Genomic DNA, 228,702 nt, shown 5'->3' with positions numbered 1-228,702 from the left:
CTTTGCCATCAATTCGCTTTTCACGCCGGAAGACGTGGCCGGTTACGCCTGGCGCATTCCCTTCCTGCTCGGCGGCATTTTCGGCCTCATCGCCGTTTATCTGCGCCGCTGGCTGGAAGAGACACCGATCTTCATGGAAATGAAGAAGTCGAAGTCACTGACGGACAAGCTGCCGCTCGGGCTGGTGCTGAAGCACCATATGCGCGGCGTGATCATCTCCGCCCTGCTGACCTGGGTTCTGTCAGCGGCAATCGTCGTCACCACGCTGATGACGGCGACCTTCCTGCAAAAGCTCTACGGCTATACGCCAACGCAGGCGCTCGCCGGCACCAGCTTCGGCACGCTGTTCCTGATCTTCGGCGTCATCATTGCCGGGGCGCTGATCGACCGTATCGGCTCCGGCCTCTTCTTCATGGGCGCCAGCATCTTCTTCGGTATCGCCACCTTCACCTTCTACAGCTACGCCGGCACCTCGCTTCAGACCATGTTCTTGCTTTACGGCGTCATGGGCCTTTCGGTCGGCATGGCCGGTGCGGTGCCCTATGTCATGGTGCGGGCGTTTCCGGCATCCGTCCGTTTTTCCGGCCTCTCCTTCGCCTACAACGTCTCTTATGCCGTCTTCGGCGGGCTGACGCCGATCGGCGTGACGACGGCGCTTGCGATCAACCCCATGGCCCACGCCTGGTATCTGGTCTTCATCGCCGTCCTCGCCTTCGCGATCGGTCTCTACCTCTATCTGCGCGGCAGCGAGATAGAGAGCCATGTCGGCATTGAGGAACTGGCGGCGTTGCGGTCGTAGGTTCCACAGTAAACAAAAAAGCGCGGGCAAGACCCGCGCTTTTTATTTGTCCCGGCAATGCGTGAACCATCAGGCCGCGCTATCGATTTTCTCCTCGCCGTTCGTCGGCACGTAGTTGAGCACCGGACCGAGCCAGCGCTCCACTTCCTCAACCGGCATATCCTTGCGGCGCGCATAATCCAGCACCTGATCACGCTCCACCTTGGCAACGCCGAAATAATAGCTCTCGGGATGACCGATATAGATGCCGGAGACGGAAGAACCCGGCCACATGGCGTAACTTTCCGTCAATTCCACACCCGCCGCATTGGTGGCGTCGAGCAGGGCAAACAGCGTCTTCTTTTCGGTGTGGTCGGGCTGGGCCGGATAGCCAGGTGCCGGGCGGATACCGGCATAGGCCTCTCCAATCAGCTCATCACCGGCAAAAGCCTCATCCGGTGCATAACCCCAGAACTCCTTACGCACCCGCTCATGCATGCGCTCTGCAAAGGCTTCCGCAAAACGGTCGGCCAGCGCCTTCACGAGGATGGACGAATAATCGTCATTCGCCCGCTCGAAACGCTCGGCAATCGCCACTTCTTCGATACCCGCCGTTACCACGAAGCCGCCGACATAATCGGCAACACCGCTATCGACGGGCGCAACGAAATCGGAGAGCGCCACATTCGGGCGTCCATCGCGTTTGGAAAGCTGCTGACGCAGCGTGAAGAAAGTCGCCAGTTCTTCTTTACGGCTCTCATCCGTAAACAGCCTGATATCGTCACCGACAGCGTTGGCAGGCCAGAAGCCGATCACCGCACGCGGCCGGAACCAGTTCTCCTCGATGATTTTCGCAAGCATTGCCTGCGCATCGGCATAAAGCTGCCGCGCCGCCTCTCCCTGCTTTTCGTCTTCGAGAATGGCCGGGAAACGGCCCTTCAGCTCCCAGGTCTGGAAGAAGGGCGTCCAGTCGATGTACCGGGAAAGCTCTTCCAGGTCGTAGGTCTCGAATACCTTTGTGCCGAAGAACTGCGGCTTGACGGCGCTATAGCTCGACCAGTCAATCTTGTGCGCATTCTCGCGGGCGCGGGAAAGCGGCAGGCGCTGCTTCTCACGCTCGTTGCGGGCGTGAGCCTCTGCCACCTTGGCATATTCGCTGCGAATACCGTCGATATAAGCCGGCTTCTGCTCGGCGGAGAGAAGCGCCGACACGACGCCCACGGCGCGCGAGGCGTCGGTCACATAGATCGCCTGCCCCTGCTCATACCGCGGATGAATTTTTACCGCCGTATGCACACGGCTCGTCGTCGCACCACCGATTAGCAGCGGGATGTCGAAACCCTGCCGTTCCATTTCTGCGGCCACATGCACCATCTCGTCCAGCGACGGGGTAATGAGGCCGGAAAGGCCGATCACATCCACCTTTTCGGCGATTGCCGTTTCGAGGATTTTCGTCGTCGGCACCATGACGCCGAGATCGATGATCTCGTAATTGTTGCAGGCGAGAACGACACCGACGATGTTCTTGCCGATATCGTGCACATCGCCCTTGACGGTCGCCATCAGCACCTTGCCGGCCGCCTTCTTCTCTTCGCCGCCGTTCAGGCGCTTTTCTTCTTCCATGTAAGGAAGAAGCACCGCCACGGCCTGCTTCATCACGCGAGCGGATTTCACCACCTGCGGCAGGAACATCTTGCCCGAACCGAAGAGGTCGCCCACCACGTTCATGCCGGCCATCAGCGGCCCTTCGATGACGTGCAGCGGACGCTCCGCCTTCTGGCGCGCCTCTTCCGTATCGGCCTCGATATATTCGGTGATGCCGTTGACCAGCGCGTGCTCCAGCCTTTTCTCGACGGGCAGTTCACGCCAGGAAAGATCCTGAACCTTGGTATCCTTGGCGCCCGTGCCCCGGAAACGCTCCGCGACCTCCAGCAGGCGTTCGGTCGCGTCATCGCGGCGGTTCAGCACCACGTCCTCGCAGGCCTCGCGAAGCTCCGGGTCGATATTGTCATAAACCGCAAGCTGACCGGCGTTGACGATGCCCATATCCATGCCAACCTGGATGGCGTGATACAGGAACACGGCATGCATCGCCTCGCGCACCGGTTCATTGCCGCGGAAGGAGAAGGAAAGGTTGGAAACGCCACCGGAAATATGCGTAAGCGGCATGGTTTCGCGGATGGTCTTGGTGGCCTCGATGAAATCAACGCCGTAATTATTGTGCTCCTCGATACCGGTCGCGACAGCAAAGACGTTCGGATCGAAGATGATGTCCTCAGGCGCCAGCCCGGCCTTTTCGGTCAGCAGCTTGTAGGCCCGCGCGCAGATTTCCACCTTGCGCTGATAGGTATCCGCCTGCCCCGCCTCGTCAAAGGCCATGACAACGACTGCCGCGCCGTAATTGTGGACGAGCCGCGCCTGCTGGAGAAACTTCTCCTCGCCTTCCTTCAGCGAAATGGAATTGACGATCGACTTGCCCTGAACGCATTTCAAACCTGCCTCGATGATCTCGAACTTCGACGAGTCGATCATGACAGGCACGCGGGCGATGTCGGGCTCGGCAGCGATGAGGTTCAAAAACTCGACCATCGCCTTTTCGGAATCGATGAGGCCTTCATCCATGTTGATGTCGATGATCTGCGCGCCGTTTTCCACCTGATCGCGGGCAACGGCCAGCGCCGCCGTGTAATCACCGGCGGTGATAAGCTTGCGGAACTTGGCCGAGCCGGTGACGTTGGTGCGCTCGCCGACGTTGACGAAGGGAATGTCCTTGGTCAGCACGAAGGGCTCAAGGCCCGAAAGCGACATGAAGGGCTTGTGCTCGGGGATCGGGCGCGGCTTGTAATCCTTCACCGCTTCGGCAATCGCCCGGATATGCTCCGGCGTCGAGCCGCAGCAACCGCCAACGATGTTCACGAGGCCGTCGCGGGCGAAACCCTGCACCTGACGCGCCATCATCTCAGGCGTTTCGTCATACTGTCCGAACTCGTTCGGCAGGCCTGCATTCGGATAGGCACAGACGAAGGTGTCGGCGACGTCTGAAAGCTCCTGCAGGTGCGGACGCATTGCATCCGCACCGAGTGCGCAGTTAAGGCCGATGGTAAAGGGGTTGGCGTGGCGCACCGAATTCCAGAAGGCAGACGGCGTCTGGCCGGAAAGCGTGCGGCCGGATAGGTCTGTGATCGTGCCCGAGATCATGACCGGCAGGCGGATGCCCTTGGCCTCGAAACGCTCCTCGCAGGCGAAGATCGCCGCCTTTGCATTCAGCGTATCGAAGATTGTCTCGATGAGGATGATATCGGCGCCGCCGTCGATCAGGCCGTCGATCTGCTCGCCATAGGCGATACGCAGATCGTCAAAGCTGACGGCGCGGTAACCGGGATTGTTGACATCTGGCGAAATCGAGGCCGTACGGTTGGTGGGGCCGATGGCGCCAGCGACAAAACGGCGGCGGCCATCTTCCCGCTCGGCGCGCTGGGCGGCGCGGCGGACGATCTGCGCACCCTCGCGGTTGAGGTCATAGACCGCATTTTCCATCTCGTAATCAGCCTGCGCGATACGGGTCGAGGAAAACGTGTTGGTTTCGAGAATATCCGCACCCGCCATGGCGTAGCGATAGTGGATGTCTTCGATAGCGTCCGGCTGGGTCAGAATCAGAAGGTCGTTATTGCCTTTCTGGTGACAGGCGCAGCCGATGAAGCGGTCACCGCGAAAATGATCTTCGTCAAAACCAAGACCCTGAATCTGCGTGCCCATGGCGCCGTCGAGAATGAGGATGCGTTCGCTGGCGGCTTCGCGCAGCGCCTTGAAAATTTCCGCGCCGTCGCGCTTTGCCCCCTCAGGGCCAAACAGATCGTCAAACACGGGCACACTCCTCATTTCGATTTGCAAGATCGCAAGTCGTCAAGTCACATAAAGATATGTTTATGTCAATATATCTTCAAGGGACAGGCATGGCTTTGCGTCGTTGCGTCACGTTACGAAATATCGCTGACAGATGACAGGTTTATACGGCAAGGATATAAGCCGAAGCAGCAAACCGCATGGAGGACGCGATGTCTGAGGACGATCACAACAGCCGAAACTGGAATACCCTGCCCTGGCACCGCCAGTGGCTGGTAAAACAGGCCGAGGGGCTTTTCGACTTCTTCCAGTACCGGGCGCTCAATCCTGCCGGCGGCTTCTTCGATCTCGATGTCAAGGGCGCGCCGCTGCAGGCAAACGATCCCGTGCGCGGCATCCATGCCTCCGCGCGCATGGTGCATTGCTTCTCCATCGGCCATCTGCTCGGCCGTCCGGGCTGTGGCGATATTGTCGACCACGGCATGACCTATCTCTGGAACAGGCATCGCGACAGCGAGCATGGCGGCTATTTCTGGCAGGTTAACGATGCCGGCCCCCTGGACGCCACCAAGCAGGGTTACGGCCATGCCTTCGTGCTTCTGGCCGCCTCCTCCGCCAAGACCGTCGGCCACCCGCTCGCCGACCAGATGCTGGCCGATATTACCGAAGTGCTGGAAACCCGTTTCTGGGAAGAAAAGCACGGCGCGATCGCCGAGGAATTCAACCGTGACTGGTCGCCCATCGATAATTATCGCGGCCAGAATTCCAATATGCATCTGACCGAAGCGTTGATGGCCGCCTATGAGGTGACCGGCGACAAAAACTACCTCGGCAAGGCCGAACGCATCGCCGATCTTCTCATCCGCCGTCGCGCCGGTGAACTGGATTTCCGGGTTCCGGAGCATTTCGACGACAACTGGACACTCGACAAGGACTATCGCGGCAACGAGATGTTCCGTCCCTCCGGCTCCACCCCCGGCCATTGGCTGGAATGGGCGCGCCTCCTCCTCCAGCTTTGGGTGTTGGGTGATCGCCGCCACGACTGGATGCCGGTGGCCGCCAAATCGCTGTTCGTGCAGTCCATGGCGCTTGGCTGGGATCGGGAAAAGGGCGGCTTCTTTTATACGCTCGACTGGAACGACAATCCCGACAAGCGGGCAAAGCTCTGGTGGCCCATGTGCGAAGCGGCGGGTGCGGCCCATTTCCTCAACGAAAACCTGCCGGCGGACCCTTTCTATGAAGACAGCTACCGCCGCATCTGGAGCACCATCGCCAACAGCTTCATCGACCATGAAAATGGCGGCTGGCATGAGGAACTGACGGAAAATCTGGTTCCCGCTCACACGCTGTTCCCCGGCAAGGGTGATATATACCACGCCCTCCAGGCCTGCCTCATCCCGCTTTTCCCGGCTACGGGCAGCCTGACAAGGGTGATCGGGGAAAGCGGCGGGGCTTATTAAGCGCGTTGTTCGCAACGGCGTTCGAAGACTTCTCCACTGTCATGCTCGGGCTTGTCCCGGGCATCTGCAGCCTATCGGCCGGACGCAACGCGGTTAGATCCCCGGCATAGGGCCGAGGATAAAGCAACAGTCAAAACCCGATTGTTTCCTCGAAGTCATCCCAGGACTGATACATTTCATAACGCCCGATGCCAGGGATCGGCACATGGCCGTAATAGGGCGAAAGTTGAAACTCGGCGGCCGCCTCGCTCTTGCCTGCCACGGCGGCAACATAGATCGCAGAGGCAAGCCCGGTGCGGTTCGCCCCATGTTCGCAATGGATGAGAACAGGCTTTTCCGCGTTGCGCAGCACCGCCGCCAGCGTTTCTGAATCTTCCACCGAGACTTTCTCGCTTGAGCTCAGCGGATAGTCGACCAGCCGGATGCCGTTGTTTTTCGCGGCCTTGCTTTCGGTATCATACCAGGCTTCACGCTTTTCATCGCGCAGGTTGATGATGGTCTTGATGCCATAGGCCTTGGCGTAAGCGGCGATGTCCTTGCCACTCGGCTGAGCCGAACGATAAAGCTCGCCGGGAATGACCTCATGAAAATTCCCCGTCAGCTGGCCGATGCCCATATGTGCGCCGGCCAAAACCGGGAGGGCAACGAGGCCAATGGCCGTGATCTTCAAAAACTTCAGAAAAATACGCAAAACATCAACCCGCGACATCAATCCAATGTGTGGCAGATGACACCGCAAACCGGCGAAAACAAGTCACGCCCCGTCGCGGCCCGTGCGCTTCGCAAGCAGCCGGGGCACGGCAGGCCCATGGAGCGGTTGCAATGCAGGGCCTTTGGACCCAAGCATAAATTCTCAAAATACCGTGATTGCTGGCACCGGTGTGATCTCTTCAATCAAATTCGGCGGAAATGACGGTAACCCGCCACTCCAGCCTTTGCGGTTCCACCCGCTCGTTGTTGCGCAGGCGAAATGTCCGGCAGGCGGCGAAGGTTTCCCCGGCTTCGATCCGCCTTTCGCTCACCTGATAGGGATCGAACGATACGGAAGCTCGAAAGGCCGGTTCGAAGCCCTCCAGCGTGTAGGTCAGACGCTGCACCGCGACATTGTTATCATTGCGGAAGCTGACGCGAACGGGCAATGCAGGGTCCGGACAGGCGGCCTCGAACCCGGCAGTCGCGACGATATGCTCCAGCCGCTGGCTGCTGCGACGCCAGTCGTAAATGACAAAGGCAGCCGTGCCGGCCCATATCAGGAGCAGGCAGATGACCACTGGTTTGAGATGCCGCGGAAATGCAATAAGGGTGAGGAGAAGAATGGCGCTGAGAACGGCTCCGACAATCACGTCGCCCCTCCTCCGCTAAAATAAAGCTCCATACGTTTCTGCCCTCCCCTGCCCTTCCAGCCACAAACGGCCGCGCGAGGCGGTCGTTGGGGTATTATCTCGACGGCGGCTCAAGCCTCTAGCATATGGCGCGAAGCACCGGCATCGCAGCCGTCAGCCACAACTCTATGGGTGCTCCCCCCGGTGTCAAGACAACCAAGCGTGACAGATAGCGCCGGCATTGCCGTCCTCAGAAAGAACGGCGAAGGGAACCAAACGCCGCCGAAGACGTTCGCAGCATCAGAACAGCATGGCGGGACATAACGAAACGCCGCGGCATGGAGGTAAGTAGGCCAGCCGGCAGGGACGACAAGCCGCCCCTTGGCACCGCCGAAAGCCACCCCATATTAAAAGTTACTAAACTATGCTACATATCAGTCAGCTCAGGGAGAAAACGATGAAAACGCTGATCGTAACGTCGCTCCTGGCCCTTTCGGCCAGCACCGCAATGGCCGCGGATGCCGTCTACGAAACACCGGCGCCTCCGGTCGCACAGGAAACGTTACCGGTCTTCACCTGGTCTGGTCCTTATCTTGGTATTCAAGGTGGCGCGGGCTGGGCAAATGGTGACTTTTCGGCCGGTGCCCCCATAGGCTCGGATAATTTCGATGGCGGCATTCTCGGCGCCTTCGCCGGTTACAATTACCAGTTCGACAATAATTTCGTTCTCGGCATCGAGGGTGACGTCGACTATAACTGGAATGACAATGATTATGCAGGCGTGAACATTGGCACCGACTGGCAAGGGTCCGTTCGTGGCCGCGTTGGTTATGCCTTCGATCGCGCTCTCCTTTATGGCACGGCCGGCTGGACCGCCACACGCGGCTTCATCGACACCCCCGGCGCCGGCAAGGACACCGCCACCTTCAACGGCTACACCGTTGGCGCAGGTCTGGATTACGCCTTCACCGACAATGTCTTCGGCAGGTTGGAATATCGTTACAACGATTACGGCGACAAGGACATATTTGGCATCAATACCGACCTTGACCAGCACACCGTCAAGGTGGGCCTCGGCGTGAAGTTCTGATCACAATCGAGTTTTGTAGACCCGAAGCCCGGCCATCCGCCGGGCTTCTTTCGTTGCAGAAGCCCAGCGCAGGCTACGATCCGCTCTGCGAAAAAACGGAACAATATGAACTCCGTAAAAATGAAACATTCACAAGCCGTTCAGCAGTTCCGTGCCATCATGCGGGCATAATGAGCCTCTATCTCCCGAAGCAGGCTTATGGAGTAGCCCGATGAAAAAGATAATTCTTTCCACGATTGCCGCGCTTGTTGCCACTGGCAGCATTTTCGCATCCTATGGCAGCGCCAGCGCGCAGGACTATCCCTACCGTCCGCGTTACGATCGGGGCTACGACCGTGGCGGCCCGCCGCCACCGCCCTATCGCGAACACCGTCGCCACAATGATGGCGCAGCCATTGCCGGAGGCCTCGCAGCAGGCGTCATCGGTGGCCTGATCGGCGGCGCCATCGCCAATAATAGCGGCCCCCGTTATTACGAACCGCCACCGCCGCCGCCGCGCTGCTGGTTTGAAGACCGGCGGGTTCCGAATTCCTATGACGGCGGCTGGCACACCGAAAGCATGCGGGTCTGCAACTGATGTCCGATCCTGCGGCCCGGTTTGCTTCAAATGGCAAGCCGGGCTGCTTTCAGCGAATGAGATTGCGAGATACGATTTTCATCCCCACCACGCGCTTTCACCGATACTGCGTGCGGCGCGACAGCACCCCCGCGATCAGCACAGAAAATCAACAACCATCTGATTAAAAAAGAAAAATGGTGGGCCTGGAGAGACTCGAACTCCCAACCAAGCGGTTATGAGCCGCCGGCTCTAACCATTGAGCTACAGGCCCCTTCGGAAAACGCTATCCGAAACACCGGTTTCGCAATGGTTCGAATCCGGTGGTCACGCTCTAACGCAATTTTTACAGCCCGACAAGCCATTGATGCTTTCGCTAAACAGTGCCGCCGTATTAGCTACACAATCTAAGGCAATACCCGTTCAAGGGACTCAATCAACGAGGAAACACCATGAAGACAAAATCGGCCCGCCTTTTTGCACTTACCGCAATGACAGCAGCAGCCATGATGCCGCTCTCCGGCCAGTTGCTCGCGCAGGAGGCCACCCCGCGTGAAGCCACAATCAGCGTTTCCGGCGAAGGCCAGGCGGCCATCGCTCCTGATATGGCAATCCTGTCGTTCAGCGTCGTCAAGCAGGCAGAGACCGCGGCGGCCGCTCTTTCGGAAAATTCAAAGGCGCTGGCCGATGTTCTGAAGGCGCTGAAGGAGGCGGCGATCGAGGATCGTGACCTGCAGACCAGCAACTTCTCGGTGCAGCCGCTCTACAAGCATTATGAGCCAAAGGACGGCGTCTATGTCGCTCCCGAAATCACCGGTTACCAGGTGTCCAACGGCCTGACCGTGCGGGTGCGGGACCTGAAGAAACTCGGCGCGATCCTCGATACATCCGTCAAGCTCGGCATCAACCAGGGTGGAGACATCAGCTTCACCAACGACAAGCCTGAAGCCACCGTCACCGAGGCTCGCAAACAGGCCGTGGCCGACGCTCTTTCCAAGGCCAAGACCCTGACCGAAGCTGCTGGCGTAAAGCTCGGCCGTGTTATCCAGATCACCGAAAACTCGCAGCGCCCGATGCCGGTGCCGCAGGCCATGATGCGCGCCTCCATGGCGAAGGAAGCGGACAGTGTCCCGATTGCCTCTGGTGAAAACAGCTACAGCGTTGTGGTTAACGTCACCTTTGCGCTCGAGCAGTAATCGGCAAGGGCGGCTTTTGGGCCGCCCGCACCGGCTCGGCCTCCGCCATAGCACAGATAAAATGAAACGCCCCTCGCTACCGTTCAGGAAGCGAGGGGCGTTTTGTCCATCTGCCGGGACGGGGATGCCGGCAGATCGATCAGGATCGCTGCCTTTAGCGGCGGATCACCGGGCAGCCGCGCTCATTGGCGAATACGATGCGGTCACGGCCGTGGCGGTCAAAACCTGCAACGACGACGCGGCGCGGAGATACATCAACAACACGCGCGCGGCGAAGACCCATGCGGCTTGCCTTTTCTTCCGCAAGCCAGGGCGAGCAGCCACGGCGCGGGCGATCCGGGCGGCCCCAGCCGGGACGATGACCATAACCATCCTGAACCTGAACTCGGAACTGTACATCCGAGCCGGCCGAAGCAGCTGGAGCGGTGACGGAAATACCACCAAGGGCGATGAGGGCAGCCAGGCCGGCTTTTGCGAAGGTGCTGAACATGAACTCACTCCGTTTGTTTCTTTGACGTCGGGGGAACATCCCCCGGCGATTGACGAGACCCTAGACTCGCCCATCTGAATATCAGCAGAACCGAATGTTCAGCAGGCGTTCAGGGTGGTTAACGCGGACACCCCGATCAGGATCCGCACATCACGGCGAGATATGCAGCACGACTTCGCGCCGATGCGACTGATCGCGATGTTCGAAGAGATAAAGGCCCTGCCAGGTGCCAAGCACGAGCCTGCCATCCGTGATGGGAACGCCGATGGAAACCATCGTCAGCGCCGATTTGATGTGGGCGGGCATGTCGTCGGGCCCCTCCAGGGTGTGGACAACCCACCGCATGGAAGGATCGCTCGAAGGCGGGACGAGACGGGAGAAAAACTCCGTGAGATCGCGCCGGACGTCGGGATCGGCATTTTCCTGGATGAGCAGGGAACAGGACGTGTGCCGGACAAAGACTGTCAGCAAGCCTTCCGTTGAGCCGGCCTGATTTACGAAGCCTTTTGCTTCAGACGTAAACTCGTAAAGGCCCTGCCCGTGGGTAGAGATGATTATTTTCTTCTGCGGCACGTTTTTCTTTCAAATAGTCGGGAACAAAATCGGCGCTGCGAACGTTGCACCATGTCAAATTCTATCCGATGGCGATAAGTATAAGACGACAGGGCGATAACAGCCCATGACAGCAGAACGGAAAACCGCCACTGCAGTTGCATAAAACGGGGAAGGGTTGGCAATATAATAATGAATTATCCAGGCTATCCCTTCCATAGACAAACACGGCATTTGCAGCGCAGGACTGACACAGGGTGCGAAAGACTTTCTCATGGCACCCACTGACTATCGTGTCGATCTGACCAATTGCGACCGCGAGCCCATCCATATCCCCGGCTATATTCAACCCCATGGCTGTCTCATCGCCTGCGATAACGCTTTGCGCATGGTGCTGCGGCATTCGGCAAATTGCTGCGACATTCTGGGTGTGGAAGGCGATATCAATGGCCGGACCGCCGAAGAGGTTCTCGGCAAGGACATCGTACACAACCTCCGCAACGCGCTGACTGTAACCGGGAGGACAACGCGCCCGGCCATGTTGCCCGCAACGGAAATGGGCGACGGCCGAAGCTTCGACATTTCGCTCCACCGCTACAAATCCACCACGATCATCGAATTCGAACCGTCCCGCAGCGAAACCCAGCCCCTGGGCACCGCACGCAAGATGGTGGATCGCATTCGCGAGGCGGACAGCGTGGAAAGCCTCATCTCCAGAACGACCAGGCTGGTAAAGGCGACGCTTGGCTACGACCGGGTAATGATTTACCGCTTTGAGGAAGATGGAGCCGGCAAGGTCGTCTCGGAAGCAAAGCAACCGGAACTGGAAAGCTTCCTCGGCCAATATTTCCCCGCCAGCGACATACCCCAGCAGGCCCGCACGCTTTATCTCAAGAACACGCTCCGCATTATCTCTGATGCCAGCGGCACACGAATCCCCGTGTTGCCCGCCCTTGATATCTCCGGCGAACCGCTCGACCTCTCTTTCGCGCACCTCCGCAGCGTCTCTCCCATCCATTGCGAGTATCTTCGCAATATGGGCGTCGCCGCTTCCATGTCGATTTCGGTGATTGTCGATGGCACCCTCTGGGGTCTGATCGCCTGTCACCATTATTCCCCGCGTGTCCTGACAATGCCGGTGAGGATTGCCGCTGAAATGTTTGGAGAATTCTTCTCCATGCATTTGCAGGTCCTCAAGCAGAAACGTCGGCTGGACACCGTCAACCATGCCCATGCCGCGCTCGATCGCTTCCTGCGGCTAGCCGCGCACCACGCCAATATCGAAGAACTGCTGATCGACAGTTTTCAGGATTTTGCCGATCTGATGCCGTGTGATGGTGTCGGTCTCTGGGTAGACAACAACTGGCACGGCCATGGCGCAACACCACCGCATGACGCCATTCCAAGGCTCGCGCGTTTCGTCGCCTCGGCCTCGGAAGGCAGGGTCTGGGCGACCCATGCGCTGTCGCAGGCGATACCTGAGGCGGAAATCTACGCCGACACGGCAGCGGGAATGCTCGCCATCCCACTTTCTCAGGTGAAACAGGACTATCTCCTGTTTTTCCGCAAGGAGATCGTGCAAAATCTGAACTGGGCCGGCAATCCGGAAAAATCCTATGAAACCGGCCCGATGGGGGACCGTCTCACACCACGCAAGAGTTTCGCGATCTGGAAAGAGACGGTGCATCAGAGGGCGCAGCCCTGGTCGGAAGATGACCGGGAAATAGCGGAAGCCGCCAGAATTGCGCTGGTCGAGGTCGCCTTCCATCACAGCGAGCTAATGGCCGGCGAAAGGGAACGCGCCGAAGTGCGCCAGCGCATGTTGAACGAGGAGCTCAACCACCGCGTCAAGAATGTTCTCGCCATCATCAAATCGCTGGTCGGCAATCCCTCACAGGAAGGCAAGACCCTGCAGGAATATGTGGCTGCCCTGAAGGGCCGTATTCAAGCCTTGTCCTTTGCCCATGATCAGATCATCCGAGGCGAAGGTGGCGGCGCGCTGCGCGATCTTCTCGACGCGGAATTATCGCCGCATCGTTCCCCGGAAACGACGGTGAAACTCGAAGGTCCCCACGTCACACTTGATTCGCGCGCCTTCTCCGTCATGGCGCTCGTTCTGCACGAACTGGCGACGAACGCCGCCAAATACGGCGCGCTTTCGCAGAACGGTGGGCAATTGCATGTGCGCTGGTGGGTCAACGAAAACCGCGATTGCGAAATCGAGTGGCGGGAAGTGCTGACCACCAAACTGCCGACGCCATCCCGCGCCGGCTTCGGCACGGCGCTTATCAGCCGCAGCATTCCTTACGATCTCGGCGGACGCAGTACGTTGCGCTATTTGCCCGATGGATTGGAGGCAGAAATTATGCTGCCCTTCCGTCATGTCTCGTCAGCCACCGAAAGTGTCGAAATACCGACAGAAAATGAGCCCGCGCGGCAATCCAGCCGCTATAACCGGGAGGAGCCGTTGAAAATATTACTCGTCGAAGATCAGATGCTGATCGCCATGGACGTCGAAAACATGCTCGAGGATAACGGCATCAAAACCATCGAAACGGCGACTTCGTCTGCGATGGCAATTGAAAAGCTGAAAAGCTATGTGCCTGACGTGGCAATTCTCGACATCAATCTCGGTTCGGACACCTCCATTCCCGTCGCCCGGGAACTTCACCGCCGTGGCATCCCGTTCATGTTCGCTACCGGCTACGCCGATGGCAGCATGGTGCCGGATGAATTCGGCGCTGTTCCGGTGATCAGGAAGCCCTATGACGAGGATGCGCTAATGGCCGGGATTGGGGTTTTGGTGGGCGATGCGGAGCGCGTTTGAGCGACAAGTGACAAACGTCAACCGAGGTTTTCCGTGCATTTGGAGGACGGATCATTTTTTAATTCGGCGACCGATCTGCTACCGACCGGTGAAACCCCGTTTCCTTGCTTCAGCTGGCGTGATGACGTCCCCCATCTTAATTCTGAAGGCCGTCACTGCATAGTTATCGACATCCACCTCGCATTGAAACGTGACATCGCGCCAGACGTCGCCGACGTTGAATGCGCCGCCAGTCGCGTCAAGAACATTGCCCGATATACGTCCGCCCGTGTCGGAAAAGCCATACATGCCGCGGGTATCAGCGTAAACCTGTCTTATTTGGGCCAGTGCTTCCGCTTGGCAAAGCTGCACGATACGACGCCGCGGCGGTAGATCGCCAAACATCTGCCGTCTCTGCGCCGGTGTCAGTAGAGCCGATGAAAGCAAACTCTTAGCCGCAGGAAGTTTCGCGGGCTTGTTTTCCCTTGCCTCAGAAGGCTTTTCCTCAGGCGGCTTTGGTTGCGGTACTGGCGGCTGCTCCGGTGACGCTTCTTCTTTCATCGGCGCAACCGCGATCTCTCCCTGCTCGGCGGAAACCTTGAGGTCGCTGTTGGCGGCGGCGGGCGCAGGCTTTTCCTCGGCCGCTTTCTCGGGCTCGCGCGGCGGTTCTGCGGATGGTTGTGTCTTTTCCGCTTCTTCAGTCTTGCCGGCCTTGTCCTCAGGGTCTGCCTGCGCCTCTTCCGGCCGCATGGCGATGGAAGGCAACGTCGCCTGCGGTTGCGGCACCGGTTTCGCTTCTTCAGCCGGTGGCGCGGGAGGTGGTGGCGGAGGTTGCGGTTTTTCCTCTTTCGCCTTCTCCTCACCGGGCGGCGGGGCCTCTTCTGCCTTTTTTTCCTCAGGCGGTGGCACCAGATCGACGCTGATGCTTTCCGGTTCCTGCGGCTCGGCTACACGCTCCGGCAATTCGAAAAGGAAAATCGCCACGACGACAAGATGCAGAAGAACGGAGACGGGCATCGCCCATCCCTTCCACCGCCACCTGCCTGCCGAAACCTGTTGCATCTTACCGAACCAAATCGAACCCGGACATATCCAGCGGAAGCGGATCGCCTGCCTCACACATAAGGCTTGTCGCAGAGTTCGCCGGTGCGGAAAACAAAAAACCCGGCCAGAGCTGACTGACCGGGTTCAATTTTAAAGGAAGCAAAAGCTTAGCTGTCGAGGAAGCTGCGGAGCTTTCTTGAGCGGCTTGGGTGCTTCAGCTTGCGCAGCGCCTTCGCCTCGATCTGGCGAATACGTTCGCGCGTGACCGAGAACTGCTGGCCGACCTCTTCCAGCGTATGGTCCGTGTTCATGCCGATGCCGAAGCGCATGCGCAGAACACGTTCCTCACGCGGTGTCAGCGAAGCCAGAACGCGGGTGGTCGTTTCGCGCAGGTTCGCCTGAATGGCGGCGTCGATCGGCAGCAGCGCGTTCTTGTCCTCGATGAAGTCACCGAGATGCGAATCCTCTTCGTCACCCACGGGGGTTTCGAGCGAGATCGGCTCCTTGGCGATCTTCAGAACCTTGCGCACCTTTTCCAGCGGCATGGCCAGCTTTTCGGCCAGTTCTTCCGGGGTCGGCTCGCGGCCAATCTCGTGCAGCATCTGGCGCGAGGTACGAACGATCTTGTTGATCGTTTCGATCATGTGCACCGGAATACGGATCGTGCGGGCCTGATCAGCAATCGAGCGGGTGATCGCCTGTCTGATCCACCATGTCGCATAGGTCGAGAACTTGTAACCGCGACGGTATTCAAACTTGTCCACCGCCTTCATCAGGCCGATATTGCCTTCCTGAATGAGATCGAGGAACTGCAGACCACGGTTCGTGTACTTCTTCGCAATCGAGATCACGAGACGCAGGTTGGCCTCGACCATCTCCTTCTTGGCGATGCGCGCTTCGCGCTCACCCTTCTGCACCATCGAAACGATGCGACGGAATTCGGCGATGGAAATGCCGGTTTCCGTGGAGAGGTTCTGGATCTCCTGGCGGATTTCCCGGATCGTGTTGCTTTCTTCGCGCGCGAATTCCTTCCAGCCGCGGGCGGCCAGATTGGCGATCGACTTCATCCAGTTCGGATCGAGTTCCGCACCGTGATACTGCTCGAGGAAGCTGTCGCGCTTGACGCCATAGGATTCCGCAAGGCGCAGCAGCCGGCCTTCGTTCTGCATCAGACGCTTGGAAATGTCGTAGAGCTGCTCGACAAGGCTGTCGATGCGGTTCTGGTTCAGCGAAAGCGACTTCACGGCCGTGATCAGCTGATCCTTCAATTCCTTGTAACGGCGCTCCTGGCCGGAAGAGAGCGTACCGGTGCAGGCCAGACGCGCTTCCACCTGCTGATCCTGAAGCTTGCGCAGCTTCTTGTAGGTGTCGGCAATGGTGTCGAGCGTTTCCATGACCTGCGGACGCAGTTCGGCTTCCATCGCGGCAAGGGAAAGATTGGACTCGTCGTCGTCCTCTTCTTCCTCTTCCGGCGGCAGGCCGTCACCACCAACATCGGTGACATCCTCGTCACCGGTCGGAGCACGCAGCTTGCGGGTCTTTTCCTTTTCTTCGGCGGCCTTGCGGTCGGCCTCGATCTTTTCCGGGCTCTGGAACTGCGGCGCAGCCTTGGCTTCCGGGCCGGAATAGGTCGTTTCGAGATCGATGATCTCGCGCAGCAGCGTGGTGCCTTCGTTGAGTTCGTCGCGCCAGATGATCAGCGCCTGGAACGTCAGCGGGCTTTCGCACAGGCCCGAAATCATCGTCTCGCGGCCAGCCTCGATGCGCTTGGCGATGGCGATTTCGCCTTCGCGCGACAGAAGCTCGACAGAACCCATCTCGCGCAGATACATGCGCACGGGGTCGTCGGTGCGGTCGGTTGGTTCTTTCTTCTTGGCGGTCGCAAGCGCGGTGCCGCTGGAAGGCGCAAGTTCGCCACCCTCGGAATCGTCACCGTCGGAATCGCCGTCGTCATCGCCACCGGCGGCTTCCTCGGCATCCTCGTCCTCGATCACGTTGATGCCCATGTCGGACAGCATCGCCATCGTGTCTTCGATCTGCTCGGAGGTCACCTCTTCGGACGGCAGGACCGAATTCAGCTCGTCCATCGTCACATAGCCGCGCTTCTTGGCGGCCTTGATCATTTTCTTGACCGCGTCATCCGAAAGGTCGAGAAGCGGGCCGTCCGTCGCACCGTCGCGTTCGTTTTCTGCTTCTTCGTTTTCTTTGACTTTGGTTGCCATCTATCTCGTCGCTTTCCCTGACGCTAACACCTGTTCCGCCGCATCGCCGTCCGCCCCTTGAGCATCCGGCGCATTGCCGCGAATCACTGTCAGACACCTAACGGAGTGATCTTTAATTGCCGATTAACCACGGCAGCCTCAGGCAGAATGCAAGGACAGTGCACCCGGAAATGCTTGCTCATGCAATTTCTATCCGCCAAGGCTCATTCCACCTTACTTTTCCTGAATTGGTGATTCCCGCTATTTCCCGCCCCGTCAAGCCTTTGAAGGCGAGACAGCCACGGAAATTCTTAAAAAGAGCCGCATTTTGCGAATTATCACCAGACTATCCCCTATTTAGGACGCCTGCCGCAAAAGGCAACCCCACACACCTTTCAATTCTTGCCGCGACGATCATCCATGCCCGACGGCCGGTCCCTTCACCCGGCCGGACATAACCCCGAAACCATCGATGATGGCCTCCTGATTTTCCATTCGGCCGATCTCCAGCTGAACCTCGGCAAGCGCGCGCACCAGAAGGGTCCCGCGCTCATCATCCGTCGCCTCGGCAATTTCGCGCTCCAGCTCCTTTTTCTGCCAGAGGAGCGACTTTGTCCTTTTGTGCAGGGAAAGCGCCTGCACGTAACCTTCCCGTGCATCCTCCATCGCCGCCTCGCCGGTCGCCGTCCACAGACGGGCATTGCGCACCTGCTGATCCATGGTTTTCAGCAGCACGTCGAAGCCCTGCTGCGACAGGCGCTCGATCAGCCCCGCCCGCGATATCGCAGCCGCATTTTCGGCCGCGTAGGTCAGAACCGTAGACCACAGGCGTTGCAGGTCACGGTTCTCATAATCGATCGCGGCGATCTCGTCATATTCCTCGAGAAGCAGTTCGGGATGGTTGACGATGGTGATGGCCAGAACGCTCTCCCGAAGCGACGGCTTGGTCTGATAACCCCTGACAAGGCCGGATTGCGCCAACCGTTCCGAAATACTGCTGGCAGGTGTCGCCATAGCCCCACCCCGGCCCGGTGCGTTGCGCTGAAAGCCACGCCCCGGCGCCTGTGCGCCATTGCGGCGGAAATTGCCACCCTGCTGCCCGCCTGCCTGAAAGCGCGGCTGGAAGAAGGCATTCAGCCTGTCACGCATGTCCTGTTGATAGAAGCGCCGCACCGTCTCGTCACCAATAACGGCCACGATCTGCCGCAGGCGGCTCTCAAGCTGGGCACGCTTTTCCGGCGTATCGAAAGTAACGCCTGAGGTCTCGCGGCTCCAGATCATCGCGGCCAGCGGCTTTGCCTCGGAAAGAACGCGGTCGAAAGGCGCCCTACCCTCCAGACGCACGAGATCATCCGGATCCTTGCCGTCGGGCAGAAGCGCGAAGCTGACGGAGCGATCCGGCTTGATATGTGGCAAGGCGAGATCAGCGGCACGGTTGGCGGCGCGAATGCCGGCGCCGTCGCCATCGAAGCAGAGGATCGGCTGCGGCGACATCTTCCAGAGCAGATCGAGCTGGCTTTCGGTCAAGGCAGTGCCGAGCGGTGCGACGGCATTTTCGACGCCCGCCTGATAAAGCGCGATGACATCCATATACCCTTCGACTGCAATGACCGTGCCGCCCGCCGCCTGTGCGGCCCGACGTGCACGGGCGAAATTATAGAGAACATTGCCCTTGTGAAAGAGCTCGGTCTCGTTGGAATTGAGATATTTCGCCACCGCATCCGAAGCCATGGCGCGGCCGCCGAAGGCAATCACCTTTTCCCGCGAGGACAGGATCGGGAACATGATGCGGTCGCGAAAACGGTCATAGGAAACCGGCACGTTTTCATGGACCACCAGCCCGCAGGCTTCCATCTGCTCCTTGGAAACACCCTTGCTTGCAAGATGCTCCTTCAGCGCGTTGCGACTATCAGGCGCATAACCCAGCCGAAAAGTCTCGATGGTACGCCCGGTCAGCCCGCGATCGCGCAGATAAGCCCGAGCCCGAGCGCCGAGCGCCGTTTGCAGCTGATCCTGAAAGAACAGCGTCGCCATTTCCATGACGTCCTGAAGAGAGGTGCGCTCACGCTCCCGCTTCTCCGCCTGCGGATCGGGCTGCGGCATGGAAATGCCGGCCATATCGGCGATCTGCTGCACGGCTTCCGGGAAACTTAAGCCCTCAAGCTCGGTCAGAAAGCGGAAATGATCGCCGGAAACGCCGCAACCAAAGCAATGATACCGCCCCTTGCGGTCCTCACAGTGAAAGCTCGGGCTTTTTTCGCCATGGAACGGGCAGCAGGCCCAATAATCCCCGCGCGGCGCATTGGTCTTCTTCTTGTCCCAGGACACACGTCTGCCGATCACATCGGAGATGTTCACGCGGTCGCGTATCTCATCAAGGAAAGAGTTGGAAAAGCGCATGGGTTACCTGTTCGAGGCCAGTCTTTCATATAAGCGCAGAATGGCGCCAGCACCAACCCTATGAACCAGTTCACAGCCACAATACCCGTTATTCACAGGGTGGCGCAAAAGCTGGCAAAGCCCTTTGCGCCTGCTTTAGGCAAATTTGTGGCGCTGCATCATCACTAAAAATTATGTTTTTGTAATTTGAGCAGTCCGTCCGCGCGATGTAAAAACACAGCCACAGCCAAAGCAACGAAATCGCAGAAATCTGCCGACGCCCGCAGGCACGTCCCCCGAAAAACGCCTGCGCTTGAGAGCATTCTGATCCGCCGGAATGCGTTTTCGTCGACAGAAAAAGGCAGGGCAGCCCACATCTGCCCTGCCTTTACTTTTTCGCTATACTTCTGGCTCCGGCGCGTTCCTATGCGCAAATGCGAAACCGGAAGATGGCGCCATTCCATTCAGGACGGTTCCAGTCCAGTTCGGAAACGCTGCCCTCAGCGGCACATTTCCGGATTGCTCCCTGCCAGAATACCAGCGCCGTCGTGTTTTTTCTGGCGACGGCAACTTCCCAGGCCCCCGGGTACCGATGAAAAAGTCTCTGTGCCGCAATCAGACCAAGCCCCTGTCCGCGATACTTTCGCACGATGAAAAACTCTCCGACGGAATATTCGGTCGGTAAGGCCGAGTGGCCCTTATCATTGATAAGTGCAAATCCAACAGGCTTATCGTCTATCTTAAACAGGAAAGCTGACCACCGGGGGCACTCAAAATACGGCGCGATCGGATAATCGGGAAATCTGCCATCTTGGCCAAGTTCACCTCGCGGCGTCCCAGCCCAAAATTCGGAGAAATCATGCGTGTATAATTGCATCATATTTTGAACAGCAGACATATCGGCTACCGATGCTGCATCGAGACTGAAATTCACGACCCACTCCGTTGTTAATATCCCACCAGCGAACAAGCCTTTGGATGTGACAAAACAAATGGGGCAAATGCGATCATACCACTTGTTTTGCTCGGACTGCCGGATTTTTATGCCGCAGCCGAGCGGGCTTTTACGCCGCCCTTGATACCTGCGCATGACAACATTTCGGTTCACCTGAGTGGGTCTCTGCGGACAAAAAAAAACAGGGCAGCCATGGCTGCCCTGCTTTTGGTTTTTCTGGAGCGGCAAACCTACTTCAGCAAATCCTTCACGACGCCGGAGGCCTTCGCAAAGTCGATCTGACCGGGATAACGTTCCTTCAGCGCATTCATGCATTTGCCCATGTCACGCAGGCCGGAAGCACCGGTTTCGGCGATGACGGCCTGGCAAAGTTCGCGCACCTTCTCGGCCGGAATTTCTTCCGGCATGAATTCCTTGATGATGACGATTTCTTCGCGCTCCTGAGCGGCAAGTTCGGGACGGCCCGCACCTTCATAGATGCTGGCGGATTCTTCCCGCTGCTTCACCATCTTGGTCAGAATCTGCATGATATCTTCATCGCTGACGGGGTCCTTGCCCACGCCGCGGTTGGCGATATCGCGATCCTTGATGGCCGTCTGGATGAGACGCACGGTCGAGGTGCGGCGTGCATCACGAGCCTTCAATGCGTCCTTCAAAGCGTTTGCGAACGTGTCGCGCATCATTTTTCTTCTCCTTGGGAAAGCGCTTTCCGCAGCTTCTCGATACGGAAACTTTCCACCTCATTTTGCGAAACGACATAAACGAGCCGACACGCTCAAGCAAATCAAATGCATAAGACCTTGAAAATACGTCGGTTTAATTCCACGTAAATCTTGGCCCTGCGGTTGACCGCTTGGGCTGCTTTCGTTATTTTCCGGCACCTGCACGAGATTTTAACGAAGGGTCGGAACGCGAGCTTTATCGCGCGCCCCTTTATGTCACGAAGCCTGCGACAAAAATGGCCCCTTACCCCCTGCCTTTCAAGAGGCGGGGTGCGAAGCGGCAGAAACGGAACGAGATGACCGAGACAGCGCCCTGGACTACCCGCAAACCGACCGCAATGCTTGTTCTTGCCGATGGCACGGTGATTGAAGGAACAGGCATAGGCGCAACCGGCAAGGTTCAGGCCGAGGTCTGCTTCAACACGGCGCTGACGGGTTACGAGGAAATCCTCACCGACCCCTCCTATCTCGGCCAGATCGTTACCTTCACCTTCCCGCATATCGGCAATGTCGGCACCAATGAAGAAGATATCGAAGACCTGACGCCCGCCGCCCGGCGCGGCGCCGTCGGCGTCATCTTCAAGGCCGACATCACCGACCCCTCGAACTTCCGCGCGGTCAAGCATCTGGATGCATGGCTGAAGGCCCGCGGCGTCATCGGCCTCTGCGGCATAGACACCCGCGCCCTGACGGCATGGATCCGCGAAAACGGTGCCCCGAACGCGGTTATCGCCCATGATCCGAACGGCGTCTTCGACATCGAAGCGCTGAAGGCGGAAGCCAAGGCATGGAGCGGCCTCGTCGGCCTCGACCTCGCCATAGAAGCCACCTCCGGCCAGTCTTCCACCTGGGCTGAAACGCCGTGGGTCTGGAACAAGGGTTACGGCACGCTCGGCGAAGCCGATGCCAAGTATCACGTCGTCTGCGTCGATTTTGGCGTCAAGCGCAACATCCTGCGCCTGTTTGCCGGTCTCGATTGCAAGGTCACGGTCGTTCCGGCGCAGACCTCGGCCGAAGACATCCTGGCGCTGAAGCCGGATGGCGTGTTCCTGTCCAACGGCCCCGGAGACCCGGCTGCGACGGGCGAATATGCCGTTCCTGTCATCCAGAACCTCATCAAGACCGACCTGCCGATCTTCGGCATCTGCCTCGGCCACCAGATGCTCGGCCTTGCGGTTGGCGCAAAGACCGAAAAGATGCATCAGGGCCACCATGGCGCGAACCATCCGGTCAAGGACTTCACGACCGGCAAGGTGGAAATCGTTTCGATGAACCACGGCTTTGCGGTGGATACCAAGTCGCTGCCCGAGGGCGTCGAAGAGACCCACATCTCGCTGTTCGACGGTACCAATTGCGGCCTGCGCATCACCGGCAAGCCGGTCTTCTCCGTCCAGCACCACCCGGAAGCATCGCCGGGCCCGCAGGACAGCCACTATCTCTTCCGCCGCTTCGTCAACCTGCTGCGTGAAAAGAAGGGTGAGGCAGCGCTCGCCGAGCGCTGATACTTTTCCAATCCGGACGTTACATGCGGCCCGCTTCTCAGCGGGCCGTTTTCATTTCACGCTTCACAAGCAGCACGAAGCGGATGGTGAGAAGAACGGCGGCTGTCGAAAGACCGATCACAAAGCCGAACCAGACACCGCGCCCGCCGAAACCGAGCGGAAAAGCCATGGTCCAGGCAAGCGCCAGCCCAATCGGCCAATAGGAGATCAGCGCCAGCATCGCCGGTATGCGCGCATCCTTCAACCCGCGCAGCAGGCCTGCCGTCACGGCCTGAATGCCATCGACAAGCTGGAAGATGCCGGCAATCACCACCAGGCTGCTCGCATAAGCGAGCACTTCCGCAGCTTCCGGAAGTTTGGGATCAAGGAACCACTTCGCCAGAAATTCCGGCACCGCCGCAAACAGGATGCCACCGCACAGGGCGATGCCACAGGCGATGGCGTAAATCATGATCGAAGCGCGGATGAGGTTCTTGAAGTCCCCCTGGCCCCGCGCCACGCCGACGCGAACGGTCGCTGCCTGCGAAAGGCCGAGCGGGATCATGAAGGCGATGGAAGCGAGCTGCAGGGCAATGCCGTGCGCCGCGAGCTGTACCGTGCCGATCTGCCCCATCAGGATCGAGGCGGCGGCAAACAGGGTCACCTCGGCAAGAATGGTGATGCTGATCGGCAGGCCAAGACGCAGCACTTCAAAAAGCGCATGCCAGTCCGGCCGCCAGAAGCGCACGAACAGCTCGTATTTCTTCGTTTCCTCGCGCGTCTGCACATAAGCCACGATGAAGATGAAGCTGAAGGCGTTGACGATGACCGCAACCACGGCCGCGCCATTCATGCCCATGGCCGGCAGCCCGAAATGTCCGAAGACAAGAGCATAGGCGAGTATACCATTCATCACCAGCATGATGATGGTGGCATAAAGAATGATGCCTGCGCGGCCGATGGCGCTGACAAGGCCACGCAGCACATAAAACAGCAGCGCCGGCAGAAGGCCGAATTTGGCGATGGCGAGATAATGGCCGGTCAGTGCCGCTACGTTGGCGTTCTGCCCAAGCGCAACCAGAATGCGCTCTGCATTCATGAAGATCGGCAGCGCCAGCAGCCAATAGGCAATGGCCACCCACATGCCCATGCGCAAAGAGCGGCGCGCAGATGTCGCATCGCCCTGCCCGTAAGCCTGGGCCACCATGGGTACGACGGCAACGGAGAAGCCCGAGCCGAAAATGAAGACGACAAAGAAAAACTGCCCGGCCAGCACCATGGCCGCCAGCTTCTCTGCACCCAGCTGACCGACGATCACCATATCGGTGGTATGGATGCCAAGCTGCGCGAGCTGCGCGCCGATAAGCGGAATCCCGAGAACAAGCGTAGCCTTGAAATGCGAAAACCACGACCCCGATCCGGACGGAACGGTTCCTGCAACAACCGACGAAGACATTGTAATTCACCCGAACATTGGCCGTTGCCCGCGATTTGCGCAACGGCAGCACGAGGATGAATAAAATAATCGCTGTCTGCATGCAACCGGCAGCAGTGCATGGTTAAAAATTACGCAGTTCTGAAAAGGCTCGACAAATTCGCAATACGAGCCCTCACCAAACACAAGTTTAGTCGAATTTTACCATTCGCCTTTATCCATTAGAACATCGAATAGTTCTTCTAAAATCATAAGCTGCATGACGCAGAATATTCCCGCCTTCGAGGCATGTTTCCCCAACCATTGTTCAAGATGACCTTATCGGTGCATCGGGCTTCAAGGATCTGTAGCTTGCCAAAGAAAACCAATCTTATGACGCGCATTCTGGTTGCCGCGTCATCTCTTGTCGTCGCCGCCTTCGCGGGCTTCTCGTATTATATCGACAGCCTTCAGCATCGGGTCACCACCGAAGCGGTGGCGGAAAATATCGATTCTTCCGGCAAGCAGGCCGCCCAGAGCATCGCGAATTGGCTGAATGGCCGCATCATGCTGACGGAAACCGTGGCAAAGACGCTTGCCAAGCTTCCCGAGGACGGTGCGAAGCTGCAGTTCCTGGAGAATGAGGTGCTGACCGCGCAATTCATGTCCACATATTTTGGCAATGCGGAAACCGGCACCTTCACCACCTTCCCGAAGACACCGCTGCCGGAAGGCTACGACCCGCGCAAGCGCCCGTGGTACCTGGATGCGGTGAAAGCCGGCAAGACGGTGCTGACCGAGCCTTATAACGACGCCTCCACCGGCGGCCTCATCATCACGGCTGCCATTCCGGTCTCCGTCGACGGCAAGCTTACCGGTGTGACCGGCAGCGACTTCTCGCTCGACTCCCTGGTCAAGATGATCACGTCAGTGGATGCCGGCAAGGACGGTTACGCCTTCCTCGTCAGCAAGGATGGCAAGATTCTCATCCATCCCGATGCAAAATTCGTCGACAAGCCGCTGACCGATCTCTTCAAAGTCGATACGCCGGTGATTTCTTCTGCAATTTCCCAGACGGAAATCAACGGCAAGGGCAAAATCACCAGTTTCATTCCCGTTGCCGGCCTGCCTTCGGTCGACTGGTATCTTGGCTTTGTTGTTGATTCCGATGTTGCCTATGGCGCCATCGGGCAGTTCCGCATGGCCGCGACCATCGCCACCATTCTCGCCGCCACGATCATGATCGGCCTGCTGGCGACCGTGCTCTCCCGCTTCATCGTTCGCCCGGTAACGCAGATGACCTCCGCCATGGAAGGCCTGGCTGCCGGCAATCTCGAGGTCGCCATTCCTGGCCAGGAACGCACCGATCAGATCGGCTCCATGGCTGCGGCCGTTGCCGTGTTCCGCTCGAACGCCATGGAACGCCTGCGGCTCGAAGGGGACGCCGAACAGAACCGCACACTTTCCGAACAGGAGCGTAACGAGCGGGAACGACTGGCAGCAAAAGACGCGGCCGATATCCAGTTTGCAGTCGATTCACTGGCAAAGGGTCTTGCTCATCTCTCCAACGGCGATCTCAATTATCGTATCGATACGCCGTTTGTGTCCCGCATCGATCGCCTGCGCGACGACTTCAACAATTCAGTTGCGAAGTTGAATGCTGCGCTCAGCACCGTCGGACAGAACGCGCTTGCGATCGATGCCGGTGCCGGCGAAATTCGCCAGTCAGCCGACGATCTGGCGCGACGCACCGAACAGCAGGCAGCCTCCGTGGAAGAAACGGCGGCGGCGCTTGAGGAAATCACCACGACTGTCAAGGATTCCGCCCGCCGTGCGGAAGAAGTCGGCCGTCTGGTCGACCGCGCCCGCGGCAATGCCGAACAGTCCGGCGTCATCGTCGAAGATGCCGTGCGCGCCATGGAAGGCATCGAAAAATCATCTTCCGAGATCAGCAACATCATCGGCGTGATCGACGAGATCGCCTTCCAGACCAACCTGCTCGCGCTCAACGCCGGTGTTGAAGCCGCCCGCGCCGGCGAGGCCGGCAAGGGTTTTGCTGTCGTCGCCCAGGAAGTGCGCGAACTTGCCCAGCGTTCCGCCAATGCGGCAAAGGAGATCAAGACGCTGATCAACGCCTCCACCTCGCAGGTGCAGTCCGGCGTCGAACTCGTCGGCAATGCCGGCAAGGCGCTGGAAACCATCGTCCGCGAAGTGCAGGAGATCAACCGCCACATCGACGCGATCGTCACCGCATCGCGCGAACAGTCGACCGGCCTCCAGGAAATCAACACCGCCATCAACACCATCGATCAGGGCACGCAGCAGAATGCCGCCATGGTCGAGGAGCAGACGGCAGCAAGTCATGGCCTCGCCTCGGAAGCGGCGGCGCTGAATGAGTTGCTAGCGCAGTTCCAGCTCGCCACGGCTACGCGGCGGCAGGCGGAATATGGGCGGGCTGCTTAAGGGAGAATGGATATTGGCCGATCATTATAGCACCGGATCATGGCCAACCATCACCACGCTCGACGTCATCCTCGGGCTTGTCCCGAGGATCCAACCACGTCTCGTGTAAAACATACGTCGCAGATGCTCGGGACACGCCCGAGCATGACGGAGGTGAAATCTTACGCCTTTCTCACCTCATGGCCGGAGCGATCCGGCCATTTTTTTGTCCACCCTCCTAATAGTCGGTTCCCGCCATTCACACGATCCGCTAGAGCTTGATCGATCATGATCATGCGGAGGGATTCATGCTGGAACTGATTTGGCGCGGCATTGCCATGGGCATTGGCGGCACCGTGTTTATGGATATATGGGCAATCATACTGCACCGGTTCTTCGGCCAGTCCGCCCCGAACTGGGCGCCGGTCGGCCGCTGGTTCTGGCATGTGCCGAAAGGCAGGATATTTCACGACAGCATCGCCACAGCTGAACCCTACGAGCATGAACTGGCGCTCGGCTGGATTTCGCATTACGCCGTCGGGATTCTCTATGGTGTCATTCTTGCCCTGGTGGTCCCGCCCGCCTGGTTTGCAAACCCGTCCTTTATAGCGCCGTGGGTCGTCGGCATCATAACGGTGGGCGCAGGCTGGTTCCTGCTGCAGCCGGGTCTCGGCATTGGCTGGGCCGCATCGAAGACACCGAACCCAACGAAGGTTCGCGTCCTCAACCTCGTGGCCCATACCATCTTCGCCCTCGGCATGTATGTCGTGGCGCTCTTGATGAGCTAAACGAAAAGGGGGCTGAAAAGCCCCCTCTCCTCAGATATTAGCCGAGAAAGTATCGCAGTCCTCGACCCGGCCGCTCTGGAAGCCGCGCTTAAACCATTCCATGCGCTGCGCCGAGGTGCCGTGGTTGAAGCTATCGGGCACCACATAGCCTTGAGTCTGCTTCTGCAGCGTATCGTCGCCGATCTGGTGGGCGGCGTTCAGGGCTTCCTCAAGGTCGCCGGTCTCAAGAATGCCCTTCTGTTCGGTAAACTTGCCCCAGATGCCCGCATAACAATCCGCCTGAAGCTCCACACGCACCGACATCTTGTTGGCGTCCGTCTGGCTCATCGACTGACGGCGGCGGTTGAACTCAGGCAGAACGCCGGTCAGGTTCTGGATGTGGTGGCCGACCTCATGAGCAATCACGTAAGCCTGCGCGAAATCGCCAGCCGCGCCGAAACGCTGGTCCAGTTCCTTGAAGAAGCTGGTATCGAGATAGACCTTACGGTCGCCCGGGCAATAGAACGGACCGCTGGCAGCGGAAGCATAACCACAGGCGGAAGACACCTGCCCGGAGAACAGAACCAGCGTCGGCTTCTGATAGGTTTCGCCTGCCGACTGGAAAATGCCGCTCCACGTATCCTCGGTCTCGGCAAGAACGGTGCGGACGAAGGCGGTCGTCTCGTCGGACGATTGCCCCTGTGGTCGTGTGCCGGACTGCTGGGTCCCCGACTGCGTCGTACCGCCGCCATCCATCGACAGATCGCCGCCGGTCAGCAGCGTCAGCGGGTTGATGCCGAGCACCCAGCTGATCAACAGAATGACCAGAAGACCGCCAATCCCGATACCGCCGCCGCGACGCCCGATTGGCACGCGCATCCCGCCTCGGGAAAAAGGATCACTCGGCCCCGCCGACATGCCGCGCCGATCCTCAATATTGTCCGACTGGCGGCGCCCTCTCCATTCCATGCTATTCTCCCGGCGACTATCGCCTCAACAAGCTGCCTTATAACGGCACTATAATACATCTTGTTCCGGAAGAAAGCAGAGGCGGTCAGCGGAGTCTTTCATGCGGCTCTGCGTCTTTGTTTCAACACGGTCAGAAACAGGAAGGCAAAGACCAGAGCGCCGGCGGAAACGGCCACAAATCCCGCTCCGCCGCCACCGAAAGCAACCTTATTCATAAGGCGTCCGGGAACGAAGGTGAATCCTCCCGCAATAACGATGCCGCCCAGATAAACGCTCTGCATAATCCGCATATGGCGTCTGATATCGCCACGCCGGGCGAAGTAGATCGATTGCAGACAGCCATATATCGTGAAAGCGGAGAGGAGATGGATCGGGCTGAAACCGCAAAACATCCTCAATTCATGGATGAAGAAGGTTGAAATGGAAGTCGAAACCATCAGCATCACCCAGATCTTGCCGAGCAGCCGGTGGATGGCGGTTCCCTTGGGACGCAGGAAGATGAAGGCCCCGAGAATGGCTGCGGGCATGACGGTGGCGACATGGAATTGCACGGCAAGCGGTGCGTCTAACAGAGGCTGGAATGACATGGTTGCTGTTTCGGCTCGGTTGAAATCACCGGCAATTTCGGCGAAACATGCGGACAGGAAAAACGGATTGGCGCCATCAGCAGGAAAACTTCGTGGATCACCCGTATCTGCAATCCACGCTTCGTGAAATGCACGCCGTTCTGCAATCGCGCAGGCTGTGGCTGACATTCCTTGCGGTGCTGGCGATCTTCATCGTGACCGGGCCTTTCGGAACGAGCGAAACCATGAGCTTCGCCGACCGGTTGCTTTACTGGACAATCATTCAGGCCGGCGCCTGGATATTTGCCATATCCTTTTCCATCATCGCCAACAGCATCCTTGCCGGCCGCATCGAAAATATGCTGGCGCGCATGATGATCGGCTCGCTGACGGCCGCCTTGCCGATCGGGCTCTTGCTTACCATCACAAACGGGGTCTTTTCAGGCAGGGAAATGGGTTTCGGCCCCTTTTTGCAGAGCAGCCTGTCCTCCCTGCCTCTCTGCGCCATCTTCTGCCTGCTGAGTTATCTCACCGCCTGCCAGTCGTTCGAGACGACGGCCAATGCCTCTACGGTCAGAGACGAAGACATCAAACACGCTAAGGGCCTCGCACCGCTGCTGGAGCGGCTTCCACCGCAAAAGCGTGGCGAACTGCTGCGGCTCTCAGTACAGGACCATTATACCGAAATCGTCACCACGCGCGGGCGTCAACTCGTCCTGTTGCGTTTTGCCGATGCGCTGAAGGAGATTGGCGAGACGCGGGGCTTGCAGGTGCACCGCTCCCACTGGATTGCCGATACGAATGTCGTCGCGCTGCGTAAACAGACAGGCCGTCTGCTTCTCATGACAAGGGACGGCACAGAAATTCCCGTCAGCCGCTCCTATACCGCGGCGGTACAGGCCCGTTTTGCCGCGCTTGCCCCTGCCCGTTAAGAGTTTCTGTCGATTCCGGAATTTATGGGGTTCCGTTCTCAAAAACATTTGCCTATAAGCCGCTTCTAGCCTGAAAACATTTGAATTGCGCTCCCCGGCCGGTGATCTTCCACCCTGGCCGGTGTTTTGCGCAACCGAAAAGCGGAACGAGAGAGCCCATGCCGAAGCGCCAAGATATCAAGTCCATCCTCATCATCGGCGCGGGACCGATCGTTATCGGTCAGGCATGTGAATTCGATTACTCCGGCACGCAGGCCTGTAAGGCGCTGAAGGAAGAAGGTTACCGGGTCATTCTGGTCAACTCCAACCCGGCGACGATCATGACCGATCCGGGTCTCGCGGACGCCACCTACGTCGAGCCGATCACCCCTGAAGTCGTGGCCAAGATCATTGCAAAGGAGCGTCCCGACGCGCTGCTGCCGACCATGGGCGGCCAGACCGCGCTCAACACCGCGCTTTCTCTCAAGCGCATGGGCGTTCTCGACCGCTACAATGTCGAAATGATCGGCGCGAAGCCCGAAGCCATCGACATGGCTGAAGACCGGGCCCTCTTCCGCGAAGCCATGGCCCGCATCGGCCTTGAAACCCCGCGCTCGATGCTCGCCAACGCCACGGAAATCAAGGATGCAGACCGCAAGAAGCATGAAGCTGCGCGGGCGGAACTGAAGGGCAAGCTCTCCGGCCCCGAACTCGACAAGGCGCTGGACGACCTCGAAAACCAGTGGAACCTCGGCGAAACCGACCGCAAGCAGCGTTACATGGCCCACGCCATGGCCATTGCCGCCCAGGCCATCGATCATGTCGGCCTGCCCGCCATCATCCGCCCGTCGTTTACGCTGGGCGGCACGGGCGGCGGCATTGCCTATAACCGCTCGGAATTCTTCGACATCGTCTCCGGCGGCCTCGACGCCTCGCCGACGACGGAAGTTCTGGTCGAAGAATCGGTTCTGGGCTGGAAGGAGTATGAGATGGAAGTCGTCCGCGACACCGCGGACAACTGCATCATCATCTGCTCCATCGAAAACATCGATCCGATGGGCGTCCACACCGGTGACTCCATCACTGTTGCGCCAGCGTTGACGCTGACCGACAAGGAATACCAGATCATGCGCAACGCCTCGATTGCGGTGCTGCGTGAGATCGGCGTCGAGACCGGCGGCTCCAACGTGCAGTTCGCCGTCAACCCGAAGGACGGCCGCCTTGTCGTCATCGAAATGAACCCGCGCGTATCGCGCTCCTCTGCGCTGGCTTCCAAGGCAACCGGCTTCCCGATCGCCAAGATCGCCGCCAAACTGGCCATCGGCTACACGCTGGACGAACTCGAAAACGACATCACCGGCGGCGCCACCCCGGCATCGTTCGAACCGTCCATCGACTACGTCGTCACCAAGATCCCGCGTTTCGCCTTCGAGAAGTTCCCGGGCGCGTCGCCGATCCTCACCACCGCGATGAAGTCGGTCGGTGAAGTCATGGCCATCGGCCGCACCTTTGCGGAATCCCTGCAGAAGGCGCTGCGCGGTCTCGAAACCGGCCTTACCGGTCTCGATGAAATCGAAATTCCCGGTTACGAAGAGGGCGAAGGCTCCAAGAACGCGATCCGTGCTGCCATCGGCACGCCGACGCCGGATCGCCTGCGCATGGTCGCCCAGGCGCTTCGCATGGGCATGAGCGAAGAGGAAGTCCACGAGAACTCGAAGATCGACCCCTGGTTCATCGCCCAGTTCAAGGCCATCGTCGACACGGAAGCCCGCATCCGCGAGCATGGGTTGCCGCAGGATGCCGAGAACCTGCGCATGCTGAAGGCCATGGGCTTCTCCGATGCCCGCCTCGCCAGCCTGACCTCGAAGCGCCCGAAGGAAGTGGCCGAGCTGCGCAACAGCCTGAACGTCCGCCCGGTCTTCAAGCGCATCGACACCTGCGCCGCCGAATTCGCCTCGCCGACCGCCTACATGTATTCGACCTATGAAATACCCTTCGTCGGCGCAGCCCGCTCTGAAGCGCAGGTCTCCGACCGTAAGAAGGTCGTCATCCTCGGCGGCGGCCCGAACCGTATCGGCCAGGGCATCGAGTTCGATTATTGCTGCTGCCACGCCGCCTTCGCGCTGAAGGATGCCGGCTTTGAAGCGATCATGATCAACTGCAATCCGGAAACGGTGTCCACCGACTACGACACTTCCGACCGCCTCTATTTCGAGCCGCTGACGGCCGAAGACGTGATCGAAATCATGCGCGCCGAACAGGAAAAGGGTGAACTCGTCGGCGTCATCGTGCAGTTCGGTGGCCAGACACCGCTGAAGCTTGCAGAAGCGCTGGAAAAGAACGGTATCCCGATCCTCGGCACCGCGCCTGACATGATCGACCTTGCCGAAGACCGCGACCGCTTCCAGAAGCTCTTGATGAAGCTCGATCTCGCCCAGCCGAACAATGGCATCGCCTATTCGGTCGAGCAGGCCCGCCTTGTCGCTTCTGAAATCGGCTTCCCGCTGGTGGTTCGCCCGTCCTACGTTCTGGGTGGCCGCGCCATGCAGATCATCCATTCGGAAGGCCAGCTCCAGACCTACCTGCTCGACACGGTTCCGGGTCTCGTACCCGAGGACATCAAGCAGCGTTACCCGAACGACAAGACCGGCCAGATCAACACCCTGCTCGGCAAGAACCCGCTGCTGTTCGACAGCTACCTGACCAACGCCGTCGAAGTGGACGTCGACGCGCTGTGCGATGGCGAAAACGTCTTCGTATCCGGTATCATGGAGCACATCGAAGAGGCCGGCATCCACTCGGGCGACTCGGCCTGCTCGCTGCCTTCGCGTTCGCTCAGCAAGGAAACCCTCGACGAACTGGAGCGCCAGACGACGGCGCTTGCCAAGGCGCTCAAGGTCGGCGGCCTGATGAACGTTCAATACGCCATCAAGGACGGCACGATCTACGTTCTCGAAGTCAACCCGCGCGCCTCGCGTACCGTGCCTTTCGTCGCCAAGACCATCGGCGCGCCGATCGCCAAGATCGCCGCCCGCGTCATGGCGGGCGAGAGGCTCGATCCGGCGATTGCCGCTTACGGCGAGAAGCCTGATCCGCGTAACCTCACGCACATTGCCGTCAAGGAAGCCGTCTTCCCCTTCGCGCGCTTCCCCGGCGTCGACATTCTGCTCGGACCGGAAATGCGCTCGACCGGTGAAGTCATCGGCCTCGACACTGATTTCGCGCTCGCCTTCGCCAAGAGCCAGCTCGGCGCCGGTGTTGACCTGCCGCGCTCCGGCGCGGTCTTCGTCTCGGTCCGTGATGAGGACAAGGAAGGCGTTCTGCCCGCCATCCGCATTCTCGTGGAAAGCGGCTTCAGAGTGCTGGCCACCGGCGGCACCCAGCGTTTCCTTGCCGAAAAAGGCATCAACGCCGAAAAGATCAACAAGGTGCAGGAAGGCCGTCCGCATATCGAGGACGCAATCCGCAACCGTCAGGTCCAGCTCGTCATCAACACCACCGACAGCAACAAGGCGATTTCAGACAGCAAGTCTCTGCGCCGCGCAACGTTGATGCAGAAGGTGCCCTATTACACAACGATGGCAGGTGCCGAAGCAGCCGCCCTCGCCATCAAGGCGCTGAAGGCCGGCAATCTGGAAGTGAAGCCGCTGCAGAGCTACTTCAACTAAGAGATCAGCAAGAAAGCCTGACGAACTGAATGAACGCCGGAACGCCGCGAACCACCGGGTTGGCGGCGTTTCTCATTGCGTAATACACCTGCAATCCAACGCCGGTATCAAAAAAACATCATTTCCACCCGCAGGCCGATGACGATTTTTCCCTGTCCCGAGAATTCTCCGCCATCGCCGATCACCCAGTTCCTGAACCCGCATCTGGAGCAAAAGCATGACTGGACGACCGCCCGGCCCGATGCGTGTAGCTTTCCCACTGCGCATCGAACCGGTGATTTTGAACGCTGTCCGCCAGACTGCGAGCGACGAGCTGCGCAGCATTAACGCGCAGATCGAAATTCTTCTGAAAGAAGCCCTTAGGCAGCGTGAGCGAGAGGTAGGCCATGACCTGGGCCACAAATCGAACGAGAGCGAATAGCATCTGAAACGGCAGGCTTTAAGCCGCCAGTGCTTCCCGTACGCAGTTGCGGCCTTCGCTCTTGGCGCGGTACAGCGCGCGGTCGGCCATGTCGGCCAGCGTCTGGAGATCACAGTGTATCTCGCCGCTTGTCGCAATGCCGATGCTGATTGTCACACCGACACGCAGCCCGCCGCAGTCCACCTCTTTCAAAGCAACCGCGTTGCGAATGCGCTCGCCTATCATTGACGCCTTTTGGCTTCCTGCGCCGGGCAGGAAGATGATGAATTCCTCGCCGCCATAACGGGCCAGCACGTCGCCACTGCGAATACTGCCGCCGATCCGCTTTGCCACTTCCTGCAGGACGCTGTCACCGACGGAATGGCCGAAGCGGTCGTTGATCGATTTGAAGTGATCGATATCGAGTAGCATTGTCGCATCGGTGGGATCAGGCTTTGTGGGCATCGTCTGGAAGAAGAAGCGCCGGTTCTTCACGCCTGTCAGCGGATCCGTATTGGCAAGGATCAACAGTTTCCGCTCCGAGCGTTCAGCCACCAGCACCATCACGAACAGGGCAATCGCAAAGTTGAGCATAATGATGAGGAAGAACGCATTGACGATGTCGATGGAGGCGAGAGAGGGTGAAAGCACCCCCTTTACCACCAGAAGTGAAATCAGCCCCGAGACGGTGGTGATCGCGCCCATCGCGATGCGGGAAAGAAGCGGCTCCTTGCGCCAGCCGCTAAACAGCACCACGGCTGCGCCGAGATAGGCGAGCGCCGCACAGCCATTGAACAGCGCAGCGCGCAACGCATTGTTCTCCGCCACCTCATACGCGAGGACAATCCCGAGAACCACGACAAGACAAGTCCCAAGCAGAGTTTTCGGCGATACAAAACGGCCGTCGCTCAACGCTTTCAGACCAAGCCAGATAAGCGCATAACCTGCAATACCGAATACGATACTGCCCAACCGCCACAAGGCCGGCGACAATATCTTCCACTCGCCATATCCGGCAAGCGTTGAGCCGACGGCCATTGCCGCAAAGCCCGCGGCAAGAGTGACAGGACCGCGCAGGCCGCGATTGGTCAGCATCAAATAAATAAAACTCATTAGCCCCACGATGTAGGAGCATTTTTGCATTAGTATGACTGTTGCAAGGTCAAGTTCACCAAGCATAATACGCCCGTTTATAAATATTTTGATGAGACATATAAAATGACTCGAATAAATTTCAATTAAAACGAAAAACTAACGATGCGCAAAGCATAACAACGCCAAGTTGATATTCGATAAAATATATACATAGAAAAGACTATTCAAAATTTCTTACATAAAGCATGTCCTGTTTGAATTTCTTGATTTCCATCTCTTTAGCCTGCTCATCAGGGAGGCGAAGCAGGTAGGATGGGTGCACGGTGACAAAAAGCGTCCGCCCTTCTTGCATTGGCAAGGGCCGGCCGCGAATCTCCGAGACCTTTTCTTTGCCGCCGGTCAGCGCATATAGCGCCGTTGCACCCATCGCAACGATCAGCTTCGGCTGAACAAGCGCGATTTCCTGGTTGAGCCACCAGCGGCATTGCTCCACTTCCCCCGCATTCGGCCGCTGGTGGATGCGCCGTTTGCCGCGCGTTTCGTATTTGAAGTGTTTCACGGCATTGGTAACGTAAAGCCCGCCGCGGTCCACACCGATCTCTCTGAGCGTCCTGTCGAACAGCTGGCCTGCGGGGCCGACAAAAGGTTTTCCGGCCAGATCCTCGTGATCGCCCGGCTGCTCACCGACGACCATGATCTTCGCGTTTTCCGGCCCGTCACCAAAAACGGTCTGCGTCGCCTTGCAATGCAGGGCACACCGTGTGCAGTGGCGCGCTTCATGCGCCAGCGAAGCAAGCGTGCCATCCGGCAAAGGTGGCTGCTCTTCCCGTGCGGAAGCCGCTGCCTGGAGGCGATGGTGAAACGGCTTCGGTTGGCTCGCCTCCTTCGCCGCCATCTCCAGCACCCGCGCCTCCGCGCCCAGAATCAGGTCAGGGATGAGCTCGGCTTCCGGCAGATTCTTCCAGTATTTCTTCGGCATCTCCGCTGTCATGGCCTTGATCTTCAAGCGGGCCGGGTTGAAAATATTGGCGTAATAGGTCCGCCAGAGATCGTCCGTTTCATCCTTGAGATCAGGCTTGGCGGCAGCCTCCCGTGATGTCTGCAGCAGGTTTCCGTCCCATCGGGCGCTGCCCTTCGGCGAGACAATCAACCAGTCCATGTCGGTGAAGCGACGTTGAAAAAACGGAGCCGTACGTTCGATGATGAAATGGTCCGGTTCGAACCACGCCACGAACCGCCGTCGCCCGCCCTGCCCTTGCGGCAATGACAGCTCCTTGAAACGCACGAAGGCCGTCATCTTGTGATAATCGCGACGGACAGACTTTTCGAGCAGCCGCACATCGGAAACATCCGGATCGGACTTGAACTGCAGCAGGGCCCGATCCCGTTTCAGCCGCCACAATAGCCTGTAGAGCAGCGCGAAACGGCCGGGATCGCTGTGGCAGATGACGGCCTGCGCCAGTGCGACAAATGCGGCAGGTACGGGAACCGGGGCGCCGCCCTCCGTTGGCAATGGCGCACCGGAAAAGTCGAGAAGCCCAAACCCGTCATCCTGCAGCCGCCAGTCGATCTTCTCCGGCGGTATATTGGCCGCAAGCGCCGCGCGCGCAGCATCGCGCCACTCGGTGAAATCCCCCCGCCCCTCCAGCACCGGGCCATACATCACAACAGCGACAATTGTTCAGGCTGCGGCGCAAACATCGCGCGCAGATCCGGCCGTTCGATCAGCTTGCCCGGTGTCCATCCCTCCGCGACGATAAAGGCCTTCACCTTTTTGAGAGATACGCCGAAGCGGGCGATATCTTCCAGCCGCAGGCTGCGGAACTTCCGCGACGAGAGAATCGAGGCAACCGTCTTGGTGCCGAAACCGGGTACACGCAGCAACATTTCGCGATCCGCCGCATTGACGTTTACCGGAAACTGATCGCGATGCTTCAATGCCCAGGCAAGCTTCGGGTCGATGTCAAGATCCAGCATGCCGTTTCCGCCGATAGCGGTTATCTCGCCGATATCGAAACCGTAAAAACGATAAAGCCAGTCCGCCTGATAGAGGCGGTGTTCGCGCATCAGCGGCGGCTTGATGAGTGGCAGGTTCTTCGACGAATCCGGAATTGGGCTGAACGCCGAATAATAGACGCGCCGCAGACCATAGCTTCCATAGAGCCGCGCGCTGGTGGAAAGAATGGTGCTGTCATCGGCACCGTCGGCGCCCACGATCATCTGCGTGCTCTGTCCGGCGGGCGCAAAACGCTTGGTTTTTCGCGTTTTGACGGTAGGCTCGCCCGCCTCCTCGATCTTCAGGCGAATATCGGCCATAGAGCGGCGAATATTGGCGGGCTGCTTTTCCGGCGCAAAACGGCCGATGCCGCTATCGGTGGGCAACTCGATGTTGATCGACAACCGGTCCGCATAAAGCCCCGCCTCCTCGATCAATTTCGGAGACGCTTCCGGGATGGATTTGAGGTGGATGTATCCACGAAAGCCATGGGTGACGCGCAGTTCACGCGCCACACGCACCATCTCCTCCATCGTGTGATCAGAGGAACGGATGATACCCGAGGATAAGAACAACCCTTCAATATAGTTGCGCCGGTAAAATTCGAGCGTCAGCCACACCACCTCTTCTGCGGTAAACCGCGCCCGTTCCACATTGCTGGAAGAACGGTTGATGCAATAGGCGCAATCATAGATGCAGAAATTGGTGAGCAGGATTTTCAGGAGCGATATGCAGCGCCCATCCGGCGCATAGGCATGACAGATGCCAGACCCTTCTGTCGAGCCCAATCCGCCAGAGGCTGCGGAGTTCCGTTTCGCCGTCCCGCTCGATGCGCAGGAGGCGTCGTATTTCGCGGCGTCAGAGAGAATGGCCAGCCGTTGCCTGATTGACTTCTTCATAATAATGTTCACTATATGTTCTCTTGAAGATTGTCAATCAGGATATTCAAGTCATTGGAAAGACAAAGAAATATTGATGCCTCAAATTTGCTGGCATTTCGCTGTCGTCTTCTGATATAGTCCGCTCAGTTATGATTTTGGCATGGTTCCGGAGTTCCCCTCCGGAACCTGTTTCTTTTTGTGTCTGCAGGTAAAGCGACCGGAATGCGAAGGATAAAAAAATGGTAGAAAAAGTACCGATGACCCAGGGTGGATTCGTCAAGCTTCAGGAGGAGCTTCGCTGGCGCCAGCAGGAGGAACGCCCCCGCATCATCGAGGCGATTGCGGAAGCGCGCGCCCATGGCGACCTTTCGGAAAACGCCGAGTACCATGCTGCCAAGGAAGCGCAGAGCCATAACGAGGGCCGCATCACGGAACTCGAAGATCTGACGGCGCGCGCTGAAGTCATCGACCTTTCCAAGATGTCGGGTTCGAAGATCAAGTTCGGTGCCACCGTGAAGCTGGTTGACGAAGACAGCGACGAGGAAAAGACCTATCAGATCGTCGGCGACCAGGAAGCCGACGTAAAGGCCGGCCGTATTTCCATCTCTTCGCCGATTGCCCGCGCCCTGATCGGCAAGGAAGTTGGCGACAGCATCGAAGTCAACGCGCCTGGCGGCGCCAAGGGTTACGAGATCCTCGCGGTTCAGTGGGGCTGATTGCCCCATGCAATGCGCCCGCCAGCGGGCGCATTGCTTTTGACCTGTTGCTCCCCTGAACCAGCCGCAAAGACGGAAGCCCATCTTGTCCCACGTCAGCCTGAAAGATGTGCAGGTGCTTGCGCCGAATTTCAAACGCAGGCTCTCCGGCGTCACCTCTACAATCGTTCAGCTGATACCGGTGCAGAACCGGCTGGGACAGAAGGTCGCCACCATCGGCCCCGGCCTGCCGCCGCATCTGCCGCATGTGCGTTTCCGCGACCTGTGGCGGCTCTGGCAAGGCGGCCCGTTTGGCGGCCCGCGCATCTGGCATGCCCGCCGCAACCTCGAAATGTTACCGGGAATTTTCATGCGTGATGTGCTGCGCATGAAGGTGAAGCTTCTCTTCACCTCGGCCGCGCAGAGGCGGCATTCCGCCTATACCCGTTTCCTGATCTCCAGGATGGATGCCGTGGTGGCCACCAACATCCGCTCAGGCTCATTTCTTGAAGTGCCCCATCGCGTTGTCATGCATGGCGTGGATACCGAACTTTTCCATCCGGCAACCGGTCCTGAGGACACGATAGCCGCGACCGGCCTGCCGGGACAATATCTGATCGGCTGCTTCGGGCGGGTCCGCCACCAGAAGGGCACCGATCTTTTCGTGCGTGCCATGATCGAACTTCTGCCCGCCTATCCGCAATGGACAGCTGTGGTTTCAGGCCGCGTGACGGCGGAACACAAGGCTTTTGCCGAAGCCCTTGAAGCAGATGTCAACGCCGCCGGCCTCGCAGATCGTATCGTGTTTCAGGGTGAAGTTGATGACATCAAGCCGTGGTACAGGCGGCTGACGCTCTATGTCGCGCCTTCGCGCAACGAGGGTTTCGGGCTGACTCCGCTTGAAGCAATGGCCTCGGAAACGGCCGTCGTCGCCAGCAATGCCGGTGCCTACGAGGAAATGATCGTCACGGGCGAGACCGGGGCGGTTGTTGAAGCGGGCGACTATGCATCACTGAGGGATGCAATAAAGACCTATCTCGCCGATCCCGCCATGGCCAAAGTCCACGCGAGTACCGGACTTGCGCATGTGCGCAGCACTTTTCCGCTGGAAAAAGAAGCGGCCAGTCTTGGCGAAGTCTATGAGGCGTTGCGGCGGGGGTAATGCGTCGCAAGCCGGAAAATCAGATTTCCACGAGACCGACGCGCTTGACCTGACGGATGGTCAGCATGGTGCGCACCGTATCGACATTCTCATCCGCAGTCAGAACCTCGATGACGAAGTCCTGAAATTCCGTCAGGTTTCTTGCGACGCAATGTAACAGGAAGTCGCTTTCGCCGGATACCATCCAGGCCTGGCGCACGAGAGGCCACCCGGCCGTCGCCGCGGCAAAGGCCTTCAGATTGCTGTCCGACTGGCGCTTGAGACCGATCATGCAGAAGGCGACGAGATCAAAACCGAGCTTCGGCGCGTTCAACATGGCGTGATAACCCTCGATTACCCCCGCCTCCTCGAGCTTGCGGACACGCCTCAGGCACGGAGGAGCCGAGATACCGACCCTTTCGGCCAGTTCCACATTGGTCATGCGCCCGTCGCGCTGCAATTCGCGCAGGATTTTCAGATCGATGGCATCGAGTTCGACGCTGGTCACGGAGGAGTACCTCGTTAAGCTGGAGAACTTCCTTGTACTATTCGGCGCGGGATTCGCAACAATATGCCGCCAACCGGTCACAAAATTGCGCGTGCATCCACAACTGCCTTGTTGGTAACGCAAGGCTGCCCTTGAATAAAGGCACTAGACAACCTTAAATACCCGCCAACGAAGGGGTTATGGCCCGTCCGCCCTGCCGCGGCTGGAAGGCCCTCGACTGAAGACCCTGCTATTGAGAAGGAAATTTCCCATGTCTGCCCGCCATACCAAGGTATTGATCATCGGCTCCGGTCCCGCAGGCTACACGGCGGCGATCTACGCGGCACGCGCAATGCTGAAGCCGGTGCTGATCGCCGGCATGGAACAGGGCGGTCAGCTGATGATCACCACCGATGTCGAGAATTACCCGGGCTTTGCAGACCCTATCCAGGGCCCGTGGCTGATGGACCAGATGCTGAAGCAGGCGACGCATGTCGGCGCGGAAATCGTCAGTGACCTGGTGACCGAAGTTGAAACCAGCGTTCGCCCGTTCGTCGTGAAGACCGATTCTGGCCAGGTATGGACCGCCGACACGCTGATCATCGCCACCGGCGCCAAGGCCAAGTGGCTCGGCATCGAGAGCGAGCAACATTTCCAGGGCTTCGGCGTTTCCGCCTGTGCCACCTGCGATGGTTTCTTCTATCGCAATAAGGATGTGATCGTGGTGGGCGGCGGCAATTCCGCCGTGGAAGAGGCGCTTTATCTCGCCCATATCGCCAAGACGGTAACGGTCGTGCACAGACGCGACAGCTTCCGTTCGGAAAAAATCCTTCAGGAACGGCTCTTTGCCAAGGACAACGTCAATATCCTCTGGAACACGGAAGTTGCCGAAATTACCGGCGCGCCCGCAAAACCGCCGATGCCGCCCTCCGTTTCCGGCGTCAAGCTGCGCGACACCAAAACCGGCGCGATCAGCGAAAGGCCCATTGACGGCGTCTTCGTCGCCATTGGTCACGCGCCTGCCGTGGAGCTCTTCAAGGGCAAGGTGAAGCTGAAGGACAACGGTTATATGTGGACCGCTCCCGATTCCACCGCCACCGACGTGGAAGGCATTTTCGCGGCCGGCGACGTCACCGACGACATCTACCGTCAGGCAATCACCGCCGCCGGCATGGGCTGCATGGCCGCGCTGGAAGCGGAACGTTATCTCACCGCGCATCAACCGCTTGCTGTCGCAGCGGAATAACTGAAAGGCAGGATAGGCATGGCAATGCCATTGGACTGGGATAAACTGCGCATATTTCATGCCGCAGCCGAAGCAGGGTCTTTCACCCATGCTGCCGACAAGCTGCATTTGTCCCAGTCGGCCATCAGCCGCCAGGTCAGCGCGCTGGAGCAGGATGTCGGCGTCAAGCTGTTTCATCGCCACGCCCGCGGTCTTATTCTTACCGAACAGGGCGAACTGCTCTATCGCACCGCTCACGATGTGCTGCTGAAGCTCGAAACGGTGAAGATGCAACTCACCGAAACGACGGAAAAGCCGAGCGGCAAGCTGCGCGTCACGACGACGGTGGGCCTCGGTCAGGGCTGGCTGACGGACAAGGTGCAGGAATTCCTGCAGCTCTATCCGGAAATGTCGATCCAGCTCATCCTCGACAATGAGGAGCTGGATGTGAACATGCGCCACGCAGATTGCGCCATTCGCCTGCGCCAGCCCCAGCAATCGGACCTCATCCAGCGCAAGCTGTTCACGGTGCACATGCACGTCTATGCCGCGCCGTCTTACATCAATCGCCATGGCGAGCCCCAGTCGGTTGAGGATCTGGACAACCACCGCATCATCTCGTTTGGCGAACCCGCGCCGAACTACCTGCTAGATGTCAACTGGCTGGAAAATGCCGGGCGGTCTTCCGACAATACCCGCACCCCCCATCTGCAGATCAACAGCCAGACCTCGATCAAGCGCGCATGCCTGCTGGGAATAGGTATCGCCTGCTTGCCGGATTACATTGTCGGCCGGGACCCCGGCCTCATCCAGTTATCGCTCGCGGCCGACATTCCGTCATTCGACACCTATTTCTGCTATCCGGACGAGATGAAAAATGCTGCAAAGCTGAAGGCCTTCCGCGACTTTATCGTCGCCAAGGCGCGCAATTGGAATTTCTGACGTTTAAATAGCCGAGGGGCTGAAATAGACGTTATTTTTCAAGGAGATACAGGGGAATTCATGGAAGGGCGACCAGTCGCCCTTCGCCAGCTTTGCACATAAAATATACCTGAAATATCGAGGCCTGCACCCGACGCATGCCTGACCTGCACAAAAAAGAATTGTTTCGTGCACAAAAAAGCACCATATCGCTCTCAGCTGATGCACACGGTGGCTTTTCCTCCCAGTTCCACCGCATCAGCTGTTCCCCTCTGGAGGTTTTTGACCTTCACACTTAAAGGGCCCTGGATACATCCGGCGGCCCTCTTTTTTTACCCGCAAGAATTTTCTCCAAATTGGCGAAATATCGGATGATGCAACCTTGTTTTGCATTGTCGCTCCCACCATATCTTGGTTGGCTGTCACGCTCGCTCAGGCACGCGACAGCTGTTCCCCTCTGGAGGTTTTGACCTTCAAACTTATCAGGCCGCGGAAATATCCAGCGGCCTTTTTTTTGCCGATGCCACCGCGCCCGTGCAGTCCTCACAGAGACGTGACTTGTATATCGATAATAGTCGATATAAATATCGGGTATGCCAGATATTGAAGAAACCCCAATGAACCCGGAGGAAGTCCTCAAAGCCCTTTCGCACCCCGCACGGCTGAAATTTCTGGAATGGCTGAAGTCTCCGGAAAGTCACTTCTGTCAGGAGCATCCGCTCAGCATGGGTGTTTGCGCCAACCAGTTTCAGATCAGCGGCCTGTCGCAATCCACCGTCTCCTCGCATCTTGCGGTACTGCAGGCGGCGGGCCTGATCAGGTCGAAGAAGGTGGGGCAATGGGTGTTTTTTGAGCGCAACGAGGAAACCATCGATGCTTTCCGCAATTATCTGCAAACCAATCTCTGAGCCTCCCAAGCTTTGAGCCCGGGGTGCCGGACGGAACCGCGACACGGTTTCGCACCGGCACCCATATCAGGATAGCGCGCCTGCCGCGCAATTTCGCCAACCGACCAGAAAGTGAAGTCGCATGACCAGTCTTTTCGAACCGGCACAGGCCGGCGATATCGCACTCGCCAACCGCATCGTCATGGCCCCTCTCACCCGCAATCGCTCCCCGGGCGCCATTCCCAACAATCTCAACGCCACCTATTACGAGCAGCGGGCGACAGCCGGCCTGATCGTCACTGAAGGCACGCCCATTTCCCAGCAGGGCCAGGGTTACGCCGATGTTCCCGGTCTTTATAAGCGGGAAGCGATTGAAGGCTGGAAAAAGATCACTGACGGCGTTCATTCGGCGGGCGGCAAGATCGTTGCCCAAATCTGGCACGTGGGCCGAATTTCCCACACCTCGCTGCAGCCGCATGGCGGCCAGCCGGTCGCCCCCTCGGCCATCACCGCCAAATCGAAGACCTATATCATCAATGATGACGGCACCGGTGCCTTTGCCGAAACCTCCGAGCCCCGTGCCCTCACCATCGACGATATCGGCCTCATCCTCGAGGATTACCGCAGCGGCGCGCGCGCGGCACTGGAGGCCGGTTTCGACGGCGTCGAAATCCATGCCGCCAATGGTTACCTGATCGAGCAGTTCCTGAAATCCAGCACCAACCAGCGCACGGATGATTACGGTGGCTCCATCGAAAACCGCGCTCGCTTCCTGCTGGAAGTCGTCGACGCGGTGGCGGAAGAGATCGGCGCCGGCCGCACCGGCATCCGCCTCTCGCCAGTTACCCCTGCCAACGATATTTTCGAGGCTGATCCGCAACCGCTCTATAATTACGTGGTTGAGCAGCTGGGCAAGCGCAATCTCGCCTTCATTCATGTCGTTGAAGGTGCGACGGGCGGTCCGCGCGATTTCAAGCAGGGCGACAAGCCTTTCGATTACGCGTCCTTCAAGGCGGCTTATCGCAATGCCGGGGGCAAGGGCCTGTGGATCGCCAACAATGGTTACGATAGGCAGAGCGCCATCGAAGCCGTGGAAAGTGGCAAGGTTGATGCCGTTGCTTTCGGCAAGGCCTTCATCGCGAATCCTGATCTGGTGCGCCGCCTGAAAAACGACGCGCCGCTGAACGAACCGAACCAGCCGACCTTCTATGGCGGCGGCGCCGAAGGTTACACCGACTATCCGGCCCTCGCCCAATAGTAATGAAAAAGACGCCGCATCGTTGATGCGGCGTTTTCGTTCATCGCGCGCTTCTCGCCTGCCGGGCGGCAAAGTCGGAAAAGGCGCCCATTACGAAGGCATTGGGCAGATGCAGCGCCTGCAACAGCCCATTGCCCGTTTCCCGACCGATGCTCATCAGCGCCACCTGCAGACAATAGATAGCAAGCAGCACCAGCGAACGGCCAAGATTGGGCCGCAGGTCCTCGTATCGCAAAGCGAGGACCGCCAGCGACAGGATCGGAACGGCGATCAGAAGGCCGAGCCCCTTGTGCAGCGACAGCAGTGATCCATCGTAATAGATCGACAGCCCGGCCAGCAGCACCTGAGCGAAGATCAGCACGGGCACGCTTGCCGAAATCACGGCAAAGGCGCGACGCCTGGTCGACATTCCGTTCGCAACCGCGCCCATCACGCCCTGCCTTCGGCGTCGGCCGGATGCGCAAGGTTCGACGGCCGCGGCCTCTCGTCAAGGCAGCCGAGACCCGCCAACGTGGTCGCCACCGCAATGTCGATAGGTGTCTTCGGCTCACTTCCAAGGAAATCTGTCAGCTTACGATTGCTCATCCTGATCGGCATCTGCCAGAGATATTGCATTTCCAGCACTTCGCGGAACAGCGGAACGAACGGCGCAACTATTTTGATGCCTGTCCAGGATAAACGTCGCCGCTTGACCGGATGGCCCACAACCCGCTCGATCGCTTCAATCAGTTGCAGCCCGTCGAAATCCCAGAAACCTTCCATGTGATAGACGGCAAAGGCCGGAAGCTCGTCTGCACGGTCGAGCAGTCGGCCAATGGTTTCCGCCACGTCAGGCAGATAAGCCCATTGGTGTCCTGCATGGCGGGCGGAAGGGTTCTGCACGCTGCGAACCGGCCTGCCGGGTCGCACCAGCATCTGCGAAAACCAGTTGTTTCTCGCATCTGGCCCAAAGAAGTCGCCCGCCCGGACGATCAGCACCGGCACGCCGCGCATTGAAGCCAGTTTAAGCCGCCGCTCCATCTCCACACGCAAAGCGCCCTTGCGGGTAAAGGGCTTTTGCGGGCTCTCCTCGCTCAGCAGCGGAAAGGCGTCAGAGCCGAAATTATAGATGGTCCCCGGGAAAACAATCCTCGCCCCACAGCTTTCAGCAGCCGCGATCGTGTTGTCCAGCATCGGCAATACCTGCTTCTCCCAATCGCGGTATCCGGGAGGATTAACCGCATGGACGATCAGCCGAACACCTTGTGCCGCCTTCAAGACGTCCTGACCGCTCATGGCGTCACCCACCACGAACTCGACATCGCCAGTGATGTGGGAAGCCGCCTTCCGCCGCGTCATCGCCCTCACGCGCCATCCCCATTGCTGCAGCATACGGGAGACCTGGCCGCCGACACCCCCATTCACGCCCAGAACCAGCGCCAGTCGCCGATCATTCTCTGCTGAATCTGCGTTGTTTTCATATATCATCGCCGTACTCCTTGTTCTGGGATGGAGTATCGTCGCGTTTTGCGATATACGAAATTATCGAAATCAGTGGATCGGCTATACAAAATTTTATGAGCAAGAACCGCGACGTCAGCTGGGATTTTTATCGCACCTTCCTTAGCGTGCTGAGCGACGGTTCGCTGTCCGCCGCCGCCCGCGAGCTTGGCATCACCCAGCCGACGGCGGGACGTCACATCGGCGCGCTGGAAGAGGCCGTCGGCTTTCCTCTGTTCATCCGCTCGCCGCACGGCTTAATGCCGACGGAAGCAGCCCTTGCGCTCCGCCCCTATGCGGAAAATCTGGCGGCGACGACCGCCGCCCTCATGCGCGCGGCCTCCGGCGAAGTCGGCAAGATCGAAGGCACGGTGCGCATCAGCGCATCTGACATCATCGGCGTCGAAATGCTGCCGCCGATTATCACGGCCATGCAGGAGGTTCACCCGCGGCTTGAAATCGAGCTGTCATTATCAGATACGCTGGAAGACCTTCTAAGACGCGAGGCGGATATTGCCATTCGCATGACCGAGCCGCTGCAGGACGCGATCGTCATGCGTTACATCGGCAATTTCCGTCTTGGATTTCATGCGACGCGCGACTATCTGGCAAAAGCCGGAACGCCAAAGAGCATGGAAGACCTGAACCACCACCGGATGGTTGGTTTTGACCGCAAGACGCCGTTCATCCGGGCGGCCATCCAGCGGATGCGTTCGCTCGATCCTGACATCCCCGATGTTGAGGAAATTTCCTTCGAAATACGCGCCGACAGCAACCTTGCACAACTTGCCATGATCCGCGCCAGCGCGGGCATCGGCGTCTGTCAGATTGGCTTGGCCCGCAAGGACCCGCGACTGGTTCAGGTTCTGCCGAACATCGATATCCCGCTCCATACCTGGGTCGCGATGCACGAAAACCTCAAGACCTCACCGCGATGCCGCGCCGTCTTCAGCGCCCTGGTCGAAGGCCTCAAGAGTCATCTCAAGGAAACCGATCCGGGCGCGCCACCGAAACAGCGCTAAGGCAGTGCCGCGTCGATACGAGGCAGGCCCGCGATCCCCAACTGGAAGGGACCGGCGGAACGGAAAAGCGATCCTGGTTTGCATAAAATCCACGGATCGCCCGTCAGAATGGTTCGGCCTGCTGCGTTGTCTTGTCCACCACCTCGGCTTCCGGGCGATCGCCGCCCTGGCTGTATTCTTCATGCCAGTGGCCGCTCTCATCCTGATAGCTGATTTCCTCGTCATCGCCACCCACCTGCTGTTCGGCAGCGACGATGCGCGCAGCCTCGACGGCATCCGCATAGGTAGGAAATGTTTCGGAATAAGCGCCGTTCATGCGGTAGGCGAAGCCCCCGTCATGTTCGACGATTTCATACACCACTTTGGTCATGCATGTTCCTCCTGTTTCGGTAGGCGACATGGCAACCACAACCGCGCTTCAAGCATTGCACCCGATGGGGACACCGCGGCATGAGCAGCATGTCCTGCGACATCACTATCCTACCAAAAGCACTCAAGCGCAAATCCTGCTTGATCTGAGGGACGATACGTCACAGCCTAAGCCGATCCGGGGGAAGGGAAGTCAATGGCGGGTTCTATTCTGAAACAGGAGCGTATGCTGCTTCTGGCGATACCGGCGGCAATCGTCGCCTATCTGGCCGAACATGCAATCTTCGAAGCGGGAAAGACGGCGACGATCATCGCTGCCGTCGTGCTGATCGGGCTCATTGTTCTCGTCTCGATGCGGGTTGCCCATCACGCCGAAATCCTGGCCGCCAAGGTGGGCGACCCCTACGGCACCATGATCCTGACGCTGTCGGCCGTTGCGGTGGAAGTGCTGATCCTTGCCATCATCATGAGCGAATCCAGTTCACCCACGCTGGTGCGGGATACGATCTATTCCGCCGTGATGATCGACATCAACGGCATTCTTGGTCTCGCCGCGCTTCTTGGAGGCCTTCGCCACGGAGAACAGCCGTATAACGATGATTCCGGCAAGACCTATGGCGTGATGATCCTGACAGCCATGGGCATATCGATGATAGTGCCTGAGTTCATTCCTGAACAGAGCTGGCACATCTACTCGGTGTTCACAATCGTGGCGATGATTGCGCTTTATGCGCTGTTCCTCAAAATGCAGGTGGGCCCGCACAGCTATTTTTTCAGCTACACTTACCCTCGAAAGCCACATCCGGCCGGCCAGCCAGCAGGCAGCCATGCGGAAGAGGACGATGAAGGCAACGTATTACTCTCCATCGGCCTCATCATCGCCGGCGTGGTTCTGATCGGCGTACTGGCGGAATTCATGTCCGCCTTCCTGGGCGAAAGTCTTGAAGGCACCAGCGCACCGCCAGCGCTGATGGCCGTGGTGGTGGCGACGATCTCGGCATCGCCGGAAATCCTCACCGCGCTCAGGTCTGCCCTGCGCAACCGTATGCAGGCCGTGGTCAATATCGCCATGGGCGCATCGCTCTCGACGGTTATCCTGACCGTGCCCGTGATGGAGGGTATCGCGCTCTATACCGGCCAGCCCTTCATCATGGCGATGACGCCCGTTCAGACCGTCATGGTCTTCATCACGCTCATCGCCGCCGCCATCAACCTCAATGACGGTGAAACCAACGCGATTGAAGGAATGACGCATTTCATTCTCTTCGCCACCTTCATCATGCTGCTGTTCCTGGGGCTCTGACCGAAACGAAAAAAGCCCGGCATCGCTGCCGGGCTTTTTCAATCGAGGTTACAAACCGATCAGCGGCAATCGGCGCAGAAGCGCTGGATGCGCTTGCAGGCCTCTTCCAGCAACTCTTCCGAGGTGGCATAGGAAATGCGGAAGTTCGGGCCGAGACCGAAGGCCGAGCCCTGCACAACGGCAACGCCTTCGGCTTCAAGAAGCTCGGAGACGAAATCCGTATCCGTCTCGATGACCTTGCCCGACGGCGCGGTCTTGCCGATCAGGCCGGCGCAGGACGGGTAAACGTAGAACGCACCTTCCGGAGCCGGGCAGCTGATGCCCTTGGCCTGGTTGAGCATGGAGACGACCAGGTCACGGCGGCCTTCGAAGATTTTCTTGTTCGCCGGAATGAAATCCTGCGTGCCGTTCAAGGCTTCGACCGCGGCCCATTGTGCGATGGAGCTCGCGCCCGAGGTCTGCTGACCCTGGATCATGTCCATGGCCTTGATGAGCGGCAGCGGGCCGGCAGCGTAACCGATACGCCAGCCGGTCATGGCATAGGCCTTGGAAACGCCGTTCATCGTCAGCGTGCGGTCATAGAGCGAAGGCTCTACTTCCACCGGCGTGACGAATTTAAAGTCGCCATAGGTCAGGTGCTCATACATGTCATCCGTGAGGATCCATACATGCGGGTGCTTGACGAGCACATCGGTCAGCGCCTTCAACTCGTCGTGCGAATAGGCCGCGCCCGACGGGTTGGACGGCGAGTTGAACACGAACCACTTGGTCTTCGGCGTGATCGCCTTTTCCAGCGCTTCCGGCTTCAGCTTGAAATTGTCTTCCAGCGTCGCGTCGACGAATACCGGCGTACCGCCGCAGATCGAGACCATCTCGGGATAGCTGACCCAGTACGGCGCCGGGATAACGACTTCATCACCGGGGTTCAGCGTCGCCATAAAAGCGTTGAACAGGATCTGCTTGCCGCCGGTGCCGACAATCGTCTGCTCCGGCTTGTAGTCGAGGCCGTTTTCACGCTTGAACTTGTCGGCAATCGCCTTGCGCAGTTCCGGAATGCCGGAAACAGGCGTGTATTTCGTTTCACCGCGTTTAATCGCGTCAATGGCCGCTTCCTTGATATTGTCGGGCGTATCGAAATCCGGCTCGCCGGCGCCAAGGCTAATCACATCGCGGCCCTGCGCTTTAAGCTCGCGGGCTTTCTGGCTAACGGCGATGGTGGCGGATGGCTTTACGCGGGAGAGAATGTCGGCAAGGAAGGCCATTTTTAATCGGTCCTATTGGGGTTGACATCGCAGAGCTTGGAAATCTCGTCTGCTGCGGCAATTTCTATGTCGAAAGACGGGCCTAGTTTCAAGGCCAAAAGCCAGCCTATCCGCCGTGGGGTACAATTTAAGCCTTCCTTAACCCGGAAGTAACGCTTGTTGAGCTACATTCGCGAGCCTAGGGGTCGTGTCTCTCTATAGCTGGTTGAAAAATGGCGCCCAAAAGCATCTTTTCCAGTCTTGTCCGCGAGGCCGATGGCACATGGTCCACCGCCTATAACAGCTTCAACCTCAAGTCCGCCCTGCAGCCCATATTCCGTCGCACATCAAGCGGGCCGCTGGACATCGATTCCTTCGAAGGTCTTGTGCGACCCCACCGCAACGGCGAACCGGTAACACCAGGTGAATTTTTCTCGCTGGTGGCACCGGAAGACATCGAAAATATCGACAGCATCCTGCGGACCATCCACATTCTCAACACCGGCAGGCTCAGCCGCTCCCGCGCGCGCATCTTCGTCAATTTCCATCCCGGCCTGTTCCAGACGCCAGCCAAGATGCGGCAGGAAGTGGAGCGCATGCGTCTCGCAGCCCACGAGGCCGGCATGACGGCAGACCGTATCGTCTGCGAAATCTCCGAGAAGAAGGCCTCCGACACCCAGATGGTCGCAGATTTCGCCTACCACATGCACGATATCGGCTTTCGCGTGGCGCTCGATGACTACGGCGCCGGCGATACCGCCATCGAACGGGTAAAGCTCATCAAGCCGGACTATGTGAAATTCGAAGCGGGCTGGGTGCGCGACTTCATGCAGAATTCTGCGGGCGCCGCTCTCCTGCGCGTCATTGTCAGCCAGTTTCGGGAGGATGGGATAGAGCCGGTTTTCGAGGGGTTGGAAACCGGTTGGCAGGTGGAGCAATGTGAGGAACTCGGCGTTTTCCTGATGCAGGGCTACATTCTGGCAAAACCGGAACTTGCGCCCACCAGTTTCGATGCGCGCTTTCCCGAGCTGGGCAGCGCTTATTTTTCCCCTGCCGCGCGACTGGAGAAAGGCTCCGCGGCTTTTTTCCGTGAGGAGCGTACCACTGACGCGCATCCCCTTCGCCAGACTCGGACCTTCGGAAAACGCGGCCTCTGACGCCAATTCCGGTTCAAAAACGCCCCCGCCACAATATTGCCGCAATAAATGCCGCGGAACGCCAGAATTCGGTCTCCAAGCCGTCCATTTCGAAGCCTCTTTTGTCCTTTAAGAACAGGGACAAGAGGCGACAGCCATGTTTACCAACGACCGCACTTCCGTTGAAAGGTTAAGGGCACAGAGAACGCTGTTTTCCCTCTGGATGGCGGTCGCGGCTTTCCTTGTCATCATCACCATGGCAGCCGGCATCGCGACATCGGCCAATGCGGCTGCGCAAGCGGTGGACACCCTGCATACCTCCGCCATACCGCAGGTGGCTGCGACGACGAAGGCAGGTCCGCATATCCTGCTCATCGTCCTCTCGGCCGCGGCGTTCGTCGGCCTAGGCCTTGGCGGCCTGATGCTTACCCGGCGCAGCCTGAAGGACGAGGCCCGCCGTTATAGATAACGGCCCTCCCCTCGACTTGCGGCATCGGCATGTTGCTGCTAAAGCACCCGGGAAACAGTCGTCCGACACAGCTGGATGACACCTCACAAAATCCCCTGTTTGCCCGGCCGTGACGTCAATGATCTCCCGGCCCCGCGTTGCTGGTGCCAATAATGACGCGAATTCAGGCCAATATGCTGCTTCTGCTCGCCGCAGCAATCTGGGGAGGCGGCTTTGTCGCACAATCCTCAGCCATGGCCTCGATTGGCCCTTTCTGGTTCGTCGGTTTGCGTTTCGCCATCGCCGCCATCGCCGTGCTGCCCTTCGCGCTCATGGAAACCCGGTCCCTGAAATCACCGCCGCGCCCGCGTCAGATCGGCAGCTTCATTCTCGTCGGTCTTGCGCTGTTCGGCGGTGCCACCACCCAGCAGGTCGGGCTGCTGACCACGACGGTCACCAATTCCAGCTTCCTGACCGGGCTCTATGTCATCTTCGTGCCCGTGATTGCCGTTCTGCTTTACCGCCGTCACCCCCACTGGGTCGTCTGGCCCTGCGCGCTGATGATGCTCGGCGGTATATTCCTCCTTTCCGGCGGCGCCTTCGAGACGCTGACGAAAGGGGATATTCTCAGCATCATCTGTGCTTTCTTCTGGGCGATCCAGATTACGCTCGCAGGACGCTTTGTTTCCGAAAGCGGCCGGCCGCTTGCGCTCTCCTGCACACAATTCGCGGTTTGCTCCCTTCTTAGTTGCATGATCGGCGTTGTATCCGAACCGATCAGCATGGTCGCCATCGAGGCGTCGATGGTAGAAATTCTCTATGTCGGCCTCGTTTCTTCCGGCCTCGCCTTTGTGCTTCAGGTGATTGCCCAGCGCTACACAACAGCGCCGCAGGCCGCGATTTTCCTGTCGTCGGAGGCGCTCTTCGGCGCCCTGCTGGCCTCGATTTTCCTCAAGGAAACCATTTCCAGTGCCGGCTATGTCGGCTGCCTGATCATTTTCATCGCCATCCTGATCGTGGAATTGGTACCGGAACTGACGCGCAAACGGCAAAAAACCGCGACAGAAGCGGCGTGACGCGAAAAGAACTGTTTTTTCTGTTTTCTCGGGAAATCGCGGTCACGCGTCCAAATTTTTGCCGGGAAAGCTCAGACCGACCGGCAATTATTTCATCAACTATCACTTATGCGAAAAAAATGTGCGGTTCCCACGCGTAACTCTACCGCAGGTTTTTTATCTGACAAAAAGCCCGTAAAAACTTTTGCTTGCCAATTTTCGATAAACGCAGCAATCTACTGCGGTTCGGGCAATTTGCGAGCATGGGAAGGCCTATAAATTTGCGCACTGGGGACGCTATAAACCTCGGGCGGTGGGACGAAAAACGTTGGATGAGAACGCCATTACTTCCCGCTGCGAAGGTCCATTTTCTCAATAGTCAAAAACTGCCTGCCAACGCCCACGCGGGGCAAAACTGTAATGCTGCCTGTAGCTGAACGCGGGCAGAGCGAAAAGGACCTGATGCATGGCCGAAACTGGCACCGTAAAATTCTTCAATACAGACAAAGGCTTCGGCTTCATCAAGCCAGACAATGGTGGCGCTGATATCTTTGTTCACATCTCTGCCGTACAGGCTTCCGGCCTGTCCGGACTTTCAGAAAATCAGAAAGTGAGCTTCGACACGGAACCGGATCGTCGCGGCAAAGGGCCGAAGGCAGTCAATCTGCAGATTGCTGGCTGACCCTAAAACGGCTTTCTTTTCTAGTTGAAGCCCGGCAGGAATGCCGGGTTTTTTTGTGCGCGCTGCAGACCGCAGCCGTCCGGCGCTCACAGTCCCTTGAGATAGGGGTTGGTCAGCCGCTCCTCACCCAGCCGTCCGCCCGGGCCGTGGCCGCAGATGAAACCGACATCGTCGCCAAGCGGCAGCAGCTTATCGCGAATGGACGCCATCAGCTGCTCGTGGTTTCCACCCGGCAGATCCGTGCGCCCCACCGACCCGGCAAACAGCACGTCGCCCACATGGGCGAAGTTCTGGTCGCGGTTGTAATAGATTACGTGCCCGGGCGCGTGCCCCGGGCAATGATAGACCTCGAAGACGTGATCACCAAAGGAGACCTTGTCACCTTCCTTCAGCCATGAATCCGGCACGACGTTCTTCAGACCGCTGATGCCGTATTTCTGCGCCTGCACCTCAATTCTCTCCAGCAGGGGCCGGTCATCTTCATGCGGCCCGATCACCGGCAGGGAGAGTTTTTCGCGCAACTCATCCGCACCACCGGCATGGTCGAGATGGCCGTGCGTCAACCATATTTCCTTGAGCGTGATGCCGTTTTCAGCAACTACCTGAAGAATGACGTCCACATCCCCGCCAGGATCGACGACGACACCTTCCTTGGTGTCCTGATCAAACAGGACGGTACAATTCTGCTCAAATGGCGTGACCGGAATAATCCCGGCCTGCAACTTTCCCATATCCCGTGTCTCCTGTCTGAAAGATCCGCCATCCTATAGCTCGCTACCGGTTACGGCACAATGGCGACAGGTCGCCTTGTTCTCAGCGGCGAATTCACGAAGAAAATCCCTATTCCATACAGTTAGATAACACGAAGAGGCGGCTTGATGAGACATCATCTTCCCGAAAAATGTGGAACGCCCTGGGGATTGCGACGTTGTAGCACCAGTCTTGAAAGGAGTGAGACACATGGACAAGACGCTTAAAATGCTGATCGCTGGTGGCGCCTTCGCCTTGATGGCGGGCTATGCAAATGCCGCCATGGTCGCAACAACCGCCTCGGATATTTCTGTCCGGTCCGGCCCCGGTGACGACTATCCGGAAGTCGGCCTCGCCACGCGTGGCAGCAATGCCGTGCTGGACGGCTGCATGGAAGGCAGCAGCTGGTGTCGCATCGAGGTGAACGGTCTGCGCGGCTGGGCCCATGCCGATTACCTGAACGTGATGTATGAAGGTTCGCCCGTCATTCTCAAGGAACGCCGCACGGAACTCAGCGTGCCGGTCGTGACCTACGAAAAAACTTCGAGTGTCCAGGCTGAACCGAACCCCGGCGATCCGAATCTGGGCCGCGTCGGCGAAGTTGATCCGCCGCAGTCGGTCATCACCTATATTGACGAGCACCCTGCCGATACCATCACCTATGACGGTGACATTGCCGTTGGCAGCGTCCTGCCGGCCGATACCCGTCTGGTTGAAGTTCCAGATTATCAGTATCGGTATGTGCGGGTGAACGATGTACCTGTACTCGTAGAACCCTCGACACGTCGTATCGTCTACGTCTACCAGTAAGACGGCCATTACCACAGTAATGCTGAGAGCGCGGAGTTTCCGCGCTCTTTTGTATTTGCGGTAAAGGTCGCTTAGAATTCCAGTTGCACCGGCACCCTCGCCATATTATCCACCGCAACAGAAAATGATCGCGGCATTCTCCCGAGCGGACGCATTTTCGGCTATGTTTACAGAATATTGGCGCATCGACGCCTGCAACATATGATCAGACAGCCGCAGAATATGAAGGAACCGCAGTGCCACCGCAATCGCTCAAAACCGCCGCCGCCAGACAGACACCGGCACTGCCGAAGGTTGACGACGGCAAGATTGACTTCGACACGATCGAAGCGCTGTTTTTCGCCTATCGCGATTTCGTCTCCGATCCCGATGTCATCCTGTCGAAACTTGATTATGGGCGCGCGCATCACCGGGTGGTCTATTTTGTCAGCCGGCAGCCGGGCATGACCGTGGCGGATCTCCTCGATACGCTGCAGATCACCAAACAGAGCCTCGCCCGAGTGTTGAAGCAATTGATCGACGACGGTTACATCCGCCAGATGGCAGGTCCTGAAGACCGCCGCCAGCGCCGGCTCTATCCGACGCTGACAGGCCGCGAACTGGCGTTGGCGCTCAGCGAACCACAATCACGCCGCATCGACCGCGCGCTGGAAGGCCTCGGTCCCGATGCGCGCGCCTGCGTGCGCAAATTTCTGGCGCAGATGCGCAGTCCGGCGACGATGACCAGCGTGGAGGATGAGTGACGATGGCGCAAGCTCCGGCAAAACGTCCACCAGCGGACGACGATGCGGCTCATCTCCTGATCGTCGACGATGACGCTCGCATCCGCGATCTCCTGCAGCGTTTTCTTGGCGACAAGGGATATCGCATCTCCGTTGCGGCCGATGCAGCAGAAGCCCGCCGCAAGATGACGGGCATCCGTTTCGATCTGCTGATCCTCGACGTGATGATGCCCGGAGAGAACGGGCTTTCGCTGACCCGCTCGCTGAACGAAGACAAATCCGTGCCGGTCATTCTTCTGACCGCCCGCTCGGAAGCGGATTCACGCATTGCCGGGCTGGAAGCGGGAGCGGACGATTATCTCGCCAAGCCTTTTGATCCGCGCGAACTGGTCCTGCGCATCAACAATATTCTGCGGCGCAACACCTCCCCGGACACGCCGAAGATCGAACAGATCATGTTCGGCCCCTACAGCTTCTCCATTCCCAGGAGGGAACTGCGGCGCGGTCCGGAAACGATCCGCCTGACAGATCGTGAACAGGAGATCATGCTGCTTTTTGCGCTACGCGCCGGCGATACCATTCCACGGCACGAGCTGGTGGAAGCGGAGTCGGAAGTGGGCGAAAGAACCATCGACGTGCAGATCAACCGTCTTCGCCGCAAGATCGAGGACGACCCTGCCAACCCGGTCTATCTGCAAACGGTGCGTGGCATCGGTTACCGCCTCAGCGTGGACTGACGAGCACCCAACGAAGGGCGAACGCACGACCATGGCGAGCCTCGATTTTCTCGACACGTTTAAAAAAAGCGCCGTCGCAAAGACCTGGCGCTCCATCGGCAGATGGCTGCGACACTGGCTGCCCACCGGGCTTTACACCCGTTCGCTCCTCATCATCATCCTGCCGATGATCCTGCTGCAGGCCGTGGTCGCAGCCGTCTTCATGGAGCGCCACTGGCAGCTGGTGACCGAACGCCTTTCGGCAGCGGTGACCCGGGATATCGCCGCGATCATCGAACTTCTACAGACAGACCCCGAAGAGGATGACTATCAGCGGGTCATCCGCATCGCCCGCGACAAGCTGGGTCTCAGCGTCTATATCGAGCCCAAGACGGACCTGCCCGCGCCACGGCCGGAGCCGCTGTTCTCGATTCTCGATACCATCCTCGCAAACCAGCTCAGCCAACAGATCGGCAGGCCCTTCTGGATCGATACCTATGGCAACGGCTCACTGGTGGAAATCCGTGTCCAGCTCGATGATAAGACGCTCCGCGTCTTCACCAGCAGAAGCGCGGCCTATGCCTCCAATACCCACATCTTCCTTGTCTGGATGGTTGGCGCATCGCTGGTGCTCATCGCCATTTCGATCCTCTTCCTGCGCGGCCAGATCAAGCCGATAGAAGCGCTTGCCAAGGCGGCGGAGAATTTCGGCAAGGGCCAGAAGGTCAGCGCCTATTCTCCCCGCGGCGCGGATGAAGTACGCCGGGCGGGCCTTGCCTTCATCCTGATGCGGGAGCGCATTGAACGGCAGATGGAGCAGCGCACCGCCATGCTGAACGGTGTCAGCCACGACCTGCGCACCATCCTCACCCGCTTCAAGCTGCAGCTGGCGCTCGCCGGCGACAATCCGGATCTTGAGGGGCTCGACAAGGATGTGGAAGACATGCAGTCGATGCTGGAAGCCTATCTGACCTTTGCCCGTACGGATGTGGAAGAGGATGTCGGCACGCTGGAGCTTCCCGGACTTCTCGAAAAAATCGGCCATGATTTCGAACTGCACGGCAAGAAATTCAGCTACGAACTCTATAATATCGAGAGGATCATCGCGCGGCCGAACGCACTTTCACGGCTCGTCGCCAATCTGGCCGAAAATGCCCGGCGTTATGCCAGCAACCTCCACGTCGATATCCGCAAGGCGCCACGCTCCATTATCATGACCTTTGACGATGACGGTCCGGGCATTCCGGAGAATTCACGCGAGGATGTATTCAAGCCGTTTTTCCGACTGGACGAGGCGCGCAACCTCAATGCCTCGGGCACCGGCCTTGGCCTTTCCATCGTCCGCGACATCGCCCGCAGCCATGGCGGCGACGTGTCGCTGGATAAAAGCCCGATGGGCGGATTGAGGGTTATCGTCAAAATCCCGGCTTGACGGCAGGCCGCCAATCAGCACATTTTCTCGCCGTTAGGAACCGGCCTTTCAACCGCAGCCAGTACGATATCTCCATTGGCGTCGGCAAAGCCAAGCGTCAGGACCTCGGAGCGGAACGGCCCGATCTGGCGCGGCGGAAAATTCACCACGCCCAGAACCTGCCGGCCGATAAGGCTTTCCGGCGTATAGTGCACCGTGATCTGCGCCGAGGACTTCTTGATGCCGATCTCCGGCCCGAAATCGATCTTCACCTTGATTGCCGGTTTGCGCGCCTCGGGAAAAGGCTCGGCTTCCACGATCGTACCGACGCGGATATCCACCTTCTCGAAATCGGCATAGGAAATTTCGCCGCTCATCGCCCGCCTCCTCAGCCCGCCAGTTCTTCTGCGCGGGTCTTGGCAGCGGCGACCGCCCTGTCGAACAGGGGCTGCATGCCGTCTTCGGCCATCAGCACGGAAAGTGCGGCAGCCGTGGTGCCGCCCGGCGAAGTCACATTCTGGCGCAGGCGCGCCGCCTCGTCGGAGGACTGGTGCAGAAGCTCGCCGGCGCCAGCCACGGTTTCACGCGCCAGACGCATGGCCACATCCGCCGGCAGACCGGCCTTACGGCCGGCTTCAGCCATGCATTCCACGAGATAAAAGACATAGGCTGGCCCGCTGCCCGAAACCGCGGTCACGGCATCGATATCGCTTTCGGCATCCACCCATTCGACCGGACCGCTGACCTTCAGCAATCCGTCCACCACGGCTTTAAGCTCGGGCGTCACAAGTTCATTTGCATATGCGCCGGTAACACCACGGCCCACCATCGCTGGCGTATTGGGCATGGCGCGCACCGCGGCAATCGCACCGAAATGCGAAACGAAGGTGGCAATGGTGGTGCCCGCCGCGATGGAGACGACGACCGTTTCCGGGCCCAGCAGGGGCTTCAGCGAAGGCAGCACTGCTTCCATCATCTGCGGTTTCACCGCCACGAAAAGAATGCCGGCCTTGACGCCTTCAGGCGCGCTTTCGCTATGGGCCGCACCCGCTTCCGTAATCGTTGTGCGCATGGCGTCGGAGGGCCGCGGGTCAACGACAATGACCTGCGATCCCGGCACGCCCTTTTTCAGCCAGCCAGACAGCATGGCGCCGCCCATATTGCCGGCGCCCACTAGGACGAGCGGCCCGGAAGCCTTGTACACCATGTTACGCTTCTCCAACGGTCTCGAACATGACCGCTTCGATTGCACTTTTCGCATCCAGACCCGACCAGACGACGAACTGGAATGCCTGATAATATTGCTCGCAGGCCTCCAGCGCGCTGGAGAGCAGCACTTCCACCTGCTGGTTGTTCGGCTCGGCACCGCCTGACAGAAGCAGCGACTGGCGGAAGATCACGACATCTTCCTGCCGCCACAGATCGAAATGCCCCATCAGCACCTGACCGTTGACCTGCGACAGCAGGCAAATGACTTCGTTGACACGGTGATCGGGCACCTTGATGTCAAAGGCGCAGGCAAGATGCAGCGCTTCGAAATCTTCCATCCACGCAAATGAAACGTGATAATCGGCCCAGTGGCCCGCCACAGTCATGGCGATCTCGTCCTCGCCCGAACGCTCGAACGACCAGTCATTCGAGGCAGCGACAATCTCGATCATATCGACGGGATTGGACTGACGCTCAATTTCAAATTCTATCAGACTCATGCGGCACCTTCTCAGCCGGTCGGAATGTCGTGTTTTGAACGCCGGGCACAAAACGCACATACAAACCGGGATAAACATTTGAGACGATTGCCCGACACCACCAGAATAACGCATTCACCCTGTCTGGAGCTTACCGGTCTTTTCGAATCATCATTTAAAATCAGTGTATAATGGCCGAGTCCCGCTGCCACCCCTCGCTCGCCATTTTTGCTTTTTGAGCAGTGGATATCTTCTCCCCCATCACCTCAGGCGAGAGTCTTAAGCGACTCTGCCGATTGTGTTTTTTGGAAGTGTCCACAGGCCCAAAAAATTCGCGTCTGAGCACGACTTTCGGCAACCGGAGACCAAGTCGGCCAGAGAGAGCCGAAAAACAAAAAGCCCCGGAATCGCCTGCGATCCGGGGCTTCTGAGAAAAGTGATGAAGAATCAGTCCTTCGTGGCCGAAAGCTTTGCTTCGAGAGCCTCGATCCGGGCGCGCAGGGCGTCATTTTCATCCCGCGCCTGGATAGCCATCTCCCGCACGACGTCGAATTCCTCGCGCCGGACGACATCCAGACTGTTCAGCCAGCGATCGGCCTGTGCGTGGAACGCAGCCTCGGCTTCCTTGCGCACGCCCTGGGCCGCGCCGGCCGCATCCGTCATCAGCTTGGCGAATTCATCGAGAAAACGATTGGTGCCTGTCGTGCTCATGGCGCTCATCCTTCGTCGGTTCAGGGGCATCATCTTGCCCGCTGTTGATAGCATTCAGGTAGGCACTCCACCGTCGCCTTGCAAGCGAAATCGAAAAATCCCAAGAGCTTGCGTCACCTTTGGTATGTTGAGCCATAGCTTAAAGAATCACCTTGACCGCCGCCACCGCAATCGCCATTTTCCTTGGCGTCAAAGAACCGGTGAGCATCATCGCCCGGTCCTTTGAGACAATGGATGATCCGTTGTCCGCCCAGCAACGATGACGGAATATATACGGATTGATAGCCGCTCCCACTTCACTCGCCATCATGCCCTTCCCGAACATCGACCCGATAGCGTTGTCCATCGGTCCTCTGGCGATCCACTGGTACGGCATCGCCTATGTTGCGGGGATCATGCTCGGCTGGCTTTACGCCCGCCGCCTCGCCCGCACGGATCGCCTGTGGCCTAACGACGCCTCACCCATCTCGGCGCAGCATCTTGACGATTTCATCCTGTGGGCTGCTGGCGGAATCGTGCTTGGCGGACGCATCGGCTACATCCTGTTCTACGATCTCGCTGCGGTCGCCGCCAATCCCATCAGAGCCATCGAAATATGGAATGGCGGCATGTCGTTCCATGGCGGCCTGATCGGCACGACGATCGCCATGCTTCTTTTCGCCCGCAAGAACGGCATTCCTGTCTGGAGCATGTTCGATATCGTCGCGGCCGTAGCGCCCATCGGGCTGCTCTTCGGGCGCATTGCCAATTTCATCAATGGCGAATTGTGGGGCCGCATTGCCGATGTGCCATGGGCGGTCGTCTTTCCCACAGGCGGCCCTTTCGCGCGCCATCCGAGCCAGCTTTATGAGGCTGGCCTCGAAGGCCTCGTGTTGGCCATCGTTCTGGCCATCGCCATTTACGCCTTCAAGGCTCTGAAGCGGCCCGGCACCGTCACTGGCATCTTCGTCTGCGGTTATGCGCTGTCACGCATCTTCGTGGAATTCTTTCGCGAACCGGACGCGCAGATCGGTTACCTCGCCGGCAACTGGCTGACCATGGGCATGGTTCTGTCCACTCCAATGTTCCTTCTGGGCCTCTGGGCCGTCCTGCGCGCGCGCCGCGCGACAAAAGTCGCCTAAAGCGGTATGGCCAGCCATGACCACACCGCTCGCGCAACGCATCAAATCACTTATCCGGCTCAACGGTCCGCTTAGCGTAACCGACTTCTTTTCACTTTGCCTCGCCGATCCGGAACATGGCTATTACAAGAGCCGCGAGCCCTTCGGCCGTTCGGGTGATTTCATCACCGCCCCGGAGGTGAGCCAGCTTTTCGGTGAAATGCTTGGTGTTTTCGTGGTTCATGCGTGGCAGAGGCACGGTGCACCCGCTGAAACCCGGCTGGTGGAAATCGGCCCCGGCCGCGGCACCATGATGGCGGACATGCTGCGCGTCATCCGCCGCATCGCGCCGCCGCTCTATGAGACGATGCGGGTGCATCTGGTGGAGACAAGCCCCCGCCTTTCCGCCATCCAGAAGGAAACGCTGGCCGAACATGCGGGTCGACTGGCATGGCATGACAGTTTCGACGATGTGCCTGATGGTTTCCTGCTGCTTGTCGCCAACGAACTTTTCGACGCCATTCCGATCCGGCAATTCGTCAGGACGCCGCAGGGTTTCCGCGAACGCGTGGTCAGCCTCGATGCCAATGGCGACCTCGTCTTCTCCACGGGTCTTGCCAGCATAGACCCGGCGCTGCTTCCGCCGCAGCCCGAACGGCAGCCGCTTGGCACGATATTCGAGATTTCGCCTGCCCGGGAAGCGGTGATGACCGCAATCTGCCAGCGCCTGTCCGCCCATGGCGGCACCGCGCTCGCCATTGATTACGGCCATCTGGTTGCCGGCTATGGCGACACGCTGCAGGCCATGCGCAACCATGCCTTCGATCCGCCGCTCGCCCATCCAGGCGAAGCCGATCTGACCAGCCATGTCGATTTCGAAAGTCTTGTGAAAACGGCCGAGGCGACCGGTGTTCACGTTAACGGCACCCTGAGACAGGGCGATTTCCTCTACGGCCTCGGCCTCAAGGAACGGGCCGGCGCGCTCGCCGCCAAGGCAACCGCGGACCAGACCCTCGCCATCGCCGAAGCCGTCAACCGCCTCGCCGGCGAAGGCGCCGGCAAGATGGGGGAACTTTTCAAAGTCATCGCCGTTTCCAGTCCCGCGCTCCATCTTCTGCCGTTTCGTGCGGTGGATTGACAGCGTAATAACCTCTGGGCCAACATCGTCGCGACACACGAAGCAGGCACACTGCATCACACACGCCGCGCAACGCCGCGGCAACAGGAAACATCTCGCTTGACCCTGCTCCACTGGGCTACAGCGAAATTCTCCAAGGAACTCCCGCACCATGCAGAACGTAACGCTGCCGCTCCCCATCCAGAGTCCCCTCCTCGCCGCCTTCGATAAAAATCGCATCCGCCATGGCTTTTTCACCCGGCAGGGCGGCGTTTCCGATGGTCTTTATCAAGGCCTCAATGTCGGGCTCGGATCTGATGACGAGCCGGAACGGGTGCAGGAAAACCGCCGCCGCGTAACCCAATGGTTCGGCCTTGCCCCAGACCGCCTCGCCACGGTCCATCAGGTCCACTCCCCCGAGGTTGTCGTGGTTGACGGAACCTATGACGGCAGCCGTCCGCAGGCAGATGCGATGGTGACAGCGACACCCGGTTTCGTCCTCGGCGTGTTGAGCGCCGATTGCGGCCCCATCCTGTTCGCCGATGCGGAAGCGGGCGTCGTGGGTGCCGCCCATGCCGGCTGGAAGGGTGCTTTGTTCGGCGTGCTGGAAAACACGATCGAGGCGATGACGAAGCTCGGGGCCAGCCGCGATCGTATTGCTGCCTCGCTCGGCCCCTCCATCAGCCAGGACAATTATGAGGTCGGGCCGGAATATGTCGCGCGTTTCACCGATATCGAGCCCGCTTACGCGGATTATTTCTCCAGGGCGGAGAAAGAGGGCCACGCCTTGTTCGATCTCAAGCAGTTCACCATCGACCGCCTGACCAAAGCCGGTGTGAAGGCGGAAAATCTTGGTCTCTGCACCTACCCGGACGAAGAACGCTTCTATTCCTACCGCCGCACCACCCACCGCGCCGAACCCGATTACGGCCGGCAGATTTCCGCAATCGCAATTCTGGAGGACTAAGATGGCCCTGCATTTCGAGCTTTCGGAATTCGATGCCCGCCGCGAGCGGCTGCTCGCGAAAATGGCCGAGGAGAAGCTGGATGCGCTGCTGCTTTTCGCCCAGGAAAGCATGTACTGGCTGACCGGCTACGATACTTTCGGCTACTGCTTCTTCCAGACGCTGGTGGTGAAATCGGACGGCTCCATGACGCTGCTGACACGCTCGGCCGATCTGCGTCAGGCCCGCAATACTTCGATCATCGAGAACGTCCTCCTCTGGGTCGATCGACCCAATGCCGACCCGACGCTCGATCTCAAAAACCTGCTGAGCGATCTGGACCTTCTGGGCGCAAAGATCGGCGTGGAATATGACACCCACGGCATGACCGGCCGTGTCGCCCGCCTGCTGGATCACCAGCTTGCGAGCTTCGGCCAGATGGCCGATGCGTCGTATCTCGTCAGCACCCTCAGGCTCGTCAAAAGTCCCGCCGAAATCGCCTATGCCCGCAAGGCTGGCCAGCTGGCCGATGAGGCTCTCGATGCAGCATTGCCGCTCATCAAGCCCGGCGCGGACGAGGCCGCCATTCTTGCGGCAATGCAGGGTGCCGTGCTCGCGGGCGGCGGCGACTACCCCGCCAATGAATTCATCATCGGCTCAGGCGCGGATGCGCTTCTATGCCGCTACAAGGCAGGCCGTCGTGTCCTCGACAACAAGGATCAGTTGACACTGGAATGGGCCGGCGTCAGCGCCCATTACCATGCCGCCATGATGCGCACGGTGGTGATCGGCGAACAAGACTTCCGCCAGAAGGAGCTTTACAGCGCCTGCCTGCAAAACCTCACCGCCATCGAGGAGGTGCTGCGGCCGGGCAAGACCTTTGGCGATGTCTTCGATGTGCATGCCCGCGTCATGGACGAGCGCGGCCTCACCCGCCATCGGCTGAACTCCTGCGGTTACTCGCTCGGCGCGCGTTTTTCGCCCTCCTGGATGGAGCATCAGATGTTCCATGCCGGCAACCCGCAGGAGATCACGCCCGACATGACACTCTTCGTGCATATGATCGTGATGGATTCCGATTCCGGCACGGCCATGACGCTCGGCCAGACATATCTGACCACGGACGGCGCGCCGGAGCCACTGTCGCGTCACAGCCTCGATCTTCTCACAGCTTAAATCGCCCCCGGGTTTGACACAGCGGGAAAACCGCCCTTACATTGCGCCACCTTGGGCAAGAAGGAGCGGAACATGAGAGGGAAAATCGCATGAGCCGGTTGGGGGTTGCCCTCATCGTTCCGGCTTTGGCACTGATCCTGTCCGGCTGCAACACCACGGAAGCGCTGACGCCACAGGTGGATGTCGGCCACAATGCATCACAGTCGACGCCGGTAACACAGGGTGATCTCGACCAGATGGCGGCAGCCGCCGACCGCGCACCCGCAGGCGGGCCGGCAATCGCATCGTCCGTCCCTGCCTATGCACCCCAGAACTCCCTGCAGGCACAGGCACAGGCGCTGTCCAATGGCAGCCAGTACGGGGAACCGCTCCGTCAGAACCAGACCGCGGCCGCGGCCCCCGCCGTCACGCAACAACCGCCATCACAGCAGACGGCTTCCCTTGCACCTGCCACCGCCGCGAATTCCATCCGCTTCCTGCCCATCATCGGCGCACCGGTACAGGCGGTGACACCGCTATCCCGCCAACTGGGGGCCGAAGCGCGGGCCAAAGGGCTGACAATCCGCGCATCCAACGACAATTCCGCCGAAAATATTCTGAAGGGATATTTTTCCGCCTTTGCCGATGGCGGCAAGGTCAATGTCGTATACGTGTGGGACGTTCTCGACGCCAATGGCGTGCGGCTGCACCGCCTGCAGGGGCAGGAGGCAGTGACCGCGCGAGGCAGTGATCCATGGGCCGCCGTGACCGACAAAGTCATGCAGGACATCGCTGCAAAAACACTCAACGACTACACGTCATGGAAGCAGTCTCAAAGCGGATGAGGTGAAACGACGGGAGAAGTCACAGAGATTTCACGAAAATCATTGTGAAAGCGCGGAGTCCTCTTGCAATCGGAAGCAACAGCGCTATTAAGGCGCGCATGGCAACAAGGCGTATCCGGCAAAGGCTTTTCAGCCGGATGTTCCTCCCCTTGAACGACGCTTGGTTACGGCGGATTGAGCCCCGTGGCGCAAGGCGATGGCATGGAAACAGGCGGCCGCAATGAAGGTTTTCGCAGGCAATTCGAACCGGCACCTTGCCGAAGCGATCTGCAAGTATCTTAATGTTCCTCTCGGAAATGCCACTGTAAAGCGGTTTGCTGACCAGGAAATATTCGTAGAAATCAGCGAGAACGTGCGCGGCGAGGACGTCTTTATCGTCCAGTCCACCTCCTTCCCGGCAAATGATCATCTGATGGAACTGCTCATCATGATCGATGCCATGCGCCGCTCCTCGGCCAAACGAATTACCGCGGTGCTTCCCTATTTCGGTTACGCCCGCCAGGACCGCAAAGCCGGCCCCCGCACTCCGATTTCCGCCAAGCTCGTTGCCAATCTCATTACCGAAGCCGGCGCCGACCGCGTTCTCACCCTCGATCTTCATGCCGGACAGATCCAGGGCTTTTTCGATATCCCCACCGACAATCTCTTTGCAGCACCGATTCTCGCCCGCGACGTGAAGGATCACTACGACACCAACAATGTCATGGTCGTTTCGCCTGACGTCGGCGGCGTGGTTCGCGCCCGTGCGCTGGCAAAGCGCCTCGACTGTCTTCTGGCCATCGTCGACAAGCGCCGTGACCGTCCCGGCGAATCCGAAGTCATGAACGTCATCGGCGATGTCTCCGGCAAGGACTGCATCCTCATTGACGACATCGTCGATTCCGGCGGCACGCTCTGCAACGCCGCTGAAGCCCTGCTGAAAAAGGGCGCGACCAGCGTTACTGCCTATATCACCCATGGCGTACTGTCCGGCGGCGCGGTGGCCCGCGTGGCCTCTTCCAAGCTGCGCGAACTCGTCATCACCGACAGCATCCAGCCGACCACCGGTGTCCAGTCCGCGCATAATATCCGCGTGGTGAGCACCGCCGGCCTGCTCGGCGAAGCAATCAACCGGACCGCGCAGGAACAGTCGGTTTCCGGCCTGTTCGACTGAATAAATTCAGCAATCACGCTGAGGGTTGCCTACGTCTGCCGGTTTTTCCGGCATGCGCTTGAGCCAAAGTGGGCGCATATTCACTCAACGTGATCCTCGGCCTTGTGCCGAGGAGCTAACCACGTCGATAAAATCAAGGCGCGCGGGCAATAGGGACAACCCCGAGGATAAGTCGGAACTGTCTTGCCGCTCGCTCCCACCCCAGCGATGCTGCACCTCGAACTCCCAACTAAGACGACGCCGCACCCGTGTCCGGGGGCCGTTGGAGACGGGTGGCTGCAGCCCTGATTTTCGGCCACCAGCCCCGAACGCGGGTAAGTATGGCGTGGCGGCCATTGCGCCAAAGGCTGATCGTATCGGCCGAGATGGCAGCACCGCTGAAGAGGTGACGGTGGTGGCTTATCGCCAGCACCCGGTACAGAAACAGTGTCGTCAGGGCCGAAAACAGGATGGACATCACCACATCGCTGAGGAAATGCCCGCCGGCCGCGATGCGAAGACCGGACATGAGGATGATTGCCCCGGCGGCAAAGGCGCCCACCACCCATCGCCCATAGGGCCGCAGGCGCGGCCAGACAAGCACACAGAGGGGCAGGAAAAAACTCGCGATCAGCGCGGTTTCACCCGAAGAAAACGAACAGTTCGAATAGCATTGAGTGCTGAACTGAAAAGGTGGCGTGAAAAGCTGATGCCCGCCAAATTCGGTAACGCTGAACGGACGCGCGCGACCGATCATGGCCTTCAGCACGCCGTTGACCAGCAGCCCGGCACAGAGGATCACGGGACCACAAAGGAACGCCCAGACTCGCCAGCCGGTTCGCTGCGAAGTGCCGAGCCGGAGATTGCCGACGAGGACCAGGAAAGTCAGAAGCGCGGCGAGCTCGACACCTTCCCGCAACGTGTCGCGCAGCCATTCCGGAAACGGCTCCCGGCCAGGCCATGGCTGGCCCACCGGCGAGAAAAACAAGGCGGAAAAGCGCAGATCTATAGAGGGAAAGGTCGCAAACAGGATCACCAGCGCAAGCGCTGCGAACGTAACCCAGATGGTGATCCGCATATGCGAGACATCATTGCCCATTGACGCTCTCCGGGATGCACTGTGGTGGCAGGCGCCACAGCCCGATTTCCCTGCCCTCGACAAAGCCCGGGCCGGCGGTCCAGTGCGCCACCGGCTCCTCGCCTGCAAGACACGCCGGCAAGCCATCGGCACTTGCCAGAAACAGCGGATTTTTCGCTTCGCCCGGCTTCAATGGATAAAGAAGGGCATAATGGCTGGACGGCACGCCGGTTTCCGGAAGCGCACGCGTCAACATCTGTTTCTCGTCCCGCAACTGGTAAAAGAGCTCGGCCAATATCGAACGATCATTGGCGACAATTGCGTCCGCGCCTGCTTCACGCGCCCGTGACAGGCCGGTCGATACCAGCTCGGAGCTTCCAAGATAACGTGCCATCGCCAGTTTACTGTTCGGCAGGCGCAGGCCCGTTCCCACTATCGTCATCAGCGGCAGCGCGATTGCGACGATGCCGCCGAGGACCAGTGTGGATACGATGAGCCAACGTCGCGATGCCAGGATCGGCACCGCCAGCAGTACGCCTGCCGCATAAGCTCCCACCGCCCAATTGGCGAGTGCCCGCGACATGAGACCCTGTGCCGTGATCAAAAGCACGATCGGTACGGAAAGAGCGACGAGTGCGCGTGCTTCACCGGTTTTTGCGCGGATTGTCGCAACAATCATACCGACGAAGACGTATGGCCCAACCACACCTGCCTGGGAAAAGAAGAATTCAAGCGCGGAGCCGATCTTGAGTTGGACACCGTGCCAGTTGGCATTGTCGGCGGTGTGGCGTGCCGTCATGAAATCATGGGCCGCATTCCACCACAGATTGGGCGCGATGACGGCAACGCAGACGAACGCAGCAATGACCGCGTCGCGCAGCCGGATGCGCCATGCCTCGCAAAGCCAGCCGGCGGCAATGAAGCAGGGCAGAAAATAGATCATCGCATATTTCGACATCAGGCCGAGGCCGAAACAGAGGCCGAGAGCGATGCTCCAGCCCGGCGCCGCCCTCCCCTCGTTGCGGGCCAGCGCAAGCTTGCGCACTGATATCATCGACAGCACGATGAACAGCATCATCGGCGTATCGGTCGAGATCAGCAGGCTGCCGAGCGTCACGGCCGGCAAGGTCAGATAGATAAGGGCGGCCAGGGATGCCTGCCTGACATCATAGATCATGCGGCCAAGCACGAAGATGGCCGCCGCCGCGACCCCATGCACCACGGGCGCGGCCAACCGCACCTGAAACGTGCCCTCACCACCGCCCAGAATGGTTGCCGCGCGGATAAACCACCCGATCAGGGGCGGTTTGGAATAGGCGCCAAGCGCCATCTCGCGGCCCCACAGCCAATATTGCGCCTCATCGACGAAAAGGTCGGTGCGGTTGAAGGCCAGCCCAAGGACGCGCAGCGCGGTTACGAGGACAATCGCTGAAAACGCGAATGTCAGCCATCGACGCTCATCGTCCGCCTGCGCATAAGGCAAGGTCGCCGCCTCATGCATGCTGGCGGCGTTCTGCATGGATCAACCAGAGATTTCGAGCATAGATGAGAAGGCCGGAAGCCTGTCCGAGAACGAAGACCGGGTCGCGCCGCCACAGTGCATAGGAAAGCAGAACCAGACCGCCAAGAATGGAGAAATACCAGAAAGCCACCGGCATGACTGACCGGTTAGCCCGTTCCGAAGAAATCCATTGAAGCAGAAAACGCATGGTGAACAGCATCTGGCCCATGAAACCGGTCAAGACCCATACGAATTCTTCCCAGCTGTTCACATGCAGCATGGACCATAAAGCCGGTACGTTCACGGCAATGTCTCCGTTATGAAAGTTTCAGCCCAGCTTGACCGCTTGCGCCGGCGCAAAAGCCATGCGACGCCGATCAGATCGTGGATGCCCACCAGCGCCCGGCCGATATTGGTATAATGGGAATTTCCATGCAGCCGTGCCCGGTGCGTGACGTCGACATGGGCGACCTGCCAGCCGTCACGATTGAACAGCGCCGGGAAGTAGCGGTGGTGATGGTCGAAATAGGGCAAAGCGAGGTAGGCGTCGCGGCGAAAGGCCTTGAGGCCGCAGCCCGTATCGCGCGTGCCATCCTTCAAAATTCGCGCCCGAAGCCCGTTGGCAAAGCGGGAGGAAAGGCGTTTTCCCAGCGTGTCGCGCCGGCCGACGCGCTGGCCGGCCACCAGCCCAAGCCGGCGCGGTGCATTGGCGGACAGAAGCGGTGCAAGAAGTGCCGGCAGATTGTCCGGCGGATTCTGGCCGTCGCCGTCCAGCATACATACGATAGGCGCGCGCGCCGCCTGCACTCCGCTGTGGATCGCAGCCGATTGACCGCCCTGGCGGTCGTGCCGCACCAGCCGCAACATGTTGTAACGGGCAGCGAGCGCCAGAACCGCTTCCGCCGTGCGGTCAGAAGAAGCGTCATCCACCACCACGATCTCGAAGCGGCCGACCGGCGCACAGGCGCTCACGATCTCTGCCACCAGCGTTTCAACGCTCGCTTCTTCATTGTGCATGGGCACGACAACGGCAAAATCCGGGGCAGATCGCAAATTGGCTCCGTCACATCCGTCTGCGCGGGTTCCGCAAACATCATCGATTGTGGCGAGAGAAGGAGCGTGAAAAGCTTGCATGAACATGAACAGCCGTTGATCTTCGCTGGATATGCGCCCGTTCTGTTGCAGTTTTATTACGTGGTTCCTATCGGCGCGGCTCTTCGATTTTTTCACGCCATGCGGGAAATTATCCTACAATTCCCTGTCCTTTAACGCGACCGTAAACAATTTTTGCAACGGTACGGCCACGTTTTTTGGGGGGAGGAAAACAGGATGCCGGGTGGAAATCCGACTGCTGTCAAAGTTAAATCATTGTCAATCAAAGCCAAATTTGCCGCGCTCGTTACCGGTGCGACACTGGTTTCCTGCCTGTCGGTGGGGCTGCTGTCCTACGAGATGGGTAAATCGGGGCTGATCGACGCCAGCAAGATCAGGCTCGAAACGGTTGCAGGCAACCAGTCCAAGCAGCTTGATGCCTATACGTTGCGCGTCGAACAGAGCATTTCCGAACTGTCGCAGAACGCCGCGGTGGCCCAGGCGCTGGAAACGATGACCACCGTTGTTCCAACGGAAAAGGACGCCATCATCCAGGCTTTCCGCCGAGAGGGCGTCTCCGAAGAGGAGCGCGCCTCCTTCAACGGCGAAGGGTTGCGGCTGCTCTACGCCATTCGTCATGCGACCATCAACGCCGCCATTGCCAGCGTCTGGCGTAATACCCGCGTCAGCGATATCTACGTGATCGACAAGAACGGCCTGATTATCTATTCCGTGACCAAGGGAAAGAACTTCCTGACCAATGTAACGGAACCGCAGAACGCCGCGATCAAGGAGCTGTTCGACCGCATCGAAGCCGGCAAGGACGGCGTCGTCAGCACCACGGGCTTCAGCGATGGCGAGAATAATTCGGCCATGATCGGCATGCCGCTCGCCGTCTCCAACTGGGGTCAGCTCCAGCGCAAGGGTGCCGTTATCATGCGCATCGCCGCCGATCGCATCGGCGCGGTGGTGACGCCCGAGGAAACCGGCAAGACCATCGATGACGCCGTTCTCCTGAGCGCCGACGGGAAACTCAGGGCTGGCGTCCTCTCGGGCGGTGCGGATGCTGCCGTTTCCGAAAGTCTCGCTGCCCTTTCCAGCGTAAACGACGCCGGAACGGTCATGGCGCAGACACCTGCGGGCAATATCTTCTATGCCTATCGTCCGGTCGCCGTCTTCGGACAGAAACATCTTCTTGCCATCGGCCAGCAGGAAAGCAAGGTTCTCGCCGCTGCCAACGATCTCGCCTTCTGGGCAGCGGTCGCAACGCTGGCCGTACTTGCAATAATGACGCTGATCGGGATTTTCGTTTCCGCGAGCCTGACCAAGCCGTTGACCGGACTAGCCGGTCTTATGGAACGCCTGAACGGCGGTGAAAACAACATCGAGATCAAGGCAGTTTCCCGTGGCGACGAGATCGGCACCATGGCGCGCGCGCTGGAATCCTTCCGCCAGGGCATTCTGGACAAGCAGCGGATGGAAGCCGAAGCCCACCGCAAGGGTGAAGAACTGGACGAGGAACGCGCCCAGCGCGAGATGGAGAAGGCAAGAAGCGCCAGGGAACTGGAAGAAGCCGTGGACGCGCTCGCCACGGGTCTTGCCAATCTGGCCGCCGGCAGGCTCGATCTTCGCATCGAAAAATCCTTCGTTCCGTCACTCGATCATCTGCGCATCGACTTCAACAACTCCATGGCAGGGCTGGAAGCGACGATCTCCAATATCGGCGGAAGCGCCAATGCCATCCGCTCCGGTTCCGGCGAGCTGAAAAGCGCCTCGGAAGACCTGTCGCGGCGCACAGAACGTCAGGCAGCAGCCCTTGAGGAGGCGGCAGCGGCGCTCGGAGACATGACGCAGGCTGTCAATCTGTCGCTGTCGCGCTGCAATGTCGCCGTCGCCGCCACGGCGGATACGATGCAGGATGCCCATAGATCCACGGCTGTCGTCAAAGAAGCGATCGTTGCCATGGAACGCATCGAGACCTCTTCGGCCAAAATCCGCCAGATCATCGATGTCATCGACCAGATTGCCTTCCAGACCAATCTTCTGGCGCTGAATGCCGGTGTTGAAGCAGCGCGCGCCGGCGAGGCCGGCAAGGGCTTTGCAGTCGTGGCGCAGGAAGTTCGCGAACTAGCCCAGAAATCGGCCGCCGCCGCCCGCGACATCACGCAGCTCATCGCCACCTCTGCGGGTGATGTGGAAAGCGGTGTGGCGCTGGTGTTGAAGACCGGTGAAAGCCTGGAACAGATCCAGAAACGCATCCAGTCGGTCAACGACCAGATCGGCGAAATCGCCACCGCGTCGCGCGAACAATCCGGCCGTCTCAGCGAGATCAATGCCTCCGTCAATGAACTCGACCACGTGACGCAGCAGAACGCCGCCATGGTGGAGGAGACAACGGCCGCCGCCTTCTCGCTCGCCAACGAGGCGGATGGCCTGACCGAACAGGTGGGGCAATTCTCCGTGGGCGATCCCCGCCGGCGAGACCAGCGTTACGCGGCATGATGCGAAACAAAAAGGGCCGGAGGCAAAACCTCCGGCCTTTTATTTTGCCTGAAAGCCCGATCCGGGCTCCCAGGGGCAGAAGCCCCTGGGAACACGCCGGCGACCTGGCACCACAGCCCCTCGCCGGCTTCCGGGGAGGACCTCAGAAGAAACCAACCTTGTTCGGGCTGTAGGACACGAGCAGGTTCTTGGTCTGCTGGTAGTGGTCGAGCATCATCTTGTGGGTCTCGCGACCGATACCAGACTGCTTGTAGCCGCCGAAGGCGGCACCCGCCGGATAGACGTGATAGCAGTTCGTCCAAACACGGCCCGCTTCGATGCCTCGCCCGGCGCGGTAGGCGATGTTCGTGTCACGGCTCCAGACGCCAGCGCCCAGCCCGTAAACCGTGTCATTGGCGATTTCGAGCGCCTCTTCCACCGTCTTGAAGGTCGTGACGGAGACAACAGGACCAAAGATTTCCTCCTGGAAAATCCGCATCTTGTTGTTGCCCTCAAAGACGGTCGGCTGAATGTAATAACCGTCCTTCAGATCACCCGTCAGCGTCTTGCGGTCGCCGCCGGTCAGAACCTTGGCACCTTCCTTCTTGCCAATCTCCAGATAGCTCATGATCTTGTCGAACTGTTCCTGCGAGGCCTGTGCGCCCAGCATCGTCGACGGATTGAGCGGATCGTCCTGGCTGATGGCCTGAACGCGCTTGATCGCTTTTTCCATGAAACGGTCATAGATCGATTCATGCACCAGAGCACGCGAGGGGCAGGTGCAGACCTCACCCTGGTTCAGCGCGAAGAAGGCAAAACCTTCCAGCGCCTTGTCGAGGAAGGCATCGTCCTCGTTCATCACGTCGGCAAAGAAGATGTTCGGCGACTTGCCGCCCAGTTCCAAGGTGATGTTGGTGACGTTGTCTGCGGCATAACGCATGATTTCCTTGCCGACCGAGGTGGAACCGGTAAAGGCGATCTTGGCGATGCGGTTGCTCTGCGCCAGCGGCTTGCCGGCTTCAAGGCCAGTACCATTGACGATGTTGAGGACGCCAGGCGGCAGAAGGTCTTCAATCAGCTCCATCACGATGAGAATGGAGGCGGGCGTCTGCTCGGCCGGCTTCAGCACCACGCAATTGCCTGCTGCAAGCGCCGGTGCGAGTTTCCACGCAGCCATCAGGATCGGGAAGTTCCATGGAATGATCTGGCCGACGACACCGAGCGGTTCATGGAAGTGATAGGCGACGGTATCGTTATCGATCTCGCCGATCGTGCCTTCCTGAGCGCGGATGCAGCCTGCGAAATAGCGGAAATGGTCGATGGCGAGCGGGATATCCGCATTGGTGGTTTCACGCAGCGGCTTGCCGTTATCCCAGGTTTCAGCCCGGGCGATGAGATCTAGATTGTCTTCAATGCGCTGGGCGATCTTGAGCAGGATGTTGGAGCGCTCGGTTATGCTCGTCTTGCCCCATTTGTCGCGGGCCTTGTGGGCCGCGTCGAGCGCGAACTCGATGTCGGCTGCATCCGAACGCGGCACTTCGCAGATCTTGTGGCCGGTCACCGGCGAGAGATTGTCCATGTAGCGGCCGGATTTCGGCTCCACCCACTTGCCGCCAATGTAATTGCCGTATTTCAGCTTGAAGGGCGCTTCGCCCGCTTTCTGCTGAACCTGAATATTCATGATTTCATCCTCCCTGATGAAAACGATCCTGAGCGGACCGCATGAAAGGAAGGTGGGCCCAGATGGCGCGGTTCGGTAGAGGGGCGACGCGGTTCCGCAGCGCACATTGTCTCACATCTGCGACAAAGCCGCGTTGATCCGGCGTGATCGGCCGGATCGCAACCACAAGGACGTCAATGAACGTCGAATTTCTTCATCTTGCGATGAAGCGTGGCCCGGCTGATGCCGAGCAAGGACGCGGCCTGCGTGACATTGCCGTTGGTGCGCGACAACACGCGCCGCAGCGCCGAACGCTCCGCTTCCGCGAGGTCGGAACCGCTGTCATGGCGCTGTTCCTGCAGGATATCCGCGGCCGGGAGACCCTGCGCGATGCGGGCATCGTCCAGCTTCAGCGCAAGACGAGCGGCACGGGTCGCGCCGAGCACGAGATCGTCCTGATCCACGGCGAGCAGCGAAAGCGCCGCCCCGAACCCACTTGGCACGACGACGATGCGTGCCCCCGGAAAGGCACGGCGGAACAGATTGCCCTCAATGCGCTGCGCCGCGTCCTTCACCGCCTGGGTGACAAAAGAAAAGGTCATCTCGTTGATGTCATCGCGGCAGGTGGAAATATCGAGCGCACCCGTCACCCGGCCGGTATGATCGCGAATGGGAGCCGTGGTGCAGCACAGTTCCGTATTCGACGTGAAGAAATGTTGGTCACGATAGACAACCACCGAACGCTCGTCGACGAGCGCGGTGCCTATGCCGTTTGTGCCAACGCTCTCTTCGCTCCAGACGGCGCCGGACCAGAGGCCGAGCGCCCGGAAATCGCGATCATCGCCGGACGCGCCTCGCCGCTCCAGCGCAACGCCCTGAGCATCGGTCAGGAGCAGGCAGCAGCCGGATCTCCCGACACTGTGGAAAATTCGGTCAAGTTCGTCGGTGCTTTCAGCAATCAGGCCAGCGGCACTTTCACGGGCGCGCCGAAACTCCGTCTCGCTGAGAAAGATCGGCTTGCGATTTTCTTCCGGTGCAAGACGGTGCTTGACCATGCAGCGACGCCACGAGGCGACAATCGGCGAACTTGCGGCTGCGGAACGGTGGCGTGCGGTTTCATACACGCGTTCCGCATGGGCGATATCTGTCGGCATGCGCTCCTCCCAAAGCTTTTGGGCGATGGTGCGCTGGAAGCGTCGATGTTTCAACAAAAAACTTCGCGACCGGCATCGGAGGCGCAGCTGACGGTCAGACCGCCTTGAAGTAACGCCTGCCGGCAGTGACCGCAGGTTCGTCCTCAACGGACAGGAAGGTGTCATCCACGAGGCTGGCAATGGATGTCAGCGGACCGGGCTTGCCGAAAAAGAAGCCCTGCACCTGCAGGCAGCCTTCGCGGCGCAGGAACTCGACATGGGCCTTGGTTTCCACACCCTCCGCAAGCACGGGAATATTCAGGCTATGCGCCAGAATGAGCGTCGAACGCACGATCGCTTCGGACTGCACATTGGTCGACAGCCCGTCGATGAAGGCGCGGTCGATCTTGATCTTGTCGAAAGGGAAACTCTGCAACGTCGAAAGCGAGGAATAGCCCGTGCCGTAATCATCCATCGCGATCTTGACGCCGAGCGCCTTGAGCTTGCGGATGGTGACAAGCGCATGGCGGTGATCGGCGATGATGCTGCCCTCGGTGATTTCCAGCTCGAGCCTTTCAGGCGCAAGGCCCGTTTCTGCCAGGATTTTTTCGACCTTGTCCGGGAACTCGTTATCCGCAAGCTGCTGCGGCGCCACATTCACCGCAATGGAAAGCGATTTTTTCCAGAGTGCCGCCTGCGCGCAGGCTTCTCTCAGAACCCACTCGCCGAGTTCGACGATGAACCCCGTCTGCTCCGCGATCGGGATGAATTCGGCGGGAGAAATCATGCCCCGATCGGGATGGTTCCAGCGCAAAAGCGCCTCGAAGCCGACGATACTGCCGCTTCTGGTGTCGTTCTGCTGCTGGTAATAAAGCTCGAACTCGTTATTGGCGAGGCCGCTACGCATGGCGACGGCAAGCACATTGCGTTCACGCGCGGCCTCATCCATCGATTTGTCGTAAAAGCAGATCGTATCCGAACTGCCGCTTTTTGCCCGGTACATGGCGACATCCGCCTGCGCCATCAGCGTATCGGCATCGATGGAGCCGGTATTGCGGACCGAAATGCCCACACTCGCACCGACCGAAAATGTCTGCCCGTTCCATTCCACCGGTCTGCTGATCTGGTCGATCAGCCTCTGGGCGAATTCGGCGCCATCGGCGCGGGTATAATAGGAATTTGTCATCGCCACGAATTCATCACCGCCCATGCGCGCCAGAAATTCGCCGGCCTTCAGCACGGAACTCGCCCGGTCGGCGATGGTGCGAAGCACGGCGTCGCCCGCCGCATGGCCGTGAACGTCATTGATTTCCTTGAAACGGTTGAGATCGATGGAAAGAAGCGCCGTGTGTGCGCCCAACGAAATATGACGCGTGCGACGATTGAGATGTTCGATGAAGGCTGCCCGGTTGGGAATGCCGGTCAGCGGATCGTGCAGGGAAAGATGGCGATAGCGGGCGACCGCCTGCTGGGTGGACTGGGCGTCGATGACATAAGTGGAAAGCCCCAGCGCCAGCAGCAACAGCGTTACCGCAATGGCGCCTCCGCCCATGATGGCCGGCGGCAGCAGATTTTCAGGAATGACGATGCGCGGGTCGAAGGCGAAAGACATGGAGGCCATGCCGGTATAATGCATCGACGCTATCGCCAGGATCAGAAACGCCACCGCGCTGTACTGGCAGAACCGATTGACGGGCCGCGAGACCCGATTGACTGCAACGGCGCCCAGCACTGCCCCCAGCACCAGGGACGCGATGACATAGTTCTGATCCCAGAAAATCATGCCCTGAACATTGTAGGCCGCCATGCCGGTGTAGTGCATGGCTGCAATGCCGAGACCAAGGATGATCCCGCCGGCTTCCACCAGCACGCTGCGTCCGCCATAGGCAGAAATTCCGAAACCGGCAGTCGTTGTGGTAATCGCAATCAGAAGTGACAGCCCGGTCAGATACGGATCGTATCCCACGTCACCCGCGGCAACATAGCCCAGCATCGCCACGAAATGGGTGGTCCATATCGCCGCGCCGCCATTGACACCTGCCAGAAACAGCCAGTTGACCTTCTGCACCCCCGTCGCCAGGCGTGCTTTCGAAAAAAGGCGCATCGACACGAAACTACCGAGCATGCAGACGAAAACCGCTGCGACGGTATATCGATAGTCGTGATCGATGGTAAGGCACTGGAGAACTTTAAGCATTGTCATCTACGCAGTTGGAATTTCGCGTAGCCTTATCATTCGCCAAGTTTTCGCCCGGTTTACATGAATGGATAAGCACATATTAAAAGTTGCAACATGCGAGTGAATTAGTACAACCTAATAAACCCGCAAGGCGTGCGATCGAAAAGCAGGCCTCTCTTGTCTTTGTCTCCCGTTTGTATTATAGCGCCCGCACCCGTGTAGACACCCTTGGAGGCAACGCGGGTGGGATGGCGCTTGCCGCCTCCCCAGTTCAGCGCCCGCGGGCATGAACTCTCCATATAACCTCGAAAGGAATTGCCATGAGCAAAGAATCGTATGAGCTCAAGGCCGAGGCGCGCGAACGAGTTGGTAAGGGGTCCTCTCGTGAACTTCGCCGCAACGGTTTGATTCCCGCTGTCATCTATGGTGACAAGCAGGCCCCCATTTCTATCGCCCTGTCCACCAACGAAGTCACCAAGCGTATCCACGCCGGCGGTTTCATGACGACGGTTGCGACGATCGACGTCGACGGCAAGAAGATCAAGGTTCTCCCGAAGGATTACCAGCTTGATCCGGTCCGCGACTTCACCATGCATGTCGACTTCCTGCGCGTTTCGGGCAACACGCTCGTCAACGTCGAAATTCCGGTTCACTTCGAAAACGAAGAAAAGTCGGACATCAAGATCGGCGGCGTTCTGAACATCGTTCGCCACACGGTGGAATTCCACTGCCCGGCCAACGACATTCCGGAAGCCATCACGGTTGACCTCTCCGGCCTGAAGATCGGCGACAGCGTTCACATCTCGAACGTCAAGCTGCCGAAGAACATCACGCCCGTTATCGCCGACCGTGACTTCACGATCGCAACGATCGTTGCCCCGGCAGCAGGCGTTGAAGAAGAAGCAACTGAAGAAGCTTCCGAGGAATAAAATCGGCGGCCGCAAGGCCGGACAGCTTTGAAGAACGAGGCCCGTTCCGTTTCCGGAACGGGCCTTTTAGTTTTTATGAACTTTAAAAACAGAAAGCCCGCTCCCCGCCAGCGATGCGGGCCCTGTTTCAGCGTCGATTAACACTTCCATGAAACGATACCCTTGCGCCCTCATGGAAACACCGGCGGGTCGAGAAATAGCGTGGGGAAAGGGCTCTGCCCGGGATCTGACGCATCTCTGTCCGAAAGGATGAAACAGGGCGCAGCAAGTCTGGGGCAAAGGGTAGCTGCAATCGAACATGGCTCATTCCGTCGAAAGTCGCTTTATCGCGATTGTTTCCGGCGCACTTCTTACAGTGGTCGCCCCGCTCTTCACGCTTTTGCTGACACTTTCCTATAACGAGGCTATTCGCAGCCAGCGCAATCATATCGAAATTCTGCTGTCGACAAATACGCAGGCGCTGGCCCGCCCCCTGTGGGACCTCGATGACGACACGATAAACCAGATTACCGGAACCCTTGTCTCCGATCCCATGATCCGTATGGTCGAGGTCAAGGATACGTCCGGCCAGCTTGATGTCGTTCAGACCGCCGGCAGCGACATCATCCAGGATGCCGCCTCGACGACGCGCGAGGTCATCTACAAGACGACCAAGGGGCCCGTCACGGTCGGCCAATTGACGGTGTATTACGATGATGTCGGTCTTCTGACCTCCCTCAGCCGCACCGAACTGGCCTTTATCACGATTTTCATCCTCGCCATTCTTACCATGGTCCTTGCCGCCATTGCCGGTAACCGCTTCATGGTCATCCGCCCGCTGATGCGGCTGGCCGCGGCAATAGAAGCGACACGACGCCTCGGCTCCCGCCACCACGTCGACTGGCGGTCGAAAGACGAGATCGGCCGGCTGGCGAAAAGCTTCAACGAAATGCAGAGCCAGCTCGAAAAAGAAGAGCTGGAGATAAAGAACGCCCACGCCCGCAAGACGGAAATCTACAACCGCACGCCGGCCATGCTGTTTTCGCTGGACAGGCACGACAGGATCGCCGCCGTCAGCGACTACTGGGTGCAGGCTACCGGTTATGACCGTGCCAGAATACTCGGCCTGAATTTCGCCGACCTCATCCACCCCGATGACCGGACATTATTCCAGGAACGCAGGGCGGCGCATCAGGCGGCTGACACCCAACAGGCAGGCATCACCGTTCGCTTCCACTGCAGGGATGGCAGCGTCATGGATGCCCTTATCCTAGAAAAAGCCCTCGATTCCAGCGATACGGCCCATCACAGCACCTGCCTCTGCGTTATGACCGACGTGACCGAACTTCGGCAGTCGGAAAAGCGTAATCGCCAGCAGGCCATTTCCGACCATCTGACCGGCCTCTTCAACCGTCAGGGCTTCGAGGCCATCCTCGACCTGCAGATTCGCGATGCGGACAGGAACGGCAGCGAACTCGCGTGCCTGTTCATAGATCTCGACCGGTTCAAGGCCATCAACGACAATCTCGGTCACGCCGCAGGCGATGCCGTTCTGCGCGAATTCACATTAAAACTGCAGCCGCTGCTGACACCGCTGGACAGCGCCTCGCGTCTGGGCGGAGACGAGTTCGCAATCCTGCTGGCCGGTGACAAGGTGGAAGAGCGCGCCCTGCAGTTCTGTGAGCGCATCTGCACCCTGCTGGACACTCCATTTGAAATCGAGAACAACAGCATCCGCCTCAGCGCCAGTATTGGTATGGCGGTCTACCCTCTTCACGCCGCGAGTGCCTCCGAGCTTCTGCAGAACGCCGACATGGCCATGTATACCCGCAAGCGGACGGGCAAGAACGGCTCCCAGGTCTTCGACAGCTCGATCATGGACAGGGCCCGCGAACATGCGGAACTGGAACGGGATATCGCGCAGGCGCTTTCCGAAGACTGGTTCGAGGCCTATTTTCAGCCAATTCAAAACATTGCAACCGGCCAGACAGCGGGTTTCGAGGCCTTGCTGCGCCTCAACCATCCGGATAAGGGGCTGCTTTCCCCTGCTGCCATCATCAGCCTTGCGGAAGAGAACGGAACCATTCACCGTATCGGCAACGTGATCCTTGATCAGTCGGTCGCCAATCTCGCCAGGCTGTCGCGCCTGCCGGGCATGGCGCAAACCTATGTGGCGGTGAATTTTTCGCCATTGCAGTTCGAACCGGGACTGCCGACACGCATTGCCGGACTGTTGCACCGGCACGGCATTCTTCCCGGGCGGCTGGTCATCGAAATCACCGAAGCGGTCATCATGAAGGACGATCCGCAGATCCGGGCGATCCTCACCGCCATCCATCAGCTGGGTTGCCGCATCGCGCTGGATGATTTCGGCACGGGTTACTCGTCGCTCAGCTATCTCAGCCGCTTTCCGGTCGATATTGTAAAGATCGACCAATCCTTCACCCGCTCGATCTGCGACGATACGGTGGAAATCCGGCAGCGCAACCGCATGCTGGTCGAAGGTATCGCAGCCATCTCGCACAAGATGAATTGCGTTGTCATCGCCGAGGGTGTCGAGACGGAGGAGCAGAAGCTGCTTCTGGCGGATATGGGTGCCGATTATGGCCAGGGTTACTTTTTCGCTCGCCCGCAGCCCATCGAGCGGCTGATTGCCGCCTATGAGGCCGGGTCTGGACAAAGCCGCGCAGCGGCGCGACAAGCCTGAGCCGCGGGGAGTAGTCATGGGATTGATCCGCTTTTGCCTGGTCTTTCTTGCTCTTGCCAATCCCGTCTGCGCGGCCAAGCTTTTCCTGACCACGGAAGTCTACCCGCCCTACAACCTGCAGGGCAGTGACGGCAGCGTACGCGGCGTCTATTTCGACCAGCTCAAGATCATTCTTGAGGACACCGGCACCAGCTACGAGGTCGCCGTCATGCCGTGGGCCCGGGCGATCGCCCTTGCCACAACACAGCCGATGCATTGTGCCTTCGCCACGGCGAGGACCGCCGAGCGGGAAAAGCTCTTCAAATGGGTCTCGCCAATTCATATCGATCGCAACATTCTCGTGGCGCGGCGCAAGACGAATATCAACGTCCTGAGCCTCGAAGACGCCAAGAAATACCGGGTTGGAACCCAGCGCGGCGACTACACCGAAACCCTTCTGGAAACGCTCGGTTTTCCGCAGGTGGATGTCGGCGCGGATTTCGAGATCACGCTTCACAAGCTGACGGCCGGACGCATCGACCTTATGCCCATGTCGGAAAGCACCTTCAAGAGCCTGCCGGCGCACACTTTCAGGGAAGTGATAACGCTGTCGAGACAGCAGCTTGGGCTTGCCTGCAACAAGAGCGTGCCGGACGAGGTTATCGCGAAATTGCAGGCCCGTCTCGATGAGCTGATCGCCGACGGGACACAACAGCGGATCTTCGACCGTTACGATCTCATCAGGCCCTGAGCGTCGGCCGGCATTGCCGCAACCCCACAAAAAGATTGACAGCCAGCGGATTTCAGGGTGGTGACAACAGCATCATCAGGCACAACGCGGACATGCTTCATGAAGATCATCGCAGGACTTGGTAATCCCGGCACGCAATATGCCGGAAACCGGCACAATATCGGCTTCATGGCGGTGGATGCGTTACAGCGCCTGCCTTCGTTCGCGCCCTGGTCAAAGAAATTCAAGGCCGAGATTTCCGAAGGCGAGATCGCCGGAGAAAAGGTCCTGCTGATGAAACCGCAGACCTATATGAACCTGTCGGGCGAATCCGTGGGCGAAGCGATGCGCTTCTTCAAACTCACGCCGGCGGACATCATCGCCATCCATGACGAACTCGATCTTCCGGCCGGGCGCGTGCGCATCAAGACCGGCGGCGGTCACGGTGGCCATAACGGCCTGAAATCGCTCGACGCCCATTGCGGCAAGGATTACCGACGCCTGCGCCTCGGCATTGGGCATCCCGGTGACAAGGAGCGCGTGCACGGCCATGTGCTGGGCGATTTCGCCAAGGCCGACCGGGTCTGGCTGGAGCCGCTGCTGGATGCGATTGCCGACAACGCCGCCATGCTGGTGAAGGCGGAGGATTCCCAGCTGATGAACAAGCTGGCGCTGGCCACGGGCAGCAAGCCCGAAGCCGAGAAGCCGGCCAAGGCAGCCAAACCCGCCGCGCAGTCTCATATCCACCAGGCACGCAACAGCGCCCAGCCTAAAAAGCTGCCGGAGACCGGGCCGATGGCCGAGATGCTGAAACGGATGTTCGGCAAGAAGGATTAGATCGCGAATGTCTTCGAAGACCATCGCCCCGCGCGAAGCCGGAACCAGCGATCTGGCTGGATTGCTTGATCTCTACCGGGCGCTTAATCCATCCGACCCGGAAATGACGACAGAAGAAGCAAAGACGGCTTTTGCGGCCATGCTCGCCCAGCCGGGTCTGACCGTGTTTCTTGCGACCGAAGGCGAGGAAGCGGTCGCTACCGCCACGCTGCAGATTGTTCCAAATCTCACGCGCGCCGCCCGTCCCTATGCTCTTATCGAAAACGTGGTGACACTGGAAAACCGTCGCGGCCGCGGATATGGCCGCGCGGTCGTGCGCCATGCCGTCGAGGCGGCTTTTGCGGCGAATTGTTACAAGGTGATGCTGCTGACAGGGCAACAACGCCCGGAGGTTCACGCCTTTTACGAAAGCTGCGGCTTCGTGCAGAACAAGACCGGTTTTCAGATCCGGCAGGATTGATGCTCACTCCTCCGGCTCGGTCGTGAACATCAGCGGAAATCCCGCTTCCTTGCCGAGATCGGTCGCCTCCTTGGCCTTCGTCTCGGCAATATCACGTTCGCAAACGACGACCACCGCGCTGCCGAAACGGTGCGCCGTCATCATCACCCGGTGGCCAGCCTCCTCGCTCATGCGGAACACGGCTTTCAGCACCAAAGTCACGAACTCACGTGGCGTATAGTCGTCATTCAGCAGAATGACCTTGTAGAGCTTCGGCCGCTCCAGCTTTGGCTTGACCTTCGGTTTTGGTTTGAGATCGACAGGACTGTCGCTCATCATGGCCGCTCGTGCCTGCCGTTCATCGCGGTTGCTCATGGGAAAACCCCGTTGATGACGAAAGATCGATCGCTTGACCCGCTTATATTGCGCCGCAACCACGCCATCGGCAAGTCTGTCAGGAATTCCTCGCCTTTAAGAAGCCTTTGCCGGCCCAAATCGACCCGCGGGCTTGACCTTCCCCCGCCCTTTCCGCAAAAGGCTCCTCAACGAATTCTTTCAAACGGACAGGTTTCAAGCCATGGGCTTCAAATGCGGTATCGTTGGATTGCCGAACGTCGGCAAGTCCACTCTTTTTAACGCGCTGACGAAAACGGCCGCCGCACAGGCCGCCAACTATCCCTTCTGCACCATCGAACCGAATACCGGCGAAGTGGCGGTGCCCGATGCGCGCATGAAAATCCTTGCCGACATCGCCGGCTCGAAGGAAATCATCCCGACCCGCATCTCCTTCGTCGATATTGCCGGTCTGGTTCGCGGCGCATCGAAGGGCGAGGGTCTCGGCAACAAGTTCCTCGCCAACATTCGCGAAGTCGATGCCGTCGTACACGTGCTGCGCTGCTTTGAAGACGACGATATCACCCATGTGGAAGGCCGCATCAACCCGGTTGGCGATGCCGAAACGATCGAGACCGAGCTGATGCTCGCCGATCTCGAAAGCCTTGAACGCCGCGTCGAGCAGACGCGCAAGCGCGCCACCAGCAAGGACAAGGAATCGCTGGCCCAACTGCCTGTCATGGAAGCCGTCATCGCGCTGCTCACCGACGGAAAGCCGGCACGCCTGCTTTTGAAGACACTGGCGGACGAGGAAATCGAAATCCTCAAAGGCCTCAACCTTCTGACATCGCACCCGGTGCTTTATGTCTGCAACGTCTCGGAAGCCGACGCATCGTCCGGCAACGAGCACACAGCAGCCGTCGCGGAAATGGCGAAGCAACAGGGTGCGGAATGCGTGATCATCTCGGCGGCGATCGAAGCCGAAGTCGCGCAGCTTCCAGCCGATGAAGCCGAAGAATTCCTCTCGGCCCTTGGTCTTAACGAGGCCGGCCTCGACCGGCTGATCCGTGCGGGATACCACCTGCTCGACCTCATCACCTATTTCACCGTCGGCCCCAAGGAAACACGCGCATGGACGATCGTGCGCGGCACCAAAGCACCCGCCGCCGCCGGCGTCATCCACAGCGATTTCGAACGCGGCTTCATCCGCGCCTTCACCATCGGCTTTGACGATTATGTTACCTACAAGGGCGAAGTCGGCGCCAAGGAAGCTGGCAAGGGACGCGACGAAGGCAAGGAATATGTGGTTCAGGACGGCGACGTCATCCACTTCCGCTTTAATACCTGATTTGATCTGAACGGGCTTGCTTCTTTTATGGGGCGGACCCAGCCGCTTGTTTCTTCTCCCCGAGCGGGGAGAAGATTGCCCCAAGGGTCGGATGAAGGGCAACGTTGCCGCAGCTCGCTACCTTCGCCCGCTCATCCCGCTGCCGCGACCTTCTCCGCGGCGGGGGAAGATGCGAGACGCATCCGCTCGCTCCATAGCGCCTTCCCGCTCCATATTGCGCCACCGATTTGACCTTTACGTAAAGGGAAAAATCCTCTTAGATGCGACGGTATTGACTGTGCGAAGGGAGGAAACCATGGCGCCGGTCGCGACCTATGCTTACGAGGATTTCACGGTAGGGCGGGAGTTTCCGCTTGGACCGCAACCGATCTCCGCGGGGCAGATCATTGCTTTCGCCAGCGAATTCGATCCGCAACCCATGCATCTTTCCGAAGAAGCAGGCCGCCAGAGCATTCTTGGTGGGCTTGCAGCTTCCGGCTGGCACACCTGCAGTCTGCTGATGCGAATGATGGCGGACAGCTATATCTCGGATTCGACGTCGCAGGGCAGCCCCGGCATCGACTACGTTGATTGGAAGAAGCCGGTTCTGGCAGGAGATACGCTTTCTGGGAAATCCATCGTGCTGGAGCAGCGCCCTTCGGCTTCGCGCCCCGGTATCGGCCTCGTGAAATTTCGCCACGAGCTTTATAACCAGCGCGACGTTCTGGTGTCGCACGGCGAAAACACCGTGATGTTCCTGATGCGCGGCAATGGAGGTATTGCGGCATGAGACTGGCAGAACTCTCCCCGATCGGCGAACGAGTGACCCTCGATACGCTGCATTTTTCCGCCGAAGACATTATTCGCTTCGCCCGCGATTTCGATCCGCAGCCATTTCATCTTGATGCCGAAGCCGCAAAGAACAGCGTTTTCGGCGCACTTTGCGCATCTGGATGGCACACTGGTGCAGGCTGGATGAAGTGTTTTCTCTCGTACTGGGCCAAAGAGGTTAAAAGACTGAAGCTTGAGGGCCTTGAACCGCCAAAACTCGGCCCTTCACCGGGCTTTCGGGAACTTAAATGGAAAAAGCCGGTCTTCGCGGGAGACGATGTCACCTACTTCGTCACCCTGCTCGATACCCGGGCGCTGGAATCCCGGGCCGGTATCTGGCTGAACACCACATTTAACGAAGGGGTCAACCAGTCGGGAGAGACCGTCCTGACTTTCCAGAGCGGGGTTCTGGAATTCGAGTAAGCCAGCTTCGGGGCATGTCATTGCGACCTGCCCCACCCGCCGCTCAATGACCGGAAAATTCCACCAGAGTCCGTACCTCGACACCGAGGTCCTCGAGTTTCTTGCGGCCGCCGAGATCAGGCAGATCGATAACGAAGCAGGCGGAGACGATCTCCGCGCCCATCTGGCGCAAAAGCTTGACAGCGCCCTCGGCAGTCCCGCCGGTCGCAATCAGGTCATCGACCAGAATGACCTTTTCACCCGGCTGCACCGCATCAACATGCATTTCCATTTCATCGACGCCGTATTCCAGGCTATAGGCAACCCTTACAGTGGCATGCGGGAGCTTGCCCTTCTTGCGGATCGGCACGAAGCCGGCCGAAAGCTGATGCGCCACCGCGCCGCCCAGAATGAAGCCGCGCGCTTCCATGCCCGCGATCTTGTCGATCTTCGTTCCCGCATAAGGTTGCACGAGTTCGTCCACGGCGCGGCGGAATGCGCGGGGATTGCCAAGCAACGTGGTGATGTCCCTGAAGATGATGCCCGGCTTCGGATAGTCGGGAATGGAACGGATGGCAGCGGAAAGCTCCGAAGCGATAACGGTCATGGTATTTCCAGTTAAAAATGGGAAATGGATGGTTCGGGCCACCCTATCAACTTGACGGCGGCGCACCAACTAAAAAGGACCGGCGCAACCTTCGGCCAACGCCGATTGGTATGGAGCATCGCAAATCCGCATCTTGTGAACGACAACCAGGTCAATGCCAGACTTCAAATAAAAAGGCCCCCATGGAGACCATGGGGGCCGATGACTGCCGGCACCGAAGTGCCGATCAATGTTCCTTGTTGGCGTAGACCGATTTCTTGGTGAGGTAGATCAGCGCGGTGAAGATGAACAGGAACACCATGACCATGAAGCCGGTGCGCTTGCGCTCTTCCAGATGCGGTTCTGCAGCCCACATCAGGAAGGCGGCCACATCCTTGGAATACTGATCCACGGTCTGCGGCGCGCCATCGTCGTAAGTCACCTGATCGGCGCTGATCGGCGGCGCCATCTTCAACGCGACCGCGCTGACGAAATACGGATTGAAATGTGTGCCTTCGGCCACTTCAACACCAGCCGGCGGGTCCTGATATCCGGTCAGCAGCGCATGGATGTAATCCGGGCCGCCTTCCTGATAACCGCCGACGATCGGGATCATGTCGATGATGAATTGCGGGAAACCACGCTCCACGCCGCGCGCCTTGGCAAGCAGCGACATGTCTGGCGGTGCGGCGCCACCATTGGCGGCAGCAGCCGCCTCATGGTTCGGGAATGGCGATGGGAAATGATCTGACGGCACGGCCTTGCGATTATACATTTCGCCGTCGGCATTCGGACCGTCCTGCACTTCATATTCAGCGGCGAAAGCCTTTACCTGCTCTTCCGAATAGCCAAGATCCTCCAGCGTACGGAAAGAGACAAGGCTCATGGAATGGCAGGCCGAGCAGACTTCCTTGTAGACCTTGAGACCACGCTGCAGCTGGCCCTTGTCATATTTGCCGAAAGGACCGGCAAATGACCAGCTCTGCTCCTCGGGCTTGATCACCGGGAAGTGGCCCCCGGCAATCGCATGTTCCGTCTTGGTGGCGAGGTCATGGCTCTCCTCCGCCGCCGAGGCGACGGTGAAGGAACAGCCGATGGCGGCGAAAAGCGCGATGCTCGTTACAAGCTTCTTCATTGTCGTCATCCTTCCTTCGCGCTCAGATTTCGGCAGCCGCAGGCGCGGCACCCGACTTGGCGGCGTTCTTTTCGAGAACGGCCTCGGTAATCGAATTCGGAATACGCCGGGGCGTTTCGACCAGACCGAGGATCGGCATGATGACGAGGAAGAAACCGAAGTAATAAAGCGTGCCGATCTGCGACATGATGACGTAGGTGCCTTCCGCCGGGCGCGAACCCAGCCAGCCGAGCATGATGGCATTCACCACGAATAGCCAGAAGAACATCTTGTACCAGGGACGATAGACGGCGGAGCGAACCTTCGACGTATCGAGCCAGGGCAGGAAGAACAGCACGACGATTGCGCCGAACATCACGAGAACGCCACCCAGCTTGGAATCGATGACCCAGATGTTGAAGGTGATGGCGCGCAGCATGGCGTAGAACGGCAGGAAGTACCATTCCGGAACGATATGCGCCGGGGTCTTCAAGGGATCTGCCATGATGTAGTTATCAGGGTGGCCAAGGAAGTTCGGCATGTAGAAGACGAACCAGGCATAACCGATCAGGAACACGGAAACACCGAGCGCATCCTTCAGCGTCGCATAGGGCGTGAAGGGAACGGTGTCGGTCTTGCTCTTCACTTCGACGCCGGTAGGATTGGTCTGGCCGGTGACGTGCAGCGCCCAGATATGCAGGATAACGACGCCCGCAATCATGAACGGCAGCAGATAGTGAAGCGCAAAGAAGCGGTTCAGCGTCGGCTGATCCACGGCAAAGCCGCCGAGCAGGAACTGCTGGATCCATTCGCCGATGGCAGGAAACGCCGTGAAGAAGCCGGTGATGACGGTCGCGCCCCAGAAGGACATCTGACCCCAGGGCAGAACATAGCCCATGAAGCCCGTCGCCATCATCAGCAGGAAGATGACGCAGCCAAGAATCCAGAGGATTTCACGCGGCGCCTTGTAGGAGCCGTAATAGAGGCCACGGGCGATGTGCAGGTAAACCGCGATAAAGAAGAACGACGCGCCGTTGGCATGCATGTAGCGCAGCAGCCAGCCGTGGTTGACGTCGCGCATGATCTTTTCGACGGAATTGAAGGCAACCGTCGTTTCGGCCGCATAATGCATGGCCAGCACGACGCCGGTAAGGATCTGCACGATCAGCATGACGGAGAGCATCGCGCCGAAAGTGTAGGCGTAGTTCAAATTACGCGGGACAGGATAGGCAACGAAGCTGTCATAGATCATGCGCGGCAAGGGAAGCCGCGAATCGATCCACCTCTCGATGCCGGTGGACGGCTGATAACTGGAATGACCACTCATGAATATCTGTCCCCTTATCCGATCTTGATCACGGTATCGGATGTGAATGCAAATGTCGGGATGGCGAGGTTCTGCGGCGCCGGACCCTTACGTATGCGGCCCGCCGTATCGTAGTGCGAGCCATGGCAGGGACAGAACCATCCGCCGAAATCGCCGGCCTGGCCGAGCGGAACGCAGCCGAGATGGGTGCAGGAACCGACCATGACGATCCAGTTTTCCTTACCCTCGCCGGCGGAACGGTCGATATCGGTCGCCTGCGCGTCGGCGGCAATGTTGGCGTTGCGCGCCACCGGATCCTTGAGTTCGCCAAGAGCGACCGCCTTGGCTTCCTCGATTTCCTTTTCCGTGCGGTTGCGGATGAAAATCGGCTTGCCGCGCCACTTGACGGTAAGTGACATGCCCGGCTCGACCGCCGCGACATCCACTTCGATGGAGGCCAGCGCCAGCGTCGATGCATCGGGGCGCATCTGGTCAATGAAAGGCCATGCAACTGCGGCGGCACCGACGGCGCCCGCCATTCCTGTCACTAGATAAAGAAAATCGCGACGGGTCGGTTCACCCGAAGCGTCGTGATTGGTTACGTGCTCGCTCACCGCTACACCATCCTCTGCGCTGTTTTTGCCGTAAATCGCATGAGTCCTCCCGCTATGATTTGATCCAGGACAATCTCCGTCCCACCGTCCTGGACACAACTGCGGCATCAAGAAACCGCGTCACTCTGTGTGATCGCAAAATATTGACCGACTTGGCAAGAGCAAAGCACACAAAGCTGCCGTAATTCTGCCCGAAGCGCCCGATTTGCTTCTCATTTTTTCGCCGCCTCTGGCAGTCGGGCAACATTGTGCACCCAAAGGCGCCATGTTAGGAGACTACGAGGGAGAGCTTGGAAAGCAGGGATTCGGATGACGGCGAAGCTCTCGTGCATGGTCTCCACGGCGGTTGCTGCCGTTCTCGTCATTGCCAGTCTGCGCTACATCACCGATTTCTGGCTTCTTGCCTTCGTCACCAGCTTCCAGCTTCATATCGCCATTATCTGCATCCTGTTGTCATGGCTGGTATTTTGGCTCATGCGCGACGCCTTTTCCGCCGTGCTCTTGGTCTGGTCGATTGCGCTCGCCGTCCATGCGGTGGCCATGCTTCTGGATTTTTCGACATCGGCCACGGCCGCACCGGATGCGCAGCCGTTCCGGCTGCTTTCCTTCAATGTGCTGATGGATAACGCCGCCAATGCGGAGGTTATTGCCGACGCGATTGTCGAATCACACGCCGATGCGGTTTATCTCTTTGAAGCGGACGCCCTACAATCGGCTCTGCCGCGTCTGCAACAGACATATCCGCACAGGCTGGGCTGCTTCGAGGGAACGCCAGGCTGTGACCTCGTGATCCTGTCGAAGCGGCCTTTGCTCGAAGGCCATTTTCATAGTCTTAGCGACCTGCGCCGCGACCGTTTCGCGATCGCCAAAATCGATCTCGACGGCAGGGAAGTCACGCTGGCCGCGGCACATCTTACCAAGCCCTATTTCGACGATTATCACCGCGACGAGCTGGACGAGGTCAGCGAAATTCTCTACCGCGTCACCGGGCCGCTCATTCTTGCAGGAGACTTCAATTCGGCAAGCATCGCTCCCGATATGCGGGATTTTCTGGCCGCCAACAATCTCAGGAAAGCCCCCTGGGAGCCCGCGACTTGGCCAACGGAAGTGGGACGTTTCGGCATAGCCATCGACCATATCTTCGCCCGTGAACCGGCAACGCTGATAAAAACCACGCGCCTGCCGGACAGTCTCGGCTCCAATCATTACGGCCTGATGGCCGACTTCATGATCGGCAAATAGCGCCGCGCTTTACGGGATCGCCTCGTCTGCTGCGAGAAACCCGCCCGATTGCCGCGCCCAGAGCTCCGAATAGAGTCCGCCCCGCGAGACCAGTTCCGAATGTGTGCCCTGCTCGACGATGCGCCCCTGATCCATCACGATCAACCGGTCGAGCGCCGCGATGGTCGAAAGGCGGTGGGCGATTGCCAGTACCGTCTTGCCCTGCATCAGCTCGTCCAGATTACTCTGGATCGCAGCCTCTACCTCGGAATCGAGCGCTGAGGTCGCCTCATCAAGCACGAGGATTGGCGCATCCTTCAGCATCACACGGGCAATGGCGATGCGCTGGCGCTGGCCGCCGGAGAGTTTCACGCCGCGTTCGCCCACATGGGCGTCGAAACCGGTGCGTCCGCGCTGATCCTCCAGCCGCTTGATGAAGTCGTCCGCCTTGGCCCGTCGCGTCGCCTCCTGCAATTGCGTTTCGCTGGCGTCGGTGCGGCCGAACAGGATGTTGTCCCTGATAGAGCGATGCAGCAGCGAGGTGTCCTGCGTAACCATGCCGATATGGGCCCGCAGCGATTCCTGGGTTACCCCCGCAATATCCTGCCCGTCGATGAGAATGCGTCCTTTCTCGACATCGTAAAACCGCAGCAGCAGATTAACGAGGGTGGATTTTCCCGCGCCGGAGCGTCCGACGATGCCGACCTTTTCCCCTGCCCTGATGTCGAGATTGAGATGGTCGATGACGCCGTTCTTTCGGCCATAGTGGAAACTGACATTCTCGAAACGAATGCTCGGTTTTTTAACCTCCAGCATAACCGCGTCAGGCGCATCGACGAGACCGATCGGCTGAGAGATCAACTCGGCGGCGTTCTGCACCGTGCCGAAATTACGCATGATGCCGTTGAACTGCGTCATCAGGCGCCCCAGCAGGAAATTGAGACGCAGCACCAGCGCCAGCGTGAAGGCCACCGCACCGGAACTGATCTTGCCGGAAAGCCACAGATCGATGCAGAGAGCCGCCATGGACGTGATCATAACGCCTGACAGCAGCGCCATCGATGCCCGCACGCCGGTAATGAACCGCGTGAACGTCATCGTCGCACGCTGAAAGATATCGAAGCCCTGCCGCATGTAGCGGTCATTGGCGTCGTCGCGCCCGAACAGCCGCAGGGTCTGGATATTGCTGTAGGCATCTACCATGCGGCCGGAAAGCATGGAGGCGGCTTCCGCCGTTTCTTTTGAATGATAGCGGATGCGCGGCACGAAATAGCGCGCCAGCAGCGAGAAGATCGCCACCCAGACAACGACGACGACCGCAAGCCGCCAGTCCAGCCCCCCGATCAGAAACAGCATCGAGACGGAATAGATACCGACGAACCAGACGCTTTCCATCAACGAGGTCACAAGGTCGCCCGCCGCCTGCCCGCCGGACCAGACCTTGGTGACGATGCGGCCGGAAAAATCGTTCTGGAAAAAGGTCAGCGACTGCCGCGCCACATGCATGTAGGATTGCCAGCGCACCAGGTTGTAGAAGCCGGGCGTGATGATCTGCTGATCCACCAGCGCCGTCAGCATCGTGACGATGAAGCGGATGACCCCGATCAGGACAAGCATGCCGACGAGCTCGCCGCCATGGGTGGAAAGCAACCCGGCCCAGCCTTCTTCCGGTTTTACCGTCGAGAGAATATCAACAAGCCGACCGACGAACCAGAAAAGCGCCGCCTCGATGGCCGCAGTCAGCCCACCCAGCACCAGCATCGCGAAGAACGGCGCTTTCGCCTGCGAAATATAAAACCAGATGAAGGCGAACGTGCTTTCCGGCGGCCGCAAATCGTCCTTGCGGTCGAAGGGCTTTATCCAGTTCTCGAAATACTCGAAGATGCGGGTAATGAGCATGATCCGGATATAGGCGGATTCCCGGTGCGGGAACAGCCGCGGAGGCTACGGTGAGAGATTATATTTCGGTAACGTTCCGAGAATGAAAAAGGCGGGAATAAAAGACGGAGGGCGGGAACCCTGTTTCCCGCCCTTCGTCTTTCCTTACTCCGCGGCCGCTTCCGCCTCGTGATCGGCGATGAAGCCGCCGGACTGGCGCCGCCACAGATCGGCGTAAATGCCGCCCATTGCCACCAGTTCCGCATGGCTGCCCGCTTCCACAATCCGGCCCTTGTCCAGAATGATCAGCCGGTCCATTTCGGTCAGCGTCGAGAGACGGTGGGCGATGGCGATCACCGTCTTGCCTTCCATAAGCGAGAACAGGTTCTCCTGAATTGCCGCCTCGACTTCTGAATCGAGCGCCGAGGTCGCCTCATCAAGTACCAGAATCGGCGCGTTCTTGAGGAAGACGCGCGCAATTGCGATACGCTGGCGCTGGCCGCCCGACAGTTTCACGCCGCGTTCACCTACCTGGGCATCGAGGCCCTGGCGACCATGCATGTCGACCAGCGTTTCGATGAAATCCCAGGCATTGGCCCGCTTTGCTGCCGCAATCACCTGCTCGTCGGTGGCTTCCGGATGACCATAGGCAATGTTGTCGCGGATCGAGCGGTGCAGCAGCGACGTATCCTGCGTCACGACACCGATCAATTCTCGCAGGCTGTCTTGCGACACCTTGGAGATGTCCTGACCGTCGATGGTGATCCTGCCGCCTTCCAGATCGTAAAAACGCAGCAGCAGGTTCATCAGCGTCGTCTTGCCCGCCCCCGAACGACCGACAAGACCAACTTTCTCGCCTGGCTTGATGTCGAGCGTCAGCCCGTCGATCACGCCCTTGTTCTTGCCATAGTGGAAGCGGACGTTGTCGTAGCGGATGCCGCCCTGCGGGGCCGCAAGTTCCGGAGCCTTCGGAACATCGACGATATCGTGCGGTTTCGTCATCATCGACATGCCGTCATAGACCGTGCCGATATTTTCGAACAGTGAGGTGACTTCCCACATGATCCACTGCGACATGCCGTTGACGCGCATCGCAAGGCTGATGGCAATGGCGACGGAGCCAGCCGTCACCGAACCCTGCATCCAGAAATAGAGACCGAGCGCGGCCGTTGAAAACAGAACCACCGCATTGTTGAGGTCGATCAGGATGTTGAAGCCGGAAATCTTGCGCATCTGGCGGTGAACGGTTCCGAGAAACACGTTCATGCCCTCACGCGCGTATCTCTCCTCGCGGCCCGCATGGGAAAACAGCTTGATCGTCGAGATATTCGTATAGCTGTCGACTATCCGGCCCGTCATCATGGAGCGCGCATCGGCCTGCTCCTGCGCCAGCCGGCCGAGCTTGGGCACGAAATAGGCGAGTATACCCATGTAGATACCCAGCCAGACCAAAAGGGGGATAACCAGTCGCCAATCGGCAGCCGCGACCATGAACAGCATCGAAAAGACAAAGCTGATCGCGTAGACGAAGACGTCGATGACCTTCAGTGCCACTTCGCGGATCGCCAGCGCCGTCTGCATGACCTTGGTCGAAACCCGGCCGGCAAATTCATTGGCGAAAAACGTCATGGAATGGCGCAGCAGGAAACGGTGCATTTTCCAGCGCGCAATCATGCCGAAATTGCCGGCAAGCGTCTGGTGCATCGTCATGGTGTGGATCGCGCCCATCAGCGGCAGCAGAAACAGCACCAGCCCGGCCATGATGATCAGATGCCAGCCCTCATCGGCAAAAAACGTCTCGCGATTGGCCGTGGAAAGCCAGTCGACGATATTGCCGAGGAATTTGTAAAGCATCGCTTCCGCAACGGCGATGCCCATCGACATCAGGCCGAGCAGCAGCAGCCACGGCCAGGCGGGCTTCACATAATGCCACAGGAACGGCAGAAGCGTCTTCGGCGGCACGGAAGGCGTCGAAGACGGAAAGGGATCGAGACGTTTTTCAAACCAGCCAAACATAGGCCAAGCTCCGGCAATAAATCGCCCCGTCGTCAAAGGTAAGCGGACGCAATATGGCCCACGACGGAACGGAAAAGTCTTTGAACATGGCCGTGACAGCCACATGACGAATCGGAATAAGGGAAACGCGGCCGAGCCGCAGAGTAACACCTAGGCCAGCAGCAGCACTACTGGGGCCGGGAGGCGAATACGAATGTCATTTGGCATAAGAACCTCCCTTGGCTGGTGTTGAAGATATGGCCTTGTAGCGCAAAAATTAAGCAATGACCAGCCGGAAAGACACCGACACGCTCGAAAACTCGAGATGTTCGAGTAGCACAAAGGGACGGATTTACCCGCAAAGGTTTCCGACCACCGCCTGCCGTGCTGCACCGCCTTATTCGGCTGCGTCCTGCGCCTGACCACTCTCATATTCCGTGATCAACTCGATCATTCCGGCCTGAGTATGGCGCTTGAGTTCCCGACGGTCGCTGGGCTGCGGGGCAAAGGTAACGGTCAGACCCGTATCCCTTATCGTGCCGATGGCGAAAGATGCGCCGGAGAGCATGCGTACGCCCTCATGCAGCCACAGAGGATCGGTCGCGAAATGCTGGCCGATACCGACCACGATGGGAATGCCCTGCCAGTGTGACATGCGGTCGTAATGGATGTGGCCTGCCAGAATACCAATGACGTCATGTTCGAACAGCAGCTCGTCCAGAATCTCGGTATCGTCAAAGGACAGGGATTCCCACTCCGCATCGGGACGGTCGAAATCAAGCGCCGGCGCATGGTGCATCACCAGCAGCTTCGGCAATTCGGGATGGTTTTCCAGCTCATCCTCAAGCCATTCGACCTGTCCGGGTTCGAAAGCCCCCCCAACCTTGCCGGGAACGCTGGTGTCCATGACGATGATGTGAATGCCGGCAATCACCTCGGCATGGTCATAGGGCTCGTCCAGATCCTCGTGGCGATCGAGCATCACGGGATAAAATCCATCGCGGCGGTCGTGATTGCCGAGCGCGAAAAGCACAGGCATACCGAGTTCCGCTTCCTTTATCAGACGCTTGAGCTCCTCATAGCTGCCGGCATCGCCCCGATTGGTCAGATCGCCGCTGACGACGATGAATTCGGGCGGCGGCACCAGCGCCTTGATCTGCGCAAGCGTCGTGGAAAGCGTGGCCGAGGTCTCTGAATAAAGATCGTCATCCTGCACCTGCGGATTGCCCACATGCAGATCGGTCAGATGGACGAAATTCACCCGTTCGGACATGCTATCCCCCTGTTGCTGCGTGCAGAAGATCCGGCTCAAGTAGGCCGACGTCAACCGTTCCCGATGGTTCGGGCAAGCCTGATGATGTACTGGTGAATGGGTAGCCGCCCAGTGTGTCACGCGCATGAATATCCGGTCTGGAATGGCACCCGAGAGGGACTTTTCGCAAACTGCCTGTCGTCCCTTGCCTGCGCGTGATAATCGGACGAGCACAGCAACCGCAGTGAGATCTCCATGTCCGGCACCACGACCGAAATCAGAATCGCCCTTTACCAGCCCGACATTCCCGGCAATACCGGCACCATCCTGCGGCTGGCCGCCTGCCTTGGCCTTGGCGTCGACATCATCGAACCCGCAGGTTTCGACATCTCGGATCGCAATCTGAAACGGGCCGGCATGGACTACATTGCGGCGGCGGCCCTCACGCGCCATGTCAGCTGGGATCGCTTCGAGGAATGGCGGGCAACCACCGGCCGGCGGCTCGTCCTCGCCTCCACCAAGGCAGCCCAGCCCTATACCGATATCACCTATCGTGCCGACGATATCCTGCTCTTTGGCCGCGAAAGTGCGGGCGTGCCTGATCACGTGCATGAAAAGGCGGATGAGCGAATCATCATTCCGATGGTCGCCGGGCAGCGCTCGATCAACGTTGCGATGTCGGCTGCGATGGTCACCGGCGAGGCCTTGCGCCAGACCTCATGGTCCTGACCTGCCATCTTTACAGCCAATTTTTCAGGCAAATTTGAAAATTGGCCGTTTTTGCCGCGAAACTGTCGCAACCCGGCCTGTACCGGAGGCGTTCACGCTCCTATACTGATTAGCCGGACAATAAAAATCGCCCTCGCCGAGACGGTCCGCCGGCGGGTGTGTGGAGACGTCGCATGCAGTCCACCATTGTCATCGTCAATCTTCTCGGCGCGGTCGCGCTGCTGCTCTTCGGCCTCGCCCAGGTGAAGGATGGCGTGACCCGTGCCTTTGGCATGAAACTGAGGAGCGTACTCGCCACCGGCACCCAGAACGGGCCCCGATCCTTCTTTTCCGGCTTCTTCGCCACCGTCGCGCTGCAGAGCTCCACGGCAACCGCTCTCACCGTCGCCTCCTTCGCCGAACGTGATCTCATCAAGCCGCGCATGGCACAGGTCGTGCTGCTTGGCGCCAATGTCGGCACCGCCGTGACCGCGTGGATCGTGGCGGCGGGCGTCGAATGGTTGTCACCGCTTCTGATCCTCGCGGGCATCGTGCTCAAGAAGGGAAGCTCCAACGCCAGGCAGGGCGGCGGAACGGCGCTGATCGGCATCGGCCTGATGCTTTTGTCACTGCATCTGCTGAGCGGCGCGACCGAGCCCATGCGCGCCTCGCCCGCGCTTGCCGTCTTTATCGGCCTGCTCGACGGGGCCTGGCCCGTTGCGCTGATTTTCTCCGCGGTGCTTGCCTTCGTCTCCTCCTCCAGCCTTGCCGTGGTGGTGTTGATCCTGTCGCTTGCGGCCACCGGAACGCTTTCCACCGGCCTCGTCATCGTCCTCATTCTCGGCGCCAATCTCGGCGGCGCCATTCCTCCGGTCATCGCCACGCTTTCCGGCCCCGCCTCGGCGCGGCGCATCACCATAGGCAATCTCGCGGTGCGCACCACTGGCTGCCTCATCGCCCTGCCGCTCGCCTCCTATGGCGCGGAGTTTCTGCAGCAATTGCCGCTTTCACCCGCGAAACTGCCGGTCGACGCCCATCTCATCTTCAACGTCATCCTGGCCGCGCTCGCATGGCCCTTCTCGGGCCTCATCTCGGATCTGATGGCGAAGCTGGTTCCCGGTGATCCGAAAGCCGAAGACGGCCCGAATTTCCTCGATCAACAGGCGCTGGCAACGCCGGTGGTGGCACTGGCCAATGCAACGCGGGAGGTCCTGAGCGTCGGCGACAGCATCGAGCGAATGCTGATCCGCGCCGAAAACGCCTTCAAGCACAACGACCTGGCGCCGCTTGCCGAAATATCCCTGCTCGAAAAAAAGGTCGACCGCCGCCAGCAGGAAGTAAAGGTCTATCTGTCCCAGCTCGGCCGCAAGGGGCTTGACGATGAGGATGCCCGCCGTTCGATCGCAATCATCGATTATGCCATCAACCTCGAACATATCGGCGACATCATCGAAAAGGGCATTTGCGAACAGATCCGCAAGAAGGTGCTGAACAGCTTCAAATTTTCCGATGACGGTTATGAGGAGTTGAAGACCCTGTTCGACATGACCATCGAAAACCTGCGCGCCGCCCAGAGCATTCTGGTGACCGGCGATTTCGAACTTGCCCGCAGGCTGATGGAAAGCAAGGTGGATATTCGCCGCCTCGAAAAACAATCCTCCAACCGCCATCTGGAGCGGCTGCGCGATGGACTGACGGAAAGCATGCAGACAAGCTCGCTGCATCTCGACATGCTGCGCGACCTCAAGCGTATCAACGCCCATATCGTTTCGGTGGCGCACCCCATTCTGGATGAAAGCGGCGTGCTGATCGAAAGCCGTTTGCGATACGCCGAGCCGCGCGCCTAGAGGATTTCAGGAAGCGTCGCCCGGTTTTTCGGTACGGAAAGACGAAAGCACTCTAAAAATCAGTCTGCCGAGGGAAGCCGGCGCATGGTGAATTCGATGCGGTCACCTTCCAGCTGCCGCCAGCTTTCCACTTCAGTCCAGTAAGCGGCCTTGGGAAAGCTGTCGAACCATTCTCGGGCCTTGGCGCGGGCTTCTTCGCGTCCCAGACAAAACGTTTGCCGCACGAACATGCCCTCACGCTTTTGTTCGCCGCCGGCGCTGTCGCGCTCCCTGCGGTGATTGGCAATTCTGCGCTTCAGCCCGTCGAGGGGCGGCGGTCCGGTAAATTTCGTCATGATATTCACCTCTGGCACCTACGTCTTTAAAGATAGTGTCGACACGCTGACTTGGCGAGTCGAATTTGTGCGCGGCGCAAACACCTGCTAGAGGCGGCATGACAGACTACACCGCAGGAGAATGAGACATGGAACGGCCGATCTTGCCGAAGGGCTTGCCCGAGGACATTGAAGACAAGAAGGCCGTTGCCCAGGCATGGTTCCAGCATCTGCGCGACACCATCGTCGCCTCCTTCGAAACCCTGGAAAACGAACTGACCGGCCCCTTGTCCGATCAGGAACCGGGCCGTTTCGTCCAGAAAGACTGGCTGCGTGACAATGGTGAAGGCGGCGGCGGCAAGATGTCTATGATGGAAGGGCGCGTCTTCGAAAAGGTTGGCGTGCACACCTCCACCGTCTACGGCGAATTTTCACCGGAATTCCGCAAGCAGATACCGGGCGCGGAAGAAGACCCGCGCTTCTGGGCATCGGGACTGTCGCTCATCGCCCATCCGGTCAATCCCAATGTGCCGGCCGTGCATATGAATACCCGCATGGTGGTCACCACCAGCCACTGGTTCGGCGGCGGCGCGGACCTGACGCCGGTGCTTGGCCGCAGGCGGACGCAACAGGACGCCGATACCCAGCTGTTCCACCGCGCCTTCGAGATCACCTGCAACCGCCATCCCGTGGCGGACTATCCACGATACAAGACGTGGTGCGACGAGTATTTCTACCTGAAGCACCGCGACGAGCCGCGCGGCACCGGCGGCATCTTTTTCGACTGGCTGCATCCGCAAGAGCAAAATGGCGGCTGGGACGCCAATTTCGCCTTCGTGCAGGATGTCGGCCGGGCCTTCAATCTGGTCTATCCGAAAATCGTCCGCGCCAATTTCAACCAGAACTGGACGGAAGAGGACCGCGACGAGCAGCTTATTCGCCGTGGCCGCTACGTGGAATTCAACCTTCTCTACGATCGCGGCACCATCTTTGGACTGAAGACCGGCGGCAACGTCGAATCGATCCTGTCCTCCCTGCCGCCGGTGGTGCGCTGGCCGTGAAAACCTCACGCAAATTTGACGCTTATCAGCCATTTTGTCGCAAATAGCGTAAATTAGGACTTATGGAAAAATCAAGGCAGTGGTAGTCTCCTCCCGCAGACGTACTGGAGGAGCTATCGTCATGATTACTTCGAACAGCATGCCTATTTCTGCTTCCGCCGAGGGAGCATCGCAATCCATCGATACCACCGCATTGATTGACCGCCTGGCCGCCGAAATGCGCTCAACAGGCGATCGCGAACTGCCGCATTCCTTTTATGTCGAACAGGTGAAACGCACGCTCGCCGGAAAAGCCGTGAAGCGCGCGGATAACGACGAACGACCCAGCACAAAAATCCCGCCAGCCGGGACGTCCTCCGTTTTCCAGTGCTGGGCGATGCCCGAATAAGTCCGGTATCAGCGCTCAAGGACGCCGCTTTGGAACATAAGCGGCGGACTTTTGTTTCATAACGGAAGGGCAGCACGTCACTTCAATGCTGCCTTTTTCTGAAGCAGGGAGGCAAGACCATGAGACTTTTTGAATGTGGAACGCTCGTGCCGGGCTGCGCCTGGCATACACGCGCAGATGACGATGCTGAAGTCGTCCGCCGCACGGTGGAGCATATGCGCTCGGCCCACGGCGAAACCGTTATCCGCGAAAATATGATCGAGAACATCAAGGCCCGCATCCGCGACGAGGCGAATGCGGCTTAAACCGTAGTATCAGCGCTCTGGCAATATCAGTTCTGAAGCATCTCTTTAAGCCGGGCGGTCAACGCTGCCCGGTCAAGCGAGAAATTGACGTCGATCCACTTTTCCTCAAGGCTTTTCAGCACCTCGCCGACCTGCGGACCGGCCGCGACGCCCGCTGCCATCACGTCTGCACCGCTTAACGGAAATCCGGGCTTCTGGAATTTCTCCGCCCTCGCCAGCAGTGTCGAAAACCGCGCAGCCTTCTGCATGGCTGTCTCGCCGGCCGAAATATCGGCACGAGCGGAGGAAAGCGCGAGTTTCAGCCGCGTCTTCACGCCTTCAACACCTTGACGATAAAGCAGCCGGTCGAGCGCCGTCTCCTTCAGTTCGGGATCTGCCGGCGGGGCCGCGGCCCAATGGGCAAGGTAGGCAGCTTCTGCCTTCGACAGCCTCAGCCGCGCGGCCAGAGAGGCCATCCTCTCGCCATCCGGCGGCACGATCGCGGCAAGCCGCAGCATTGGATCCACCGCCCAGCCAAGAGCCTGCTCCGTCGCGACCAGACCGTGAATGGCGTCGATCCCCCATTTCTCGGTTTCGGGAAGAATTTCCGTTAGAACGCCCGATTGCCGCATCCAGAGCAGGGCGCGGGAAGGATCGCGGGCCGAAAGCAGCTTTTTCAACTCGCTCCACACCCGCTCGGCCGAAAGCGTCGCCAGCCTGTCCTTGGCCCGTGCGCTGGCTCGCAAGCCATCTGCATCCGGGCGGCCAGAGCCATAATGGGCAAAAAAGCGGAAAAAGCGGAGAATCCGCAGATAATCTTCCGAAATTCGCGTCGCCGCATCGCCGATGAAGCGCACGGTTCCGGTTTCGATATCGGGCAACCCGTAGATAAGGTCGATGATCTCGCCCTTTTCATCGGCATAAAGAGCATTGATGGTGAGATCGCGCCGCTCGGCATCGGTCTGCCAGTCGGTGCCGAAGGCCACCTGTGCGTGGCGGCCATTGGTCTCCACATCGCGGCGCAGCGTCGTCACCTCGAAACCTTCACCGTCGATGACCAGCGTTACCGTGCCATGCTCGATGCCTGTTGGCACCGCCTTGATGCCCGCGGCCTTGGCCCGCGCAACAACCACGTCAGGGGTCAGCGTCGTGGCCATGTCGATATCGACCACCGGCAGGCCCATCAGCGCGTTGCGCACCGCGCCGCCGACGATCCGCACCTCGCCGCCATCGGCATTCAAAAGCGCGAAAATGCGCTTCAGTGCCGGTTTTTCGAACCAGTCCTGGCCGGCAAGGCTGTTCATGAATAAAACCTTTCGTAAATCGTCCTGACGATGCCCGCCGTAATGCCCCAAATGTAGCGTTCGCCATAGGGCATTTCATAGAAAAACCGCTCCTTCCCCTGAAAGATGCGGCTACCGCGCGCGTGGTTTTCAGGGTTCATCAGAAAGGACAGCGGCACCTCGAAAACTTCGTCCACTTCCGCCGGATTGAGCGTGAGGTCGAAGCCCTGCCGAACAACGGACAGCACCGGCTTTATCCGGAAACCCGTACCGGAGATATAATCCGGCAATCGCCCCACAGTTTCCACGAAGGACCGGGACAGACCGATTTCCTCCTCCGCTTCGCGCAATGCTGCCTCTTCCGGCGTGCGGTCCTCGGCGTCGATACCGCCTCCCGGGAAGGAAATCTGGCCTGAATGTTTGCGTAAGGTGGAGGTGCGCTGGGTGAAGATCACCCGGGCATCATTGCCGTCATCGATAACGGGGACCAGCACGGCGGCGTCTTTCAGCTTGATGCCGTTCCCGGACAGCACCACGCCCGGATTGAGGACATGGTCGCCATTTTCGCGCTCGGCCACGCCCTCGCCCTCCTGCAGCACCCGGCGGCGGAAGTCGCTGGCAGTAAAAGCCTTGAGGCCTATTGTCGTGATCGTCATTGCGAAAGCCGTTCCAGTTCATTGGCGGGCATGACTGGAAAAACGACGCCGCCCGAGCGCACCGCGAACATGTCGACGCCGTTTACCTCGATCACTTCACCGAGGGCGACGAGGTCGTACATCACGGCTCGCGAGACAAGCGCTTCCAGACGGCCGCGGACCAGAAGATAGGGCTTCAACTCGCGGTTTTCGCCCGAAATTTCAAACCGCAGCGGATGCTCCCGCCCCGCCTCTACCACGTCGCCAACATTCGTCCGGAAAGTGAGCACAGGCTCCCCATCCTCCTCGCCCACCGTCACCTTCATTTCCACGGCGACGAAAGGCGCATCGACGACCCGGATCCCGACTTTTTCCACAGGAGTTACAAGATAGGTTTTGCCATCCTCATCCTTCCGCAGAACGGTCGAAAACAGCCGCACCAGCGGCGCCCTGCCAATGGGCGTGCCGAGGTAGAACCAGGTGCCGTCGGCCCGGATTTCCATGTCGAGATCGCCGCAAAAGGGTGGATTCCAGCGGTCCACCGGGGCCGGTCCGCGCCTGGCGTCACCGGTCTGTTCCGCGGCGCGGGAAATCAACGCCGCAAGGCCAGCCGCATCATCAGCCGAATTTATCGTCTCCGCTGCCATATTCGAGTCTCGCTTTGCCGATAAGGAAATACTAAGTCACGACATAGTCATTCGAATGGCGCTTGTCAGCGGCCAAGAGAGCAATAAGCTATATGCAGCGCAAAATCCGTTCCGGCTGGCGGCCAGCAAAACCGGAATGCAAATGTGACAGCGGCGAAGGTATGAGGAGAGCGACATGGGCGTGATGAATACCGGCGAAACCCTCGATGAAAAGGCGATCATCGCCTCGGCCGAAAAGGCGCTGTCCGACATTGCGGCGATCCGCGCGGAAGTCTCCAAGGTTATCTTCGGCCAGGAAAAGGTGGTGCAGAACACGCTTCTCGCCATCCTCTCCGGCGGCCATGCCCTTCTTGTCGGCGTTCCCGGCCTTGCCAAGACCAAGCTCGTCACCACACTCGGCACCGTGCTCGGCCTCGACGCCAACCGCATTCAGTTCACACCGGACCTGATGCCGTCAGATATTCTCGGTTCCGAAGTCATGGACCAGGACGAAAACGGCCGCCGCTCGTTCCGCTTCATCAAGGGACCGGTTTTTGCGCAGTTGCTGATGGCCGATGAAATCAACCGCGCCAGCCCGCGCACGCAGTCCGCGCTGCTGCAGGCCATGCAGGAATACCACATCACCATGGCCGGCCAGACCTATGAGCTGCCGAAGCCGTTCCACGTTCTCGCAACGCAGAACCCGCTGGAACAGGAGGGCACCTATCCGTTGCCCGAAGCCCAGCTCGACCGCTTCCTGCTGCAGGTGGATGTCGGTTATCCCGAACTTGCCGCCGAACGCCAAATCCTGCTCGACACCACGGGCACCGCCTCGGGCGAAGCACGCGGCGTCATCGATGCGCCCCGAATGATGGAGATACAGGCGCTCATCCGCCAGATGCCGGTCAGCGACAAGGTGGTGGACGCCATTCTATCGCTCGTCCGTTCCGCCCGCCCCGGCCACGGCAACAAGTTGACCGATAAGAACGTTGCCTGGGGTCCCGGTCCGCGCGCCGGCCAGTCGCTGATGCTGACGGCCCGTGCGCGTGCGCTTTACGAAGGCAGGCTCGCGCCCTCGCTTGACGATGTCTATGCGCTGGCCGAACCGGTGCTGGAACACCGCATGGCGCTGACCTTTGCGGCCCGCGCCGAAGGCATGTCGGTGCGCGATGTCATCGCTGCCCTCGTGGAGCAGGCGAAGAACTGAAGCGACGTTCGCGAAAGGACTGCATGTGGCATCCATCGGCCAGATCGTAGACAAGACGCCGGGTAGCGAAGTTCTGGCGCGCGCGCGCCAGCGCGCTGCCCTGGTGCCGGACTGCATGGTCGAGGCAAAGCGCATCGCCAACACCGTCACCGCTGGCTGGCATGGCCGCCGCAAGCGCGGCATCGGCGAAAATTTCTGGCAGTTCCGCCCCTATGCCGAAGGCGAAAGTCTCTCGCGTATCGACTGGCGGCGTTCGGCCCGCGACGATCATACCTATGTGCGTGACCGCGAATGGGAAGCGGCCCACACCATCTGGCTCTGGGCTGACATGTCACCGTCGATGATGTTCAAATCGACCCTCGGTTCCGTCTCCAAGGAAAGCCGGGCCCTGGTGCTGATGCTGGCGCTGGCGGAAATCCTCGCGCGCTCCGGCGAGCGCATCGGCTGCCCCGGTATCATGGAACCGGTTTCGGCCCGGAATGCTGCCGAACGGCTCGCCACCGCGATCATGCATGCGCCGCCGACCGAAGGCATGCCGGAAACGGGCATGATCCGTGGCGCGAGCGACATCGTGCTGATCGGTGATTTTCTCGATGATGCACAGGCCGTGATGGAGCGCATTTCACCGCTCGCACGGCGGGGCTTGCGCGGCCACGTGGTGGAAATTGCCGACCCGGCCGAAGAAACCTTCCCCTATTCCGGCCGCACCGAATTCAGCGATCCGGAAACCGGCGAAAAACTGGTGTCCGGCCGCGCCGAGACCATTCGCGAAGACTATACCCGCGCCTATCTCGCAAGGCGCGAGGCGCTGTCCTCATCGCTGCGCCGTCTTGGCTGGAACTTCGTGTTCCACCGCACCGACCATCTTGCTTCCGAGGCACTGGTCGCCATGCACATGTATCTCTCCGGCGCGCCGGCACAGGGCGGTGGGCAAGGCGGTGGCCGCCGATGAGCGCATTGCCTTTCGTCTTCACCAGCCCCTACATCCTCTTCGGCTTGCTGGCGCTGCCTGCCATCTGGTGGCTGCTGCGGCTGACCCCGCCGCGCCCCAAGGCAGAGGTCTTCCCGCCACTGAAGATTCTGGCGACGGTGTTGAAACGCGAGGAAACGCCGTCGAAAAGCCCGTGGTGGCTCACCTTGCTGCGCATGGCGCTTGCCGCCGCCGTGATTCTTGCTCTCGCCGATCCCGTGGTAAATCCACGCAACAGCGGCATCGCCGGCAGCGGCCCGCTGGTGCTGGTGGTTGACAATAGCTGGGCGTCTGCGCCCGACTGGGAGCGGCGCGTGGCGACCGCGGAAGCCGTGATCGGGGATGCAGAGCGTGCCGAGCGCCCCGTCGCCATCGCTTTTACAGCCGATGCCGAACATGACGCCGTACCCGGAACGACAGCGGTCGCCCTGGAAAAGCTGGCAGCGGCAAAACCGAAGCCGCTCGTGCCCGATCGTGTCCGTACGGCCGAAGCCATCACCGAAGCGCTTAACGGCACGACCCCCGGCACCCTCGCCTATATCGCTGATGGCGTGCAGACGGCGCAGGACGAAAGCGCCCTGAAAACGCTGGCCAGTCTTTCACCAGCCGAATTCCGTATCGTCAGCGGCGACGGCAAGGCCATTGCCGCGATAACGGGCGCAACCAACAATGCCGACGCCATGAGCGTTTCGCTTTCAAGGCTCGATACTGCGGAAGCTGCCCGGTTGACGGTCAACGCGCAGGACAGCCAGGGCCGCATCCTCGCCAATGGCATCGCCACCTTCGCCCCCGGCCAGGCTGAAACAACGGCAACGGTGGAAGCACCCTTCGAATTGCGCAACGATTTCGCCCGTCTTTCCCTTGAAGGTGTTTCCACGGCGGGTGCAGTGCATCTTCTCGATGACGGCTTCCGCCGCCGCCGCGTGGCGCTGCTGGCAGGCGAAACCGGCAATGATTTCCAGCCGCTGCTGCAACCGCTTTATTACATCAGCCGCGCACTTCAGCCCTTCGTCGATCTCATTCCGCAGCGGCAGGCCGATCTGGCGCAGGCCATCCCGGAAATCCTGCAATCCAACCCCTCCGTCATTGTCATGGCCGATATCGGCCGCCTGCCGCAGGAAACATATGAGCCGATGCAAAAATGGCTTGCGGGCGGCGGCACGTTGATCCGCTTCGCCGGGCCACGCCTTGCTGCAGCCCCCGCCGACGACCCGCTGGTGCCGGTGACGCTGAGACAGGGCGAACGCGCGCTCGGCGGCGCACTCTCCTGGGCTGAACCGCAACCGCTTGCCGATTTCCCTGCATTCGGCGCTTTCGCCGGCATGCCGAAAGCCGATGGCATTCTCGTCAAACGTCAGGTTCTGGCCGAGCCGACACCGGACCTCGCCGAACGCACCTGGGCAAGCCTCGCCGATGGCACGCCGCTCGTCACCACCCGCAACGTCGAGGCAGGCCGCATCGTGCTGTTCCATGTCAGCGCCGAGGCCAGCTGGTCCGACCTGCCGATATCAGGCCACTTCGTCGATATGCTTCGCCGTATCGTGCAATTGTCCAAGGCGGGCGGCGCTTCGGCTTCCGCCAATGCCCCGGCCGCCGCTCTACCACCCTTCCGGCTGCTGACGGCGGAAGGCGCGCTATCTGCCGAAATCGGCACTGCCCGGCCGCTGGAAATGCGCGCGGGCCAGCTTCCGCGCACCGGTTTCGACAATCCCCCCGGCCTTTACGGCACAGAGGATGGTTTCGTGGCTCTCAATCTTCTGCCGGCAGGTGCGACGCTGCGCGCGCTCGATACCTCGGCCGCCGGTGTCAGCACGTCAAGTGAAGCGCTGATCGGCGAAACCGCGAAATCGCTGCGTCCCGCCCTCTTCATCGCTGCCTTCCTGATGCTGATTGCCGACAGCCTGATCGTGCTTTTCATGAACGGTGCCTTTGCCCGCCTGCCGAAAGCCAGAAGCGCCACGGCCGCGAGCATACTCCTCGCCCTCGGCGCCTTTGCCGCGGTGTCGCCAACCGATGCTCGTGCCGACGATCCCAAACCCGGCGACGAGCAGATATTCGAGCGGCTGGACACCACCCATCTTGCTTATGTCCGCACCGGCGAAGACGATGTCGACCGCATTTCAGAACAGGGTTTGCAGGGTTTGAGCGAATTCCTGACCTGGCGCACGACGCTGGAGCCCGGGCAGCCTGTCGGCCTCGATATTTCCAAGGATGAATTGTCCTTCTACCCAATCATCTACTGGCCGGTTTCGGCCTCCGCGCCCATGCCGTCCAGCGCCGCCATCTCGCGCATCGACGCCTATATGCGCGCCGGCGGCACCGTGCTGTTCGATACGCGTGACCAGTTCTCCTCGCTCGATACCGGCGCGACCAGCGCCAATGGCGAGCGTTTGCAGGCGATCTTCGCCAATATCGATATTCCGCCGCTGGAGCCCGTGCCGGAGGATCACGTCCTGACGCGTTCCTTCTACCTGCTCACCAATTTCCCCGGCCGTTACAATGGCTCGCCGCTCTGGGTGGAATCGCGTCAGGGTGCCGCCAAGACCACCTCCGGCCTCTCCTCCTCCGGGGACGGCGTGACGCCGATCATGATAACCGGCAATGATTTCGCCGGCGCATGGGCCGTCGATGCGCAGGGCGCACCGGTTCTGCCCACCGTTCCGCCTGACGAGATGCAGCGCGAACATGCCTTCCGCTCCGGCGTCAACATCATGATGTATATGCTGACCGGCAACTACAAGGCCGATCAGGTCCACGTTCCGGCACTTCTCGAACGGTTGGGGCAGTGACATGACATTGACCTTCGCCCCCTTCCTGCCATGGATCGTGATCGCCGTTCTGGCCGTCGCAGCACTTCTCCTTTCCTTCATCGGCCTGTGGCGCGGCGTGCGTGGCGCATGGCTGCGCGGGCTCGCGCTCGCCGCCCTGCTTGCCGCCATCGCTAATCCGCTTTTGACGCAGGAGGAGCGCGAGCCGCTTTCCACCATCGTCCCCGTCATCGTCGATCGTTCGCAGAGCCAGGACGTGCAGGACCGGCCGCAGATGACGGATACGGCGCTCAATGCGCTGAAAGACCGGCTGTCCCGTTTCCCCCGCATCGAGCCGCGCATCGTTGAAGTGCGCGACAATGGCGAGAGCGATTCGCCCTCGACCCAGCTTTTTTCGGCCTTGTCCTCCGCCGTTTCCGATGTGTCGCCTTCCCGCGTGGGTGGCGCGATCTTCCTGAGCGATGGCCAGATTCACGATATTCCCAATGCCCTGCCCAACGCCGAGCAGGCGCTCGGCTTCCGCGCGCCCGTGCACGGCCTGATCACGGGCAAGGCTGATGAGTTCGACCGCCGTATCGAAATCGTTCGCGCCCCGCGCTTCGGCATCGTCAATGAGGAACAGCAACTGACGCTGCGCGTCTTCGATGACGGACGCCCGGCAGGCGGTGGCGCGGCTGAGGTGACGGTGAAGATGAATGGCGAAGAGATCGCCACCCTACAGGCGACACCCGGTCAGCCGACGCCGTTCCGCTTCAAGGTCCCACGCGGCGGCAACAATGTCATGGAATTTTCCGTCGCCGAAATCCCGGGCGAAGTGACTGTTGCCAATAACCGCGCCGTTCATCTGATCGAAGGCATCCGTCAGAACCTGCGCGTGCTGCTCGTCTCCGGCGAACCGCACGCCGGCGAGCGGGCATGGCGCAACCTCCTGAAATCCGACACCTCGGTCGATCTGGTGCATTTCACCATTCTGCGTCCTCCGGAAAAGCAGGACGGCACGCCGATCAACGAACTCTCGCTGATCGCCTTCCCCACACGGGAGCTGTTCGTCGAGAAGATCAATGATTTCGACCTCATCATCTTCGATCGCTACCAGCATCGCGGCGTGTTGCCGATCCTCTATTACGATTACATCGCCCAATATGTCGAAAAAGGCGGCGCGCTGCTGATTGCCGCCGGGCCGGAACATGCCGGTCAGGATTCAATCGCCATGACGCCTCTGGCCTCCGTGCTGCCGGCGCAGCCGACCGGTCAGGTGCATCAGGCCGCCTTCTACCCGCGCCTTTCGGAAGCGGGCAAGAAACACCCGGTCACCCGAGGGCTAGAGGGATCAGGCAACGAGCCGCCCCAATGGGGCCGCTGGTTCCGCACCATCAGCGTCGACCCGCCGCAGGGCCAGACCGTGATGCTGGGCGATGGTCAGGACCCGCTGCTGGTGCTCAACCGCCAGGGTGAAGGCCGTGTCGCCATGCTGTTGTCGGATCAGGGTTGGCTCTGGGCGCGTGGTTATGAGGGCGGCGGCCCGCATGTGGCGCTTTACCGCCGCATCGCCCACTGGCTGATGAAAGAACCCGAGCTTGAGGAAGAGGCGCTGACGGCGCGCGCCAACGGACGCACCCTGCAGATCACCCGTCAGACCATCGGTGACGATCCCGGTCAGGCCAGCGTGCGTTTCCCTTCCGGCAAAACCGAAAACATGGCTTTCACCAGCAGCGAGCCCGGTCTCTACAGGATCGAACGCCGCATGGATGAGACCGGCCTGTTCGAAATCAAGAACGGCGATTTCACCACCCTCGTCCATGTTGGCGCAGTGGACGCACCCGAATTCAAGGCGATGATTTCAACGACCGAAACGCTGAAGCCGCTGGCAGATGCCACCAAAGGCAGCGTGCACCGTGTCGCCGATAATTCCGGCCGGGTCGCACTGCCGGATATATTGCCGGTCCGCGGCGATATCAGGGTTGCCGATGAGGATCGCATGCTGATACGCATGACCGACGAGACGGTGCTGAAAGGCGTCAACACCCTGCCGCTCTTTGCAGGTTTCGCCGGGCTAGGCGCGTTGCTGCTTGCCTTCTCCGCTCTATGGTGGCGTGAAGGCCGGTAAGGGCGTTCCAGCAAAGATCGTGGGGCTTTCCCCTCGTCTCGGCACGTAAACGGGAAACGGCCACCGCCCGGCGGCCGGGGAAGATGAACATGAATTTCGTTTTAAGCGATGCCGCCGATCCAGAGGCCGAAAAAGCCATCCGCGATCCTCTGGTGGCGTATAATCTTGCTCGTTTCGGCGAAAGCGACAAACGCGACATTATCATCACCATCCGCAATGACGACAATGAGGTCACCGGCGGCCTGGTGGGCCACACCGCCCGCGGCTGGCTTTATGTGCAGCTTCTTTTCGTGCCGGAGACGATGCGCGGACAAGGCACGGCCGCGAAACTTCTGGCCATGGCCGAAGACGAGGCGAAAAAGCGCGGCTGTATGGGCGCCTATATCGACACGATGAACCCGGATGCGCTGAGGACTTACGAGCGGTACGGTTTCACCAAGATCGGTTCGCTTGGGCCACTCTCCAGCGGCCAATCCATCACCTGGCTGGAGAAACGGTTCTAGAGCGCCAGCCACGCAAATTTCAGGCGGCGATGCCCGACACCTCGCTGTCGACCGTGCGTCCCATGGTCTCGCGAATCTGTTGACGCAGCCACACGGCTCCCGCATCCGCATCGGTCTGCAATGTCCAGACCATGGCGACAGGCGGGAAATTCAACGTCACCGGCACCGGGCTCACTTCCAGTCCCAGCATGGGCGCATAACGCTGAGCAATGCGCGAAGACACGGTCGCCAGCACGGCTGAGGAGCGCGCCGTTGCCAGCACGGAAAGAAAATCCGGCGCAGCGGCGACGACGTCGATTTCCAGTCCGGTCAGTTCCAGCGCGTCCTTGATACAGCCATGCAGACTGTCGGTCTGTGATATGACCGCGTGCTTGGCCGACAGATAGGCGTCCAGTCCAACGGGATTGGGCAGATCGAGCAGAGCCGGGTTGAAGCAGCAGAGCACGCTGGAAGAATAAAGCGGTTCGCAATGGTGCCGCTGCTCCTTCGAATAGGTGCATCCGACAGCCATGTCGATCACGCCCGTATCCAGCATAGCGGTGATTTCCTGCTGTTGCCCGTTGCGCGCAAGGATACGGATACCGGGTGCGATCTCGCGCAGCCGCGCGGACAGATCCGGCAAAAGCAGCAGCTCCACCTCACTGGACATGCCGAGCCGGAACGTCCGCCGCTCGGTCGCCGGATCGAACACATCAGCCGTCAGCACCGCCGCCTGCGCTTGTCTCAGCGCCTGCCGCACCGGCCCCGCCAGATTGAGCGCCCGCGCCGTCGGCTTCATTTCCTGCCCCACGCGAATGAACAGCTCATCCTGAAACAGTGTGCGCAGGGTGGAGATATTATGGCTCATGGCAGGTTGCTGGATTTTCAGCCGCCGTGCCGCGCGCGTGACGTTCATCTCTTCCATCATCGCATCGAAAGCGACGAGGAGATTGAGATCGAAGGAACGGAGATTGAAATGATCGATAGTTTGCATAAGTCACATCGATTTGATTGCTAACCTGCCTACACTTAACTGGAGATCGGAAAGTTTCAAGACATTCCTAAACCCAGGAGCCTTCAATGCCATCACGTCGCTCACTTCTCAAAGGCGCCGCCAGCGCCCTCATCGCCGCCCCCTTTGTTGCGCCCTCCGTCGCATTTGCCAAGGCACCGCTTGTCGCCACGCAGGCGCCCGGCTTCTACCGGCTGATGGTCGGCAAGGTGGAAGTTACTGCGCTTTCGGACGGCGTCATTGCGCTGCCGCTTGCCAAAATCTACACCAACACCACGACGGAACATGCGACGAAGGCGCTTCAGGATGCGTTCCTTCCGGAAGAGACGCCTACGTCCGTCAATGCGTTTCTCGTCAACACCGGTGACAGGCTGGTGCTGATCGATGCCGGCACCGGCTCCTATCTTGGCCCAAGCCTCGGCAGGCTCGTCGCCAATATCGAAGCCTCGCGCTACAAAGCGGATGAGATAGATGACGTCGTTCTCACCCATATCCATACAGATCATTCCGGGGGTCTCTCCGCGGATGGCAAGCGCGTCTTCGCCAACGCGACCCTGCGCGTGAACAAGCGCGAAGCCGCTTTCTGGCTCGATGAGGCGAAGGCCAAGGCAGCACCGGAGGCGCTGAAGAAGGGCTATGCCGAAGCCAAAGAAAGCATCCAGCCCTATATCGATGCCGGCAAGTTCGAGACGTTCGGCGACAATGCCGCGGCGGTTCCCGGTCTCGGCTCAGTCCTTTACGCCGGCCACACGCCGGGCCACAGCGGCATCGTTCTCGAAAGCAACGGCCAGAAAATCGTCTTCTGGGGCGATATTACCCATGGCGATATCCTCCAGTTCGATGAACCTGATGTCGCCGTCGCATTCGACGTCGATCAGAAGGCAGCCGTCGCCACGCGTGATCTGGCATTTAAACAGGCGGTGGAAGGCAAATATCTGGTGGCAGGGGCGCATATCGCCTTCCCCGGCATCGGTCATGTGCGCACCGACAGCACCAATTATGATTGGCTGCCGGTGAATTACACGACGCTATAAAGCCGAACAGAATGGCCTGATCCTCAAGGGTCAGGCCATCGTCCCGCACTGACACCCTATGTCAGCGCCACCTGGCGCGTTTCCGCATTGATCATTGTCGCCGCAATGGCGGCCAGTACCAGCAGCCCGGCAAATATGCCGATCGCGACACCAAAACCCTGCGCAATGGCATAACCGAGGAGTGATGGCGCCATCAGGCCGCCAAGCCGCGCCATCGCCCCTGCGGCACCCATGCCGGTTGCCCGTGATTCCGTCGGGTAAAGTTCCGGCGTGAATGCATAGAGAGCGCCCCAGGTGCCAAGCAACGCAAAGCTCATGATGAGAAGCGAGGCGGCAATCATCGCACCGCCGGAAGCAAGCGTGAAAAGCAGGCATCCGAGCGCGGAGAGCAGGCAGAAGCCGATCAGCGTCGGCTTGCGACCCCACTTTTCGACACCATAGGCCGCGAGCGCGTAGCCGGGGATCTGTGCCAGCGCCACCAACACAAGGAAACCATAACCGCGTACGAAACCGAAGCCATCTCCCGCCAGCTTCGCCGGCATCCAGGTGAAGACGCCGTAATAGGAAACGGAAACGAGAAACCAGATTGAGAGGATCATGATGCTGCGTTGGCGCAGCGCCGGTGAAAATATCCCCTGCCCCTTGGACACTTCAGGCTGGAAAAGCCCTGTCCCGGCATCGAGCGGAGCGCGGCCATTCGTGACCAGCATACGGTTGACGACGGCCTTTGCTTCCTCCGACCGGCCCGTGCGCAGGAGATAAAGCGGCGATTCCGGCACGAGAAAGCGAAGGCCAAGGCCGAGGACAGCCGGGAACGCGGTTACGGCAAAGATATATCGCCAGGCATCGGCAACACCGGCAAGGCTGGCACCCCACGCTGCAAGCGCCACGATCAGCGTCCCGACAGCCCAGAAACCTTCCAGAAAGACGAGCCAGCGCCCACGATTCTTGGCGGGCAGGAATTCCGCCATCATCGCATAATCAACCGGCAGCGTGCCGCCCACGGCGGCCCCGGTGAGAAAGCGCAGGACAAGCAGAATGGTGAAATCCGGCGAGAATATCGAAAGCACGCCGAACAGGGCATCACAGGCCACCGTGACGATCAGCACCCGGCGACGGCCGTAACGGTCCGCCAGCCGTCCGAAACCCGCAGCACCCAGCAACATGCCGAAAAAGAACGCTGTTCCGGTCTGCAGCGCCTGCGGCACCGTCAGCCCAAAGGTTGCGGCAATGGAGGCCGCAGTGAAACCGACGGCCAGAACCTGCATGGCATCCGCCGCCCAGACGAGGCCGAATATGCCCATCAGCCTGCGCTGATAGGCGCCTGCGCCCGCGCGCTCCAGCGCATCATTCATGGTGATTGCCGTCATGCCTCGTCCCTTCGCAAAAACCGACTTTCACTTGCTATCGTATGGGGGGAGGAAACGGAATTGAATTCTGTGGAGGGAGACGCGTTGTTTCGAAACAGGCTACTGGAAGAAGATTTCAGCCCAAAGACTTGACCTGGCTGCATTCCGGCTCAAGGCCGGAATGACGGGGCTTATGTTGCGCTAAGAAGCAAAAAGCTCTTCGGATATCCCGTCACCCGTAAACCCGAAGAGGCGCCTCGAAACCCTCATCTTCCACTGTCGCGGCCGGCATCACGGCCTCGCATTTGCGCCAGCCGATATTGCCCTTCAGCCGCTGGTGCACGTCATTGCCAAGCGGCACGACCAGCACCCGGTTCGGATCAACCGGCCCCGGAAAATCAAGCGCCGCATAAGCGACTTTCTCGAACCCGAGCGGCATGTAATAGGGCGGATCGCCGATCAGTATCACGGCTTCGGAGCCCTTGCGCCTTGCCGCCGCGATGGCGATCCGGACGAGTTCCCGGCCGATGCCCTTGTTCTTGTGAGAGGGCCGAACCGCAAGCGGGCCAAGCATATGACCCTTCACATCGCCTGCCAGAACCGGCGTCATGCGCACCGAGGCAATCGTCTCGCCATCATCGGCGCAGACGAAGGAGAGCGACCGGTCATGCGGACCCTGCTCGCGGATGCGTGCTGCCGCACGGGTGTGCCGGCCGGGGCCAAATGCTTCTTCGTTGATGACTTCGATGATGGCGTCGTGCGACGCGTCCTCGGTGAGGTAGACAAGATCGTGCTTGGACATGAAGAGACCGAAACTTCCAGAATGCGGATGCGACAATAGATGACGGCTGCGCCGGTTAGGGCGTTCAGGAGCGTCAGCGTCGTCGGAGCATCCGTAGTTCGATCATAATCAAAAATTTCCTCAGATTTGTGAAAATCGCAATTATCAGGAAAATAACGACCCGTCCAGAACAAATCTCGTCGCCGCCCCATTCCAGCTCTGCAGCACGGAAACGCATTGTTCAATGCCTTGCGGGTTCGCGACAACGAGTGAAACAGGTAGGATTGCCGCCAAGGAAACAATCAAGGAGATCGTCATGGGCATGCTGGTGGAAGGCGTATGGAAAGACGTCTGGTACGACACCAAGGAAACCAAGGGGCATTTCAAGCGCAGCGCCTCGCAATTCCGCAACTGGATAACGGCGGATGGCGCACCCGGCCCTTCAGGAGAAGGCGGCTTCGCGGCGGAGAAGGACCGTTACCACCTCTATGTCTCCTTCGCCTGCCCCTGGGCGCACCGAACCCTGATTTTTCGCAAGCTGAAAAAGTTGGAAGAGCTTGTTTCGGTCTCGGTTGTCGACCCTTTGATGCTGGAAAACGGCTGGGAATTTAAGCCTGAAGGTGAGCGGACGCCAGGTGCGACCGAGGATCACCTTTTCGGTTCATCCGCGCTCTGGCAGGTCTACACCAAAGCGGATCCCAAATATTCCGGCCGCGTGACCGTGCCGGTGCTCTGGGACAAGAAGCGCGGCACCATCGTTTCCAACGAATCGGCGGAAATCATCCGCATGTTCAACTCCGCCTTCAACGACCTCACCGGCTCGCAGACCGATTATTATCCCGAGACGTTGCGCGCCGAAATAGACGCGTTGAACGACGTGATTTACGACACCGTCAATAACGGCGTCTACAAGGCTGGCTTTGCCACAACGCAGGATGCCTATCAGCAGAATGCGGTCAAGGTCTTCGAAACGCTGGACATGCTGGAAGACCGGCTGAAGCACCGCCGTTTCCTGTTCGGTTCGGAGCAGACGGAAGCGGACTGGCGCCTGTTCACCACACTGGTTCGGTTCGACCCCGTCTATGTCGGCCATTTCAAGTGCAATATCCGCCGCATCCACGACTATCCGCACCTCACGGGTTACCTGCGCGATCTTTACCAGACGCCGGGCGTGCCTGACACGGTCGATATGCGCCATATCAAGGAACATTATTACCGCAGCCACCGCACCATCAACCCGACAGGCATCGTGCCCATCGGCCCCGAGCTGGACCTGACAAAGGCCCATGGCCGCGACTCGCTTTCCTGACGAGGGTGGACACTGCTACCAGTGATCGGCGAGCGCCGCCTCGCCGGCAAGTTCTGCAAGGCGGCGGCGGGTTGCGGCTGTCACTCCTTCGGGCAGATTTGAAAGATCGAAAAAGCCGCTTTCGGCAATTTCATGATCCGGCTTTTTCGGCTTGGTCTGGGTAACCTCAAGCCGATAAAGCGCGACATGGTCGCGATTGCTGCCTTCCAGATTGAGATAAACATGGAAAAGCTCAGGCTTTGACGTGGCTTCGAGATTGCCTTCCTCCCTAATTTCCTTGTGAAGCGCCGCGAGCAGGGTTTCACCCCGCTCCACCCCTCCACCCGGCAGATACCAGCCCGGCAGATAGGTGTGGCGGACGAGGAAAATCCTGCCGGTTCCATCATAGCAGGCGGCACGCACGCCAAGAGTTGCGCCGCGCGTGAACAGAAAAACGAAATGCAGCAAACGAATGAAGACGCGCATATGGAACGGACGGGCCTGCCGCCCGGTTGTCTCGTCATTCACCCTGTTTCTCCCCGCCTGCCGGCTTTTGTTGGACGTGCGGCATATCATAGGTTATCTCTGCCGCCATGTTCAAACTTGCGCATATTTCAGACGTCCATTTGGGGCCACTTCCAAAACTCACTTTTCGCGAACTTGCATCCAAGCGTATCACCGGTTTCGTCAACTGGCATCGCAACCGCCGCAAGCATCTCTTCACAGATACGCTGGAAAAGCTGCTGGACGATCTGGAGACAAAATCACCGGATCATCTGGCTATCACCGGCGATCTCGTCAATCTTGCGACCGGCATTGAAATTCGCGCCGCCGCCGACTGGCTGGAAGAGGTGGGTGACCCCGAAAAGACCTCCGTCGTTCCCGGCAATCACGACGCCTATGTGTCCGGCGCGCATGACAAGGCCATGCAGGCCTGGTACCCCTATGTTCGTGGCGATGGCGACCCTGCCGAGTGGGACGACGACCGCAAGATATTCCCCTATATGCGCGTGCGCGGCCCCATCGCGCTGATCGGCTGCTCCACCTCGATTGCGACGCCACCTTTCTCGGCCACCGGCTATTTCGGCAACCGGCAGGCGCGCGCCACCGCGGAACTGTTGAAAAAAGCCGGGGAACAGGGGCTGTTCCGCGTCGTGATGATTCACCACCCGCCGATCCGTGGCGCCGCCCCAACGCACAAGCGCATGATCGGCATACGCCGTTTCGCCGCGGCGCTAGGCGTCGGCGGTGCGGAGCTCGTGCTGCATGGCCATACACATTTGAACACAGTCTATTGGCTGAACACGCACCATGGTGAAGACCACATTCCCGTGGTCGGCATCGCCTCTGCCAGCCAGGGGCCCGGTGGAGAAAAACCGCGCGCGGCCTATAATCTCTTCAACATCTCCGGCGGTCCCGGCACCTGGAACGTGACCTGCGAACGGCACAGCCTCAATGAGACGGCAACGGGTGTCGCGCTTGAGGATATCAGGGTATTTTATGAAAACGGGCGGCCGCTGGGGTTTTCGCGGCCTGCGGAGCAGAGCCCGGAGGAGTAAACCTTAGCGCGTGCGGCTTACCCCCTCTGCCCTGCCGGGCATCTCCCCCTCAAGGGGGAGATCAGCGGAAAGCGCTACCGCCATTTCATTCACAAACGTTGAGATGGGCGAGACCTGTCCGGGAGTCGATCTCCCCCCTTGGGGGGAGATGTCCGGCAGGACAGAGGGGGGGGCTTTGCCCCACCCTCAACGCCAGCCTTACTTCGCCCGCTCTTCCAGCACCCGGTTGGCCGCAGAAACGATCGCTTCCAGCGAAGCCGCCACGATATTCGTATTCACCCCTGCTCCGAACAGCTTGCCGCCCGGATGTTCCATCTCGACATAAGCGATGGCCGAGGCATTCGAGCCGTGCTGCAGCGAGTGCTCGGAATAATCGTTCACCGAGAGATCAATGCCGAGATAAACCGACAGCGCATTGATGAACCCGTCGATCGGACCGGTCCCCTTGCCTTCAATGCGCTTCACCTCACCATTGTCGGTGATCTCGGCGGCAACGATGCGCACGCCCTTGAAATCGCCGGCCGGATAGGTGTGGTGATCGACGAATTTGAGGCGCGCATTCGGCTGCGTCACGTAGCGCTCGATAAAGCGCTCATAGATGCGCTTGGCCGGCAGCTCGACACCCTCTTCATCGGTGATGCGCTGGATATCCTCGCGGAACTCCACCTGCAAATTGCGCGGCAGGTTGATGCCGTAATCCTGCTGGAGGATATAGGCGATGCCACCCTTGCCGGATTGCGAGTTGATGCGGATGATCGCCTCGTATGAGCGTCCCACATCCTTTGGATCGATCGGCAGATAGGGCACTTCCCAGACGGGATGATTGGCGACCTTGATCGCCTTCATGCCCTTGTTGATGGCGTCCTGATGCGAGCCGGAAAACGCCGTGTAGACCAGTTCGCCCACGTAAGGGTGGCGCTCGGGGATCGTCATCTCGTTGGAATATTCATAGACCGCCTTGATGCGCTCGATATCGCGGCAGTCCAGCTCAGGGTCCACACCCTGCGTATACATGTTCAGCGCCAGCGTCACGACATCGACATTGCCGGTGCGCTCACCATTGCCGAACAGGGTGCCTTCAACGCGGTCCGCACCCGCCATCAGGCCCAACTCGGTCGCCGCAATGCCCGTGCCGCGGTCATTATGCGGGTGGAGCGAGATGATGACGTTTTCGCGATTGTCGACATTGCGGCACATCCATTCGATCTGGTCGGCATAGATGTTCGGCGTCGCCATTTCCACCGTCGATGGCAGGTTCAAGATCAGCTTGTTGTCGGCCGTCGGCTTCACAACCTCGACGACGGCGTTGCAGATTTCCAGCGCCACTTCCAGCTCTGTGCCGGTAAAGCTCTCAGGCGAATATTCGAAGCGGTAGCCGCCGCCGGCCTTGGCCGCCATGTCGGTGATCATCTTGGCCGCATCGACCGCGATCTGCTTGATACCGTGCACATCCTTGCCGAACACCACGCGGCGCTGCAGTTCCGATGTCGAATTGTAGAAATGGATGATCGGCTTGTTAGCGCCTTCCAGCGCTTCGAAGGTGCGGGTGATCAGTTCCGGGCGGCATTGCACCAAAACCTGCAACGAGACGTCATCGGGCACATTGCCCTCTTCCACGCACCAGCGGGCGAAATCGAAATCCGTCTGCGACGCGGAAGGGAAACCGATCTCGATTTCCTTGAAACCCATTTCGAGCAGCAGCTTGAACATGCGGGCCTTGCGGTCGTGACCCATTGGGTTGACCAGCGACTGATTACCGTCGCGCAGGTCCACCGAACACCAGATCGGCGCCTTGGTGATCGTCTTGGAAGGCCAGGTGCGGTCGGGGATGTTGATCGTGGGATAAGGGCGATACTTCACGCTCGCGTCGGTCATGCCCTTGGAAACAGTGGTGGTCTTGGCGTCCATGTCGCTTCCTCCTTGCGCCATCCGCGGGCTTATTCAAGCCATCGGCGGATGCGCGGCCCTTGAGGGCCTAAATCCAGTATAAAATGAGATTTCGAGATGAGGAGCGTTTGCACCAGCGGGCTTTCGGCCGCCGGGCGCTCCTCACTGGACCCGGCAACCGCGTGTAAGGTCGAGGCTAAGAAGCGAGAGTGCACCGCACGGCGAGGCCTTCGCAGAAATCTGCGCGCTCATGCCGGAAATGGTTGCGATGCTGTTGCTCATGGCGATGTGTATAAACAGCGGCTGGCGGTCTGACAAGTGATCTTGTGCGGTGCAGGCCTATTTTGCGTGTCGGCCGATCTCAAGCCTTTCCGCGATCCACAATTTGACAAGCGACTGCCGGGTCACCCCAAGTCTCCGAGCCTCATTGTCCAGGTCGTTGACGACCCACGTCGGAAAATCGATGTTGACACGTTTGGGCTCGATATTCAGATGCCGCGCCGTTGTCCAGTCGAGATACTCACCGATGTCCTCGCCATCATCAGCCATTCTGTCGAATTCTTCTGCGCTTATTGTCTTCATAATGATGCCTCTCTAACTCACGGGCGCGCCGAACGGAAATGATTCGAATACGCCCATCCCGCAGCGTATGCACTGCGAGCCATAATTTGCCGCCGAGAAGAGCGATGAGCGCAAACCGCTCTTCACCGACGCCCAGCGCGGTAACGGTCAAACCGAATTTGTCGTGCCACAACGCCTGAGCATCGACAAAATCAATCCCGTGCTTGTCTTTATTGCCAGCGCTCTTGGCCGGATCAAATTCGAATTCCATGAGAATATAATATAAAAACTATACCATTTCCACTATCTAACCACGCCTTACCAACCGTTGCAACGCCATCATCAACCCGCCGCCGATCAAGCCCCAGAAAGCGCCGGAAACGCCGCCGAAGGAGAGGCCGGAGGCCGTGATGAGGAAAGTGATGGCCGCAGCCTCGCGGGTTTCGGGGTCCTTGAACGCGGCGACCGCGGAGCCGGAAAAAGCGCCGACCAGCGCCAGCCCCGCCACCGCCTGAATGAGGATAGGCGGCGCAAGCGCCACGAAGGCCGTGACCACGCCGGCTAGCAGACCGAAAATAATATAGCCGACACCGCCGATGATCGCCGCCCAATAGCGCCGCTTTGGATCAGGATGGGCATCCTCGCCCGCGCACATCGCCGCCGTTATTGCCGCAAGATTGACCGCATGGCCGCCAAAGGGCGCGGAAAGCAGCGAGAAAAAGCCGGTCGCGGCGAAAAGCGGGCCGGGCTGCGGGTCGTAGTGATTGACCTTCAGCACCGCAATGCCGGGAATATTCTGCGAGGCCATGGTGACAATGAAGAGCGGCAGCGCGATGGAGACGACGGCATGCAGGCTGAAGACGGGCGTTACCCATTCCATCGGCGGCGTCAGCGATTGCGCGACGCTATCGAGCGCACCCGCCGGAATATCGACGCCGAAAATCATCACCAGCACGAAGGCGGCAAGGGCCGCAGGTACTGCAAACAGCCGCCTGAAAGCCCCCACGACAATCCACGCCAGAATGATCGGCAGGCCAAGCGCCGGGTTGAAGCCGATCGCCTTGATCGGGGCGAAACACAGGCCGATGATGACACCCGACAGCATGGCATTGGCGAGTGGCGCCGGAATGGAGGCAACCGCCCGACCGAGCGGCTTGAACAGGCCGGCAACGATGATCAGGACGGCGCAGACAATGAAGCCGCCGACAGCCGCAGGAAAACCGCCCTCGATCACGCCCGTCGTGGCCAGAAGTGCGGCGCCCGGCGTCGACCATGCAATGCTGACCGGCAGCCGGGTGGCGACGGAAAGAACGATGGCGCAAAGCCCCATCGCCACCGAAAGTGCCATCAGTCCCGACGCGGCCTCGAAATCGGTCGCGCCCACGGCTTTGAGGCCCTGCAGCACGACGGCAAAGGAACTGGCGAAACCGACAAAGGCGGTGAGGCAGCCCATGAACAGGCTCTGGACGGAAAAATCTCTCAGCATGAAGCACTCTGCGGCCTGCTGCCCGTCGCAAGAAACCGCAGCGATCTGCACTGGCGACGGACACGAACAAATTTGAAGCGTGAAGCGCGAATCTGAAGATAGCAGCACGCTCTGGATGAAGCATGGCTATATTCAGGATCAAAAAAGACGGGGCTTGGCAAGATGAACCGCCGGACTTCGGGTACGCCGGCATGGAAAACGTCATCAAAGTTTAGCGGCAGCACGCTAATCCTCCCTGCATCGCAACGGATCATCCGCCACAGGAGGGAGCTTCATGTTTCGTATCGTCACCATTGCAGCCCTGGGTTTTGCAGCCCTTCCGGCGGCTGCCCAGACCCTGCCGCAGCCGGCCTTTCTGGGCCAGATCGTCGTTCCCTCCGGCCTCGCCATCGATGGCGTCACCTTCGGCGGGATCTCCGATCTCGCTTTCGACAGCGAAACCGGGCGTTATCTCGCAATTTCCGACGACCGCGTGGAAAAGGGCCCGGCCCGTTATTACGAGCTGGAACTGGCGGTGTCGGAAGGCGTCGCCACCCTCAATATCGCCGCCATGCATGAATTGAAGGATGAGACCGGCGCGGCCTTCGCTCCCAAAGGCATCGACGCGGAAGGCATCACACTCGACCGCAAGGGCGGCAAGCTCTATTGGTCTTCGGAACGCGACCTGAAAAACCAGCCGGCGATTTATGTGTCAAACCTCGATGGAAGCGATGTCAAACGGCTGGCGCTGCCCGACGCCTATCTCATCGATGACGCGAAGACCAGGGGCGTGCAAAACAATCTCGGCTTCGAAGGACTGACGTTGACACCTGGCAGACTGATCGCCGCCACCGAAAATGCGCTCACTCAGGATGGCCCGAAGGCGACGCCGCAGGCGGGCAGCCCGGCCCGTATTCTCGTCATCGATACCGCGACCCTGAAGCCGGTCGCTGAACATATCTATGTGACGGAGGCGATCTCCAACACACCGACAGCCGCCGAGCCGAAATACAATGACAATGGCCTCTCCGCTCTTGCGGCCCTGCCGGACGGCCGCCTCGTCGCCGTCGAGCGCAATTTCGCCTCCGGGGTCGGCAACCATATCCGCTTCTTCGTCGTCGACCTCTCCCGCGCCGAGAATATTCTCGGCAAGGACAGGATCGATCCGGCATCCGTGGCCGCCGTTTCCAAATCGGCATGGTTCGAAATCAAGGAAGGCGACTTCGGCCTCGACATAGACAATATCGAAAGCCTTGCTTTTGGACCGGTCGTGGATGGCAAACAGCTCTTTGTCATCGCCTCGGACGATAATTTCAACCCGGGCAAGCAGTTCACCCAGTTTGCAGCCTTCGCAGTGCCGGCAAACCTCGGTCAGTAACACACGATAAGGATCGTGCCGGCCCCTGACAGCCCACAGGGCCGGCATGAGCGGACACGACACAACAGGAAACCTGCCTTCACCAGCGGAGAAGACGTGAACCGGCGAAGGCCCCAATCAGACCGGTGAGGAGAATACCCAGCGAATACCAGATCAGCACGAAGGCCAGGCCGTTTTCGCTGCAGAACCAGGAATAGACCCAGGCTCCGGCCGCTCCGGCCGCAAGTCCCGCAGCAAAACCTGCCAGGGCGGGATCGGCAGGAGCAGATCGTTTGAGAGCGGCAAAATTCGCAAAAAACACCGGAACAGAAAAGGCGACGATCAAGAGCGGGCAATGCAGGGCTGAAGAACCCAGGATGAGCCTGCGGTAGGCTTCAGGCAGGGCAAATCCCAGCTGCACGAAGGCCATCACCGCCATTGCCGAAACGATCACCGCGATCCCGACAAACAGGCAGCTTCTTTCTCCCTCCGGCCGGGCAAGACGCCTGACCGCGAAAAAAGCGACCATCGCCAGCAGGGCATTGTAGAAAGATTTCACCCAGAAAGCTGGCTCGCTCACCGCATCCCGCATATCGCCGCGCGGTCCCAAAATGATGAACATCAGCAGAAGTGAAACGCCAAGCGCCGGCAGGGCTGCAAAGGCCAGCCGACGCTCGAGCGCAAAAGCCGGAACGGGCCTGAGATCTGCTGCCAGTCGCTCGATAATATCTTCCGTTTTCTTCACGTGTCGCCTCGCAACTTCGCCGCCAGGGTTTTTAATGTCCTGTGAATGCCGACTCGTGCCGCAAGCTCGGTCTGGCCGGTTTTTTTTGCCGCTTCGGCAATGGACTGCCCTTCAAGCTTCACGCTGCGAATGAGCTCGCGTTGCCGCTCCGGCAAATCCTCGAGCAACCGTTCGATATCCATCCGCGCGGTGACGGCGTCGACAGACCAATCCGCCTCCAGGGTCTCATCCAGCTCCACCTCCCCCCGCATGCGCGCGCCCCTGCCGCGATAGTGATCGATGAGCTTGTAGCGCGCTATCGAAAAAAACCAGGCCGTGAACGGTCTTGAGCGATCATAGGTCGCCCGCTTCGCATGCAGCGACAATAGCGTTTCCTGCACAAGATCTTCCACTTCTGCCCTTGAAGCGGCGCCCATGCGCCGACCGTAGTAAGCAGTCAGCAGCCGGCGCAGGGCATGAAGCAAATGCCTGTAGGCGCCTTCGTCCCCGTCGAGGGAACGCAGCATCAGCGTCTTTAAAGTGTCTTCTGAAAGGCTGCCTGTCATTGTCACTATCGGGTTATTCGCGGTCGGCAGCATATTGTTACACGGTGGTTTGAAAAATCTCGCCCGAAGATGTTGTCACAAACGTGTGAAGCTGTAACGACCGTCCATTTCTCCCGAATGGACAATCGTGATCCCCGACATGATGCCGGCGGACATTCGATCACGTCCAGAGGAGACCCTTCATGACCCGCATTTTCACCGCCGTTGCCGCCGCCTCCCTGCTCTCTACTGTTTCCCTCACGGGCATCGCCCATGCCGACGGCATGAAGACAGACGCCATGAAGCCCGACGCGATGAAAATGGAGACGATGAAAAAAGATGGCATGTCCGTGACCGGCAAGAAGGCCTGCATGCACAAGGCCGGTATGGAAATGGACAAGATGAAGAAAGCCGACATGATGAAGGCCTGCGATATGATGAAATAACAACGGCCCGAAAGGAAAAAGCCCGCATCGGTTTTCACCGATGCGGGCTTTATCGACTGAAAATCCGGAACTCAGAGTTCCGACTGGCTTTCGACGATCTTGCCGACGAGGCCATAGTCCTTGGCCTCTTCCGCGCCGAGCCAGTAATCGCGATCGATATCCTTGGCGATCTTTTCTTCGCTCTGGCCGGTGGCCTTGGAGAAGATCTTGATCAGGCGCTGGTTCATCTTGATGATTTCGCGAGCCTGGATTTCGATGTCGGACGCCATGCCGCGCGTACCGCCGGAGGGTTGGTGCAGCAGGAAGCGGGTGTTCGGCAGGCAAAGGCGACGTTCTTTCGGCACCGAAACATAGATCAGCGCGCCGGCGGAGGCGACCCAGCCCGTGCCGATGATGTAAACCTTCGGCTTGATGAACTTGATCATGTCGTGGATGGAATCACCCGATTCGACATGACCGCCCGGAGAATTGACGTAAACGCGGATGTCGTCGTCGCTGGCGGCGGCAAGGGCCACGAGCTGCGTGCAGACCTTCTGCGCCAGTTCCTGCGTGATGCCACCATAGATGAAGATCGAACGCGACTTGAAAAGATTCGCTTCCGTTTCCTTGCCGATCGGCAGTTCCTTGCTCTTGTCGTCTTCGTCTTCGTTCATCAACGGCTCTCTCCAGCAAAATTCGTGCATGCCCTTCGGACATAGTGCGACTTGTTACGTAAGGCAATGAGCAAAAAAGACAAGGTTCGCGCCCGAACAATAAACAGCACCCCCGGCAGATGACGCATGGACAGCTCGTTCGTCTTCGCGATATCGTCAGCGTCTCATTGCAGTGCCGCACGCTGCGGAACCCCAAGACAGCAGGTGAGCGGCGATAATCTTAAGAGGGAACCATGCTGAAAAGACTAAGCCTTGCAGCCGCCGCGCTCGGCCTTACCACCCTGCCCGCTTTCGCGCATTTGAACCCGGAAGAACACGGCTCCTTCATGGCCGGTGTCTCTCACCCCTTCTTCGGTGCGGATCATATTCTGGCGATGGTGGCGGTCGGCATCTGGGCCTCCCAGATTGCTGTCGCGCAAAGTGACCGAAGGGCGCTCTGGATCGTGCCGGCCGCCTTCGTCGGCACCATGGCTGTGGGCTTCCTGATGGCGGTTTACGGCATCGACCTTCCCTTCGTCGAACCCGCCATTCTCGCCTCCGTCATCGGCCTTGGCCTTCTGGTCGCCATGGCGGCAAAGCTTCCCACCGCAGCAGCCGCGGCCGTTGTCGGCGCTTTCGCGCTTTTCCACGGCCATGCGCATGGCGGCGAACTCGGCAGCGCGGGCGCGCTGCAATTCGGCATCGGCTTCATGATCGCCACCGCCATCCTGCACCTTGCCGGCATCGCCCTCGGTCTCGGCATCGCCCGCTTCGGCTCGGTCGCCAGCCGCACGGTTGGCGCGCTCACGGCGATTGCGGGCCTCTCGCTCGCTTTCGGCGGCTGAGAATCATTACCGAAATTTAAAATTCGGACCGCTTTGAAAAGCCAAAATTGTGGCCTACCTCCTTATCGTAGAATTTCGCTTCACGGTAAGGAGGCAGCACATGTCACCGGAAGAAAGCCAGCTTCTCAAGGGCCTGTTCGAAAGAACCAAGGCCGCATCCGCCACCCCGCGTGACCGCGAGGCGGAAACGTTGATCGCAGACGCCGTGCGCGATCAGCCCGCAGCTCCCTATTATCTCGCTCAGGCGGTGATCGTGCAGGAGAAGGGACTGGAGGCGGCAGCAGCCCATATCAAGCAGCTCGAAGAGCGCATCCACGCATTGGAAAGCGCCAACCCGGCCCCTCAGGCCGCAGCGCAGGGCGGCTTTCTCAGTTCCATCTTCGGCACCGGCCAGCCGCAGCCGCCAGCTCCGACACCAACACCTGTTGCTGCCGCCCCGGCCTCGTGGCGCAACGATACCGCTGGCCAGACGGCCGGTCCGTGGGGATCGCAGGCAGCCCAGCAGCAGCCCGGTGGACCGTGGGGTCAGCAGCCGGCAGCAGCCGGCCGGTCTGGCGGCGGTTTCCTGCAGGGCGCGCTTGGCACCGCAGCCGGCGTTGCAGGTGGCATGCTGCTTGCGAACTCGCTGAGCGGCATCTTCGGCAGCCACATGTCGTCGCTCGGTCTCGGCTCGCCCTTCGGCGGCAATAGCGGCACTGGCAATGCGCCAGTCGAAGAAACGGTCATCAACAACTATTATGGTGACAGCGCGAACCCGCAGGATAACAATGACGACGATATCCAGCAGGCCGATTACGACGACAGCGCCGATGATGCCGACTTCGATTCAGGCGACGATAGCTCGTTCGTTTGAGCTTTTTTTCACCTAAAGAGCCGGATCAGCCGCGGCCGCGATAAGTGGCAACGCCCTGATCCGGCAGCCATACGCCCTCGGGCGCCGGTCCGGTCTGCCAGAACACGTCGATCGGAATGCCGCCGCGCGGATACCAATAGGCGCCGATACGCAGCCACTTCGGCTGCAGCAATTCCACAAGGCGCTTGGCAATATAGACCGAGCAATCCTCATGGAATGCGCCATGGTTGCGGAAGGACTGCAGGAACAGCTTCAGCGACTTCGATTCCACCAGAAAGTCGCCGGGAATATAATCGATGACGATATGGGCGAAATCCGGCTGGCCGGTCATCGGGCAAAGCGAGGTGAATTCGGGCGCGGTAAAGCGCACGACATAATCGGTGCCGGCATTGCCGTTGGGCACCTTTTCGAGAACGGCCTTTTCAGGGCTCTCTGGCGTATCGACCTTCGTGCCCAGCTGCGACAGGCCGGAAACATCCGTCACGGACATGGAAAACTCCTGTTTTTTAAACGATCACTTTGACGCCATGCGCCTTTTCGCCTTCCGGCTCGACGTGAATGGCAAGGCTGGCGCCCGGTATGACGTCCCTTATGGCATCTTCAAGGCGGTCGCAAATATCATGCGCCTCACGCACCGTCATGATCGCCGGTACGACGACGTGAAAATCGATGAAGGCGGCCGAACCGGCGCGGCGGGTTCTGAGATCATGGACACCGATAATGCCACCGGAATTGGCTGCGATCGCCTTCTTGATCGCCTCATCCTCCTCGGGCTCCACTGCCCGGTCCATCAGGCCACCCAGCGAATGCAGGATGACCTTCGAGCCCTGAAACAGAATGTTGACGGCCACGAGAATGGCAAGCGCGGGATCGAGAATGGCATAGCCCGTCAGCAATGCCAGGACGAGGCCGACAAGTACGCCTGCCGATGTCACGACATCAGACATAATGTGGTGGCCGTCGGCCGCAAGCGCCGGCGAAGAATGCTGTTTGCCGACGCGGATCAATATTGTCGCCCAGACAGCGTTAATGATCCCGGCCGCGGCATTGATGGCAAGACCAAGTACCGGCGCTTCCGGCAGTCTCGGATTGAAGAGAGCGCCCCAGGCCTCCTGCACGATCAGCAGGGCGGCGACAACGATCAGCACCCCTTCGACAACAGCGGAAATATACTCCGCCTTGTGGTGGCCGAACTGGTGGTCGTCATCGGCGGGCTTCTGCGCATAACGAATGACGAAATAGGCGATGAAAGCCGCGACCACGTTGACGGTCGATTCCAGACCGTCGGACAGCAGCGCGACCGAGCCGGTAACCCACCAGGCCACAAGCTTGAGGCCGAGTACACCGAAAGAAAGCGGAATGCCCCAGAATGCGAGCTTCCTGACCAGCGCATTGCCTTCAACGTTCATTTTCTGTCCCCGTGCGGATGCGAACGAATTGCATCATCAAGTCCCAAAACGCACGAACCGCGCGCACGGGGGTACCCGTGCGCGCGGTTCGCAATTTGCGCGTTCTATCGTTCAAACCATGGCAAAGGTCAAGAGCCGTAGCGGCCTTCAAGGCCTCATGGCCGGCTTTTCTGTTCGCAGAAACGGATGCGGTTGCCGAAGGGGTCGGTCACCTCCATCACGTCGCCCCATGGCAACTCTTCGACACCCGGCTTCATGAAGCGATAATCCTTCGCTGCCAGTTCGCGCTGAAAGGCATGAACGCCGTGCATCGTGACAAAGATGTTCGAGCCCGGTGTCGCATCGCCATGATGGCCGCTGAGATGAAGACCCATCCCCGCGCGGGAAACCTGCATGTAGAGCGGGAAATTTTCGCCGAAGCGGTGTTCCCACTCGACCTCGAAGCCGAGAAAATCGATATAGAACTCCCGTGCCTTGGCCTCGTCGAACATCCTGAGGATGGGGAATATCCGCTCGAAAGCGATATCTCCGTCTATGCGCGTCCCGGCATCGGCCATGCTGCCTTCACCCTCTTCAGGCCATAAATGAAACCGGCCGCAACAGGTGCGGCCGGTAAGGTCAGCTTATTCGGCTGCGACGATCTTGCCGTCCTGCCACTTGAACAGCGAGAAGGTCTGCGAGGTCAGGTCACCGCTTTCGCCATAGGTGACCTTGCCAATTGCGGTCGGGAAGGCTTCACCGCTCTTCAGGACCTTGGCAACCGCTTCGGAATCCTTGGCACCAGCCTTTTCGATGCCGGCCTTCAGGACTTCGACAGCAGCGTAAGCATTAAGCGTGAAGGCTTCCGCCGGAATGTTGGCGGCCTTCAGCGCTTCCGCAGCAGCCTTGGAATCAGCGTTCTTCAGCGCGTCGGAAGCATTGGTGAAGATCGTGCCTTCGCCAGCCTGCGAACCGATGTTCCAGAACTCGCTGTTCGACAGGCCGTCACCGCCGATAACGGCAGCCTTGGAGCCGATATCCTTCAACTGGCGCACCAGAAGACCGGCTTCCGGATGGTAACCGCCGAAATAGATGATCTCGGCATTGTCGGACTTCAGACGTGCCGTCAGCGCGCCGAGGTCCTTTTCGCCCGGCGTCAGGGCATCGTAGAGAACTTCGGTCACGCCGCCGGCATTCAGCGTCGCCTTGAAGGCATCTGCCAGGCCTTTGCCGTAAGCGCCCTTGTCGTGAATGATGGCGACCTTCTTGTCCTTGAGGTTGGCGAGAACGTATTTCGCCGCAACCTCGGCCTGCTGGTCATCGCGACCGCAGGTGCGGAAGACGTTGGAAAGGCCGCGGTTGGTAAGGCCCGGCGCAGTCGCCGTCGGCGTCACCATCAGCACGCCGTTTTCGGCAAAGACGTCCGAAGCGGGAATGGCGACGCCGGACGTCACCGGACCGACGACGAAGTGAATGCCTTCGGCAACCAGCTGATTCGCGGCTGAAACGCCCTGCTTCGGCTCGCCGCCATCGTCGGCCAGCTTCAGCACGACCTGTTCGCCGAGGATGCCGCCCTTTTTGTTGATTTCATTGACTGCCGTCTGGGCGCCGTTCTTGACCTGGTCGCCATAAGCGGCGACAGGACCGGTAAGCGGCGCAATCAGGCCGATGACGATTTCGGCATGGGCAAGGGGTGCGAATGCGAAGGACGCTGCAAGCGTCACGCTGGTCAATGTCTTCAGTTTCATCCTGGTGTCTCCTTAAAGGGGGTCGCGGGACCCGGTGAGCGCCATGGGCGCCGACCGAATGAAACTATCGGACGCCTCCCGGCGAAAACTCGTTCCATTTTTGAATTCCGAGCCTTCCACTCAACTCATACGGAAGGATTGATGATCTATGCAAGTCACCTTTGCTGGATTAGGTCTATTAGAGGTAAATCAAACGCGAAGCGGGCCATGATCCTATCACTCCGAAGCACGGTATCGCCCCATGGAAATGCTTGGCGTTTGGCCGCCGCTGGAGGATAATCGCGGCATGATCACAGCAGATGACGAATTTCTGACGGGCCTGCCCGTTTTCCAGCGCTTTGAGGACGTGGTTGATCCGGCGCTTTATCGTGCCCTGCCACCGGGATGGGGGCTTGCCATCGCCGATATCGTCGATTCAACGACGGCGATCCAGACCGGCCGATACAAGGCGGTGAACATGGCCGGCGCGGCGGTCATTTCCGGTGTGTCGAACAGTCTCGGACGTCACGACCTGCCCTTCGTTTTCGGCGGCGATGGCGCCGCCGTCACCGTGCCCCCGGGCGGGCTGCCGCTTGCCAGCGCCGCTCTTTCTTCCGTTCAGCGTTGGGTCAAGGACGATCTCGACCTTACGATGCGGGTAGCGCTGGTTCCGGTTGAGGATATTCGTGAGAATGGCTTCGATGTGCGCGTCGCGCGTTTTCAGGCAAGCGACGATGTATCCTATGCGATGTTTTCAGGTGGCGGCAATAGCTGGGCTGAAGCACGGATGAAGGAAGGCCTTTATATCCTGCCCACCGCAGCCGCAGGCGAACGCCCGGATCTGACCGGCCTCTCATGCCGCTGGAATCCCATTCCGGCGACCCGTGGCAAGGTTGTATCCATCATAGCGGTGCCGGGGCCGTCGCGGGACATGCCGGCATTCCGCAAGCTTGTTACCGATCTTGTCGATCTGGCCGAGCAGGACGGAAGGCATGGCCACCCCGTGCCTGAGGAGGGCCCGAAGCTCGGTTTCGTGCGGGAGGGACTGAATCTCGAGGCACGCGCAGGAGCGGCCCATCGCGACGTCTGGGGCCAGTTGCGCCGTTCGTCCCGTATTCTCGGCGAGACCCTGCTTATCAATTTGCTCGGCTTGACGGGTCTTTCGCTCGGACGGTTCAATGCGGAGCGCTATCGGCGCTCCGTCGCCAGCAATACCGATTTCAGGAAATTCGACGACGGTTTGAAGATGACCGTGGACATCGACGCCGCAAGGCTCGAAAAAATTCGCGACCGGCTGGAGCAAGGCCGCCTGTCTGGAAGCTGTTATTTCGGCCTGCATGAGCAGGACGCCGCATTGATGACCTGTATCGTACCCTCCCCGCTTTCACGGGATCACATGCATTTCGTGGACGGCGCTGACGGCGGATACGCGGCTGCAGCAACCCTGCTCAAGCAGCAGATGCAGGCTGTTCCCGCCCGCTGATCGCACCCGGCGCAAAGACCAGCGCGCTCCTTGCGGGATCACCCTCCCGGTCAGGTAACTCACAAACGAAAAACCGGCGTCAAGCGCCGGTTTCAATTCAATGCTGCCGGAGGCCTGACGGCCCCGGATCAGGCGGCTGTCTTGCTGCTCTTCTGCGCCTGGCAATAAATTTCCTCAAGGGAGGCCAGGATTTTCTTAACGGATTCGGAGTTGCTGGAATAATAGATGGTCTGCGCATCCCGTCGTGTCTTTACCAGCCGCTGGGCCCGCAATTTCGAAAGATGCTGCGAAAGAGCGGACTGGCTGAGACCAACCTGAGAGGCGAGAACACCGACCGGCACTTCCGTATCCACCAACGTGCATAAGATCATCAGGCGCTTGGGATTCGCCATCGCTGAGAGCAAGTCTGCAGCGGCGATGCTATGTTCCGACAGAGATTGGTTATCCATACGCTCAAGTCTCCTGATGACAGTCGGAAAGACGGTCATGGTGGCTATTATAGGTGTTCCAAAAGGTGTTTTTATAATTCGGTGGATACGTTGTATATACCTAAATCTTGCTTATATCGTGTCCCTTTCAAAGACTATTCTTCACTAATTATCCATCTAAGACACTTCACCTAAAATATCGGCGTTCTGCCTGATTTTTATCACATTTACAATAAAAACATGTATTAGAATAAGTATTCATAAGCAACAAATGATAAAAATTTCAGCTCCCAAATCACCATAACCCGCGACCGATTTTGAGGCTTTAAGCTTATACCACCTTAAATTTAGCAACGGGCTACAGAATCTAGTTTTACTTTGCGCAATTTTCTCGAAATTTGCAATATGGTTTTTATTAGTAATAATTTTCATGCATAACTTATGATGTCAAAGATACTCTTTCCAACAGGGGGAAGGTAACTTGCCCGGAATATCTGCGGAAAAACAAAAGGGACCCCCCGGTGAGGGAGGTCCCTTTTGTTTCCTGGCAAAAGCCAGTTATTTTTTGCGATGACGGGTCAGCCCTGCCACGACTTCGTCAGCGGAAATCGTGCCGACGATCGCGCCATTGTCGACGACACCGATTGCGCCGGAATGTTTGGCCAGCGCATCGAGAATGTCGATCAGGGGGGATGACGGGCGGGCGGTGGCCGCGACGGTCATCTGGCCGTTGCGTTCATCTACGCCCCGCTTCATCACATCCGCAGCGGTCAGCATGGAGATCGGGTTCATATTCTGCACGAAATCCGCGACATATTGCGTGGCCGGTTGCTTGACGATCTGCTGCGGCGTCCCGCACTGGATGATGCGTCCGCCTTCCATCATGGCGATACGATTGCCGATGCGGAAAGCCTCATCCAGATCGTGGCTGACAAAGAGGATCGTTTTCTTCAGCCGGCTCTGGAATTCGAGAAGCTCATCCTGCAGGCGGCTTCTGATAAGGGGGTCGAGCGCCGAGAATGGTTCGTCCATCAGCAGGATCGGCGCGCCGGTGGCAAACGCTCTCGCCAGTCCCACACGCTGCTGCATGCCGCCGGAAAGCTCTCCCACCTTGCGGTCGGCCCAGGCGGAAAGATTGACCAGTTCGAGCTGCTCGGCCACCATGCGTTTGCGTTCCGCTTCCGGTACGCCGGAAAGCTCGAGCCCGAAACCGACATTGTCGGCCACGTTACGCCACGGCAGAAGACCGAATTGCTGGAACACCATGGAAACCGTATGCATGCGCAGGTCGCGGAGCGATTTGGCCGTTGAGCGATAGGGATCGACAAAGCCGGTCTTGGTCTTCACCCCCACATTGCCACGTACCACGGGCGCAAGCCCGTTGACGGCCCTGAGCAGCGTCGACTTGCCCGAGCCGGAAAGCCCCATAAGCACGAGTATCTCGCCTTCGCTGACGGACAGCGATGCATTGGCGACACCGAGCACCAGACCGGTCTCGGCATTGATCTCGTCGCGCGTACTGCCCCTGTCGATCATCGGCAGCGCGGCATCGGGCCGGTCGCCAAAGACGATATCGACATTTCCGAAGATGATGGCGTCACTCATAGATCATCCTCCGTACCGGGAAGGCGGAAAAGCCGGTCAAGAACGATTGCCAGTATGACGATGCACAATCCCGCCTCGAAGCCCATGGCGATATTGACGGTGTTCAAGGCGCGCACGACAGGCACGCCCAAACCATTGGCGCCGACAAGCGCGGAAATGACCACCATCGACAGCGACAGCATGATCGTCTGGGTAAGACCGGCCATGATCTGCGGCGCGGCAAAGGGCAGCTCCACCTTGCGCAGCACCTGCGACGGCGTTGCTCCGAAGGCGACGGCCGCCTCGACCAGCGCCGGCGGCGTGGAGACAATGCCGAGGCGTGTGAGCCGCACCGGAGCCGGAATGGCGAAGATGACGGTGGCGATCAGCCCCGGAACCATGCCAAGGCCGAACAGCACCAGCGCCGGAATGAGATAAACGAAGGTGGGGATGGTCTGCATCAGGTCCAGCACAGGGCGCATGCCGGCATAGATCCATTTGCGTCTCGCCGCCAATATGCCAAGCGGTATGCCGATGATCATGCACACGGCGCTGGCGGCGATGACCAGCGCCAGCGTCTCCGTCGTCGCTTTCCAATAGCCGAGATTGATGATGAGCAGCAGGCCGAGTGCGGTGAAGACGGGCATGCCGATCGAGCGTCGCGTCCAGGCCGAAAGCGCCGTGACAATCGCCACGATGACCAGCGGATGCGGCGCCTGGAGCACATAAAGCAGGGCGTTGATGACGCTTTGGAAAATGAAGGAAAGCCAATCGAAGAAAAAAGCGAGATTGCCGGTCAGCCAGTCGATGGCCTCCTTGGCATATCGGCCGACGGGCAGGCGGTTTTCAGGAGCGCTGAGCCATTCCACGGTAAGAAAAGACCTTTCTTAAACAAATGCAGAAACAACGACCGGCAGACGGCGGCCGGACGCGGTGCTGGCGCATGACCTGCAATGCGTTGAAAATGCGCGGGCAAGGTCATGCATGGGCATCGATATTTCCCGCTGCATCCAGCCTGTCGCGCAGGCCGGATACAGTCATGCATAGTCTTGCGTTTTAAAGGCCAAGCGCCTTCTTGACGGCGGGCAGGGCGTCGGCGCTGCCATCCTTGGTCTTGACGTTGGCGAGCCAGGGCTCGACCGCAGCCGGATTGGCCTTCAGCCATGCGGTGGCGGCAGCTTCGCCCTCAAGCCCGTCATTCAGGATTTTGCCCATGATCTCGTTTTCCATGGGCAGGGAAAATTGCAGGTTCTTGAGGAAGGCGCCGACATTGGGGCATTCCTCGACATAACCCTTGCGAACATTGGTGTAGATCGTTGCACCACCGAAGTTGGGACCGAAGACCTCATCGCCGCCCGTCAGGTAGGTGAGCTTGAAATTCGCATTCATCGGATGCGGTTCCCAGCCGAGGAAAACGATCGGCTCGCCGGATTTTTCCGCGCGGGCGACCTGCGACAGCATCCCCTGCTCGGAGGATTCGACGACTTCGAACGCCTTCAATCCGAATGTATCCTTGGCCACCATGTCGAGGATCAGGCGGTTGCCGTCATTACCGGGCTCGATGCCGTAAATCTTGCCGCCAAGCGCGTCGCTGTGCGTGGCGATGTCCTTGAAATCCTTGATGCCGAGTTCGGCACCCTTGGCGTTGGTCGCCAGCGTATACTTGGCGCCGGTCAGGTTTTCCCGCAGCGTTTCGACCGATTTGTCTTCGCGGTAAGGCGCGATATCCCCTTCCATGGTCGGCATCCAGTTGCCGAGGAAGACATCGATGTCTTTGTTTTTCAGGGATGTATAGGTAACGGGAACAGAGAGAAGCTTGACGTCGGTTTCATAGCCTAGGCTTTTCAGTAGTACCGTGGCTGTGGCCGTTGTGGCGGTGATGTCGGTCCAGCCCACATCGGAAAACCGCACCGTGCCGCAGCTTGCCGGTTCGGCGGCACCGGCCGCGCTGAACGTCATGGAGGAGATTGCTGCGGCCAGAACCAGACAGCGACGTCTATTTGCAAACATTGTTTGCTCCCTTTTTTTCGTTCCCTTGCCATTATCAATATCTTCCGGCCACAATCAACTCGCGTGCATTTGCGTGCTTTGGCCCGCCCGTTTGCGACAAAAACGGCAAAAACGTCGGGATTCGAACCTGCAAATGGGAAAAAGCAGACCGCAGAAATCTGTGTTTTTCGCGCCTGCGCACTTTTCAATCCAAATCTTCCTCGTCAAAAGACGCCTGATGCGGCATCGGATCGGGCTTTGTGATCGCCTGGTGAAATCCGGCGCGCCGTTTCGTGAGGTTGCGAGGCGTCCGAAAGGCGCGAAGGCGCTCCGGGAGTGGATAATGGCAAAACTCTATTTCAATTATTCGACGATGAATGCCGGCAAATCGACCATGCTGCTGCAGGCGTCCTATAATTATCAGGAGCGCGGCATGCGCACGCTGATCTTCACGGCCGCGTTTGACGACCGCGCCGGCGTCGGCCGTGTCGCCTCGCGCATCGGTCTGTCCTCCGACGCCCTGACCTTCGATGAAAATACCGATTTGTTCGCTGAAGTATCGGCCCTGCATGTACAGGCGCCCGTCGCCTGCGTTTTCGTCGACGAGGCCAATTTCCTCTCAGAACACCATGTCTGGCAGCTTGCCGAGATTGTCGACCGGCTGGACATCCCGGTCATGACCTATGGTCTGCGCACGGATTTCCAGGGCAAGCTCTTCCCTGCCTCGAAAGAACTGCTTGCGATTGCCGACGAGCTGCGCGAAATCCGCACCATCTGCCATTGCGGCCGCAAGGCGACGATGGTGGCCCGCTTCGACAATGAAGGAAATGTCGTCACGGAAGGCGCGCAGATTGAGGTAGGCGGCAACGAAAAATATGTTTCCTTCTGCCGCCGCCACTGGGTGGAGACGTTCAACGGCGGCTGAGCGGCTGCGTCCGGTTGCCGCATTTGATTTTTCGCAAAGATGACCACCCGGCTCCTGCGCTAGAACGGCGGGGACATCCGCTTGGATGTGCTTTCTCTCAGGAGCAAAATTATGCAGAACAAAATTGCCGGATTTGCCAGCTTCGTCATTGCTGGACTTTTTGCCTTCCCCGCCCTGTCTGCCGAAATCGAAGTGAAGATGCTCAACAAGGGCAGCGATGGTCAGGCGATGGTCTTCGAGCCCGCAACCGTCAAGGCTGCCGTAGGTGACGTCATCACCTTCATTCCGGTGGACAAGGGCCATGACGCGGCAGCCGTGAAGGATATGATCCCCGAGGGGGTTTCCGAGTTCAAGGGCAAGATGAACGAGGCGGTGAAGCTGACGGTCGAGAAGGAAGGCGCCTACGTCGTCAAATGCACGCCGCATCTCGGCATGGGCATGGTCGCGCTCGTTGTCGTGGGCGACGCCGTGCCGGCCAACCTCGATGCCGTCAAGAGCGGCAAACTGCCGAAAAAGGCACGCGACCGGCTGAATGAGGAGATCGCCAGGCTCGGCCTCTGACTGTTTGCCCTCCGGCTCCGCGGCGGCCATTACGTCGCAGTCCGTATGGAGAGCGATGATGGCCGGCGCAGACCGCAGGTTGAGAAAAGTTTCGCAATCATGTTGTATCCCGGTTGACCGGGACATATCTGCAGGACAGTAAATGACCGGAGTCCGACCAGGCGCCGAAGGGCGCCCCACCGGATGGCGGTTTTATTCCGGCATCCAGCCCCGCGGGCAGAGGAGACTATGACGACATGATAGACCGGATCACCGCCACGATTCAGGCAGCCTTCAGTGCCATCGGCAGGGCCGCCGGTCTTCTCGTCGCCTGGCTTTTATGGCCCTTCATGGCCGCCCATGGCTGGTACAGCGGCCGCAACTGGCTCATCAAGGGCCCGATCGCTCTGGTTCTCATCCTGCTTGCCGGCTTCTACGGATATTTCGTCTGGCAAACGCAGGTCTGGAGCAATTTCGATCCGGATTACATTTCCCGTTACAAGCTTGCTGAACGGACCGTGCCGCCCGGACAGGAACTGCCGGCCGCCTCCCCGACATCGCCCGCTGGCGCAACCGGTGCTGCCGCCAACACATCCGCACCGGTGTGCCAGCGCTCGGCCATCGTTGACGCTGCCGCCGATCTCACCGATTTCAACGTCAACCAGAATGCGTGGATTTCCTCCATGCTGCTCTATCGCCTCGGTCTCTTCGGCATGGACTGGGATAGCACACCGTTTCTCGACAACAAGGCCTCATTCCAGCGCGGCGTGAACCAGGCCGTGCGCCGCACCTCGGTGGAGCTGGTGGATACGCTCGGGCGCGTGCGCGGGACATCGGGCATCAACAACAACCTCCAGGAAGCGCGTGGCAATATGCAGTTCAGCGAATATTCCTGGTATTTCGGTCTCGATCCTTTCGGCCCGAAGACGCCGACTCCCAGCTATTACCGCGCCGCGATCCGCAGCTTCCAGGCCTTCAATGGCGAGCTCGTCGCCTGCAAGGCCGTCTTCGACACCCGCGCCGACAACCTGATCCAGTTCATCGACCGCATTGCCGGCGATATCGGCTCGACATCGGCCATCCTCCGTGAGCGTTCGGAAAACTATAATGGCGGTTGGTTCGATACCCGCGCCGACGACCGTTTCTGGTTCGCCTATGGCCAGCTCTACGGTTATTACGGCGTACTTTCCGCAGCCGGATCCGACTTCGCGCAGGTCATCCGCGAACGCAACCTCACCAACCTGTGGAACGACACGCTCCTGCAGACCCGCGCAGCCTTGCGTATCCAGCCGGCGATCATCTCCAATGGTGAGGAGAGCGGCTGGATCATGCCGTCGCACCTGGCCACCATGGGATTTTACGTTTTGCGGGTTCGCTCCAATCTCGTCGAGCTTCGCTCGGTTCTCGACCGATAAGGCGCAGGTTTTCCCGAAGGGCGGGACCGATCAGACGATCAGGCCAAGGCGTATGGTCTTGGCCACCAGCTGGGTGCGGTTCACGCAGTCGAGTTTGCGGATGGCGTTGTTCATATAGGCGTTGACGGTATGTTCCGAGATGGAGAGAAGCTCGGCAATCTCCACCGAGGTCTTCCCCTGCGCCGTCCAGCGCACCACGTCGAGTTCCCGCTTCGTCAGCGGTGAAGGCCCTCTGGAGCCGGTGCGGCAAAGCCGGTCATAGACCTCCAGCGCATGTAGCGCGATCATGCCCAGCTCGTTCAGCGCGGCCTGTTGCAGGGTATCGCGATCGCCTGCGAAATTCATCAGATACCGATTGCCGTTCATGCCGTGTACCGGGACCATGAGACCCGAAGTGATGCCCATGCTGCGCACGGAGGATACGGCATCCTGAAGCGTTTCACACGCAATGTCCGGGTCCTGCAACGACCAATATTGCGGCATCATCGATGATGCGCCGCGCCTGATGACGGGACAATCCCCGAGCGCACCGTCGCTGGTCATCGCATTCACGACCCAGATTGGCAGGCTGCTTTCAATGACCGTCGGCAAGCCATAGGCATTTTGGCCGCCGGGCAGGAGCAGCAGGGTCACATAGGCGTAACCGAAAGCGTGCATCACTTCCTGCAGCGCCTCCAGCCATTGGGACTTGTCGGCAGCAGCCGACAGATCATCGCATAGCCTCGCCTGACGCTCCGTCTTCACCATTCACGCCCCTTCTCCGCGCCGGGTCTTGACGCCAGGAGCGAAAAAATGCGTGGCCATGACGGGGTTGCGACCTTCATATCGTCTGGATTACCCTGCTAAAGCACCGGCTTTTCGGCCTTGTCCTTCGGCTTGGCCATCAGTTTCTCCAGGAAACCAAGCATGACCGCCGAGGCGACAAAAGCCAGATGGATGATCGTGAACCACATCAGCTTGCTGTCCGAGTACTGATTGGCATTGAGAAAGATTTGCAGCAGGTGAATGGACGAAATGGCCACGATTGACGACGCGACCTTGATTTTCAGGCTTCCGGCATCAAGCTTGCCCAGAAACGAAACCTCCGCATCGGCATCGTCGAAACGGCTGACAAAGTTCTCGTAACCGGAAATCATCACCATGACGATCAGGCTGGCGACGAGTGCCGCATCAATCAGGCCCAGCATGGCGAGGATCATGTCGGCTTCGTCGTAGGTAAAAACGTTCTTCGCAACTTTCAGAAACTTGAGCGCGAAAGAAAAGGCGTAGACAGCCAGCGCCGCGACCAGGCCGAGATAAAAAACGACCAGCAGCCAGCGGCTGGAGAGAATGATCCGCTCGACGAGCAGTTCAAGAGACTTCATTTCCGTATCCGATTATTAAACTGTTATTTTCGGGTATGCTTTCTTTCGCCATGTAAACTGGCCGCGAAGATCGTAGCAAGCATCAATGTCGGCACTTTGACCGCATCGTGGCGTTTTCGCCCTGACCCATCTTTTTTGGCCGCGGCCCGCAAACGTAATATTTTTGCAACATAGCGCCCCGCTTTAAAACATGATGCAAAAAGTCATATATAATATGTTGACAGTTATCGTCATGTTTTTTAGTCCTCGCTTATCGGCTCGCCCGTAACCAATCAGAACATATCCAGCCGCGCCTGAGCGCGGCGCGTTTTTGCGCGCCGTGGCTCCTGTGCGCGCATATTCGGGGGTAATCAATGTCCATCTCACGCACGCATTCCGCGCTGCTTCTCTGCACCGCCATGTCTCTTCTGCCCCTGACCGGCCACGCACAGGCACAGGATGCCGCTTCCGGTACCAATGGCACCACCACGCTCGAAAAAATCGTCGTCAAGGGCAAGCGCGTCAAAAGCGCCAATGCCGTCGCCGACACCCCGCTGGCGAGCCAGACGACGGCGGAAGATATCCGCAAGAAGGACATCGGCAGCATCAAGGACCTCGGCAACAGCACGGAACCGGGTGTCGATTACGTCGACGCCAAGCCCGGCCGGCCCGGCGGCCTGTTCATTCGCGGCCTCGGCGGCGCACGCGTCGTCACTTTGATCGACAATATTCCCGTTCCTTACTTCAACAATTTCGCCCGTCAGGGTCAGGCAACCACCACCCTCAGCGACACAAGCTCAAGCTTCGATTTTTCCTCGCTCTCGACGGTCGATGTGGTGCGCGGCGCCGATTCCAGCCGTATCGGCTCCGGTGCCCTTGGCGGCGCTCTGGTACTGCGCACGCTCGAACCGGAGGACCTGATCGGTGAAGGCAGGGACTGGGGCGGTGTCGCCAAGACCACCTATGACAGCGAGGACAGGAGCGTGGGCGGATCGCTCGCCGTCGCCAAGAAGATCGAGAACACCTCGGTCCTGTTCCAGGGCTCCTACAAACGCGGCAATGAAACGGACAACAAGGGTACGGCCGACATCTACGGCACGCGTCGCACCAAGCCCAACCCCGCCGACACCTATGAAAGCAACCTGATGTTCAAGATCCGCCAGGATCTGGAAGGTGGCCACCGCATAGGACTTACTGCCGAACGGTATTCGCTGAGAGACCGCAGCGACATGAAAACCCTTCAGGGTGTCAGCGTATCGGGCTCGACCTATCGCATCGGCGATTACCGCGGTTACGAGGACACTGAGCGCGACCGCGTCTCGCTTGATTATGAATACGAGGCGCCCTCGACTGACGGCGTGATCGATGCCGCCAATCTGTCGCTCTACTGGACGCGCCTCTCCAAGGAATCCGGCGCCGGCGACCGGCTGACCAATAATTCGCTCTATATCCGCGAAGACAGCATGCGCAACAGCGCCTTCGGTATCGTCGGCGGCCTAGAATCCGGGTTCGAGCTTGGCGGCGTGCAGCACACCGTCCGTTTCGGCGGCAACGCCATGACCACCGATTTCAGCCAGGAGCTTTTCGCCAATACGGCCGGTTCGACCTCATCGTCGCAATCGGACATGCCTGACGTGAGCGGCAAGAGCCTCGGCCTTTATCTCGATGACGAAATCGCCTTCGGCAACGGCTTCCGACTGACCCCCGGCCTGCGCTTCGATTCCTACGATTACGATCCCGATGGCTCCGTTTCCAGCAACAGCGGCTACCGAACATTCGGCCTGCCGAGCGGCAATAGCGGCTCGCGCTTCTCGCCGAAGCTTCTTGCCACCTATGACGTCACGCCCGAACTACAGCTTTTCGCACAATGGTCGATGGCCTATCGTGCCCCCACGATCAACGAACTGTATCTGAACTTCTCCAACGTCAGCTCCGGTTACGCTGTTGTCGGCAACTCCGCCCTCAATCCCGAGACCAGCAACGGTTTCGAGATCGGTGCGAACTACGCCTCCGGCGACCTGACGGGAAGCCTGACGCTGTTCCACAACAAGTACAAGAACTTCATCGAACAATATACGACCTCGACAACGCTCTTCCCCGGCTTCGGCGGCAGGGGCAACGGATCGCTGTTTACCTATCGCAACCGCAACAACGTCGAAATCTCCGGTGTGGAGGCCAAGGTCCGCAAGGATCTGGCAAACGGCTTCTTCGCCCACGCTTCGCTCGCCTACGCCTATGGCAAGGACACCGACACCAACGAGTTCATCCGCACGGTGGCACCGTTCAAGTCCGTCCTCGGCGTGGGTTATGCGCAGGATGTCTGGGGCACGGAACTGACGGGCGTTTTCTCCGCCGGCATGCGTGACGACAGGGTGGCCAACACTTTCGACGCCCCCGGTTACGGCGTCTTCAACCTGACCGGTTGGTGGGAACCCGAGCAGACCAAGGGCCTGCGCATCCAGGCCGGCATCTACAACCTGTTCGACAGGAAATACTGGAATGCCGTCGGCGTCCGCGACGTGAACCCGAATTCGGTCAGCACGGTCAATCAGCCGGTCGATTTCTACACGGAAGCAGGCCGCACCTTCAAAATCTCCCTGACCCAGAAGTTCTAAATCCGGGGCGGAAGCATCAACTCCAGTCGGGCGGCCTTTCGGGTCGCCCCTTTTTGTCAGCGGCAATAGAGATAGCCGCCTTTTCGCTCCAGCACGTCGAGATGCAGGTGATCCTGATGGGTTGCGTCGCTGCCGGGCGAAAGGACCGTGCGGAAAAACAGGCAGGCGGCAGCGGTAATCGTGCGCTGAAAAGCACCCTCCGGCGTCCGGTCCTCACCGCGCGGCTTCATCACCAGCGGCTCGCCCTTATCGAAGGAAATGGTGGAAATATCCACGGCATTGCCCTTGGCATGTTCGGAAATCTTGCCGTTTTCCGCGCTGTTGCGGTTTCGGCAAATATAGGTCGAGGCATTGGCGATGGCCGTCACCTTTTTCTCCGGCAAAGCCAGAGCGGCCGCCGGCACCATCATCTCCTTGGTCCAGCGTGAAAGCGCAAGCGCGGTTTCACAGCGCATGGTTCCAGATGGCTCAAGCTTGATGCCAGGCAGAACCACGGAAAGCTCGATAGGCGCGTCGATGCCGCACCCCTGTTCCGTATCGCGGATCGGCTCAAGCTGCTTGAACTCTGCACCGATCCCCTTCAACGAGGCAAGGCATGCCTGGAGTGCGGCCGGGTCCTCCGGCTTCACCGGCTCCGGTGGCTTCTCATCAGGTTTCGCCGTTTCGACAGTCGGTTTCTTCTGCTCCACGCCATCCTTGTCCTCGCCTTCCTTCTTGGCGTCATCGGAACCCTTGTCTGCGGGTGTCTTTTCACCATCGGATTGCTGGTTTCCGGAAGCATCGGGTTTCGCGACCGGCTGCTCCTCGGGCTGCGGCTTGGGAACGGGTTTGGGTGCTTCCGCCGGCCTTTGCGGCGTCTTGTCGGATGGCTTTTCCGAGGGGGTGGAGGACTGCCCCTCACCCGGTTTCGGCTGCGGCACCGGTACCTGCGCCGGCGGTTCAGAGGCAGAAATCAGTGCGAGGGTGGTTACCAGAAGACACAGGCGATGAAGCATTTGACGGGGCACTCCTGACCGTTTCGGCAGGGTTGCAACGCCGCGGCGGCCCGTAAGGTTCATTCCCTTGCCGAAATCCGCTTGCCAAGGCGGATCGTGCACGCTAACAATTTTCGCATGAACATCGTGTCTAAGAACATTGCTAACTGGTGGTGGAGCAGCTTTACGCGGCCTTGACCAGTCATGTCTTCAGACAAAGTCCAAGCCGCCCGAATTTTCAGGCGGCTTTTTTGTTATCTTGCCGCCTGTCATCGGGCCTGAACAACGGGAAGTGCGAAAGAAATGGTAACGATCATTCAGGATGACGGAGCGGAAACCTACGAGACGAAAGGCGGCATCAAGGTCAGCCGAAAGCGCCGGCCTGCCGATTATGCCAACGCCATCGACAATTATGTCGAAAAGCTCGATTCCCATCGCGGCGCGGTTTTCTCATCCAACTATGAATATCCCGGCCGCTACACGCGCTGGGACACGGCCATCATCGACCCGCCGCTCGGCATTTCCTGTTTTGGCCGCAAGGTGTGGATTGAGGCCTATAATGGCCGCGGCGAAGTACTGCTTTCCTTCATCACCGAAAAGCTGAAGGCGACGCCCGATCTCACGCTCGGCGCTTCCACCACGCGTCGTCTTGATCTCACCGTCAACGAACCGGACCGCGTCTTCACCGAAGAAGAACGCTCAAAAATCCCGACCGTCTTCACTGCGCTGCGCGCCATAGTCGACCTCTTCTATTCGAACGCGGATTCGGCAATCGGCCTGTTCGGCGCCTTTGGTTACGACCTCGCTTTCCAGTTCGACGCCATCAAACTGTCGCTGGCGCGCCCGGAAGACCAGCGCGACATGGTGTTGTTCCTACCCGATGAAATCCTGGTCGTTGATCACTATTCCGCCAAGGCCTGGATCGACCGTTACGACTTCGAAAAGGGCGGCGTGACGACGGACGGCAAGTCCTCCGACATAGCAACCGATCCCTTCAAGACAACCGATACGATCCCGCCCAAGGGCGATCACCGTCCCGGCGAATATTCCGAACTTGTCGTGAAGGCCAAGGAAAGCTTCCGCCGCGGCGATCTGTTCGAGGTCGTCCCCGGCCAGAAATTCATGGAACGCTGCGAAAGCAACCCGTCGGCGATTTCGCGCCGCCTGAAGGCGATCAACCCGTCCCCCTACTCCTTCTTCATCAACCTCGGCCATCAGGAATATCTGGTCGGCGCCTCGCCGGAAATGTTCGTGCGCGTCTCCGGCCGCCGCATCGAGACCTGCCCGATCTCAGGCACCATCAAGCGCGGCGATGATCCGATTGCCGACAGCGAACAGATCCTGAAACTGCTCAACTCGAAGAAGGATGAGTCCGAACTGACCATGTGTTCGGATGTGGACCGCAACGACAAGAGCCGCGTCTGCGAACCCGGTTCGGTCAAGGTCATTGGCCGCCGCCAGATCGAGATGTATTCGCGCCTCATCCACACGGTGGACCACATTGAAGGCCGCCTTCGGGACGATATGGACGCCTTTGATGGCTTCCTCAGCCACGCCTGGGCCGTGACCGTCACCGGCGCACCGAAGCTCTGGGCCATGCGCTTCATCGAAGGCCATGAAAAGAGCCCGCGCGCCTGGTATGGTGGTGCGATCGGCATGGTCGGTTTCAATGGCGACATGAATACAGGCCTCACTCTGCGTACCATCCGGATCAAGGACGGTATTGCCGAGGTGCGTGCGGGTGCGACCCTGCTCAACGATTCCAATCCGCAGGAAGAAGAAGCCGAAACCGAACTCAAGGCGTCCGCCATGATATCAGCCATTCGCGACGCGAAAGCCACCAACGCCGCTTCCACCAAGCGCGATGCGGCCAAGGTCGGTACTGGCGTGAAGATCCTGCTTGTCGATCACGAAGACAGCTTTGTCCACACGCTGGCGAATTATTTCCGCCAGACCGGTGCGACCGTCTCCACCGTCAGATCGCCGGTCGCAGCCGACGTATTCGATCGCTTCCAGCCCGATCTCGTCGTGCTTTCCCCCGGACCGGGCAGCCCGACGGACTTCGACTGCAAGGCGACGATCAAGGCGGCCCGCGCCCGCGAATTGCCGGTCTTCGGCGTCTGCCTCGGCCTTCAGGCTCTGGCGGAAGCCTATGGCGGCGAGCTTCGCCAGCTTGCGGTGCCGATGCATGGCAAACCCTCGCGCATCCGCGTGCTGGAACCGGGCCTCGTCTTCTCCGGTCTCGGCAAGGAAGTGACCGTTGGCCGTTACCACTCGATCTTTGCCGACCCCTCCACCCTGCCGCGTGATTTCATCATCACGGCCGAAAGCGAGGACGGCACGATCATGGGCATCGAACATGCCAAGGAACCCGTGGCTGCCGTTCAGTTCCACCCGGAATCGATCATGACGCTTGGCCAGGACGCCGGCATGCGCATGATCGAGAACGTGGTGGTGCATCTGACCCGCAAGGCGAAGACGAAAGCCGCGTGATGGCTGCCGCCGATACCACCAACATCGAGCCGATACGGGCGGAGCACGTTGAGAGCTTTCACCGTGCGCTCGATGCGGTATCGCGCGAGCGGAAATATCTGAGCTTCCTGGAGGCGCCGCCGCTCGATGCGGTGCGCGCCTTCGTTCTCGACATGATCGAGAACAACCATCCGCAATTTGTAGCGATTGCGGATGGCGAAGTGGCGGGCTGGTGCGACATTCGCCGCCAGGACAGAGTAACCCGCGCCCATTGCGGCACACTCGGCATTGGTATCCTACAGGCCTACCGTGACAAGGGACTTGGCGCGCAGCTGATGCGGCGAGCGCTCGATTCCGCCCGTCAAGGCGGGCTGCGTCGTGTCGAGCTGAGCGTGCATGCGGACAACGCCAGAGCGATAGCGCTGTACGAAAAAATCGGCTTTGTGCATGAGGGCCGGGCCCGCGATGCCGTTCTGATCGACGGGCGCTATATCGACAGCCTGAACATGGCGATCATCCTCGGCAACTAACCCCTCGGCAGCGCAGCGGAAATACAAAGCGCGAATTTCTTCAGCAGCTGCAGGTCGAAATGTCCCTCCCGGCGCAGCATCCAGGTCAGCGCGTCATTCGCCGTCCATGGCTTCTTGTAGGGTCTGACCGAAGTCACGGCGTCGTAAACGTCGCAGATGGCCGCGATACGCGCGTAAAGGGTGATCTCGCTGCCGGCACGCCCGCTGGGATAACCGCCGCCGTCAATTCGCTCATGATGATTGAAGCAGACATCAAGCACCATCTCAGGCATCTGCTCGTTTCGCGACAATATTTCCCGCCCGAATGCAGGGTGGAGATTGATGATTTTGCGTTCGTCGGTGCTCAACCCATCCGCCTTGTTGAGAATGGACGAGGGGATTTCCACCTTGCCAATATCATGCAGCAGGCCACTGACGCCGAGCAGATCGACCGTTCCGCGGTCGAGCCCGAGATAATTACCGAAGAGGATCATCAGCCCGCTGACGGAAACCGAGTGCACGAAAGTCGTTTCATCTTTCGATTTCAGGCGGGTGACCCCGATGAAGATCGCCGGGTTCGACTGCACGGCATCGGAAATCTTGCCCGCCGCCGCCGCCATGCCCTTCAGCGACACAAGGCCGCCGGCTTCTGCGGAAGCAAAGGTCTCGGAAATAGTGCCTGCCGCTGATCGGACCGCATGGGTTACGGCGGCAATGGTTTCCGGGCAATTGTCCGGCGCCAGCGAAACCGCAGCCGAACGCCTGCCGCCTTCGGTATCGTATCCCCTGGCCGTGTTGATGATGATGCTTTCAGCGCCGCTTGATTTCAGTTGCCGCATCAATTCCTCCTGCCGCAAAAGAAAGCGGTGCCGCTTTAAAAATCCCTGATTCGAAAGCGTTCCTTCGACCGCTTCGATAAACATGCCAAGTGTCAGTTGCTGGGTGGAAATTCGTTTGAGCATCAGACGCTTTTATTTTCCTTCCCGGGAATATAACCTAAAACCGCAATTCGTAAAAATGCCGGTGCACAACCGGTTGAACTATAAAGGTGAAGTCAAGCCTTCCCAATCCCGCCTAAACTTGAACCTTGAAGATTAGATACCACAAATATGAAAATTTTTTACTCTCGATATATTTAAAACTCAAAGAATCAATTCGAATAGATCCAGAAACAACCCTCGAATGTAAATAATGAAGATTCTCGCATACGACGTAAATCAGGAGCCGAAGAAAGCCGCATGAATTCCAGACTTGAAAAGCGCATCGACCAGGGTACGGGCCGTGAACCGGCAGACATGGTTCTCAAGAACGGCCGCTTCTTCGATCTCGTCACCGGAGAACTCGTTGCCTCGGATATCGCCATTTGTGGCGATACGATCGTGGGAACCGGTGAAAGCTATGAGGGTTACCGGGAAATCGATATTTCCGGCAAAATCGTCGTCCCCGGTTTCATCGATACGCATCTCCATATCGAATCGTCGCTGGTGACACCGCATGAGTTCGATCGCTGCGTTTTGCCGTATGGCGTCACCACCGCCATTTGCGACCCCCATGAAATTGCCAATGTGCTCGGGGTGGAGGGGCTTCAGTTCTTCCTCGACAGCGCCATGGAAACCATCATGGACATCCGCGTGCAGCTTTCCTCCTGCGTGCCCGCCACTCACCTGGAAACCGCTGGCGCCGACCTGCCGATTGAAAAGCTGCTGCCGTTCCGGAGCCACCCGAAGGTCATCGGCCTTGCTGAATTCATGAATTTCCCCGGTGTCATCCACAAGGACCCGGTGTGCATGGCGAAGCTGGAGGCTTTTCAGGGCCAGCATATCGACGGGCACGCACCGCTTCTTTCCGGAACAGCGCTGAACGGTTATCTCGCTGCCGGCATCCGCACCGAGCATGAATGCACGAGTGCAACGGAAGCGCTGGAGAAAATCCGCAAGGGCATGCACATTCTGGTGCGCGAAGGCTCGGTCTCGAAAGACCTGCATGCCCTGATGCCCATCATAACCGAGCGGCTGTCGCCCTATCTGGCGCTCTGCACCGATGACCGCAACCCCCTCGACATCGCCGAACAGGGCCATCTCGACTACATGATCCGCACCGCGATCGCCAGCGGCGTGGAACCGCTCGCCATCTATCGCGCCGCCTCTATTTCCGCCGCCAAAGCCTTTGGCCTGCGCGATCGCGGCCTGGTCGCGCCGGGCTGGCGCGCCGATCTCGTGGTGATCGACAGCCTGGAAAGCTGCAAAGCCAGCATGGTTCTTTCCGGCGGCCGGATCGTCGACGATGCGCTCTTTGCCACGCGCAAACCGGTCGCACCGGTCGGTCTCGACAGCGTCAAGGCGAGACCCGTGCTCGCCTCGCATTTTGGCGTGCCGGTCACGGAAGGCGAAAGCCCTGTCATGGGCGTGCTTCCCGGCAAGATCATTACCGAGCACCGTCGCTACAGACTGCCGACGGACGGCAACCAGACCACCGTCGATCTCGAAAACGATATCATCAAGGTCGCCGTCATCGAACGCCACGGCAAGAACGGCAACCATGCCAATGGTTTCGTTCAAGGTTTCGGCCTGAAAAAGGGCGCCATCGCCTCCACCGTCGGCCATGACAGCCATAATATCTGCGTTGTCGGGGTGAGCGAAGACGACATGGCGCTGGCCGCTAACCGGCTGGGCGAAATCAAGGGCGGTTTTGTCGTGGTGGAAGACGGCAGGGTGACAGGCGAAATCGCTTTGCCCGTCGCCGGGCTGATGAGCCTTGAACCCTACGAGACCGTTCGCGATACGCTGCACACCCTGAGAAAAGCAGCCTATGCGCTGGGCACCACGCTGGAAGAACCCTTCCTTCAGGTCGCCTTCCTGCCCCTGCCCGTCATCCCCCATCTCAAGATTTCCGACATGGGCATGGTGGATGTGGACCGGTTTGCGCTGATCTGATGGTGGCTTGGCGACTAGCGGCAGCGAAGAACGCTTCGCCTCCGTTTTTGAGGCCGCTGGCGCGGCCTCATGCCTTCGTCTCCGCAGGCCAGGTGACATAATAATATTTGCCCGCGACCCTGCCGAAATAGGCATTTTTTCCCGTCGCCTTTTCGACATAACTCCCGTTTCCGTCCTTGGAAAGCGCACCGTCTTCGCTGCGCTTCAGTTGAGTATTGAGGAAGTCGACCCAGTTGGTCTTGGCGGTATCGGTAGCTGTGGTCGGCGTTGCTTTTTTCTGGTTGGGATCCCACGCATTGATCGTTTTACCCTGAGTGGGATTGGTAACCTGCAGGGCCCCGCGCTCGAGAGCGCCTACCATTGCCCGGGCGCGCAGATATTGCGCCGGATCGTCGCCAGCCAACGCGAGCTTCGCTTTCAGATTCCGCATGAAAGCGGGCGACGCGATATAGTCGGCCGAAGAGGTTTTTGCCGCTGGTGTCGATGAGGATGTGCGGGCCGCCGATTTCCCGGAAGGAAATACATCGCGGATGGACGGAAGGGCAGCCTTGGCTTTGCCGCCTGAGGACCTAGTATTACCGCTGTTGGGCTGATTGAAATTCTTGATTGAAACGGACATGACAATTCCTGCTTCACTAACGAGTGGTGATGGAAATATACAGGACTCGATGTTTGACGCCGAAAGCTTGCCCAAGACTTGCAGTACAGCCGAAATAAATGCGAAACCATTATTTATGCGGAGGAAAAACGATAATATAAACATTCTAAATTATGAATATACTTAAATAGCTTCGTTACGACGTTAAGACAAAGCCATGACGTCACATGCGGCGGTGGCAACCCGCCCCGCAGCCAGACACTCTTCGCGGATCAGCACAGGCAGCTTATCGCTTCGGGATCAGCGACCTGCGAAAATAAACGACGCGCTCCGTTTCCTCAAATCCCAGGGCCGCATGCATGCGATGGGAGCTGAGATTGGCGATATCGGCATCGGAGGCAAGTTCGCTGACGCCTTGGTCGATGGCCCAGCGGGTCACCTGCTCCACCAGAAGGGCGGCGACGCCCTGCCTGCGAAACGCCTCCTCCACGTAGATTCCCTCAAGAAACGCCACGGGTGACGTATCGCAGCCGTTGACGTAATCCCGCCGCAGGCTGACCTCGGCAAAACCAATGGCCGATCCGTCAAGATCGTGAACGATAAATCCAGCCCCGGTTTCGCAAACGTCCTGCAACTCAGCCCGATGGTCTTCAGGCGCCGTATCGGGCCAGAGACGGTGTCGCAGAAGGCACCAGTCATCCGGATAGTCGCCAGCATTTCGGACGTCGAAAGTCCCGCTCATTCAACGCTCCCGCAAAACACGTCCAGCCCCTCAAGCTTGACGATGCCGCCATCAAACAGCGGCTCGAAACCCGGCATCGGCAGGATTGTCGTCACGTTCATGCCCCTGGGGATGGGAAACTCCACCGGCTTGCGCGTCAGGTTGAAAACGAAAAGCAGCGTATGCTCGCCCTTGTGACGCGTGAAGGCCAGCACGTCGAGATTGGTTTTCAGGAACGTCATGTCCCCGTCACGCAGCGCGCCATGGCTTTTCCGGAACGACAGAACCGCCCGGTAATGGTTCAGGATCGAGTCCGGCCTTCGTTCCTGCGCATCCGCGGCGTGCATGGCATGCGCATAGGGCACCGGCAGCCACGGTTTGTCAGCGGTCGAAAAGCCGGAATTCTGCTTGCCTGTTTCCCACACCATCGGGGTGCGGCATCCATCGCGCCCCTTGAAGGCTGGCCAGAAGCGGATGCCATAGGGGTCACGCAAATCAGCGAAAGCCAGCTCAGCCTCCGTCAAGCCAAGTTCCTCGCCCTGATAGAGGCAAATGGACCCGCGCAGGCTGGCGAGAACGCAGATAGCGAGCTTGGCAACCCGCGTCTGTTCTTCGGCGCCTTCCGAAAACCGGCTGAGATGGCGCACCACGTCATGGTTGGAAAAGGCCCAGCAGACCCACCCGTCCGTCACCACCTTGCCGAAAGTCTCGACCGACCCGCGGATGTGTTTGGCGGTGAAATCCGGCCCCAGAAGGTCGAAGGTGTAGCACATGCTGAGCTTGTCGTTGCCGGACGTGTAAGCAGCAACGGTCTTCAACGACCGCGCGCCGTCACCCACTTCACCCACGGTGGCGCGGCCCTCATACTCATCGAGTAGTGCGCGGAAGCGCTTCAGGAAACCGATATTTTCCGGCCGGGTCTTGTCATAGAGATGGTCCTGCATGCCGTAGGGATTGACGTCGGAAGCGTCGAGCCCGAAGCTTTCCTCGTCGAACAGCGGCGGGTTGTCACGCAGGAGCTTGTCGTGGAAATAGTGATTGACGGTATCGAGCCGGAAACCGTCCACGCCGCGATCCAGCCAGAAGCGTACCGTTTCCAGCAGCGCATCCTGAACCTCAGGATTGTGGAAGTTCAGGTCCGGTTGCGACGTCAGGAAGCTGTGCATGTAATATTGCTTGCGCACGCCATCCCACTCCCAGGCCGGCCCGCCAAAAACTGAAAGCCAGTTCGTCGGTGCCGTGCCGTCCGGTTTGGGATTGGCCCAGACATACCAGTCGGCCTTGCTGTTCGTCCGGCTCGCCCGGCTGTCCACGAACCAGGGATGCTGGTCCGACGTGTGCGAGATGACCTGGTCGATGATGACCTTCAAGCCGAGACGATGCGCCTCGGCCATCAGCGCATCGAAATCAGTGAGCGTGCCGAACAGCGGATCGACATTGCAATAATCCGAGACGTCATAGCCCATATCCGCCATGGGCGAGGTGAAGAAGGGCGAAAGCCAGATTGCGTCGACACCGAGCGAGGCGATGTATGGCAAGCGCTTGGTCACGCCGGCGAGATCACCATAGCCGTCGCCTGTCGTGTCCTGAAACGAACGCGGATAGACCTGATAGATCACCGCTCCCTTCCACCAGTCCGATTGCGCTTGGGGTTTGTGGACCGGGGCATGGGATAACGTCATCGGCAATCTCCTGATCGTGTCTGACGGAGAGAATATAAAGCCGCCGCCTCCGCGTAAACCTTAACTTCGCACCTGCACAAACGGCCAAAACCACCTTGTCAGCAGCGCGCACTCGTCGTAAGCCGCATGGCTGGAAAAAACGGGAGGATGACGGCGTGGGCGGACGATTTCTGTCGATTGGCGAATGTATGGTGGAACTGTCGCAGGCCGGCAACGGGCTGCTGCGTAAGGGTTTTGCCGGCGACACCTTTAATACCGCCTGGTATGCGCGCGCCTGCCTGCCGGAGGACTGGTCCGTCGATTATTTCACCGCACTCGGCGATGATCCGCTTTCGGAAGACATGCTGGCATTCATTGCGGAAGCCGGCATCGGCACGGAAAAAATCCGCCGCATCAAGGGCGGCACGCCCGGCCTTTACCTGATCAACCTGAAAGACGGCGAACGCACCTTCAGCTACTGGCGCAATGCCGCGGCGGCAAGACAGCTCGCTGCGGACGCGGACCACCTGCGCAAAACGGTCGAAAACGCCGACGTCGTCTATTTCTCCGGCATTACGCTCGCCATCCTCGCCTCCGCCCATGATGTCGATACATTCCTTGCGGAACTGCGCCGCGCCAGGGCGGCCGGTAAGCTCGTGGTCTTCGATCCCAACATCCGCCCGCGCCTCTGGGCGGACAAGGACATCATGCTGGAGACGATCTCCAATGGCGCCCGCGCCGCGACGCTTGTCATGCCGAGCTTCGACGACGAGGCGAGCCATTTCGGCGATGTATCGGTGGAAGTGACCATTGCCCGTTACCGTTCGCTCGGTGTTGAAAACATCGTTGTGAAGGACGGCGCCAAAGGCGCAACACTCGATTTCGGCGGCAGCCGCAGCCACGCCCCGGCGATGAAGGCCGTTGAGGTGGTTGACACGACGAGCGCCGGCGACAGTTTCAACGGCGCCTTCCTCGCCCGTTATGTGACCGGAAGCTCTCCGGAAGAAGCGGCCACTTTCGCCGCAAGGGCGGCGGCAACCGTCATCGGCCACCACGGCGCGCTGATCAGCCCCGAATTGCTCCCTCTCGTCGGATAGCCGCCACGCCCGGCCAGCAAACAAGGTTTTGCAGCCGTCACAGACCCTGACATGATCCTGTAACACGCGCGCCGCATATACGGGCGGAAGCCGGGCAATGGGGATTCGCCCGTGCGCAGATGAGCAGGATCGGTGTTCATGACGAGAATCACGATTGTCACAGATGCCTGGCACCCGCAGGTCAACGGCGTGGTTCGCTCGATCGAAAACACCAATACCGAACTCGCGCGGCTCGGCGTCGATGTGCGCATGGTGACGCCGCAGAGTTTTTACAGCATCCCCTGCCCCACCTATCCGGAAATCCGCCTTTCGGTTGCCGGCTATCGCCGCGTGGCGGCGGAGATCGAAAAAAGCCAGCCCTCCTTCGTGCATATTGCCACAGAAGGGCCGCTGGGTTTCATGGCGCGGCGCTGGTGCGTCAAGAACCGCATGCGTTTTTCAACCAGCTATCACACCCGCTTCCCCGAATATGTGGCGGCGCGCTTTCCCGTGCCGGAAAGCTGGCTTTATGCCTTCGTGCGCTGGTTCCACAATGGCGGCAACACCTGCATGGTGGCGACGCCAAGCCTTGAGACAGAACTGGAGGCGCGCGGCGTGCGCAACCTCAAACGCTGGAGCCGCGGCATCGACGCCGAGCTTTTCCATCCCCGCCCGAAGGCAAAGCTGCCCTTCGACCTGCCGAGACCGATTTTCATGACCGTGGGACGTGTAGCGGTGGAGAAGAACCTGCCGGAATTCCTCGATCTCGACCTGCCGGGATCTAAGGTCGTCATCGGCGACGGCCCCGCCCGCCATGAATTGCAGGAAAAATACCCTGACGTCCTTTTCACCGGCGTCAAGACCGGCGAGGATCTTGCCGACGCCTATGCGCAGGCCGATGTCTTCGTTTTCCCGTCCAAGACAGACACCTTCGGCAACACCATTCTGGAAGCTCTGGCAAGCGGCGTGCCCGTGGCCGCCTTCCCCGTTACCGGACCAATCGACATCCTTGGCGGCAACCCGGCGGCCGGAGCGCTGGACGACAATCTTCGCGATGCCTGTCTTGCCGCCCTTCATTGTTCGCCCCAGGCGGCGCTGGCGCTCTCCAGGAGCTACAGCTGGGAAAAGGCATCCAGGCAATTCCTCGACAATGTCATTCATGCCGCTGGCAAATCGCTGCCGCTGCTCTCCCGCTCCCAACTTGCATGAGTCGATCCCCGAGATTTTCTTCAGGGATAGTGGACGAAACCGATCGGGAATGTCACAAGGCGATCAGGACGCGACTGCCGTTATCTTTAGAACGGGGTCGGGCTGCTGATTGACGTCAGGCGGCTGCCGCGAGATTACGCTGGCCGTCCTTTAGTCCGATAAACCGGTGCCTACCAGGCACCGACCAGAGATTCTCCCGTCAGCGGCACGGCCCGTTCCTTTCCGTCTCGGTCCTTGACCGAAAGAGATGCGGCCATCTGCTTGGGTGACTTGCGGAACCAGTTGGCGGCGACGCTTGCCATATCTCCGATCGCCGCCTGTTTGTGCCATTCGGCAAAGCGCCTGGCTGTTGCTTCAGGCTCCGAACGATAGAAGAAATCGCCGGATTGGCCGAGATCGTTGATGGATGCCGCCATGGCGGAGAGTGGCCGCTGGAACATTTTTGCCGGCACCGACAGCCCCCGGGCGCTATCGGCAAAAGCCGGCGCCATGAAATCGATCGCCCAGCCATCGGCATCGATCCAGCAGTGGAAATTCTCGCCCGCACCTGTCACGTAACCATCGTCGCGATGATCCGCGAACAGGAGCACCTTTCCGTCAAGATTATAGGCCGCAAGCCCGCCCTTCGGCACCGCTTTCACCTTGTAGTGCTGCTGCAGGATGAAGGCGCCGAAAGTGCTGAAATACATCGAGGCCGAAGCGGGATCGGCATTCTGGGCGAGGAGCAGGCTGTTGATGACGCGGTAGATCCGCTGATAGTCGGTCTGCTTGATCAGCATGATTTTTACTCTTCAAAACAAGGCGTTGGATGAGCGTCCGCCGCTTGTTTCTTCTCCCCGAGGGGGAGAAGTCCGCGGCAGCGGGATGAGGGGGCTAGGCCAGCGATATACGGAGAGCTTGCCCCCTCATCTGACCCTTCGGGCCATCTTCTCCCCGGCAGGGAGAAGAAAATTGCCGCGACGTCTCACGCCAAAATCAACGTCTCTTCTTCGCCTTGCTCTCGAACGGATTGTCCGAGCCGCGATAATGTACGCGGATCGGCACGCCCGGCATGTCGAAATCCTTGCGCAGGCCATTGACGAGATAACGCGTATAGCTCTCCGGAATGGCTTCCGGCCGCGTGCAGGAAATCATGAAGGCGGGCGGGCGGGCCTTGACCTGCGTCATATATTTCAGCTTCAGGCGGCGGCCGGAGACGGCCGGCGGCGGGTGCTGCGTGGTCTGCGCGTCGAGCCAGCGGTTAAGCCTTGCGGTGGAGATGCGGCGGTTCCAGACCTTGTCGGTATCGATGATATTCTGCATCAGCCGGTCGAAACCATACCCCGTCTGTCCGGAAATCGGCACGGCGCGAATGCCGCGCGCCTGCGGCAGCAGACGCTCGGTCTTTTCACGTAGATCGGCGAGATAGGCCTGCGGGTCTTCCACCAGATCCCATTTGTTGAAGGCGAGCACGGCGGCGCGGCCTTCGCGAATGACGAGATCGACCAGCTGCAAATCCTGCTTTTCGAACGGAATGGTGCTGTCGAACACGATGACGACGGTTTCGGCGAAGCGGATGGAGCGCAGCGAATCCGCAACAGAGAGCTTTTCCAGCTTCTCCGTCACCTTGGCCTTGCGGCGCATGCCAGCCGTATCGAACATCTTGATGGTGCGGCCGCGCCAGTCCCATTCGACGGAAATACTGTCGCGGGTGATACCGGCTTCGGGGCCGGTCAAAAGGCGATCTTCGCCGAGGAAACGGTTGATCAGCGTCGACTTGCCCGCATTCGGCCGGCCGATGATGGCGACGCGCAGCGGCTTGGTCTCGTCATAGACGGGCTCTTCGTCTTCCTCGTCCTCGCTGCCGGGCTCGCTGCGTGGCAGAACGATATCCGTTTCCGCCTCGTCCACCTCCGGCGGGAAGGCGACGTCTTCGCCGATCGCCTCGACAATGGCGTCGCGCAGGTCGATCATTCCCTGGCCGTGTTCGGCCGAGATCGGGCAAGGATCGCCAAGACCGAGCGTGAAGGCATCATAGAAACCGGCGTCGGAACCGCGCGCTTCGGATTTATTGGCCACCAGCACCACCGGCTTGCCGCGACGTCGCAGCATTTCCGCCAGCGTCTCGTCGGCGGGTGTCAGGCCTGCCTTTGCATCCACGACGAAGAGTGTCACGTCGGCATCGTCGATCGCCGCTTCCGTCTGGGCCCACATGCGGCCCTGAAGCGTTTCCGGCCCGGATTGCTCCAGACCGGCGGTATCGATGATGGTGAAACGCAGGTCGACGAGCTTTGCCTCGCCAGGCCGGCGGTCGCGGGTCACGCCGGGCGTATCATCCACCAGCGCCAGCTTCTTTCCGACGAGACGGTTGAAAAGCGTGGACTTGCCGACATTGGGGCGCCCGACTATGGCGACGGTGAAGCTCATTGATCCTGGTTCCTTGAAGCACGTCTGCCCAAAACGTTACCTGTTTTGGGCAAAGGACATGCGTAAAATAATGCGTTGGATCGCTTTGGCAATGCGAAGATTGTCGGCGCGATCTCGGGCGGGGCAGCGGCGTTAGGCAGCCTTGCCCGAAGCGGTGATGTTATCGAGCATGATCTGCGCGCGATTGGTGACGTTACGCGGCGCCTGCGTGTCGCCGACGATCTGCTCGAACCATTGCTTGGCCTTGGCGAAATCGCCAGCCTTATAGGCGGCAAGACCGAGCGCCTCGCGGGCGGAAGCGCGCATGGTCTGGCCGTCAGTGCTGAGCGGTTCGGCAAGCGCAGCCACCTGATCATAGGTGCCATTATCGACCAGCAGCCAGGCGGCGCGAACCTTGGCGGCATCACGGAAGACCTGCGGCGCGGAATTATCGTTGCCGATCGCGGTGAAGGCGGCGATCGCACCGGCCGCATCGCCCTTCTGTGACAGCAGCGTTGCCGAACGGAACTTCGCCAGAACGGGATAGTTGCCGTGACCGGAGGTTTCGAGATCGGCGAAGGCCTTCAGCGCCTCATCCGTCTTGTTTTCGGAAGCGAGCGTCAGGGCCGCCAGGAACTGATCGCCGGAATTGGAGGCACGGCTGGTGTTCCAGTATTCGTAGATGCCGGCACCGGCGGCACCGAGAACAACGAGGACGGCGGCACCCACGACCACGATACCGTAACGGCCCCAGAAGCGCGACAGCTGCTCGGAGCGGATCTGCTCGTTCACTTCGCGGATAAAGGTATCATTCTCGTTTGCCATCAAATTCTCCGTTACCCGCGCGGAGATCGTGTCCCGATCCATCCGTCCGCGGACATACCAAGCCGCTTACCCGGATCAGCAAAAGTAAGGCCAACCGGGTCATGGTCGGCCTTCTAGCCTATTTTGCCTGATATGTAAGGGGGAAACGTCGATTTCCTACATGGCGATGGGCTGAACGCCGATCAACCATTCGTGCAGTTTCAGGATGAAAGCCCCCCACAGAACGATGCCGCCGACGACCGCCACCAGATCGTAGCGGCTTGAAACGAAGTCCCGGACCACTTTTTCACCTGCCCGCTCCCGGCGCTTCAGCGAAATCCGCATCACCACGCCCCAGGCAAGGAACGACACGAAAAGCAGGATCGAAGACGTTTCGCCATTGGCGAGAAGATGCGCGAGCGCCCAGATTTTGACGGCCAGAATGAGCGGATGTTTGGTCTTCGTTGCGATATGGCCAGCCGGGATAAGGCTGGCCACGAGACAGATCATCGCCAGCAACATCAGGGTAATGGCGATGTGGCTCATCCAGACCGGCGGATACCACAGCATGCCCGTCTTCTGCCGCGCTTCGCCGAAAGCGTAAATGACAAGGCCGAGCGTGATGAGGCTGACGACGGAATAAACGCCCTTGAATGGCCCTTCACCCATCGTCGCGATCATGCGCGCGCGAAACTGCGGTGCGATCACCTTCAGGAGATGGGTGAGCAAAAACAAGGCAAGACAGAGTGCGAGAAAAAGCATGAACACGGCCCCCGGAGTGGAACGAAGCGGCTCAATCACCGCAGTCAAGAACAGGAATTAGGCTGAAAGTCATGAAAACGCCAGACTATTCAAAGCTTCGCCTTATTCCACCCGCAAAAGGCCACGGTGTTCATATGACGGAAGACTGATGTTTCGCCCCTTTGCCGCCTTTTCCCTGTCGCTTCTCGCCGCCCTTCCCGCTTTTGCGCAAGAGGTGCAGAAGCCGAAGCAGCTTGTCATCGTTTCCTTCGACGGTGCGGGCGACAATACCCTGTGGGAAAGAAGCCGGACGACGGCGAAAGAAGTCGGGGCGCATTTCACCTATTTTCTCGCCTGTACGCTGGTGATGGATCGCAGGACCAGCGCCAAGACCTATCAGGGACCGGGCCAGAAGGCCGGCCGCTCCAATGTCGGCTTCGGCCAGTCGCCGGATGAGGTGGAGGCAAGGCTTAGAAACATCTGGGCCGCCTATCGCGAAGGCCACGAGATCGCCAACCACACCTGCGGCCATTTCGACGGCGGGCAATGGACCGCCGAACAGTGGGACGGCGAATTCACCACCTTCACCAGCACGCTGGAAAACGCCTGGCAGATGATCGGCAAGAAGGGCGAGGAGCCCGAAGGCTGGCGCGACATGGTCAAAAAGATCAATGGTTTCCGTGCACCCTATCTGTCGCAGGGTCCGGCGCTGACCGCCGCGCAGAAAAAGCACGGCTTCGTTTACGACGCCACCAGCATCACCAAGGGACCGGAATGGCCAGTGGAGCGGGAAGGCATCCTGCATTTTGGCCTGCCGCTGATACCCGAAGGCCCGGGCAACCGCCCGATCATTGCCATGGATTACAACCTCTTCATCCGCCACTCCGTCGGAGTCGAAACGCCCGATCGCTCGAGCGAGTTCGAAGAGCGCGCCTACACTGCCTTCCGCAACGCTTTCGACAGGCAGTACAATGGCGAACGCATTCCCCTGCAGATGGGCTTTCACTTCGTGAAAATGAATGGCGGCGCCTATTGGAACGCCTATGAAAGGCTGCTGCGCGAGGTTTGCCACAAGACCGATGTCACCTGTGTGAGCTATGCTGAATCCATGCCGATGATCGAGGCGCGCAAGAAGCTGAAGACCGAGGGCTGAAACCTCTTCATGAAAAAAAGGCGGCCGATTGGCCGCCTTTTTGTTTGTCACGGACGGTTGGCCGCCAGTTCACCTTCCTCTGCCTCGCGGCGCAGGTAACGCTCGTCGATATCCGGAAGCGGCTTGTCGTCGATCGCAGCTTCGAAGGCGACGAGGCGTTTGTGGATGGACAGCAGCTCAATGATCGTCGACCAGTAGTTCACCAGATACTGAAAGGAGTTGCTGACCTCGCCGAAGGCCGTCGCAATCTGCTGCCAGATACCCATGGTGATGCGTCCGGCAACGAATGTCGGGATCAGGATGAAGTTCAGGAAGATGGCGTCAAGCTGGCCGTAGGAGTAACGCGCCACGTTGAAATAGAGATAGTGCCAGTACATACGGAAATAGTTCTTACGCACATTGGCGAACAGTTCCCGCACCGTGACGGGATCGGCGCGGTCGGCATGGTCTTCGCCATAGACTAGTTCCTTACGGTAGGCCGCTTCCACGCGCTGGTTGCGGAAGTTAAGCCCGGGCAGCTTGATACCAGCAAGCGCAAGCAGCGCGGTACCGAAAATCGACCAGACGATCGCCAGCCAGAAAAGCGCATGTGGAATGGCGCCGATGACAGGCAGGTCGCCCACATGTTCGGACATGCGGAACAGAAGCGGCAGGAAGACCACCAGCGTCATCACCGAATTGATAAGCGTCACACCCAGCCCTTCGAGAATATTGGCAAACCGCATCGTATCCTCCTGGATACGCTGGGATGCACCCTCGATGTGCCGAAGCTTGTCCCATTTCGACATGTAGTAGTTGTTCATGGCGGTGCGCCAGCGGAATACATAGTGGTTGGTGAAGAAGGCGGTCACGACGTTCATCACCACCCCGACGGCGCCGATCTCAAGGAACTTGAGCTGATAATCGTAGAACTGCGCGGCGGTCACGTCGCCCTGCTTTGCAAGCGCGTTCTGTAGAAGATCGAAGAACGGGCCGCGCCAGTTGTTCAGCGCCACCGAAACCTGCACCGCAAAATAGGCGATGAAGATGATGAATGCCGAGCCCCAGATGGACCATGCGGTCCATGGGTGATCCTTGGCGATGATCTGCCATGTAACACCGAATATGGCGACGAAGATCGTGAAATAGAGATAGAACCAAAGATTGTCAGGCGAGAAGAAATAAGCAAGCCCGATCGGCGCGGTCTGTCCGGGCGCCAGTGGCGGCAGGCCGATGGCCGCACCGATCTGCGGGCCGACACTGTACCAGACAACGATACACACGATTGTCCACAGCGCGGCCGACGTGAAGAACAATTTCGGTTTGGGAAAGAAGGAATGAAACACGTTTCGAACTCACGCGCGTTTGAAATCAGCCATTATTGGCGAAGCACTAGATTGCCCGAACCTAGGGCAGAAATTTGTGCACAGCAACGGCGAAGCGCTGACCTTAACAAGATGTAAGGCAGAGTCCGTGGACGATACCCAGCGGAAACGCAGGATGAAAGGGGAAGAGACGGCGGCCCGCGGCCTTAACCACGCCGCTCCGTGGCGAGCACCGGCAGCATCAGCAGAATGCTGACGATGAGCACGGCGGAGGCGAGAACGCTGGGCGCGGTAAAACTTCCCGTCGCCTCGGCAATCCAGCCGGCGGCAAGCGGCCCGACGATCTGGCCCGTCCCGAAAGCGGCTGTCATCAGCGCAAAGGCGCGACGCGGGCTCGGACCCGCAAATTCCCGGCCGAGCTGTAGCCCGTAAGCGGTGATGACCATGAAGGTCAGCCCCAGGAGCAGACCGCCCATGAGCACACCGGACACGGGCGGCAGCATCACGGAGGCGAAGACGCCGACGGCTTCCACGGCAAGAACGATCACGAAAGCACGTTTCAGCCCCTGCGCCCTCAATAGCGGCTTCCAGAGGAACAAGGATACCGCAGCGGCGCAGCCGGTGATGAACCAGGCGAGGAACTCCACGAAAACACCGGCTGCTGCCATGCGCGCTATCGCCACGATGAAGGTGGCTGTGATGACATAACCGAAGCCAAAAAGACCGTAGGCCAACGTCGTCAGGAAAAGCGGTCGTGTCCAGCTGAGCGGCGGTTCCGTCACCGCGGAAGCATGCCGCGGCGGGCCTGCCGGCAATATCCTGAAGACGAGCATAAAGGTCAGGAAGGAGAAGACGGCGCCGGCGATCCATTCCTCCCGCCACGAGGCGCCACCCCCATCGAACACGACACCGATGAGATAGACCGCAAGCGAGGAGATTGCGATCCCCGCGCCAACGCCACCATAATGCAACGCCTGGATATTGTCCCTGCCGGCCTTGACGGCATGGCCGATAACGATCTGCGAGGTGAAGATCATGGTCAGCGCACTGGCTATTCCGGCAAGAAACCGGATGACTGTGAAAGCGGCGACGGAATTGAAAGCCGCCATCGCCAACAAAAGCGCTCCGGTTGCAAACAGGCCGCTCAGCGCCACCAGCCTTTCCCGTCCCGAGCCCCATGAATAGGCGGCGAGAACCGCACCCGCCAGATAACCGGCAAAGTTACCAGCCGCCACGATCCCCGCATCCCCCGCAGACAGGGGCACGTTCGCCATCATGCCGGGCAGGATCGGCGTAAAGGAAAAACGGCCGAAGCCCATGGCGGAGGCCATCATCAGGGCACCGGCGAAACCGAGCGCTGTCAGATGTCTGGCGGAAAGTGGCTTGTCGATGCTCATGCATGGCTTATCGCAACGGGGAGGATAAGGGACAAGCGAGTTATTTTGATCGGCGTTATAAGCGGTCGTTATCGGTCAAGCGGTGAGCATCGAGGGTGCCACTTATTTCCTCTCCCCGCCGGGGAGAAGGTGGCTCGAAGGGTCGGATGAGGGGGCCAGGTTGCCCCCTCATCCCGCTGCCGCGAATTTCTCCCCTCGGGGAGAAGAAACAATCGGCACGCGCCCGCTCCGGCAGCGAAAACAAGGCGGCAAAGGAGGCGTCGTCAGTCCGCGAGCGTCAGCACCAGCGGCCCGTTCTTGGTCGCGACCACGGTGTGTTCATATTGCACCGTCGGCGCGCTCGGATCGCTATAGAGCGTCCACGGATCATCATCGCCGTCTTCCGCCCAGTAAGCCCCCGTCGAAAGAAATGGCTCGACAGTGAAGACCATGCCTTCCTGCATGATGCGCCGCTCATCCTTGTCCGGCCAGGTCGCCAGTTCCTTCGGCTCCTCGTGCAGCGAACGGCCAATGCCATGGCTCGCCAGATTGGTGATCAGCGTGTAGCGGTTTTTCTTGGCGAAAGCGCCGATGGCGTTACCGATATCGGCAAAGGGACGGCCGGTCTTGACCTGCTGCAGGCCTGTCCACATGGCGCGCTTGCCATCGCGGCACAGCCGCTCGATTTCCTTTTTGACCGGCGGCACGGCGAAAGACGAACCCGTGTCGCCGAAAAAACCGTTTTTCACGGCCGAGACATCGATATTGACGAGGTCGCCCGCCTTGATAATGCGCGCTCCCGGAATGCCGTGGGCCACTTCCTCGTTGACGCTGATGCAGGTCGCACCGGGAAACTTGTAGCAGAACTCCGGCGCCGATTCCGCATCGTTATCCTCGAGCACCTTGCGGCCGATGGCATCCAGTTCGGCCGTGGTGATGCCCGGTTCCAGCGCATCCGCCATGGTCTGCATGGCAACGGCGCATATGCGGCCGATATCCTTCAGCATGACCAGTTCTTCGTCGGTGGAGATAACCATATGTCTTTCCGTCATTGTGAATGGCGGGTCTCGTGGCGCCCGCCTTGGTAATCATGAGGCCGTGGCTTTCACCGGATCGGCGCTCCCCGTCAATTCTTTTCTGACGATCGGAGCGACTTTCGTACCATAAAGCTCGATGCCGCGCATGATCTGATCATGTGGCATCAGGCCGATGGCCATCTGCAGCAGGAAGCGATCATTCCTGAATACCCCATGCGCCTTGATGATCTTTTCTGCCACCAGCTCCGGCTCGCCGAGAAAAAGATTGCCTTCCGGGCCACGCGCTGCATCGAAATGGGCGCGGTTGGTCGGCCCCCAGCCGCGCTCGCGGCCGATGCGGTTCATCACCTCCGCCTGCGGACCGTAAAACTGATCGGCCGCCTTGTCGGTGGTATCGGCAATGAAGCCATGCACGTTGATGCTGGTGCGCAGTGTCGTCTTGTCCTGACCGGCCCGCCGGGCAGCCTCGTGGTAGAGATCGAAGAGCGGCGCGAACCGGCGATATTCGCCCCCGATAATGGCGAGCGCTACCGGCAGCCCCATGGCGCCGGCGCGGGCGACCGATTGCGGCGTGCCGCCAACGGCGATCCAGACAGGCAGACGTTCCTGCAGCGGTCGCGGATAAACGCCCCGACCGTTGATGGCCGGGTGCTTGGTGCCCGACCAGGTGACGATTTCCTGTTCGCGCAGCGCCAGCAGCAGATCGAGCTTTTCGGCAAACAGCACGTCGTAATCTTCCAGATCATAACCGAACAGCGGATAGGATTCGATGAAGGAGCCGCGCCCCGCCATGATCTCGGCACGGCCGTTCGACAGGAGATCGACGGTGGAAAACTGCTGGAACACGCGAACGGGATCATCCGAACTCAGCACCGAAACGGCGCTCGTCAGACGTATGTTCTTCGTCTTCACCGCCGCCGCAGCAAGCACGGTGGAGGGCGAGGACACAACATAGTCCGGGCGGTGATGTTCGCCGAGCCCGAACACATCGAGACCTACCTGGTCGGCAAGTTCGATTTCCTCCAGAAGCTCCCTGAGCCGGCGCGCGCCTTCCGGCCCCCGGCCATCGGCGGGGTTCGGGTTGACATCCGCGAAAGTGTAAAGACCGAGTTCCATGAACATACCTCTGTTTGCCTGTCCGAGAGATAGGGACTGAGGCCCCCGCAGACAAACGCATAATATGGAAGTTTAGCTTCGAAAAAATGGATGGGCGCCGCCGGATCCGTGTCCTGTGACCCCGGACAGAAATGGCGATTGCCAGCCTGCCTTCTTGGGCATACGCTGGTTAAATATGTGCGAAGTAATGCAAAAAGGGGAAAGCATGCATCGGACAGTTATCGTGACAGGCTCCACGAGCGGCATCGGCCTTGCCATTGCCCAGAGATTTGCAAGGGAGGGCGCAAATGTCGTGCTGAACGGTTTCGGCGACGAGGACGAGATCGAAAAACTCCGTCTGGTGCTGGAAGCCGAAAGCGGCGGGCGCGTGCTTTACCATCCCGCAGACATGACGAAACCGGACGAGATCGCCGATCTCATCCAGTCGTCGCACGATAAGCTCGGCTCGGTCGACGTGCTCATCAACAATGCCGGCATCCAGCATATCGCGCCCATCGAGGAGTTTCCGACGGAAAAATGGGACTGGATCATCGCCATCAATCTGACCAGTTCCTTCCATACCATGCGCGCCGCGATACCGCTGATGAAGAAGGCTGGCAAAGGCCGCATCATCAACATTTCCTCGGCCCATGGCCTCGTCGCCTCGCCGTTCAAATCGGCCTATGTGGCCGCAAAACACGGCATCATGGGCCTGACGAAAACGGCGGCGCTGGAGCTTGCGCAGACCGGGGTGACCGTCAACGCCATCTGTCCCGGTTATGTGCTCACCCCGCTGGTGGAAAAACAGATACCTGAGATGGCCAAGGTGCGTGGCATCAGCGAAGAGGCGGTGAAGAACGACGTGATGCTGGAATTGCAGGCGACGAAGCAATTCGTCACCGTCGATGATGTCGCGACCGCGGCCATATTCCTGGCCAGCGACGCCGCCAGCAACATCACCGGCACGCATATTTCCGTCGACGGTGGATGGACGGCACAATAATCGCCAAATTTTCTTTCCGTTATGGAAAGAATGAATTGCCAAAACGGAAATCGATATGCCTGCCGGGGCGTGCATAGATGAACAACAAGAAACCGGCTCGGCGGCCGGACAAAAAGCAAGGCATTGCATGAACGACGCGATCAGCTTCATCCTCAACAGCGAAACGATCTCGCTTAGGGATTTCGGACCGACAGACACGCTTCTCGATTACCTCCGCATCAGCAAGCGGTTGACCGGGACCAAGGAAGGCTGCGCGGAAGGCGACTGCGGCGCGTGCACGGTGCTGGTCGGGCGGCTGCTGGACGGTTCGCTGCGTTATGAAAGCGTCAATGCCTGCATCCGTTTTCTGGGCTCGCTGCACGGCACCCATATCGTGACAGTGGAGCATCTGGCAGCCCGCGACGGCACGTTGCATCCCGTGCAGCAGGCCATGGTGGATTTCCACGGCTCGCAATGCGGCTTTTGCACGCCGGGCTTCATCATGTCGCTTTACGGCCTGTGGCTGACCAGCGAAAACCCAGGCCGCGCCGATATCGAGAAGGCGCTGCAAGGCAATCTCTGTCGGTGCACGGGTTACGAGCCGATCGTGAAGGCCGCCGAAAAAATCGCTGCCGCCCGCCCGAGCGCCCTGTTCGACCCGCTGCAACGGGACCGCACCGATATCATGGCACGGCTTTGGGCGATCCGCGAAAACGAGACTATCACGATCGTCAGCGGCGAAGACCGCACCATAATTCCGGCAACGCTTGCTGATCTTACCGAAATCTACGCCGCGGAGCCGAAAGCAACCATCGTTGCCGGCTCAACCGATGTCGGCCTGTGGGTGACGAAGCAGATGCGGGCGCTGAACCCTGTCATTTTCATCAACAATCTCGGCGACCTGCAGACCATCACGGTGGGGGAAGACGGTATCACGCTCGGCGCGGGCGTCACCTACAGCCAGGCCTTCAAGACCATCGCAGAGCATTTCCCGCCGCTTGCCCGGTTGTTCGATCGTCTCGGCGGCGAGCAGGTGCGCAACATGGGCACCATCGGCGGCAACATCGCCAATGGCTCGCCTATCGGAGATACACCGCCGGCGCTGATCGCGCTTAACGCGACGCTGACCCTGCGTTCTTCCTCGGGAAACCGCAGCCTGCCGCTGGAAAGCTATTTCGTCGATTACGGCAAACAGGACCGGCTGAGCGGCGAATTCGTCGAAAAGCTCTTGATTCCGTTCCAGAAGCCGGAAAGCCACTATGCCGTCTACAAAATTTCCAAACGCCGCGACGAGGATATTTCCGCGCTGTGCGGAGCGTTCAATCTGACGCTTGATGCTGAGGGCGCAGTCGAAGACATCCGCATCGCCTTCGGCGGCATGGCCGGTACGCCGAAACGCGCTGCACATCTGGAGGCGGCGCTTCTCGGTAAAGCCTGGTCACAGGAAACAATCGATGCCGCGCGCGATGCGCTGGACGAGGATTTCACACCGCTGACCGACTGGCGTGCGACCGCCGAATATCGGCAATTGACGGCCAAGAATTTGTTGACACGGTTTTTCCTCGAGACATCAGGGGAAAAGCAGGAACTTGCCCGCTTCTCGCTGGAGGAGGCGTGATCATGGACACCACAAGCTTCGACAAGACCAAGACCGAAATCGACGGCCCGATGCACACCTCACTCCGGCACGATTCCGCCCACAAGCACGTGACGGGCAGCGCCGAATATATCGACGATATTCCCGAACCCGCGGGCCTCATCCACGGCGCGCTGGGCATGGCGGACCGTGCCCACGCGGAAATTGTGTCGATGGACCTCTCGGAGGTCGAGGCAACACCGGGCGTGCTTTGGGTGATGACAGGCAAGGACGTGCCAGGCGAAAACGATGTCTCCTCGGGCGGCCGTCACGACGAACCGCTGCTGGCCGAAACCAAGGTCGAATTCCACGGCCAGCCGATCTTCGCGGTCTTCGCCGAGACGCGCGATATTGCTCGCAAGGCCGCCCGGAAAGCAAAGATCACCTATAAGGATCTGCCGCATTTCACCGACATCGATACAGCGATTGAAAATGGCGGCGCGCTCGTCATCGATCCGATGACGCTGAAGCGTGGCGATGCGAAGCTGGAAATGGATGTCGCGCCACGCCGCCTCACCGGCACGATGCGGATCGGCGGACAGGAGCATTTTTATCTCGAAGGTCACATCGCCATGGCCGTGCCGGGAGAGGATGACGAGGTGACGGTGTGGAGTTCCACCCAGCATCCGAGCGAAATCCAGCACATCGTCAGCCACATCCTGCAGGTGCCATCCAATGCCGTCACCGTGCAGGTGCGCCGCATGGGCGGCGGCTTCGGTGGCAAGGAAACGCAGGGCAACCAGTTCGCCGCTCTCTGCGCCATCGCCGCCAAGAAGCTGAACCGGGCTGTGAAAATCCGGCCCGACCGCGACGAGGACATGACGGCGACAGGCAAACGCCACGATTTCCGCGTCGATTACGAGCTGGGCTTCGATGATGAGGGCCGCATCCACGCCGTCGATGCCACCTATGCCGCCCGCTGCGGTTTTTCTTCCGATCTGTCCGGCCCGGTCACGGACCGCGCGCTGTTCCATGCGGATTCCAGCTATTTCTATCCGCATGTGCACCTCACCTCGCGGCCGCTGAAAACCCACACCGTCTCCAACACCGCCTTTCGCGGTTTCGGCGGCCCGCAGGGCATGCTGGGGGCGGAACGTTTTATCGAAGAAATCGCCTATGCCGTCGGCAAGGACCCACTCGATATCCGCAAGCTGAATTTCTACGGCGAGACCGGTTCAGGCCGCACCACGACGCCCTATCATCAGGAAGTCGAGGACAACATCATCGCCCGCGTCGTCGAGGAGCTGGAAGCATCCAGCGAATACCGCGCGCGCAGGCAGGCCATTGTCGAGTTCAACAAGACCAGCCCGATCATCCGCAAGGGCATCGCGCTGACCCCTGTCAAATTCGGCATCTCCTTCACCATGACCGCCTTCAACCAGGCCGGCGCGCTGGTGCATATCTATAATGACGGCTCCATCCATCTGAACCATGGCGGCACCGAAATGGGCCAGGGCCTCTACACCAAGGTGGCGCAGGTGGTGGCCGATGCCTTCCAGGTGGATATCAACAGGGTGAAGATAACAGCCACCACCACAGGCAAGGTGCCGAACACCTCAGCCACCGCCGCCTCGTCAGGCACCGACCTTAACGGCATGGCCGCTTATGACGCCGCCCGCCAGATCCGCGAGCGGCTGATCAAATTCGCTGCCGAAAACTGGAACGTGCCGGAAGAGGAAGTCGTCTTCCTGCCGAACCGGGTACGGATCGGCCTCGAAGAAATCGCCTTCAACGACTTCATCAAAAAGGCCTATTTCGCCCGCGTGCAGCTTTCCGCCGCCGGTTTTTACAAGACGCCGAAAATCCACTGGGATCGCGCCGCGGGACGCGGCACGCCGTTTTATTATTTCGCCTATGGCGCGGCGTGCTCGGAAGTATCGATCGATACGCTGACCGGCGAATATCTGATGGAACGTACCGATATCCTCCACGATGTCGGCAAGTCGCTCAACCCGGCCATCGATATCGGCCAGATCGAGGGCGCCTTCGTGCAGGGCATGGGCTGGCTGACCACGGAGGAATTGTGGTGGGACGGCAAGGGGCGGCTGCGCACCCACGCGCCTTCCACCTACAAGATCCCGCTCGCCTCCGACCGGCCGAAGAGCTTCAACGTCAGGCTGGCGGAATGGTCGGAAAATGCCGAACCCACCATTGGCCGCTCCAAGGCCGTGGGCGAACCGCCCTTCATGCTGGCCATCTCGGTTCTCGAAGCCCTCTCCATGGCCGTCGCTTCCGTGGCAGATTACAAAGTCTGCCCACGCCTCGACGCGCCAGCGACGCCGGAGCGGGTGCTGATGGCGGTGGAACGGTTGAAGAAGGTTTGAGGGAGGACGTACCCATGCGGCCGAGCCCCCTCATCCGTCCCTTCGGGCCACCTTCTCCCCGTCGGGGAGAAGAAAGATGCCGCATCGCCTCACCCTTCCTGCAAGCACGTAAGATGGACGGAGCCAGTTCTCCGGGTTTCTTCTCCCCGCCGGGGAGAAGGTGGCGCGCAGCGCCGGATGAGGGGGCCAGCCCCAATGCCTGACGCCTCCCTCTCCACTTTCCTCCCCCGCTACACCTCCACAATCCTCGTGGAAATCGAAGCCGTGAAAGGCTCGTCACCGCGCGAGGCCGGCACCTTCATGCTGGTCAGCCAGGAGGCCATCTGGGAAACCATCGGCGGCGGCCAGTTCGAATATATGGCCATAGACCATGCCCGCGCCATGCTGCGCAGCGGTGTTGCCGAAGACCGCATGGATATCCCGCTCGGCCCCGAAATCGGCCAATGCTGCGGCGGGCGCACGCTCCTGCGCTTTCGGCTGGTCACGGCGGATATTGCCGCCGCGCTCGAGGCAAGGCAAAAGGGCGAAGCTGAGCAGCAGCCCGCCGTTTTCATTTTTGGTGCCGGCCACGTGGGCAAGGCGCTGGCTGAGGCCCTGTCGCTGCTGCCCCTGACCCTGACCGTGATCGAAACACGCGAAAACGAGCTGCGCGATCTTCCGTCGGCAGCGGCGTCCATACTCACCCCCATGCCGGAAGCATTCGTTCGGAAAATCCCGGCAAATGGGGCCGCGGTCATCGTCACCCACGATCATGCACTCGATTTCATGATCGCGAAGGAGGCGCTCGCCCGCAACGATCTCGCCTATGTCGGCATGATCGGCTCGAAGACCAAACGCGCTACCTTTGCCCATTGGCTGGAGCGGGAAGACGAGCCGCCTTCCCGCCTTGCGAAACTCACCCTGCCCATCGGCGGCAGCAGCGTCAGGGACAAGCGTCCCGCCGTTATAGCGGCCCTTGTGGCAGCCGAGTTGCTTCAAGCATTTTCCGCTGCCGAAACCCGCCGCAGCGGTAATCAATACGGCCATCCTCAAGGCCTAGATCTCGCTTGAGCGCGTCCGGCAGGCTTTCATCCGCCAGATTGTCGGGTTGGAGGCTCTCTAGGATAAACCTTTCCGCTGTCCGCAGGCCCGCGCGCAGGCGGGACAACGCGCGCAAGAGTGCTGTGCGCATGTTCGTCTCCGTTCAAAAATGTCAGAAGCTCAGTTGATGAATTGCGCTAAAAATGCTCTGATTTCCGAATAAAAACCAATGAAACCTTCGGCAATTGGCATAAAGAGAACTTATCCATGAAAATGTCACGCCAGTTCCCCCTGAATGCCCTGCGGGTGTTCGAAGCCGCCGCAAGACACAAGAGCTTCACCAAGGCCGGCGAGGAATTGGGCATGACGCAGACGGCAGTCAGCTATCAGGTGAAACTGCTGGAGGAGAATATCGGAGAGCCGCTCTTCATAAGAAGGGCGCGGCAAGTCTCGCTGACCGAGGCTGGAGAAAAATTAGCGCCGAAAGTTGCGGAAGCCTTTAATACCTTAAAGGAGGCTGTCGATAGCGTGCGCGACACGCCCGACGCAACGCTGACAATCCACTCAACCGCCACCTTTGCGTCGCGCTGGCTTTCTCGGCATCTGGGCGCTTTCCAGCTTGAACATCCCTCAATCGCGGTGCGGCTTGATACATCGAGCTCACTGATCGATTTTTCCCAATCAGACTGCGATGTCGCCATTCGCTGGAGCAAAGATAACGGTAAAGGGCTGATCTACCATCAACTGCTGCGCGGCGTTTATACGCCGATGCTGCACCCAAGTCTTGCTGACAGCATCGGCGGATTGCACAAACCGGAAGATCTGCTGCGCCTGCGCATCATTGATCCCGGCGATATCTGGTGGAGCCAGTGGTTTCAGGAAGTGGGCGTTGAAAATCCCGGTCTCGACCGTTATCCCCGCAGCCGTCTCAATGTGCAGGCCTTCGAGGCCGCAGCGGCGATCGCCAGCCAGGGCGTCGCAATGCTCACCCCGGAACTCTATGCCGATGAGATTGCGCTCGGCCGCCTTTATCAACCCTTCGAGCATCTTAGCAGCGAGGGCAAGAACTACTGGCTGGTCTACCCCGAAAACCGCCGGAACATTCGCAAGATAAGGCTGTTCCGCGACTGGATTTTGAAGCGGATCGAGGAAAGCCGGCCGCAGCAGCAGCCTCAATACCCCATATCCGGCGCATAAAAGCACCGCGGCGTATCCTCATCCGGAAACAGACAGAGGTGGTACTCGCCGTCTTCGGATCGACGCGCCTGACTCTGGGACCAGTTGAAAACGTGACGTCGCGTGACCATGCGGTGATCGCCGGGCGCAAGCGAGACCTCGTAACCATCAGACGTCACCCGAACGCTGCGCGTCGGGATCATCTGGCAGTCGCCGGTTTCGGCATCGCCGTTGCAGCAGTAGCTTTCATATTTGAATCCCTTGTGGGATTCATGGGCAAGCGCGGTGGCGCTGAATGCAAAAAGCAGAAAAAGAACCGTCAGAACAAGGCGCATCGGCACGGTCTCCGTTGAGAACAACGGCGGCAGCCGGAAGATCATTGCGTCCCTTAACTTAAAATCTCATATCACTCACACCCGGACACAATGGCACCGGGAACTGCGACACCTGCCCCCTGATCTGCTCCGCCCAAGGTTCGCAGCGCCCGCTTTCGGAAAAACCGCCAGCGAAACATGTCATGGGAGCCCTGCGCATCGGCGCGAGAGTCCACAGCCTGATATTCTAACACATCAGCAGGCTGCACACAGGATCATAGCTGAGTCGCCTTAGCCAGCTAAGCACAAACTCAACGACAGGATAGACCGTTTCCAGCTTTCGAGGGCTTGATCGCCCAGCCGGAACGGACCGGCCCAGGATTGCAGACACAACCGCTTTGCATTGTGAACAATCTCTGCCAGGTCTCTGCTTTTCCCTTCCCTAAAGGCCAAATTTCTCGCAAGGTGCGCTGCACAAGGATCAGGGGAACCGCATGTACGAATACGCCATTGCGTGGGAATGGATGGCCTTTGCCGTCCGCTGGCTCCACGTCATCACCGCCATCGCCTGGATTGGCTCATCCTTTTATTTCATCGCGCTCGATCTCGGGCTGGTCAAACGGCCGCATCTGCCGCCGGGGGCCTATGGCGAGGAGTGGCAGGTGCATGGCGGCGGCTTTTACCACATCCAGAAATATCTGGTCGCCCCTGCCCAGATGCCCGAGCACCTGACATGGTTCAAATGGGAAAGTTACGTCACCTGGCTTTCCGGCTTCGCCATGCTCTGCATCGTTTATTATGGCGGGGCGGACCTGTTCCTCATCGACCATTCCGTACTTGATCTCACCCAGTTCCAGGCCATCGCCCTGTCGCTGGCATCGCTCGCCATCGGCTGGCTGTTTTATGATTTCCTCTGCAAATCGCCGCTCGGCAACAATACCTGGGGCCTGATGATCGTGCTTTATGTCGCGCTGGTGGCGATGGCCTGGGGTTACACGCAGGTCTTCACCGGTCGCGCCGCCTTCCTGCATCTGGGTGCGTTTACCGCCACCATCATGTCGGCGAACGTCTTTTTCATCATCATCCCCAACCAGAAGATCGTCGTCGCAGACCTGATCGCCGGGCGAACGCCGGACCCGAAATACGGCCGCATCGCCAAACAGCGCTCGCTGCACAACAACTACCTGACTCTGCCCGTCATCTTCTTCATGCTGTCGAACCATTATCCGCTGGCTTTTGCCACGCAGTTTAACTGGATCATCGCAGCGCTGGTGTTCCTGATGGGCGTTACCATCCGCCACTGGTTCAACACCACCCATGCCCGCAAGGGCAAGCCGACATGGACATGGCTTGCGACCGCCCTCATCTTCATCGTCATCATGTGGCTTTCCACCGTGCCGAAAGTGCTGACCGGCGAACAGGAAGAGAAGGCTGCCACCCTCTCACCCATGCAGCAGCAATTCGTCAGCGATGCCCATTTTACCAAGGCCCGTGACGTCGTTCAGGGTCGCTGTTCCATGTGCCATGCCGCCGAGCCGGCGTGGGAAGGCGTGCCGTTCACGCCGAAATCGGTGAAGCTCGAAACTGACGAACAGATCGCCGCCCATGCGCGTGAAATCTATTTGCAAGCCGGGCGCAGCCATGCCATGCCTCCCGGCAACATCACCGCCATCACCCCGGATGAGCGCAAGGTGCTAACCGCATGGTATGAAAGTGCGGTTTCCGGGGCTGGAAAAGCCGAAGGAAAGACTGAATGAGCCTGGTTCTGCTGCGTGGCCGCCTGCTGAGCTTCCGCCGCGCGCCGCTCGCAATCGACGATACGCAAAGCTATCTCTATATTGAAGATGGCGGCCTGCTTCTCGAAGACGGCAAGATCGCCGCCATCGGCGAATACGCCGATATCCGTAAGACAGCACCCGAAGACGTCGAGGAAAAGGACCACCGCCCGCACCTTATCGTGCCGGGCCTCATCGACATGCACCTGCATTTCCCGCAAATGCAGGTCATCGGCTCCTATGCCGCCAACCTGCTGGAATGGCTGAACACCTATACCTTCCCGGAAGAATGCCGCTTCGTCGAAACCGCGCATGCTCAACGCATCGCCACGCATTTTTACGACGAGCTTCTGCGCCACGGCACGACAACGGCCGCCGCCTATTGCTCCGTGCACAAAACCTCCGCCGACGCCTTCTTCGCGGAAGCCATGAAGCGCAACATGCTGATGGTCGGCGGCAAGGTGATGATGGACCGCAATGCCCCGCAGGGCCTGCTGGATACGCCGGAAACTTCCTATGACGAGACACGCCAGGTCATCGCCGACTGGCACGGCAAGGGCCGCAACCACGTCGCCATCACCCCGCGCTTCGCCATCACTTCCACGCCGAAACAGATGGAAGCAGCACAGGCGCTGGCGCAGGAGTTTCCCGATCTCTTCATCCAGACGCATCTGTCTGAAAATCTGGACGAGATCAAATATACCTGCGAGCTTTACCCTGAAGCGACCGACTACACCGACATCTATGTGCGTTACGGCCTGATGGGCAAAAAGACCCTTCTCGGCCATGCCATTCATTTGTCCGATCGCGAGGCGGATGTGCTGTCGGAAACCGGCGCGGTGGCAGTGCATTGCCCCACATCGAACCTCTTCATCGGCTCCGGCCTCTTCCCGATGAAAAAGCTGCAAAGGCGCGAAAAGCCTGTTCGTATCGCGGTTGCCACCGATATCGGCGGCGGATCGAGCTATTCCATGCTGCGCACCATGGACGAGGCGTACAAGATCCAGCAATTGCTGGGCGAACGTCTCAACCCGCTGGAAAGCTGGTATCTGATGACCCGTGGTAATGCCGAAGCGCTCTCCATGGTCGACCGCATTGGCACGTTGGAGGCCGGCACGGATGCCGACATCACGGTGCTGAACGCCTCCTCGACGTCAGCCATGGCCCTGAAGATGGAGGTGGTCAAAAGCCTCACGGAAGAACTCTTCCTGATGCTGACCATGGGCGACGACCGCACAGTGGTAGAGACCTATGTGGCCGGCCAGCCGATGAAGAGCGTGCTGGCATAGTTCGGCTGCGGCCGAAACATAAAGCGGCTAACTCGTTTACATCCGTCACCTATTGGATCGAGCGTGTGCCGCTAGTTTCTTCTCCCCCCGGGGAGAAGGTGGCCCGAAGGGTCGGATGAGGAGGCAACGTTGCCGGATTTCGGAGAGCTTGCCCCCTCATCCCGCTGCCGCGACCTTCTCCCCGGCGCGGAGAAGAAACTAGCGGCACTCGCTCGCTCCACATGATTGCCTGACGCCATTTCGGCCGAATGCGAATGACCTCTGGAGTGCCCGGTGCCGAACCTAGACACAACCACCCTGCTGATGATCCTCACAACATTCATCGTTGCCGGCATCGTCAAGGGCGTGACCGGCATGGGGCTGCCGACTGTTGCGATGGGCGTGCTCGGCCTCTTCATGCCTCCGGTCATCGCCGCCGGCCTGCTCATCCTGCCCTCGTTCATCACCAATATCTGGCAATTGCTGGCCGGGCCTGATTTCCGGGCCATCGTGAAGCGGCTGTGGCCGATGATGATCGCCATTGCGCTTGGCACCCTTATCGGTATCCGGCTGATGACGGCGGGCACCGGCGTCTGGACCACCTCAGCGCTCGGCCTGTGCCTCGCGGTTTACGCAGCCTACAGCCTGCTTGCCAGACCGATCTCGATACCGGCAAGGCTGGAACCAAAACTCTCCCCCATCATGGGGTTGGTGACGGGCCTTCTGACCGGCGGCACCGGAATTTTCGTCGTACCCGCTGTGCCCTATATCCAGTCGCTGGGTTTTAGCCGAGACGATCTGGTGCAGGCACTCGGCCTTTCCTTCACCATTTCCACCCTTGCACTTGCCGCCGGTCTCGCTTCGCAGAATGCTTTTCATGTCGAGCATCTGTCGCTTTCCGCATTCGCCGTCCTGCCAGCGCTTCTCGGCATGTGGCTTGGCCAGAAAATCCGCCATATCGTTAGCCCGGCGACATTTCGGCGCTGGTTCCTCATCTGCCTGCTCGTGCTTGGCTGCGAACTATCCCTGCGCGCTTTTTGGTGAAACAAGAACGACGATTTCGATGTCGCAACCGTGCTATTCATGTTAAGTGAAGCCATCATTCAAATGTGAAGGCTTTATCCATGGGCAAAATCCTGACCATAGCTGACCTGAAAAACCAGGCGCAGCGCCGTGTGCCGAAAATGTTCTTTGACTATGCCGATAGCGGCGCGTGGACGGAAAGCACCTACCGCGCCAATGAGGATGATTTTGCCAAGATAAAGCTGCGCCAGCGCGTGCTGGTGGATATGACCGACCGATCGCTCGCCACCGAAATGGTCGGCGAGAAAGTCTCTATGCCGGTAGCGCTTTCCCCTACGGGCCTTACGGGCATGCAGCATGCCGATGGCGAAATGCTGGCTGCCAAGGCGGCGGAGGAATTCGGCGTGCCTTTCACGCTCTCCACCATGAGCATCTGCTCCATCGAGGATGTGGCCTCCGTCACTTCGAAACCCTTCTGGTTCCAGCTTTATGTGATGAAGGACCGCGACTTCGTCAACAACCTCATTGACCGCGCCAAGGCCGCCGGGTGCTCGGCGCTGGTGCTGACGCTCGACCTGCAGATCCTTGGCCAGCGGCACAAGGATCTGCGCAACGGCCTCTCGGCCCCGCCGAAATTCACCCCGAAACATATCTGGCAGATGGCGACCCGGCCCAAATGGTGCCTGGACATGGCGCGGACCAAGCGCCGCAGCTTCGGTAACATCGTCGGCCACGCCAAGAACGTCTCCGACCTCTCGTCGCTCTCTTCCTGGACGGCCGAGCAGTTCGATCCGCGTTTATCCTGGAAAGACGTTGAATGGATCAAGGAACGCTGGGGCGGCAAACTTATCCTCAAGGGCATTCTTGACGAGGAAGACGCCCGCGCTTCGCTCGATACCGGCGCCGACGCCATCATCGTCTCCAACCATGGCGGCCGCCAGCTCGACGGCGCGCACTCCTCCATCGCCATGCTGCCGAAAATCGTCGATGCCGTTGGCGACAGGGTCGAGGTGCACATGGATGGCGGCATCCGCTCCGGTCAGGATGTGCTGAAGGCCGTGGCACTTGGCGCAAAGGGCACCTATATCGGCCGGCCCTTCCTCTACGGCCTCGGTGCGGATGGCAAGCAGGGCGTGACGACAGCGCTCGAGATCATCCGCAAGGAAATGGATGTCAGCATGGCGCTCTGCGGCAAGCGGCTGATTACCGATGTGGATCGCAGCATTCTGGCGTGATGTCAGAAGGCAGAAGTTCCGGCGTGACAACCGCAGCTCGCAGACCTCTCTACCGTCACGCCGGACTAGATCGGCATCCAGCCGCGGCGCGTCTGCGCCGCGAAAGAGTCTCTCGCGATCAAAGACTTGATCGCGCCGGATCCTGGCTCAAGGCCGGGATGACGGCGGTCGGTATAGCCTTCGCGCTACACCACCCAGCCCCTCAATGCCCGACCGTCTTCGAAAACACGTTCACGATCACCACGCCGGTGATGATGAAGCCGAGGCCGATGACGGCGGCAATATCCAGCGTCTGGCGGAACACGAAATATCCGATGCCGGAAATCAGCACGATGCCAAGCCCGCTCCAGATCGCGTAGGCCACGCCGACCGGCAGCGCCCGCAGCGTAAACGACAGAAGATAAAAGGCTGCACCGTAAAACAACGCCATCAGCACTGTCGGTACTAGCCTGGTGAACTGCTGCGATTGCTGCAGGAAGGAGGTGGCGATTACCTCGCAGACAATGGCTGCGACAAGCGCGCCATAAGTGAAGACCGCGGTATTCATCGTCACGTATCCTTCTTCGTCTGGGCGATCATCCGGGCCCTCAGAGCCGCCCTGTCGCCACCCGCTTTGCCATCGTCGGCCAGCAGATCGGCAAACCAGATGCCGTCGGCAGCCAGCCGCACCATCTCCAGTACCACCCCGTCATCCGTTTCTTTATGACGGACAAGACGACCCTCGATCCAGCTGTTCCACATACGTCGAAGCGACGGTTCGCCGACCATCGAAACGGAGATCGCTGCCCATTGCCGACCCGAATCCCTGCCCCGATCAGAGAAAACCGCGTTTACATAGGCCCGCGTAAAGCTTCCAGAAGCTTCACGATCCTGTGAGATGAGAGCATCGATCTCGTTGTCCAGCGCCGCCAGAAGGTCAGTCATGACGGCTTCGAGCAGCACCTGCTTGGAAGGAAAATGGTGAAACAGCCCGCCCTTGGTCACTCCCGCCGCATCCGCCACCGCCTGCACGGAAAGTGCTGCAACCCCTTGTTCAGCAGCAAGTTTCGCCGCGCAATCGAGTAGATTGCGGCGCACCACCTCAGGCTGCTTCTTGCGTTCATGAGCGTTTGTCATGTCGCAAACATACCGGATGGTTGGTTTCTTTTCAAGGAAATTGTGAGGGCAGCTGTCGGGTTGAAATTCATACTTAATTAAGCATGAAAGCGATCTCTAAAGTTTTAGCGGTTTTGTTGCCGGAAAGTGTCAGTAAAACTTTGCCCAGCGCGGCGATCAAACAAAAGGGGTGAACTATGTCGGGAATGATCAAACGGGGAATGGCGGGTGCCTGGATTTTTGCACTCGCCTTCTTTTGCGCGATCCTCTCGCTCCATGCGTCGCCGGCGCAGGCGGGCTATGCCCATTTCATCATGGACGCCAATACCGGCAAGGTTCTGGCCGCCCGCAATGCCGATGTGCTGAACCACCCCGCCTCGCTCACCAAGATGATGACGCTTTACCTGACCTTTGAGGCGCTGCATGCCGGCAAACTTCGCTGGGACCAGAAGATAACCATGTCCAAGAATGGGGCATCGGTCATCCCCTCGAAGCTCTATGTGCGTCAGGGCCAGACCTTCACCGTGCGCGAAGCCGTCTACGGCATGATCGTCAAATCCGCCAATGACATGGCCGAAGGTATGGGCGATCACCTCGGCGGCTCCGAGGCACGGTTCGCCGAAATGATGACCCGCAAGGCCCGCCAGCTCGGCATGACCAAAACGGTCTTCCGCAACGCGTCCGGCCTGCCCAACAAGTCTCAGGTGACGACGGCACGCGACATGGCGAAGCTCGGTCTTGCCTTGCAACGGGATTTTCCCAAAGAATACAGCCTCTTCGCCACGCAATCCTTCAATTTTCGTGGAAAGCGCATCCGTGGCCACAACAATCTGATGTATCGTTATCAGGGGATGGACGGCATCAAGACCGGCTATACCAACGCCTCCGGCTTCAATCTCGTCAGTGCAGTCAATCACAATGGCCGCCGCGTCGTCGGCGTCGTGCTGGGTGGCAAGACCGCGCGCAGCCGCGATGCCCAGATGGCTGCACTTCTCGACAAGGCCGTGCCGCAGGCATCGAGAGGCCGCAACACCGAACAGCTCGTCGCCAGTGCCAATGTCAGCCGCACCTTCGATGTTGCCGCCGCCGTGCCGCCGGCTGCCGTGCCGCTGCCGATGTTCGCCGAGCGCCGGGCAGATCCGGTTGCCATGCAGATTGCCACCGCAAACGCCGATGTGGCGGACATGATGCAGGTCTCGGCCATCCCGCGGCCTGCTCCCGCCGCGGCCCCTTCCGGCCAGCGCAGCCGGTGGGAGGTGCAGATCGCCGCCACCGACAGCGAAGCCGCCGCCCGCTCGCTGCTCGCCAATGCGCGCTCCAATATCGGCAACTATTCCGGCATCGCCCCCTACACCGAAGCCGTGCAGAGCGGATCGGCGACGCTCTACAGAGCCCGCTTCACCGGCTTCGAAGACCAGTCCTCGGCAGTCTCCGCCTGCAAGGCGCTGAAGGCACGCTCTTATGCATGTGTGGTGATGACCAGCGAGGGGTGATCCCTAGCGCTTCAGCCAGCCGTTTTCCAACGCATCGGCCAGATAAGGAATACCGTTGACCCGAGCCATTTCGGACATGGCCAGGTTGTCGTAACGGATATTGCGGAAATAGACCTGCCAGCCGCGTGCGGTTTCTTCGAGAACCGCATAGGTGGCGAGCGGGTGACCGGCTTCAACGTGGTGATCGAAAGGCGTATCGTCCCTCCACCCAGGACAGCCGACGCTGCCCGGATTGACGATCAGCCGGCCATCTGAAAGCTGCACGGCGCGTGGAATATGGGTATGGCCGCAAAGCATCAGCGGCTGCGTGATACCCTCAGCCATGGCTTCGATTTCGGCCAGAGGCCGCAATTTCAGGACACCTTCAGGCGACAGCGTTTCCAGCCAATATTCCAGATCGTCACGGGGCGAACCATGACAGCAATAAGCGACGTTCTTGAACACCATGCTGAACGGAAGAGTTTGCAACCAGTCCCGGTGCGCAGTGCTCAGCTGCGCATGGGCGGGCCTTTCCCAGCTCCCCATCTCCTCCGGCGCACGCTCGATCAGTTCCCGGTCGTGATTGCCGCGGATGCTGGGAATCCAGTTGCCGACCAGCACGTCGCCGGTAAAACCGGCCTCCAGCGGACCGCTGAAACAATCGCCGAGATTGACAATGTCCTCGATACCGAGCCTGGCGATATCCTCAAGCACCGCCTCCAGCGCGGCGCAGTTTCCGTGAATATCGGCAATGGCGGCAAAGATCATCGGCGTCAGCTTCCTCGATAGGTGGAATAGCTATAAGGCGAGAGCAGCAAGGGCACATGGTAATGACCGCTCTCATCGGCAATGCCGAAACGGATCGGGATAATATCGAGGAAGGCCGGCTCCGGAAGCACGACACCCTTTCCTCGCAGATAATCGCCGGCATGGAAAACCAGCTCATACTCACCGGCCATGAAACTGTCGCCAACGAGCAGCGGCCCGCCATCGACACGGCCGTCGCCATTTGTCTGCACCGTCTTCAGCTTGTCACGGCGATCACCGGAGAGCCGGTAGAGATCAATCACCAGCCCCTCGGCAGGCGTGCCGTGCGCGGCGTCGAGAACATGGGTCGTCAGACCGGTCATAGGCTGGGCTCCGCGATTACATAAGGCCTGTCGAAAAAATACTCTTCCAGATTGTTGCCCGGCCCGTCACGGTCGGCAACCAGAAAATCCGAAACCGCCTGCAACGGCATCAGCGGATAGTGCCAGACATTGCGGCGGTAATTCACGCCCTGATCGCCCCGCGCCAGAAACACCCGAGGCCGCCCCGGCCGGCCGCCATCGTCTTCGGCAACGACGACGAGGAAGGGCCGGCCGGAAAGCGGCGAAAAACTCTGGCTGCCGAGCGGATGCCGCTCCATCATCTCGATTTCATGCGGAAAGGCGCGCGGCTGCCCGCGGAAGATATTGAGGATCACACGTGCCCCCTCGCCTGCCGCCTCCGGCGCTGCGAGCGCATGATGCCGCTCCGTCTGACCGCCATTGATGTACCGCATGGAAGAAGGTGTTGTTTCGATCACGTCGCCGAAGGACGCAAACGCCTCCTTGGTAAGAGGTTGTATGTTGAGAAAATCAGTCAAATGTCATTCACCTTGGGCATGCCAGTTTCGGAGAAGGGAGAGGCGCGCCTGCAAATCCGGAATACTCTGCGTTATCGTTTTCCAGACGACCGAGAGCTCTGCCCGGAAGTAATCATGCACGATCAGATTGCGCATACCCTTCATCTTGATCCAGGGGATTTCCGGGTGCTGCTGTAAAAACGCTGGGTAGTGCCTGTCGAGCTTGGCGACCGCCTCGCCGATCAGGGCAAGACCCATCATCACCGCCATCTGCGTGCGCGTGTCGGAAGAAAAAGCGGCCTCATCCATATCCTGAATGAAATCCCGTATCCTGGCAGCAGCAACATCCATCTCCTTCAGATAGAGCAGAAGCCGATCCGTACTCATACCGCTTTGGCTTCCTTCAGAACGCGCGCCCGAATATCCGAATGCAAGCCGCCCGAGGTGACGACATCGACCTCGACACCAAGCATCGTCTTCAGTTCTTCCAGCAAACCGCCGAGATCAAACAGCGTCGTACCCGGCAGCGCGTCCACTAGAATGTCGAGATCGCTGTCCGGCCTGTCCTCGCCGCGGGCGACGGAGCCGAACACGCGGGGATTTGCCGCATTGAAGCGTTTCGTCGCTTCGCGGATCGCTTCCCTGTTCTTTTCCAGCACCTCGGAAGGTCTCATCGTCATCTCCAAACGGCGCGATTCTAGCAGAATGGCCGCAACGCGCCAATCATCCCTCCGGCAGCATTGCGCAAAGACGAAGCCAGGCGATCTTTTCAACCTGCGCCGTGGCGGTCGCGAATTCTTCGGCTGCGCCGTTACCTATGCGTGTCTCGAAGGCCGAGAGTATATCGTGCCTGTTCAGCCCCTTGACCGCGATGATGAAAGGAAAACCGAATTTATCGGTATAGGCGCTGTTCAATTCGGTAAAACGGGCGTGCTCTTCCGGGGCAAGCCTGTCGAGCCCGGCACCGGCCTGTTCGTTGCGGCTCTCCGCCGTCAACTCGCCGGCAATTGCCAGCTTGCCGGCGAGATCGGGATGCGCCCGCAACACTCCAAGCCTTTCCGCCTCGGAAGCCGCGCGAAACTGCGCGCTAAGCGCGGCATGAACCGCCTTCGCCGTCAGCTCCAGGCCGGCCCCACCAGCGTCATAGGCCCGCTCGGCAATGAATGGCGAATGTTCGAACACGCCACCGAAACGGGTAACGAACTCCTCACGCGTCAGCATCAAAGCGCCTCCGGCTTGTGATGCTCATGCCAGTGACGGGCGATCTCGATGCGCTGCGGGATCCACACCTTTTCGTGGCCAAGCACATATTCGATGAAGCGGCGAAGTGCTGCTGCACGACCGGGACGGCCGACAAGACGACAATGCAGACCGACACTCATCATCTTCGGCGCACCTTCCATACCTTCCTGATAAAGCACGTCGAAAGCGTCCTTCAGATAGGTGAAGAACTGGTCGCCGGAATTGAAGCCCTGCGGCGTGGCAAACCGCATGTCGTTGGTCTCAAGCGTGTAGGGAATGATCAGGAAAGGCTCATCCTTCACACCCTTCACCCAATAGGGCAGATCGTCGGCATAGGAGTCCGACGAATAGAGAAAACCACCCTCTTCCATGACAAGCCGCAGCGTATTGTCCGAGGGCTTGCCCTGATACATGCCATAGGGACGTTCGCCGGTGACCTCCGTGTGCAGACGGACCGCTTCGACGATGTGCTTACGCTCTTCCTCCTCGGAAAAATCCTTGTATTCCAGCCAGCGGTATCCGTGGCTGGCGATTTCCCAACCCGCTTCCTTCATTGCCGCAACCGCTTCCGGGTTGCGGGCCATGGCTGCGGTCACGCCGTAAACGGTGGTGGTGACGCCAAGCCCGGTGAACATGCGCCACAGCCGCCAGAAGCCGGCGCGCGAGCCATATTCATAGATCGATTCCATGTTCAGGTTGCGCTGGCCAGGCCAGGGCTGGGCGCCGACGATTTCCGACAGCAGCGATTCCGACGCCTTGTCATTGTCGAGAATGCAACTTTCGCCGCCCTCTTCGTAATTGATGACGAATTGCACGGCAATGCGCGCACCGCCCGGCCATTTCGGATCGGGAACATTGCGGCCATAGCCCACCAGATTGCGGGAGTAGTTTTCGGAAATCATTCAGCCACCCAGACCATCTCTCCCAATCGGCAACCGATTTCGGAGACATAAACAGAACTTCGAAGATGCCTGATCCAGACGGATGACGCAGCGCACTTCGAATATGCGATGTCGAACGGTAGCATTCGCATACGGAATGTCGAGATCAATTTTGCCGACATTCCGAAGCTTTTTTGTATACGATTATGATGGCGCGCCAGTCAGGCAATCTTGCGGGCGGAAACGCGGCCCATGGGATGAAGCGAGTGCACCCGGAAAGGCGCTCCCGGCTCATCCTCGATGAAGAGCGCAAGGCTGGAAAATTGCAAGGACCGCGACAGCAGCGGCTCGAACACCTTGCGCACGGCCCGCTCGATCCTCTGGCTGCTGGCGGGTTCCACACCGCCGGTCAACGACATCTGGAACCGGAACTCGTCCATCACATGCGGGCTGCCCCAGCGGTGCAGATTGGTGAGCTGCGAGGCCGACAGCCGGTCCGGATCGGCACGCTCGATCTCCGCCTCTGTGAGAGGCGCCCGGTAACGGTCGAATTCCTGCACGACGCGGGCCGCGAAAAAATGCAGCACTTCACAGGGCCGTTCGGGGACGAGGCTGAAGACATTGTCATGCCTCGCCACCACAAGTTGCGGCAACGGAAAGGGTTCCTGCCTGCCGGAAAAATACATCAGGTCACGCAGGAGCGCCGCTTCGGACTGACCCTCGGCAAGGCGGAAAGGAGCCTTGATGGTGCCATGGAAACCATACCGGCGCGGCAGGGCCGTGTGATAGGAAATCTCCTGCATGCCAAGATCGATCATACCGGGCGGCTCAACCGCCTGACCGGAATAGGCATCGCGCCCCAGCCACGCAGCGGCTACCTGCGTCAGGGGGTCATTGGGGGAAGGCGTGAAATGAATGGCGTATCGCATGCGCTGTCACCTCGCCGCAAAAGCGGACAAACCTGCCTCGTTGCAGGCCAGCAAATAAGTGATTTGCGTGACAGATTAACGACGTAAGCGGTCTGGTCAGAACTTTCCGATGCCCGCCATGGCTATGTTCACGTGTTCTTGAAGCTGGAAACTCCGCGGCACGTCCGGTGCCTTTCCGCAGACGGCCTGTAGCGCGGCATCGGCAAGAGAATGGGCAAGACCGAAGCTCACCTTGAAGCCGCCCGTCAATGCCACAAGCTTCGGGTGACCGGCAACCGTTCCCACCATGGGGTCTCTGCCCGCAGCCTTCGGCCGCAGCCCGGCCCAGCGTTCGAGAACCGGCGCCCCGCCAAGGCAGGGGACAATCGCAGCCGCATCCGCAAGCAGTTTTTCCAACTTCTCATCCGTATCGAAGGGGTCGGAAAAACAATCTTCGCTGGTACTGCCGATGGCGACCGTTCCGTCTTCGTGCGGCACGATGTAAAGACCGTTCAGGAACACCACCGGCATGGCCGGATCGACCGCCGCGTCGAGCAGCGCCGCCTGCCCCTTCACCGGCTGCCCGAGCACCAGCCCGGTGTCGAGGCCCAGTGCGTCCCGGATCAGGGGAAAGGATCGATGTCCGTTGGCGATCACGGCGTGCCCGAACACGACCTCGTCACCCGAAGACAGCGCCGCCCGGCCTGTCTCCGCGTCAAGCGAAAGGACGCGGCAACCCTTGATCAACCGCACATGCCGCGCCTTGCCGAGAAATGCCGAAAGAAGCGCAATCATTGCACGCGGAGCCACCCGCGCCGCCAGCGTATCGAACACGAAACCCGCTGCGCCAGCCGCGTCATCCACCCAGCCCGCAACCGCTGGGCTGTCACCGACATGCCAATGGAACCGGCGCTCACCCGAGACCCAGTTCTCCTGCGCATCCCTTTCATGCCGCTCGGCGATGGGACGCAGATGCGGCTTCGGCAATGGGATGATCCGGCCAGAGCGGCGATAACCGGCGGAAAGCCCCGTTTCCGCCTCCAGCCCGGCGATCTCTTTTTCCAGCGCCACGAGGGCGGCGAACTGGAACTGCTTCTTGTCCGACCAGCGGTCCGGCATATGAGGCATCAGCGCGCCGAGCAGCCCGCCACTCGCGCCGCCACCGGGATGATCCGCCTCCACTAACAACGTATCGATGCCGAGCCGTTCCGCCTTAACCGCAGCCCATAGACCCATGATACCACCCCCGACGATGAGGAGAGGGACGGAAGCAGGCAAAGGCGTTCTTGGTGATTGACCCTGTTCGAAAGCGGGATTATCGGCTTTAGCCATGAAAGATTCCAACGACACTATCAGAGAGACTGGCGCACAGGCCGGTTCGGCAACCGGCGAAACCCACACTGCACTCGACTGGCGTGACGGGGATATGCCCTATTCGCTGGCTTTTGACGACCATTTTTATTGCCAGACGGATGGCAGGCTGGAATGTGGCCACGTCTTCCTGTCAGGAAACGGCCTGCCGCAACGCTGGCGGGAACGCGAAGGCGTCTTCCGCATCGGGGAACTGGGCTTCGGCACCGCGCTCAATCTGTGCGAGACATGGCGCCAATGGAAAGAGCTCCGCAACGGCCGCTCCACGTTGCATTTCATCTCCTTCGAACTCTACCCGATGAAGGCGGACGAGATCGGCCGGGCACTTTCCCGCTGGCCGGAGGTGGACGCCGAACGCAGGGCGCTCACCGCCCTCTGGCCCGCCGAACCGAAGGGGAAGGTAGAGATTGAACTCGATGGTGAAACACGCCTGACGGTGGTCTGCGGCGAGGCGCTCACCGGTATTTCCAACAGTCACGAAACCTTCGATGCCTGGTTCCTGGATGGTTTCGCACCTGCGCGCAACCCGGACATGTGGTCGCTGGAGATCATGCAGGCACTGTTCGCCAGGACGGCGCCGGCAGGCACCTTCGCCACCTATGCCGCCGCAGGCTTCGTCCGCCGCAATCTCATCGCCGCCGGTTTTGATGTGGAACGACGCAAGGGTTTCGCAGGAAAACGGGAAATGCTCTGCGGCACCAGGCCCCCGGTTTGACCAAAACGACATCAGCGACCGGTTGCGTCATCAGATACCCGGCGCGGAATATCTTCACCCAGCCACTGGGCGATCTTATCCTCGAGAATTTCGGGGCTGATGGGCTTCGACAGATAATCGTCCATGCCGGCCTGCAGGCATAGATCGCGGTCAGCATCCTGCGTATGGGCCGTCACGCCAATGATCGGCACATGCCGGCCTTCGGCGGCCGCAAGTTCGGCCGTCCGGATCGCCTGCGTTGCCTGATGCCCGTTCATGACAGGCATGGAGACATCCATGAGGATGATCGCGGGATTATATTCCTCCCACGCCTGAACGGCCTTTTTCCCATTGCCGACGATCAGGAACCGCAGACCCGTCTGCTGCAAAATCTGCGTGAAAACAATCTGGTTGACGTCATTGTCCTCGGCCACCAGCACATCGATCAGGCTGGGCCGCAGCCGGACGGAAACTGTCGGCACCTCTGCCCGCCGCTTCTTTTCTGAAGCAGGACCTTCCGGCCGGGACGAACCGCCGTCCGAGGCACCTGCGAAAGCTTCCGGCCGCGCGCGTTTCAGCCGCACGTCGCGCACCACGTCGAACAGGGTGGAACGCAACAGCCGCGCCCGCGCGGGCTTCATCAGATGGGCCTGCACGTTGAGATCGGTAAAGAGCGTCTCGTCACCCACGACATCCATGGACGTGAGGAAAATGATGGCGATGTCATCGAAACGGCGATCCGCCCTGATCCGCTCCACCACGTCCAGGCCGTTCATGACAGGCATGTGATAATCGAGAATGATGGCGTCGATCGAAAGACCCACCGCTGCGGCTTCCTGCAGCACGGCGATGCCCGTGGGCCCACCCTCGACGGCATGGCCGTCTATGCCCCAGCTTTGCAGCTGCTCCGTCAGGATGCGCCGGTTGACATCGTTGTCATCGATGACGAGCACCCGGATATTTTCGATCGCCACCGAAAGAGGTGGGACATCCCTCCGCCTTTCGGTCATCTGAAACGGGATGTTGACCTCGAAACTCGACCCCTTGCCCACTTCGCTGACGACATCGATCTTGCCATTGAACAGTCCGACAAGGCCGACGGTGATCGCCAGGCCGAGCCCGGTTCCTTCGTGACGGCGCGTGGCGGAACTATCGACCTGGCTGAACTTGTCGAAGATCGTCTCCAGCTTGTCGGAGGGAATACCGATCCCGCTGTCTTCGACACGCAGCGACAGGATGGCCTCCGAAGCTTCCGCTGACTGCGCAGAAAGCTCCACCAGCACATGGCCGGTTTCGGTGAACTTGACGGCATTCCCGACGAGGTTTGTAACAATCTGGCGGAAGCGTCCGGCGTCACCGATGACCTTGCCGAAAACCGACGGATCGATCCGCACCACCAGCTCTATGTTCTTCTCCAGCGCCGCCGAGGACAGGAGCGAAACCACATCCTCAACGGCTTCCGCCGGATCGAAAGATACGCTGCGCAGTTTCATCTGCCCGGCTTCGATCTTGGAGAAATCGAGGATGTCGTTGATAATCGTCAGAAGCGCATTGCCTGACTTGACGATGATGTCGGTGAAAGTCTTCTGGCGCGTATCGAGGTTGGATTTGGCCAGAAGCTCCGCCATGCCAAGCACGCCGTTCATCGGCGTGCGGATTTCATGGCTCATATTGGCCAGAAATTCCGATTTGGCGCGGTCCGCCGCTTCCGCCCGCGAAAGCAGACGTTGCAATTCGCCTTCGCGCATCTTCATCTCGGTCACGTCGGTGACGATCACGAGCCAGTAATTGCCGGAACTGTTGGTGGCTTCCAGGTTGAGCCAGCTCTTGCCGGCGACATGGATAAGCCAGGAGAACGGCCGGTTGGCGGCAATGTTGTCTTTCCAGGCATTAAGCATCGCGGCCGCTTCCTCGGCCGTGCCGAAATCTCCGCGCGCGGCACAATGGGCGAAGAAGCCGGACCAGTCGCGATCCTTTTCCAGCAGCTCGGGCGGCACGTCGAACATCCGCGCCATCGCCTCGTTGGACATGATGATCGTGCCCTGCTCCACCAGCACCAGGCCCTGCGCCATGGCGCGCGTCGCGCCCTGCATATATTCGCCGACGCGCTCCAGCTCGGCCTTCGCCTTGCTGATTTCGGCGTCGCGCATTCGCACATCCGTCACATCGGCATAGGTGCTGAGGATTTTTCCGCCTTCGAGGCGCGTTTTGGAGATGACGGTCACCTTGCCGCTTTTGCTGCGCACCTCGCGGGGGGCAAAGGCCTCATCCTTCAGGAGCCGCTGCGCCCGCTCGCTATAGACCTCGTCGAAAGGCCGATCGCCATAATCATAAAGGCCGCTATCGAAATTCATCCTCATGAATTCGCGATAGTCTTTGCCCACAAGTGATTTCTCGCCGCCGATTTCGCCCCAGACCTGGTAGAAGAACGGATTGACATATTCGATGACGAGATCGGCGCTGAGAAGCAGCACCCCCACGGGCAGCGCGTGAAGCACCGCCTCGAGCTGGCGATGCAGCGCCTCGGCTTCGGCCTGTGTGGCGATCAGCGCCTTTTCCCGCTCCTGCAGGAGGCTGACATCGGTGACGGAGCCCACGAGGTAATATTCGTCATCCGGTGTCGCAACGCGGCCGAGCCGCGTGATGACGGGAATGGACCGTCCGTTGCGCTGAGGCATGTTTCCCGTGCGTTCGAGCGCCTCCCCGGTCTGCAAGATCCGTTCGTTTTCCTGCTGGAACTGGGAGCCATTCTGCGGGAACATTTCGGATTCGGTCTTGCCGATATAGTCGGCGAGATTGCCGCCGAGAAATGCATCATAGGCGGCATTGGCATAGGTCAGCCGCCTGTCCTGATCCCTCAGGAAAACCCCCACAGGCAATTGTTCGAGGGCAGCGCGCAGCAACCAGGTCTCGCGGATCTGGGCGCTGAGAAGGGTCTCGTGCGCCTTGAACTCGGTCACATCGATGCGCAGGCCAACCAGCATGCCGTTTTCCAGCCGCTTGTTGACCATGCGCACCCAGCGGCCATCGGCGAACTGCTCCACCCTTTCGAGATAGGGCAGGGAAAAATCGCGCAACTGCTCCCGCATCCAGCCTTCGAACGCAGGGTCGTCTTCTTTGACGCGACGATATCCGCTCGAAAAATAGAGCGCCTCCATCAGCGCCTCGAGCCGGATGCCCGGCTTCAGCTCGACGCCAAAACCGCTATAGAACTCCGCGAAACGGGCATTGCAATAAACCAGCCGGTTTTCCGGATCGTAGACGACGATGCCGGCATCGATGAAATCCATGAGGCCGCTACTGAACAGCAGGTCCGACGCCCCGCCGATATCCGCCGTCCCCGTCAGAACGCCCAACGGCATGTCTTCCACCGTTTCGAACAGGAACAGGCTGCCGTCATCATCGGTGAAGCGCTCGCAGCGAAGTGTGTATGGCAGGGAGGAAACCGAGGCATGGCAGGCGATCATCTCGTCCGTCGCAAAAACGAGTGAACGGCGCTCCCTGTCCTCCCGCTCCGCATCACGGATATCAGCCGAGAGGGAAAGGCTGGTGTGGCCTTCGAACGCCCTGAGGGGACGCCCCATCAACCGTGCGTAGGCGGCGTTGACCACGAGATAGCGCAGCTCGCTGTCCTTGATGCACGCGGGCAGGTTCAGGGCGGCAACAGCCCTGCAAGCCTTTTCCAGCAACCCGCTGCCCTCGGTCAATCGATACTCCACAGCGTGCAGTTTCACTTTGTCGAATCAAATATTTCTAGATGACTTCGCAAAAACGTTATGTGAGAAAATCTGTTTTTGCTATGCGCCCTGCCCGGCAATACACTTTTTTAACCATAATTATTCGCTGCGACCCAGCTCTTCGGCCAGCTGGCGGCGGCGTTCCGCATGGCTGCCATGCGCCGTCCGGCAGCCATGTCATGAAACTATCGCTTGACTTTGGCGAGTAAAACGCCCACATGCCGGTCAAGCTTTCACCTTCGGCAGCCGCGTGAGCTGCAGCGTATGTTGAGAAGACTTGGTCCGAGAGAGACTTGGCCCGCATGAAGGAAAAGCGCAGAGAATACAGAAGACGGCATGTGCCGCACTGATGCGCAGAAAGTTATTCCAACCCACAAGTTCCCAATTCACGCGGGGTTCTTGACGCCGAAACCGCCGGACAGCAGCCCTGTTCCGGACGATTGGTTTTTGGCGCCCCGAAAGGCATTATATTGACCAGTTTTAGCGAACTCGGCCTCTCCGAAAAGATTGTTGCCAGCGTTACCCAGCTTGGCTACACAACCCCGACCCCCATTCAGGCAAAAGCCATTCCGCTGCTGCTCGAAGGCCGCGACCTGATCGGCCTCGCACAGACCGGTACCGGCAAGACCGCCGCTTTCGGCCTGCCGATCATCGAAATGCTGATGAAGCAGGCGGACCGCCCGGCAAACCGCACCTGCCGCACGCTCATCCTTGCCCCGACCCGCGAGCTGGTGAACCAGATCGGCGAAAACCTGCGCGCTTTCGTGAAGAAGACGCCGCTGCGCATCAACCAGGTGGTTGGCGGCGCATCGATCAACAAGCAGCAGCTCCAGCTCGAAAAGGGCACGGACATTCTGGTGGCAACCCCCGGCCGCCTGCTTGACCTCATCGCCCGCAACGCCATCTCGCTCTCCAAGGTCACCTATCTGGTGCTGGACGAAGCGGACCAGATGCTCGACCTCGGCTTCATCCACGATCTGCGCAAGATCTCGAAGATGGTGCCCGCCAAGCGCCAGACGCTGCTCTTCTCCGCCACCATGCCGAAGGCGATCGCCGATCTGGCCCACAGCTACCTGACCGATCCGCTGAAGGTCGAAGTGACCCCGCCCGGCAAGGCAGCCGACAAGGTGGAGCAATATGTCCACTTCGTCGCCGGAAAGAACGACAAGACCGAGCTTCTGAAGAAGTCTCTCAACGAGAACCCGGATGGCCGCGCCATCGTGTTCCTGCGCACAAAGCACGGTGCGGAGAAGCTCTACAAGCATCTCGAACATATCGGTTTCAAGGTCGCCTCCATCCACGGCAACAAGAGCCAGGGCCAGCGCGAGCGCGCCCTGAAGGGCTTTAAGGACGGCGAGATCAAGGTTCTGGTCGCAACCGACGTCGCGGCGCGCGGCATCGATATCCCGGCCGTGACGCACGTCTTCAACTATGACCTGCCGGAAGTACCGGACGCTTATGTCCACCGCATCGGCCGTACCGCCCGTGCCGGCCGCGATGGCATCGCCATTGCTTTCTGCGCACCGGACGAGACCCGCCTGTTGCACGACATCGAAAAGCTGATGAAGATCGATATTCCGGTTGCTTCTGGTGAACGCCCGGCCGGTCTTGCCAGCCCGACGCGCCCCAACAACAACCGCGGCGGACGCAATAACAATGGCGGCCAGCAGCGCGGCCCGCGCGAAGGCGGACGCCACAACGGCGAATCCCGCCCGTCTCGCCACCACGCGCCGCGCGATGCGGACAATGATCTTGAAGTCACCTCAGACTTCAAGCGCGTGAAGCAGGCCGAAGGCGACGCAGGCCGCCCGGCTGGCCCGCGCAAGCATCGTCGTCCGGCCCGCAAGCCCGGCGGCAGCGGCGCCAACCGCCACGCCCCTGCCGGCGGCAACGGCCAGGAAAAACGCGCTTCCGGTAACGGCCATCGCGGCCGCAACCGTTAAGTCGTTCTGAATGGATTGAGGACGCCGCGGCATTGCCGGGCGTTTCTTCTCCCCGCCGGGGAGAAGATGGCCCGAAGGGTCGGATGAGACGGTAAAGTTGCCGTATCTCATCACCCTTGCCCCCTCATCCCGCTGCCGCGACCTTCTCCCCGGCGGGGAGAAGAAACAAGCGGCACGCGCTCGCCAATAATCAAGCCCCGCAGCCACACTCGGTAGCGGGGCTTTTCTTCGCCTTCAGTTCCCCTGCGCGACCGGACGACGCCGTGACGGCAGGGTCATCGCCAGCACGCCCGCAATGACGCAGACGAGCCCACCCCACATGGCGGGCGTCGGCATTTCCCCCAGAAACGCCATGCCGAAGGCGACCCCGACCGGCACCCTGAGATAGGCCTGCGAGGTGGTCCCGACCGAACCGAGCGTCTGCATCAGCCGGAAATAGATCATGAAGGCGAGCGCGGTCGAAAACACACTGAGGCACAACAGCGCCGCCAGTGATGCCGCCGAAGGCGACAAGGTCCAGGGTCGGTCGACAATCAGGCTCACGGGCAGCAGCAGGACAGCACCGCAGATAAGCGAGCCGGCGGCCGGCATGATCGGATCGAGCCCTTTGAAATTTTTACTGAAAATGGCCGCGCAGGCATAAGAAAATGCCGCTGTCAGCACGGCGAGCTGGCTCCATATCGCCTCGCCCGCCCCATCAAGTGCCTCCATGCCGATAATGAGGCAAACGCCCGTCATGCCGGCAATCGTGCCGAACAGCTTGCGCCCGCTGACTGCCTCATGCCGGATCACGAGCGCCGTGAGAAGAAAGGTAAAGATCGGCGTCGTGGCATTGAGAATGACGGCGAGGCCGGCATCGATGCTCTGTTCGGCCCAGGCGATCAGCGTGAAGGGGAGAACGCTGTTGATACAGGCCTGAATGAAGAACAGCCGCCATGTCGCTAAATCCGTGGGCAAACGCAACCCGCGCAGCCGGATCACCGCGAAGAGCAGCAGACCGGCGATCATCGTGCGCGATGCGATGAAGGTAAGGGGCGGAATGGTCTCCACCCCGATCTTGATGAAAGTGTAGGATGCGGCCCACAGCGTGGACAACAGGGCCAGAAGCAGCAATTCGCGGGCGATGGGGTTCTCAGAGGACACGGATCGATTTCCAACTAGATTGAGGGTGACCCGTTCTTAACCGGAAAACAGACGCCTATGCTTCGGCCGCGGCCGAAGTATCGACCCTGCTCTAAAAAGAAGCCCCGCGCGGCGTTGGCCACGCGGGGCTTCGGCAAAACAAATCGATGTCCGGTCAGGCAGATCAGGCCCGGCGCTCATCCACCGAGAAAGCGCCCGGACCGGCCACGAACAGATAGAGGAAGATGAAGCAGAACAGGATGGCGGCATCACCCCCGTTGAGTGCCGGGAAGAAGCTCTTCGGCCCATGCGCGATGAAATAGGCAACCGCCATCTGGCCGGACAGGATGAATGCGACCGGACGCGTGAAAAGGCCGATCAGCACGAGAATGCCGCCGACGAATTCCAGAATCGCCGCCACCAGCAGCATCGTCGGCAGGGAGCCTTCCATCTGCGATGCCGGAAAACCGAACAGCTTCTGCGTTCCATGCGAAATGAAAAGCAGCGCCGTCATGATGCGCAGCGCCCCGAGTGCCTGTGGGCGATAGCGGGAGAGAGAATCGAAAATTGCCATGTTGATGTGTCCCCGTTGAAGTGGTGAAGCGCCGATAAGAGCGCGATGGCACGTTTATGGATACACCTCCGAAATAGCGGAAATCACGTTTCCGATATTGCAGAACTACCTAAAATACTCAAAACGCCATTTTCTACAAATAGTTGATTTCACCATAGAAAATTGACTTTCTTACAGAAAAATCAACTCAGGGCTTCAGACATTTTTTCGATCGCAACAGGCGGAAAAACCGTCCCGCCTCACGCCTGCAGCACCACCACCTTCGAACCGACAGGCACGCGGCTATAGAGGTCGATGATGTCGTGGTTCAGCATGCGGATGCAGCCGCTCGACATGGCGTGGCCGATGGACTGCGGCTGGTTGGTGCCATGCAGGCGGAACATGGTGTCGTTGCCGCCGCGATAAAGATAGAGCGCGCGGGCGCCAAGCGGATTGTTCGGGCCGCCGGGCATGCCGGCTGCGAATTTCAGATTGCGCGGATCGCGGCGCATCATGTTCGCGGTTGGTGTCCAGGATGGCCATTCCGCCTTGCGACCGATATAGGCGTCACCCTTCAGGGCAAGACCCTGGCGGCCTACACCGACGCCGTAGCGCATTGCGCGACCGTCGCCGAGAACATAATAAAGCCGCCGCGCCGGCGTATCCACAACCACCGTTCCAGCCGGATGGCGCGTATCATAGGCCACCTCCTGCCGGCGCAGTTCGGGCTTCACCTTATCGAGATGCATGGCGGGAAGCGGGAATTTTTCCTCCGGCTTCGCCGCGTAATCCAGCCTGTGCTGGCCGATGCCGGTGTTTGCGCAGCCAGCCAGAAACAGCGGCAATCCAAACAGAACACCACGACGTGAAATAGACATGTAACCCCCGCCAAATCATGTGATTAACGAGAGGTATAATTTTATGGTTAATAAACCCCTAATATGAGGTTGCAGTAATTAACCAGCCGCAACCGATGCGGCAGGTTTGCGATTGGCGAGATAAACGCCTGTCACCGCCAGAACCGTACCCGCAATCATCGCAGGCGTCAGCGTCTCGCCGAAAAGCAGGGCGGCTTCCACCGCGGCAAGCGGCGGCACGAGATAGATCAGCGAAGCGGCGCGTGAAACCTGGCCGCGCCGGATCAGATAAAGAAGCAGCGCCACGGCCCCGATGGAAATCGCGCCGACAGACCAGGCGAGCGTGGCGGCAAGGCCGAGGCTCCAGTCCACATGCCCATCTTCCAGCAGAAGCGCGAAGGGAACCGTTACCAGCAGTGCGCCGACATATTGCAGCGTTGCCACCGCCATGATGTTGCCGCCATGCACGTACTTCTTCTGGTAGAGCGTGCCATAGGTGACCGAGGTCATGCCCAGCACATTCACCGCCACGGCGTAAAGCGGCACCGACAGCCCGACAGCACCCGCGGCCATGACCTTCGGCAGCACCGCGATGGCGATGCCGGCAAAGCCGATGAGCAGGCCGGCGCGCTGCAGCGGCGAAATCCTTTCGCCGATCATGAAACGGGCGGCCACCGCCGTCATCAGCGGCTGCAGGCCGGCGATAATGCCGCCGATCGCCGCCGGCACGCCCTGCCCTATCGCCCACCAGATCATGCCGAGATAAAGACCGTGCAGGAAGACGCCTGACAGGATCGCCCGGAAGATATCGACACGACTTTCGGGCCACTGGATGGACGAAAAGCGGCAGATCGCCCACAGCAAAACGCCCGCCAGAAGATAGCGCAGACAGAGGAAGGTCAGCGGCCCGGTATAATAGACCGCATATTTGGCGGTGACCCAGCCCGTCGACCAGAGAAAGACGAAGATGGCCGGAGCCAAACGGTCGAGCGACATGGGCGCATCCTCTGTGTAGCATGGTGTCCGCTACCGGTGCGGAACAGTCGGCGAATTGATATTTCTGCGGCTTCACGCAAACCGGCGAATAGTCGAGCCGGGTGTTCAGCATGGCGGTATCCGCATCCCGGCAAAAGGTCAAAGGCGTTTTGGTGATCACATCTTTCAGATTTTCTGATGCGACGCCGGACATTCATCAACCGAAAGCGAGCGAACAAAATTTATGCATTCGCCCACGGCGCAAACAGCGCCACCGCCCGCTTACACCGCTCGTCGCCCCGCAACCAATTTGCCGATGCCGCATTTATAGGCGGAAGCCGAAAAAACGCTTCTTTTTTAAAACTCTAGAGCGACAAAAAATCTTCTCGGGGAGGCCTGCATAGTTCTTGCATTGCATTTGTCGTTGTATTCATATGGCAAAAAAGGGGACATCGAAGTTGGCATTTGACGAAATGATAAATGCGGACAACACGCCGCGAAGCCCATATGAAAACTATAACGAATGGTACAGCCGGCAGGACAGGGCACACCTGATCCAGAAATCAAAAGACGCGGAAAACATCTTCAGAAAAACCGGCATTACTTTCGCAGTCTATGGCCACGCCGATAGTTCAGAAAAACTGATACCCTTCGATATTATCCCGCGCATCATCTCCGGCCGTGAGTGGCGCAAACTGGCCCAGGGCATCGAACAGCGTGTTCTCGCCCTCAATGCTTTCCTCGACGATATCTACCACAAACAGGAAATCATCCGCGCCGGGCGCATCCCCCGTGAGATCATCGAAAAGAACGAAGCCTTCCTGCCGGAAATGATCGGCTTCACGCCGCCCGGCGGGGTCTACACCCATATCGTCGGCACGGATATCGTCCGCACCGGCGAAGACCAGTTCTATGTTCTGGAAGACAATGCCCGCACGCCTTCCGGTGTCAGCTACATGCTGGAAAACCGCGAAACGATGATGCAGATGTTCCCGGAACTTTTCCATGAAAACCGCGTGCGACGGGTGGAGGATTACCCCTATCTGCTGCGCCAGTCGCTTGCCTCGCTCGCCCCTCCGGGCTGCACCGGCAAGCCGCGCGTCGCGGTGCTGACCCCCGGCATCTATAATTCCGCCTATTACGAGCACTCGTTCCTCGCCGACATGATGGGTGTGGAACTGGTGGAAGGTTCCGACCTTCGCGTCATGGACGGCAAGGTGAAGATGCGCACGACGCGCGGTTATGAGGCCATCGACGTTCTCTACCGCCGCGTCGACGACGACTTCCTCGACCCGCTGACTTTTCGGCCGGATTCGGCGCTTGGCGTTCCCGGCATCATGGATGTCTATCGCGCCGGCAACATCACCATCGCCAACGCCCCCGGCACCGGCATTTCCGACGACAAGGCGATCTATTCCTACATGCCCGAGATCGTCGAATTTTATACCGGCCGCAAGCCGCTCCTGGAAAACGTGCCGACCTGGCGCTGTTCCGAGCCGGACAGCCTGAAATACGTTCTCGACAACCTCGCCGATCTCGTCGTCAAGGAGGTCCACGGTTCAGGCGGTTACGGCATGCTGGTCGGTCCCACCGCATCGAAAAAGGAACGGGCGCTGTTTGCCGAAAAGCTGAAAGCACGCCCATCCAACTATATTGCGCAGCCGACGCTGTCGCTCTCCACCGTGCCGATCATGGTCAAGAACGGCATCGCGCCGCGCCATGTCGATCTGCGTCCTTATGTGCTTGTTTCGGACAAGGTGCAGATCATTCCCGGCGGCCTGACCCGCGTTGCGCTCAAGCAGGGCTCGCTGGTGGTCAATTCCAGCCAGGGCGGCGGCACCAAGGATACGTGGGTACTGGAGGATTAAGCCATGCTGGGCAGAACGGCAAACGGGCTCTACTGGATGTTCCGGTATATCGAGCGCGCTGAAAACATCGCCCGGCTCATCGATGCGGGCCTGCGCGTTTCACTGACGCGCTCAGGCAGCGGCGACGAGGATTGGGACGGCGTGCTGCAAAGCGCGGGCGTGCACGAGGAATTCCTCGAAACACGCGAAAAGGTGACGGCGGCAAATGCTATCGATTATCTTCTCCGCGAGAAATCGAACCCATCCAGCGTCATGTCCTGCATCGAAGCGGGGCGCAACAATGCCCGCATGGTGCGCACGGCGTTGACGCGCGAGACATGGGAAGCCACCAACGAATTCTGGATCGAGCTGAAGAACATCCTCGGCCGCAAGCTCAACCATGCGGAACTGCCGCAGACCATCGACGTGATCAAACACCGCGCCGGTCTGGTGCGCGGCGCCTTCCACGGTTCAATGCTGCGCAACGATCTCTACAATTTCTCCCGTATCGGCACCTTCATCGAACGCGCCGACAATACGGCGCGCATTCTCGACGTCAAATATTACGTGCTGCTGCCAGCTGTGGCGCATGTCGGCTCATCGCTCGACAATGCGCAGTGGGAATCCATTCTGCGCTCGGTTTCGGCCCACCGTTCCTATGGCTGGGTCTATGATGCGGAATACAAACCGGCCAACATCGCCGACTTCCTCATTCTTAATGGACGCATGCCGCGTTCGCTTGCCTATTGTTACGAGAAGATCGCCAGCAACCTCAATTACATCGCCGAGGACTACAGCGAACGGCACAAGGCACACGATACGGCGGAAAGCATCCGCGACAGCCTGCGCGCGACCACCATCGCCCGGGTCATGGACGAGGGCCTGCACGAGTTTCTGGAAAGATTCGTCCATCGCAACGGGCAACTGGGACAGGAAATCACGGAAGGCTACCGCTTCTATCAATGAGCGCGTAGACGGGGACAGCTTATGCGTCTGAAAATCACCCATACGACGGAATATGTCTATGACGAGCCGATGCCCTATGCCTTGCAGCGGCTGCGCCTGACACCGCAGACCGGCCCGAGCCAGACGGTGGAGGACTGGGATGTCTCGGTCGATGGCGCCACCGTCGAAGTGACCTATGACGACCATTTCGGCAATCGCGTCGCGCTGGTGGAAACGGAAGGCCCACAGCAGCGGGTCAAAGTGGTGGCGAGCGGCACGGTGAACACGCAGGACAAGGCCGGCGTGTTCGGTCACCACATCGGCAACGCGCCGCTCTGGCTCTTCCTGCGGGAAACGCCGCGGACCAAACCGGGAAAGCTGGTACGCGAACTGGTGAAGGTGAGCGTCGGCGAGAGCGAGCTTGCCCGCCTCCACAATCTCATGGAAAACATTCACGGCAAGGTGGAGTATGTTCCCGGCTCCACCGACATCGAAACCACGGCCGAAGCGGCACTGGAGGCTGGCAGGGGCGTCTGTCAGGACCACGCCCATATTCTCATTTCCGCTGCCCGGCAGATGGGCCTGCCTGCCCGTTATGTATCCGGTTATCTGATGATGGAGGCGGTGGAGGAACAAACCGCTACCCACGCCTGGGCCGAGGTGCATCTGCAGGGCCTTGGATGGGTCGGCTTCGACGCCGCCAACAATATCTGCCCCGATGACCGTTATGTCCGCATCGCATCCGGTCTCTGCTATCGCGATTGCGCGCCTATATCTGGCATGCGCATCGGCCCGGCCGGTGAGACGCTGAGCGTTTCAGTTACCGTGCAGCAATCGCAGAGCCAGAGCCAGTCCCAGAGCTGAGATCATGGCCGCCAGAGACGACGATACGATCGGTTTCTATACTGACAACGCAACCGCCTATACTACCCGCGGGCAGGCAGCAGACCGCCCGCATCTCAAGACATTCCTGTCGCAGTTGGAAAAAGGCGCGACCATCCTCGAACTTGGATGCGGCGGCGGGCAGGACAGCGAATATATGCTGGCAGCCGGTTTCGACGTGCATCCCACAGATGGAACGCCCGATATAGCGAAGGCTGCGGAAGCCCGACTCGGCATTCCTGTCAGGACATTGCTGTTCGAAAATATCGATGAGGTCGGGCGCTATCACGGCGTCTGGGCCAATGCCTGCCTGCTGCACGTGCCACGCCCTGCTCTGCGCGGCATCATCGGCCGTATCCACACGGCACTGAAACAGGGCGGCGTCTTTTATGCGAGCTTCAAGGCCGGAGAGGCTGAAGGACGCGATACGTTCGGCCGCTATTACAATTATCCGTCCAGGTCATGGCTGGAGGAGCTTTACGGGCAATATGACTGGACGGGCGTAGAGATCGAAGCCCGGCAGGGAAGCGGTTACGACAAGCTGCCGACAGACTGGCTGCATGTCATGGCCAAAAAGCGCTAACCAACCGCGACAGGTTCACGGTTGCAAAAAGGCGCAGCACCCGTTTTAATCGCCGTTCTCAGTTGAAAGCATGATCCGGTTTATCCTTTTGGGACAAAACCGGCCGGGAGACGGCATTGTACAGCATTTCCGACTATCGCGACTGCCAGTCGCATGGACCCATCATAGCAGAAAGGGTCTGGACGGCGTGGTGGCAAGATAGCGGCCTCAAGGTGGGCGATGTCCTCGAGCACCTGAAAGAGATGACAAATCCTCACGCCCTCCCCACCGGTTTCGTCGCCCATGATGGCGACGCCTATGTCGGCTCCGCTTTTCTCATTCATTGCGATCTCGAGGAGCGCCCGCACTATCTTCCCTGGGTCGCGGCCCTGTGGGTGGAGGAAGACCGCCGGCGCTCTGGCGTGGCGCGCGCGTTGATGCAGGCCGCAACAAAAAGGGCCGCCGAACTCGGTCACGAGACGTGCTACCTCTGCTGCGAGGCAAGTCTTGAGGACTATTACCTCAACTGCGGCTGGACCATCCTCGAACGGGGCGTCGGCGAGCACGATCTGACGGTGCTGACCTACAAGACATGACGCCGCCCGCCGCCTACCCATCATTCCTCACCACATCTCGACCATAGGAGGCACCATGCAACCGCCAACAGCCATCATGGAAACCGCGATCTATGTGAATGATCTGGAAGCCGCCGAGGCTTTTTACCGCGATGTCTTCGGGCTGGAGATCATCCGCAAGGTGCCCGGAAGCTTCGTCTTTTTCAGATGCGGGCAGCAGGTACTGCTGGTTTTCGACCCCGAGAAGTCGCGCAAGGCCGATCCCGATAATCCCATCCCTCGCCATGGCACGGCAGGTGAAGGCCACTTCTGCTTTTACGCAAGGGACAAATCGGAGGTAGACGGCTGGAAAGCGCACTTCGAAACGCTCGGGATTCCTATCGAGCACTATCACCGCTGGCCGAATGATAGCTATTCCGTCTATATCCGCGACCCCTCCGGGAACTCGGTGGAAGTGGGAGAAGGCAAGCTCTGGGGATTTGAACAGGGCTGACCGCAAAGAAACAGGACGCCACCGTGAAGAACATCTATGTCGTAACTCATCCTCAGTCGGTCCACCATGTCGAGAACCGGGTCGGCGGCTGGTATGATACCGAACTGACGCCGCACGGCAGGACCGATGCCAGGGCGGCGGCTGCCAGACTGGCGACGCTGGTCGGTGGTGAGCCCGTGGAAATCTTCACCTCCGACCTGCTTCGCGCCTCGCAGACCGCAGAAATCATCGCGGAACGCTTCGGGCAGCGAATGGAGACCATGCGTGACTTGAGGGAAATGAGCTATGGTGAGGCCGAAGGCATGCCGCAGCAATGGCTCGATGAGCGTCAAATCCCGGCACCGCACCATAATCGCCTTGACCATCGTGGCGGTATTGCCGATGGCGAGACGAGACGCGAATTTGCCGAAAGGGTGTATCGAGCCGTAAACATGATCATCGCGCGGCACTGCGCCACGCAGATCATCGTGACCCATGGCTTCGCCCTGACCTTCGTCATCGCGGCATGGATCAAGATGCCGATCGACAGCGCCGGTTATGTCAGCTTTCCGGCGCGCTCCGGCAGCATCACCCATTTAAAGGAAGACGATTACTGGCAGAACCGCGCCGTCGTTTCACTGGCGGATGTTTCGCATCTGACTAACGGTGATGGCTGACAAGAGCCCGCTTGAAAATCGTCCTCGCAAAGGGACGATTGGTCACAAAACCTAAACTCTAGCGTCATCCTCGGGCTAGACCCGAGGATCCATGTGAGCGCCGGGTTGTGGATCCTCGGGTCAAGCCCGAGGATGACGTTGACAGGTGGGAATACTCCGAGACCACACCTCAACCCTTTACGTGCTACTCTCGCAGATCAGATCTGCCGAACCACGATGTCTTCTTCCGCATCGACCGCCAGCGGGTTCTTCAGCGGCAGGCCGAAACCGGCGGCTTCGATTTCGAAGACGTCGCCCGCTTCCGGCTTGATACCTTCGGCGAAGGAAAGCGTTGCCGTGCCGAACATGTGCACATGCACATCGCCAGGCGCACGGAACAGGCCGTATTTGAAGTGGTGATATTCGAGGTTCGCGAAGGTATGGGACATGTTGTCTTCACCCGATACGAACGGCTTTTCGAAAATGACCTTATCACCGCGACGGATGCGCGAGGTGCCGCGAATATCGGACGGCGGAGCGCCGACGCGAATTTCCGGGCCGAAGCTTGCCGGGCGCAGCTTGGAATGGGCGAGGTAGAGATAGTTGATCCGCTCGGTGACGTGATCAGAAAACTCGTTCGAGACGGCAAAGCCGATACGCACCGCTTCACCCTTGTCGGAAATCACGTAGATGCCGGCCATCTCAGGCTCTTCGCCGCCATCCAGCGCAAACGAAGGCGAGGTGAGCGCCGCACCGGGCGCTGCCGCCACATGGCCGTTGCCCTTGTAGAACCACTCGGGCTGAACGCCCTTTTCACCGGCCTTCGGCTTGCCGTTTTCCAGACCCATGCGGAACATCTTCATGGAGTCCGTCAGGCTTTCCTCGGCGGCTTCCGTGGTTTTCTTGTGCATGCTGTCGCGGGTCGCGGCCGAACCGAGATGGGTAAGGCCAGTGCCGGTCAGATGCAGATGAGCCGGATCGGGATGGGTGATCGGCGGCAGGAAGCGACCTTCGGCATAAGCCTTTTCAAGATCGACGGCATCGCCCAGACCATGGGCGGAAATGACATCTGCAAGGTTCTTGCCGCCATTGGCGGCTTCCATGGCAAGCGCATAAACGGACTCTGCGCCCTTGACTGCGCGTGCCTCTCCGCCTTCTTCGCGAACCGCTACGGTGATCTTGCCGCTGGCATCTTTAATCTGTGAAATGAGCACGGGATTTCCTTCCTCCGGCGCAAGGCGCCTTTATCTCTTCTACGCGACGCCTTGCGCCTGCATCTTATGAAAGTGGCCGGAAACCGGCCACTTTTTGGACTGCGATAAGTGTGAGCCGATCAGCCCTTGTTCTTGTTGTAGACGTCGAAGAACACGGCGGCGAGCAGCACGAGGCCCTTGACCATCTGCTGGAAGTCGATGCCGAGACCGACGATCGACATGCCGTTGTTCATGACACCCATGATGAAGGCGCCAATGACCGCACCGGTGATCTTGCCAACGCCGCCGGATGCCGAAGCACCGCCGATGAAGCAGGCCGCGATCACGTCAAGCTCGAAGCCCACGCCGGCCTTCGGCGTTGCCGAGTTGAGGCGGGTCGCGATGATCATGCCGGCGAGACCAGCCAGAACGCCCATGTTGACGAAGGTCAGGAAGCTCAGGCGTTCGGTGTTGATACCCGAAAGCTTGGTCGCCTTTTCATTGCCGCCCATGGCGTAAATGCGACGGCCGATCGTCGTGCGACGCGTCACGAAGCTGTAGAGCGCAACGAGAGCAAGCATCACGATCAGCACGTTCGGCAGGCCGCGATAGGTGGAAAGCTGGTAGCCAAGAAACAGGATCGCGGCCGAAATCAGCAGGTTCTGGGCGATGAAGAAGCCGAAAGGCTCGACATCGATGCCATGCTTCACATTCACGACACGACGACGCCATGCGAGGTAGAACAGCACGACGGTAATCAGCACCGTCAGGATCATCGAGGTGGTGTTGAGACCTTCAATGCCGCCGATATCGGGCAGGAAGCCGGTGCTGATGATCTGGAAATCGGTCGGGAACGGACCGATGTTCTTGCCGCCGAGCACGAAGAGCGTCAGGCCGCGGAACACCAGCATGCCCGCCAGCGTCACGATAAAGGACGGAATGCGGTGATAGGCGATCCAGTAACCCTGGGCCGCACCGATGATGCCGCCGATGACGAGACAAATCAGCGCCGCCAGAAAGGGGTTCATGCCCCATTGCACGGTCAATATGGCCGCGATCGCGCCGACGAAGGCGACGATGGAACCGACCGAAAGGTCGATATGCCCGGCCACGATGACAAGCAGCATGCCCAGCGCCATGATGACGATGAACGAGTTCTGCAGGATGAGGTTGGTCAGGTTCACGGGGCGGAACAGGATGCCGCCGGTATAGAACTGGAAGAAAACCATGATGGCGACGAGCGCGATCAGCATGCCATATTCGCGGATATTGGAGCGAATATAGGATGTGACCGAGACGACGTTACTTTCTTCGTTTGTTGTGTTTGCCGAACTCATGAGTTCTTCTCCCCTGAGCGCATGATAGCGCGCATGATGCTTTCCTGGCTCGCCTCTCCCTTCGGCAATTCAGCGACGATGCGGCCTTCGTTCATGACGTAGATGCGGTCGCAATTGCCGAGCAGTTCGGGCATTTCCGATGAGATCATCAGAACGCCTTTACCATCGGCAGCGAGCTGGTTGATGATGGTGTAGATTTCATATTTCGCGCCGACATCGATACCGCGGGTCGGTTCATCGAGGATCAGCACGTCGGGATTGGAGAACAACCACTTGGAGAGCACAACCTTCTGCTGGTTGCCGCCCGAAAGGTTGACCGTTTCCTGAAAGATGCCCGACGAGCGGATGCGCAGGCGCGTGCGGAAATCGCTCGCCACCTTCATTTCCTTGATGTCGTCGATGATGCTGGCATTCGAGACGCCGGCAAGATTGGCGAGCGTGGTATTGTGCAGGATGTTGTCGTTGAGCACGAGACCGAGATGTTTGCGGTCTTCCGTGACATAGGCAAGACCGGCATCGATTGCCTTGCGCACGGTGCTGACGTCAACTGGCTTGCCGTTGATCAGCACTTCACCGGTGATCCTGTGGCCATAGGACTTGCCGAACACGCTCATCGCAAATTCGGTGCGCCCTGCCCCCATCAGGCCGGCAATACCGACGACTTCGCCCTTGCGCACGGTGACGTTGATATCATGCAAAACCTGGCGGTCGCGGTGCTGCTGGTGATAGGCGTTCCAGTTCTTCACTTCGAGAATGGTTTCGCCGATCGGCACGTCGCGCGGCGGATAACGATCTTCGAGATCGCGGCCCACCATGTTGCGGATGATGACGTCCTCGCTGATTTCTTCCTTGTGACAGTCGAGCGTCTTCACCGTCATGCCGTCGCGCAGCACGGTGATCTGGTCGGCCACCTTGCGCACTTCATTCAGCTTGTGGGTGATGATGATCGAGGTCATGCCCTGCTTGCGGAATTCCATCAGCAGGTTCAACAGCGCCTCGGAATCGCTTTCGTTCAGCGAAGCGGTCGGCTCATCAAGGATAAGCAGCTTCACGCTTTTCGACAGCGCCTTGGCGATTTCGACCAGCTGCTGCTTGCCGACGCCAATATCGGTGATCAGCGTCTCCGGTGATTCCTTCAGGCCCACTTTCTTCAGAAGTTCGCGGGTACGGTTGAAGGTCTCCTGCCAGCTGATCACGCCGTTCGAGGCGACCTCGTTGCCAAGGAAGATGTTTTCCGCAATCGACAGGAGCGGCACGAGCGCCAGTTCCTGGTGAATGATGATGATACCAATATCTTCACTGTCGTTGATGGCGCGAAAGTTTCGCACGGCGCCTTCATAGTGGATTTCGCCCTCATAGGTGCCGGCGGGGTAAACACCGGAAAGGACCTTCATCAAGGTCGACTTTCCCGCGCCGTTCTCACCGACGAGTGCGTGGATCTCACCTTCCTTAACCTTGAGGTTGACGTTCTCAAGCGCTTTCACGCCCGGAAACGTCTTGGTGATGTTCCGCATTTCGAGAATGGTATTGGCCATATCGCAATCCAGCGCCCGATTAATTCCGGCGTTTTTATTTTTATGGAAAAACGGGGATGACGCCAAGCCATCCCCGCATGTGTATCAGGCTTATTTCAGCTGGTCTTCCTTGTAGTAACCGCCATCGACGAGAACCTGCTTGTAGTTCTCCTTGGTTACTGCAACCGGCTTCAGCAGGTAGGACGGAACAACCTTGACGCCATTTTCATAGGTCTTGGTGTCGTTCACTTCAGGCTCCTTGCCCTGCATAACGGCATTCACCATGTTCACGGTAACCTTCGCGAGTTCGCGGGTGTCCTTGAAGATGGTGGAATACTGTTCGCCGGCAATGATCGACTTCACGGACGGGATTTCAGCGTCCTGACCGGAAACGACCGGCAGCGGCTGATCCTTCGTGCCATAACCAACGCCCTTCAGCGAGGAGATGATGCCGATGGAAAGACCGTCATAAGGCGACAGAACGGCGTCAACCTTGGCGTCGGTGTAGTAGGCCGAGAGAAGGTTGTCCATGCGGGCCTGGGCCGTTGCCGGATCCCAGCGCAGCGTGCCGACCTTGTCCATGCCGGTCTGGCCGGACTTCACGACGAGCTTGCCGCTGTCGATGTAAGGCTGGAGAACAGACATAGCGCCGTCGTAGAAGAAGAAGGCGTTGTTATCATCAGGGGAGCCGCCGAAGAGTTCGATGTTGAACGGACCCTTGCCATCCTTCAGACCGAGCTTGTCGACGATCGAAGTCGCCTGCAGAACGCCAACCTGGAAGTTGTCGAAGGTGGCGTAGTAGCTGACGTCGCCGCTGTTGCGGATCAGGCGGTCATAAGCGATGACCTTGATGCCCTGCTCGCCGGCCTGCTTCAGCACGTCCGACAGCGTGGTGCCGTCGATCGAGGCGATCACGAGGACCTTGACGCCCTTGGTGACCATGTTTTCGATCTGGGAAAGCTGGTTCGGAATATCGTCGTCGGCATACTGCAGGTCGGTCGTGTAACCAGCTTCCTGAAGCTGCTTGACGATGTTGTTGCCGTCATCGATCCAGCGCGCGGAAGACTTGGTCGGCATGGCGATGCCAACAGCGCCCTTGTCCTGTGCGAAAGCCGGCACTGCGAAAGACGCAGCACCGATGGCACAAGCTGCCATCAGCGAAATAATGGACTTCATTAACTCTCTCCCTTGAGCCCTTCTCTGGACCCGCATGTTGCGGTGCACCAGGAAATTCATGCCGTCAGAGGAAGAAGCCGCGCCCTGCTCGCTCCCTTTTCGCAATTGCGAAATGGAACAGCTGCCGCTCCTCCCCGGCATTCCGCAAATTGTTCTGAATCCATATAACTGTCAAATAGAATAAATCAGTTTCCATATATCAATTATGATATATTAAATCGATACAAAAACCGATGAGGGGTATAAAATCGCGAATGAGCAACCAGAAAGTGTATGAGCAGGCGCAAACAACGGATGCCCTTTTTGTCTTTGAAGACAACCCGTTGCTGCGGGCCGGATTGAAGATGAGCCACCTGCGCATGCTGGTCATGATCGAGGAGCACGGGCAGGTCAGCGCGGCTGCCGCCGCCATGAACATGACGCAGCCGGCGGCCTCGCGCATGCTCTCGGAAATGGAAGCGATCGTCAAATCGCCGCTCTGTCAGAGAGCATCGCGCGGTGTGGTTCTGACGAAGTTCGGCGAGGCGCTGGCGCGACGGGCGCGCACCATATTGCTGGAGCTGCGTGAGGCGAGTCGCGAACTCAATCAGATGAAGTCCGGCAGCGGCGGATCCGTTTTCATCGGCGCGGTGACCGCGCCCGCCATCAGCCTCGTGGTTCCCGCCATAAGACGGGCCATGGACACCTATCCCGGCATTGAAATCAATGTTCAGGTGGAGAGCAGCAACGTGCTGGCGCGGGAATTGCTGGCTGCGCGCCACGATTTCATCATCGGCCGCATACCGGATGACTTTGATCCCGGCCTGTTCTCCATCCACGAAATCGGCATTGAGCGCGCCTGTCTGGTGGTGCGCGAAGGCCACCCGCTTCTGGGCGGCGATCCCGTCACCCTGCAGGATCTCTCCGGTTACGACTGGGTGTTCCAGCCCCCTGGCGCGCTTTTGCGGCGCACCATGGAGGATGTCTTCCTTACCCACGGCGTCGCCATGCCGCGCAACGTCATCAACACGCCATCCGTGGTTCTCACGCTTGCGCTTGTCTGCAACACCGATGCCATTGCGCCGATTGCGCAGGACATGGCCGAATTCGTGGCCGGCCAGCGGGCCGATATCGGCCGGACCCGCATATTGCCGACGGATTTCGAACTGGTCGTCAAGCCCTACAGCATCATCACCACCAAGGGGCGCGTCCTGCCGCCCAGCGCCCGCCTGCTTTACGATCTGGTGCTGGATGAAAGCCGCAAGCTGACTGCCCAGTGACGGCGGCAAGCCAGACGCCACCTTCATCCACTACAAGGGCCGGAAATCGTGACCGGCGAAGGAACAGCCGTATGCTCTTCGGACAATCCGTTTTCCAGTCTGTCGTCGAAAGACTGAAGCAGGAGAAAGAAGACGAAGGCGCAGAGCCGCCCCCGCCCGCGGACAACCGCATTGCCGGCTTCAGCTCAGGCTTCGTTGTCGATACGCATATCGAAGCGCCGGCGGCTGCGAACGGCAATCTCGACGCTTATCTCGCCTTCCTGGAAGACCCCGCGCCACCGGCGGAACCCCAGCCGGAACCGGAGAGCGAACCGGAACCGATGCCGGCCCACCTCGAAAAGACCTCACTTGCCGATGTTTCGGCGGAACTGGCGATCCAGGAGACCGACACTGCGGCAACGCTCGCGGAAAAGCGCCGCGCCTTCGCCCGCCTCAATCATCCCGACCGGGTGAAACCGCAGTTCCGGCACAATGCGACACTGCGCATGACGGCAGCCAATCTCCTGATCGACCAGGCGCTCCGCATGCTTCGGATGCGAGAGCATTTCCGGTAAGAGGCGGGCAGCTCAAGACAGGCGATGAACGGAAAATCGCGACGCGTCAGCCGGCATCGTCCTTATCGGTGGGTGGATTTTCGGCGGCGCGCGCAACCGCCCCGTCCCCACCCTTGTCGCCGTCGCTTGCGGGTTTGAATTTTACCAACAGTTCATAGGCCGCATAGACGCCTATGCCGCCCACGACGGTTCCCCAGAAAAACTCGCGATTGACGAATTCGATGACAGCCCATGCCACACAGAAACCGACGATAAGCAACCGCACCCACAGGGGACGATAAAGCGGATGACTCGTATCGATATTCAGCATGGTGTTTCCGTCTCTGGCTTTTCCGGTCAGTCGCTCGCTGCCGCGCGGGCAACGCATGGCACGGGAATTCCATGCGTCTTGACCGTTTCGCAGACAAATTGCAACGCAAATCGGACCGAGGGATATCAGGCTGCCGTGATGGAGATTACCTGATAACCGGGGGTAACGTGCGACCACGGATGAAATCCGCCGCCCCTTCCGCCCAGCATTGCCGATCTGAGCATGGGGAACACCGGCGCCGGACGTCAGTCGCGCAGGCGGCCGAGCAGCGCCAGCAATTGGTCGCGGGCCTTCTTGCCGCCGATACGGTCGATCAGCTTTTCCTCGCGGTCGCGCCAGACATCGGAAAGGCGCTCGAGAAGACGGCTACCCTCGGCCGTCATGTCGAGGAAATGAACGCGCCTGTCCTCTTCCGACCTGCGGCGGACGAGCAGACCTTTCTCTTCCATGCTGTCGACGATGGCAACGAAATTAGCCCGCTGGATGCCGAGCGCCTCGGCCACATCGCTTTGTTTAAGACCCGGATTTCCGCCGACGATGACGAGAACGGAAAAATCGGCCGGCCGCAATCCCTGCTCCGCCAGCACATCGGAAAAACCGTTTGCCACGGCAAGTTGCGAGTGCCGCAAATGGTAGCTGATCGCAGTCGTCAGCAAACCGTAATCGATCGCGGTGAGATGCGTCGTTTGCGCGCTGCCGCTTTCGACCTTTTCCGTCCGCGGCCCGTTGCTATGTGCCAATCGCAAAGCCATCCGATCCCCCGCCTGATTCGTCCTTTACCCTGCCAAAATCATAACTGACAATGTCACGAAACTGTATCCTAAATAAATGTAGATGATACTAATATTGTATAAGAATTTGACAGTTAATGGGCGGAAACCCAATGCTGCCCGCCATCTGGCGACAAAATCTGCGCCGAAAGCATGACTATTTACCCGCCAATTTTGAGGGGCCGGAACCGCGTGGCAACCCTTGTCTGGCAGGCATACGGGCACTCCGGTCCACGACGGATGAACATGCTGAAACTGCATGCGGGACCCGTGACAAGCTACTACTTATAAGTGAAATCGATTTCCGCGAGACCTGGCACGCCAAACGACGCAGCCCCGCGCGCAAAGTCGCCAAAAACCCGCACGCCCCCACTTCCGGCCCTCTTCACCCTGCGGTCTCGAAAACTGGCAAGGTTTCGCAAATCTTGGATTTTTAGTCATTGATGCGGAAAGAAAGCTAGGGTATGAACCAACCGCTGCACGCGATTCAAGCGTGGCCGCTGCACCCGTAGCTCAGCTGGATAGAGTGTTGGATTCCGATTCCAAAGGTCACAGGTTCGAATCCTGTCGGGTGCGCCATTTTACGCAGAACGTATCACCCCGGATTGCCACGCTTCGTTTTTGACGGGAGCCTATGGAAAGCATGTATGGCGTTGCCGCATCCGGGAGGAGGCATGCTTTGACAAGTGCGCGTCGCGGCAGTCTGAGACGGATTCCCCGAAAACGCCGTTAGACTCCGTCCCGATCGATATTACTGAAGCATTGAAGGCGATGGGCGAGGCTGGCGGCGGCGGATCAGTGGTGGCCTGAGATAAGCTATCCGGTCTTCGACAACCCAGAGGCAAAAAGCCGCCCGGTGGTCGAAGCACCGGGCGCTGGTTTCAGGCGAATGAAGTCGCAGGATCAAAACTCACGCCATTCGTCTCTCGATCTGTCGAGGGCGGCATTGCCCGCGAAGGCGGCAGCGAGCTTGTGGCCGAGCGCACGCACGGGTGATGCTACCGGTCTTTCGCCGCCGGCGGCGGTGCGCACCGGCGCGGGCTGGCTCTGCGGCTGATAGGCGCTGTCGCCGAGGCGGAATTGCGACAGCAACTGGTTGAGAGAGGCCACCTCCTTGGCCAGGCTGTGGCTTGCGGCATTGGTTTCTTCGACCATCGCCGCGTTTTTCTGGGTGTCCTGATCCATCTGGTTGACCGCGGTGTTGATCTGCTGCAGGCCCGAGGACTGCTCCTGCGCAGCCTCCACGATGGAAACCACGTGCCGGTTGATTTCCTGCACTTCGGATACGATCGTCACCAGCGCCTTGCCGGTGTCACCCACCAGCTGCACGCCCTGCTGCACCTGATCGTTCGAGGTGGTGATCAGCGCCTTGATCTCCTTGGCAGCATGGGCGGAGCGTTGCGCAAGCTCGCGCACCTCCTGGGCCACGACGGCGAAGCCCTTGCCGGCCTCACCGGCGCGGGCGGCCTCCACGCCGGCATTCAGGGCAAGCAGGTTTGTCTGGAAGGCGATCTCATCGATCACCCCGATGATATTGCTGATTTCATTGGCAGAATTCGCGATCTGCTCCATGGCGACCACGGCGCGGCGCACCACTTCGCCAGATTGTTCCGCGCCCGCCTTGGCGCGACTGACGATCAGGCCCGCCTCCTGCGCGCGTTTGGTGGAATCCTGCACGGTCGTGGTTATCTCCTCCAGGGCCGCGGCGGTTTCCTCCACGGCCGCCGCTTGCTGTTCGGTACGTCTCGCCAGATCGTCAGCGGCCGATTTGATTTCGTTTGCCCCCGCGCCAATGCCGTTGGCGTTCTGCGCAACACGGGTCAGGGCTGCCTGCAGCTTTTCCGCCGATGTGTTGAAATCGTTGCGCACGGTATCGAGCGTTGTCGTGAACGGCTCGCGGATGCGGTAGGAGACATCGCCGTCGGAGAGTTTCGAGAGACCGGCAGCGAGGTTGTCGACGGCGAATTTGACGTCGGCCGCTTCCTTCGCCTTCTGCTGCTCACGGTCGATCCGGTCCTGTTCCGACAGGCTGCGGTTCGCTTCGGTTTCCTGCTCGAGACGAATGCGCTCGATGGCATTTTCACGGAAAACCTGAACCGCCTGCGCCATCTGGCCGACTTCGTCTTTGCGTGCCATTCCGTCAATTTCCGCCGTCGTTTCACCGGCGGCCAGCGAGACCATGCGCTCGCGCAGCCGGGCAATCGGCGTGGTGATGCCGCGCGAAGCCACGAAAAGCGCCAGAATAATGCCGGTCGCGAAAGCAACGCCGACAGCCATCAGCGAGGTGAGGATGGTCGAATTGGTCTGATCGGTCAGGTCGTCGCTTCCCTTGACGACACCCTTGGCAAGCTTGTCAAGAAGATTGGCGATGTCGGCGCCCGTAGCGCGCATGGCAACGTCAGCCTTCAGAAGCTCCGCAGCGGATTCCTGGTTGCGGTTGGCCGAACCGAATTCCACGGCCTTGTCCGTGATGGCGATAATGCCCTTGACGTCTCGCAACAGCCTGTCGAGTGCTGCTGTCTCTTCCGGAAAAATGGCTTTGACATCGTCCAGCCGCGTTACCACCTCTGCCCTGTCCACCGCATATTCCTGCTTCACGATTTTAAAGTCGGGGCTATTGGCGTCATAAACCATGATCTGATACGCACCATAGGCCATGGACTGCAGGTTTCGGTTTGCCCGGGCAAGCTCCACCAGGGCGGCGTTGTCTTTGGCGATAAAATCGGAATAGGCCGTGTCCGCGTGCTTGTAGCGGTCGGACATGAAGCCGGTGGCGCCAAGACCGACGATGCAGATCGGCAGAATGAGGGAAAGAATTTTTGTGCGGATGCTGGCGTTCTGGAGAAAGGACACGGAAACCTCACGTCATGAAAAAACCGCTCCTTCCCCGTGCCACAGGAGGTGTTCGGCAAGGCTGGCATGGCACGTCGAGGACCCCGGTCATCAGGGCTTCGATAGCCGCATCATCGGCTGGGATTGCCTCTGCATCATGCATACGCCGAAGAAAGTCCGGGCCTGTCCCTGCAATACGCACAGGTCGTCTCCCCCCGTGGCATGGCGCCCCTGAAAGGCCAGGCGCCAGGCCGCATCTTGAGGAAAAGCTGAGCAGAGCCGATCGATGGGCTGCTCGTGATTCCTTTTATCGCAAAATAATTATGATCAAAAACTTTATAATTTCTTCACGCCGAAAAATTGCAGGTGCCGACAGGGATTCGCGGTGCAGCTGCTGCCCGCGACATCAAATGATGGAACCAGTATGGAGCAGTGATCTTGCATCATTACCCGACGCAGCGCGGCCGGCGGTGGCGGCGCATCTCGAACCGTCAACGGGAATGCAGGACCTGCGGTTGTGCGGCAGGCGGCCCGCCCGGCTTCGCTACACTGCGCACGGGGCCGCCGGACTGGCCGGGTTCCCGCTCCGCCTCTTCCTCGACGAGGCTGGCATGGGCCTGCAGATGCAGGCCCATCATCGCGACGAGCAGGAAAAACCAGACGAAACCCGCGCTCAGAAGAAACAGGGTTTCCAGAAAGCCGTATAGCAGGACGTAAAGCCAGACGCCGACATAAAGCCGCGTCAACGGACTGTTGCGCGTGGCGCTGTCCATTTTGCCGAGATTATGGAGCGGCAGCAGATAAATCCATATCAGCACCAGAACCAGCCCCGGCACGCCACCTTCCAGCAGCAGGTCGAAATAGCCGCTATGGGAAGCCGGCGCGGTGGTCGCCCAGCTATTGTCTTCGGTGAAGCTCGACATCAGCGTATCGCTGCGCCAGAAGGCCTGGTAGCCATATCCGAGGATTGGGCTTTTGCGGATGTAATCGATGGCGACAGCCCAGATATCGGTTCGGCCCGTAAAGCTGGCGTCGATGCCCATTTTCGTCAGCATCTGTGAAAACACCGGGTCTACCGTGGTGCCCACGGTCACGGCCGCGCAGAACAAAAGAAGCAGGGTCACGACCATATAACGCCACCGGGGCCAGCGAACGATGAACCAGCCGGTTGCCACGATGATCGGCATCAGGCCAAGCACCGTCTTGCCACCTGTCTTGACCAGGAAGAAAACCGACAGCAGCAGCACCGAGAGGCCGCCGATGAAGGACCAGCGCCTGCAAAGATAAATCGACACGATGATCAGCACCGCCATGACCGATGCGGCCTCGTTCTTGTGCTGGAAGACCCCGCGCCAGTTGCCGGCCAGCAGCGGCTCCAGCGCATCGCTTGCCAGGTGAATGGACCGCGAAGGCAGGGCGACGACGCCGAAATAACACAGGAACAATATGATGAGGACGCAGGTGGCGAGCAGCGTGGTGAAATGCCGCTCGGTGCGCGGCAGCTGCAGGAACCCGCCGGCGAGCACGCAGATGATGGCGCACATGACAAGCCGACGTAGAGAAAACGATGGTGCTTCACCGAGAAGCGAGGTCAAGGCAAACCAGCCGAAAATTGCCGCTGTCAGCAGGCGCGGCGCAAGGATGATGGAGAACGAGCGCTCCCTGGCCATGAATGCCACAAAACTGCAGAGCAGGATGACTGCGGTGAGCTGGTTGAGCAGGTTGGACCCGGCCGCCATGGCGGACCCCAGATAGGTGGAGGAGAGCGAGATATAGGGCGAAAAACCGACTGTGAAGTACAGGAACGTCACATAAAACAATGCGTCCCGCCAGTAGCCACGCCCCTGTCCGTCATGCGGTGCATCCATAAGGGGTTTTTCTCTTCCTCTTTCCACCGCCTCGGCATCCCGTCCGATGCTTCATCCGGTTACCCGAATATCCTCCCAAAATCCTATTTTTTAGTTATATATAATGCACGGAAGAATAGTAATTCCGTCATTTCCGACCGCGCTTCCGGAACGAGGTCAAAGGGTTAGAAACGGAGAAGGACTGCCGGGAAAGAAGCTGCGCCCTGAAGAACGGCTCTCAGGCGTTAACTTCGCATCGAAAATTTAATGCGCTGATTTCCTTAATATTTACCACGAAATTCCTGGCCGGAAAGCCCGCCTCTACTTGCACGACAAGAGAACCGTCTTCGCATGCCGGAGGTATACTTACGCAGCCAGCAGATACTCTATTTAGCGTATATTAACAACTCAAGATATATCTTTGGGTTGATTTCGTAAATGCGCATAGGCTGGAGACCCAGGGTGGACGTTCCGAGGCACACCAGGACGGACGATAGCGATAACGGTCAGTTGACGCGATGCCCGGCGCCGCAAAGCTCAACCGGCGTCCGCCCCATGCGCAGGGACGACGTGCCGGCTGTCGAGCGGGTGCTGAACAGCGCATTCAGGAAGACAGGGCCCACGACGAGCTTCGATTTCCGCTCCTATGTAGAGACGTTGTTCTTCAGCAGCCCCGTTTTTGATCCGGATTACGGCAGCGTGGTTTACGATGCGGGAGAGAATGGCGTGACAAGCGTCATTCTGGCCGTGCCCATGCGGTTTGTCGCCAATGGAAGAACCGTTACGGCGCGCCTGCTCTGTGCTTTCGCGTCGGATGGAAAACTTGGCGCACTCGGGGCCGCGCGCCTGTCCCGCGGCATGCGGGCATCGAAACACGACATGCTGTTTTCGGATACAGCCTCGCCTGTCAGCGCCGACCATTGGGTTGCGACCGGCGGCAACATGCTGCCCATCGAAAGCCTGCAATGGCATAAGGCGCTGAAGCCCTTCTCAACCATCGCACTGCGCATGCCGCGCCGTTCGAAACTGGCCAAGACAACGCTTGCCCTGGCGGCGCTCGGCTTCGTGGACGGCGTCCTGCGCAAATGGAAAAAAGGCCTAAGGCCGCAGCAGGCTCCGGGCGCCAGGGTAAAAGAAGTGGATTTCGAAACCTTCCGCCGCGCAGCGCTGCCGATGATCGAGCGTTTTTCCGTCCGCCCGGAATGGTCCCATGACGAATTTCACTGGCTGATCGGCATGAGCAGGACGAATGAGAGCCTGGGCGAACTGAAAAGCCTGGCGATCGAGACGGCCGAAGGTCATGTCATGGGAGCCGCCCTGTTTTTCGGCCAGCCGGCGCGAACCGCCTATGTGCTCAATCTCGTCTGTGATGCCGGCCGCGAAAACGATGTCCTCAACACACTGTTCCACCATTTTGACAATGAGAATTACGCCCATGTCACTGGCATGGCGCAGCCCTTTCTGATCAACGCGCTTTACCGCCAGAACCACATGAGCTTCCGCCATGACGGATATTTCTGCATGGCCACCCGGGACGATCTGCTGAGGGAAAGGGCGCTGGCCGGGGATATCTATATAGGCGGACTATGCTCGGAGAGCTGGAGCAAACTCATCACCGATTATTGAGGCCCCGCGCAGACCGACACGAGCCGGGCCGCCGCCTCAAGCCTTGGTAAAACGACCCACATTGGCCGATATCAGATGGCGCAGGGCCTTCGCGTAACGTTTGGAGCGTGTCTTGGCCGCCAGCGCGCTGGTCCAGTCCACCATCGATCCGTTGATATCGAAATCGCCGAGCTGACCTTCGGGTATATCGCCCTTTTCGATCCGCTCGACGATGGAAGCGAGCGCCGAATAGAATTCCGGCGAGCGATAAGGCGGGTGCAGTGAATACATGCCTTTACCCGTACCGAGAAAATCCAGCCTGTAGACGCCGCGGCGCATCATGTTGGTGCTCAACACCTCCTCAGCGGGCATCGAGACGGGCTGCTGATTATAGGCATAGGAGCGGATGCGCCGTTTGACATCGGGCCTGAGCAGTTCCAGCGAACCGATCCGCTTGGCGAAGCGTTCCATGTCGATCATGAAAAGACGTGTGGAAACGGTGGCGAAGCGCCAGGTGGGAATACGCGACGGCAACTTGCGCGGCTCAGGAATGTTCTTCACGCCGGGCATGCCGACATGGCGGGAAATATCGAGATCGCCCCGCACTGTCGGCGGCCCGGAAAACGGCGTGATGCACAGCGCATCCGGATTGGCTTTCTGCAGCGCGATCGCCTCGGAAAACCAGCTCTGGCTGCCGCCGCCAAACATCATGTCGCTGTCCATGTGCAGTACGTAACGGGCGTTGGCCCGTTTAAGACCGTGGAAATAGACGTGGAAAGGACCGCCGTCGAAAGCCTTGGCGGGATAGGGAACCGCCGACCGGGAAAAGAAGGTCTCGGACACCGCCTTGCGCGCCTCATCACTGTAATCGACGATATCGACGACGAGATGCGGATAGTTGATCTGCATTTCCTCCAGCATGTCGAAAAGTCGTTTGCGCGACGCTTCGAAGCCTTTGCCCTTGTAGCGACCCGCCCCCACCTGGCCGGTATCGACAGTCAGCAGAATGCGGTCCACCTGTCCGCCCCAGACCCGTAGCTGATGCGGCAACGTCAATGCGGCATGCGGAGCGTCGAAGGGATGCAGATTGACCTGCAGCGCTTTCTGGACGGGAGGAAGCGGCATTTCAGCATTCATAGTCACGCACCACGGTTCCGGAATTCATTGATGATGGCCATCATGGGTTTTTCGTTGAAGCTCCAGTCGAGCGGCAACGGCCGGTTCGCCGTGCCGTCACGACGCGGATAGGCCCAGCGGATCCAGGTATACTGGTCCGAAATACCCCATGTGGTGATCGAGGAAAGCGGGCCGCCGGCCGAGGCCGCCTCAAGAAAATCCCGGACCTGGCCGTTGATCAGCAAATCGCGTTCCGCTTCCGGACCGGGCAGCGTCTGGTCCATCACATCAAGCTCCGTCACCAGAACGGCAAGGCCGTAACCGCGCATTTCCGTCACGAAGGCGGCAAGCTCGTCCTTGGCGATCGGCCAGCCGCCACGCAGGTGCCCCTGCAGACCGATGGCGTTGATGGGCGCCCCTTTTTCCAGAAGCTCGAGAATGAGATTGCGGAACGCCTCGCGCTTGGCTGGCGATTTTTCGACCGCGAATTCCACGTCATATTCATTGAGAACGAGCTGCGCTTTCGGATCGACCTGATGGGCGATATCGAAGGCCTTCTTGATGGCGTCCGGCCCGGCGCCGTAATACCAGGCGTCACGCCGGGCGCGCACATTGCCGGGAACATCCGGGATCGGTTCGTTCACCACGTCCCAGCTATGGACCACATCCCCGTAACGCTCCATCACCTTGACGATATGGGTTTCCATCAGCTTCTCGACCTTGCCGCTGCCACCGATGCCGGCAATCCAGGGGGCATTTGAGGCGTACCAGATCAGCGGATGGCCATGCATGGAAAGCTTGTGCTGGCGCGCGAAGTTGGCGAGTGCATCGGCGGGCGCAAAATCGAACACCGCTTCCGATGGCCGCATGACCTCCCATTTCATTTCAGTCACGGGAGTGATGCGCGAGCAATATTTCACGATCGCCTCGCCGATGCGGCTATCGGCGGTGAGGTCAGGCAGATAAATGGCCGCGCCGTAAGGTGCGGTTTTGGTCGAGGTTTTTTTCTGCGCGGCAGAGGCCGTGCCGGTCACGGCGTGCAAAAGGCTCGCGCTTGCCGCACCGCCCAGAAAATTCCGCCGCCCGATCCGCATTCATCCGCCTCCACAACCCCGGCGCATCGAGGGAAAACCGGGATCGATTTTCGCCAGCAACGATGCGCAGCCCAAAATGTCGGAGCGTTTCCGCACATCCGGATGGGCCCGGCACGCTCCATTCTCAAAACATAACATTCTGATCATGCCAAAAGGATATTAAAGATTTGCAAGGTTAACCGCCGCTATACCACGTCATAATTGGCCAGCGCCGCTTAATCCGGTAGTAACTTCGCCGTGCGAATTCTTGGCCCATGCCTCACGGAGTTTAAAGCTTGATATCCGTTTCGATTGTCATCCCCGTTCGCAATGGCGAGCGTTACATCGTGGAAGCGATCGAAAGCGCATTGCTTCAGGGCAAAACCGTCTGCGAGGTGCTGGTGGTCGATGACGGTTCCACTGATAGCACGGCGCAAAAGGTGCAGGGTTTTTCCGATCCGCGCGTTAAACTGCTTGCCCGGCCGCAGGGACGGCAGGGCGTTTCCGCGGTTCGCAATTTCGGTCTTTCGCAGGCACGTGGCGAGTGGACGATGTTTCTCGATGCCGATGACCGCCTGAAGCCTGGCGCCGTCGCGGCGCTTTGCGCCGGCGTCACCGGCCCGGATGTCGTTGCCGTTTATGGCGATTACGAGCGTATCGATGAAAACGGTGCAAAGATCGGCCGTCGCAACCTCATCCGTCGCCGCGAAAAGCCTGACGGCTTCATCCTTCGGCCGCTGCTCGGCGGAAACTTCATCGTCAATGGCGGCATCATGCTGGTCAGAACCCGAATCTTCCAGGATTTCGGCGGCTTCGACGAGACCCTGCGGTATGCGGAAGACTGGTACGGCTGGTGCAGGCTAGCCGCCGCGGGCCGCTTTGTTTATCTTCCCGGCCGCCACGTCCTCGATTATCGGGTTCACCGGACGAGCGTTATGATGAACCGGCTCTTGACCTTCCGCGATTGCGAACCGGCAATCGAAGCCGTGTTTTCCGATCCCGCCATCGTCGCAGCCATACCCCCGCAGGAGCTCGGGCGGCTTCGCCGCAAATCCGAAAACCATATGAACGCCTATACCGTTGCCCAGGCGTTTCGTGCCCGCCGTTACCGGGAAGCCTTTTCGGCACTGGCCGACACCGTCATCCATCGCCCGCGCCAGAGCCTCCGGGCCGTCGTTTTTTCCGCCGCAGCACTTGCCGGAATTTAGGAGTTTCCATGTCCGAGATCATGCCGGAAGCGGTGGTGTGCATCCCCAGTTTCCGCCGGCCGGAAGGCCTGAAGAAGACACTTGCATCGCTTGCAACTCAGAAGGTCGATTTTCCCTTCGCGGTCGTCGTGGTCGATAATGATGGTGCAGGCCAGCAGGGTCTTGCTGTTGCGCGCGCCTTTTTTGCCGAAAACGACATGGCCGGGCTGGCCCTGGTAGAACCGACACAGGGCAATTGTTACGCCATCAACACGGCGTTCCGCACCGCCCGGCAGAGCTATCCTTCGGCGCAATGGTTTCTGATGATCGATGACGACGAGGCCGCCTCCCCCGTCTGGCTTGGGCAAATGGTCTCGGCGGCGAAATCCTTCGACGCCGATATCGTCGGCGGACCCGTCAATCGCGAATTCGACGCCCCGGCTTCCAGGGCGGTTCTTTCGCATCCGCTGTTCGGTTCCATAGAAGCACCGACCGGCCCGGTCGACCAGATCCACGGCTCGGGCAATTGCCTGATTTCACGGCGAGTGTTCGAAACCTTGCCGAAGCCGGAATTCGACGTGCGGTTCAACTTCCTCGGCGGCGGCGACATGGATTTCTTCACACGCTGCCGCAAGGCCGGTTTCAAATTCGCATGGAATGCGAACGCCCTCATCATCGAATACGTGCCGGAAAGCCGCATGGCACCGCGCTGGATCATGGAGCGCTCGCTCCGGACCGGCATCATCAATTACAGCATCGATCGCGCCCGCCGCCCCGGCCTGAGGGGCGGACTGCTGCTCGCCGCCAAAAATGCCGTCAGCCTGTGCCTGTCGCTCTTCCGCGCCGTTTCCACATTGCTGAAAACCGGTTCGCTGCTGCCCGCCACCCATCCGCCCCTCATGTCCCTGGGCCGGGTGATGGCGAGCCTCGGCATCACGCTCACGCCCTATAAGGCACCGGCGAAGAAAAGCTGACGCCCGATCTTACCGTCACGTTTAACCCAGCGTCTTTTGCCTGCCGAACGACATCGGGTTCGCGGGCCGCTTCTGCAAACCGAAAGACGAAAAGGCCGTCGCAAGTACGAGAAGCGGCACGAGCACCGGCCAGAAAAAACAAAGGACAATGCCGGTTACCCGATAAAAATCCCAGCTCTTGTCGCGGCGGGCGCCTTCAATATAGGTCATGGCGAGAGAGGTAACGGTGCCAATTCCATATATGAAAAGAGAAATGGACGTAATCACCATTGGTGGCCTCAAAATATCTCTGATTCGAATAAATTTGTAATATTTGTGCAGTGTAGCGCACCCGTTCGCAGTTGCAACGGGTTTCGGCGCCGCAGCGCGCTGATTCAATAAGTTAGAAAAACCTTACATTTATCGGGCAAGACGGCGCAATGATCTAGCGGTTCTGCCCCGAAGCGCCAAAGCGATACTTCAGCAGCGAATATATGGCGATCGGATTGGTCAGCAGGTAACGTTTTCCCAGACGCTTCGGCTCAAGCATCGCCCGGTAGAGCCATTCCAGCCCCATATCCTGCATCCACTGCGGCGCCCGGCTGTTCTTGCCGGCAATGAAATCAAAAAGGCCGCCGCAGGTCTTGATCACGGCGACGCCGGAAAGCCTGTCCAGATTGCGCGAAACGAAGCGCTGCTCGAGCGGAATGCCGAAGCCGACCCAAAGAATATCGGTCTTCGAGGCGACAATATCGGCAATGATTTCGTCCCCGCGACCCGGACTGAAATAACCATTATGGCGTCCCGAAAAGACGAGGCGCGGATAAAGCCTCTGCATTTCCTCGACCGCCGCACGGTTCACCTCTTCGGAACCGCCGAGGAAATAAAACCGGCTGCCCGTCTCTTCGGCGCGCTTGGCCACCGCATGAACGAGATCCGTCGTTGCAACCCGTTCTCTCAACGCCCGGGCACAGAACTTGCGGGAGAAGATCACCAGCGACATGCCGTCGGCGTGAATCTGGTCCGCCTGCCGCAGCATGGCGTCGAATTCGCGGTCGTGGTGGCAGAGCGCGATGACCTGACCGTTTGCGGATGTCGAATAAAACGGCCTTGCACCCGGCGTACGCTCCGTCGTTGCACGCAGGATGAAATCCCGCGCGGTTTCATCGATGGTTGCGTCAGTAATGGGTAGGGACGCAAGAGAAATAACCGGCCAGGAATGACCAGTCTCCTCCGTCTGCGGCATCTCTCTCCCTGTCATAATCTGTCCGGCGTCCAAGATAGGCATCGTTTCATTGTTATGGGCACGCATATGCATAAAATAGAAGGCTTCAAACACTACGAAGAACTATCATTAATATTTTTATAAATCCTCCGCTTGAGGCGGGGAAATTGCACGCCCGCTGGTTGAATGACCTTCCCCTCGCCTATTCCCGTTTGGCGTCCGATGGTTTAATGGACGGAAACATCAATGACAAAGGTCCCGGCCATGGAAACCATTTCAATCGACAACCGCGGCGATTTCGGCCTCTGGGCAATAGAACGGGCGAAGGAAATCGTTGCCAACGAGGCGTCCGATCTCGCCGTTTCCGTCCGTGATGGCGACGAGGCAGGCATTCGCGATGCCGGCAATGCGCTGGGTGCGGCCATCGCCGCCGCTCTCCTTGAAGTTTATGATGGTCTGATCTCGGAAGAATAAGTCGGCGCGGGGTCCCAGGTTTAACGCGCCGCGGCTTCCGCATGATCGTCCCGGCGCAGATAACCCCACAGCCCGAGTGCGATCGCAATGGCGAGGCCGAGAAACAGGCCGCCCGCGCCGCCAGCGACGAGGAAGACCAGCTTGCCCGGCGGCCAGCTTCTGGAGTTCGGCGCAACCGGCTGCGAAATAACGCGGACATTGGTGGAATCGATCGATTGCTGTTCGGCGAGCTGGCGTGACCGGGTAAGATAGGTCTCATAGATCGCCGCTGCCGAGCGGGCGTCGCGCTCAAGATCCCTCAGCCGGACCTGCGCTTCGTTATCGGTAAAGACATTGGCACGCTCCGCCACGGCTTTCAGTCGCAGCGCATCGAGCGAGGAGCGCGCTTCGGCGACATTTGTCTTTGCTGCCTGCAGAATGCGCCGCGCCTCGTCGGCCATGCCGCGTTCCAGCATGGCCCGTTCCGCACCTGCAGTCGCCAGCCGCGGATGACGCGCGCCGTAGGTCAGCGTCATGGCTCCGATCTGCTGCTGCAGGGTGCTGTATTGCGCCCGGATCGTGTTCATGGTCTGGCTATCGAAAATCGCATCGCTTTGCGTGCGGTTCTGCGCGATTGCCGCCTCCATCTGCTTCAGCCGGGATTCTTCCTGGATGACGCGCTGCTGGGCCGCGAGAACCTGTGCATTGAGCTCACCGGAGGCCAGGTTGCTGACAAGCTGGCCATTATTCTCCTGCAGGCCGTTTTCGCGACGGAAATCGGCCACCCGCTTTTCAGCCGCAGTAACATTCTCGCGCATTTCCTCAAGCCGCTTCCTGAGATCGTCGACGACACGCTGGCTGCTGTCGGAGGTCGTCTGGAACAGCTCGGTCTCAAACGCCTTCACGATGGCCTTTGAGACCGTCACGGATTTGTCCGCATCATTGGTCCAGACGGAAAGCGTCACCACGAAGGAGCGTGGGTCGCGTTCCGCTGCGACCCGGTCGCCGAGGGAGCGGAGTGCACCGAGCCGGTTGTCGCCATCTTCCGGCCTGGATGAAAACATCGCCTTCAGCCGGGCGAGCGGCGGCGGGCTGATGAATTCCGGATCCTGATCGAGCTTCAGTTCCTCCACCACCCGCGCCAGCACGTTGCGCGACGTGATCGTGCGCAGCTTGCTTTCGACTTCGAGAATCTGCGTGTCACGCTGCTGGTTCGGCGAGAACACGCCGTCGTTGACAACGTTGAGATTGGAGGGATTGACGACGATATCCGTATAGGCCGTGTAGCGTGGCGGCGTCATATACGCATAGCTGAGCGCAGCCGCGACGCAGAGAATGATTGCCAGAACGATCCAGACGATGCCCCTGCGAAGCCAGATGAGGACGTCGTCAACGCCGATCCTGTCGATATGGCTGAGGCCCGGCAATGCTGCGGCCAGACTTCCGCTGGGCGACGACGCCTTCACCGGTCTCGCGGCCGGAGCGGGCTCGACGGCAGCCGCGGCCGGTTTCGGCTCGAGATGCTCTTTCAGCACCGTGCGTTCGAAAACCTCGTCGTCATCCACCAGATCATCCAGCAGGGAACCATGAGTTTTCGCGGCCGGCGCCTTTTTTTCATCGAGCGGACGTACCTGCTTATGTCCCGCCTTTTGAAGCCTGTACATCAGCCAATCCAACTCGAACGAACCAAAAAAAGCCGGCAACCGATGATCCTCATCGTCGCCATAGCCGCTATCGACGGACAAGTTTAAATATGACGGGTGAATTTTAGGTTACCCGCATCATTGCCGTCATCATCGCCTATTCGCGGCCTCCAGGGAAGGGGAGGATTGACGTGAATGGATCGATACGGTTCTTTCAAGCGTTACATTTTTGAACTATCCATTTGGCCCTCAAGGATTTTACGGAAGCGGAGTTGAGAATGAGCCTGAAATTTGGAACGAGCGGCCTTCGTGGCCTCTCCGTCGATCTGAAAGGAAAAGCGTCGGCCGTTTATGCCACGGCATTTGCGAAGCACCTTCTCACATCGGGCCAGGCAAAGGCGGGCGATCCCATTCTCGTTGGCCGCGATTTCCGCGATTCGAGCCCTGATGTGTCCGCCACCTGCATCGCGGCGTTGAAAAAGGCAGGCCTCACGCCGTTCGATTGCGGCACGGTGCCCACCCCGGCTCTGGCGCTTTATGCTCTGTCGCTGAAGGCGGGCGCGCTGATGATCACGGGCTCCCACATCCCGGCCGACCGCAACGGCATCAAGTTCTACCGCCCGGATGGCGAAATCGACAAGCAGGACGAGACGGCCATCGCAGCCCTCGCCGCCGAAATCGAAGCGGAAGGCATCAGCGACGAATCGGCGACTGCCGAAGACCATTCCGCCATCGCAGCCGAACTATTCTACGAACGCAACATCGCGCTGTTGCCGGAAAAGGCTCTCTCAGGCCTCAAGATCGGTGTTTACCAGCATAGCACGGTGGCGCGCGATCTCTTTGTCGACGTTCTCGCCCATTACGGCGCCGATGTCGTTCCGCTCGGCCGCTCGGAGACCTTCATCCCCGTCGATACGGAGGCGGTCTCGCCGGAGACGCTTTCGCTTCTCAAAAAATGGGCTCCTGAGCACAGTCTCGACGCCATTGTTTCCGCCGATGGCGACGGTGACCGCCCCCTGCTGGCCGATGAGAGGGGCGTACCGCTGCGCGGCGACCTCATTGGCCTCATCACCGCCAATTTCCTTGGCGCAGGCGTCGTTGTCACCCCTGTAACGTCCAATTCCGGCATCGAGGCCAATGGTTCCTTTGAGGTCGTTCGTACGAAGGTTGGCTCGCCTTTCGTCATTGCCGGCATGGCAGACGCCCTTTCAGCCGGCAAGAACGGCGTGATGGGCTTCGAGGCGAATGGCGGCCTGCTGACGGCCTCTTCCTTCACGCTTAACGGCAGGCTCCTCTCGCCGCTGCCTACGCGTGACAGCTTCCTGCCCGTTCTCGCCGTGCTGCTTCTTTCGTCGGAACAGAAAAAACCGCTGTCGCAAATCGCCGCAGCCTATAACCTTCCGGTCGCCGCCGCCGACCGCCTGGAAAATTTCGCGCAGGAAAAGAGCGCCGCGCTGATGGCTCATCTGCGCGCCTCGCGCACCAATCTCGAAGCCTTCCTCGCGCCGGTTGGCACGGTGAAAGGCCTGAGCGACATCGACGGCCTGCGCGTGTCATTGACCGACGGCAGCACCATCCACTTCCGCCCGTCAGGCAACGCGCCGGAAATGCGCTGCTACGTCGAAGCTGCCAATCAGGATGAGGCCGAGACGCTTTTGAGCAAGGGGCTCGACCTTATCCGAAATTTTGGATGATTTTTGGATGATGCCGGGCAAGCCCGGCATCTGCCCTTTTTAATCTGTCCCAAATGTCGCACCCTGCCCGTGCCTGTTGCTCTTCCGGCTCCGCGGAGCGATAAGAGCCGGAGGGCCACAAGAGGCGGATTATGACTGGCGAAACCATTACCCTTTATGAAGCGATCGGTGGCGATGCGACCGTCAGGGCGCTCACCCGGCGCTTCTATCAACTGATGGATACTCTGCCGGAAGCAGCCCGCTGCCGCGCCATCCACCCGGCCGATCTTTCCGGCAGCGAAGCGAAGTTCTACGATTACCTGACTGGATATCTTGGCGGACCGCCGGTCTACGTCGAGAAGCACGGCCACCCGATGCTGCGCCGCCGCCATTTCGTCGCCCCCATCGGCCCTGCCGAGCGGGATGAATGGCTGCTCTGCTTCCGCCGCGCCATGGAGGAGACGATCGAAAATCCCAAGCTGCGCGACATCATATGGCCCCCGATCGAGAGGCTCGCCTTTCACATGCAGAACCGGGAGGCGGACAGCCAATGACCACGCAGAACGCGACCATAGCGACGGTGCCCGGGGCCAGATTACGGGCCTTCATTCTGTTGCTGGGCAGCCTGCTGGGTGCTGCCGGCGTCATGCTTGCCGCCGCTGCCACCCATACCGGCGAGACCTATATGCTCGGTAATGCTTCCGCCATGGCGCTGGCGCATGCGCCGGTTCTTATCGCGCTCCATATCGGTGCGGATCGCATCAGGACCGCCATTCCGGCGGGCTTGATCCTCGGTCTCGGCACGGCGATCTTCGCCGGCGATCTCGTTATCAGGCATTTTTCCGGCCATAGCCTGTTTCCATACGCTGCGCCGCTGGGCGGCATCGGCATGATCGCGGGTTGGCTGGTGTTGTGCGCGGGAGCGTTTTTGAAGCCTAAAGGCTGATTGTTTTAGGGCATCTGCATCGTGACCCGGAGTGCGAGCGGAGCTCCCTCACACCTGGCGCCATCTTGCCCTCTCGGCAAGGATTCAACGCTAACCACGCGTCCAGCGAAACGGCAGAATGTTGCGGCCTTTTTCAGCCGCCACACCTGTTTGAAAGGCCGTCGTTTCACCCGGCTGGCGGGCGCGCTGATGAGGAAAGGTCACCACATTGCCGCCGCTTCCGGCAACGCGGCTGCGTCTTTCGCGTTCGCCGATGATGTCATAAAATTCCGTCGTGGCCGGATCGCTCGCCTGTTCGGCCATCTTGTGCAGTTCCACACCACACGGTCTGTCCGCCGTGCGGTGCTCGTCGGGAAAATTATTGCGCTCGTCGCTCATCGCTGGGGCTCCGTTCATTCATCGTCTGAAGCGCCCGCTCCAGACTGGATTTGCTGCCATTGCGCAGCGGAATGAACGTCTTGCCGAATTTCTTGCAACCCGACTTCACCCGCAGACACGCATCGTGGCTGATACAGTCGATCGGGCAGAAAACGCAGTCGACGGAAGGAAGCACGGTATCGATGCGCGACACCGCCTCACGCAAGCCGCCGTCGTGGTGGATCAGTTCGGCGCCGAAATTGCTGGCGATCTGGCGAAGATGGGCAACCTGACAGTCACGGCCGCCGACATAAAGAAAGCTTTTCGGACCGGAAAGCTGCTGTTCGGCCACGTCCCGCTCGGTCTGGGGAGCGCCTTTGCCCTGCTTGCCGCCACGTTCGGCCTTCTTCTTTTCCTTGCGTGCCATTCCCTCACCTGCCGGTTGGTTTTTGATACCCCGATATTGGGCCCCGACGTTCGGGATGCCGGCACCATAATAAAGATGAGTTTTGGAGTAAAGTATAAAGGTGATAAATTTCCTCATGTTTTTATGCGGAGGGCTTATCACATAATCGCGAGAAGCAGGCCGATCAGCCGTTTATCCGCAACCCGCCCATGAAAAGCTGTTCCAGATGGCGGGCCGCGTCTTCGAAACGTCCCTCGCCGCCATTCTTGTCGCCCAGAACCGCCCGCACCTGTACATCGAAATCGGCATAGTGCTGCGTGGTCGACCAGATCGAGAAAATAAGGTGGTAAGGGTCACATTTGGCCATCCGCCCGGCCTTCACCCAGGCGCGGATCACCTCGGCCTTCTCATCCACCAGCTGTTTCAACGGGCCTTTCAATTCATCCTCGATATGCGGCGCGCCCTGCAGTATTTCGTTCGCAAACAGCCGGCTTTCGCGCGGGAAATCGCGCGACATTTCCAGCTTGCGACGAATATAGGAGCGGATCTCGCTTTCAGGATTACCCTCGGCATCGAAAGCGCGCAGCGGGTCGAGCCACGTGTCCAGCACCCGCTCGATCAGCGCACGATGCATCGCCTCCTTGGTGCGGAAATAATAAAGCACATTCGGCTTGGACATGCCGGCCGCTTCCGCAATCTGGTCGATGGTGGAGCCGCGGAACCCATTCGTGGAAAAAACACTGAGCGCGGCTTCAAGAATCGCTTCCTGCTTTTCCTCCTGAATGCGGGTCCGCTTCTGTGTTTTCGCTGCGCGCGGTATGGCCATTCTCAGCTCTCTGTTTCTTTTCAATGCAATTGCCGCTACAGTATGCTTAAAAAATAATCGACGTTCATAGCTTAGGCAAAATTACTGCGTTTCGTCACAAATTCCCTTGCTGACGCCATCGCGAATTTGCAATGTTTACCAGCCGGTCAATTTATCCATCATCGCCGCCACAAGGCAATGGCTGTTATCTTAACCGGCAAAAAAGGGAACGGCACAAGCTTTGCTTTGATAAAAACAAAACAGGTGAGGACGACACTTCATGACGGCGGGTAAGAACTTGACGGTCAATGGCGACCGTCTGTGGGATAGTCTGATGGATATGGCGAAGATTGGCCCCGGCATTGCCGGCGGCAATAATCGCCGCACGTTGACGGATGAGGATGCGGAAGGCCGCCGCCTTTTTCAGCGCTGGTGCGAAGCGGCAGGCCTGACGATGGGCGTCGACCGCATGGGCACCATGTTCGCCACCCGCGCCGGCGAGGACCCGGACGCGCTCCCCGTTTATATCGGCAGCCATCTCGATACCCAGCCGACCGGCGGCAAATATGACGGCGTGCTTGGCGTGCTGGCTGGTCTGGAAGTCGTGCGCAGCCTGAACGACCTCAATATCCGCACGAAACACCCCATTGTCGTCACCAACTGGTCGAACGAGGAAGGCGCCCGCTTTGCGCCTGCCATGCTGGCGTCGGGGGTCTTCGCCGGCATTCACGACCTGGATTACGCCTATAGCCGCACGGATACCGACGGCAAGACTTATGGCGAGGAGCTGAAACGTATCG

212 protein-coding genes, 2 tRNA genes and 1 pseudogene (2 of these 215 cut by a window edge) are annotated in these 228,702 nt (G+C 59.4%); 102 read left to right on the top strand and 113 right to left on the bottom strand.

The window, feature by feature from the left end; all coding sequences use genetic code 11:
- Positions 1 to 799 carry the 3' portion of an MFS transporter gene (locus tag FHW77_RS06250; RefSeq protein ID WP_004442867.1) on the top strand. It extends 533 nt beyond the left edge of the window, so the window shows 799 of its 1,332 coding nt (coding positions 534-1,332); its start codon lies off the left edge, out of view; its stop codon occupies positions 797 to 799.
- A gap of 69 nt (positions 800 to 868) precedes the next feature.
- Here the strand turns inward: FHW77_RS06250 and metH are convergent, their stop codons facing one another.
- Complete coding sequence (metH, locus tag FHW77_RS06245) at positions 869 to 4,642, bottom strand: methionine synthase (RefSeq protein ID WP_004442869.1); 3,774 nt, start codon at positions 4,640 to 4,642, stop codon at positions 869 to 871.
- A gap of 179 nt (positions 4,643 to 4,821) precedes the next feature.
- On the opposite strand from metH, the gene FHW77_RS06240 reads away from it, so the two are divergent.
- On the top strand, positions 4,822 to 6,081 hold the full coding sequence (locus FHW77_RS06240; RefSeq protein WP_034498785.1) for an AGE family epimerase/isomerase: 1,260 nt from the start codon (positions 4,822 to 4,824) through the stop codon (positions 6,079 to 6,081).
- Between the two features lie 130 nt (positions 6,082 to 6,211).
- On the opposite strand, the gene FHW77_RS06235 is transcribed toward FHW77_RS06240, so the two are convergent.
- Positions 6,212 to 6,772, bottom strand: coding sequence for a dual specificity protein phosphatase family protein (locus FHW77_RS06235; protein WP_034498853.1), 561 nt, complete (start codon positions 6,770 to 6,772; stop codon positions 6,212 to 6,214).
- Between the two features lie 199 nt (positions 6,773 to 6,971).
- Positions 6,972 to 7,424 (bottom strand): hypothetical protein, encoded by a 453-nt coding sequence (locus FHW77_RS06230; protein ID WP_044459626.1) that lies wholly within the window; start codon positions 7,422 to 7,424, stop codon positions 6,972 to 6,974.
- 436 nt (positions 7,425 to 7,860) lie between these two features.
- On the opposite strand from FHW77_RS06230, the gene FHW77_RS06225 reads away from it, so the two are divergent.
- Together FHW77_RS06225 and FHW77_RS06220 are read left to right on the top strand one after the other, a co-directional pair.
- Positions 7,861 to 8,493, top strand: a complete 633-nt coding sequence (locus tag FHW77_RS06225) for an outer membrane protein (RefSeq protein ID WP_004442873.1) — start codon at positions 7,861 to 7,863, stop codon at positions 8,491 to 8,493.
- 211 nt (positions 8,494 to 8,704) lie between these two features.
- Positions 8,705 to 9,070: a hypothetical protein gene (locus FHW77_RS06220; protein WP_004442874.1), complete on the top strand. Its 366-nt coding sequence runs from the start codon at positions 8,705 to 8,707 to the stop codon at positions 9,068 to 9,070.
- A 177-nt stretch (positions 9,071 to 9,247) separates the two neighbouring features.
- Here FHW77_RS06220 and FHW77_RS06215 read toward each other — a convergent pair.
- Positions 9,248 to 9,323, bottom strand: a tRNA-Ile gene (locus tag FHW77_RS06215).
- Between the two features lie 178 nt (positions 9,324 to 9,501).
- On the opposite strand from FHW77_RS06215, the gene FHW77_RS06210 reads away from it, so the two are divergent.
- Positions 9,502 to 10,245, top strand: coding sequence for an SIMPL domain-containing protein (locus FHW77_RS06210; RefSeq protein WP_004442875.1), 744 nt, complete (start codon positions 9,502 to 9,504; stop codon positions 10,243 to 10,245).
- 154 nt (positions 10,246 to 10,399) lie between these two features.
- Here FHW77_RS06210 and FHW77_RS06205 read toward each other — a convergent pair whose 3' ends face one another.
- On the bottom strand, positions 10,400 to 10,735 hold the full coding sequence (locus FHW77_RS06205) for a hypothetical protein (protein WP_004442876.1): 336 nt from the start codon (positions 10,733 to 10,735) through the stop codon (positions 10,400 to 10,402).
- A 150-nt stretch (positions 10,736 to 10,885) separates the two neighbouring features.
- Positions 10,886 to 11,308: a secondary thiamine-phosphate synthase enzyme YjbQ gene (locus FHW77_RS06200; protein ID WP_004442878.1), complete on the bottom strand. Its 423-nt coding sequence runs from the start codon at positions 11,306 to 11,308 to the stop codon at positions 10,886 to 10,888.
- Positions 11,309 to 11,561: 253 nt separating this feature from the next.
- On the opposite strand from FHW77_RS06200, the gene FHW77_RS06195 reads away from it, so the two are divergent.
- A complete protein-coding gene (locus FHW77_RS06195) occupies positions 11,562 to 14,114 on the top strand; it encodes an HWE histidine kinase domain-containing protein (protein WP_004442879.1) in 2,553 nt (850 codons plus the stop codon).
- A gap of 78 nt (positions 14,115 to 14,192) precedes the next feature.
- Here the strand turns inward: FHW77_RS06195 and FHW77_RS06190 are convergent, their stop codons facing one another.
- The 5 genes from FHW77_RS06190 to FHW77_RS06170 all read right to left on the bottom strand — a co-directional run bounded on the left by FHW77_RS06190 (position 14,193) and on the right by FHW77_RS06170 (position 21,352).
- On the bottom strand, positions 14,193 to 15,110 hold the full coding sequence (locus FHW77_RS06190) for a DUF930 domain-containing protein (RefSeq protein WP_004442882.1): 918 nt from the start codon (positions 15,108 to 15,110) through the stop codon (positions 14,193 to 14,195).
- 194 nt (positions 15,111 to 15,304) lie between these two features.
- Positions 15,305 to 17,359, bottom strand: coding sequence for an RNA polymerase sigma factor RpoD (gene rpoD, locus FHW77_RS06185; protein ID WP_004442883.1), 2,055 nt, complete (start codon positions 17,357 to 17,359; stop codon positions 15,305 to 15,307).
- A gap of 393 nt (positions 17,360 to 17,752) precedes the next feature.
- Positions 17,753 to 19,738, bottom strand: a complete 1,986-nt coding sequence (gene dnaG / locus FHW77_RS06180; RefSeq protein ID WP_004442884.1) for a DNA primase — start codon at positions 19,736 to 19,738, stop codon at positions 17,753 to 17,755.
- Positions 19,739 to 20,141: 403 nt separating this feature from the next.
- Positions 20,142 to 20,651, bottom strand: coding sequence for a GNAT family N-acetyltransferase (locus FHW77_RS06175; protein WP_004442885.1), 510 nt, complete (start codon positions 20,649 to 20,651; stop codon positions 20,142 to 20,144).
- 251 nt (positions 20,652 to 20,902) lie between these two features.
- A complete protein-coding gene (locus tag FHW77_RS06170; protein WP_004442886.1) occupies positions 20,903 to 21,352 on the bottom strand; it encodes a GatB/YqeY domain-containing protein in 450 nt (149 codons plus the stop codon).
- A 338-nt stretch (positions 21,353 to 21,690) separates the two neighbouring features.
- On the opposite strand from FHW77_RS06170, the gene carA reads away from it, so the two are divergent.
- On the top strand, positions 21,691 to 22,896 hold the full coding sequence (gene carA / locus FHW77_RS06165) for a glutamine-hydrolyzing carbamoyl-phosphate synthase small subunit (protein ID WP_004442887.1): 1,206 nt from the start codon (positions 21,691 to 21,693) through the stop codon (positions 22,894 to 22,896).
- A gap of 37 nt (positions 22,897 to 22,933) precedes the next feature.
- Here carA and FHW77_RS06160 read toward each other — a convergent pair whose 3' ends face one another.
- Positions 22,934 to 24,331, bottom strand: coding sequence for an MATE family efflux transporter (locus tag FHW77_RS06160; RefSeq protein WP_004442888.1), 1,398 nt, complete (start codon positions 24,329 to 24,331; stop codon positions 22,934 to 22,936).
- Between the two features lie 330 nt (positions 24,332 to 24,661).
- Between FHW77_RS06160 and mcpU the strand changes: the two genes are divergently transcribed.
- Positions 24,662 to 26,752: a methyl-accepting chemotaxis protein McpU gene (mcpU, locus tag FHW77_RS06155; protein ID WP_004442890.1), complete on the top strand. Its 2,091-nt coding sequence runs from the start codon at positions 24,662 to 24,664 to the stop codon at positions 26,750 to 26,752.
- Positions 26,753 to 27,039: 287 nt separating this feature from the next.
- Entirely contained in the window at positions 27,040 to 27,519 is a 480-nt protein-coding gene (locus FHW77_RS06150; RefSeq protein WP_004442892.1) for a DUF2938 domain-containing protein, read from the top strand.
- A 30-nt stretch (positions 27,520 to 27,549) separates the two neighbouring features.
- Here FHW77_RS06150 and ypfJ read toward each other — a convergent pair whose 3' ends face one another.
- Complete coding sequence (gene ypfJ / locus FHW77_RS06145; protein WP_004442894.1) at positions 27,550 to 28,467, bottom strand: KPN_02809 family neutral zinc metallopeptidase; 918 nt, start codon at positions 28,465 to 28,467, stop codon at positions 27,550 to 27,552.
- A gap of 98 nt (positions 28,468 to 28,565) precedes the next feature.
- Complete coding sequence (locus FHW77_RS06140; RefSeq protein WP_004442895.1) at positions 28,566 to 29,054, bottom strand: DUF2306 domain-containing protein; 489 nt, start codon at positions 29,052 to 29,054, stop codon at positions 28,566 to 28,568.
- Positions 29,055 to 29,101: 47 nt separating this feature from the next.
- Here FHW77_RS06140 and FHW77_RS06135 point away from each other — a divergent pair, with 47 nt between their 5' ends.
- The 3 genes from FHW77_RS06135 to FHW77_RS06125 all read left to right on the top strand — a co-directional run bounded on the left by FHW77_RS06135 (position 29,102) and on the right by FHW77_RS06125 (position 34,033).
- A complete protein-coding gene (locus FHW77_RS06135; protein ID WP_034498781.1) occupies positions 29,102 to 29,965 on the top strand; it encodes a LytTR family DNA-binding domain-containing protein in 864 nt (287 codons plus the stop codon).
- A gap of 158 nt (positions 29,966 to 30,123) precedes the next feature.
- Positions 30,124 to 33,612, top strand: a complete 3,489-nt coding sequence (carB, locus tag FHW77_RS06130) for a carbamoyl-phosphate synthase large subunit (RefSeq protein ID WP_044459628.1) — start codon at positions 30,124 to 30,126, stop codon at positions 33,610 to 33,612.
- 217 nt (positions 33,613 to 33,829) lie between these two features.
- A complete protein-coding gene (locus tag FHW77_RS06125; protein WP_004442898.1) occupies positions 33,830 to 34,033 on the top strand; it encodes a type II toxin-antitoxin system antitoxin in 204 nt (67 codons plus the stop codon).
- Between the two features lie 18 nt (positions 34,034 to 34,051).
- On the opposite strand, the gene FHW77_RS06120 is transcribed toward FHW77_RS06125, so the two are convergent.
- The 3 genes from FHW77_RS06120 to FHW77_RS06110 all read right to left on the bottom strand — a co-directional run bounded on the left by FHW77_RS06120 (position 34,052) and on the right by FHW77_RS06110 (position 38,002).
- On the bottom strand, positions 34,052 to 35,191 hold the full coding sequence (locus tag FHW77_RS06120; RefSeq protein WP_004442899.1) for a GGDEF domain-containing protein: 1,140 nt from the start codon (positions 35,189 to 35,191) through the stop codon (positions 34,052 to 34,054).
- Between the two features lie 136 nt (positions 35,192 to 35,327).
- Entirely contained in the window at positions 35,328 to 36,770 is a 1,443-nt protein-coding gene (locus FHW77_RS06115) for a UdgX family uracil-DNA binding protein (RefSeq protein WP_004442900.1), read from the bottom strand.
- Positions 36,770 to 38,002 (bottom strand): putative DNA modification/repair radical SAM protein, encoded by a 1,233-nt coding sequence (locus FHW77_RS06110; RefSeq protein ID WP_006699637.1) that lies wholly within the window; start codon positions 38,000 to 38,002, stop codon positions 36,770 to 36,772. Before FHW77_RS06110 ends, FHW77_RS06115 begins: the two co-directional genes overlap by 1 nt.
- Positions 38,003 to 38,223: 221 nt before the next feature.
- Between FHW77_RS06110 and greA the strand changes: the two genes are divergently transcribed.
- On the top strand, positions 38,224 to 38,700 hold the full coding sequence (gene greA / locus FHW77_RS06105; protein ID WP_003522847.1) for a transcription elongation factor GreA: 477 nt from the start codon (positions 38,224 to 38,226) through the stop codon (positions 38,698 to 38,700).
- 85 nt (positions 38,701 to 38,785) lie between these two features.
- Positions 38,786 to 39,841 (top strand): glycosyltransferase family 4 protein, encoded by a 1,056-nt coding sequence (locus FHW77_RS06100; protein WP_004442903.1) that lies wholly within the window; start codon positions 38,786 to 38,788, stop codon positions 39,839 to 39,841.
- A gap of 19 nt (positions 39,842 to 39,860) precedes the next feature.
- On the opposite strand, the gene FHW77_RS06095 is transcribed toward FHW77_RS06100, so the two are convergent.
- Positions 39,861 to 40,328 (bottom strand): Lrp/AsnC family transcriptional regulator, encoded by a 468-nt coding sequence (locus tag FHW77_RS06095; protein ID WP_004442906.1) that lies wholly within the window; start codon positions 40,326 to 40,328, stop codon positions 39,861 to 39,863.
- A gap of 250 nt (positions 40,329 to 40,578) precedes the next feature.
- On the opposite strand from FHW77_RS06095, the gene trxB reads away from it, so the two are divergent.
- The 4 genes from trxB to FHW77_RS06075 all read left to right on the top strand — a co-directional run bounded on the left by trxB (position 40,579) and on the right by FHW77_RS06075 (position 44,598).
- Positions 40,579 to 41,553, top strand: coding sequence for a thioredoxin-disulfide reductase (gene trxB / locus FHW77_RS06090; protein ID WP_034498773.1), 975 nt, complete (start codon positions 40,579 to 40,581; stop codon positions 41,551 to 41,553).
- A gap of 24 nt (positions 41,554 to 41,577) precedes the next feature.
- Entirely contained in the window at positions 41,578 to 42,474 is an 897-nt protein-coding gene (locus FHW77_RS06085; RefSeq protein WP_034498849.1) for a LysR family transcriptional regulator VtlR, read from the top strand.
- Positions 42,475 to 43,070: 596 nt separating this feature from the next.
- A complete protein-coding gene (locus tag FHW77_RS06080) occupies positions 43,071 to 43,361 on the top strand; it encodes an ArsR/SmtB family transcription factor (protein WP_004442911.1) in 291 nt (96 codons plus the stop codon).
- A gap of 121 nt (positions 43,362 to 43,482) precedes the next feature.
- Positions 43,483 to 44,598, top strand: coding sequence for an alkene reductase (locus FHW77_RS06075; protein ID WP_006699634.1), 1,116 nt, complete (start codon positions 43,483 to 43,485; stop codon positions 44,596 to 44,598).
- A 40-nt stretch (positions 44,599 to 44,638) separates the two neighbouring features.
- On the opposite strand, the gene FHW77_RS06070 is transcribed toward FHW77_RS06075, so the two are convergent.
- On the bottom strand, positions 44,639 to 45,028 hold the full coding sequence (locus FHW77_RS06070; RefSeq protein ID WP_004442914.1) for a DUF6220 domain-containing protein: 390 nt from the start codon (positions 45,026 to 45,028) through the stop codon (positions 44,639 to 44,641).
- The gene (locus tag FHW77_RS06065; RefSeq protein ID WP_004442916.1) at positions 45,028 to 46,065 is read right to left on the bottom strand and encodes an NAD-dependent epimerase/dehydratase family protein; all 1,038 of its coding nucleotides are present in this window, start codon (positions 46,063 to 46,065) and stop codon (positions 45,028 to 45,030) included. Before FHW77_RS06065 ends, FHW77_RS06070 begins: the two co-directional genes overlap by 1 nt.
- 89 nt (positions 46,066 to 46,154) lie before the next feature.
- On the opposite strand from FHW77_RS06065, the gene FHW77_RS06060 reads away from it, so the two are divergent.
- Complete coding sequence (locus tag FHW77_RS06060) at positions 46,155 to 47,099, top strand: LysR family transcriptional regulator (RefSeq protein WP_004442917.1); 945 nt, start codon at positions 46,155 to 46,157, stop codon at positions 47,097 to 47,099.
- Positions 47,100 to 47,202: 103 nt separating this feature from the next.
- Here FHW77_RS06060 and FHW77_RS06055 read toward each other — a convergent pair whose 3' ends face one another.
- Positions 47,203 to 47,469 (bottom strand): DUF2188 domain-containing protein, encoded by a 267-nt coding sequence (locus FHW77_RS06055; protein WP_004442919.1) that lies wholly within the window; start codon positions 47,467 to 47,469, stop codon positions 47,203 to 47,205.
- A gap of 195 nt (positions 47,470 to 47,664) precedes the next feature.
- On the opposite strand from FHW77_RS06055, the gene FHW77_RS06050 reads away from it, so the two are divergent.
- Positions 47,665 to 48,771 (top strand): calcium:cation antiporter, encoded by a 1,107-nt coding sequence (locus FHW77_RS06050; protein ID WP_004442920.1) that lies wholly within the window; start codon positions 47,665 to 47,667, stop codon positions 48,769 to 48,771.
- A gap of 59 nt (positions 48,772 to 48,830) precedes the next feature.
- On the opposite strand, the gene FHW77_RS06045 is transcribed toward FHW77_RS06050, so the two are convergent.
- Positions 48,831 to 50,033: a pyridoxal phosphate-dependent aminotransferase gene (locus FHW77_RS06045; protein WP_004442922.1), complete on the bottom strand. Its 1,203-nt coding sequence runs from the start codon at positions 50,031 to 50,033 to the stop codon at positions 48,831 to 48,833.
- Positions 50,034 to 50,245: 212 nt separating this feature from the next.
- Between FHW77_RS06045 and FHW77_RS06040 the strand changes: the two genes are divergently transcribed.
- The 4 genes from FHW77_RS06040 to FHW77_RS06025 all read left to right on the top strand — a co-directional run bounded on the left by FHW77_RS06040 (position 50,246) and on the right by FHW77_RS06025 (position 53,333).
- Complete coding sequence (locus FHW77_RS06040) at positions 50,246 to 51,169, top strand: EAL domain-containing protein (protein WP_004442923.1); 924 nt, start codon at positions 50,246 to 50,248, stop codon at positions 51,167 to 51,169.
- Between the two features lie 136 nt (positions 51,170 to 51,305).
- A complete protein-coding gene (locus FHW77_RS06035; RefSeq protein ID WP_004442924.1) occupies positions 51,306 to 51,617 on the top strand; it encodes a hypothetical protein in 312 nt (103 codons plus the stop codon).
- A 152-nt stretch (positions 51,618 to 51,769) separates the two neighbouring features.
- Complete coding sequence (locus tag FHW77_RS06030; protein WP_034498771.1) at positions 51,770 to 52,672, top strand: DMT family transporter; 903 nt, start codon at positions 51,770 to 51,772, stop codon at positions 52,670 to 52,672.
- Between the two features lie 445 nt (positions 52,673 to 53,117).
- Entirely contained in the window at positions 53,118 to 53,333 is a 216-nt protein-coding gene (locus FHW77_RS06025) for a cold-shock protein (RefSeq protein WP_003494703.1), read from the top strand.
- An 86-nt stretch (positions 53,334 to 53,419) separates the two neighbouring features.
- On the opposite strand, the gene FHW77_RS06020 is transcribed toward FHW77_RS06025, so the two are convergent.
- Entirely contained in the window at positions 53,420 to 54,064 is a 645-nt protein-coding gene (locus FHW77_RS06020; RefSeq protein WP_004442926.1) for an MBL fold metallo-hydrolase, read from the bottom strand.
- A 229-nt stretch (positions 54,065 to 54,293) separates the two neighbouring features.
- On the opposite strand from FHW77_RS06020, the gene FHW77_RS06015 reads away from it, so the two are divergent.
- The 4 genes from FHW77_RS06015 (at position 54,294) to FHW77_RS06000 (ending at position 57,763) form a co-directional block, all read left to right on the top strand.
- Positions 54,294 to 54,893, top strand: a complete 600-nt coding sequence (locus FHW77_RS06015; RefSeq protein ID WP_004442927.1) for a DUF1236 domain-containing protein — start codon at positions 54,294 to 54,296, stop codon at positions 54,891 to 54,893.
- A 236-nt stretch (positions 54,894 to 55,129) separates the two neighbouring features.
- Complete coding sequence (locus FHW77_RS06010) at positions 55,130 to 55,636, top strand: MarR family winged helix-turn-helix transcriptional regulator (protein ID WP_004442928.1); 507 nt, start codon at positions 55,130 to 55,132, stop codon at positions 55,634 to 55,636.
- A gap of 2 nt (positions 55,637 to 55,638) precedes the next feature.
- Positions 55,639 to 56,352 carry a response regulator gene (locus tag FHW77_RS06005; protein WP_004442929.1) on the top strand — a complete coding sequence of 238 codons (714 nt, stop codon included), beginning with the start codon at positions 55,639 to 55,641 and terminating at the stop codon, positions 56,350 to 56,352.
- A 31-nt stretch (positions 56,353 to 56,383) separates the two neighbouring features.
- Complete coding sequence (locus tag FHW77_RS06000) at positions 56,384 to 57,763, top strand: ATP-binding protein (protein WP_004442930.1); 1,380 nt, start codon at positions 56,384 to 56,386, stop codon at positions 57,761 to 57,763.
- Between the two features lie 14 nt (positions 57,764 to 57,777).
- Here FHW77_RS06000 and FHW77_RS05995 read toward each other — a convergent pair whose 3' ends face one another.
- The 4 genes from FHW77_RS05995 to FHW77_RS05980 all read right to left on the bottom strand — a co-directional run bounded on the left by FHW77_RS05995 (position 57,778) and on the right by FHW77_RS05980 (position 60,141).
- Positions 57,778 to 58,119: a tRNA-binding protein gene (locus FHW77_RS05995; RefSeq protein ID WP_004442931.1), complete on the bottom strand. Its 342-nt coding sequence runs from the start codon at positions 58,117 to 58,119 to the stop codon at positions 57,778 to 57,780.
- A gap of 11 nt (positions 58,120 to 58,130) precedes the next feature.
- Positions 58,131 to 58,949: a pyrroline-5-carboxylate reductase gene (gene proC / locus FHW77_RS05990; RefSeq protein WP_004442932.1), complete on the bottom strand. Its 819-nt coding sequence runs from the start codon at positions 58,947 to 58,949 to the stop codon at positions 58,131 to 58,133.
- A gap of 1 nt (position 58,950) precedes the next feature.
- Positions 58,951 to 59,451, bottom strand: coding sequence for a type III secretion system chaperone family protein (locus FHW77_RS05985; protein ID WP_004442934.1), 501 nt, complete (start codon positions 59,449 to 59,451; stop codon positions 58,951 to 58,953).
- A 426-nt stretch (positions 59,452 to 59,877) separates the two neighbouring features.
- Positions 59,878 to 60,141, bottom strand: coding sequence for an accessory factor UbiK family protein (locus tag FHW77_RS05980; protein ID WP_004442935.1), 264 nt, complete (start codon positions 60,139 to 60,141; stop codon positions 59,878 to 59,880).
- 308 nt (positions 60,142 to 60,449) lie between these two features.
- Here FHW77_RS05980 and lgt point away from each other — a divergent pair, with 308 nt between their 5' ends.
- The 6 genes from lgt (at position 60,450) to FHW77_RS05950 (ending at position 66,455) form a co-directional block, all read left to right on the top strand.
- Positions 60,450 to 61,262: a prolipoprotein diacylglyceryl transferase gene (gene lgt, locus FHW77_RS05975; RefSeq protein ID WP_034498768.1), complete on the top strand. Its 813-nt coding sequence runs from the start codon at positions 60,450 to 60,452 to the stop codon at positions 61,260 to 61,262.
- A gap of 16 nt (positions 61,263 to 61,278) precedes the next feature.
- Positions 61,279 to 62,379 carry a class I SAM-dependent methyltransferase gene (locus FHW77_RS05970; RefSeq protein ID WP_004442937.1) on the top strand — a complete coding sequence of 367 codons (1,101 nt, stop codon included), beginning with the start codon at positions 61,279 to 61,281 and terminating at the stop codon, positions 62,377 to 62,379.
- Positions 62,380 to 62,530: 151 nt separating this feature from the next.
- Positions 62,531 to 63,325: a peptidoglycan editing factor PgeF gene (pgeF, locus tag FHW77_RS05965; protein WP_004442938.1), complete on the top strand. Its 795-nt coding sequence runs from the start codon at positions 62,531 to 62,533 to the stop codon at positions 63,323 to 63,325.
- A gap of 1 nt (position 63,326) precedes the next feature.
- Positions 63,327 to 64,478, top strand: a complete 1,152-nt coding sequence (locus tag FHW77_RS05960) for a M24 family metallopeptidase (protein ID WP_004442939.1) — start codon at positions 63,327 to 63,329, stop codon at positions 64,476 to 64,478.
- Positions 64,479 to 64,567: 89 nt separating this feature from the next.
- Positions 64,568 to 65,302, top strand: coding sequence for a hypothetical protein (locus FHW77_RS05955; protein WP_004442940.1), 735 nt, complete (start codon positions 64,568 to 64,570; stop codon positions 65,300 to 65,302).
- A 220-nt stretch (positions 65,303 to 65,522) separates the two neighbouring features.
- Complete coding sequence (locus tag FHW77_RS05950) at positions 65,523 to 66,455, top strand: ribose-phosphate pyrophosphokinase (RefSeq protein ID WP_003522877.1); 933 nt, start codon at positions 65,523 to 65,525, stop codon at positions 66,453 to 66,455.
- Positions 66,456 to 66,684: 229 nt separating this feature from the next.
- On the opposite strand, the gene FHW77_RS05945 is transcribed toward FHW77_RS05950, so the two are convergent.
- Genes FHW77_RS05945 through FHW77_RS05930 form a run of 4 tightly spaced genes read right to left on the bottom strand, consistent with a single transcriptional unit; the run spans position 66,685 to position 70,153 of the window.
- A complete protein-coding gene (locus FHW77_RS05945) occupies positions 66,685 to 67,533 on the bottom strand; it encodes a phosphatase PAP2 family protein (protein ID WP_034498766.1) in 849 nt (282 codons plus the stop codon).
- Positions 67,523 to 69,031, bottom strand: coding sequence for an ArnT family glycosyltransferase (locus FHW77_RS05940; RefSeq protein WP_004442942.1), 1,509 nt, complete (start codon positions 69,029 to 69,031; stop codon positions 67,523 to 67,525). Before FHW77_RS05940 ends, FHW77_RS05945 begins: the two co-directional genes overlap by 11 nt.
- The gene (locus tag FHW77_RS05935; RefSeq protein WP_034498763.1) at positions 69,006 to 69,293 is read right to left on the bottom strand and encodes a lipid-A-disaccharide synthase N-terminal domain-containing protein; all 288 of its coding nucleotides are present in this window, start codon (positions 69,291 to 69,293) and stop codon (positions 69,006 to 69,008) included. The genes FHW77_RS05940 and FHW77_RS05935 overlap by 26 nt, the downstream gene beginning before the upstream one ends.
- A 20-nt stretch (positions 69,294 to 69,313) precedes the next feature.
- Entirely contained in the window at positions 69,314 to 70,153 is an 840-nt protein-coding gene (locus tag FHW77_RS05930) for a glycosyltransferase family 2 protein (RefSeq protein ID WP_004442945.1), read from the bottom strand.
- A gap of 189 nt (positions 70,154 to 70,342) precedes the next feature.
- Here FHW77_RS05930 and FHW77_RS05925 point away from each other — a divergent pair, with 189 nt between their 5' ends.
- Entirely contained in the window at positions 70,343 to 72,607 is a 2,265-nt protein-coding gene (locus tag FHW77_RS05925; RefSeq protein ID WP_004442947.1) for a methyl-accepting chemotaxis protein, read from the top strand.
- Between the two features lie 142 nt (positions 72,608 to 72,749).
- On the opposite strand, the gene adh is transcribed toward FHW77_RS05925, so the two are convergent.
- The 3 genes from adh to FHW77_RS05910 all read right to left on the bottom strand — a co-directional run bounded on the left by adh (position 72,750) and on the right by FHW77_RS05910 (position 77,576).
- A complete protein-coding gene (gene adh / locus FHW77_RS05920) occupies positions 72,750 to 74,267 on the bottom strand; it encodes an aldehyde dehydrogenase (protein ID WP_004442948.1) in 1,518 nt (505 codons plus the stop codon).
- 173 nt (positions 74,268 to 74,440) lie between these two features.
- Entirely contained in the window at positions 74,441 to 75,400 is a 960-nt protein-coding gene (locus FHW77_RS05915; RefSeq protein WP_006699467.1) for a helix-turn-helix domain-containing protein, read from the bottom strand.
- Positions 75,401 to 75,494: 94 nt separating this feature from the next.
- Positions 75,495 to 77,576 carry a putative bifunctional diguanylate cyclase/phosphodiesterase gene (locus FHW77_RS05910; protein WP_034498846.1) on the bottom strand — a complete coding sequence of 694 codons (2,082 nt, stop codon included), beginning with the start codon at positions 77,574 to 77,576 and terminating at the stop codon, positions 75,495 to 75,497.
- A gap of 302 nt (positions 77,577 to 77,878) precedes the next feature.
- Here FHW77_RS05910 and FHW77_RS05905 point away from each other — a divergent pair, with 302 nt between their 5' ends.
- From FHW77_RS05905 to FHW77_RS05885, 5 genes are all read left to right on the top strand, one after another.
- A complete protein-coding gene (locus tag FHW77_RS05905) occupies positions 77,879 to 78,487 on the top strand; it encodes a 50S ribosomal protein L25/general stress protein Ctc (protein WP_004442950.1) in 609 nt (202 codons plus the stop codon).
- 298 nt (positions 78,488 to 78,785) lie between these two features.
- Positions 78,786 to 81,173 carry an EAL domain-containing protein gene (locus tag FHW77_RS05900; protein WP_004442951.1) on the top strand — a complete coding sequence of 796 codons (2,388 nt, stop codon included), beginning with the start codon at positions 78,786 to 78,788 and terminating at the stop codon, positions 81,171 to 81,173.
- 16 nt (positions 81,174 to 81,189) lie between these two features.
- The gene (locus FHW77_RS05895; RefSeq protein WP_004442952.1) at positions 81,190 to 81,903 is read left to right on the top strand and encodes a substrate-binding periplasmic protein; all 714 of its coding nucleotides are present in this window, start codon (positions 81,190 to 81,192) and stop codon (positions 81,901 to 81,903) included.
- A 99-nt stretch (positions 81,904 to 82,002) separates the two neighbouring features.
- The gene (gene pth, locus FHW77_RS05890; protein WP_004442954.1) at positions 82,003 to 82,719 is read left to right on the top strand and encodes an aminoacyl-tRNA hydrolase; all 717 of its coding nucleotides are present in this window, start codon (positions 82,003 to 82,005) and stop codon (positions 82,717 to 82,719) included.
- 7 nt (positions 82,720 to 82,726) lie between these two features.
- On the top strand, positions 82,727 to 83,179 hold the full coding sequence (locus tag FHW77_RS05885) for a GNAT family N-acetyltransferase (protein ID WP_004442955.1): 453 nt from the start codon (positions 82,727 to 82,729) through the stop codon (positions 83,177 to 83,179).
- Between the two features lie 3 nt (positions 83,180 to 83,182).
- Here the strand turns inward: FHW77_RS05885 and clpS are convergent, their stop codons facing one another.
- Positions 83,183 to 83,494 (bottom strand): ATP-dependent Clp protease adapter ClpS, encoded by a 312-nt coding sequence (gene clpS, locus FHW77_RS05880; protein ID WP_034498844.1) that lies wholly within the window; start codon positions 83,492 to 83,494, stop codon positions 83,183 to 83,185.
- Positions 83,495 to 83,735: 241 nt separating this feature from the next.
- Between clpS and ychF the strand changes: the two genes are divergently transcribed.
- The 3 genes from ychF to FHW77_RS05865 all read left to right on the top strand — a co-directional run bounded on the left by ychF (position 83,736) and on the right by FHW77_RS05865 (position 86,072).
- Positions 83,736 to 84,839 (top strand): redox-regulated ATPase YchF, encoded by a 1,104-nt coding sequence (gene ychF, locus FHW77_RS05875; RefSeq protein ID WP_004442957.1) that lies wholly within the window; start codon positions 83,736 to 83,738, stop codon positions 84,837 to 84,839.
- Between the two features lie 295 nt (positions 84,840 to 85,134).
- The gene (locus FHW77_RS05870) at positions 85,135 to 85,608 is read left to right on the top strand and encodes a MaoC family dehydratase (protein ID WP_004442958.1); all 474 of its coding nucleotides are present in this window, start codon (positions 85,135 to 85,137) and stop codon (positions 85,606 to 85,608) included.
- Positions 85,605 to 86,072 (top strand): MaoC family dehydratase, encoded by a 468-nt coding sequence (locus FHW77_RS05865; RefSeq protein WP_004442959.1) that lies wholly within the window; start codon positions 85,605 to 85,607, stop codon positions 86,070 to 86,072. The genes FHW77_RS05870 and FHW77_RS05865 overlap by 4 nt, the downstream gene beginning before the upstream one ends.
- Positions 86,073 to 86,115: 43 nt before the next feature.
- Here the strand turns inward: FHW77_RS05865 and FHW77_RS05860 are convergent, their stop codons facing one another.
- From FHW77_RS05860 to petA, 4 genes are all read right to left on the bottom strand, one after another.
- Positions 86,116 to 86,658: an adenine phosphoribosyltransferase gene (locus FHW77_RS05860; protein WP_004442960.1), complete on the bottom strand. Its 543-nt coding sequence runs from the start codon at positions 86,656 to 86,658 to the stop codon at positions 86,116 to 86,118.
- A gap of 226 nt (positions 86,659 to 86,884) precedes the next feature.
- The gene (locus FHW77_RS05855) at positions 86,885 to 87,772 is read right to left on the bottom strand and encodes a cytochrome c1 (RefSeq protein WP_004442961.1); all 888 of its coding nucleotides are present in this window, start codon (positions 87,770 to 87,772) and stop codon (positions 86,885 to 86,887) included.
- Positions 87,773 to 87,794: 22 nt separating this feature from the next.
- On the bottom strand, positions 87,795 to 89,078 hold the full coding sequence (locus tag FHW77_RS05850) for a cytochrome b (protein WP_004442963.1): 1,284 nt from the start codon (positions 89,076 to 89,078) through the stop codon (positions 87,795 to 87,797).
- 14 nt (positions 89,079 to 89,092) lie between these two features.
- A complete protein-coding gene (petA, locus tag FHW77_RS05845; protein WP_004442965.1) occupies positions 89,093 to 89,671 on the bottom strand; it encodes a ubiquinol-cytochrome c reductase iron-sulfur subunit in 579 nt (192 codons plus the stop codon).
- Between the two features lie 309 nt (positions 89,672 to 89,980).
- Here petA and FHW77_RS05840 point away from each other — a divergent pair, with 309 nt between their 5' ends.
- A complete protein-coding gene (locus FHW77_RS05840) occupies positions 89,981 to 90,913 on the top strand; it encodes an endonuclease/exonuclease/phosphatase family protein (protein ID WP_004442967.1) in 933 nt (310 codons plus the stop codon).
- Positions 90,914 to 90,922: 9 nt separating this feature from the next.
- Here the strand turns inward: FHW77_RS05840 and FHW77_RS05835 are convergent, their stop codons facing one another.
- The 3 genes from FHW77_RS05835 to FHW77_RS05825 all read right to left on the bottom strand — a co-directional run bounded on the left by FHW77_RS05835 (position 90,923) and on the right by FHW77_RS05825 (position 96,038).
- Positions 90,923 to 92,791 carry an ABC transporter ATP-binding protein gene (locus FHW77_RS05835; RefSeq protein ID WP_004442969.1) on the bottom strand — a complete coding sequence of 623 codons (1,869 nt, stop codon included), beginning with the start codon at positions 92,789 to 92,791 and terminating at the stop codon, positions 90,923 to 90,925.
- A 144-nt stretch (positions 92,792 to 92,935) separates the two neighbouring features.
- Entirely contained in the window at positions 92,936 to 94,786 is a 1,851-nt protein-coding gene (locus FHW77_RS05830) for an ABC transporter ATP-binding protein (RefSeq protein WP_004442971.1), read from the bottom strand.
- Between the two features lie 376 nt (positions 94,787 to 95,162).
- Positions 95,163 to 96,038 (bottom strand): phosphodiesterase, encoded by an 876-nt coding sequence (locus FHW77_RS05825; protein WP_004442973.1) that lies wholly within the window; start codon positions 96,036 to 96,038, stop codon positions 95,163 to 95,165.
- A 234-nt stretch (positions 96,039 to 96,272) separates the two neighbouring features.
- On the opposite strand from FHW77_RS05825, the gene FHW77_RS05820 reads away from it, so the two are divergent.
- Both FHW77_RS05820 and FHW77_RS05815 read left to right on the top strand, forming a co-directional pair.
- Positions 96,273 to 96,746: a tRNA (cytidine(34)-2'-O)-methyltransferase gene (locus tag FHW77_RS05820; protein WP_004442975.1), complete on the top strand. Its 474-nt coding sequence runs from the start codon at positions 96,273 to 96,275 to the stop codon at positions 96,744 to 96,746.
- A gap of 173 nt (positions 96,747 to 96,919) precedes the next feature.
- Positions 96,920 to 98,572 carry a Na/Pi cotransporter family protein gene (locus FHW77_RS05815; protein WP_004442976.1) on the top strand — a complete coding sequence of 551 codons (1,653 nt, stop codon included), beginning with the start codon at positions 96,920 to 96,922 and terminating at the stop codon, positions 98,570 to 98,572.
- A 59-nt stretch (positions 98,573 to 98,631) separates the two neighbouring features.
- On the opposite strand, the gene FHW77_RS05810 is transcribed toward FHW77_RS05815, so the two are convergent.
- Positions 98,632 to 98,907 (bottom strand): hypothetical protein, encoded by a 276-nt coding sequence (locus FHW77_RS05810; RefSeq protein WP_004442978.1) that lies wholly within the window; start codon positions 98,905 to 98,907, stop codon positions 98,632 to 98,634.
- A 128-nt stretch (positions 98,908 to 99,035) separates the two neighbouring features.
- Here FHW77_RS05810 and hemF point away from each other — a divergent pair, with 128 nt between their 5' ends.
- The 3 genes from hemF to FHW77_RS05795 all read left to right on the top strand — a co-directional run bounded on the left by hemF (position 99,036) and on the right by FHW77_RS05795 (position 100,640).
- Entirely contained in the window at positions 99,036 to 99,947 is a 912-nt protein-coding gene (gene hemF, locus FHW77_RS05805) for an oxygen-dependent coproporphyrinogen oxidase (protein WP_004442979.1), read from the top strand.
- Positions 99,948 to 100,068: 121 nt separating this feature from the next.
- The gene (locus FHW77_RS05800) at positions 100,069 to 100,335 is read left to right on the top strand and encodes a hypothetical protein (RefSeq protein ID WP_004442981.1); all 267 of its coding nucleotides are present in this window, start codon (positions 100,069 to 100,071) and stop codon (positions 100,333 to 100,335) included.
- A 119-nt stretch (positions 100,336 to 100,454) separates the two neighbouring features.
- Positions 100,455 to 100,640 carry a DUF1059 domain-containing protein gene (locus FHW77_RS05795; RefSeq protein ID WP_004442982.1) on the top strand — a complete coding sequence of 62 codons (186 nt, stop codon included), beginning with the start codon at positions 100,455 to 100,457 and terminating at the stop codon, positions 100,638 to 100,640.
- A gap of 26 nt (positions 100,641 to 100,666) precedes the next feature.
- Here FHW77_RS05795 and FHW77_RS05790 read toward each other — a convergent pair whose 3' ends face one another.
- From FHW77_RS05790 to FHW77_RS05780, 3 genes are read right to left on the bottom strand one after another with little or no spacing between them, the layout of a single operon-like run.
- A complete protein-coding gene (locus FHW77_RS05790) occupies positions 100,667 to 101,923 on the bottom strand; it encodes a CCA tRNA nucleotidyltransferase (protein ID WP_004442983.1) in 1,257 nt (418 codons plus the stop codon).
- Positions 101,920 to 102,558, bottom strand: coding sequence for an NUDIX hydrolase (locus FHW77_RS05785; RefSeq protein WP_004442984.1), 639 nt, complete (start codon positions 102,556 to 102,558; stop codon positions 101,920 to 101,922). The genes FHW77_RS05790 and FHW77_RS05785 overlap by 4 nt, the downstream gene beginning before the upstream one ends.
- On the bottom strand, positions 102,555 to 103,184 hold the full coding sequence (locus FHW77_RS05780; protein WP_004442985.1) for a DUF1285 domain-containing protein: 630 nt from the start codon (positions 103,182 to 103,184) through the stop codon (positions 102,555 to 102,557). The genes FHW77_RS05785 and FHW77_RS05780 overlap by 4 nt, the downstream gene beginning before the upstream one ends.
- 175 nt (positions 103,185 to 103,359) lie before the next feature.
- On the opposite strand from FHW77_RS05780, the gene FHW77_RS05775 reads away from it, so the two are divergent.
- From FHW77_RS05775 to FHW77_RS05755, 5 genes are all read left to right on the top strand, one after another.
- Positions 103,360 to 104,370, top strand: coding sequence for an AAA family ATPase (locus FHW77_RS05775; RefSeq protein ID WP_004442986.1), 1,011 nt, complete (start codon positions 103,360 to 103,362; stop codon positions 104,368 to 104,370).
- Between the two features lie 25 nt (positions 104,371 to 104,395).
- Complete coding sequence (locus tag FHW77_RS05770) at positions 104,396 to 105,322, top strand: DUF58 domain-containing protein (RefSeq protein ID WP_004442988.1); 927 nt, start codon at positions 104,396 to 104,398, stop codon at positions 105,320 to 105,322.
- The gene (locus FHW77_RS05765) at positions 105,319 to 108,129 is read left to right on the top strand and encodes a DUF4159 domain-containing protein (protein ID WP_182590359.1); all 2,811 of its coding nucleotides are present in this window, start codon (positions 105,319 to 105,321) and stop codon (positions 108,127 to 108,129) included. Before FHW77_RS05770 ends, FHW77_RS05765 begins: the two co-directional genes overlap by 4 nt.
- Before the next feature lies 1 nt (position 108,130).
- Positions 108,131 to 110,215, top strand: coding sequence for a membrane protein (locus FHW77_RS05760; RefSeq protein WP_004442993.1), 2,085 nt, complete (start codon positions 108,131 to 108,133; stop codon positions 110,213 to 110,215).
- A gap of 89 nt (positions 110,216 to 110,304) precedes the next feature.
- Entirely contained in the window at positions 110,305 to 110,718 is a 414-nt protein-coding gene (locus tag FHW77_RS05755; RefSeq protein WP_004442995.1) for a GNAT family N-acetyltransferase, read from the top strand.
- Between the two features lie 19 nt (positions 110,719 to 110,737).
- Here the strand turns inward: FHW77_RS05755 and FHW77_RS05750 are convergent, their stop codons facing one another.
- Positions 110,738 to 111,691, bottom strand: coding sequence for a LysR family transcriptional regulator (locus FHW77_RS05750; RefSeq protein ID WP_004442997.1), 954 nt, complete (start codon positions 111,689 to 111,691; stop codon positions 110,738 to 110,740).
- A gap of 86 nt (positions 111,692 to 111,777) precedes the next feature.
- Between FHW77_RS05750 and FHW77_RS05745 the strand changes: the two genes are divergently transcribed.
- A complete protein-coding gene (locus tag FHW77_RS05745; protein WP_004443000.1) occupies positions 111,778 to 112,743 on the top strand; it encodes an MBL fold metallo-hydrolase in 966 nt (321 codons plus the stop codon).
- A 56-nt stretch (positions 112,744 to 112,799) separates the two neighbouring features.
- Here FHW77_RS05745 and FHW77_RS05740 read toward each other — a convergent pair whose 3' ends face one another.
- Positions 112,800 to 114,113 carry an MFS transporter gene (locus tag FHW77_RS05740; RefSeq protein ID WP_034498759.1) on the bottom strand — a complete coding sequence of 438 codons (1,314 nt, stop codon included), beginning with the start codon at positions 114,111 to 114,113 and terminating at the stop codon, positions 112,800 to 112,802.
- A gap of 211 nt (positions 114,114 to 114,324) precedes the next feature.
- Positions 114,325 to 114,894 (bottom strand): GNAT family N-acetyltransferase, encoded by a 570-nt coding sequence (locus FHW77_RS05735; protein ID WP_004443004.1) that lies wholly within the window; start codon positions 114,892 to 114,894, stop codon positions 114,325 to 114,327.
- A 295-nt stretch (positions 114,895 to 115,189) separates the two neighbouring features.
- Here FHW77_RS05735 and FHW77_RS05730 point away from each other — a divergent pair, with 295 nt between their 5' ends.
- Positions 115,190 to 116,182 carry a glutathione S-transferase family protein gene (locus tag FHW77_RS05730; protein WP_004443005.1) on the top strand — a complete coding sequence of 331 codons (993 nt, stop codon included), beginning with the start codon at positions 115,190 to 115,192 and terminating at the stop codon, positions 116,180 to 116,182.
- A 15-nt stretch (positions 116,183 to 116,197) separates the two neighbouring features.
- Here FHW77_RS05730 and FHW77_RS05725 read toward each other — a convergent pair whose 3' ends face one another.
- Positions 116,198 to 116,689, bottom strand: coding sequence for an NUDIX domain-containing protein (locus FHW77_RS05725; protein WP_004443008.1), 492 nt, complete (start codon positions 116,687 to 116,689; stop codon positions 116,198 to 116,200).
- Positions 116,690 to 116,754: 65 nt separating this feature from the next.
- On the opposite strand from FHW77_RS05725, the gene FHW77_RS05720 reads away from it, so the two are divergent.
- Positions 116,755 to 117,720 (top strand): metallophosphoesterase family protein, encoded by a 966-nt coding sequence (locus tag FHW77_RS05720; protein WP_004443010.1) that lies wholly within the window; start codon positions 116,755 to 116,757, stop codon positions 117,718 to 117,720.
- A 198-nt stretch (positions 117,721 to 117,918) separates the two neighbouring features.
- Here the strand turns inward: FHW77_RS05720 and leuA are convergent, their stop codons facing one another.
- The 4 genes from leuA to FHW77_RS05700 form a co-directional block, all read right to left on the bottom strand.
- On the bottom strand, positions 117,919 to 119,628 hold the full coding sequence (gene leuA / locus FHW77_RS05715) for a 2-isopropylmalate synthase (protein WP_004443011.1): 1,710 nt from the start codon (positions 119,626 to 119,628) through the stop codon (positions 117,919 to 117,921).
- 318 nt (positions 119,629 to 119,946) lie between these two features.
- On the bottom strand, positions 119,947 to 120,189 hold the full coding sequence (gene brnA, locus FHW77_RS05710) for a type II toxin-antitoxin system BrnA family antitoxin (protein ID WP_004443014.1): 243 nt from the start codon (positions 120,187 to 120,189) through the stop codon (positions 119,947 to 119,949).
- A complete protein-coding gene (locus FHW77_RS05705) occupies positions 120,149 to 120,439 on the bottom strand; it encodes a BrnT family toxin (RefSeq protein WP_004443015.1) in 291 nt (96 codons plus the stop codon). Before FHW77_RS05705 ends, brnA begins: the two co-directional genes overlap by 41 nt.
- Before the next feature lie 36 nt (positions 120,440 to 120,475).
- On the bottom strand, positions 120,476 to 121,654 hold the full coding sequence (locus FHW77_RS05700) for a benzoate/H(+) symporter BenE family transporter (protein WP_004443018.1): 1,179 nt from the start codon (positions 121,652 to 121,654) through the stop codon (positions 120,476 to 120,478).
- 274 nt (positions 121,655 to 121,928) lie between these two features.
- Here FHW77_RS05700 and FHW77_RS05695 point away from each other — a divergent pair, with 274 nt between their 5' ends.
- Positions 121,929 to 123,011 (top strand): esterase-like activity of phytase family protein, encoded by a 1,083-nt coding sequence (locus FHW77_RS05695; protein WP_004443019.1) that lies wholly within the window; start codon positions 121,929 to 121,931, stop codon positions 123,009 to 123,011.
- A gap of 79 nt (positions 123,012 to 123,090) precedes the next feature.
- Here FHW77_RS05695 and FHW77_RS05690 read toward each other — a convergent pair whose 3' ends face one another.
- Both FHW77_RS05690 and FHW77_RS05685 read right to left on the bottom strand, forming a co-directional pair.
- Complete coding sequence (locus FHW77_RS05690) at positions 123,091 to 123,735, bottom strand: NrsF family protein (RefSeq protein ID WP_034498755.1); 645 nt, start codon at positions 123,733 to 123,735, stop codon at positions 123,091 to 123,093.
- Entirely contained in the window at positions 123,732 to 124,280 is a 549-nt protein-coding gene (locus FHW77_RS05685; protein WP_044459666.1) for a sigma-70 family RNA polymerase sigma factor, read from the bottom strand. The genes FHW77_RS05690 and FHW77_RS05685 overlap by 4 nt, the downstream gene beginning before the upstream one ends.
- Positions 124,281 to 124,462: 182 nt before the next feature.
- Between FHW77_RS05685 and FHW77_RS05680 the strand changes: the two genes are divergently transcribed.
- Positions 124,463 to 124,705 carry a pentapeptide MXKDX repeat protein gene (locus FHW77_RS05680; protein WP_004443022.1) on the top strand — a complete coding sequence of 81 codons (243 nt, stop codon included), beginning with the start codon at positions 124,463 to 124,465 and terminating at the stop codon, positions 124,703 to 124,705.
- A 71-nt stretch (positions 124,706 to 124,776) separates the two neighbouring features.
- Here the strand turns inward: FHW77_RS05680 and FHW77_RS05675 are convergent, their stop codons facing one another.
- The gene (locus FHW77_RS05675; protein ID WP_003523060.1) at positions 124,777 to 125,358 is read right to left on the bottom strand and encodes an ATP-dependent Clp protease proteolytic subunit; all 582 of its coding nucleotides are present in this window, start codon (positions 125,356 to 125,358) and stop codon (positions 124,777 to 124,779) included.
- A gap of 233 nt (positions 125,359 to 125,591) precedes the next feature.
- Between FHW77_RS05675 and FHW77_RS05670 the strand changes: the two genes are divergently transcribed.
- Positions 125,592 to 126,182 (top strand): HupE/UreJ family protein, encoded by a 591-nt coding sequence (locus tag FHW77_RS05670; RefSeq protein WP_004443023.1) that lies wholly within the window; start codon positions 125,592 to 125,594, stop codon positions 126,180 to 126,182.
- Positions 126,183 to 126,282: 100 nt separating this feature from the next.
- A complete protein-coding gene (locus FHW77_RS05665; protein ID WP_004443024.1) occupies positions 126,283 to 127,035 on the top strand; it encodes a DUF2076 domain-containing protein in 753 nt (250 codons plus the stop codon).
- 25 nt (positions 127,036 to 127,060) lie between these two features.
- Here the strand turns inward: FHW77_RS05665 and queF are convergent, their stop codons facing one another.
- The 4 genes from queF to FHW77_RS05645 all read right to left on the bottom strand — a co-directional run bounded on the left by queF (position 127,061) and on the right by FHW77_RS05645 (position 130,171).
- Positions 127,061 to 127,525, bottom strand: a complete 465-nt coding sequence (queF, locus tag FHW77_RS05660) for a preQ(1) synthase (protein WP_004430149.1) — start codon at positions 127,523 to 127,525, stop codon at positions 127,061 to 127,063.
- Positions 127,526 to 127,541: 16 nt separating this feature from the next.
- The gene (locus tag FHW77_RS05655) at positions 127,542 to 128,444 is read right to left on the bottom strand and encodes a cation diffusion facilitator family transporter (protein ID WP_004443025.1); all 903 of its coding nucleotides are present in this window, start codon (positions 128,442 to 128,444) and stop codon (positions 127,542 to 127,544) included.
- 155 nt (positions 128,445 to 128,599) lie between these two features.
- On the bottom strand, positions 128,600 to 129,001 hold the full coding sequence (locus FHW77_RS05650; RefSeq protein ID WP_004443026.1) for a glyoxalase superfamily protein: 402 nt from the start codon (positions 128,999 to 129,001) through the stop codon (positions 128,600 to 128,602).
- Positions 129,002 to 129,067: 66 nt separating this feature from the next.
- Positions 129,068 to 130,171: a branched-chain amino acid ABC transporter substrate-binding protein gene (locus tag FHW77_RS05645; RefSeq protein WP_004443027.1), complete on the bottom strand. Its 1,104-nt coding sequence runs from the start codon at positions 130,169 to 130,171 to the stop codon at positions 129,068 to 129,070.
- Positions 130,172 to 130,457: 286 nt separating this feature from the next.
- Here FHW77_RS05645 and FHW77_RS05640 point away from each other — a divergent pair, with 286 nt between their 5' ends.
- Positions 130,458 to 131,633, top strand: coding sequence for a DUF3095 domain-containing protein (locus FHW77_RS05640; RefSeq protein ID WP_034498837.1), 1,176 nt, complete (start codon positions 130,458 to 130,460; stop codon positions 131,631 to 131,633).
- Between the two features lie 128 nt (positions 131,634 to 131,761).
- Here FHW77_RS05640 and FHW77_RS05635 read toward each other — a convergent pair whose 3' ends face one another.
- The 4 genes from FHW77_RS05635 to FHW77_RS05620 all read right to left on the bottom strand — a co-directional run bounded on the left by FHW77_RS05635 (position 131,762) and on the right by FHW77_RS05620 (position 135,604).
- Positions 131,762 to 132,082 (bottom strand): ArsR/SmtB family transcription factor, encoded by a 321-nt coding sequence (locus tag FHW77_RS05635; protein WP_003524068.1) that lies wholly within the window; start codon positions 132,080 to 132,082, stop codon positions 131,762 to 131,764.
- Positions 132,083 to 132,619: 537 nt separating this feature from the next.
- Complete coding sequence (gene choV, locus FHW77_RS05630; protein WP_004443032.1) at positions 132,620 to 133,666, bottom strand: choline ABC transporter ATP-binding protein; 1,047 nt, start codon at positions 133,664 to 133,666, stop codon at positions 132,620 to 132,622.
- Positions 133,663 to 134,514 carry a choline ABC transporter permease subunit gene (choW, locus tag FHW77_RS05625; RefSeq protein ID WP_004443035.1) on the bottom strand — a complete coding sequence of 284 codons (852 nt, stop codon included), beginning with the start codon at positions 134,512 to 134,514 and terminating at the stop codon, positions 133,663 to 133,665. The genes choV and choW overlap by 4 nt, the downstream gene beginning before the upstream one ends.
- 187 nt (positions 134,515 to 134,701) lie before the next feature.
- Positions 134,702 to 135,604: a choline ABC transporter substrate-binding protein gene (locus tag FHW77_RS05620; RefSeq protein WP_373887382.1), complete on the bottom strand. Its 903-nt coding sequence runs from the start codon at positions 135,602 to 135,604 to the stop codon at positions 134,702 to 134,704.
- 373 nt (positions 135,605 to 135,977) lie between these two features.
- Here FHW77_RS05620 and FHW77_RS05615 point away from each other — a divergent pair, with 373 nt between their 5' ends.
- The 3 genes from FHW77_RS05615 (at position 135,978) to FHW77_RS05605 (ending at position 138,514) form a co-directional block, all read left to right on the top strand.
- Positions 135,978 to 136,559: a thymidine kinase gene (locus FHW77_RS05615; protein ID WP_004443038.1), complete on the top strand. Its 582-nt coding sequence runs from the start codon at positions 135,978 to 135,980 to the stop codon at positions 136,557 to 136,559.
- A gap of 111 nt (positions 136,560 to 136,670) precedes the next feature.
- A complete protein-coding gene (locus FHW77_RS05610) occupies positions 136,671 to 137,120 on the top strand; it encodes a pseudoazurin (RefSeq protein ID WP_004443041.1) in 450 nt (149 codons plus the stop codon).
- 236 nt (positions 137,121 to 137,356) lie between these two features.
- Positions 137,357 to 138,514: a DUF2333 family protein gene (locus FHW77_RS05605; RefSeq protein WP_004443043.1), complete on the top strand. Its 1,158-nt coding sequence runs from the start codon at positions 137,357 to 137,359 to the stop codon at positions 138,512 to 138,514.
- Between the two features lie 30 nt (positions 138,515 to 138,544).
- Here FHW77_RS05605 and FHW77_RS05600 read toward each other — a convergent pair whose 3' ends face one another.
- On the bottom strand, positions 138,545 to 139,261 hold the full coding sequence (locus FHW77_RS05600; protein WP_004443044.1) for a helix-turn-helix transcriptional regulator: 717 nt from the start codon (positions 139,259 to 139,261) through the stop codon (positions 138,545 to 138,547).
- 95 nt (positions 139,262 to 139,356) lie between these two features.
- The gene (locus FHW77_RS05595) at positions 139,357 to 139,878 is read right to left on the bottom strand and encodes a TIGR00645 family protein (RefSeq protein ID WP_004443046.1); all 522 of its coding nucleotides are present in this window, start codon (positions 139,876 to 139,878) and stop codon (positions 139,357 to 139,359) included.
- Positions 139,879 to 140,231: 353 nt separating this feature from the next.
- Between FHW77_RS05595 and FHW77_RS05590 the strand changes: the two genes are divergently transcribed.
- Positions 140,232 to 142,472 carry a TonB-dependent hemoglobin/transferrin/lactoferrin family receptor gene (locus FHW77_RS05590; protein WP_004443048.1) on the top strand — a complete coding sequence of 747 codons (2,241 nt, stop codon included), beginning with the start codon at positions 140,232 to 140,234 and terminating at the stop codon, positions 142,470 to 142,472.
- A 56-nt stretch (positions 142,473 to 142,528) separates the two neighbouring features.
- Here FHW77_RS05590 and FHW77_RS05585 read toward each other — a convergent pair whose 3' ends face one another.
- Complete coding sequence (locus tag FHW77_RS05585) at positions 142,529 to 143,467, bottom strand: extensin-like domain-containing protein (protein ID WP_004443050.1); 939 nt, start codon at positions 143,465 to 143,467, stop codon at positions 142,529 to 142,531.
- A 282-nt stretch (positions 143,468 to 143,749) separates the two neighbouring features.
- Here FHW77_RS05585 and FHW77_RS05580 point away from each other — a divergent pair, with 282 nt between their 5' ends.
- Entirely contained in the window at positions 143,750 to 145,939 is a 2,190-nt protein-coding gene (locus FHW77_RS05580) for an anthranilate synthase (RefSeq protein ID WP_004443052.1), read from the top strand.
- On the top strand, positions 145,939 to 146,448 hold the full coding sequence (locus tag FHW77_RS05575; RefSeq protein WP_004443053.1) for a GNAT family N-acetyltransferase: 510 nt from the start codon (positions 145,939 to 145,941) through the stop codon (positions 146,446 to 146,448). The genes FHW77_RS05580 and FHW77_RS05575 overlap by 1 nt, the downstream gene beginning before the upstream one ends.
- On the opposite strand, the gene FHW77_RS05570 is transcribed toward FHW77_RS05575, so the two are convergent.
- The gene (locus FHW77_RS05570; RefSeq protein ID WP_004443055.1) at positions 146,445 to 147,389 is read right to left on the bottom strand and encodes an HD-GYP domain-containing protein; all 945 of its coding nucleotides are present in this window, start codon (positions 147,387 to 147,389) and stop codon (positions 146,445 to 146,447) included. The two genes, FHW77_RS05575 and FHW77_RS05570, sit on opposite strands and share 4 nt — an antisense overlap.
- Positions 147,390 to 147,665: 276 nt before the next feature.
- On the opposite strand from FHW77_RS05570, the gene ade reads away from it, so the two are divergent.
- Positions 147,666 to 149,360, top strand: a complete 1,695-nt coding sequence (ade, locus tag FHW77_RS05565; protein WP_004443058.1) for an adenine deaminase — start codon at positions 147,666 to 147,668, stop codon at positions 149,358 to 149,360.
- 67 nt (positions 149,361 to 149,427) lie between these two features.
- Here ade and FHW77_RS05560 read toward each other — a convergent pair whose 3' ends face one another.
- From FHW77_RS05560 to bglA, 3 genes are all read right to left on the bottom strand, one after another.
- A complete protein-coding gene (locus FHW77_RS05560; protein WP_004443060.1) occupies positions 149,428 to 149,979 on the bottom strand; it encodes a hypothetical protein in 552 nt (183 codons plus the stop codon).
- 265 nt (positions 149,980 to 150,244) lie between these two features.
- Complete coding sequence (gene aac(6'), locus FHW77_RS05555; protein WP_004443061.1) at positions 150,245 to 150,700, bottom strand: aminoglycoside 6'-N-acetyltransferase; 456 nt, start codon at positions 150,698 to 150,700, stop codon at positions 150,245 to 150,247.
- A complete protein-coding gene (gene bglA, locus FHW77_RS05550; RefSeq protein ID WP_182590358.1) occupies positions 150,697 to 152,361 on the bottom strand; it encodes a beta-galactosidase BglA in 1,665 nt (554 codons plus the stop codon). Before bglA ends, aac(6') begins: the two co-directional genes overlap by 4 nt.
- 155 nt (positions 152,362 to 152,516) lie before the next feature.
- Between bglA and FHW77_RS05545 the strand changes: the two genes are divergently transcribed.
- Both FHW77_RS05545 and FHW77_RS05540 read left to right on the top strand, forming a co-directional pair.
- Complete coding sequence (locus tag FHW77_RS05545) at positions 152,517 to 153,437, top strand: sugar kinase (protein WP_004443065.1); 921 nt, start codon at positions 152,517 to 152,519, stop codon at positions 153,435 to 153,437.
- A gap of 138 nt (positions 153,438 to 153,575) precedes the next feature.
- A complete protein-coding gene (locus FHW77_RS05540; RefSeq protein WP_004443066.1) occupies positions 153,576 to 154,625 on the top strand; it encodes a bifunctional monoglucosyl/glucuronosyl diacylglycerol synthase in 1,050 nt (349 codons plus the stop codon).
- Between the two features lie 170 nt (positions 154,626 to 154,795).
- Here FHW77_RS05540 and FHW77_RS05535 read toward each other — a convergent pair whose 3' ends face one another.
- The 4 genes from FHW77_RS05535 to FHW77_RS05520 all read right to left on the bottom strand — a co-directional run bounded on the left by FHW77_RS05535 (position 154,796) and on the right by FHW77_RS05520 (position 158,576).
- Positions 154,796 to 155,404 carry a DUF2026 family protein gene (locus tag FHW77_RS05535; protein WP_004443068.1) on the bottom strand — a complete coding sequence of 203 codons (609 nt, stop codon included), beginning with the start codon at positions 155,402 to 155,404 and terminating at the stop codon, positions 154,796 to 154,798.
- A gap of 196 nt (positions 155,405 to 155,600) precedes the next feature.
- Positions 155,601 to 157,031, bottom strand: a complete 1,431-nt coding sequence (gene der / locus FHW77_RS05530) for a ribosome biogenesis GTPase Der (RefSeq protein WP_111814587.1) — start codon at positions 157,029 to 157,031, stop codon at positions 155,601 to 155,603.
- Between the two features lie 132 nt (positions 157,032 to 157,163).
- The gene (locus FHW77_RS05525) at positions 157,164 to 157,835 is read right to left on the bottom strand and encodes a tetratricopeptide repeat protein (protein WP_004443073.1); all 672 of its coding nucleotides are present in this window, start codon (positions 157,833 to 157,835) and stop codon (positions 157,164 to 157,166) included.
- 156 nt (positions 157,836 to 157,991) lie between these two features.
- Positions 157,992 to 158,576: an NnrU family protein gene (locus tag FHW77_RS05520; protein ID WP_004443075.1), complete on the bottom strand. Its 585-nt coding sequence runs from the start codon at positions 158,574 to 158,576 to the stop codon at positions 157,992 to 157,994.
- Between the two features lie 148 nt (positions 158,577 to 158,724).
- On the opposite strand from FHW77_RS05520, the gene FHW77_RS05515 reads away from it, so the two are divergent.
- Entirely contained in the window at positions 158,725 to 159,708 is a 984-nt protein-coding gene (locus FHW77_RS05515) for a polysaccharide deacetylase family protein (protein WP_004443077.1), read from the top strand.
- 47 nt (positions 159,709 to 159,755) lie between these two features.
- Here the strand turns inward: FHW77_RS05515 and sbmA are convergent, their stop codons facing one another.
- The 4 genes from sbmA to FHW77_RS05495 form a co-directional block, all read right to left on the bottom strand.
- Positions 159,756 to 161,033: a peptide antibiotic transporter SbmA gene (gene sbmA, locus FHW77_RS05510; RefSeq protein WP_034498745.1), complete on the bottom strand. Its 1,278-nt coding sequence runs from the start codon at positions 161,031 to 161,033 to the stop codon at positions 159,756 to 159,758.
- A 185-nt stretch (positions 161,034 to 161,218) separates the two neighbouring features.
- Positions 161,219 to 162,409: an MFS transporter gene (locus FHW77_RS05505; RefSeq protein WP_004443081.1), complete on the bottom strand. Its 1,191-nt coding sequence runs from the start codon at positions 162,407 to 162,409 to the stop codon at positions 161,219 to 161,221.
- Positions 162,410 to 162,672: 263 nt separating this feature from the next.
- Complete coding sequence (map, locus tag FHW77_RS05500) at positions 162,673 to 163,425, bottom strand: type I methionyl aminopeptidase (RefSeq protein WP_004443083.1); 753 nt, start codon at positions 163,423 to 163,425, stop codon at positions 162,673 to 162,675.
- A gap of 51 nt (positions 163,426 to 163,476) precedes the next feature.
- Positions 163,477 to 164,541, bottom strand: a complete 1,065-nt coding sequence (locus FHW77_RS05495; RefSeq protein ID WP_004443085.1) for an LLM class flavin-dependent oxidoreductase — start codon at positions 164,539 to 164,541, stop codon at positions 163,477 to 163,479.
- Between the two features lie 205 nt (positions 164,542 to 164,746).
- Here FHW77_RS05495 and FHW77_RS05490 point away from each other — a divergent pair, with 205 nt between their 5' ends.
- From FHW77_RS05490 to FHW77_RS05470, 5 genes are all read left to right on the top strand, one after another.
- The gene (locus FHW77_RS05490; RefSeq protein WP_004443086.1) at positions 164,747 to 165,523 is read left to right on the top strand and encodes a 3-hydroxybutyrate dehydrogenase; all 777 of its coding nucleotides are present in this window, start codon (positions 164,747 to 164,749) and stop codon (positions 165,521 to 165,523) included.
- Between the two features lie 127 nt (positions 165,524 to 165,650).
- Complete coding sequence (gene xdhA, locus FHW77_RS05485) at positions 165,651 to 167,120, top strand: xanthine dehydrogenase small subunit (RefSeq protein ID WP_004443088.1); 1,470 nt, start codon at positions 165,651 to 165,653, stop codon at positions 167,118 to 167,120.
- A gap of 2 nt (positions 167,121 to 167,122) precedes the next feature.
- Entirely contained in the window at positions 167,123 to 169,462 is a 2,340-nt protein-coding gene (gene xdhB, locus FHW77_RS05480) for a xanthine dehydrogenase molybdopterin binding subunit (RefSeq protein ID WP_004443090.1), read from the top strand.
- A 195-nt stretch (positions 169,463 to 169,657) separates the two neighbouring features.
- On the top strand, positions 169,658 to 170,512 hold the full coding sequence (xdhC, locus tag FHW77_RS05475) for a xanthine dehydrogenase accessory protein XdhC (protein WP_004443092.1): 855 nt from the start codon (positions 169,658 to 169,660) through the stop codon (positions 170,510 to 170,512).
- Between the two features lie 237 nt (positions 170,513 to 170,749).
- Positions 170,750 to 171,679, top strand: coding sequence for a LysR substrate-binding domain-containing protein (locus tag FHW77_RS05470; RefSeq protein ID WP_004443095.1), 930 nt, complete (start codon positions 170,750 to 170,752; stop codon positions 171,677 to 171,679).
- On the opposite strand, the gene FHW77_RS05465 is transcribed toward FHW77_RS05470, so the two are convergent.
- A complete protein-coding gene (locus tag FHW77_RS05465; RefSeq protein WP_006699610.1) occupies positions 171,655 to 171,993 on the bottom strand; it encodes a hypothetical protein in 339 nt (112 codons plus the stop codon). The genes FHW77_RS05470 and FHW77_RS05465 overlap by 25 nt on opposite strands.
- A gap of 473 nt (positions 171,994 to 172,466) precedes the next feature.
- Between FHW77_RS05465 and puuD the strand changes: the two genes are divergently transcribed.
- The 4 genes from puuD (at position 172,467) to FHW77_RS05445 (ending at position 177,273) form a co-directional block, all read left to right on the top strand.
- The gene (gene puuD, locus FHW77_RS05460; RefSeq protein WP_004443099.1) at positions 172,467 to 173,729 is read left to right on the top strand and encodes a urate hydroxylase PuuD; all 1,263 of its coding nucleotides are present in this window, start codon (positions 172,467 to 172,469) and stop codon (positions 173,727 to 173,729) included.
- Positions 173,726 to 175,036 carry a guanine deaminase gene (gene guaD, locus FHW77_RS05455; RefSeq protein ID WP_044459632.1) on the top strand — a complete coding sequence of 437 codons (1,311 nt, stop codon included), beginning with the start codon at positions 173,726 to 173,728 and terminating at the stop codon, positions 175,034 to 175,036. Before puuD ends, guaD begins: the two co-directional genes overlap by 4 nt.
- A gap of 303 nt (positions 175,037 to 175,339) precedes the next feature.
- Positions 175,340 to 176,059 (top strand): sulfite exporter TauE/SafE family protein, encoded by a 720-nt coding sequence (locus FHW77_RS05450; protein WP_081859507.1) that lies wholly within the window; start codon positions 175,340 to 175,342, stop codon positions 176,057 to 176,059.
- A gap of 80 nt (positions 176,060 to 176,139) precedes the next feature.
- A complete protein-coding gene (locus FHW77_RS05445; protein ID WP_004443103.1) occupies positions 176,140 to 177,273 on the top strand; it encodes an alpha-hydroxy acid oxidase in 1,134 nt (377 codons plus the stop codon).
- A gap of 202 nt (positions 177,274 to 177,475) precedes the next feature.
- Here FHW77_RS05445 and FHW77_RS05440 read toward each other — a convergent pair whose 3' ends face one another.
- Both FHW77_RS05440 and FHW77_RS05435 read right to left on the bottom strand, forming a co-directional pair.
- Positions 177,476 to 177,820 carry a DMT family transporter gene (locus FHW77_RS05440; RefSeq protein WP_004443106.1) on the bottom strand — a complete coding sequence of 115 codons (345 nt, stop codon included), beginning with the start codon at positions 177,818 to 177,820 and terminating at the stop codon, positions 177,476 to 177,478.
- Positions 177,821 to 177,822: 2 nt separating this feature from the next.
- Entirely contained in the window at positions 177,823 to 178,389 is a 567-nt protein-coding gene (locus FHW77_RS05435) for a TetR/AcrR family transcriptional regulator (RefSeq protein WP_004443107.1), read from the bottom strand.
- Between the two features lie 200 nt (positions 178,390 to 178,589).
- Here FHW77_RS05435 and FHW77_RS05430 point away from each other — a divergent pair, with 200 nt between their 5' ends.
- Positions 178,590 to 179,861 (top strand): D-alanyl-D-alanine carboxypeptidase, encoded by a 1,272-nt coding sequence (locus FHW77_RS05430; protein ID WP_034498739.1) that lies wholly within the window; start codon positions 178,590 to 178,592, stop codon positions 179,859 to 179,861.
- Positions 179,862 to 179,864: 3 nt separating this feature from the next.
- Here the strand turns inward: FHW77_RS05430 and FHW77_RS05425 are convergent, their stop codons facing one another.
- The 9 genes from FHW77_RS05425 to FHW77_RS05385 form a co-directional block, all read right to left on the bottom strand.
- Complete coding sequence (locus FHW77_RS05425; RefSeq protein WP_004443109.1) at positions 179,865 to 180,608, bottom strand: metallophosphoesterase family protein; 744 nt, start codon at positions 180,606 to 180,608, stop codon at positions 179,865 to 179,867.
- Between the two features lie 5 nt (positions 180,609 to 180,613).
- The gene (gene uraH / locus FHW77_RS05420; RefSeq protein WP_004443110.1) at positions 180,614 to 180,970 is read right to left on the bottom strand and encodes a hydroxyisourate hydrolase; all 357 of its coding nucleotides are present in this window, start codon (positions 180,968 to 180,970) and stop codon (positions 180,614 to 180,616) included.
- Entirely contained in the window at positions 180,967 to 181,467 is a 501-nt protein-coding gene (locus tag FHW77_RS05415) for an ureidoglycolate lyase (protein WP_004443111.1), read from the bottom strand. Before FHW77_RS05415 ends, uraH begins: the two co-directional genes overlap by 4 nt.
- Before the next feature lie 3 nt (positions 181,468 to 181,470).
- A complete protein-coding gene (locus FHW77_RS05410) occupies positions 181,471 to 181,833 on the bottom strand; it encodes a HepT-like ribonuclease domain-containing protein (protein WP_004443112.1) in 363 nt (120 codons plus the stop codon).
- Positions 181,830 to 182,120, bottom strand: a complete 291-nt coding sequence (locus tag FHW77_RS05405) for a nucleotidyltransferase family protein (protein WP_004443113.1) — start codon at positions 182,118 to 182,120, stop codon at positions 181,830 to 181,832. The genes FHW77_RS05410 and FHW77_RS05405 overlap by 4 nt, the downstream gene beginning before the upstream one ends.
- 49 nt (positions 182,121 to 182,169) lie before the next feature.
- Complete coding sequence (uraD, locus tag FHW77_RS05400; protein WP_004443115.1) at positions 182,170 to 182,667, bottom strand: 2-oxo-4-hydroxy-4-carboxy-5-ureidoimidazoline decarboxylase; 498 nt, start codon at positions 182,665 to 182,667, stop codon at positions 182,170 to 182,172.
- Complete coding sequence (gene puuE, locus FHW77_RS05395; protein ID WP_004443118.1) at positions 182,667 to 183,590, bottom strand: allantoinase PuuE; 924 nt, start codon at positions 183,588 to 183,590, stop codon at positions 182,667 to 182,669. Before puuE ends, uraD begins: the two co-directional genes overlap by 1 nt.
- Positions 183,591 to 183,790: 200 nt before the next feature.
- Entirely contained in the window at positions 183,791 to 184,498 is a 708-nt protein-coding gene (locus FHW77_RS05390; protein ID WP_004443119.1) for a DUF1045 domain-containing protein, read from the bottom strand.
- Between the two features lie 96 nt (positions 184,499 to 184,594).
- Positions 184,595 to 185,809 carry an NAD(P)/FAD-dependent oxidoreductase gene (locus FHW77_RS05385; RefSeq protein ID WP_034498736.1) on the bottom strand — a complete coding sequence of 405 codons (1,215 nt, stop codon included), beginning with the start codon at positions 185,807 to 185,809 and terminating at the stop codon, positions 184,595 to 184,597.
- Here FHW77_RS05385 and mnmC2 point away from each other — a divergent pair.
- Positions 185,808 to 186,563 (top strand): tRNA (5-methylaminomethyl-2-thiouridine)(34)-methyltransferase MnmC2, encoded by a 756-nt coding sequence (mnmC2, locus tag FHW77_RS05380; protein WP_004443123.1) that lies wholly within the window; start codon positions 185,808 to 185,810, stop codon positions 186,561 to 186,563. The genes FHW77_RS05385 and mnmC2 overlap by 2 nt on opposite strands.
- An 11-nt stretch (positions 186,564 to 186,574) precedes the next feature.
- On the opposite strand, the gene FHW77_RS05375 is transcribed toward mnmC2, so the two are convergent.
- Positions 186,575 to 190,249: a response regulator gene (locus tag FHW77_RS05375; RefSeq protein WP_034498734.1), complete on the bottom strand. Its 3,675-nt coding sequence runs from the start codon at positions 190,247 to 190,249 to the stop codon at positions 186,575 to 186,577.
- A 500-nt stretch (positions 190,250 to 190,749) separates the two neighbouring features.
- On the opposite strand from FHW77_RS05375, the gene FHW77_RS05370 reads away from it, so the two are divergent.
- Positions 190,750 to 192,222 carry a DEAD/DEAH box helicase gene (locus FHW77_RS05370; protein ID WP_004443127.1) on the top strand — a complete coding sequence of 491 codons (1,473 nt, stop codon included), beginning with the start codon at positions 190,750 to 190,752 and terminating at the stop codon, positions 192,220 to 192,222.
- A gap of 234 nt (positions 192,223 to 192,456) precedes the next feature.
- On the opposite strand, the gene FHW77_RS05365 is transcribed toward FHW77_RS05370, so the two are convergent.
- The 4 genes from FHW77_RS05365 to FHW77_RS05350 form a co-directional block, all read right to left on the bottom strand.
- Entirely contained in the window at positions 192,457 to 193,365 is a 909-nt protein-coding gene (locus tag FHW77_RS05365; protein WP_034498732.1) for a DMT family transporter, read from the bottom strand.
- Between the two features lie 163 nt (positions 193,366 to 193,528).
- The gene (locus FHW77_RS05360) at positions 193,529 to 193,918 is read right to left on the bottom strand and encodes a DoxX family protein (RefSeq protein ID WP_004443130.1); all 390 of its coding nucleotides are present in this window, start codon (positions 193,916 to 193,918) and stop codon (positions 193,529 to 193,531) included.
- Positions 193,919 to 194,157: 239 nt separating this feature from the next.
- Positions 194,158 to 194,775, bottom strand: coding sequence for a L,D-transpeptidase (locus FHW77_RS05355; protein WP_004443131.1), 618 nt, complete (start codon positions 194,773 to 194,775; stop codon positions 194,158 to 194,160).
- Positions 194,776 to 194,853: 78 nt separating this feature from the next.
- Positions 194,854 to 195,750, bottom strand: a complete 897-nt coding sequence (locus FHW77_RS05350; protein WP_004443133.1) for a DMT family transporter — start codon at positions 195,748 to 195,750, stop codon at positions 194,854 to 194,856.
- Positions 195,751 to 196,187: 437 nt separating this feature from the next.
- Between FHW77_RS05350 and FHW77_RS05345 the strand changes: the two genes are divergently transcribed.
- The 7 genes from FHW77_RS05345 (at position 196,188) to FHW77_RS05315 (ending at position 201,689) form a co-directional block, all read left to right on the top strand.
- Positions 196,188 to 197,597, top strand: a complete 1,410-nt coding sequence (locus FHW77_RS05345) for a circularly permuted type 2 ATP-grasp protein (RefSeq protein ID WP_006699591.1) — start codon at positions 196,188 to 196,190, stop codon at positions 197,595 to 197,597.
- 3 nt (positions 197,598 to 197,600) lie between these two features.
- The gene (locus tag FHW77_RS05340) at positions 197,601 to 198,542 is read left to right on the top strand and encodes an alpha-E domain-containing protein (protein WP_004443135.1); all 942 of its coding nucleotides are present in this window, start codon (positions 197,601 to 197,603) and stop codon (positions 198,540 to 198,542) included.
- Between the two features lie 21 nt (positions 198,543 to 198,563).
- Positions 198,564 to 199,385 (top strand): transglutaminase family protein, encoded by an 822-nt coding sequence (locus tag FHW77_RS05335; protein WP_004443136.1) that lies wholly within the window; start codon positions 198,564 to 198,566, stop codon positions 199,383 to 199,385.
- A gap of 4 nt (positions 199,386 to 199,389) precedes the next feature.
- A complete protein-coding gene (locus FHW77_RS05330; protein WP_034498729.1) occupies positions 199,390 to 199,986 on the top strand; it encodes a class I SAM-dependent methyltransferase in 597 nt (198 codons plus the stop codon).
- A gap of 116 nt (positions 199,987 to 200,102) precedes the next feature.
- Positions 200,103 to 200,561 (top strand): GNAT family N-acetyltransferase, encoded by a 459-nt coding sequence (locus FHW77_RS05325; RefSeq protein WP_004443140.1) that lies wholly within the window; start codon positions 200,103 to 200,105, stop codon positions 200,559 to 200,561.
- Positions 200,562 to 200,616: 55 nt separating this feature from the next.
- Positions 200,617 to 201,033 (top strand): VOC family protein, encoded by a 417-nt coding sequence (locus FHW77_RS05320; RefSeq protein ID WP_004443141.1) that lies wholly within the window; start codon positions 200,617 to 200,619, stop codon positions 201,031 to 201,033.
- Between the two features lie 23 nt (positions 201,034 to 201,056).
- Positions 201,057 to 201,689, top strand: a complete 633-nt coding sequence (locus FHW77_RS05315) for a histidine phosphatase family protein (protein WP_004443143.1) — start codon at positions 201,057 to 201,059, stop codon at positions 201,687 to 201,689.
- Between the two features lie 197 nt (positions 201,690 to 201,886).
- Here FHW77_RS05315 and araD1 read toward each other — a convergent pair whose 3' ends face one another.
- The 4 genes from araD1 to chvE all read right to left on the bottom strand — a co-directional run bounded on the left by araD1 (position 201,887) and on the right by chvE (position 206,888).
- The gene (gene araD1 / locus FHW77_RS05310) at positions 201,887 to 202,882 is read right to left on the bottom strand and encodes a 2-keto-3-deoxy-L-arabinonate dehydratase AraD1 (RefSeq protein WP_004443144.1); all 996 of its coding nucleotides are present in this window, start codon (positions 202,880 to 202,882) and stop codon (positions 201,887 to 201,889) included.
- 119 nt (positions 202,883 to 203,001) lie between these two features.
- Positions 203,002 to 204,198 carry a sugar ABC transporter permease GguB gene (gene gguB, locus FHW77_RS05305; protein ID WP_004443145.1) on the bottom strand — a complete coding sequence of 399 codons (1,197 nt, stop codon included), beginning with the start codon at positions 204,196 to 204,198 and terminating at the stop codon, positions 203,002 to 203,004.
- Positions 204,195 to 205,733, bottom strand: a complete 1,539-nt coding sequence (gene gguA, locus FHW77_RS05300) for a sugar ABC transporter ATP-binding protein GguA (protein WP_004443147.1) — start codon at positions 205,731 to 205,733, stop codon at positions 204,195 to 204,197. The genes gguB and gguA overlap by 4 nt, the downstream gene beginning before the upstream one ends.
- A 90-nt stretch (positions 205,734 to 205,823) precedes the next feature.
- Positions 205,824 to 206,888, bottom strand: a complete 1,065-nt coding sequence (gene chvE / locus FHW77_RS05295) for a sugar ABC transporter substrate-binding protein ChvE (protein WP_004443148.1) — start codon at positions 206,886 to 206,888, stop codon at positions 205,824 to 205,826.
- Between the two features lie 254 nt (positions 206,889 to 207,142).
- On the opposite strand from chvE, the gene FHW77_RS05290 reads away from it, so the two are divergent.
- Positions 207,143 to 208,147, top strand: coding sequence for a LysR family transcriptional regulator (locus tag FHW77_RS05290; RefSeq protein ID WP_004443150.1), 1,005 nt, complete (start codon positions 207,143 to 207,145; stop codon positions 208,145 to 208,147).
- A gap of 71 nt (positions 208,148 to 208,218) precedes the next feature.
- Positions 208,219 to 208,701 (top strand): hypothetical protein, encoded by a 483-nt coding sequence (locus FHW77_RS05285; RefSeq protein WP_004443152.1) that lies wholly within the window; start codon positions 208,219 to 208,221, stop codon positions 208,699 to 208,701.
- A gap of 46 nt (positions 208,702 to 208,747) precedes the next feature.
- Here the strand turns inward: FHW77_RS05285 and FHW77_RS05280 are convergent, their stop codons facing one another.
- A complete protein-coding gene (locus FHW77_RS05280; protein WP_004443153.1) occupies positions 208,748 to 209,011 on the bottom strand; it encodes a hypothetical protein in 264 nt (87 codons plus the stop codon).
- A gap of 245 nt (positions 209,012 to 209,256) precedes the next feature.
- Entirely contained in the window at positions 209,257 to 209,763 is a 507-nt protein-coding gene (locus FHW77_RS05275) for a MarR family winged helix-turn-helix transcriptional regulator (RefSeq protein WP_004443154.1), read from the bottom strand.
- A gap of 520 nt (positions 209,764 to 210,283) precedes the next feature.
- Here FHW77_RS05275 and FHW77_RS05270 point away from each other — a divergent pair.
- Positions 210,284 to 210,360 (top strand) — tRNA-Arg (locus FHW77_RS05270).
- Positions 210,361 to 210,684: 324 nt separating this feature from the next.
- On the opposite strand, the gene FHW77_RS05265 is transcribed toward FHW77_RS05270, so the two are convergent.
- A complete protein-coding gene (locus tag FHW77_RS05265; RefSeq protein ID WP_004443208.1) occupies positions 210,685 to 212,634 on the bottom strand; it encodes a methyl-accepting chemotaxis protein in 1,950 nt (649 codons plus the stop codon).
- A gap of 470 nt (positions 212,635 to 213,104) precedes the next feature.
- Positions 213,105 to 214,481: a Wzy-type polysaccharide biosynthesis protein UppW gene (uppW, locus tag FHW77_RS05260; RefSeq protein ID WP_004443210.1), complete on the bottom strand. Its 1,377-nt coding sequence runs from the start codon at positions 214,479 to 214,481 to the stop codon at positions 213,105 to 213,107.
- 534 nt (positions 214,482 to 215,015) lie between these two features.
- On the opposite strand from uppW, the gene FHW77_RS05255 reads away from it, so the two are divergent.
- Positions 215,016 to 216,086, top strand: a complete 1,071-nt coding sequence (locus FHW77_RS05255; RefSeq protein ID WP_006699580.1) for a hypothetical protein — start codon at positions 215,016 to 215,018, stop codon at positions 216,084 to 216,086.
- A gap of 36 nt (positions 216,087 to 216,122) precedes the next feature.
- Here the strand turns inward: FHW77_RS05255 and uppG are convergent, their stop codons facing one another.
- Complete coding sequence (uppG, locus tag FHW77_RS05250; RefSeq protein ID WP_006699579.1) at positions 216,123 to 217,202, bottom strand: polysaccharide biosynthesis glycosyltransferase UppG; 1,080 nt, start codon at positions 217,200 to 217,202, stop codon at positions 216,123 to 216,125.
- A gap of 2 nt (positions 217,203 to 217,204) precedes the next feature.
- The gene (uppI, locus tag FHW77_RS05245; protein ID WP_004443230.1) at positions 217,205 to 218,275 is read right to left on the bottom strand and encodes a polysaccharide biosynthesis UDP-hexose transferase UppI; all 1,071 of its coding nucleotides are present in this window, start codon (positions 218,273 to 218,275) and stop codon (positions 217,205 to 217,207) included.
- 275 nt (positions 218,276 to 218,550) lie between these two features.
- Here uppI and uppH point away from each other — a divergent pair, with 275 nt between their 5' ends.
- Entirely contained in the window at positions 218,551 to 219,462 is a 912-nt protein-coding gene (uppH, locus tag FHW77_RS05240; protein ID WP_004443231.1) for a polysaccharide biosynthesis endo-1,4-beta-xylanase UppH, read from the top strand.
- Between the two features lie 8 nt (positions 219,463 to 219,470).
- Positions 219,471 to 220,415 carry a polysaccharide biosynthesis UDP-hexose transferase UppJ gene (gene uppJ, locus FHW77_RS05235; RefSeq protein WP_004443232.1) on the top strand — a complete coding sequence of 315 codons (945 nt, stop codon included), beginning with the start codon at positions 219,471 to 219,473 and terminating at the stop codon, positions 220,413 to 220,415.
- Between the two features lie 21 nt (positions 220,416 to 220,436).
- Here the strand turns inward: uppJ and FHW77_RS05230 are convergent, their stop codons facing one another.
- A complete protein-coding gene (locus FHW77_RS05230) occupies positions 220,437 to 220,685 on the bottom strand; it encodes a hypothetical protein (RefSeq protein WP_004443233.1) in 249 nt (82 codons plus the stop codon).
- Positions 220,686 to 220,839: 154 nt separating this feature from the next.
- Positions 220,840 to 221,640 carry a polysaccharide biosynthesis UDP-hexose transferase UppL gene (gene uppL / locus FHW77_RS05225; protein ID WP_004443235.1) on the bottom strand — a complete coding sequence of 267 codons (801 nt, stop codon included), beginning with the start codon at positions 221,638 to 221,640 and terminating at the stop codon, positions 220,840 to 220,842.
- Positions 221,641 to 221,883: 243 nt separating this feature from the next.
- On the opposite strand from uppL, the gene FHW77_RS05220 reads away from it, so the two are divergent.
- Positions 221,884 to 222,093 carry a hypothetical protein gene (locus FHW77_RS05220; protein ID WP_003491679.1) on the top strand — a complete coding sequence of 70 codons (210 nt, stop codon included), beginning with the start codon at positions 221,884 to 221,886 and terminating at the stop codon, positions 222,091 to 222,093.
- Between the two features lie 20 nt (positions 222,094 to 222,113).
- Here FHW77_RS05220 and uppM read toward each other — a convergent pair whose 3' ends face one another.
- On the bottom strand, positions 222,114 to 223,736 hold the full coding sequence (gene uppM / locus FHW77_RS05215) for a polysaccharide biosynthesis protein UppM (RefSeq protein WP_004443239.1): 1,623 nt from the start codon (positions 223,734 to 223,736) through the stop codon (positions 222,114 to 222,116).
- Between the two features lie 257 nt (positions 223,737 to 223,993).
- On the opposite strand from uppM, the gene uppO reads away from it, so the two are divergent.
- The 3 genes from uppO to FHW77_RS05200 all read left to right on the top strand — a co-directional run bounded on the left by uppO (position 223,994) and on the right by FHW77_RS05200 (position 226,334).
- Complete coding sequence (gene uppO, locus FHW77_RS05210; RefSeq protein WP_182590357.1) at positions 223,994 to 225,409, top strand: polysaccharide biosynthesis phosphomannomutase UppO; 1,416 nt, start codon at positions 223,994 to 223,996, stop codon at positions 225,407 to 225,409.
- A 131-nt stretch (positions 225,410 to 225,540) separates the two neighbouring features.
- On the top strand, positions 225,541 to 225,942 hold the full coding sequence (locus tag FHW77_RS05205) for a group II truncated hemoglobin (RefSeq protein WP_004443244.1): 402 nt from the start codon (positions 225,541 to 225,543) through the stop codon (positions 225,940 to 225,942).
- Positions 225,939 to 226,334 (top strand): DUF423 domain-containing protein, encoded by a 396-nt coding sequence (locus FHW77_RS05200; protein ID WP_004443245.1) that lies wholly within the window; start codon positions 225,939 to 225,941, stop codon positions 226,332 to 226,334. The genes FHW77_RS05205 and FHW77_RS05200 overlap by 4 nt, the downstream gene beginning before the upstream one ends.
- A gap of 90 nt (positions 226,335 to 226,424) precedes the next feature.
- Here the strand turns inward: FHW77_RS05200 and FHW77_RS05195 are convergent, their stop codons facing one another.
- From FHW77_RS05195 to rutR, 3 genes and pseudogenes are all read right to left on the bottom strand, one after another.
- Positions 226,425 to 226,712 carry a hypothetical protein gene (locus FHW77_RS05195; RefSeq protein ID WP_004443246.1) on the bottom strand — a complete coding sequence of 96 codons (288 nt, stop codon included), beginning with the start codon at positions 226,710 to 226,712 and terminating at the stop codon, positions 226,425 to 226,427.
- Positions 226,693 to 227,016 (bottom strand): annotated as a pseudogene (locus FHW77_RS05190) (DUF2325 domain-containing protein); the annotation flags it as partial. The pseudogene FHW77_RS05190 and the gene FHW77_RS05195, both read right to left, overlap by 20 nt.
- Positions 227,017 to 227,281: 265 nt before the next feature.
- Positions 227,282 to 227,923, bottom strand: a complete 642-nt coding sequence (gene rutR, locus FHW77_RS05185) for an HTH-type transcriptional regulator RutR (protein ID WP_004443251.1) — start codon at positions 227,921 to 227,923, stop codon at positions 227,282 to 227,284.
- Between the two features lie 259 nt (positions 227,924 to 228,182).
- Here rutR and FHW77_RS05180 point away from each other — a divergent pair, with 259 nt between their 5' ends.
- A protein-coding gene (locus FHW77_RS05180) for a Zn-dependent hydrolase (protein WP_004443253.1) crosses the window boundary here: on the top strand, positions 228,183 to 228,702 show its 5' portion. Its footprint extends 728 nt past the window's final position; 520 of the gene's 1,248 nt are visible here — the first part of the coding sequence; its start codon is at positions 228,183 to 228,185; its stop codon lies off the right edge, out of view.

It is taken from the genome of Agrobacterium sp. RC10-4-1 (assembly GCF_014138475.1).
In the GTDB taxonomy this organism is placed as follows: Bacteria; Pseudomonadota; Alphaproteobacteria; order Rhizobiales; family Rhizobiaceae; genus Agrobacterium; species Agrobacterium pusense.
The sequence above is the reverse complement of the archived record's forward strand: the minus strand, read 5'-3'. Positions and strand labels throughout refer to the sequence as shown.

Bases quoted from the DNA above. Each gene is read 5' to 3' on its own strand.
- FHW77_RS06240 (WP_034498785.1), top strand. From the start codon at position 4,822: ATGGAGGACGCGATGTCTGAGGACGATCACAACAGCCGAAACTGGAAT.
- FHW77_RS06225 (WP_004442873.1), top strand. From the start codon at position 7,861: ATGAAAACGCTGATCGTAACGTCGCTCCTGGCCCTTTCGGCCAGCACC.
- FHW77_RS06220 (WP_004442874.1), top strand. From the start codon at position 8,705: ATGAAAAAGATAATTCTTTCCACGATTGCCGCGCTTGTTGCCACTGGC.
- FHW77_RS06210 (WP_004442875.1), top strand. From the start codon at position 9,502: ATGAAGACAAAATCGGCCCGCCTTTTTGCACTTACCGCAATGACAGCA.
- FHW77_RS06205 (WP_004442876.1), bottom strand. From the start codon at position 10,735: ATGTTCAGCACCTTCGCAAAAGCCGGCCTGGCTGCCCTCATCGCCCTT.
- FHW77_RS06195 (WP_004442879.1), top strand. From the start codon at position 11,562: ATGGCACCCACTGACTATCGTGTCGATCTGACCAATTGCGACCGCGAG.
- FHW77_RS06190 (WP_004442882.1), bottom strand. From the start codon at position 15,110: ATGCCCGTCTCCGTTCTTCTGCATCTTGTCGTCGTGGCGATTTTCCTT.
- rpoD (WP_004442883.1), bottom strand. From the start codon at position 17,359: ATGGCAACCAAAGTCAAAGAAAACGAAGAAGCAGAAAACGAACGCGAC.
- dnaG (WP_004442884.1), bottom strand. From the start codon at position 19,738: ATGCGCTTTTCCAACTCTTTCCTTGATGAGATACGCGACCGCGTGAAC.
- FHW77_RS06170 (WP_004442886.1), bottom strand. From the start codon at position 21,352: ATGCGCGACACGTTCGCAAACGCTTTGAAGGACGCATTGAAGGCTCGT.
- carA (WP_004442887.1), top strand. From the start codon at position 21,691: ATGACCGAGACAGCGCCCTGGACTACCCGCAAACCGACCGCAATGCTT.
- FHW77_RS06160 (WP_004442888.1), bottom strand. From the start codon at position 24,331: ATGTCTTCGTCGGTTGTTGCAGGAACCGTTCCGTCCGGATCGGGGTCG.
- FHW77_RS06150 (WP_004442892.1), top strand. From the start codon at position 27,040: ATGCTGGAACTGATTTGGCGCGGCATTGCCATGGGCATTGGCGGCACC.
- ypfJ (WP_004442894.1), bottom strand. From the start codon at position 28,467: ATGGAATGGAGAGGGCGCCGCCAGTCGGACAATATTGAGGATCGGCGC.
- FHW77_RS06140 (WP_004442895.1), bottom strand. From the start codon at position 29,054: ATGTCATTCCAGCCTCTGTTAGACGCACCGCTTGCCGTGCAATTCCAT.
- FHW77_RS06135 (WP_034498781.1), top strand. From the start codon at position 29,102: ATGCGGACAGGAAAAACGGATTGGCGCCATCAGCAGGAAAACTTCGTG.
- carB (WP_044459628.1), top strand. From the start codon at position 30,124: ATGCCGAAGCGCCAAGATATCAAGTCCATCCTCATCATCGGCGCGGGA.
- FHW77_RS06125 (WP_004442898.1), top strand. From the start codon at position 33,830: ATGACTGGACGACCGCCCGGCCCGATGCGTGTAGCTTTCCCACTGCGC.
- FHW77_RS06120 (WP_004442899.1), bottom strand. From the start codon at position 35,191: ATGCTTGGTGAACTTGACCTTGCAACAGTCATACTAATGCAAAAATGC.
- FHW77_RS06115 (WP_004442900.1), bottom strand. From the start codon at position 36,770: ATGTATGGCCCGGTGCTGGAGGGGCGGGGGGATTTCACCGAGTGGCGC.
- FHW77_RS06110 (WP_006699637.1), bottom strand. From the start codon at position 38,002: ATGAAGAAGTCAATCAGGCAACGGCTGGCCATTCTCTCTGACGCCGCG.
- greA (WP_003522847.1), top strand. From the start codon at position 38,224: ATGGTAGAAAAAGTACCGATGACCCAGGGTGGATTCGTCAAGCTTCAG.
- trxB (WP_034498773.1), top strand. From the start codon at position 40,579: ATGTCTGCCCGCCATACCAAGGTATTGATCATCGGCTCCGGTCCCGCA.
- FHW77_RS06085 (WP_034498849.1), top strand. From the start codon at position 41,578: ATGCCATTGGACTGGGATAAACTGCGCATATTTCATGCCGCAGCCGAA.
- FHW77_RS06080 (WP_004442911.1), top strand. From the start codon at position 43,071: ATGAACCCGGAGGAAGTCCTCAAAGCCCTTTCGCACCCCGCACGGCTG.
- FHW77_RS06075 (WP_006699634.1), top strand. From the start codon at position 43,483: ATGACCAGTCTTTTCGAACCGGCACAGGCCGGCGATATCGCACTCGCC.
- FHW77_RS06070 (WP_004442914.1), bottom strand. From the start codon at position 45,028: ATGGGCGCGGTTGCGAACGGAATGTCGACCAGGCGTCGCGCCTTTGCC.
- FHW77_RS06065 (WP_004442916.1), bottom strand. From the start codon at position 46,065: ATGATATATGAAAACAACGCAGATTCAGCAGAGAATGATCGGCGACTG.
- FHW77_RS06060 (WP_004442917.1), top strand. From the start codon at position 46,155: ATGAGCAAGAACCGCGACGTCAGCTGGGATTTTTATCGCACCTTCCTT.
- FHW77_RS06055 (WP_004442919.1), bottom strand. From the start codon at position 47,469: ATGACCAAAGTGGTGTATGAAATCGTCGAACATGACGGGGGCTTCGCC.
- FHW77_RS06050 (WP_004442920.1), top strand. From the start codon at position 47,665: ATGGCGGGTTCTATTCTGAAACAGGAGCGTATGCTGCTTCTGGCGATA.
- FHW77_RS06045 (WP_004442922.1), bottom strand. From the start codon at position 50,033: ATGGCCTTCCTTGCCGACATTCTCTCCCGCGTAAAGCCATCCGCCACC.
- FHW77_RS06040 (WP_004442923.1), top strand. From the start codon at position 50,246: ATGGCGCCCAAAAGCATCTTTTCCAGTCTTGTCCGCGAGGCCGATGGC.
- FHW77_RS06035 (WP_004442924.1), top strand. From the start codon at position 51,306: ATGTTTACCAACGACCGCACTTCCGTTGAAAGGTTAAGGGCACAGAGA.
- FHW77_RS06030 (WP_034498771.1), top strand. From the start codon at position 51,770: ATGACGCGAATTCAGGCCAATATGCTGCTTCTGCTCGCCGCAGCAATC.
- FHW77_RS06025 (WP_003494703.1), top strand. From the start codon at position 53,118: ATGGCCGAAACTGGCACCGTAAAATTCTTCAATACAGACAAAGGCTTC.
- FHW77_RS06020 (WP_004442926.1), bottom strand. From the start codon at position 54,064: ATGGGAAAGTTGCAGGCCGGGATTATTCCGGTCACGCCATTTGAGCAG.
- FHW77_RS06015 (WP_004442927.1), top strand. From the start codon at position 54,294: ATGGACAAGACGCTTAAAATGCTGATCGCTGGTGGCGCCTTCGCCTTG.
- FHW77_RS06005 (WP_004442929.1), top strand. From the start codon at position 55,639: ATGGCGCAAGCTCCGGCAAAACGTCCACCAGCGGACGACGATGCGGCT.
- FHW77_RS06000 (WP_004442930.1), top strand. From the start codon at position 56,384: ATGGCGAGCCTCGATTTTCTCGACACGTTTAAAAAAAGCGCCGTCGCA.
- FHW77_RS05995 (WP_004442931.1), bottom strand. From the start codon at position 58,119: ATGAGCGGCGAAATTTCCTATGCCGATTTCGAGAAGGTGGATATCCGC.
- proC (WP_004442932.1), bottom strand. From the start codon at position 58,949: ATGGTGTACAAGGCTTCCGGGCCGCTCGTCCTAGTGGGCGCCGGCAAT.
- FHW77_RS05985 (WP_004442934.1), bottom strand. From the start codon at position 59,451: ATGAGTCTGATAGAATTTGAAATTGAGCGTCAGTCCAATCCCGTCGAT.
- FHW77_RS05980 (WP_004442935.1), bottom strand. From the start codon at position 60,141: ATGAGCACGACAGGCACCAATCGTTTTCTCGATGAATTCGCCAAGCTG.
- lgt (WP_034498768.1), top strand. From the start codon at position 60,450: ATGCCCTTCCCGAACATCGACCCGATAGCGTTGTCCATCGGTCCTCTG.
- FHW77_RS05970 (WP_004442937.1), top strand. From the start codon at position 61,279: ATGACCACACCGCTCGCGCAACGCATCAAATCACTTATCCGGCTCAAC.
- pgeF (WP_004442938.1), top strand. From the start codon at position 62,531: ATGCAGAACGTAACGCTGCCGCTCCCCATCCAGAGTCCCCTCCTCGCC.
- FHW77_RS05960 (WP_004442939.1), top strand. From the start codon at position 63,327: ATGGCCCTGCATTTCGAGCTTTCGGAATTCGATGCCCGCCGCGAGCGG.
- FHW77_RS05955 (WP_004442940.1), top strand. From the start codon at position 64,568: ATGAGCCGGTTGGGGGTTGCCCTCATCGTTCCGGCTTTGGCACTGATC.
- FHW77_RS05950 (WP_003522877.1), top strand. From the start codon at position 65,523: ATGAAGGTTTTCGCAGGCAATTCGAACCGGCACCTTGCCGAAGCGATC.
- FHW77_RS05945 (WP_034498766.1), bottom strand. From the start codon at position 67,533: ATGGGCAATGATGTCTCGCATATGCGGATCACCATCTGGGTTACGTTC.
- FHW77_RS05940 (WP_004442942.1), bottom strand. From the start codon at position 69,031: ATGCAGAACGCCGCCAGCATGCATGAGGCGGCGACCTTGCCTTATGCG.
- FHW77_RS05935 (WP_034498763.1), bottom strand. From the start codon at position 69,293: ATGCTGCATGTGAACAGCTGGGAAGAATTCGTATGGGTCTTGACCGGT.
- FHW77_RS05930 (WP_004442945.1), bottom strand. From the start codon at position 70,153: ATGTTCATGCAAGCTTTTCACGCTCCTTCTCTCGCCACAATCGATGAT.
- FHW77_RS05925 (WP_004442947.1), top strand. From the start codon at position 70,343: ATGCCGGGTGGAAATCCGACTGCTGTCAAAGTTAAATCATTGTCAATC.
- adh (WP_004442948.1), bottom strand. From the start codon at position 74,267: ATGAATATTCAGGTTCAGCAGAAAGCGGGCGAAGCGCCCTTCAAGCTG.
- FHW77_RS05915 (WP_006699467.1), bottom strand. From the start codon at position 75,400: ATGCCGACAGATATCGCCCATGCGGAACGCGTGTATGAAACCGCACGC.
- FHW77_RS05910 (WP_034498846.1), bottom strand. From the start codon at position 77,576: ATGCTTAAAGTTCTCCAGTGCCTTACCATCGATCACGACTATCGATAT.
- FHW77_RS05905 (WP_004442950.1), top strand. From the start codon at position 77,879: ATGAGCAAAGAATCGTATGAGCTCAAGGCCGAGGCGCGCGAACGAGTT.
- FHW77_RS05900 (WP_004442951.1), top strand. From the start codon at position 78,786: ATGGCTCATTCCGTCGAAAGTCGCTTTATCGCGATTGTTTCCGGCGCA.
- FHW77_RS05895 (WP_004442952.1), top strand. From the start codon at position 81,190: ATGGGATTGATCCGCTTTTGCCTGGTCTTTCTTGCTCTTGCCAATCCC.
- pth (WP_004442954.1), top strand. From the start codon at position 82,003: ATGAAGATCATCGCAGGACTTGGTAATCCCGGCACGCAATATGCCGGA.
- FHW77_RS05885 (WP_004442955.1), top strand. From the start codon at position 82,727: ATGTCTTCGAAGACCATCGCCCCGCGCGAAGCCGGAACCAGCGATCTG.
- clpS (WP_034498844.1), bottom strand. From the start codon at position 83,494: ATGAGCGACAGTCCTGTCGATCTCAAACCAAAACCGAAGGTCAAGCCA.
- ychF (WP_004442957.1), top strand. From the start codon at position 83,736: ATGGGCTTCAAATGCGGTATCGTTGGATTGCCGAACGTCGGCAAGTCC.
- FHW77_RS05870 (WP_004442958.1), top strand. From the start codon at position 85,135: ATGGCGCCGGTCGCGACCTATGCTTACGAGGATTTCACGGTAGGGCGG.
- FHW77_RS05865 (WP_004442959.1), top strand. From the start codon at position 85,605: ATGAGACTGGCAGAACTCTCCCCGATCGGCGAACGAGTGACCCTCGAT.
- FHW77_RS05860 (WP_004442960.1), bottom strand. From the start codon at position 86,658: ATGACCGTTATCGCTTCGGAGCTTTCCGCTGCCATCCGTTCCATTCCC.
- FHW77_RS05855 (WP_004442961.1), bottom strand. From the start codon at position 87,772: ATGAAGAAGCTTGTAACGAGCATCGCGCTTTTCGCCGCCATCGGCTGT.
- FHW77_RS05850 (WP_004442963.1), bottom strand. From the start codon at position 89,078: ATGAGTGGTCATTCCAGTTATCAGCCGTCCACCGGCATCGAGAGGTGG.
- FHW77_RS05840 (WP_004442967.1), top strand. From the start codon at position 89,981: ATGACGGCGAAGCTCTCGTGCATGGTCTCCACGGCGGTTGCTGCCGTT.
- FHW77_RS05835 (WP_004442969.1), bottom strand. From the start codon at position 92,791: ATGCTCATTACCCGCATCTTCGAGTATTTCGAGAACTGGATAAAGCCC.
- FHW77_RS05830 (WP_004442971.1), bottom strand. From the start codon at position 94,786: ATGTTTGGCTGGTTTGAAAAACGTCTCGATCCCTTTCCGTCTTCGACG.
- FHW77_RS05825 (WP_004442973.1), bottom strand. From the start codon at position 96,038: ATGTCCGAACGGGTGAATTTCGTCCATCTGACCGATCTGCATGTGGGC.
- FHW77_RS05820 (WP_004442975.1), top strand. From the start codon at position 96,273: ATGTCCGGCACCACGACCGAAATCAGAATCGCCCTTTACCAGCCCGAC.
- FHW77_RS05815 (WP_004442976.1), top strand. From the start codon at position 96,920: ATGCAGTCCACCATTGTCATCGTCAATCTTCTCGGCGCGGTCGCGCTG.
- FHW77_RS05810 (WP_004442978.1), bottom strand. From the start codon at position 98,907: ATGACGAAATTTACCGGACCGCCGCCCCTCGACGGGCTGAAGCGCAGA.
- hemF (WP_004442979.1), top strand. From the start codon at position 99,036: ATGGAACGGCCGATCTTGCCGAAGGGCTTGCCCGAGGACATTGAAGAC.
- FHW77_RS05800 (WP_004442981.1), top strand. From the start codon at position 100,069: ATGATTACTTCGAACAGCATGCCTATTTCTGCTTCCGCCGAGGGAGCA.
- FHW77_RS05795 (WP_004442982.1), top strand. From the start codon at position 100,455: ATGAGACTTTTTGAATGTGGAACGCTCGTGCCGGGCTGCGCCTGGCAT.
- FHW77_RS05790 (WP_004442983.1), bottom strand. From the start codon at position 101,923: ATGAACAGCCTTGCCGGCCAGGACTGGTTCGAAAAACCGGCACTGAAG.
- FHW77_RS05785 (WP_004442984.1), bottom strand. From the start codon at position 102,558: ATGACGATCACGACAATAGGCCTCAAGGCTTTTACTGCCAGCGACTTC.
- FHW77_RS05780 (WP_004442985.1), bottom strand. From the start codon at position 103,184: ATGGCAGCGGAGACGATAAATTCGGCTGATGATGCGGCTGGCCTTGCG.
- FHW77_RS05775 (WP_004442986.1), top strand. From the start codon at position 103,360: ATGGGCGTGATGAATACCGGCGAAACCCTCGATGAAAAGGCGATCATC.
- FHW77_RS05765 (WP_182590359.1), top strand. From the start codon at position 105,319: ATGAGCGCATTGCCTTTCGTCTTCACCAGCCCCTACATCCTCTTCGGC.
- FHW77_RS05760 (WP_004442993.1), top strand. From the start codon at position 108,131: ATGACATTGACCTTCGCCCCCTTCCTGCCATGGATCGTGATCGCCGTT.
- FHW77_RS05755 (WP_004442995.1), top strand. From the start codon at position 110,305: ATGAATTTCGTTTTAAGCGATGCCGCCGATCCAGAGGCCGAAAAAGCC.
- FHW77_RS05750 (WP_004442997.1), bottom strand. From the start codon at position 111,691: ATGCAAACTATCGATCATTTCAATCTCCGTTCCTTCGATCTCAATCTC.
- FHW77_RS05745 (WP_004443000.1), top strand. From the start codon at position 111,778: ATGCCATCACGTCGCTCACTTCTCAAAGGCGCCGCCAGCGCCCTCATC.
- FHW77_RS05740 (WP_034498759.1), bottom strand. From the start codon at position 114,113: ATGACGGCAATCACCATGAATGATGCGCTGGAGCGCGCGGGCGCAGGC.
- FHW77_RS05735 (WP_004443004.1), bottom strand. From the start codon at position 114,894: ATGTCCAAGCACGATCTTGTCTACCTCACCGAGGACGCGTCGCACGAC.
- FHW77_RS05730 (WP_004443005.1), top strand. From the start codon at position 115,190: ATGGGCATGCTGGTGGAAGGCGTATGGAAAGACGTCTGGTACGACACC.
- FHW77_RS05720 (WP_004443010.1), top strand. From the start codon at position 116,755: ATGTTCAAACTTGCGCATATTTCAGACGTCCATTTGGGGCCACTTCCA.
- leuA (WP_004443011.1), bottom strand. From the start codon at position 119,628: ATGGACGCCAAGACCACCACTGTTTCCAAGGGCATGACCGACGCGAGC.
- brnA (WP_004443014.1), bottom strand. From the start codon at position 120,189: ATGAAGACAATAAGCGCAGAAGAATTCGACAGAATGGCTGATGATGGC.
- FHW77_RS05705 (WP_004443015.1), bottom strand. From the start codon at position 120,439: ATGGAATTCGAATTTGATCCGGCCAAGAGCGCTGGCAATAAAGACAAG.
- FHW77_RS05700 (WP_004443018.1), bottom strand. From the start codon at position 121,654: ATGCTGAGAGATTTTTCCGTCCAGAGCCTGTTCATGGGCTGCCTCACC.
- FHW77_RS05695 (WP_004443019.1), top strand. From the start codon at position 121,929: ATGTTTCGTATCGTCACCATTGCAGCCCTGGGTTTTGCAGCCCTTCCG.
- FHW77_RS05685 (WP_044459666.1), bottom strand. From the start codon at position 124,280: ATGACAGGCAGCCTTTCAGAAGACACTTTAAAGACGCTGATGCTGCGT.
- FHW77_RS05680 (WP_004443022.1), top strand. From the start codon at position 124,463: ATGACCCGCATTTTCACCGCCGTTGCCGCCGCCTCCCTGCTCTCTACT.
- FHW77_RS05675 (WP_003523060.1), bottom strand. From the start codon at position 125,358: ATGAACGAAGACGAAGACGACAAGAGCAAGGAACTGCCGATCGGCAAG.
- FHW77_RS05670 (WP_004443023.1), top strand. From the start codon at position 125,592: ATGCTGAAAAGACTAAGCCTTGCAGCCGCCGCGCTCGGCCTTACCACC.
- FHW77_RS05665 (WP_004443024.1), top strand. From the start codon at position 126,283: ATGTCACCGGAAGAAAGCCAGCTTCTCAAGGGCCTGTTCGAAAGAACC.
- queF (WP_004430149.1), bottom strand. From the start codon at position 127,525: ATGTCCGTGACGGATGTTTCCGGCCTGTCGCAGCTGGGCACGAAGGTC.
- FHW77_RS05655 (WP_004443025.1), bottom strand. From the start codon at position 128,444: ATGAACGTTGAAGGCAATGCGCTGGTCAGGAAGCTCGCATTCTGGGGC.
- FHW77_RS05650 (WP_004443026.1), bottom strand. From the start codon at position 129,001: ATGGCCGATGCCGGGACGCGCATAGACGGAGATATCGCTTTCGAGCGG.
- FHW77_RS05645 (WP_004443027.1), bottom strand. From the start codon at position 130,171: ATGAAACTGAAGACATTGACCAGCGTGACGCTTGCAGCGTCCTTCGCA.
- FHW77_RS05640 (WP_034498837.1), top strand. From the start codon at position 130,458: ATGATCACAGCAGATGACGAATTTCTGACGGGCCTGCCCGTTTTCCAG.
- FHW77_RS05635 (WP_003524068.1), bottom strand. From the start codon at position 132,082: ATGGATAACCAATCTCTGTCGGAACATAGCATCGCCGCTGCAGACTTG.
- choV (WP_004443032.1), bottom strand. From the start codon at position 133,666: ATGAGTGACGCCATCATCTTCGGAAATGTCGATATCGTCTTTGGCGAC.
- FHW77_RS05620 (WP_373887382.1), bottom strand. From the start codon at position 135,604: ATGACGTTCAGCGCGGCCGGTGCCGCCGAACCGGCAAGCTGCGGCACG.
- FHW77_RS05615 (WP_004443038.1), top strand. From the start codon at position 135,978: ATGGCAAAACTCTATTTCAATTATTCGACGATGAATGCCGGCAAATCG.
- FHW77_RS05610 (WP_004443041.1), top strand. From the start codon at position 136,671: ATGCAGAACAAAATTGCCGGATTTGCCAGCTTCGTCATTGCTGGACTT.
- FHW77_RS05605 (WP_004443043.1), top strand. From the start codon at position 137,357: ATGATAGACCGGATCACCGCCACGATTCAGGCAGCCTTCAGTGCCATC.
- FHW77_RS05600 (WP_004443044.1), bottom strand. From the start codon at position 139,261: ATGGTGAAGACGGAGCGTCAGGCGAGGCTATGCGATGATCTGTCGGCT.
- FHW77_RS05595 (WP_004443046.1), bottom strand. From the start codon at position 139,878: ATGAAGTCTCTTGAACTGCTCGTCGAGCGGATCATTCTCTCCAGCCGC.
- FHW77_RS05590 (WP_004443048.1), top strand. From the start codon at position 140,232: ATGTCCATCTCACGCACGCATTCCGCGCTGCTTCTCTGCACCGCCATG.
- FHW77_RS05585 (WP_004443050.1), bottom strand. From the start codon at position 143,467: ATGCTTCATCGCCTGTGTCTTCTGGTAACCACCCTCGCACTGATTTCT.
- FHW77_RS05580 (WP_004443052.1), top strand. From the start codon at position 143,750: ATGGTAACGATCATTCAGGATGACGGAGCGGAAACCTACGAGACGAAA.
- FHW77_RS05575 (WP_004443053.1), top strand. From the start codon at position 145,939: ATGGCTGCCGCCGATACCACCAACATCGAGCCGATACGGGCGGAGCAC.
- FHW77_RS05570 (WP_004443055.1), bottom strand. From the start codon at position 147,389: ATGCTCAAACGAATTTCCACCCAGCAACTGACACTTGGCATGTTTATC.
- ade (WP_004443058.1), top strand. From the start codon at position 147,666: ATGAATTCCAGACTTGAAAAGCGCATCGACCAGGGTACGGGCCGTGAA.
- FHW77_RS05560 (WP_004443060.1), bottom strand. From the start codon at position 149,979: ATGTCCGTTTCAATCAAGAATTTCAATCAGCCCAACAGCGGTAATACT.
- bglA (WP_182590358.1), bottom strand. From the start codon at position 152,361: ATGACGTTATCCCATGCCCCGGTCCACAAACCCCAAGCGCAATCGGAC.
- FHW77_RS05540 (WP_004443066.1), top strand. From the start codon at position 153,576: ATGACGAGAATCACGATTGTCACAGATGCCTGGCACCCGCAGGTCAAC.
- FHW77_RS05535 (WP_004443068.1), bottom strand. From the start codon at position 155,404: ATGCTGATCAAGCAGACCGACTATCAGCGGATCTACCGCGTCATCAAC.
- der (WP_111814587.1), bottom strand. From the start codon at position 157,031: ATGAGCTTCACCGTCGCCATAGTCGGGCGCCCCAATGTCGGCAAGTCC.
- FHW77_RS05525 (WP_004443073.1), bottom strand. From the start codon at position 157,835: ATGGCAAACGAGAATGATACCTTTATCCGCGAAGTGAACGAGCAGATC.
- FHW77_RS05520 (WP_004443075.1), bottom strand. From the start codon at position 158,576: ATGCTTTTTCTCGCACTCTGTCTTGCCTTGTTTTTGCTCACCCATCTC.
- FHW77_RS05515 (WP_004443077.1), top strand. From the start codon at position 158,725: ATGTTTCGCCCCTTTGCCGCCTTTTCCCTGTCGCTTCTCGCCGCCCTT.
- FHW77_RS05505 (WP_004443081.1), bottom strand. From the start codon at position 162,409: ATGAGCATCGACAAGCCACTTTCCGCCAGACATCTGACAGCGCTCGGT.
- map (WP_004443083.1), bottom strand. From the start codon at position 163,425: ATGGTTATCTCCACCGACGAAGAACTGGTCATGCTGAAGGATATCGGC.
- FHW77_RS05495 (WP_004443085.1), bottom strand. From the start codon at position 164,541: ATGGAACTCGGTCTTTACACTTTCGCGGATGTCAACCCGAACCCCGCC.
- FHW77_RS05490 (WP_004443086.1), top strand. From the start codon at position 164,747: ATGCATCGGACAGTTATCGTGACAGGCTCCACGAGCGGCATCGGCCTT.
- xdhA (WP_004443088.1), top strand. From the start codon at position 165,651: ATGAACGACGCGATCAGCTTCATCCTCAACAGCGAAACGATCTCGCTT.
- xdhB (WP_004443090.1), top strand. From the start codon at position 167,123: ATGGACACCACAAGCTTCGACAAGACCAAGACCGAAATCGACGGCCCG.
- xdhC (WP_004443092.1), top strand. From the start codon at position 169,658: ATGCCTGACGCCTCCCTCTCCACTTTCCTCCCCCGCTACACCTCCACA.
- FHW77_RS05470 (WP_004443095.1), top strand. From the start codon at position 170,750: ATGAAAATGTCACGCCAGTTCCCCCTGAATGCCCTGCGGGTGTTCGAA.
- FHW77_RS05465 (WP_006699610.1), bottom strand. From the start codon at position 171,993: ATGCGCCTTGTTCTGACGGTTCTTTTTCTGCTTTTTGCATTCAGCGCC.
- puuD (WP_004443099.1), top strand. From the start codon at position 172,467: ATGTACGAATACGCCATTGCGTGGGAATGGATGGCCTTTGCCGTCCGC.
- guaD (WP_044459632.1), top strand. From the start codon at position 173,726: ATGAGCCTGGTTCTGCTGCGTGGCCGCCTGCTGAGCTTCCGCCGCGCG.
- FHW77_RS05450 (WP_081859507.1), top strand. From the start codon at position 175,340: ATGATCCTCACAACATTCATCGTTGCCGGCATCGTCAAGGGCGTGACC.
- FHW77_RS05445 (WP_004443103.1), top strand. From the start codon at position 176,140: ATGGGCAAAATCCTGACCATAGCTGACCTGAAAAACCAGGCGCAGCGC.
- FHW77_RS05440 (WP_004443106.1), bottom strand. From the start codon at position 177,820: ATGAATACCGCGGTCTTCACTTATGGCGCGCTTGTCGCAGCCATTGTC.
- FHW77_RS05435 (WP_004443107.1), bottom strand. From the start codon at position 178,389: ATGACAAACGCTCATGAACGCAAGAAGCAGCCTGAGGTGGTGCGCCGC.
- FHW77_RS05430 (WP_034498739.1), top strand. From the start codon at position 178,590: ATGGCGGGTGCCTGGATTTTTGCACTCGCCTTCTTTTGCGCGATCCTC.
- FHW77_RS05425 (WP_004443109.1), bottom strand. From the start codon at position 180,608: ATGATCTTTGCCGCCATTGCCGATATTCACGGAAACTGCGCCGCGCTG.
- uraH (WP_004443110.1), bottom strand. From the start codon at position 180,970: ATGACCGGTCTGACGACCCATGTTCTCGACGCCGCGCACGGCACGCCT.
- FHW77_RS05410 (WP_004443112.1), bottom strand. From the start codon at position 181,833: ATGAGTACGGATCGGCTTCTGCTCTATCTGAAGGAGATGGATGTTGCT.
- FHW77_RS05405 (WP_004443113.1), bottom strand. From the start codon at position 182,120: ATGAGACCTTCCGAGGTGCTGGAAAAGAACAGGGAAGCGATCCGCGAA.
- uraD (WP_004443115.1), bottom strand. From the start codon at position 182,667: ATGCTGACGCGTGAGGAGTTCGTTACCCGTTTCGGTGGCGTGTTCGAA.
- puuE (WP_004443118.1), bottom strand. From the start codon at position 183,590: ATGATTTCCGAAAACTACTCCCGCAATCTGGTGGGCTATGGCCGCAAT.
- FHW77_RS05390 (WP_004443119.1), bottom strand. From the start codon at position 184,498: ATGCGATACGCCATTCATTTCACGCCTTCCCCCAATGACCCCCTGACG.
- mnmC2 (WP_004443123.1), top strand. From the start codon at position 185,808: ATGAAAGATTCCAACGACACTATCAGAGAGACTGGCGCACAGGCCGGT.
- FHW77_RS05385 (WP_034498736.1), bottom strand. From the start codon at position 185,809: ATGGCTAAAGCCGATAATCCCGCTTTCGAACAGGGTCAATCACCAAGA.
- FHW77_RS05360 (WP_004443130.1), bottom strand. From the start codon at position 193,918: ATGGCAATTTTCGATTCTCTCTCCCGCTATCGCCCACAGGCACTCGGG.
- FHW77_RS05355 (WP_004443131.1), bottom strand. From the start codon at position 194,775: ATGTCTATTTCACGTCGTGGTGTTCTGTTTGGATTGCCGCTGTTTCTG.
- FHW77_RS05350 (WP_004443133.1), bottom strand. From the start codon at position 195,750: ATGTCGCTCGACCGTTTGGCTCCGGCCATCTTCGTCTTTCTCTGGTCG.
- FHW77_RS05340 (WP_004443135.1), top strand. From the start codon at position 197,601: ATGCTGGGCAGAACGGCAAACGGGCTCTACTGGATGTTCCGGTATATC.
- FHW77_RS05335 (WP_004443136.1), top strand. From the start codon at position 198,564: ATGCGTCTGAAAATCACCCATACGACGGAATATGTCTATGACGAGCCG.
- FHW77_RS05330 (WP_034498729.1), top strand. From the start codon at position 199,390: ATGGCCGCCAGAGACGACGATACGATCGGTTTCTATACTGACAACGCA.
- FHW77_RS05320 (WP_004443141.1), top strand. From the start codon at position 200,617: ATGCAACCGCCAACAGCCATCATGGAAACCGCGATCTATGTGAATGAT.
- gguB (WP_004443145.1), bottom strand. From the start codon at position 204,198: ATGAGTTCGGCAAACACAACAAACGAAGAAAGTAACGTCGTCTCGGTC.
- gguA (WP_004443147.1), bottom strand. From the start codon at position 205,733: ATGGCCAATACCATTCTCGAAATGCGGAACATCACCAAGACGTTTCCG.
- chvE (WP_004443148.1), bottom strand. From the start codon at position 206,888: ATGAAGTCCATTATTTCGCTGATGGCAGCTTGTGCCATCGGTGCTGCG.
- FHW77_RS05290 (WP_004443150.1), top strand. From the start codon at position 207,143: ATGAGCAACCAGAAAGTGTATGAGCAGGCGCAAACAACGGATGCCCTT.
- FHW77_RS05285 (WP_004443152.1), top strand. From the start codon at position 208,219: ATGCTCTTCGGACAATCCGTTTTCCAGTCTGTCGTCGAAAGACTGAAG.
- FHW77_RS05280 (WP_004443153.1), bottom strand. From the start codon at position 209,011: ATGCTGAATATCGATACGAGTCATCCGCTTTATCGTCCCCTGTGGGTG.
- FHW77_RS05275 (WP_004443154.1), bottom strand. From the start codon at position 209,763: ATGGCTTTGCGATTGGCACATAGCAACGGGCCGCGGACGGAAAAGGTC.
- uppW (WP_004443210.1), bottom strand. From the start codon at position 214,481: ATGGATGCACCGCATGACGGACAGGGGCGTGGCTACTGGCGGGACGCA.
- FHW77_RS05255 (WP_006699580.1), top strand. From the start codon at position 215,016: ATGCGCAGGGACGACGTGCCGGCTGTCGAGCGGGTGCTGAACAGCGCA.
- uppG (WP_006699579.1), bottom strand. From the start codon at position 217,202: ATGAATGCTGAAATGCCGCTTCCTCCCGTCCAGAAAGCGCTGCAGGTC.
- uppI (WP_004443230.1), bottom strand. From the start codon at position 218,275: ATGCGGATCGGGCGGCGGAATTTTCTGGGCGGTGCGGCAAGCGCGAGC.
- uppJ (WP_004443232.1), top strand. From the start codon at position 219,471: ATGTCCGAGATCATGCCGGAAGCGGTGGTGTGCATCCCCAGTTTCCGC.
- FHW77_RS05230 (WP_004443233.1), bottom strand. From the start codon at position 220,685: ATGGTGATTACGTCCATTTCTCTTTTCATATATGGAATTGGCACCGTT.
- uppL (WP_004443235.1), bottom strand. From the start codon at position 221,640: ATGCCGCAGACGGAGGAGACTGGTCATTCCTGGCCGGTTATTTCTCTT.
- FHW77_RS05220 (WP_003491679.1), top strand. From the start codon at position 221,884: ATGGAAACCATTTCAATCGACAACCGCGGCGATTTCGGCCTCTGGGCA.
- uppM (WP_004443239.1), bottom strand. From the start codon at position 223,736: ATGTACAGGCTTCAAAAGGCGGGACATAAGCAGGTACGTCCGCTCGAT.
- uppO (WP_182590357.1), top strand. From the start codon at position 223,994: ATGAGCCTGAAATTTGGAACGAGCGGCCTTCGTGGCCTCTCCGTCGAT.
- FHW77_RS05205 (WP_004443244.1), top strand. From the start codon at position 225,541: ATGACTGGCGAAACCATTACCCTTTATGAAGCGATCGGTGGCGATGCG.
- FHW77_RS05200 (WP_004443245.1), top strand. From the start codon at position 225,939: ATGACCACGCAGAACGCGACCATAGCGACGGTGCCCGGGGCCAGATTA.
- FHW77_RS05195 (WP_004443246.1), bottom strand. From the start codon at position 226,712: ATGAGCGACGAGCGCAATAATTTTCCCGACGAGCACCGCACGGCGGAC.
- rutR (WP_004443251.1), bottom strand. From the start codon at position 227,923: ATGGCCATACCGCGCGCAGCGAAAACACAGAAGCGGACCCGCATTCAG.